This is a genomic window from Pinisolibacter sp. DMC19 (genome assembly GCF_056313985.1).
In genome coordinates this window covers 171,122-396,601 of the sequence record NZ_JBQUZF010000003.1, presented here as the reverse complement: position 1 = coordinate 396,601, position 225,480 = coordinate 171,122, and the positions used below count along the sequence as shown (strand labels likewise).

Genomic DNA, 225,480 nt, shown 5'->3' with positions numbered 1-225,480 from the left:
AGCATCCGACAGAACAACGACCGCCCACCGGCGGCATGGAGGAAGACCATGAAGAAGTTCGTCACCGGCCTGATGATCGCCGCGACGCTCGGCGGTGCCCTCGCCGTTTCCACCGGCGCCGAAGCCCAAGAGTGGCGGCGCCATCACCATCACGGCGGTGGCGGCGGCGATGCCGCGGCAGCCGCGGCGCTCGGCATCGTCGGCGGCCTGATCGTCGGCTCGGCGATCGCCAACGCCAACCAGCCCGACTACTACGACGACGAATACGTCGTCCGCCGCGCCCCGCCGCGCCGCGTCTACTACGAGGACGACTATCGTCCCACCCGTCGCGGCACCGCCTGCCGCACGCTGATCAAGTACGACATGTACGGCAAGCCGTACGAGTACAAGGACTGCGATCCATGATCGCCGTCCCCGGGCACCGACCGCCATCGGATGCCCGGAGACGACCTTCGCCGAGGGCCGGATCCCGCAAGGGTTCCGGCCCTTCGTCGTTTCGCGATCCCGCCGGCCGCGTTCCGCCCCTCGACGGCGCGACCGGCGACGTCTACCTCTGGAGCGTGACCGCGACCGCCGCCCCCTCCCCCGACGTGCCTCTGCCGGAGCCCTTCGCCGGCTGGTTCGCCGCGCGCGGCTGGCGGCTCCGCCCGCATCAGGCGCGCCTCGTCGAGGCCGGACGCGACGGCCGCTCCGTCCTCCTCGTCGCCCCGACCGGTGCCGGCAAGACGCTCGCGGGCTTCCTGCCGTCGCTGGTGTCGCTGGCCGGGCAGCCGAAGCAGAAGCTCGCCGTCGAGGGCCGCGGCGTGAAGCGGCGGGGCATCCACACGCTCTACGTCTCGCCGCTCAAGGCGCTCGCCGTCGACGTCGCCCGCAACGTCGAGACGCCGATCGCCGAGATGGGGCTTCCTATCCGGGTCGAGACCCGCACCGGCGACACCTCCGCCCACAAGCGGCAGCGGCAGAAATACGATCCGCCCGACATCCTGATGACGACGCCGGAACAGGTGGCGCTGTTGCTCGGGTCGCGCGAGGCGGAGGATCTCTTCGGCGCGCTCGAATGCGTGATCTTCGACGAGCTGCACGCGCTGGTGACGTCGAAACGCGGCGATCTCCTCGCCCTCGGCCTCGCCCGGCTCCGCGCGCTCTCACCGGGGCTCCGGGCGGTCGGGCTGTCGGCGACCGTCGCCGATCCGGCCGAACTCGCCGCCTGGCTGGTGGCACAGGCCCCCGACGGTCCGCGCCGCGAGGCCGATCTCGTGATGGCACCGCCCGGCGCTCCGGCGATCGTCGAGGTCCTCGATCCGGACGTGCGCATCCCTTGGTCGGGCCATCTCGCCCGCCATGCCATCCCGTCGGTGCTCGAGGCGATCGCGCGGGCCAAGACCTCGATCGTCTTCGTCAACACCCGCGCCCAGGCCGAACTCGTGTTCCAGGACCTGTGGGCGGCGAACGACGCGGGGCTGCGCATCGCGTTGCATCACGGCTCGCTCGACGTCGCCCAGCGCCGAAGGGTGGAAGCCGCGATGGCGGCGGGCGGCGGACCGAAGGGTCTCGATGCGGTCGTCGCCACCTCGACGCTCGATCTCGGCATCGACTGGGGCGACGTCGATCTCGTCATCCACGTCGGCGCGCCGAAGGGGGCGAGCCGCCTCGCCCAACGCATCGGCCGATCGAACCACCGGCTCGACGAGCCGAGCCGGGCGCTGCTCGTTCCGGCCAACCGCTTCGAGGTGCTCGAATGCCTCGCCGCCCGCGAGGCCAATGCGGAAGGCACGCAGGACACCCCGGCGATCCGGGCGGGCGCGCTCGACGTGCTCGCCCAGCACGTCCTCGGCCGCGCCGTCGCGTCTCCCTTCGGCGACGACGCCTTCTTCGCGGAAGTCACCTCGGCGCTGCCCTATCGCGGGCTGACGCGCGAACGTTTCGATCGGGTGGTCGACTTCGTCGCGACCGGCGGCTACGCGCTGCGCGTCTACGAGCGCTACGCCAAGATCCGGCGGACGAAGGAAGGGCTGTGGCGCGTCGCCAATCCTCAGGTCGCGCAGCAGTGGCGGCTCAACGTCGGCACCATCGTCGAGATGCCGATGGTCAAGGTCCGCCTCGTCTCGGGCGACAAGGGCCGGATGCCGCGGTTCGGCGGCAAGGTGCTGGGCGAGATGGAGGAGTATTTCTTCGAGACGCTGACCTCCGGCGACACGTTCCTGTTCGGCGGCGAAGTGCTGCGCTTCGTCGGCTTGCGCGAGAACGAGGCGCTGGTCTCCCGCGCCAAGGGGCGCGATCCGAAGATCCCGTCCTATTGGGGCGGCAAGTTCCCGCTCTCGACCCATCTCGCCGAACGTGTGCGCGGGCTCCTCGCCGATCCTGGCCACTGGGGCGCCCTGCCCGAACAGGTCCGCATCTGGCTCGAGCTGCAACGCGAGCATTCGCGTCTGCCGTCGAAGACCGAGCTGATGGTCGAGACCTTCCCGCACGGCGACCGTTTCCACATGGTCACCTATGCCTTCGAGGGCCGGCTCGCCCACCAGACGCTCGGCATGCTGCTGACACGGCGGATGGAGCGGGCGGGACTGAGGCCGATGGGCTTCGTCGCCAACGACTATTGCCTGAGCGTCTGGGCGGCGGTCGATCTCGGGACCACCTTCGAACGCCGTCGCCCGTCGCTCGCCGAACTCTTCGACGAGGACATGCTCGGCGACGATCTCGAGGCGTGGCTCGGCGAATCGATGATGCTGAAACGCACCTTCCGCAACTGCGCCATCATCGCCGGCCTCGTCGAGCGCCGGCATCCCGGCAAGGAGAAGAGCGGGCGGCAGATGACCGCCTCGACCGATCTCGTCTTCGACGTGTTGCGCGCGCACGAGCCCGACCACATCCTGATCGAAGCGACTCGCGCCGACGCCGCCCATGGGCTGCTCGACGTCCGGCGTCTCGCCGACATGCTGGCGCGGGTCAGAGGCAAGGTGCGGCACGTGCGGTTGGATCGGATCTCGCCGCTCGCGGTGCCGGTGCTCTCCGAGATCGGCCGCGAACCGGTGCCGGGGTCGGCGGGCGAGGACATGTTGGCGGAAGCGGCGGAAGCCCTGATGCGGGAGGCGACGGAATGACGGGCGCGGCGGAGCCCTTCGGCGGCAGCCGGATCGAGATCGCGGGCGAGGTGCTCGTCGGCCTGCCCTCGGGCGCGGCGTGGTGGGCGGCCACGCGGACACTCGTCGTCGCCGACCTGCATTTCGAGAAGGCCTCGTCCTTCGCCCGGCGCGGCTCGCTGCTGCCGCCCTTCGACACCCATGCGACGCTCGCCCGGCTCGAGGCCGACGTCGCCGCCCTCGCCCCCGCCCGCGTGATCTCGCTCGGCGACGCCTTCCACGATCCTCACGCCGTCGAACGACTGGAAGAGGGGGCGCGGGCGCGGCTCTCGGCGCTGCAGGCGGGCCGCGAATGGCTGTGGGTCGACGGCAATCACGACGCGGCGCTCACCGGCGCGATCGGCGGCGAACGGGTCGCCGAACTGGCGATGGGCGCCCTGGTCTTCCGCCACGAGCCGCGGCCGGGCGCGGACCCTGCGTCCGCCGGAGAACTCGCCGGCCATCTCCATCCGGCGGCGCGGGTGAAGGTGGCGAGCGGCACGGTCAGGCGGCATTGCTTCGCCGGCGACGGGCGGCGGCTGATCCTGCCGGCCTACGGCAGCCTCGCCGGCGGGCTCGACGTCGCCTCGCGGGCCTTCGCCGGGCTCTTCGCTCGGTCGAACCTCGTCGTCCATCTGCTCGGCGAGGGCCGCGTCCACGCCATGCCGGCGCGGTCGATCGTCGGGCTCGGCGTCAGTCGCGGCGGAAGAGAACCCCACCGAGCCAGCCGGTGAGGAGCGCGATCAACACCGAGGCGATGCCGTAGAGCACCGGACGGTGGGCGGCGAGATCGGCGACCGTGCTCTCGAAGCCGCTCTTGGCGACCTCGATCGACGTCTCGCCCTCGGCGATCTGGCCGCCGTCGGCGAAGAGGATCGCCCGGACGCGATAGGCGCCGACCGGCACGTCGGCGGGGATCGGCAGGGTCGTCGCCCATAGGGTCTCGCCCATCCGGCGGATGCCTCCGGGATATTCGGCATAGTGGCCGGCGGCACGCTGGAGACGCAGGAAGGCCTCGCGGAAGTCGGGCGTGCCGGCCATCACCTCGATGCCACCGGGGATCGATTCCGGCAGGATCAGCGCGTCGAGACCGACCTGCGCGCCCTTCAGCGCCTCGGGCGTCGCCAGTTCGGCGATCGGCCGGGTGGTGGCGACGGCGTAGTAGGAGGGCGCGACATAGGTGCGGCCCTCGCGGTTGATCCAGATGCCGAGGGTGCGTTCCTTGCGGCGGGTGACCAGCGTGTGGTTCGGCCCGACCAGCGTCACCGCCAGCTCCCAACCCGCCGAACGGCCGACGGTCGCGGCATCGCGTTCGATGGTGCCGAAGACGGTCAGCGTGGTGCCGGAGAAGTTCGAGGTGATCTCGACGCGACGGGTCGAGGGTTCGAAGACCAGCGCCTCGGCCGCAGCCGGATGTGCGAAGGCCGTCGCGGCGAGCGCGAGGAGCGTGAGCGCGGCGACGCGACGGCGCGGCGTTCCCCCGGTCATGGCGTCGCTCCCCCGAGGATGACGCGCAGCGTGTAGGGATCGGCCGGGGTCAGCACCAGTTCGACGGCGAAGCGGATGCCGACGGCGAGAATGAGCAGGCCGAGCAGGGCGCGCAGCTGCTCGCCACGCAGGCGCTGGCCGATCTGCTGGCCGAACTGGGCGCCGATGACGCCGCCGACCATCAGGAGGAAGGCGAGAACGATGTCGACCGTCCGGTTGGTCGCCGCTTGAAGGAAAGTGGCGAAGACCATGGTCGCGCCCATCTGGACGAGCGAGGTGCCGACGACGATCGAGGTCGGCACCTTGAGCAGGTAGATCAGCGCCGGCACGATCATGAAGCCGCCGCCGATGCCGAGCAGCGTGCCGAAGAAGCCGACGATCACGCCGAGCGCCACCACTGGGATCGCCGAGACGACCAGCCGCGAGCGCGGGAAGACCACCTTGAGCGGCAGCGACTGCATCCAGCCGTCGGGCCGACGCACCGGCGGCGGCGGTGGAACCGGGCCGCGGTTGGCGAGAATGGTGCCGATCGCCTCACGCGTCGTGAAGGCGCCGATGAAGCCGAGCAGCACGACGTAGCAGAGGGCGATCACCAGATCGAGCTGGCCGATGCCGCGCAGGGCCGAGAAGACGACGACGCCGATGGTCGATCCCACCATGCCCGACAGGAGCAGCCAGGTGGCGAGTTTCCAGTCGATCGACTTGCGCCGCCAGTAGCCGAGCGCTGCCGACGCCGACGAGGCCGCCACCTGGGCCGAGACCGAGGCGACCGCGACCGCCGGCGAAATGCCGGAAAAGACGAGAAGCGGCGTCAGGAGGAAGCCGCCGCCGACGCCGAACATGCCCGAGATGAACCCCACCGCCGCACCGACGCCGAAGATCATGAACATGTTCACGGGCCATTCGGCGACGGGCAGGTAGAGCAGCATCGGTCACACCGGGCGTGCGGGGTGGATCGGACGGGCACGCACGCCCACCGGGGTACGTGGCGAATCCGTCGTCATGGTGACACGAAGCAGGCCCCCGAGCGACTTCATCGGCCGGCTTCCGGATCGCGCGCCGCCCAGTCGTCGGTGCGGGTGCCGACGAGATCGGAGAGCCGCTTCATCCCGACGCGGGTCAGATGGTCCGAGAGGCCGGCGAGAATGCGCTCGACCAGTTGCGGCCCCTCGTAGACGAGGCCGGAATAGACCTGCACCAGGTTGGCACCGGCGGCGATCTTCTCGATCGCGGTCTCGGGCGAGTCGATGCCGCCGACGCCGACGAGCGGCAGATCGGGGCCGACGAGCCTGCGCATGCGGGCGAGCATCACCGTCGAGCGATGAAACAGCGGCCGGCCGGACATGCCGCCGGTCTCGGCCGACTGGGCCGAACGCAGACCCTTGCGGTCGAGCGTGGTGTTGGAGACGACGAGACCGTCGACGGCGCGGGCGAGCGCCACCTCGGCGACATCGGCGAGGCCCTCCTGCGTCATGTCGGGAGCGATCTTGAGCAGTACCGGCACGCGGCGGGCACCGGTCGCGGCGATCTCGTCGCGGGCGGCGACGACGCGACCGAGCAGATCGTCGAGCTGGTCCTTGGCCTGGAGATCGCGCAGGCCCGGCGTGTTGGGCGAGGAGACGTTGACCGTGAACCACGAGGCGAGATCGGCGAAGGCGCGGATGCCGGCGACATAGTCGGCGATGCGGTCCGGGCTCTCCTTGTTGGCGCCGATGTTGACGCCGACGAGGCCGCCGCGGCCGCGACGGCGCATCAACCGGGCGCGCATGGCCGCGTGGCCCTCGTTGTTGAAGCCGAAGCGGTTGACCACCGCACGGTCCTCGACGAGGCGGAAGAGCCGCGGCTTCGGATTGCCGGGCTGGGCGAGCGGCGTCACCGTGCCGACCTCGACGGCGCCGTAGCCGAGCGCCAGCAGGCCGTCGGGGGCCTCGGCGTTCTTGTCGAGACCGGCGGCGATGCCGACCGGATTGGGGAAGGCGAGATCCCACAGCCGGGTCTCGAGCCGGAGATCGACCGGGCGGTTGCACTTCGGCACGACGCCGGTCGCCAGCGCCTTGACGGTCAGCGTGTGGGCGATCTCGGGATCGAGGCGGAAGACGAAGGGACGGGCGAGGCCGTAGAGGTCGATCACGGTTCGAGCTCCGGGAAGAGGTGGCGGCCGTCGGGGCCGAGCGGCAGGTCGACGACCCGCAGCGCGTCGCTCGGTGCGAAGGTGCCGTAGAGATGAGGGAAGAGCGCGCCGCCGCGCGACGGCTCCCACTTCAGCGCGGCGCCGAAGGGGGTGTCGGCGAGCGCCACGAGGAGGAGATCGGTGCGGCCGGCGAAATGGCGTGCCGCCGTCTCGGCGACCTGCGCGGCGGTCGAGAAATGGATGAAGCCGTCGGCGAGATCGACGGGGGCGCCGGCGAAGACGCCGCGCGCCACCGCCTCGGCCCATTCGTCGCGTCCGGTGATCTTGTAGAGCGTGGGCATCGGGCGCCATCCTCGCTGCCGTCGGGCACCGCGGCGGCGTCGCCGGAGCCGTGGAACGGGCGAGGCGGACCCTAGTCGCCGCACGCCGCCGCCGCAAGTCGGCGCGAACGAGGGGAGACGAGAAGGGACTCAACCTGCGATTGATTACGCACTATCGGCGGAGCATGCGAATCGGTCAATGATGGCGTGCCCGTTCGGAGCGCGGTGGGAAACGAGGCGGAGAGACCGATGGAACGGTCCAGGACCAGACACGAACGGCTTTGGGCGGCGATCGACGCGATCGCCGCGCGACACGGCCTCAGCCCGTCCGGCCTCGCCCGGCGCGCCGGCCTCGATGCCACCGCCTTCAACCGTTCCAAGCGTTTCACCGCCGACGGACGGCCGCGCTGGCCGTCGACCGAGTCGATCGCCAAGATTCTGGCGGCGACCGGATCGCCGCTGTGGGAGCTGGTCCACCTGATCGACGGCGAGACGATCCGGCCGAACGAGGCCGTCGGCTTCGCCGAGGAGGCGGGGCCGATGCTCGCGACCGAGCCCCTCGGCCGCTCGGCGCTGCGCGTCGCCGACGATGCCATGCTGCCGCTCTACCGGGCGGGCGACGTGCTGATCGTCTCCGACGGCGAACCGATCCGCCCCGGCGACCGCGTCGTGCTCAGGATCGATCGCGGCCCGCCGGTCGCCCGCATCTTCGCCGGCCGCGCCGAGGACGGCCTCGCCTTCGCCCCGATCGTCGGCGGCGACGCCGAGGTGCTCACCGCCGGCCGCATCGCCGGCCTCGCGCGCATCCTGTGGGCGAGCCAATGAGGGGGGCGGGCGCGATGCTCGGCGCCATTGGAGCCTCGCGGAGGCCCTTCATCCTGAGGTGCGAGCGAAGCGAGCCTCGAAGGGCGAAGGGCCGAGAGGCACGGCCCGTCGAGCCTTCGCCCTTCGAGGCCCTCCCTTCGGTCGGGCACCTCAGGGTGAAGGCGAACGGTGGTCGCGTGACATCGATCACCATCCCGGCCTTTCCTCCGCTCGCCCTGCTCGTCCTCCTCGCCGCGGGGCATCCCGCCTCGGCGGGCGAGGTGCGGATCATCGGCGGGCCGGGGATCTCGCCACCGCCACGTTTCGACGCCCCGCCGCAACGCATCGAGCTGCCGAAGAAGCCGAAGCCGCCGCCGGGCGCGCCGGTCGATCGGCGGCTCGGGCCGGTGGTGGTGGAGAGCGCCGAGGAGCTGCGGGTCGGCGGCATCCGGGTGCATCTCGCCGGTGTCGCGGCGCTGCCGCTCGACGAGACCTGCACCGACGCCACGGGCGCGCGCTGGGCCTGCGGCCGGCGGGCGCTCTTGGCGCTGCGGCTTCTCGTCCGAATGAAGGCGGTCGTCTGCCCGATCCCGCCGGAGGCGCGGGCGGGGCGCTTCGAGGCGTCGTGCCGCTTCCTCGCCGGCGGCGACGTGGCGGAGCGCTTCGTGGCGAGCGGCTGGGCGCGGGCGGGCGACGACGGCCGCTTCGCCGAGGCGGAGAGACAGGCGCGCGAGGCCGGCCTCGGTATCTGGGGCTCGGCGCCGCCGCCGGCGGCGATGCCGGTCTACGAATGGCGCGGCGGCGTGCCGCCCGATCCGACGAGCGCGCCGCTCGCCGAAGGCCGCGACGAAACGACGACGCCGGCCACCCCGTCTCGCGGAACGACCGGCGCCGAATGAGATTGACGCCGGCGGCGCGAAGCCTCCGCCGGATCCGACGTCACGCCTCGAGCGTGCCGGCGAGCGCCTTGGCGATCAGGGCGCGGGTCTCGGCGATGCCGTAGAGCGCCACGAAGGAGCCGAAGCGCGGACCCTTCTCCTGGCCGAGCAGGATCTGGTAGAGGCCGGCGAAGAAGTTCAGCGACACGCCGGGTCCGCCGTCCGGGCCCTTCTTGGCCGGGTCGGGGAAGTGGGCGCGGCCGACGTCGAAGACCGCCGTCTGGATCACGTCGGCTTCCGCCTCCGCCGGCAGCGCCGCGAGTGCCGCGTCCAGCGCCGCGAGGGCACCGCGCTCGGCGTCGTCGGGCGTGCGGAAGACCTTGGTCGGCTTCACGAAGTCGTGGAAGTAGCGGATCGCGTAGCCGACCAGACGGTCGAGTTCCGGCGCGTTCTCGGGCGTGACGTCGGGCGCCGTGCGCCTGATGAAGCCCCACAGCACGTCGCGGTCCTCGGCATTCGAGGCCGAGACGAGGTTCATCAGCATCGAGAAGGACGCCGGCATGTGCTTCTTCGGCGGCTCGCCCGAATGGATGTGCCACACCGGGTTGGAGAGCTTCTGATCGATCGTCTGGCGGTCGAAGGCGTCGAGGAACTGGTAGTACTCGTCGACGTTGCGCGGGATGACGTCGAAATAGAGCTTCTTCGCCGCCTTCGGCTCGCGGAACATGAAGAGCGACAGGCTCTCCGGCGAGGCATAGGTCAGCCACTCGTCGATCGTCAGGCCGTTGCCCTTCGACTTGGAGATCTTCTGGCCCTGGTCGTCGAGGAAGAGCTCGTAGTTGAAGCCTTCCGGCGGACGGCCACCGAGCACGCGACAGATCTTGCCCGAGGTCTTGACGTTGTCGATGTGGTCCTTGCCGGACATTTCGTAATCGACGTCGAGAGCGGCCCAACGCAGCGCCCAGTCGGGCTTCCACTGCGCCTTGCAGCCGCCCGACAGGATCGAGGTCTCGTACTTCTTGCCGGTGTCGGGGTCGGTCCAGACGATCGTGCCCTTCGAGGCGTCGCGTTCGTCGATCGGCACCTGCATGACGCAGCCGGTCTCGGGATGGACGGGGAGGAAGGGCGCGTAGGTCTTCTGCCGCTCCTCGCGCAGCGTCGGCAGCATGATCGCCATGACCTCGTCGTAACGGGCGAGCATGACCATCAGCTTCTCGTCGAGGACGCCGCGGGCGTAGTAGTCGGACGCCGAGGCGAACTCGTAGTCGAAGCCGAAGGCGTCGAGGAAGCGCCGCAGCATCGCGTTGTTGTGGTGGCCGAAGGACTCGTGCGTGCCGAAGGGATCGGGCACCACGGTCAGCGGCTTGCCGAGATTGGCGTGGAGCAGCGCCTGGTTCGGCATGTTGTCGGGCACCTTGCGCATGCCGTCCATGTCGTCGGAGAACGACAGGAGCTTGGTCGGCACCTGGTTCTGCGTCAGGACATGGAAGGCATGGCGCACCATGGTGGTGCGGGCGACCTCGCCGAAGGTGCCGATGTGCGGCAGGCCCGAGGGGCCGTAGCCGGTCTCGAAGAGGACTTCTTTCTTCGGATGTTTCTCGAGCCGGGCGACGATCTTCCGCGCTTCCTCGAAGGGCCACGCCTTGGTCTTGGCGGCGGCGGCGAGAAGCTCGGGGGAAAGGTCGGTCGCGCGCGGGGGCCGAGCGGTCATCTGTCATCCTCTTCGGGGGGGTGGAAAGGCGGAAAGCCTCGCGAAAACGAGGGCGGACACTAGACCCCGGGCGCGGGAGCGTCAACGACGACGCCCGCTTCGCCGCTCTTCGCCTTGAATCCGCTCGCCTCGCACCCTAGCTTGCGGCGAAACCCAGACGCACGAGCGCCGGAGACCCCATGCCGAAGACCTTTTCCGCCCACGAAGCCCTCGTCCACCTGATGGTCACCATCTCGATGGCCGACCGCACCATGAGCGAGAGCGAGATCGGCGAGATCGGTCTGCTGGTCGAGACGCTGCCGGCCTTCGAGGGCTTCGACCGCGCCCGCCTCGGCGACATCGCCGCCGAGACCGCCAAGATCCTGGAGTCCTCCGAAGGCCTCGTCCACGTCATCGAGCGCGCCAAGGCGGCGCTGCCCGACAAGCTGCGCGAGACCGCCTACGCCCTCGCCGTCGAGGTTGCCGCGGTCGATCTGGTGGCGGGACAGGAGGAGCTGCGCTTCCTCGAGATGCTCCGCGACGCCTTCGACCTCGATCCGCTGGTCACCGCCGCGATCGAGCGCTCGGCGCGGGTGCGTTTCCGCCGGATGTGATCACCCCTCCTCGCGACGCACCGCCGCCAGGAGACCGGCCAGCTCCACCGCCGAGCGCACGGAGAACTTCTCCAATATGCGTGCGCGATGCACTTCGACGGTACGCATGGCGATGCCGAGATCGTCGGCGATCTGCTTGTTGAGCTGACCGCGCAGCATCAGCTCCATCACCTCGCGCTCACGGCCCGAGAGGGTGGCGAGGCGGCGTTCGACCTCACGGGCGGCGGAGACGGCTCCGTGGCGGCGGCGCTCGAGTTCGAGCGCCTGGCCGGCGCGGTCGACGAGGTCCTCGGCCTCGAAGGGCTTCTCGACGAAGTCGACGGCGCCCTTCTTCAGCGCATGGACCGCCACCGGCACGTCGCCGTGGCCGGTCAGCACGATCACCGGCAGGTGCGAGCCCATCTCCTCCAGCCGGTCGAGCACCTCGAGCCCCGACATGCCGCCGAGCCGCACGTCGAGCAGGACGCAGCCGCGCAGAGCCCCCGTGGCCATGCCTTCGAGGAACGCCTCGCCACTCTCCCAGGCGGCGACCTCGAAGCCGCGCATACGGAACAGCCAGACGAGCGAGTCGCGCACCGCCGGGTCGTCGTCGACGACATGGACGGCGGAGGCCGTCGAGGGCGTACGGGTCTGGTCTGCTGTCTCGCTCATCGGGGGGCCTCGTCCGCCTCGGCGGGCAGCGTGATCGAGAACACCGTACCCCCTCCCTCGCGCGGCGCAAACTCCAGGCGGCCGCGGTGGAGTTCGACGATCGAGCGGCAGATCGCCAGGCCCATGCCCATGCCCTCCGGCTTGGTCGAGAAGAAGGGCGAGAAGAGCTTTTCGGCCACCTCCGGCGCGATGCCGCCGCCGCGATCGGCGACGGTGACGACCACCGTGTCGCCGTCGGCGCCGGCGTGGCGCTCGGCCTCGATCTCGAGCCGACGCGCGGCGGGCGGGACTTGAGCCATCGCCTCCATGCCGTTGCGCATCAGGTTGAGCAGCACCTGTTCCATCAGGATGCGGTCCGCGCGCACGGCGATCTGTCCCTCGGGCAGCGTCGTGACGATCTCGACCTTCTGCTTGCGCGCGTCGGGGGCGACGAAGGCGGCGAGCGAGGCGACCAGTTCGGCGAGGTCGATGCGGGCGAAGGCCGGCTCGCGCTTGCGCACGAAGTCGTGGACGCGCCGGATCACCGCGCCGGCGCGGCGCGCCTGGGCGTCGAGTTTCTCGAGCGGGGCGACCAGTTCCTCGCGCGGCTGGCCGGTGCGCAGGATGTGCAGGCAGCCCGAGGCATAGGAGGCGATGGCGGCGAGCGGCTGGTTGAGCTCGTGGGAGATGGTCGAGGCCATCTCGCCGAGCGAGATCAGGCGGCCGGTGCGGGTCAGCTTCTCGGCCTGAAGGCGCTCGCGTTCCTCGATGCGCTTGGCCTCGGAGATGTCGATGATCGAGCCCATCCAGCCGCGATGGACGCCGGAGGCGTCGATCAGCGGCGCCTCGTAGACCTGGACGTCGAAGACCTCGCCGTCGCGGCGACGGAAGCGGGTCTCGAAGGAGATCGCATCGAGCGCGCCGCGGCCGAGTGCGCGGTGGCGCTCCAGCGTCTCGTCGACCAGTTCGGGCAGCCAGTAGGGCTGCGGCGGCTCGTGGCCGACCAGTTCCGACGCGTCCCAGCCGACCATCCGGCAGAAGGCCGGATTGACGTAGATGATGCGCTCCTCGAGGTCGCGGGCGCGCATACCGACGGTCAGGCTGTCCTCCATGGCGCGACGCAGGGCGAGCGCCTCGCCGAGACTGCGTTCGGCGACCAGGCGGCGGCGATAGTGCAGCATCAGGCCGAAGAGCGAGACCACCGCGGCGGCGGCCAGTCCGATGACGCCGGCGCCGAGCAGGTTGCGCAGGAAGGTCGAACCGCCGCCGTGGGCGATCAACACCAGTTGCACGCCGGGCAGCGGCGGATCGAAGGAGAGGCCGTGGCGGGCGGCGCCGCGCTCGGTCTTCATCGCCGTCTTGCGGGCGAGCGCGGCGCCGTCGCGGTCGACCAGCGAGACCTGATTGTGCTGCGAGATCCACCAGGGCACGTGCAGCGCCAGCAGCCGGTCGAGATGGACGTGGGCGGTCAGCCGGCCGATGCGGACGTCGTGGTCGAAGACCGGGACGGTCAGGTCGGCGATGCCGCCGGCCGGGCCGTGGCGCGGCTCGGCGAAGCCGCGCAGCAGGCCGGCGGTGCGCGCGTCGCTCGTCATCGGCGGCGCGTCGGGCGGCACCGCGACGCGGACGGCGCCGAGATCGTCGCGCCATTCGACCTCGCCGATCTCCGGATGCGTCGCGATCAGGGTGCGCAGGCGGGCGGCGATCACGTCCTCGTTCGGGCGCGCCGCGCCCATGTCGATGCCGATGCGCTCCAGCGCGTCGCGAGCGGCGTCGAGCTGGAAGCGCAGCGCCTGCTCGACCCACAGCGCGTCGCGGATCAGCGACTCGCCGGCATCCTCGCGCTCGCGCCGGTCGGCGATCCAGACGAGGGCGGCGAGCAGGGCGACGATCAGCGCGACGACGACCAGCGGCGCGGTCTCGACGAAGAGATCGCGACGGCGGCGCGTGCCGGCGGCGAGAGGCCGGTCGGCGGCGCTCGGCGGCGCGGGAGAGAGCGTCTCTTCGGTCAAACCGGGCCTCGAACGAAAGTCGTGCGGCGAGAGGTCCGCGCGCGCATTGCGGAAAACCACGATAGCCTCGCCCGGCTCCGTTGCACTACCTTCTCGGACGGAAGTCCCACGCAGAGGGGACGGCAAGGAACATCAGGGAGAGAGACAATGAAGCGTTTCGCCATCGCGCTGGCTTTCGTCGCGCTCGTCGCGGCACCGGTCAAGGCCGAAGACATCGTCATCAAGTTCAGCCACGTCGTGGCGCCCAACACGCCCAAGGGCAAGGGCGCCGACCGCTTCAAGGAACTCGCCGAGAAATACACCGCCGGCAAGGTGAAGGTCGAGGTCTATCCCAACTCCCAGCTCTACAAGGACAAGGAAGAGCTCGAGGCGCTGCAACTCGGCGCCGTCCAGATGCTCGCGCCCTCGCTCGCCAAGTTCGGCCCGCTCGGCGTCAAGGAATTCGAGGCCTTCGACCTGCCCTACATCCTGCCCGACCGCGCCGGCCTCCGGAAGGTGACGGAAGGCCCGATCGGCAAGAAGCTGCTCTCCCTGCTGGAGCCCAAGGGCATCACCGGCCTCGCCTACTGGGACAACGGCTTCAAGATCATGAGCGCCAACAAGCCGCTCAGGATGCCCGACGACTTCCTCGGCCTGAAGATGCGCATCCAGTCGTCGAAGGTGCTCGAGGCGCAGATGAAGGCGCTCGGCGCGCTGCCGCAGGTCATGGCCTTCTCGGAGGTCTATCAGGCGCTGCAGACCGGCGTCGTCGACGGCACCGAGAACCCGCCCTCGAACATGTACACCCAGAAGATGAACGAGGTGCAGAAGTACGCGACGCTGTCGCGGCACGGCTACCTCGGCTATGCGGTGATCGTGAACAAGAAGTTCTGGGACGGCCTGCCCGCCGACATCCGCGGCCAGCTCGAGAAGGCGCTCGCCGAGGCCACCACCTACGCCAACGACATCGCCGAGAAGGAGAACGCCGACGCGGTCGAGGCGATGAAGGCGGCCGGCAAGACCGAGTTCATCACCCTCACCCCGGATCAGGTCAAGGCGTGGCGCACCGCGCTGAAGCCGGTCTGGGCCGAGATGAGCTCGCGCATCGGCAAGGACCTGATCGCCGAGATGGCCAAGGCCGCCGGCAGCGAATGATCCCTCGACGGCGGCCGTCCTTCGGGCGGCCGCCGATCGGATCGTCCTCGGATCGGCCCTCACCCCTCGGGGGCGGCGACCGATCGTGCCCTCCGACGCGAGGTTCGCCATGCTCCGACTTCTCGACCGGCTGGAGGAGGCGATCATCGCCTTCCTCATCGCCGCCGCCACCACCATCGTCTTCGTCGCCGTGGTCCATCGCTACGGCCTGTCCTCGGCCGCCAAGCTCCTCGGCTTCGCCAACACGATGGAGTGGACCACGCTCGCCGGCGTGATCCGCTCGATCTACAAGTGGATGGCCGGGTTCAGCCTGACCTGGGCACAGGAACTGTGCATCTACATGTTCGTGTGGATGGCGAAGTTCGGTGCCGCCTATGGCGTGCGCACCGGCATCCACGTCGGTGTCGACGTGCTGATCAACGGCCTCGGGACCCGCTCCCGCACCGCCTTCATCCTGTTCGGCCTCTTCTGCGGCGCGCTCTTCACCGGCATCGTCGGTGCGCTCGGCGCGCGCTTCGTCATGGAGATGTATGCGACCGGCCAGACCTCGGCCGATCTCGAGATCCCGATGTGGATCGTCTATCTCTGCGTGCCGCTGGGCTCGTGGCTGATGAGCTTCCGCTTTCTCCAGGTCGCGGTCTCGTTCTGGAAGACCGGCTCCCTGCCCAAACACGACCACGGCCACGTCGCCGGCCTCGAGGACGAAGGAGCCGCGGCATGAGCGCCCTGATCATCTTCGCCCTGCTGATCGCCCTGTTCCTGACCGGCATGCCGATCTCGATCGCGCTCGGCCTCACGGTGCTGACTTTCCTCTTCACCATGACGACGGTGCCGATCGAGAGCGTCGCGCTGAAGCTCTTCACCGGCATCGAGAAGTTCGAGATCATGGCGATCCCGTTCTTCATCCTCGCCGGCAACTTCCTGACCCACGGCGGCGTGGCGCGACGGATGATCCGTTTCGCCTCGTCGATGGTCGGCCACTGGTACGGCGGCCTCGGCCTCGCCGGCGTCATGGCCTGCGCCCTCTTCGCCGCGGTCTCCGGCTCGTCGCCGGCGACGGTGGTGGCGATCGGCTCGATCCTCCTGCCGGCGATGGTCAAGCAGGGTTTCCCCAAGCGCTTCGGCGCCGGCGTCATCACCACCTCGGGCGCCCTCGGCATCCTGATCCCGCCGTCGATCGTCATGGTGATGTATGCGGTGGCGACCTCGGGTCAGCTCGCGCTGGGGCCGAACGGCGAGACCGTGACCTCGGCCTCGGTCGGTCAGCTGTTCATCGCCGGCGTCATCCCCGGCCTGATGCTGGCAACCCTGCTCGGCCTCACCACCTGGTATCGAGCGTGGAAGAACGACTATCCGCGTCTGCCCAAGGCGACCTGGGCCGAGCGCGGCAAGGCGCTCGGCGAGAGCTTCTGGGGCCTGTTCCTGATCGTCATCGTGATCGGCGGCATCTACACCGGCGCCTTCACGCCGACGGAAGCCGCCGCGATGAGCGCGGTCTATGCCTTCGTCATCGCCGTCTTCGTCTACAAGGACATGCGGCTGCGCGACGTCGGCAAGGTGCTGCTCGACAGCGCCTCGATGTCGGCGATGCTGCTCTACATCATCACCAACGCGGTCCTGTTCTCCTTCCTGATGACGAGCGAGAACATCCCGCAGGCGATGGCGGGGTGGATGGTCGGCCAGGGGCTCGGCTGGATCGGCTTCCTGCTCTTCGTCAACGTCCTGCTGCTGCTCGCCGGCAACGTGATGGAGCCCTCGTCGATCGTGCTGATCATGGCGCCGATCCTGTTCCCGGTCGCCGTCCGGCTCGGCATCGATCCTGTGCATTTCGGCATCCTGATCGTGGTCAACATGGAGGTCGGCATGTGCCATCCACCGGTCGGCCTCAACCTCTACGTCGCCTCGGGCATCACCAAGATGGGCATCACCGAGCTGACGGTCGCGGTGTGGCCGTGGCTGCTGACCATGCTCTGCTTCCTGGCGTTGGTGACCTACTGGCCCGGGCTGTCGCTGTTCCTGCCGCGGATGCTCGGCATGATGTGAGCCTTCGGGCGATCGAACGGGACGGAAGGGGCCGGCGGCGACGTCGGCCCCTTCTTCTTGCGGCATCGCGCCGTCATGGACGTGTCGCACGGCACGGTATAGATCGGGCGCTTTCCGACGGGAGAGCCCCTCATGACCGACGCCATCACCCTCGCTCCGATCACCGACGCCGACATCCCGGCCGTGGTCGACCTGTGGTCGCGCTGCGGCCTCGTCCGGCCGTGGAACGATCCGATCGAAGACATCCGTATCGCTCGCGACAGCGGCCACGGCGCGGTGGTGGTGGCGCGCGACGGGGAGCGTATCGTCGGCGCCGTGATGATCGGCCACGACGGGCACCGCGGCGCGGTCTACTACCTCGCGGTCGACCCCGAAGCCCGGCTGGGCGGCCTCGGCCGGCGGCTCGTCGGCGAGGCGGAAGCGTGGTGCCGGGCGCGCGGCGTGCCGAAGATCAATCTCCTGGTGCGCAAGGAGAATGCCGGCGTCCTCGCCTTCTACGAGGCGCTCGGTTTCGCCGACACCCATTCCGTCTGCCTCTACCGCACGCTCGACCCAGACAAGGTCGAGCGCGAGAAGGCGCAGAAGGCCGCCTGGGCGGCGAACCTTCCGCGCTGATCGGCGCGCGTCACTCCTCCGCGGCGGGGGCGACGGCGGCGGGGCGCCGCCGCGTCTCCCACAGGCTCCACACCACGCCGAGACCGAGCAGGGCGATGGTCACGCCGAGCGACAGCGCGGCGGGCACCTTCTCGATGCCGGCGAGGTCGGCACCGATCACCTTGGCGCCGATGAAGATCAGCACCAGCGCCAGCGCCGTCTTGAGGCGATGGAAGCGGTCGAGCGTCGCGGCGAGCGCGAAATAGAGCGCGCGCAGGCCGAGGATGGCGAAGATGTTCGAGGTGTAGACGATGAACGGGTCGGTGGTGACGGCGAAGATCGCCGGCACGCTGTCGACCGCGAAGACGACGTCGGCGAGTTCGATCGCCACCAGCGCCAGGAACAGCGGCGTCACGTGCAGGCTCGGCCGTCCGCTCTTCTCGTGCGGTCGGCGCACGAAGAAGCGGCCGGGTTCGCCGTCGCGGGCGACGGGGAAGAGGCGGGAGACGAAGCGGACGATCGGATCGTCGCCGAGATCGCGCTTCTCCTCACCGACGAAGAGCATCTTGACGCCGGTGAAGAGCAGGAAGGCCGCGAAGAGCGTCAGGATCCAGGCGAATTCGGCGACCAGCGCCGCGCCGAGGCCGATCATCAGGCCGCGCAACACGACGACGCCGACGATGCCCCAGAAGAGCACGCGGTGGCGATGCTCCGGCGGTACGGCGAAATGGCCGAAGATCAGCGCGATGACGAAGAAGTTGTCGAGCGCCAGCGCCTTCTCGAGGGCGAAACCGGTCATGTAGGCGAGGCCCGAGTCGGCGCCGCGCCAGGCCCAGACGGCGACGCCGAAGGCGAGACCGAAGGCGATGTAGAAGGCCGAGAGGCGGACGCTCTCGGCGATGCCCATCGCCCGATCGGAGCGATCGTTGAGGCCGAGGTCGAAGGCCAGCAGGCCGGCGACGACGGCGAGGAAGCCGAGCCAGGCCCAGACGGGCGTGCCGAGCCAGAGCGCGAAGAGCGGGGACGCGAATTCGAGCATGATCTCTCCTCCGGTCGGCTACGGGAGGAGAGATCCGACATCATGGACGCGCCGACGACGTCCACCAGAGGGGCCCGGATCGATGATGGAAACGGCGGGCGCGGACGTCCGCCGGGAGCGCGCGCCGCGGGGATCGCCCGCGACAGATCCTCAGAACCAGCCCTCGTCGTCGCCGCCGGCATCGAAGCCGCCGTCGCCGTCGAAGAGGCCGCCGCCGCTCGAGGCGGGGTCGTAGCCCGGGTCGACCGACTGGCCGCGATCGCCACCGTTCTGGAAGACGTTGACGGTCTCGTTGACCACCGTGGTCGGCTGATCGAAGAAGCCGGCGCCGGTCGCGGCATGGGCGCCGGACCCGCCGAACAAGCCCTTGACCGCCTCGAAGGCGAAGAGACCGCCGGCGACGCCGGCACCGGTGCGGAGCGCCGAACTCCAGAAGCCGCCGCCCTGCTGGGCCTGCGGCTGCTGACCGGCATCCCACGGACCGGGCTGCGGGCCGCGGCCACCCCAGGGGCCGCCCTGCGGAACGGGAGCCTGCGGCTGGGCCGGCGCGCCCCACGGGCCGCCGAAGAGACCGCCGCCCTGCGGGGCCGCGGCGGGCGCGCCCTGCGAACGGAGGGTCTCGACGTCCTGCTGCAGCGCGGCCACTTGGGCCGCGGCGGCCTGACGGGCACGCTCTGTCACGACGAGGGCCTGGACGAGGCCGACGCCGGCCTGCGGGTCGGCCTTCATCAGCGCCTCGACCAGCGCTTCGGCCTCCGCGTCGCGGGGGGCGCTCGCGCCGGTCGCCTTCAGGCGATCGAAGACGGAACGGATGATCTGGGCTTCCTCGGGCGTCATCGACGTGATCCTCTCGCACCGCGCGGTCGCGGTCCCCGGGAGATGGGGAGCCGTTCCGCGTCCGACAAGAGTTCGAACCACGACGATGGCGTGATCGTGACGGACGCCTTTCGGCCGCGTCAGGAGCGGAAGTGCTTGGAGAGCTTCAGGCCCTGCGCCTGATAGTTCGACCCGGTCTCGCCGTAGAGCGCCTCGGGCCGCGCCCGCATGCGCTCGTAGACGAGACGGCCGATGATCTGGCCGTGGTCGAGGATGAAGGGCACTTCGTGGCTGCGCACCTCGAGCACGGCGCGGGCACCGGCACCGCCCGCCCCCGCATGGCCGAAGCCGGGATCGAAGAAGCCGGCATAGTGGACGCGGAACTCGCCGACCAGCGGGTCGAAGGGCACCATCTCGGCGGCATAATCCGGCGGCACGTGGACCGCCTCGCGGCTGACGAGGATGTAGAACTCGTCGGGATCGAGGATCAGCGAGCGACGGCCGCGATTGTCGATCGGCTCCCAGAAGTCGAGCACGTCGAGACCGTTCTTGCGGTCGACATCGACGACGCCGGTGTGGCGTTTCGCACGGTAGCCGACGAGATTGCCCTCGCCGCCGGCGAAGGGGGCGCGACCCTCGAGGTCGATCGACAGCGTCAGGCCGCCGTGGATCACCGCGTCGTCGCCGGAGACGATGGTCTCCTTCGCATGGACCGCCTCGAGCTCGGCGTCGGTCAGGCGGGCGTCGCCGCGGCGGAAGCGGATCTGCGACAGGCGCGAGCCGGCGCGCGCCAGGATCGGGAAGGTCCGCGGGCTGACCTCGAGATAGAGCGGGCCCTCGTAGCCGGCCGGGATCGTGTCGAAGGCGCGGGCACGATCGCAGATGACGCGGGTGAAGATGTCGAGCCGTCCGGTCGAGGACTTCGGATTGGCCGAGGCCGAGACGTCGGCGGGAAGCTTCAGCGCCTCCATCAGCGGCACGATGTAGACGCAGCCGGTCTCGAGCACGGCGCCGTGCGTCAGGTCGATCTCGTGCAGGCGCAGCGCCTCGACCTTGTCGTCGACCGACTGGTCGGGACCCGGCAGGAAGGAGGCGCGGACGCGGAAGGCGGTGCAGCCGAGCCGGAGGTCGAGGCTCGCCGGCTGGATCTGGTCGGCATCGAAGGGGCGCTCGGCGACGATGCCGCCGGCCGCGGCGAGTGCCCGAATGTCCTGCACCGCGAGGATGCCCGCCCCAACTTCCGCACGCATGACGCCGTCCCGATCCCCGGAAAACCTCGATTGAGCTTCCTAGCCGATCCGACGCGCGGATGCCACTGGGGGAACGGTCGCGGTCATGCCCGTTTGGGCGCGCTCCATCAGCATCTTCTGATTTGACGGGGCCGCGCGACGGGATTATGGACGATCCCGATACCGTGGTCATTTGAGCCGGCCGGCTTGCCGCCACGTAAAACAACGCGCTAAAAGGGTCGGGATGGGAAAAACCCGGACCGCACCCGTCGGCCGGGTTTTTGCGTTTCCGGGGTCGTCTCCGGAGACGGATCGGAGAGACACGATGACCGAAACGCCCCGCCGCCGCCGTCCCGCGACCGAACTCGTCCACGGCGGCGTGCTGCGCTCGCAGTATGCCGAGACCTCCGAGGCGCTGTTCCTGACCCAGGGCTTCGTCTACGCGAACGCGGAAGAGGCGGAAGCCCGCTTCCTCGGCACCTCGCCCGGTTACCAGTATTCGCGCTTCGGCAATCCGACCGTCTCGATGTTCGAAGACCGCATGGCCGCCTTCGAGGGCGCCGAGGCCGCCCGCGCCACCGCGACCGGCATGGCCGCGGTCACCGCCGCCATCCTCTGCCAGCTCTCGGCCGGCGACCACGTCGTCGCGGCCAAGGCGCTGTTCGGCTCGTGCCGCTACATCGTCGAAGACCTCTGTCCGCGCTTCGGCATCGGCTGCACCCTGGTCGACGGCTCCGACCTCGACCAGTGGAAGGACGCGGCGCGGCCGAACACCAAGGTGTTCTTCCTCGAGAGCCCGACCAATCCGACGCTCGAGATCTACGACATCGTGGCGATCGCGAAGATCGCCCATGCGGCCGGCGCGCGTCTGGTGGTGGACAACGTCTTCGCCACCGCGCTGTGGCAGTCGCCGCTGGCGCTCGGCGCCGACGTCGTCGTCTATTCGGCGACCAAGCACATCGACGGCCAGGGCCGCTGCCTCGGCGGCGTGGTGCTCGCCTCGAAGAAGTTCGTCGAGGACCATCTCCAGGTCTTCATCCGCCAGACCGGCCCGTCGCTGTCGCCCTTCAACGCCTGGGTGATGCTGAAGGGTCTCGAGACGCTCGCCGTCCGGGTCGAGAAGCAGACGGCCAACGCCGCCCGCCTCGCCGACGTGCTCGCCGACCTTCCCGGCATCGCCAAAGTGCTCTACCCCGGCCGCGCCGACCATCCGAACGCGGCGATCGCCAAGAAGCAGATGCGCGGCGGGTCGAACCTGATCGCCTTCGAGGTCGAGGGGGCCAAGAAGGGCGCCTTCGCCTTCTCGAACGCGCTGGAAATCATCCGCATCTCCAACAATCTCGGCGACGCCAAGAGCCTGATCACCCATCCGGCGACGACGACGCACCAGCGGCTGAAGCCAGAGGTGCGCGCCGAACTCGGCATTTCCGACGGCCTTCTGCGCCTCTCGGTCGGCCTCGAGGACATCGAGGACCTGATCGAGGACGTGACGGCCGCCGTCGCGGTCGCCCGCAAGGCGATCTGACGGCAAGACCCTTGTGACGCCCCGAATTGCGCCCGGCTCGCAATTCGGCATGATGGCGGCGGCGACGGCAACGTCGCCGCATGCCGGAGACAGACGAATGTACGAGGCCGTGACGCGGGACATCCGCGTGACCGTGACGCCCGAATATCAGGCCGACAAGTCGGAGCCGTCGGAGAACCGGTGGTTCTGGGCCTATACGGTCGAGATCGCCAATCTCGGCGCCGAGCCGGTCCGGCTGCGCGCGCGCCATTGGCGCATCGTCGACGCCAACGGCCGCATCCAGGAGGTCAACGGCCCCGGCGTCGTCGGCGAACAGCCGCTGATCGGGCCGGGCGAGCGCTTCGAGTACACCTCGGGCTGCCCGCTGACCACGACGTCGGGCTTCATGACCGGCCACTACCGGATGGAAGGCTCGGGCGGCGTCTATTTCGACGTCGAGATCCCGGCCTTCTCGCTCGACCTGCCGCAGGCGACGCGCGTGCTCAACTGATCCCGGGCGCCGTTCAGCGCCACAGCCGCCCGTCGAGAGCGACGGCATGGCCGGTGGGATCGCGCGCGAAGGCGGCGAGGCCGACGAAGGCCGGCAGCGGGTGGACGACGACGCGGGTCGAGAGCCCCGCCATCAGCGATCGATAGGGCGGTTTCGCCTCGAAGGCGGCGCGGAAGCGGCCGTCGGCGAGGAGCGGCAGCACGCGCGGCGGAATGCCGCCGGCGAGGAACAGGCCGCCGTGCGGCAGCGACATCAGCGCGACGTCGCCGCAGAACCGGCCGAGCGCGGTGGCGAAGATGCCGAGCGCCTCGACCGCTTCGGCCTCCCCCTTCGCGGCAGCCGCCGTGACGCCGGCCGGATCGAGACCGCGCGGGGCCTTGCCGTCGACCTTCAGGATCGCCGCGTGGAGGCGCGCGATGCCGGGGCCGGCGAGCATGATCTCGGCCGAGACGCGCTCCTCGGTCTCGGCGATCGCCGCGACGAGCTCCGCCTCGCGGGCGTTGCCGGGGGCGAATTCGACGTGGCCGCCCTCGCCGGGGACCGGGATCCAGGCGCCGCGGGCGCGGACCAAGAGGCCGACGCCGAGGCCGGTGCCGGGGCCGACCACCGCCATGGTGGCGTCGGGGCGCGGCGTGCCGCCGCCGATCGGCGCGAGATCGTCGGCGCCGAGATGCGGCAGGGCGAGCGCCTGGGCCTCGAAGTCGTTGACCACCACCACCGCCTCGAGGCCGTGGCCGCGGCGCAGATCGTCGGGCCTGAGCACCCAGGGCGAGTTGGTGAAGGGGATCGCGTCGCCCTCGATCGCCGCGGCGACCGCCAGGATCGCCGAGCGCGGCGGGGTCGCGAGCTTGGGCAGGACGAAGCGCTCGATCGCCGCCATCGGATCGGGATGATCGGCCGTCGGCGTGCGGCCGAGATCGCGGAAGGGGGCGCCGGGCGTCTCGACGACGGCGAATCGGGCGTTGGTTCCGCCGATGTCGGCGAGAAGGACGGGATGGGCGAAGGCGTCGAGAGGGGAGGCGTGCATGACGGATCCGGTGGTTCGGCGCACCGATCGTCGACCCTTCGGGCGCGGGGCGCAAGGGGGTGGAAGCCACGACCCCACCGCCCGGTGGACGATCGCCAAGCCATGCGAAAAACGAGGTGCGATCGCAACGGGGCCGTGCCAATCTCGCCGCCTGCATGCCCTTCATGCGACGGGGCCGGCACGCCGACGGCGGCGGCCTCCTGCGAACGAGGTGACGAGATGTTGAAGACGACCCTCGCGGCGACCTTCGCGGTCGCGTTCTCGGCCGGAATGGCGGTCGCGGCCGACATCCAGCCCGCCGTGCTCTACGACCTCGGCGGCAAGTTCGACAAGTCGTTCAACGAGGCGGCCTACGCCGGCGCCGAGATGTTCAAGAAGGAGACCGGGGTCGAGTACCGCGACTTCGAGATCCAGAACGACGCCCAGCGCGAACAGGCGCTGCGCAACTTCGCGCGCAAGGGCTTCTCGCCGATCGTCGCCATCGGCTTCACCCAGGCGACCGCGGTCGAAAAGGTCGCCAAGGAGTTCCCGAAGCTCCAGTTCGCCATCGTCGACATGGTCGTCGACCTGCCGAACGTGCGCTCGATCGTCTTCAAGGAGCAGGAAGGCTCGTGGCTGGTCGGCGTGCTGGCGGCCTCTGCCTCCAAGAGCCACAAGCTCGGCTTCGTCGGCGGCATGGACATTCCGCTGATCCGCAAGTTCGCCTGCGGCTACGTCGGCGGCGCCAAGTCGGTCGATCCCAAGATCGAGATCTTCCAGAACATGACCGGCACCACGGGTGCGGCCTGGAACGACCCGGTCAAGGGCGGCGAGCTCGCCAAGTCGCAGATCGACCGCGGCGCCGACGTGATCTATCACGCCGCCGGCGGCACCGGCCTCGGCGTGCTGCAGGCGGCGGCCGACGCCGGCAAGCTCGGCATCGGCGTCGATTCCAACCAGAACCATCTCCATCCCGGCAAGGTGCTGACCTCGATGACCAAGCGCGTCGACGTCGCCGTCTACGACGCCTTCAAGGCGGCGAAGACCGATGCCTGGAAGTCGGGCGTGACCGTGCTCGGCCTCAAGGAGAACGGCGTCGGCTGGTCGCTCGACGACTTCAACAAGGGCCTGATCACGCCGGAGATGAAGGCCGCCGCCGACAAGGCGCGCGACGACATCCTGTCGGGCAAGGTGGTCGTCCACGACTACATGGCCGACAAGACCTGCCCCTATTGATCGGCACACGGCCGGGGGGCGACGTCCCTCGGCCGTCGCCCAGACCGGACGACAGGCCCCCATGAACGGTACCCGCCCGCCGGCCGTCGAATTCATCGGCATCGACAAGCGATTCGGCGCGGTCCACGCCAATCGCGACGTCGACCTCGCGATCGAGGCCGGCACCGTCCACGGCCTCGTCGGCGAGAACGGCGCCGGCAAGTCGACGCTGACCTCGATCCTCTACGGCTTCTATGCCCCCGACCGCGGCGAGATCTTCATCCACGGCCGGCGCGCCGACATCCGCACCTCGGCCGACGCGATCCGGCTCGGCATCGGCATGGTTCACCAGCAGTTCATGCTGGTGGAGACGATGACCGTGCTCGAGAACGTGCTGCTCGGCGCGGAAGGGGCGATGCTCATCGGCGCGGCGGAGAAGCGGGCGCGGGCGCTGCTCGCCCGTCTCGCCGCCGACTACGACCTCGCCGTCGATCCCGACGCGCTGGTCGGCGATCTGTCGGTCGGCGAACAGCAGCGGGTGGAGATCCTCAAGACGCTCTTCCGCGGCGCCGAGATCCTGATCCTCGACGAGCCGACAGCGGTGCTGACGCCGTCGGAGGCGACGCATCTCTTCCGCATCCTCCGCCGCCTCGCCGAGGAGGGGAAGACGGTCCTGCTGATCACCCACAAGCTCAAGGAAATCATGGCGGTGACCGACCGCGTGTCGGTGATGCGGGCGGGCGAGATCGTCGCCGACTTCGCGACCGCCGCGACCTCGATCGAACAGCTCGCCGAGGCGATGGTCGGCCGCCGGGTGCTGCTGCGCGTCGACAAGGCGCCGTCGGTGCCGGGCGCGCCGCGCCTCGAGGTCGAGAACCTCACGGTCACCGACGGGCGCGGCATCGCCGTGGTCGACGGCGTCACCTTGAGCGTGCGCGCCGGCGAGATCGTCGGCATCGCCGGGGTCGCCGGCAACGGCCAGTCGGAACTGCTCGAGACGATCGCCGGCATTCGTCACCCGACCCGCGGGCGGATCGCCGTCAACGGCGAGGATGCGACCGGGCTCCACCCGGACGAGATCCGCGCCCTCGGCCTCGCCCATGTGCCGGAGGACCGCCACCGTGCCGGTCTCGTCCTGTCGTTTCCGGCGCGCGAGAACATGCTGCTCGGCCATCAGGCCGATCCGGCCTTCGCGCGTGGGCTCCTCCTCGACATCGGCGAGCTGACCCGCGAGACCGCGGAGGCCTTCGCCGACTACGACGTGCGCCCGGCCGATCCGCTGCTGCGCACCGCGCTCTTCTCCGGCGGCAACCAGCAGAAGATCGTGGTGGCGCGCGAGGTGCTGCGCGACCCGTCGGTGCTGCTCGTCGGCCAACCGACCCGCGGCGTCGACATCGGCGCGATCGAGGCCATCCATCGCCGGCTGATCGACCTGCGCGATCAGGGCCGGGCGATCCTTCTGGTCTCGGCCGAGCTCGACGAGATCCGCTCGCTGTCGGATCGGGTGCTCGTGATGTGCCGCGGCCGGATCGTCGGCGAATGCCGGCCGGAGACGAGCGAGACGGCGATCGGCCTGCTGATGGCCGGCGCGACGGACGAGGAGGCGCGCCCGTGACCCCTGCCTCGCACCGCGACCTGCCGCGCCTCGTCGACTGGGTGGTCGTCCCCGCCCTCAACCTGACGGTCGCCTTCCTGGTCGCCGGCCTCGTCGTGCTGGCGATCGGCGAAAACCCGCTGGAAGCGATCGCGATCATGATCCGCGGCGCCCTGGGTTACCCGGAAGGCATCGGCTTCACGCTGTGGTACGCGACCGACTTCGTCTTCACCGGGCTCGCGGTCGCCGTCGCCTTCCATGCCGGGCTGTTCAACATCGGCGCCGAGGGACAGGCGACGCTCGGCGGCCTCGGCACCGTGCTCGTCTGCCTCGCCTTCGACGGGGCGCCGTGGTGGCTGGTCGCGCCCTTCGCGCTCGCCGCCGCCATGGCCTTCGGCGCCGCCTGGGCCTTCGTGCCGGCCTGGGCGCAGGCGCGACGCGGCAGCCACATCGTCATCACCACCATCATGTTCAACTATCTGGCGGCGACGCTGATGGTGTGGCTGCTGGTCGAGGTGATGGGCAAGCCCGGCGCCATGAGCCCGGAATCGCGCTCCTTCTCCGAGCCGACCCGCCTGCCCTTCCTGCGTGACCTCGTCGCCCCCTTCGGCATCGATCTCGGCCAGTCGCCGCTCAATCCGATGGTCTTCGTCGCGGCACTCGCCGCCCTCTTCGTCTGGGTGCTGATCTGGCGGACGCGGCTCGGCTTCGAGATCCGCACGGTGGGCGCCAACCCGCGCGCCGCCGTCCACGGCGGCATCGACCCGGCCCATGTCACGATCGTCGCCATGCTGATCTCGGGCGGGCTCGCCGGCCTCCTCGCGGTCAACGAGGTGATGGGCACGCAGCATCGCCTGCTGATCGAGTTCGTCGCCGGCGCCGGCTTCGTCGGCATCGCGGTGGCGCTGATGGGGCGGTCGCATCCCTTCGGCGTGGTGCTCGCCGCGCTGCTCTTCGGCATCCTCTATCAGGGCGGTGCCGAACTCGCCTTCGAGAAGCCGAAGATCAGCCGCGACATGATCGTCGTGATCCAGGCGCTGGTCATCCTCTTCGCCGGCGCCCTCGAACACATGTTCCGCCCTGCGCTCGTGCGGCTCTTTTCCGGTGGACGGGAGCGCGTGCGATGACCGACGCCTTCGCCTTCCTCGACGTCGCCGCCCCGGTGCTCGGATCCGGCCTCCGCCTCGCGGTGCCGCTGCTCTTCGCCTGTCTCGCCGGCCTGTGGTCGGAGCGTTCGGGCGTCGTCGACATCGGCCTCGAGGGCAAGATGCTGGCGGCCGCCTTCGCCGGTGGTGCGGCGGCGGCGCAGTTCCATTCGCCCTGGGCCGGTCTGCTCGCTGCGATCCTCGCGGCGGTCTTCCTGTCGCTGGTGCACGGCTTCGCCTCCATCACCCAGCGCGGCAACCAGATCGTCTCGGGCACCGCCATCAACTTCCTCGCCGCCGGCCTCACCGTGCTGCTCGGACAGGTGTGGTACGGCGAGGGCGGACGCACGCCGCAGCTCGGCGCCGGCGACCGGTTCCTGGGCGTCGGCCTCGACTTCGGCATCGCCCGCGCGCTCGGCCACGACGGCATCGGCGCTCTGTGGAGCGAAGTGATCGTCGGCCACAACATCCTCGTCTATGCCGCGCTCGCCGCGGTGCCGGCGACGTGGTGGGTGCTGTGGCGGACGCGCTTCGGGCTCCGGCTCCGGGCGGTCGGCGACAATCCGCACGCGGTCGACACCGCCGGCGTCTCGGTCGCTGGGCTGCGCTACCGGGCGGTGATCGTCTGCGGCGTGCTCTGCGGCTTCGCGGGTGCCTATCTGGCGGTCGCCCAATCGGCCGGCTTCGTCCGCGACATGACCGCCGGCAAGGGCTTCATCGCGCTGGCGGCGCTGGTCTTCGCCAAGTGGAAGCCGTTCAATGCGCTCGGCGCCTGCCTGCTCTTCGGACTGCTCGACGCCGTCGCCATCCGCCTGCAGGGCACGCCGATCCCCGGGATCGGCACGGTCCCGGTGCAGGTCTTCCAGGCGCTGCCCTATGTCCTGACGGTGGTGCTGCTCGCCGGTTTCATCGGCCGCTCGATCCCGCCGAAGGCCTCGGGCATTCCCTATACCAAGGACCGTTGAGAGGAGACCTTTCATGTCCAAGGAAAAAGCCGCGCTCGACGCGCTGTTCGAAGCCGCCGCCGACGTGCGGGTTCGCGCTCACGCGCCCTATTCGAACTTCTTCGTCGGTGCCGCGATCCTCGACGAGGAGGGCCGCATCCATGTCGGCTGCAACGTCGAGAACGCCGCCTATCCGCAGGGCACCTGCGCCGAGGCCGGTGCCATCTCGGCGATGGTGGCGGCAGGCGGAGCGCGGCGCATCTTCGCCGTGGCGATCGTCGGTGGCCCGGGCGAAGGCGCCGAGGTGCAATGCCCGCCCTGCGGCGGCTGTCGGCAGAAGATCCGCGAATTCGCCGCCGAGACCGCCTCGATCCATCTGCGCGACGGCGACGGCGAGGTGACGAGCATTCCGCTCGGCGAGCTGCTGCCGCTCTCCTTCGGCCCCGGCCACCTGTGAGGACCGCGATGACGCCCGACGCTCTCGCCGCGCTGATCCGCGACCGCGCGCCCGATCTTTCCCCCCGCGTCGGCTTGGTGCTCGGCTCGGGACTCGGCGACTTCGCCCGCGCGGTCGAGGACGCGATCGTCGTGCCTTATGCCGACCTGCCGGACTTCCCGCGCTCGGGCGTCTCCGGCCATGCCGGCGAACTGGTGCTCGGGCGGGTCGAGGGCACGCCGGTCGCGGTTCTCTCCGGCCGCGCGCACTACTACGAGCACGGCAATCCGCGCGAGATGGCGGTGCCGATCGCAACACTCGCCGCCCTCGGCGTCGAGGCGCTGATCCTGACCAACGCGGCTGGATCGTTGCGCGCCGACGTCGGGCCGGGGTCGCCGATGCTGATCACCGACCACATCGCGCTGGGGCCGAACCCGCTGATCGGGGCGAGCGGCGACGGCCGTTTCGTCTCGATGGTCGGGGCCTACGATCCGGCGCTGATCAAGCTCGCGCGGGCGGCGGCGAAGGCGGCGCGGGTCAAGCTCGACGAGGGCGTCTACATGTGGTTCACCGGCCCCTCCTTCGAGACGCCGGCCGAGATCCGCATGGCCCGCGTGCTCGGCGCCGACGCCGTCGGCATGTCGACGGTGCCGGAGACGATCCTCGCCCGCCACGCGGGACTGAAGGTTCTGGCGCTGTCGATGATCACCAACCTCGGCGCCGGCATGACCGGCCGCCCGCTCTCCCATGAAGAAACCAAGCACGAGGCGGCGCAGGGCAGCGACCGCATGACCCGTCTCGTCGCCGCGATCCTCGGCGCATGGGCGAAAGACACGGACTGAGACGGAGAGACGTGATGGTGCTGCCGCAGGAAACGATACGCCGCAAGCGCGACGGCGGCCGGCTCGAGGCCGAGGAGATCGCCGCGCTGGTCGGCGGCCTCACCGACGGCTCGTGGACGGATGCCCAGATCTCCGCCTTCGCCATGGCGGTGTTCTTCCGCGGCCTCGATCTCGCCGAACGCGTGGCGCTGACCACCGCGATGCGCGACAGCGGCACGGTGCTCGCCTGGGATCTGCCGGGGCCGGTGGTCGACAAGCATTCGACCGGCGGCGTCGGCGACGACGTCTCGCTGATGCTCGCCCCGATGCTCGCGGCCTGCGGCGCCTTCGTGCCGATGATCTCGGGGCGCGGCCTCGGTCACACCGGCGGCACGCTCGACAAGCTCGAGGCGATCCCGGGCTACAGCGCCCAGCCGGGGCTCGACCTCTTCCGAAGGGTCACCGCCGAGGTCGGCTGCGCGATCATCGGCCAGACCGGCGACCTCGCCCCGGCCGACAAGCGCTTCTACGCCATCCGCGACGTCACCGGCACGGTCGAGAGCATCGATCTCATCACCGCCTCGATCCTGTCGAAGAAACTCGCCGCCGGGCTCGGCGCGCTGGTGCTCGACGTCAAATGGGGCAGCGGCGCCTTCATGGGCACGCTCGAACAGGCGCAGGATCTGGCGCGGACGCTCGCGAGCGTCGCCAACGGCGCGGGGCTTCGAACCACCGCCCTCGTCACCGACATGAACGAGCCGCTGGCGCCCGCCGCCGGCAATGCGCTCGAGGTGATCCACGCCGTCGACTTCCTCGCCCGCCGCTGCGTCGACCCGCGCGTCGAAGGCATCACCGTGGCGCTCGGCGCCGAGCTGCTGGTGGCGACCGGGCTCGCGGCGGACACGGGCGAGGCCGAGCGCAAGCTCGTGGCCAGCCTCGACGACGGGCGGGCGGCCGAGGTCTTCGACCGCATGGTCGCCGCCCTCGGCGGACCGGTGGACTTCGTCGCGAAGGCTCCCATCTATCTGGCGCAGGCGCCGGTCGTCCGCGACGTCTTCGCCGCCGAAGACGGGTTCGTCGGCGCCATCGACACGCGGGCGATCGGCGTCGCCGTCGTCGAACTCGGCGGCGGACGGACGAAGCCGAGCGACACGATCGATCCGGCCGTCGGCTTCTCCGACCTCGTCGGGCGGGGCGCCAAGATCGATCGCAAAACGCCGATCGGCCGGGTCCATGCCGCGAGCGAGGCGGCGGCCGAGATCGCGGCCGCGCGGCTCGTCGCGGCGCTTCACATCGCCCCGGAGAGGCCGGGCGTCCTGCCGCTCGTCGCCGACCGCATCGGCTGACGAAGGTGGGATCTGGAGACGACATGACGCGTGCCATTCTTCTCGTGCTCGATTCCTTCGGCTGCGGTGCGGCGGCAGATGCGAGCCGCTTCGGCGACGAGGGCGCCGACACGTTCGGTCACATCCATGCCGAATGCGCGGCAGGCCGCGCCGATCGGCCGGGCCTGCGCGCCGGGCCACTGGTGATCCCCCATCTCGCCCGCCTCGGGCTCGGCCGCGCGCATGCCGCCTCGACCGGGGGGATGGACCTGCTCGGCGTCGTGCCCGATCTCGGCGCCCACGGCTTCGCGGTCGAGACCTCGCGCGGCAAGGACACGCCGTCGGGCCACTGGGAGCTGATGGGGGTGCCGGTCACCTTCGACTGGGGCTATTTCCCCGAGACGAAGCCCTGTTTCCCGCGCGATCTGATCGCCGCCCTCGTCGCGGAAGCCGGGCTTCCCGGCGTGCTCGGCGAGGAACACGCCTCGGGCACCGAGATCATCGCCCGGCTCGGCGAGGAACACGTCCGCACGGGGAAGCCGATCGTCTACACCTCGGCCGACTCGGTCTTCCAGATCGCCGCGCACGAGGAGGCCTTCGGGCTCGAACGGCTGTTCCGGACCTGCGAGATCGCCCGCCGCCTGGTCGATCCGCTCGGCATCGGCCGGGTGATCGCCCGACCCTTCGTGGGGACGAGCGCGGCCGACTTCCGGCGCACCCCCAACCGCCACGACTACGCCGTGCCGCCGCCGGCCCCGACCCTGCTCGAACGGGCGAAGGACGCGGGACGCGCCGTGGTGGCGATCGGCAAGATCGACGACATCTTCGCCCATGTCGGGCCGACCGAGGTGATCAAGGCCGCCGGCAACGAGGCGCTGTTCGACGCGACATTGGCCGCGCTCGACAGTGCTCCCGACGGCGCGCTGATCCTCGCGAACTTCGTCGACTTCGACATGGAATGGGGCCATCGCCGCGACGTTCCCGGCTATGCCGCAGGGCTCGAAGCCTTCGATCGGCGCGTGCCGGAGTTGCTGGCGCGGTTGCGGCCGGGCGATCTCGTCGTGGCGTCCGCCGACCACGGCTGCGACCCGACCTTCCGCGGCACCGACCACACCCGCGAGCACGTGCCGGTGCTGGCCTTCGGCCCCGGCATCACGCCGCGCGATCTGGGACGGCTCGGCTTCGCCGACGTCGGGGCGACGTTTGCCGCCCGTCTCGGCCTCGAGGGCGGAGACCAAGGGCGGGCGTTCGCGGTGTGAGGCGGGGCCGCGGCCCCGCCCTTCCCTCACTCCTCCCCGAGCGAGAGCAGCGCCGCGTTGCCGCCCGAGGCAGCGGTGTTGGTGGCGACCACCTGTTCCAGCGCGAAGCGGGGGAGATAGCTCGGCCCGCCGGCCTTCGGCCCGGTGCCCGAGAGCCCTGAGCCGCCGAAGGGCTGCACGCCCACCACCGCGCCGATCATGTTGCGGTTGACGTAGACGTTGCCGACCGCGAGGCGCTTCTCGATGGCGCGGATCGTCGACTCGATGCGCGAGTGGACGCCGAGCGTCAGGCCGTAGCCGGTGGCGGCGATGGCGTCACAGACCGCGTCGAGTTCCGCCGCCTTCCACCGCACGACGTGCAGGATCGGGCCGAAGTGCTCTCGGTCGAGGTCCGAGGCCTTCTCCAGCGTGATCACCGTCGGTGCGACCCAGGTGCCGCCGGCGAAGGCGCCCTTCGGCGTCTCGCCCTCGAAGGCGACACGACCGGCGGCGCGTGCCTCGTCGACATGGGCGGCGAGGCGATCGCGCGCCTCGGCGTCGATCACCGGGCCGACGTCGGTCGCGGGGTCGGAGGGGAGACCCAGCCGCAGTTCCTTTGCCGCGCCCTCGATCATCGCGACCATGCGGTCGGCGACGTCCTCCTGGACGAAGAGCAGGCGCAGCGCCGAGCAGCGCTGGCCGGCCGAACGGAAGGCGGAAGTCACGACGTCGTCGGCGACCTGTTCTGGCAGCGCGGTCGCATCGACGATCATCGCGTTGATGCCGCCGGTCTCGGCGATCAGCGGCACGATCGGGCCGTCCTTGGCGGCGAGCGTGCGGTTGATGAGGCGGGCGACCTCGGTCGAGCCGGTGAAGGCGACGCCGGCGACCGAAGGATGGGCGACCAGCGCCGCGCCGACCGCACCGTCGCCAGGGACGAACTGCAGCGCACCACCGGGGATGCCGGCCTCGTGGGCGAGCTTCACCGCGAGGGCGCCGACGAGCGGCGTCTGTTCCGCCGGCTTGGCGACGACCGTGTTGCCGGCGGCGAGCGCCGCCGAAATCTGGCCGAGGAAGATCGCCAGCGGGAAGTTCCATGGGCTGATGCAGACGAAGGGACCACGTCCCCGGTGTACCAGCCGGTTCTCCTCGCCGGTCGGGCCGGGAAGGATCTCGTCGGCGCCGAAGAGACGACGGGCTTCGCCGGCGTAGTAGCGGCAGAAGTCGATCGCCTCGCGCACTTCCGCCAGGCCGTCGGGCAGGGTCTTGCCGGCCTCGACCGCGAGCAGCGCCATGAAGCGTTCGCGGTTCGCCTCGAGCGCGTCGGCGAGCTTCTCCAGTGCCGTGGCGCGGATCTCGACCGGGGTGGCGTCCCAGCCGCGGAAGGCCGCGGCCGCCCGGTCGACCGCCTCGCGGGCGATCTCCGGCGTCGCCTCGGCGACGCTGCCGGCGACGGTCTTGCCGTCGACCGGCGAGACCACGTCGCGGGCGCTGCCGGGGCGGCCCTTGCCGTCGATCACCGGGGCGGCCTCGTAGACGTCGCCGCGATGGGTGGCGATGGCGGCCGCCAGCGCGTCGCATTCGGCGGCGACGCCGAACTCGATCCCGCGCGAGTTCGGCCGCGTGCCGTAGAGCGCGGCGGGGCGGGGAATGCGGGCATGGCGCGGCCTGGTGCCGCCCGCCAGTTCCTCGGAGGGCGTGACGAGGAGGGCCGAGACGTCGACCGCCTCGTCGCCGACCTTGGCGACGAAGGAGGAGTTGGCGCCGTTCTCGAGCAGGCGCCGCACCAGATAGGCGAGCAGGTCGCGATGACCGCCGACGGGGGCGTAGATGCGGCAGGGCCAGCCGTCGGTCTCGACCACGGTGCGATGGAGCGCGTCGCCCATGCCGTGCAGCTTCTGGAACTCGAAGCCCGGATCGCCGTCGCCCTTGGGGCCGGCGATCTCGCGCACCTCGGCGATGGTCACGGCATTGTGGCCGGCGAACTGCGGATAGATCCACGGCCGCGCGGCCAGCAGACGCCGGGCACAGGCGAGATAGGAGGCGTCCGTCGCCGCCTTGCGGGTGAAGAGCGGGAAGTCGTCGAGGCCGCGCTCCTGGGCGCGCTTGATCTCGGTGTCCCAATAGGCGCCCTTGACGAGGCGCACCATCAGACGACGGTCGTTGGCCTTGGCGAGGTCGACGATCCAATCGCAGACCGCGGCGGCGCGCTTCTGATAGGCCTGGATCGCCAGACCGAAGCCGTCCCAGCCGGCGAGCGACGGGTCGACCAGCGCCGCGGCGAAGACGTCGAGCGACAGTTCGAGCCGATCGGCCTCCTCGGCGTCGACGGTGAAGGCGAGATCGTATTTCTTCGCCGCGCGGGCGAGATCGATCAGCCGCGGCACCAGCTCGCGCATCACCGCCTCGCGGTTGACCGCCTCGTAGCGCGGATGCAGCGCCGAGAGCTTGACCGAGATGCCGGGCCGCGCCGGCAGCGGCGCCTTGCCGGCGGAGGCGCCGATGCGCTCGATCGCCATGGCGTAGGAGGCGAAATAGGCCTCGGCATCGGCCGCCGTGCGCGCGCCCTCGCCGAGCATGTCGTAGCTGTGGCGCCAGCCCTTGGCCTCGAGGCTCGAGGCCCGCGACAGCGCGCTGTCGATCGTCTCGCCGAGCACGAACTGGTAGCCCATGACGCGCATCGCCTGCCGCGCCGCGGTGCGGATGGTCGGCCGCCCGAGCCGCTTGACCATGCCGGAGAGGATGCCGGTCGGCGTCTCGCCGGGGCGGAAGACGCGGGCGGTCAGCCCCATCGCCCAGGCCGAGGCCGAGACCAGCCAGGCATCGGAGACGCGCTCGTGGTTCTCGAATTCGGCTTCCGCCAGCTTGTCCTCGATCAGCCGATCGGCAGTGGCGGCGTCGGGCACGCGCAGGAGCGCCTCGGCGAGCACCATGAGAGCGAGACCCTCACGGGTCGTCAGTGCATATTCGCGCAGGAACTCCTCGACGCCGAAGCCGCCCTTCTCCGAACGGATCGCCCCGATCAAGCGGGTGGCGTCGGCGTTCACCCGGGCGCGGGCCTCGGGGGAAAGCGTCGTCTCGGCGAGGAAGGTGCGGACGAGATCGCCGTCGTCGGGGGCGAAGGGCGCGCGGAAGGGGGCAATGGCGATGACGTTCGGCGCGAGGACCGGCAGGGCGGACATGGACGTTCTCCCGATGAGTGCGAGATGCATCGAAGGGCGGCGAGCGTCGGCCGCACTTTCGTCAGGATAGCAGCCGATCTCCCGTCTTTTCCGTCGAACTCGTGGCCTTTCTCGATGTCTTTCTCTATGATTGTGACCATGAACGAAGAAAACGACGACATCGATCGAATCGACCGCAAGATCCTCGGCGTGTTGCAGGACGACGGGCGGATCACCGTGACCGATCTCTCCGAGCGGGTCGGTCTGTCCGCCACCGCGACGGCCGAGCGCATGCGGCGGCTGACCCGCGACGGCTACATCCTCGGCTTCCGCGCCGAGCTCGATCCGGTGAAGCTCGGGCGCGGGCTGCTGGTCTTCGTCGAGGTGCTGCTCGACCGCACCTCGCCCGACGTCTTCGACGCCTTCGCCCGGCAGGTGAAGCGGGCGGGCGAGGTGCTCGAATGCCATCTGGTGGCGGGTGGTTTCGACTATCTCATCAAGGCGCGGGTGCGCGACATGGCGGCCTATCGGCGCTTCCTCGCCGAGGTCATCCTGCCGCTGCCCGGCGTGCGCGAGACGCGGACCTATGCCGTGATGGAAGAAGTCAAGGCGACCCAGGCGCTGCCGCTCTGAGACGAAGACGGCCCTCTCGCCCAATGGGCGGAGGGCCGTCGATCGCGTCGCGGGCCGCGACCGTTCAGCTGGAGATGCGCAGCTTGACGATCTTGGTCGCGATGGAGGTGAAGATCGCGTCGAGCTGAGACGCCGACGGCGAGTTGAAATAGTAGTCGGCGCCCGACGAGCAGTCCGACAGGAGTTTCTGACCGTCGGCATCGTCGATCATCAGACCGATGGTGTAGATCTGGATGCCCTTGGCCTTGATGGCGCTGCAGGCCGCCCGCGTCTTGGCGTCGAGACCGTCGCGCAGATTGGTGCCCGGATTGCTGCCCAGCCGGTTCGAATAGGGGTAGCCCCAGCTCGAATAGGCACCGCCGAGCGGCGTCGAGAAGGTGTTGATGGCATTGGTGCCGTCGGTCAGGATCACCAGGATCTTGGCGACGCCGGCGCCGTAGTCCTTACCGTCGGAGAAGGGCCCCTTGGGCGACAGCATGCGCCAGCCCCAGGCGACGCCTTCCGGCAGATTGGTCGAGCCGGCGACGGTCAGCGCGTTGATCTGGTTGACGACCGACGTCGTGTCGGTGGTCAACCGCTGCACCGGCTTGGCGTCGCAGCCGAAGCCCGGCCCCTTCGGGACGTGGTAGTTGCTGTAGAACGTCGAGTTGGAGAAATCCTTGTTCTTCAACGTCGTGTATTTCGTCGCGTTCAACATCTCCGTCAGCTGATCGGTCGTCGACGGCGAACAGAAGAAGAAGAAGCAGTTCTGCGGGATGTCGTCGTTGAGATAGTTGTTCGGGTAGCTGCCGTCGTCGGGCTCGTCCGGATTGAAGGCCGGCACGAAGAGCGTCGCGGGATTGGCGGTGGTCGGCGCGGTGTCGTCCATGTCGTAGGGCGAGGGCCGCGTCTCGACGCAGCCCGGCCAGGTCTTGCCGAGCGCGGTATAGAGCGAGAAGCGGTTCTTCGGCGCCGAGAAGTAGCTCGAGTGATTGGGCGAGACGGCGTTGGTGTCCATCCACGCGGCGGTCTTGTAGGTCGAGCCGACGTTGACGAAGTTCGAGAAGGGCACCAGCGCGAACTTGATCGAGTTGCCCGAGGTCGCCTTCGCCGCGATCGAATTGACGAAGGACGTGCCGGCCGTCTTCAGCGCCGCGAGTTTGCCGCTGTCGGCCATCGAACCGGTGGTGTCGAGCACCATCGAGATCTCGAGGCCGGTGTCGCCCCAGGTCACGGTCGAGGTGGCGGAGGCCACCATGCTCGTCATGCCGATCAACGACAGGAAGTTCGACTTGGTCGTCAGCTTGGCCGAGACCGTCAGCGACGTGCCGGTCGTCGTCGCCGCGACGTCGGACAGCGTGCCCTGCTTGGTGTCGACGACCGAGGAGAGCCGCGCCTGGGCCTTGCTCTGGATCGAGCCGGCATTGGCGGCACTGAGGCCGTTGGCGACATAGAGCGCGGTCGCGTCGACACGTTCCTGCAGGTAGTTGCGGTTGGAGGTGATGGTCATCAGGTCGAGGGCACCGCCGCCGATCAGGACGACGCTCGACACGGTCAGGGCGAAGACCACCGCGACGTTGCCACGCCGATCTGCCGCCCAACTCGTCCGGAGGTCACGCTTCGCTTTCGTCATCTCGACTGCTCGGCTCCTGCCCTTGGGTCACCGCGGGATCGGCGCCTGTCACGGGCGATTTTGGGACTTCGGCCGAGACTACGCGCGAATTCTTACGGAACTCCTCCGAAGATCGACGAAAAGTCGAGGGATCGTGGGGGGCGGTGCGGCGAATCGGCCCGTTCGCCAGCGCCGCTTCGCCGCAGTCGAGGCTCCCGTTGATCGAGGTCAATCGCTCCGCCCCACGATCCGGCTAGATGTCGTCCATATCAGACGAAAGACGCATTCGTGCCCCATCGCGACCTCCCCCGCTTCGCCGATCTCTCCGCCTTCGTGGCCTTCCTCGAGGCGCGCGGACAGCTCGTGCGCGTCACCGAGCCGGTTTCGACCGACCTCGACATGGCGGAGATCCATCGCCGCGTCCTACGGGCGGGCGGCCCCGCCCTGCTGTTCGAACGACCGGTGCTGCCGTCCGGCGCGATCTCGGACGTGCCCGTTCTGGTCAATCTCTTCGGTACCGTCGAGCGGGTGGCGCTCGGCCTCGGCATCGAACCGGCCGGGCTCGACCGGCTGGGCGAGGAACTCGCCGCGCTGCGCGATCCGACCCCGCCGGAGGGCATGCGCGACGCGCTCTCCAAACTGCCGCTGCTCGCCGCCGCGCTGAAGCTGCGGCCGAAGCGGGTCGGCACGGCGCGCGTCCAGGCCCGCGTGCTGACCGGCGACGACATCGATCTGACGCGTCTGCCGATCCAGACCGCCTGGCCGGGCGAGCCGGCGCCGCTGATCACCTGGGGCATGGTCGTCAGCCAGCCGCCGGACAGCGTCGCGACTGCGCGCGCCAACGTCGGCGTCTACCGCATGCAGGTCGCCGGCCGCGATCGGCTGATCATGCGCTGGCTCGCCCATCGCGGCGGCGCGGCGCATCACCGGGCCTGGGCGAAGACCGGGGCCGACATGCCCGTCGCCATCGTCGTCGGCGCCGATCCCGGCACCATCCTCGCCGCCGTCATGCCGCTGCCGGAGAACCTCTCCGAGCTGCACTTCTCCGGCCTCCTCCGAGGAGAACGGGCGAAGCTCGTGTCGTGCCGCACGGTGCCGCTGTCGGTGCCGGCCGACGCCGAGATGGTGATCGAGGGCTTCGTCTCGGCGACCGAGACCCTGCCGGAGGGCCCCTACGGCGACCACACCGGCTACTGGAACGCCGTCGAGCCCTTCCCGGTGATGCGCGTCACCGCCATCACCATGCGCGAGAAGCCGATCTGGCTCTCGACCTGGACCGGCCGACCGCCGGACGAGCCGTCGCGGATCGGCGAGGCGATGAACCGCCTGTTCATGCCGATCCTGAAGAAGCAGTTCCCGGAGGTCGTCGCCTTCCACCTGCCGCCGGAGGCGTGTTCCTACCGGATCGCGATCGTCGCCATCGACAAGCGCTATCCCGGACAGGCGCGGCGGATCATGATGGGCCTGTGGTCGATCCTGCCGCAGTTCACCATGACCAAGCTCGTCATCGTAGTCGATGCCGAGATCGACGTGACCTCGTGGGAGGACGTGATGTGGGCGGTCTCGACCCGCTCCGATCCGGGGCGCGACGTCATGCTGGTCGACCGCACGCCGATCGACCATCTCGACTTCGCCTCGCCCAAGACCGGGCTCGGCGGCAAGATGGGCATCGACGCCACCACCAAGATCGGTACCGAGACCGAACGCGACTGGGCCGAGGTGCTCGCGGTCGACGAGGCGACCATCCGCCGGGTCGACGCGCTGTGGCCGAGCCTCGGCCTCGATCCGAAGCCGCAGAAGGACGACGCACGATGAGCGAGCCGCGGCCGACCCGCGTGGTGTTGGGGATCTCCGGTGCATCGGGCGCCGCGATCGGCGTCGCGATCGCCGAGAGGCTCGTCGCGGCGGGCATCGAGACCCATCTCGTCGTCTCCCGTGCCGGCGAGCGCACGCTCGCCCACGAGGTCGGCCCCGACGCGCTGGCGCGGCTCGGCCGCCTCGTCCACGCCGTCCATCCGATCGAAGACATCGGCGCCTCGATCGCCTCGGGCTCTTTCGGCAGCGCCGGCATGATCGTCGCGCCCTGTTCGATGCGGACGCTGGGGGCGATCGCCGCGACCATCCCCTCCGACCTGCTGACGCGCGCCGCCGACGTCCATCTCAAGGAACGCCGGCCGCTGGTGCTCATCACCCGCGAGACGCCGCTGCATCTCGGCCACCTGCGCGCCATGACGGCGGTGACCGAATACGGCGCCATCGTCATGCCGCCGATGCCGGCCTTCTATCTGAAGCCGGGTTCGGTCCAGGCGATCGTCGAGGAGATCGCGAGCCGGGCGCTCGCCCTGCTGCGCCTGCCCGGTGTCGCACCGCCGGCCGAATGGACGGGCGAAGGCGGGAGCCCGTGAGACCGCCCCATGCCCGGCTGCGGCCCTATCGGGTGTTCTTCCCGCTCGCCGCCCTCGGCGGGTCGGCAGCGGCGCTCGTCGTCGTGCTCGACCGCCTCGGCGGCGGTCTCGGGCTCGGGCCGGGGGCGAGCCTGTTGCACGCCCACGAGATGCTGCACGGCCATTTCCTCGCCGCCTTCCTCGGCGTGATGCTGACCGCCCTGCCGCGCTGGACCGGCGCCGCGCCGATCCGCCCCGTCGTGCTCCTCCTGCTCGCCGCCGGCTGGCTCGCGGCGCGGATCGCCGTGCCGCTGACCGCGTCGATCGCGGTGCCGCTCAGCCTTCCCGGCCTCGCCGTTTCGGCGGCGGTGACGACGGCGGCGGCGATCGGCGCGGGTGCCGTCATCCTCGGGCATGGCGACCGGCGCGACCGGATCGTGCCGTTGCTTCTCGGGGTTCTCGCGGCCGCCGACCTCGCGCTCATGGCCGGTCTCCTCACGCCGGAAGCGGCGATGCGACTGGGGCTTTCCGGCGCGCTCGGGGTGGCGACGCTGATGGCCGGGCGGATCGCCCCGGCGCTGACCCGGCATCTGGCGCTGACGCGGGGCGTGACGATCGATCCGACCGCACCGCCGGTGCTCGAACGGCTCGTCGGCCTCACCACCGCCGCTGCCCTCGCCGGCTTCGTCTTCGCCCCCGGACGGGTCGCGGCCGCACTGCTCGTCGTCGCGGCTCTGGTTCATCTCGCCCGCATCGGCCGCTGGCACGGCACGACGACGCTCGCGCGCCCGTCGATCGCGGCGATCCACGTCGGCGCGCTGTTCCTGCCGATCGGGTTCGGCCTCGCCGCCCTCGGCATGGTCCTCGACGACGCCCGCCTCGCCGATGCGGCGCTGCACGCCTTCGGCAGCGGCGTCCTCGGACTGATGTGCGGGACCGTGCAGGCGAGTGTGTTGCGCAGCCACGACGGCCGGGCGCTTGGCATCGACCGGTCGAGCGACCTCGCCGCCGGCCTCCTCCTCGCCGCGACGGCGGTCCGCCTCGCCGCGCCCTTCCTCGCCGAACCGGCCCAGGCGGCCGCCCTCGCCGGCCTCTTCTGGCTCACGGCGCAGGGGCTCCTCGTCTTCGCGGTCGCGCGCGGCATCGCGACGCGCACGCGCACGCCGGCCGATCGCGGCGACGTCTTCGCGGCCTGAGACGGCTGGAAAGGCTCTGGCTTCCAAGGGGAAACTGGAGCGGGCGATGGGGATCGAACCCACGACATTCAGCTTGGGAAGCTGACGTTCTACCTCTGAACTACACCCGCTCGAGGCAATCTCTCTTACCCTTCGGCGGGGGCTCCGTGCAAGCCCTCGCGGTCGTCTCTCGGCCGCGGCGGCGTCGCCTCCCCGTCTTCGGCGAGGCGGGCGGCGAGGCCGTGCGGCGTCTTGTTCCAATGTGCGGGATCGCGCAGCAGCTCGACGATCGCGGCATAGGTGGCGAGCGAGATCGTGCACCAGTAGAGCGGCATGGTCGCCAGATCGACGAGGCGGAAGCGCCGGCCGACGCGGGAGGCGACCGTCAGGGCGAGAATCAGCGCCCCGACGAGGCCCGTGGCGAAGGCCGTCAGCGCCGCGAACGTCAAGACGTCCTCGTCGATCCCCGAATCGTGAAGGAGCGGCAGCACCCCGGCGAGTTGCAGTCCCACCAGGACGAGACTCGGCAGGAAGGTCGCCGCCGACAGGACCTGACCGGCGAGCACGATGTGGACGGCGACGGCGTCGCGCAGATCGAGTTCGGTATGCAACCGCCGCGGTCGGCGCATGTGGGTGAGCCAGGTCTGCATCCACCCCTTCATCCAGCGTGTCCGCTGGGCGAACCAGGCGCCGAGGTCGGTCGGCGCCTCCTCGCGGGTGGCCGAGGCGACGACGCCGGCGTGCCAGCCGGCGCGCACCAGACGCACGGCGACGTCGGCATCCTCGGTGACGTTGTGGGGATCCCAACCGCCGACGGCGAGGAGCGCGTCGCGGCGGAAGTGGTTCGAGGTGCCGCCGAGCGGCAGGAACAGCCGACGCTCGGCGAGCCACGGCAGGAGACCGTGGAACAGCATGGCGTATTCGATCTCGAACTGCCGCACGAGCCAGGGCCGGGCGTCGGCGGCATGGTCGATCTCGAGCGCCGCCTGGACCACCGCGAGATCGTCGGACCCGCGGGCGAAGACGGCGGCGGCCCGGCGCAACTGGTCTGGGTCGGGGCGGTCCTCGGCGTCGTAGACGGTGACGAACTCGGCATCGACGGTGGCGAGCGCGAAGTCGAGCGCCTTCGGCTTGGTGCGCGGCAACGACGGCGGCACGATCACCATGTCGACCGCGGTGCCCTCGACCGCGCGCTCGGCGGCGGCGCGGGTGGCGAGGTCGTCGGCCTCCACCACCAGCCGCAGGTCGAGGCGGTCGGCGGGATAGTCGAGCCGCGACAGTGCCGCCACCAGATCGGCGACGACGGCCTCCTCGCGATGGATCGGCACCAGCACGGCGAAACGCGGCAGATCGCCGTCGGCGAGCGGCGGCGGTGGCGGCGGCTGACCGGTCTCGGCGACGAGCAGGCGAAAGAGGCCGATCATCAGGAAGACGAAGGTCCAGGTCGCCGTCACCGGCCCCGGTGAACCGAGCGCCGTCGCGGTGAGCGCGAGGAAGCCGACCACGGCGAGGAGCGGCCGACCGAGGCTCGGCAGGCAGGCCGCCGACAGCAGGGGGTCGCGGTCGAGCATCGTCCGGACCGCTCGCCGACCGAGCGCCGGGGCCCAGCGCTCGATCAGGGCGCGGCGGATCACCCGCGGCGATGCGACGGCGATGCGGCGGCGCTCGGCCGGATGGGCGGCGAGGAAGGCCGCGGTCGCGGCGCGTTTCTCGGCGCTCGGGGCGATCACCATCACCGCCGAGCCCTCCTCGACGCCCGGAACCATGATCGTGTCGGCGCGGGCGAAGACGACCGGCGGCGGCGGAACGGCATCGTCGGGCTCGGGCGTGACGGCGATCGCTTCGAGGTGGGCGACGCCGAGGTCGCGCGCCACACGGCGCCAGTTGTCGCCGCGCGGGCGGAAGGGCAGCACCGAGACCGACGCACGCGACGGCGGGCGGCGGTCGATCGGCGAGCCGTCGCTCGAAGGACTTGAATCGAAGTGCCGAATGGCGCTTTCTCCCCAACACGAGGGCCATGGGAATCGAAGCCTTCGCGCGACGCGCCCACCGACACCCGTACCCGCAACCCGAGACGCGCCATGATTGCAAATTCTCGACGCCCTGTCGCTCTCGGATTGTTGCTGATCGCGACGCTCGCAACGCGCGTGTCGCCGGCTGCCGCTGCGGAAGCCACGCCGGCGCCGAGCGCCGCGGCGACGGCCGAGACGGTCCCGTTCCGGCCGCTGTTCTGGGATCCGGAGGTGCGGCCGGCGAAGCCGGTCGGCGAGGTTCAGTCGATCCGCTTCCTCGTCACCGGCGATCATCCGCCCTTCTCCTTCCTCGACGCGAGCGGGCGACTGATGGGCTATCACGTCGATCTGGCGCGGGTGCTGTGCGAGGAAATCGGCGCGACCTGCGCGATCCAGATGCGGCCCTTCGGCGATCTGGTTCCCGCCCTCATGGACAAGCGCGGCGACGCGATCATGGCCGGGCTCGCCGTCGGCCCGGAGCTGCGCGACCGGCTCGACACCACCGACGCCTACCTGACGACGCCGGGCCGCTTCGTCGCGCTGAAGGACGAGACCGTCACCCCGACGCCGGAAGGGCTCGAGGGGCGGTGGATCTCGGTCGTCTCCGGCTCGGTTCACGAGGCCTATGCGCTCACCCACTTCCCCAAGGCGAGGATCGCCGCCTATCCGGACGAGACGGCGGCGCGCGAGGCGGTGCGCGAACGCCGCGTCGTCGCCCATTTCGGCGACGCCATCGGCCTGTCGTTCTGGCTCGACGGCGCGAGTTCGAAGGGCTGCTGCGCCTTCGTCGGCGGGCCGTGGAACGAGCCGGCGGTGTTCGGTGAGGGCTTCCGCATCGCCGTCGCCAAGACCAATCCGCGCCTCAAGCGCCATCTCGACTGGGCGCTGCGCAAGGCGGCGACCGACGGCCGGCTCGCCGAACTCTATCTGCGCTGGTTCCCGCGCGGCTACTACTGAGAAGAGACACGTGACCGAGACCGCGACCACCCTGCTCTGGACCGTCGGCGACAGCCCGCGCGCCACCGTCCTCCTCGCCCACGGCGCCGGTGCGCCGATGGACAGTGCCTTCATGAACCGGATCGCCGAGGGCCTCGCCGCCCACGGGCTGGCGGTCGCCCGTTTCGAATTCGCCTACATGGCGAAGCGGCGGACGACGGGGAAGAAGTTCCCGCCGCCGAAGGCCGAGAAGCTCTCGAGCGAGTTCCGCGCCGCGGTCGCCGCCGTGCTCGCCGCGCCCGAACGGGTCGGCCCGATCGTCGTCGGCGGCAAGTCGATGGGCGGCCGCGTCGCCGCCATCACCGCCGGCGAAGCGCTGCCGGCCGAGGTCGTCGGCGTCGCCTGCCTCGGCTATCCCTTCCACGGCCCCGGCCGACCGGAGGAGATCCGCCTCACGCCGCTGCAGAACGGGCTGCTGCCGACGCTCGTCCTGCAGGGCGAGCGCGACGAGTTCGGCTCCCGGATCGAGGTCGAGGAACTGCCGGTCGGCGAGAAGGCCCGCTTCGAATGGATCGAGGACGGCAGCCACGACTTCGGCCCGCGCGGCTCGTCGCCGGCGACGCTGAAGACCAACGTGGCGCATGCCTGCGAGGCGCTCGCCGCCTTCGCACTGGGCTTTGCGACCGCTGCTTCGGCCGACGCCGCCGAGCCGGCCTGACGGGTCGGCATTCCCCCGGAGGGCGCCCACGCGCAATTCGCTTCCGACGACGAGGCGATCGACGCGACGCCTTGGCTTGTTCGGCGCGGCCGGACATCGGATAGTCGCGCGAGCCGACCGTCGTGGAACGTCATGCTCCACGGCCCGGTTCGCCGCGTCTCTTCGAGGAAAGCCATTGTCGATCCTGTCGTCGATTGAACCCGCCTTCGCCCTGTCCGGGCTCTGTGTCGGCCTTCTGGTCGGCATGACCGGCGTCGGCGGCGGGTCGCTGATGACGCCGCTGCTGGTGCTGCTCTTCGGCGTTCACCCGGTGACGGCGGTCGGTACCGACCTCCTGTTCGCGGCGGCGACCAAGACCGTCGGCATGGGCGTCCACGGCTTCAACAAGACGGTCGACTGGACGGTGACGCGGCTGCTCGCCACCGGCTCGATCCCGGCGACGATCCTGACGCTCTGGGCCTTGTCGCATGTCCAGGCTTCGAGCGGCGGCAACGCGAAACTCGTCTCCGACGTGCTCGGGGTGATGCTGATCGTCACCGCCGGCGCTCTGATCTTCCGCCGCGCCCTGCGCCGCTTCGCAGATCGCCGCATCGGCGCCGCCCCGCTCGACGAACGGCTCGGTGGCTGGGGCACGATCGCGCTCGGCGCGGTGCTCGGCGTGGTCGTCTCGATCTCGTCGGTCGGCGCCGGAGCGATCGGCATGACGGTGCTGCTGGTGCTGCACGCCCACCGCCCGATCGCCCGGCTGATCGGCGCCGACATCGCCCATGCGGTGCCGCTGACGCTGATCGCCGGGGCCGGTCACTGGCTGATCGGCTCGGTCGACCTCGGACTGCTGGCGACGCTGCTGGTCGGCTCGGTGCCGGGGGTGATCGTCGGCTCGATGATCGGCCCGCGCCTGCCGGAACCGGCCCTGCGCCTCGCGCTGGCGGCGATCCTGGCGCTGGTCGGCGTCAAGCTGATCGCGACCTGACGGGCGTCATGCCAAAGGTCGAGAGTGCTGACGCACCCGGCCTTTGAAGATACGCGAATTTCCCATTTGCATCAGGGCCATGGGAAATTCGCGTGCGGAAAACCATCGGTCATCTTCGATGCCCGCCGGTATCACCCCTTCGGCCAGCGCGCCGCGATCACCGCGAAGAGGGCGCGGATCGCCTGGGCCTCGCCGCCTTCCGGACGTCCGGGTTTGGCAGCGGGTGTCCAGGCGTAGATGTCGAAATGCGCCCAGGCGGTGGTGTTCTCGACGAATTTCTGCAGGAACAGTGCCGCGGTGATCGAGCCGGCGAAGCCGCCCGAGGTGACGTTGTTGGTATCGGCGATCCGGCTGTCGAGCATGGCCCGATAGCCCGGCCACAGCGGCATCCGCCACAGCGGATCGAAGACCGCAGCGGACGCCCCCGCGACGTCGGCCGCGAGCCCCTCGTCGTCGGTGTAGAAGGGCGGGAGTTCCGGCCCCAACGCCACCCGCGCCGCGCCGGTCAGGGTGGCGAGATCGACCAACAGGTCGGGCGCCTCCTCGTCGGCGAGCGCGAGAGCATCGGCGAGCACGAGGCGGCCCTCGGCGTCGGTGTTGCCGATCTCGACGGTCAGCCCCTTGCGCGAGGGCACCACGTCGCCGGGGCGGAAGGCGCGGCCGGAAACGGAGTTCTCCACCGCCGGCACGATCAGCCGCAGCCGCACGGGAAGCTCGGCCTCGATGATCATCTTCGCCAGCGCGAGCGCATTGGCCGCCCCGCCCATGTCCTTCTTCATCAGCAGCATGGCGCTGTCCGGCTTGATGTCGAGGCCGCCGGTGTCGAAGCAGACGCCCTTGCCGACCAGCGTCACCTTCGGGTGCGAGGGGTTGCCGAAGGTCGCGTCGACGAGGCGCGGCGCGCGGTCCGAGCCCTTGCCGACGGCATGGACGAGGGGGAAGTTCGCCGCGAGGAGATCGTCGCCGATCACTTCCGAGACCTTGCCGCCGACCGGCGCGAAGACCGCGCGGATCGCCGCGGCGAGCTCTTCCGGCCCCATGTCGTTGGCCGGGGTGGTGACGAGATCGCGGGCGAGGCGGACGGCCTCCGCCGTGCGCGCCACCGCGGCGAAGTCGACGTCGGGGCCGGCGACCAGCCGCACCTCGCGGTCGGGCGCCGCCTTGTAGCGGCCGAAGCGCCAGGCCTCGAGCGCGAAGGCGAGCGTCGCCAGACCCTCGTCCTCGATCGGGCCGGAGAAGGCCCAGACGCCGGCGGGCAGCAGGCTCGCCACCTTGCCCGGCAGGAAGGGCGTGCGCGCCGCCTCGCCGCGGCGACCGAGGCCGAACAGGGCACCGGCGATCGCGCCGTTCGCTTCCGGCAGCACCAGAATCTGCCCGGCCTTGCCCTCGAAGCCGCTGGCGCGGGCGAAGGCGGAAACCGGCCCGCCGAGCGCATCGAGCCGGGCGGCGAGGCCGTCGGGGGTGACGAGATGGATCGGCAGGGCGGCGAGCGAGGCGTCGTGCGGCAGGATCGGCAATTCGGCGGCGGAGAGCGACACGGGGCAGGGTCCTCGGCGGTTCGGGGGGAAGATGCGAATGCACCACGCTCGCGGACCGCTGTCCAGCGCGCCGACGTCGACGGAGCCCCGCACCGACGGCCGTTTAACCCCTCGTTAGGGTTAACGTGAGATGACTGGACCGTCACCCTCGTCGCCCCGTCCGTCGCGCGAGGGGCGTCGCGTTCGGAGGTCGGATCATGTATCGCCCCATCGGCATCACGCCGCACGGAGCCCTGCTCGCGAAGGGTCGTCTCGCGGGCCGCGCGCTGACGCTGGCCGCGGTGCTCGGCGCCGCCCTCGCGCTCGGCGCCTGTGCCAAGCCGCAGTCCGGCGATCCGGCGACCACCGGCTCGATCGGCACCGCGCCGGATCTCGGACCGATCGGCTCGGCGGCCGAATGGACGGACCGCTACAAGCAGAACCCCGACGATCCCTCGACCGCCCTCGCCTTCGCCCGCGCGCTGCGCAACGAGGGCCGCGCCGCCCAGGCCGTCGACGTGCTGCAGAAGACCATGCTCCAGCGCCCGGACGATCCGGCGGTGGCGTCCGCCTACGGCAAGGCGCTCGCCGACAAGGGCGACTTCGACACCGCGCTCAAGGTGGTGCGCTCGACCAACTCGCCGCGCACCCCCGACTGGCGCCTGACCTCGGCCGAGGGCGCCATCCTCGACCAGATGGGTGATCCGCGCGGCGCCCGCGAACGCTACGAGGCGGCTCTGCAGCTGGCGCCGGAAGAGCCGACCGTGCTCAACAACTACGGCCTCTCCTTCGTACTGACGAACGAACTGCCGGAGGCCGAACGCATCCTGCGCCGCGCCGCCGGCCGGCCGAACGCCGACGGTCGCGTGCGCCAGAATCTGGCGCTGGTGATCGGTCTGCAGGGCCGCTTCGAGGAGGCGCGTTCGGTCGCCACCCAGGCGCTGCCGAAGGAACAGGCGGACGCCAACATCGCCTATCTGCGTTCGATGCTGAGCCAGCCCAACACCTGGAAGCAGATCGAGAAGGCCGGCAAGACCGGCTGAACGTCGCGACCCGGAATGCACGAGAGGGGCCTTTCGGCCCCTCTCTTCGTTTCGTCGCGGATCTCGACGCGGCTCACTCGGCCGCGGGGGTCTCGCCGAACTGGTCGAAGGCCTCGACAGCCTGGGCGGCATACATGTAGGCCGGGCCGGCGCCCATGTAGATGGCGGTCGCCACCGTCTCCATGATCTCCTCGCGGCTGGCGCCGGCCGCCCGCGCCGCCTTGGCGTGGAAGGCGATGCACGGGTCGCAGCGCACGGTGACGGAGATCGCCATGGCGATCAGTTCCTTGGTCTTGGTGTCGAGCACGCCCGGCTTGAGAGCGCCGGCGGCCAGCGCCGAGAAGCCCTTCATCGCGTCCGGCGCCCCGGTGCGCACCTCCTTGAGGAGGACGGTCATGTCGGCGGCGATCTTCTGCCAGTCTTTCATCGTGAGGTCTCCCGGTCTCGACGGCGCACACTTCGCACGGCCGCCCGATCCGTCGTTGTCGTCAGAGCCGGTGGTATCGCGACCCCATATATTCGTCAATTCTAATATTGCACGGGTGCCCCGCGTCGTGTGCTCGTCGGCGCGGGTTCACTTCCAGCCGAAGAGCTGGATCATGGCGGGGCCGATGATGACGATGAAGAGCACGGGCAGGAAGAAGATGATCATCGGCACCGAGAGCTTGGGCGGCAGCGCCGCCGCCTTCTTCTCGGCTTCCGAGAGGCGCTGGGCGCGGCTCTCCGCCGACAGGACGCGCAGCGCCTGACCGAGCGGCGTGCCGTATTTCTCCGCCTGGATCAACGCCGTGGTGACGGCGCGGACCGGCTCGAGCCCGGTGCGCGAGGCGAGGTTCTCGTAGGCCTTTCGCCGCTCCTGGAGGTAGGAGAGCTCGGCCGCCGTCAGCGACATCTCCTCGGCGAGCGGCAGCGACTGCGCGCCGATCTCGTCGGCGACGCGGCGGAAGGAGGCCTCGGCCGACATGCCGGACTCGATGCAGATCAGCATCAGGTCGAGCGCGTCCGGCCAGGCGCGGCGGATCGACTTCTGCCGCTTGCCGATGGCGTTCTGGACGTAGAGATTCGGCAGATAGAGGCCGAGGCCGGCGGCGCCGAGCGTGTAGATGAACTTGATGTTGCCCGGCGTCGCGAAGTTCGTCAGCACGAAGAGATAGAACATCGCGAAGGCGAAGGCCGCGAAGGGCAGCACGAAACGCGCGAACAGGAACACCGTCAGCGGCGCCTGACCGCGGAAGCCGGCCTGACGCAGGCGGTCGGCGGTCTTCTCGTCGGCCAGTGCGTTCTTCAGCTGCAGCTTCTCGACGAGGTTCTTCATGTAGGTCTTGGGCTCGACGCGCAGCGTCTTGCCGCGGTCGATGCCGAGACGGGCGCGTTCGCGGGCGCGGAGGCGTTCGCGCTCGCCGGCCACCGCCTTCATGCGACCGGCCATCTCGTTGCGTTCGAGCATCGAGGAGCCGACCGTCAGCACCGTCACCACGACGCCGGCCGCCACCGCCCCGGCGAGCAGGGTCTGCGGATCGGCGAAGGTTTCGAGGAGCGACATGGCGAGCCCTCAGAAGTCGAAGTTGATCATCTGACGCATCACGAAGATGCCGATCATCATGTAGAGCAACCCACCGATCAGGATCAGCTTGCCGCTCGTCGCGACGAAGAGAACGGTGATGTAGCTCGGGCTGGTGAGGAAGACGAGACCGCCGACGACGAACGGCAGTGAGCCGATGATGGCGGCGGAAGCCTTGGCCTCCATCGACATGGCCTGGATCTTCTCGGACATCTTCTTGCGTTCACGCAAGACGTTGGACAGGTTGGCGAGCGCTTCGGAGAGATTGCCGCCCGCCTTCTGCTGGATGGCGACGACGATGCCGAAGAAGTTGGCCTCCTGCAGCGGGATGCGTTCGTAGAGCTTGAGGCAGGCCTCGCCCACCGGGATGCCCATCTGCTGGGCCTCCATGATGGTGCGGAACTCGCCCCGGACCGGGTCCTTGGTCTCGGTCGCCACCATCCGCAGGCAGTCGCCGAGCGGCAGACCGGAGCGGATACCGCGGACGATCAGGTCGATCGCCGTCGGCAGCTCGGCGATGAAGGCCTTCTGCCGCCGCTTGGCGAGATGATCGAGCAGCCAGGCCGGCACGCCGATGCCGCCGACGACGGCACCGCCGAGCGCCACGAAGAGCTGTCCGGACAGGAAGAGCAGGCCGAAGCCCATCGCAGCGCCGATGCCGATCGACACCAGGGTGAAGGTCTTGCGATCCCAGCCGAGACCGGCACGGGCGAGGCGCATCGCCAGCGTCGGCTTGGTGCCGGCGGTCTTGGCCTTCTGCTTGTCCTCGAATTCCTTGAGGGCGGACTGGACCGAGCGCTTCGAGCGCTGGTTGGCCGCCGCCTGCGCCTCGGCGGCCTTGGCGGTGCCGAACTCGACGATGCGCTCGAGCCGCTTGGCGGCGACGTCGTCGACGACCTTCTCGTAGAAGACGGCATAGATCACGCCGCCGACCGAGAGGGTCACCAGCGCGACGAGAGCCAGGGTCACGACGTCCAGTCCGAACACGTTCGCCCTTCCTTTCCGGCCGATCAGGCCTCGCGGACCTCGGCGCGGTCGAGCGCCTCGGCCAGACGCCGCTCTTCGCCGAAGTAGCGCGCGCGCTCCCACATCTTCGGCCGGCCGATGCCGGTCGAGCGGTGTCGGCCGACGATACGGCCGAGTTCGTCCTCGCCGAGGATCTCGTAGACGAAGAGGTCCTGGGTGGTGATGACGTCGCCTTCCAGGCCGATCACCTCGGTGATGTGGGTGATGCGGCGCGAACCGTCGCGCAGGCGTGCCGCCTGGACGATGATGTCGACCGATCCGGCGATCATCTCGCGGATGGTCTTGGCCGGCAGGCCGTAGCCGCCCATGGTGATCATCGATTCCATGCGGCTGAGCGCCTCGCGCGGCGAGTTGGCGTGCAGCGTGCCCATCGAGCCGTCGTGGCCGGTGTTCATCGCCTGCAGCAGGTCGAAGGCCTCGGGTCCGCGCACTTCGCCGACGATGATGCGTTCGGGACGCATGCGCAGGCAGTTCTTGATGAGTTCGCGCATGGTGATCTGGCCCTCGCCCTCGATGTTGGGCGGGCGGGTCTCCAGGCGCACGACGTGCGGCTGCTGCAGCTGCAGTTCGGCGGCGTCTTCGCAGGTGATGATGCGCTCGGTCGACTCGATGTAGAGGGTCAGACAGTTGAGCAGCGTCGTCTTGCCCGAGCCGGTACCGCCCGAGACGATGACGTTGCAGCGCGACTTGCCGATCACCTGCAGCACCTGTGCGCCTTCCGGCGACACCGAGCCGAAGTTGACGAGCTGATCGAGCGTCAGCTTGTCCTTCTTGAACTTGCGGATGGTGAGCGCCGGCCCGTCGAGCGCCAGCGGCGGGGCGATGACGTTGACGCGGGAGCCGTCGGGCAGACGGGCGTCGCAGATCGGCGAGGACTCGTCGACGCGGCGGCCGACCTGGCTGACGATGCGCTGGCAGACGTTCATCAGCTGCTGATTGTCGCGGAAGCGGACGCTGGTCAGCTGCACCTTGCCGTTGACTTCGATGTAGGTCTTCTCGGCGCCGTTGACCATGATGTCGGCGATGTCGTCGCGGGCGAGCAGAGGTTCGAGCGGACCGTAGCCGAGGACGTCGTTGACGATGTCGGCGAGCAGTTCCTCCTGCTCGGCGATCGACATCATCAGGTTCTTGAGATGGATGATCTCGTTGATGACGTCCGAGATCTCCTCACGCGCCGATTCGGGATCGAGGCGGGCGAGCTGCGACAGGTCGATGGTGTCGATCAGGGCGGAGAAGATCGACGACTTGATGTCGTAATATTCTTCCGAGCGCTGGCGCTCCTGCTGCTGGCGGCCGGGCGGCAGCGGCAGGTTGGGATCGGCGCCGGCGGGCGCGGAGGGGCGCGGCGCCGGCGCGGACGCGCGAGCAGACGCGGCGGGTGCCGGAACTGCCGGTTCCGCCCGTCCGAACCCTTGCGTCGTACCACCCGAACCTCGGCGACCGAACATCTCTCACGACCTCGCTCGAACGATCAGGACGCCTTGACGACGCCCAGCTTGGCCAGGAGCGGCGCGATGTCGAACGCGCCGCGCTTGCCCTTGCGGATTTCCTTGCGCCCGGTCGCCACCATCGCCAGCCGGGTGAAGGCCTCGTTGGCGGCGTGCTTGGCATCGAGTTCGCCGATCATCAACCCCTTGTTGGCGGCGTTGCCGAAGGCGACCGCATCGAAGGGGATGGCGACGTGCGTCTCGAGTTCCAGCGCCTTGGCGAATTCCTCGGGCTTGATCTCGGGCCGCTTCGGCATGCCGACGGTGTTCAGCACCAGATGCGGCGGCGCGTCGTTGGGGCGGGCCCCCTTCAGGGCGTCGACCAGGGCGCGGGCGTTGCGCAGACTGGCGAGATCGGGGGTGGCGACGAGGAAGACGTCGTCGGCCTCGCAGGTCTGGCGCCGGACCCACGACGACCACTGGTGCGGCAGGTCGAGGACGACCAGCGGCACGATCGAGCGGGCGACTTCGACGATGGTGTCGTAGTCGTTCTCGCGCTGGTCGTAGGTGCGGTCCAGCAGCGCCGGCGCAGCCAGGATCGACAGGCGATCCGAGCACTTGGTCAACAGGCGGTCGAGGAACACCTCGTCGAGACGCTCGGGCGAGTTCAACGCCTCGAGCATGCCCTGCGTCGGGTCCTGGTTGAAATCGAGCCCCGCCGTGCCCCAGGCCAGATCGAAGTCGGCGATCATCACGTCGTTGGCGAACTGCCGACCGACCGACCAGGCGACGTTGTGGGCGACCGTCGACGACCCCGAGCCGCCCTTGGCGCCGATCACCGCGACGGTGCGACCGAGCGGCGTCGAGGCGTGCTCGTAGAGTTCGCCGATGGCGCGGACCACGTCGAACATGGTCAGCGGCATGACGATGTATTCGCTGACGCCGCGGCGGACGAGATCGCGGTAGAGCACCACGTCGTTGACGTGGCCGACCACCATGACCTTGGTGCCGGGATCACAGACGTCGGCGAGACCGTCGAGCTGGGTGAGGATGTCCTGCGCCCGCCCGCGCGATTCGACCATCACCAGATTGGGCGTCGGCGCCGATGCGTAGAACTCGACGGCCGCCGGCAGACCGCCCATCTGGATCTTCAGATGGGCGCGCGACATGCGGCGGTCCTCCGCCGTCGCCTCGAGCAGCTGGGCGACGTCGGCAGTCTCGCAGAAGGCCTGGATGGCGATGCGCGGGACCGGGCGAACGTCGTCCGGGTTTGCGCCGTGTGTATCGTGGCCGAGGGTCATCCGCCGCTGCCTCCATTCACCTGGCCGACGCTCGGCGACGGCAGGTCGAACTGCGATTTGGTCTTCTCGCCCTTGCGATAGGCCTGCAGGACGCCGGCCCGCCGCGTGGCGTCGGGAGCGCCGATCTGAGCCGGCGCGACGAAGTCGGTCGGGTTGTCGACCATCGCCGCCATGTTGGCCTGGGTGGCGCAGCCGAAGTTCCAGTAGTCGCCGTTGCCGAAGTCGGACGTGGCCGGGGCGGGCCACTCGCCGCATTCGTGCGGAACGCGGGCGACGATTCGGGGATAGGCGATGCGGATCGGCGCCACGTCCTCGGGACCCTCGGCGGGATAGGGGCGACGCTCGACGAGATGGGCCGGCACGCCGCCGCGCCCGAGCGCCCGGACGATGTCGTCGGACAGCCGCTTGGCGCCGACCTCGTTGGCCGAGCCCGACGGGACCAGCACGACGACGCCGCGTGCGCCCTTGCGCCGGGCCTCGCGGCCGAAGCCCTCGACCGAGTTGGCCGTCTGCGCCGTCAGTCGATCGGAATGGATGCCGACCGGAATGTCCAGCGTCTCCATGCCCTCTTCGACGACGATCGGATGGCGCGTGCGGTAGCCGTCGACGTCGACCGTGCCGGTCGTCTCGGGCTGCGGGCGGGCGCAGCCGGCGAGGCCGCCGGCGAGCGTCAGCGCGCCGGTCACGAGGACCGCGTAGCGCAGGGCGGGATGGTTTCGGACGAACGGGACCATGGCCTCTGCCCTCAATCGAAGATGTAGCCGACGCGACCCGCCCAGCCGCCGCCGGGCGACTGACCGTTGGCGCGATAGACGCGGTTGAGCCGTCCCATGAACATCGCCGCGGCGTCGCCGGCGGGGCGGAAGTTCTGGTCGGGCCGCTGGAGCTTGTTCGCCGCGACGGGACGCACCACCATCGGCTGGATGAAGATGACGAGTTCGCTCTGCGACTGCTGGAAGTCGCGCGAGCGGAAGAGCGTGCCCAGGATCGGCAGGTTCATCAGTCCCGGCATGCCGGTGAGCGCCTGGCGGACGTCGTCCTTGATCAGGCCACCGAGCACCATCGCGCCGCCCGACGGGATCTCGAGCGTCGTCGAGGCGCGACGCACCCTGAGCGCCGGGATGGTCAGCGTACCGATGGTCACCGCGCCGTCGGAGGTCAGCTCGGAGACTTCCGTCTTGACCGTCAGGTTGATGCGGTCCTCCGCCAGCACGATCGGCTGGAAGTTGAGCGCGATGCCGTAGGTCTTGAACTCGACGCCGATCGTGCTGCCGGACGAACCGGACGACTGGCTGACCGGGACAGGATATTCGCCGCCGACCAGGAACTGGGCCTGCTCGCCCGACAGCGCCGAGAGATTCGGCTCGGCGAGCGTCTTCATCAGGCTGTTCTGTTCGAGCGTCCGGAGGTTGGCCGACAGGGTGTAGCCGCCGCCGCTGTAGGTAGCGCCGATCGTGTTCGGGGTGGTGCCCGAAGTGATCGGGAACGTGGCGGTCTGGTTGAGTGCGGAGGCCCAATGCGACGGTCCGCCGCTGGCGCTGACGTCGATGCCGAGCTTCTTCACCGCCTCGCGCTGGACCTCGGCGATGGTGACCTTGAGCATCACCTGGTCCTTGCCGCCGATCGTCAGGGCGTTGACGACCTGGACCGACGAGCCGGAGGCGTCCGACCCGCTCGACGCGCCGGTCGAGCCGGTGGTGGTGGCGCCGAGCTTGGGATCGGCGCCGACGAAGCGGCTGGCCACCTCGTGCGCCTGGATCGCGTCGGTGCTCGAGGCCACCGTGCCCGACAGGACGACGGTGCCGCGCACCGCCTCGACCTTGATGTTGCTCTTCGGCATCAGGCGGCGCAGCAGCGTCTCGAGCGCGCCGGTGTCGATCTCCACCTGGATCTCGAGGTTGGCGACCGCCCGGCCGTTCGCGCCGAACACCACGACGTTGGTGGTGCCGAACTTGTTGCCGATCAGATAGAGACGCCTGGAGGAACGCACGACGGCGTCGGCGATCTTCGGATCGGACACCAGGATGTCGCGGATCTCCTCGTCGAAATCGAGGATCTTCGACTTCGACAGGGCGAGATGGACGACGCGGTCCGGCCGTTCCTCCGAGGAGACGATGCGCTGGGTCGCCTGGGCGCGGACGGGTGCCGGCACCGCGACGAGAGCAGCCACGGCGGCCGCGAACGCCAGCGCGGCGACGGTCGGACGTGGGAAGGCCAATCTGGCGAACATGCGATCACCTCGATACGCGCCGCCGCTCGGGCGGGGTCGAAACGGCGCCCGCCTCAGCGGCGGACGGAAACGGTCGAACTCACCCCGTAGCGGACGATTTTCACCGTCGAGCCGCTGCCGCCGCCGGCATCGTCCTCGGCGATGGGTTCCTCGCGATCACGCAGGGCGCGCAGCGCCAGCGAGATCGTACCGAGCTGCTGCGACTGGGCGACGATCTCGGCCTGGCGCGGGGTCAGTTCGAGGGTCACGGTGTCGCGGGCCAGCATGGAGGGTGCGTCCTTGCTGTCGTTGACCTGCTGGTCGACGGCCAGGATGCGGATGTTGGTCAGGATGGTCTCGGTCACGAAGGGATCGCCACCGGCCGCCTTGGCCGCCGCGCGGGTCAGGAGGATGTCGACGTGGTCGTTCGGCAGCACGAAGCCGCCGGCCGACGACACCGCCTTCACCTCGACCGCCGTCGCCCGCATGCCGGGCGTCAGGATCACCGACATGAAGCCGCGGTCGGCCTTCATCAGGCGCTGCTCGCGGATCGGCTCGCCCTTGACGAAGGCGGTGCGAGCGGCCCAGTCGACGAAGTCCTGCTGCCCGTTGGGACGCGCCGCCTTCGTCACGTAGGCCTCGACGATGCCGGACTTGGGGAAGGACTGCCAGACGAGATCGCCGGCACCGATGCGCCGGCCCATGCCGATGTCGTTCGCCGCCACCAGCACGTCGATCGTCTCGAGCTGCGGCACGGCCGGAGCCGCCGCCACCGGCACGGGAACGGGTTCCGGCCGATGCGACATCTTCACCGCGATCATCGCCGCCAGGATGCCCGCGAAGAGCGCGACCACCAGTACGACCAGACGAGAGACCTTCATGACACGACCCGAGGACAGGTTCGGGCGCCGACGACGCCCATCTACCCGGACTTTCGGGGGCAATTGGTTCAGGTATGGTTAACGACGGGTGATTTTGTGTAGTGAACCGGAGGTAAACGTCCATGACGTCTACGGTTCGCGCCCTTCGGGCGTCGCCCTCAGACCAGCGGCAGAAGCGCCATCCACGACGTCGAGGGGAAGATCTGCAGTCCGGCCGCCGCCAGCGCCAGCCCGTAGGGTACGTGGCGATGCTCGGGGAAGCGGGCGAGGAAACCGATCCGGAGAATCGGCAGCGGCGCCAGCGCCCGGTCGGTCAGGAGGACGAGCAGGGTCAGGATGCCGCCGTAGATCGAGAAGGTCAGCACGAAGTCGACGAGATGGCCCCAACCGAGCCACAGCGCGATCGCGCTGGCGAACTTGACGTCGCCACCACCCATCCAGCCGAGCGCGAAGAGCGCGAAGCCGACGGCGAATACGGTTCCCGCCGCCGCCAGATGGAACCCCGCCATCGCCCACCCCGGCGCCGTCAGCGCCAGGGCCAGCGCCCCGGCGGCGAAGAGCCCGACGGTGACGCGATTGGGGATGGTCATCGACAGGAAGTCGGTCGACGCCCCGAAGATCGTCAGGAGCGGAAACGACGCGACGACGACGATGGTCAGGGCATGGATCATGCGACGGTCTCCCGAGGCGCCTCACGACGCGCGGCCATCATCCAGGAGGGACGTTGAGGGAAGGTGAACGGCCTCGGCACGAACGAAGACGGGCAGGAACCGGTGGTTCCCGCCCGACGAAGACGCGCCGTCGCGACACAGTGGCGCCCGATCGGCGGAAGCCGCGGCAACCGGATCAGCCGGCGTTGGTGCCGACTTCCGTCGCGATCTTGTTGAACGCGGCGTTGATCTGCGTGCCGACGGCGGTGGCGCCGGCGATGATCGCCAGAGCGATCAGCGAAGCGATCAGGCCGTATTCGATCGCGGTCGCGCCGGACTCGTCCTGAAGAAGGCGAACAAGCTTGGTCATCGAGTGCTCCTGAGATACGCGTCGACGTCGATCGTCGACGCCCGGGCGTCCTCCCGCCCGAAGCGGCCGGCGGAACGGCCGATGTCCGGCGGGCAGGCCGAGGCCCGCCCGCGGTCGGTTTCGCGCCGGTCCTTGCGCGGCGGGATCAGCCGGCGTTGGTGCCGACCTGCGTCGCGATCTTGTTGAACGCGGCGTTGATCTGCGTGCCGACGGCGGTGGCGCCGGCGATGATCGCCAGAGCGATCAGCGAAGCGATCAGGCCGTATTCGATCGCGGTCGCGCCGGACTCGTCCTGAAGGAAACGATTGAAGATGGTCATCGATAGGCTCCTCGTACGCACACGGTTTTGACTTCGCATCACATCGACCGACACGTTGGCCGTTCGAAGTCTGATACCGACACTACGGGTCGCGACCTAAATTGGGGTAAATCGAGATGGTTAGCGAAAGGTTCCGTAGGGGGAATGCCGATATGGTGAGCGAACGGTTACACCGCTGTGCCGAAACGCGGCTTAAGCGATCGTTCACCAAAACGCTTCAGTATCTCGTCGACTGAACGCGTGCCCCGCCCGCCTCGCGCGTGCGACGCGGGCGCGCCGCCATCGAGACAGAGGTACGTGCCGTGCGCCATCCCGCTCTTCTCGCCGCCCTCGTCGCGGCCGCCGCGTCGTTCGGCGCCTCGGCCCCGTCGGCGGCCAAGGACCCGATCGCGGTGATGATCGATCGCGCCAAGGTCATGCGCATCTCCGCGCCCGCCGCCACGATCGTCATCGGCAACCCGGCCATCGCCGACGCCTCGATCCAGGATCGCCAGACCCTGGTGATCACCGGCAAGATCACCGGCGTCACCAATCTCGTCATCCTCGACGCCAAGGGCGAACTGATCGCCGACGAGTTGATCGCCGTCGAGAAGCCCGATCGCGGCATGGTGACGGTGCAGCGGGGCGTCCAGCGTTCGACCTATTCCTGCACGCCCAACTGCAACGTGGCGCTCGAGCCCGGCGACGCCCCCGAGTTCTTCTCGCAGGCGCAGGGTCAGCTCTCCGGCCGCAACGGCTTCGTCGCCGGCGCGGTGACACCGCCGCAGTGAGGCGGAAGGGCCGCGTCCGACCACCGAGGGAACCGAATGTTCAATCTTTCGCGCGCAGGTTCGACCTCGAAGCGAGGCGAGCCTCGTCGTTTCGCGACGATCGGAACGAGGAAAGCGACATGAGCGATCGCCGGCAGGGGTCGAACGACGTGCGGACGCGCCGGCGCGGCGCCGTCGTCCACCGCTTCGTCCGCGCCGAGAACGGTGCCGCCGCCGTCGAATTCGCGATGATCGCGGCGCCCTTCGTCTTCCTGCTCTGCGCCATCTTCGAACTGGCGATCATGTTTCTCGCCGGTCAGCTGCTCGACACCGCCACCAACGACGCGGCGCGCCTGATCCGCACCGGCCAGGCCTCGACGTCGGTGCCGTCGGCCAGTGCCTTCGCCAATCAGGTCTGCAGCCGGCTCTACGTTCTCTTCGACTGCAGCAAACTGGCGGTCGAATCCAAGACATACGCCAACTTCGCCACGATCGGCGATCTGTCGTCGACGGCGGCCTACAACGACACGAACGGCAACTTCGATCCGACCAAGGTGACGAGCTATCAGACCGGCAACGGCTCCTGCATCGTCGTGGTCCGCGTCTTCTATCCCTATCCGGTCTTCTTCAAGTCGCTGCTGTGGGACGCGACCAGCGCTCCGGGCGGCAAGATCATGATGGTCGGCGTCTCGGCCTTCCGCAACGAACCCTTCCCCGGAGGCGGATCGTGCTGAAGATGCCGCGCCCGCCCCGCTCTCGCCGCCGCCGCTCGCTCTTCGGCGACACGCGCGCCGCCGCCGCAGTCGAATTCGCGCTGCTGCTGCCGCTGATGGTGACGATCTTCATCGGCGGCAACGAGATCTCGATCGCGCTGTCGATCTTCCGCAAGGTCGGTCACACGTCCTCGACGCTCGGCGACCTCGTCGCCCAGGTGAGCACCATCTCTTCCTCCGAGATGACGGACGTCATGGCTGCGGCCTCCTCGGTGATGACACCGTGGCCGTCGAGCGGAACCAAGATGATCATCTCGGCGGTGAAGTACAAGACTTCGACGGGCAACAAGGTGTGCTGGAGCGCGGCACAGAACGACACCGCCTGGACGGCCGGTTCGGCGCCGCCGATCACCATCCCGGCCGGCATGATCGCCGACGGCGAGGAATTGATCGTCACTCGCGTGCGCTATTCCTACACCTCGGTGTTCTCCTCGGTGATGAAGGACATCTGGGGCACGGGCGCGATCACGCTCGAGGACATCTCCTACTTCCGCCCGCGCCTATCGACGACCATCGTCTACAACAATCAGGACTGCACCTGATCCGGGTCGCCCGTGCCGCTCTCACGGGCCTGCAGACGCGGGAACCGCGACGGAAGAACACCGACGACGCGCCGCGCGCCGAGCCGAGACGGCGAGCACCCGCCGGTCCGGTCGAAGGGGGAGAGCCATGATCGAGAACAAGCTCCGCGACGAGATCGCCACCGGTGCGGGAGCGGCCGTCACCCGGCGCATCCGCGCCGACGATCTCTTCCTCTTCTCCCGCCTCTCCGGCCATCACAATCCCCTGACGCTGCCCGCCGACGTTCCCGGTGCCGACGGTCACGCGGCGGCCTCGACGATCCCCGCCTTCCTGATCGCCTCGATCCTCTCGGCGGCGGTCGGCAACCGCATGCCCGGCCCCGGATCGGTCTGGCGCTCCGTCACCATCACCTTCCTCGCCCCCGTGGCCCCCGGCGACGAGATCACCGCTGCCGTCACCGTCACCGCGAACTGTCCCGACGGCACCGTGGCGCTCGCCTTCAAGGCGGCCAAGGCCAACGGCGAGGCGGTGCTCGACGGTCACGGCGTCGTGGCGGCACCGGTCGCCCGCATCGTCTTGCCGCACATCGACATCCCCGAGGTGATGGTCGAGCGCCACGTCGCCTTCGATCGGCTGCTGTCGGCTGCGCGCACCCTGCCGCCGCTGTCGACCGCGGTGGTCCGGCCGGACGACGAGGCCTCGCTCGGCGGTGCGCTCGAGGCCGCCGCGGCCGGGCTGATCGATCCCGTCTTCGTCGGCTCCCGCGCCCGTATCGAGGCCTGTGCCGCCCGCCACGGCTTCGACGTCTCCGGCATCGCCATCGAGCTGGCCGAGGACGACGACCGCGCCGCCGCCCGCGCCGTCGCCCTCGTCCACGAGGGCCGCGTCCGCTCGGTGATGAAGGGGCATCTCCACACCGACGCGCTGCTGCATCACGTCGTCAAACGCGACGGCGGGCTCCGGACGGCGCGGCGCCTCTCCCACGTCTTCGTGCTCGATCTGCCGGGCCGGTCGACGCCGCTGCTGATCTCGGACGCGGCGATCAACATCGCCCCCGATCTCGAGGCCAAGGTCCACATCGTCCAGAACGCCATCGACCTCGCCCGTGCCATCGGCATCGTCCTGCCCAAGGTCGGCGTGCTCTCGGCTGTCGAGACAGTCAATCCGGCGATCCCCTCGACGATCGACGCGGCGGTGCTCTCCAAGATGGCGGAGCGCGGCCAGATCCGCGGCGGCATCGTCGACGGGCCGCTCGCCATGGACAACGCCATCGACGCCGGCGCCGCCGCCACCAAGGGCATCGTCTCGCTGGTCGCGGGCCATGCCGACGTGCTGATCGCCCCCAATCTCGAGAGCGGCAACATGCTGGCCAAGGAACTGGTGTTCCTCGCCTCGGCCGAGACCTCGGGTCTGGTGGTCGGTGCCCGCGTGCCGGTGACGGTGACGAGCCGCGCCGACGACCGCCGCGCCCGCCTCGTCTCGGCGGCGCTCGCCGTCCTCCACGCCCGCTTCCTCGAGACCGGCGAGAGCGTCGTCGCCCCGATGGCGCCGGCGAGCGAGCCGTGAGGCCGATCGGCGGACGAGGTCACCCCCGTCCCGGTGCCGTGCCGGTCGTCGACGGCTTGTCGGGTCCGGTTTCGTCGGGCGCCAGCAGGTCGATGAAGGGGCGATAGGCGGGGACGCCGACGCGGACGAAGCCGCCGGCGTTCTCCCGCTCGATCGCCTCGTAGAGTTCGGGATCGGTGTCGAGCTGGATCAGCAACTCGCGCAGCCGCCGCTTGGTCGCCTCGTCGAGCGCCGCCCGCACCGTGTGAGGGCCGGGCGGTAGCGTCGGCGACGCCCAGACCACGCGGTAGTCCGACGGTTTGACCAGACCGGCTGCGACCAGTTCGGCCGGGGTACCGCGGCTCCAGCCTGCCTGCGGATCGCCGTCGAGGCTCGACCAGACGACCGCGGCATCGGCGCGGCCCTCCATCAAGGCCACCATCGCCTCCCTCGGGCCGGCGGTCTCGACCAGAACCGGTGCCTTGTCGCCGGTGAGCCCGAGGCGGGAAAGCAGCATCAGCGGCAGCCGCCGCGTGCCGATCGCCTCGCCTTCCGTGACGGCCAGCCGGAGACCGGCGAGATCGCCGACCTTGGCGGGCGCCGCCCCGGGTCTGCCCAGCACCACGGCATGCCAGCCGGGGGCGCGATCGGCGGCGCGCGGGGCGGCGAGCGGCTCGACGCAGTCGCAGCGGCGGCTCGCCACCGCGAAGCCGAGCGCCGACAGGGGCGCATAGTCGATCCGCCCGGCGACGAGCGCGCCGACGAGGGCGGTCTCGTCGTCGAAGGTCTGGACCGTGACGGAGATGTCGAGCGAGCCGGCGAGATGGGCGCGGAACGGCTCGACCTGCGCCAGTGCCGCCTCGCGGCGGGCGGGGGCGACGATGCCGAGGCGCAGCTCGCGCGACTTCGCCGACTTGTCGGACTTGGGGGCCTTGCCGACCTCGACCAGCTGCGCCGCGGCTGTGGTGGCCAGGGCGAGCGCCGCGAGGAGCAGCATCGAGGCGGAGGCGCGTCGCATGGCGGATCGTCTCGAACGAGGAGCGGCCCGGACCGCCCGATTCGGCTGGAGGATGACGTTGGGGGAGGCGCGACGCAAGCCCCGCCCCGTCACGCCGCGTCCGTCACGCCACGGAGGTCACTCCACGAAGGTCACTCCACGAAGGTCAGGCGACCGTCGGCCATCTCGACGTTGGAGAGGCGCCGTATGAAGCTCATGCCGAGGAGATTGGTGCCGAGCGCCCGTTCCGGCATCACCAGCGCCTCGACCTTGCGCACGCGCACGCCACCGATCCGGATCTCGTCGAGCACGACGCGGGCGGCCTTGGCCTGGCCGTTGGCGGTGGCGATCGGCACGGTGTAGTCCGACGGCATCGGCTGACGGAGGCCGAGGCGGCTCACGTCTTCCTGCCTGAGGGCGACCGAGGTCGCGCCGGTGTCGATGAGGACGGGGACGGAACGTCCGTTGATCGTCGCATCCGCCTGGAAATGACCGCGGCCGTCGGCCTCGATCGTCACCCGCCGACCGTTGCCCGAGCGCATCGCCTTCATCGGCGCGGCGCCTTCCTCGACGCGATAGCCGGTCGCGCGCGTGTCGACCGCCACCGGACGATCGGTGACGAAGGCGACGAAATGGAGCAGCTTCGGCACGTAGATCGGCGACATCAGCACCGCGAGCGAGCCGAACAGCGCGAAACGGAGAACCCTGCGCAGCATGCGACCTCATCCTTCGAGGTCGCCATTCTCGGTCGATTCTCCTAACAGGCCCTGAACCGGCCGGGTCGCCTTCAACCGATGCACCGGATCGTGATCGACTTCGCCAGCCGCTCGATCTCGCTGCGGTCGCCGAGACTCGATCGTGCTCCCGCCGCCCGGCAGGCGAGCGCACCCGCGGCGAGGCCTTCGGCGAGCACCGTCTCGATCGCGGCACCGCGGTCGAAACCCGCCGCCAGCGCACCGATCAGCGCGTCGCCGGCCCCGGTGGTGTCGACGATGGCGAGCGGCGGCGGCGCCCCTTCGAAGAGGGTTCCCTCCGGCGTCGCGGCGACGAGACCCCGCCCGCCGAGCGTCACCACCACGGTGGCGAGGAACCGCACTGCGGCGGCGCGGGCGAAGTCGGCCGGCGCCTCGGGCAGGCCGAAGAGCCGCGCGGTCTCGGCCGCTTCCGGCGCGTTGACGATCACCACGTCGGCGGCGGCGAAGCTCGCCTCGGCGAGCGGCAGCACGGGGGCGGCGTTGAAGACGATGCGCGATCCCGCCATCCGCGCGCCGGCGAGCGCCGCCTCGGTCACGCGGACCCCGAGCGAATTCTGCACGACCAGCGTCGTGTCGCGACCGAGACGACGGAGAAGAGCGGACGGCGAGGCGTCGCCGTTGGCGCCGATCGAGCCGATCATCAGGTTCTCGCCGCGACCGTCGACGGCGATGGTCTGGAGCCCGGTCGGCCGGTCGGAACGGGCGACGCCGGAGACGTCGACGCCGGCTTCCGCGAGACCGGCGAGCGCGGTGGCGGCGAAGGCGTCGCGGCCGACGGCGCCGACCAGCGCCACCCGACCGCCGGCCCGCGCCGCGGCGAGCGCCTGGTTGGCGCCCTTGCCGCCGGAGAAGAGTTGGTGATCGCCGCCCTTCGCCCCCTCGCCGGGGGCGGGCAGGCGGGCGACCGCCACCACGAGATCGACGTTGAGCGTGCCGAAGACGACGATCAAGCCCGACGCCTCCCCGGTTCGCCCATCCGCCCTCGTGGGCTCACTTGGTGCCGTAGATCCGGTCGCCGGCGTCGCCGAGGCCGGGGACGATGTAGCCGTGGTCGTTCAGCCGCTCGTCGATCGCCGCGGTGGTGATCGGCACGTCCGGGTGCTCGCCGCGCAGCTTGGCGACGCCCTCGGGGGCGGCCAGCAGGCAGACGAAGCGCAGGTTCCTGGCGCCCGCCTCCTTCAGCCGCTCGATCGCGGCGGAGGCGGAGTTGGCGGTCGCCAGCATCGGGTCGAGCACGATGACCAGACGGTCGGCGAGATCTTCCGGCGCCTTGAAGTAATATTCGATCGCCGTCAGCGTCTTGGGGTCGCGGTAGAGGCCGACGTGGGCGACGCGGGCGGAGGGCACGAGCTCCAGCATGCCTTCGAGCAGGCCCATGCCGGCACGCAGGATCGGCGCGAAGACCAGCTTCTTGCCGGCGAGCGTCGGGGCGTGCATCGGCTGCAGCGGCGTCTCGATCTCGACCGTGGTCAGCTCGAGATCACGCGTCGCCTCGTAGGCGAGCAGCAGCGAAATCTCCTTCAAGAGCGTCCGGAAGCCCTTCGTCGAGGTCTCCTTCTTGCGCATGATCGTCAGCTTGTGCGCGACCAGCGGATGGTCGACCACCGTCACTCCTTCGAACGCCATCACCGTACTCCTTCGCGGATCTCGTCTCTTTCCCGCACCTTAGCCCGGTCCGCGCCGCCCGCAAGGCCCGCGGGGCCGCCCTCCACCGCCGATCGGCGCCGGAGCCCCGCGGTGACCGCGAGACCGGTTTGCACTGCCCGAATTATCTGACAGTCTGGTCCTTTCCGGCGACGCATGCGTCGACCTCGGAGGCCTGCCCGTGACGACACCCGAAAAGCCCGGCCACATCCGTCTGACTTCCCACCCCGGTGCCTCGCGGCCCCAGCGTTTCCCGCTGAACTGGGGCGCTGCCGACCCGCGCGAGCGCGGTCCCGTGGTGGCGACGGTGACGCGGACCTCGCATCGCAACGCCATCGGCACCCACGGCGGCTCCTATGCGGTCTATCGCGCGCTGGCGGTGGCCTCCGGCGCGCTCGACCCGTTGCAGCGTCCGGACCTCACCAACACCACGCCGCCGATCGACATCGGGCCGTATCCCTCGTGGTCGCGGCCGAGCGAGATCGTCTCGCTCGATCCCTTCGGTCACGAGGTGCAGAAGATCTTCGCCGCGGAGATCGCCGACGGCGTCGACATCCGCCCGACCATCGCCGTCACCAAGGCGCGGCTGACGCTGCCGGAACTGACGCCGGAGTTCGAGAAGGGCCGCATCCGCGTCGACGGCGACATCGTCCGGCCGCAGGGCGACATCGCCGTCACCAAGATCGCCATCGATCCGGTGTGGTGGCTGCCCGGCATCGCCGAGCGTTTCGGCGTCAAGGAGGACATCCTGCGCCGGGTACTGTTCGAACAGACCGGCGGCATCTATCCCGAACTCGTCACCCGCTCCGATCTCGAGGTCTTCCTGCCGCCGATCGGCGGTCAGACCGCCTATGTCTTCGGCGATCCGGCCGGGCTGTCGGATCGGTCGAAGCGGCTCACCTGCCGCGTCCACGACGAATGCAACGGCTCCGACGTCTTCGGCTCGGACATCTGCACCTGCCGGCCCTATCTGGTGCACGGCATCGAGGAATGCGTGAAGGAGGCCCAGGCCGGCGGCGTCGGGCTGATCGTCTACAATCGCAAGGAGGGCCGCGCGCTCGGCGAGGTGACGAAGTTCCTCGTCTACAACGCCCGCAAGCGCCAGGAGGGCGGCGACCGCGCCGCGACCTATTTCGAGCGCACCGAATGCGTCGCCGGTGTCCAGGACGCCCGCTTCCAGCAGTTGATGCCCGACGTGCTGCACTGGCTCGGCATCACCCGCATCGACCGCTTCGTCTCCATGTCGGACATGAAGTACGACGCGGTGACCGGCTCGGGCATCGAGATCGGCGAACGGGTGGCGATCCCCGACGATCTGATCCCGGCGGACGCCCGCGTCGAGATGGAAGCGAAGAAGGCCGCCGGGTATTACGCCCCGGAAGGTGCACCCAGCGGTGAAGATCTCGACAAGACGGTGGGCCGAGGGCTCGACCATTACTGAAAATCGGGCCACGCTCGTTGCGAATCGGTCGTCCGACCGGTTCGTCCCCCAGACGGAGACGCTGCCCGCATGACGACCGATGCCGCCGCGCCCCCGCCATCGCCGGAAGACGTCGCCGCGGCGCGACGCCTGCTCTCCGCCGACGCGGTGCGCGAGCGCGCCAACCACCTGTTCGATCTGGCGCTGATGGAGCGGCTCGACCATTTCCGCGTCGACCTCGCCCGCCTCGATCCCGTCGCCGAATGGGTGACGCGGCTGATCCGCTCGGAGCATCCGACCCTCGAGGTGCCGCCGCATTCGCGCTGGCGCAACTTCGAGGTCGGCGGCATCGACCGCTGGGGCTCGCTCGCCGCCGGCCGCGAGTGGATGGACGCGCGCGAGTTCGCCCGCGCCTCGGTCGACCTCGCCGTGGTCTCGGTGTTGCTCGACGCCGGCGCCGGGCCGCGCTGGTCCTATGCCGAGGCGGTGACCGGCGAGACCTTTGCCCGCACCGAGGGTCTGGCGGTCGCCTCGCTCTCCATGTTCGCCTCCGGCATCTTCTCGACCGAGCCCTTCGACCCGCTGCGCGCCGATGCCCGTGCGCTCGCCGGCCTGACGCTCGAGGAACTGGCCGACGGGTTGCAGGTGTCGCATTCGAACCCGCTGGTCGGGCTCGAGGGGCGGCTCGGCCTGATCAATCGGCTGGGTCAGCAGATCGCCCATCGCGCAGACGTCTTCGGCACCGCCGATGGCGCGCGGCCCGGCGGGCTCGTCGACCATCTCGCCCAACGCTTCCCCGACGGCCGGGTGCCGGCACCGGCGGTGCTCGAGACCCTGCTCGACGCGCTCGGACCGATCTGGCCGGGTCGCTGGTCGCTCGCCGGGGTGCCGCTCGGCGACACCTGGATCCACCACAAGCTCGAGACCTCGGACGCCACCCGTCACCTGATGCCGATCCACAAGCTGTCGCAGTGGCTGACCTATTCGCTGATCGAGCCGCTCTCCTGGGCCGGTTTCGAGGTGACGCGGCTCGACGGCCTGACCGGGCTGGCCGAATACCGCAACGGCGGTCTGCTGATCGACGGCGGCATCCTGGTGCTGCGCGATCCGGCCGCGGCCAAGCGCTCGCATTCGGTCGAGGACGAGCTGGTGGTGGAATGGCGGGCGCTGACCATCGCCGTCGTCGACCGGCTGGCGGCGATCATCCGCCAGAACCTCGGCCGCAACGCGCTGAACTTCCCGCTCGCCTGCGTGCTGGAAGGCGGCACCTGGCTCGCCGGCCGCAGGCTCGCCCGCGACCGCCGCCCCGACGGATCGCCGCCACTGACCATCGTCTCCGACGGCACGGTGTTCTGAGGACGAGAGATGTGCAGGGCGTTTTTGCCCGCCGCTCTCGCCTCATACCGAACGGATGACGTTCTGGCCCTTTCGGCCTGTCGTGAAGGCCCTTCATCCTGAGGTGCCCGACGTAGTCGGCCTCGAAGGGCGAAGGGCCGAGTGGCACGGCCCGTCGTGGCTTCGCCCTTCGAGGCCCGGCTTTCAGCCGGGCACCTCAGGGTGAAGCCGAACAGGGACAAAAGGTCGAAATTTCACACGCCCGGTATCAGCCCTCGCCGCGCATCGCGTGGACCGCCGCCGGATCGAAGCGATACTTGGTCGAGCAGAAGTCGCAGGTGACCTCGATGGTGCCGTCGACCGTCATGTCGTCGACCTGCTCGGCCGAGAACTGCGCCAGCATGCCCTCGACCCGCTCGCGCGAGCAACGGCAGCGCTCGACCATCGCCAGTGGCTCGAAGACCCGCACGCCACGCTCGTGGAAGAGGCGATAGAGCAGCCGTTCCGACGACACGTCGGTGTCGGTCAGCTCGACGTCCTCGACGGTGCCGACCAGCGCCTCGGCCTCGGCCCAGGCGTCGTCGATCTCGACCTCGTGGGCCTCGGTGCCCTCCGGCGCGTCGCCGGGGTGGAGGTCGCGGGCCTTCACCCGGTCCTCGCTCTCGGGCAGGAACTGCACCATGACGCCGCCGGCGCGCCAGGCATGGCGCGGGCCGGCGTCCGAGCGGGTCAGTTCCTCGGCGACGGCGAGGCGGACCCTGGTCGGGATCTGCTCCGACTGCTGGAACCAGACGTGCGCGACCTCCTCGAGGCTCTCGCCCTCGAGCGCCACGACGCCCTGGTAGCGCTGCATGTCGGGGCCCTGATCGACGGTCATGGCGAGATGGCCGCGGCCGAGCAGGTCCGGCGGCGAGACGCGGCCCTCGGCGATGGCGCGGGCGACGCCGTCCTTGTCGAAGCTCGCATAGGCGCGGATGCCGTCCGGCGTCTGAAAATCGACGACCAGCATCGACACCGGCCCGTCGGTGCGGGTCTGGAGGATGAAGCGGCCCTCGAACTTGATCGACGAGCCGAGCAGCGTCGTCAGCGCGATCGCTTCCGCCAGCAGGCGGGCGACCGGCACCGGATAGGCGTGACGGGAGAGGATCGCGTCGAGGCTCGGGCCGAGCCGCACGGCTCGGCCGCGCACGTCGAGCGCGGGAACGGTGAAGGGCAGGACCACGTCCTGGGCGGCGGTGGCCGGGATGGTGTCGGCTTGCGTCATGGCGGGCTCGTCTTCGAAAGCGGCGAGCCGACGGCGCGGGGTGCGGCCGTCGGCTCCAATTCGTCATCTATCTGGTGCGCCGAGGCACGTTTCGCCAGTGGCACCCCGAAAGAGCGTCTCGCGATCAGGCGCCGACGCGGCCGAGGCACCACGCCAAGACGCCCTTCTGGGCATGGAGACGGTTCTCGGCCTCGTCGAAGACCACCGAACGCGGACCGTCGATGACCTCGGCGGTCACCTCCTCGTCGCGGTGGGCCGGCAGGCAGTGCATGAAGATCGCGTCGGGGTTGGCCGCCGACATGAGCTTCTCGGTCACCTGATAGGGCTTCAGGAGATTGTGGCGGCGCTCGCTCTCGTCGTCGCCCATCGACACCCAGGTGTCGGTGATGACGCAGTCGGCCCCGGCGACCGCCTCGTAGGGGTCCTCGGTCCACACCACCGAGGCGCCGGCCTTGCGGGCCCAGGCCATGATGTCGGTCTTGGGGGCGAGTTCCGGCGGCGTGGCGATGCGCAGCTTGCAGTCGAAGCGCTCGGCGGCGTGGATCCACGAGGCGAGCACGTTGTTGTCGTCGCCGACCCAGGCGATCGTTCGGCCGGCGATCGGGCCGCGATGTTCCTCGAAGGTCATGACGTCGGCCATGATCTGGCAGGGATGCGACAGCTTGGTCAGGCCGTTGATCACCGGAACGGTGGCGTTGTCGGCCAGTTCCTTCAGCGCGCCGTGATCGAGGATGCGGATCATGATCGCGTCGACGAAGCGGGAGAGCACGCGCGCGGTGTCGGCGATGGTCTCGCCGCGGCCGAGCTGCATCTCGTCGCCGGTCAGCATCAGGGTCTGGCCGCCGAGCTCGCGCATGCCCACGTCGAAGGAGACGCGGGTGCGGGTCGAGGGACGCTCGAAGATCATCGCCAGCACCTTGCCGGCGAGCGGGCCTTCGCCCTCGAAGGCGCCGCGGCGGGCGCCCTTGAGGCGGGTGGCCTCGTCGAGGATGGCACGCAGATCGGCCTTGGAAACGTCGGGCAGATCGAGGAAATGGCGCTTGCCGGAAGAAAGTGTCACGCAGCGGCCCCCTTTTCGGCCTCGAGAAGCGCATGGGCGGCGGCTTCGACACGCGCCACGGCTTCGTCGATCTCTTCATCGCTCACCACCAGAGCCGGCAGGAAGCGCACGACGTCGTCACCGGCGGCGACCGCCAGCAGTTTCTGGTCCCGCATCGCGGCGATCACGCCGGCGGGCGGGCGGCGGCACTTGAGGCCGAGGATCAGGCCCTCGCCGCGCACCTCCTGGAAGATCTCGGGATGGAGATCGACCACGGCGGCGAGCTTCTGCTTGAGGCGCAGACCCTTCCGCGCGACCGCGTCGAGGAAGCCCTCCTCGAGCATCACGTCGAGCACCGCGTTGCCGGCGGCCATGGCGAGCAGGTTGCCGCCGTAGGTCGTGCCGTGGGTGCCGGCCGTCATGCCGGCGGCAGCCGCTTCGGTCGCCAGACACGCGCCGAGCGGGAAACCGCCGCCGATGCCCTTGGCCGAGGCCAGGATGTCGGGCGCGACGCCGGAGACCTCGTAGGCCCAGAGCTTGCCGGTACGACCCATGCCGCACTGGACCTCGTCGTAGATCAGCGACAGGCCGTGCTCGTCGCAGACCCGGCGCAGGAAGGCGAGGAAGGAGGGCGGCACCGGGCGGATGCCGCCCTCGCCCTGGATCGGCTCGATCAGGATGCCGGCGGTCTCCGGTCCGATGGCGGCGAGCACCTTGGCTTCGTCGAAGCCCTCGACCTTGTCGAAACCGTCGACCTTGGGACCGAAGCCCTCGATGTATTTCTCCTGGCCGCCGGCGGCGATCGTCGCCAGCGTGCGGCCGTGGAAGGCGCCTTCGAAGGTGATCAGGCGATAGCGCTCCGGCCGACCCTCGTGGAACTGGCGGCGACGCGCCGTCTTGATCGCACATTCCATCGCCTCGGCGCCGGAATTGGTGAAGAAGACGCGGTCGGCGAAGGAGGTCTCGACCAGACGACGGGCGAGCTTCTCCTGATGCGGCGCGGCGAAGACGTTCGACACGTGCCACAGATTCTGGGCCTGTTCGGTGAGCGCCGCAACGAGATGGGGATGGCAATGGCCGAGCGCGTTGACGGCGATGCCGCCCATCATGTCGAGCCATCGTTCGCCCGAAGCCGTCTCGAGCCAGACCCCACGGCCGCGGACGAACTCGAGGTCGACGCGGGCGAAAGTCGAATAGAGCGCGGTATCGGTCATTCTCTCGTCTCCGGACGCCGCCGGCCGCGTTTCGAGCGCGGGGAAGGCAGACGCCCCCGGGGTCCTGCAGGCGAGGGCCGGCCGCGCGCGACAGGCCCCCAAAACGAACGATGCCGCCCTCCGGGCGGCACCCGCGACGACGATCGAAGTGCCTCAGCGGCACCCTTCGTCGAGCGCGCGGATAATGGGGGCGGAAAGGGCAAATTGTCAACGTCGCCGGCCGAAAACCGCGGTCGGCGCGGACTGCGCGGGCGGGCATCCGCAAGTCTACGGACCGCAACCGACGCGTGAGATGCCGCAAACCGGCATTTCACCGTGGGTTCTGTTGCAGATCGGACTCAACGCTGGGGAAAAGACATCGTTCATCCACCGAAACGATTCCCGTCCGCCTTGCTCGCGAGTCTACGGCTAGTGTAGTTTACGACTTGTTAAACACGACATCTCGTGCGGCGGATCGTCCGATCCCATACTTCTCGTCTTGCGTCGACGCCCCGGAAACGAGGCGGCCCCGGAGGGATTCCTCCGGACGAGAAGGGATTCGGAAGGTTCGATCGCCGGCCACGACTGCGAGGGTAGCGATGATCTCCTGGACCGACGAGCGGGTCGAGCTTCTCAAGAAGCTCTGGGGCGACGGACTGAGCGCCAGCCAGATTGCCGGCGAACTCGGCGGCGTCACCCGCAACGCGGTGATCGGCAAGGTCCATCGGCTCGGCCTGTCGGGCCGCGCCAAGGCGCCGCAGCCCTCCGCCAGCCGTCCGAAGAAGCCGGTCGCCCGTCCCGCGACCTCGACCGGTCGCTCGGAAGGCGGTCCGGTCAGCGTCGGCGCCACCGCGCTCAAGGCCGAGACCCGGCCGGAGGAACGCCGCCACGCCCAGCCGGCGCCGCAGCTCGTCTCGCTCTCCGACGAGCCGCTGATCCCCAACGCCTCGGTGCTGCAGATCAACGAACAGACCTGCAAGTGGCCGATGGGCGATCCTTCCGCGTTGGACTTCCACTTCTGCGCCCGTCGCTCCGACGTCGGCATCCCCTACTGCGCCTATCACGCGCGGCTCGCCTATCAGCCGGTCGCCGACCGCCGCCGCGACCGCCGTCGCGCCTGAGGCGAGAGGCCCTGGACGAAAAGCAGAGAGCCCGGCGAGCGATCGCCGGGCTCTCTGCTTTTCGGGATGTCGGAAGGGCGCGCCGATCGCGTGCCGATCGGCGGATCGCCTCAGGCCATCGCGCCGAAGCGTTCGTCGAAGGAATAGCCGGAGCCGCGGACGGTGCGGATCGGATCGCGTTCGCGCGGGCGGTTGACCGCCTTGCGCAAACGGCCGACGTGGACGTCGACGGTGCGTTCGTCGACATAGACGTCCATGCCCCAGACGCCGTCGAGCAGCTGCTCGCGGGTGAAGACGCGGCCGGGCGACTGCATCAGGAACTCGAGCAGGCGGAACTCGGTCGGTCCGAGATGGATCTCGCGGCCGGCGCGGCGGCAGCGCTTGGTCTCGCGATCGAGTTCGAGGTCGCCGGAGCGCAGCAGGGTGGAGACCAGCTCCGGCCGGGTCCGACGCAGCATGGCGCGGACGCGGGCCATCAGCTCGGCGGTGGAGAAGGGCTTCACCACATAGTCGTCGGCGCCGGTGGAGAGGCCGCGGATGCGCTCGCTCTCCTCGCCGCGTGCCGTCAACATGATGATCGGCAGGCGCTCGGTCTCGGTGCGGGCGCGCAGGCGGCGGCACAGTTCGATGCCGGAGAGCCCCGGCAACATCCAGTCGAGGATGAGGAGATCGGGCACGCTCTCCCTCAGGCGCGTATCGGCCTCGTCGCCTCGGGCGACGACTTCGACGTCGTATCCCTCGCTCTCGAGATTGTAGCGCAGGAGGAGACCGAGCGCCTCCTCGTCCTCGACGATCAACACGCGGGCCATGTCGTCCCTCGTTCCTCGGGTCGGCTCAGGCGCCGGCCTCGAACTTCATCTGTTCGGCATCGTTGCCCTTCGGGCGCTCGCCGGACACCTGCTCGCCGGTCACCAGGTAGTGGACCTGTTCGGCGACGTTGGTGGCGTGATCGCCGATGCGCTCGATGTTCTTGGCACAGAACAGCAGGTGGGTGCAGAAGGTGATGTTGCGCGGGTCTTCCATCATGTAGGTGAGGAGCTCGCGGAACAGCGACGTATAGAGCGCGTCGATCTGCTCGTCGCGATCGCGCACGACGATCGCGGCGTCGGAATCCTGCGCGGCATAGGCGTCGAGCACGGCCTTGAGCTGCTCGAGCGCGATCTCGGCGAGATGTTCGACGCCGATCAGCACACTCTTCAGGCGGACGCCGCCGTTCATGGCGATGACGCGCTTGGCGATCGACTTGGCGAGGTCGCCGACCCGTTCGAGGTCGCCGGCGAGACGCATGGCGACGAAGATGTGACGCAGGTCGAGCGCCATCGGCTGGCGCTTGGCGATGATCACGATCGCCTGTTCCTCGACGATGTGCTGGAGGCGGTCGAGCCGGGCGTCGGTGGCGACCACCTTCTGTGCCAGCGTCGTGTCGCCGCGAACGAGCGCGGTGACGGCGTCGGTCACGAGACCTTCGGCGAGCCCGCCCATCTCCGCGATGCGGCCGGCGAGTTCCTTCAGTTCCTGATCGTAGGCGACGACGGTATGGTTGGTCATCGAGCGAACCTCGTTCCACTGGCGCGAACCGTCCGGCGGAACCGGCTCGGGTCGCCCCGTTTCTATGACGCGGAGACGTCAGTTTGATGACGTTCCAAGCTGTTGATTTCGAAGCGCTTCACGACTTCCAGCGGTCGAGCGCGACGGTGAAGGCGGAGCCCTCGCCACGCCGACTCCAGATGTCGAGCCGCCCGCCGTGGCGGGTGACGATGTGCTTGACGATGGCGAGGCCGAGGCCGGTGCCGCGGCGCGAGCCGGCGCCGTCGGAATGGCCGCGGTAGAAGCGCTCGGTCAGGCGCGGCAGGTGGACCGGATCGATGCCGTCGCCATGGTCGCGCACGGTCGCCAGCACGACGTCGCCCTCGGTGCGCACCGTCACCTCGACCGAGCCGCCGGTACCACCGTACTTGACGGCGTTCTCGACCAGATTGGTGAAGACCTGGACCAGTTCCTCACGGTCGCCGCGCACGGCGCGGGCGGCGTCGCAGCCCTCGATCGCCAGAGTGATACCCTCGGTGCCGGCGGCGGGACGGGCGAGATCGAGGACACGGGCGAGCACCTCGCAGAGGTCGACCTCGGCCTCGGGGCGCAGATGCGCCTTCATCTCGATGCGCGACAGCGACAGGAGATCGTCGATCAGCCGCTTCATCCGCCCCGCCTGTTCGGCCATCACGCCGAGGAAGCGCGCGCGGGCGGCACCGTCGTCGCGGGCCGGGCCCTGCAGCGTCTCGATGAAGCCGGAGAGGGCGGCGAGCGGCGTGCGCAGTTCGTGGCTGGCGTTGGCGACGAAGTCGGCGCGCATGCGCTCCATCCGCCGCGTCTCGGTCAGGTCCTCGATGCGGATCATGAGGAAGGGCGCGATGCCGGGCACGATCAGCGGCGCCACGTGGGCGCGCGACCAGCGTTCGGTCGGCACCTTGTCGTGCCATTCGACGATCTCGGCGGCCAGCCGGTCGCGGGCGGTGTCGACGGCGTCGTAGAGCTGGGTGACGCGCACGCCGAAGGACAGCGGGAAACCCTCCGACAGGGCGGGGAAGCGCAGCGCCGCGTCGCGGTTGAACCAGCGCACCTCGTGAGTGCCGTCGACCACGATGCAGGGTTCGTCGACGGCATCGATCACCGCCCGGACCAGCGGTCCGACCGCGGTGTCTCCGGAGAGAAGGATGCCGGACGATGCCGTCTCCTGCCGATCGTCGATGCTCATGAAATCCTCGCCAGCGCGCGCCGTTCGCGCCTGTCCCGATCGGGTTGCCACCGTCGCGGACGAAACGCAACCGTCGCGTCGCGCGACCGACGGTCGAGCCGCGAGAATGGCGATTCGAGACGACGGATTTGCGAAGGTGGACGAGGATGCGCGCGAAAGCCGCGATCGATCAACGGATGTTGGCAGCGAGAAGGGCGCGGTAGTTGCGCGCACCGTCGCCGGCGCAGATCTTCTCGAAACCTTCGGCCTCGAGCGCGGCATCGACGTCACGGTAGAGCGCGTCGGCGGCGTCGGGCGAGAGATTGGTCTCGGCCAGCGCCCGGTTCATCGCCTTGCCGAGGTTGGTCGCCTCGCGCTGGCCCATCGGGAAGCCGCACATCTCGGCCGAGATGGCGATGCGATAGAGCGTCTTCAGCGTCTCCTCGCCCCCTTCCTCGGCACCGGCCCGACCCGCGGTACCGCCGACGAGCGCCGCCACGAGGGCGCCGACGAGGGTGGTGCGGGAGAAGACGCGCGAGAAACGATCGGCGCTCATGGCCGTCCTTTCGGGTTCGGGAGTGTCGTCGAGACGGGCCGGGTCCAGCAACGCGGACGAACGGCGGATCACCATGATACCGCGATGCGGCGGAACCACGTCCAGCGGATAGACCGCGCCCGGGGCCGCGTCCACCCGAAATCGTGCCGTCCCCGCGCTCGTCGGCGAGGTGTGGCCGCCGGCCCACACTCGGCCGGGACCATGCCCCCTCGCCGGCAAGGCGCTTGCCCGATCGGACGGCACGACCTAGGGATGCCGCACGTCCCGACGATCGGAGCCAAGTCCATGACTGCAAATGAGAATGTCTCGCACGGGGAGCAGAAGGAAGCCGCCGCGCTCGGCTCCATCGTCGCCTCGACGGGCCTGACGATCGCCAAGGCGATCGTCGCGGTCATGACCGGCTCGCTCGGTCTCTTGTCGGAGGCGATCCACGGCCTGCTCGACGTCGGCGCCACGGTGATGACGTGGTTCGCGGTGCGGATCGCCGACGAGCCGGCCGACGAGATGCACCACTACGGCCACGCCAAGATCGAGAGCGTCGCGGCGCTCGCCGAGACCGGCCTGCTCTTCGTCGCCTCGGGCTGGATCGCCTGGGAGGCGGTGCAGCGCATCCTCGGCCACGGCGGCACGCCGGAGGCGAGCCTGGTGGCGGTCGGCGTCGTGGTGGTGTCGATCGTCGTCGACTTCTTCCGCGCCCGCCACCTGCTGAAGGTGGCGCGGGCGACCAACAGCCCGGCGCTCGAGGCCGATGCGCTGCACTTCTCCTCCGACATGTGGAGCTCGGCGGTCGTGCTCGTCGGCCTCGGCTTCGTCTGGGCGGGTTGGCCGCTCGGCGACGCGCTGGCGGCGATCGGCGTCTCCGCCTTCGTCTGCCTCGCCGGCTGGCGGCTCGGCCGACGCACCATCGACTCGCTGATGGACGCCGCCCCCCATGGCGTCGCCGAAGGCATCCGCACGATCGCCGAAGGGGTCGCCGGCGTCGTCGCCATCGAACGGATCCGCGCGCGACCGTCGGGCGCCAAGATCTTCGTCGATCTCGACCTCGCGGTCGCCCGCATCCGCTCGCTCGACGACACGGCGGCGATCAAGGCCGAGGTGAAGGCGGCGGTCGGCCGGGCGATGCCGGAGGTCGACATCGCCATCGCCGCCCATCCGATCGCCCTCGACGACGAGACGATCCACGAGCGCATCATGGTGATCGCCCGCAACCGCGGCGTCGCCGTCCATCATCTCTTCGTCCAGACGCTCGCCGACGCGCGCATCGCGGTCTCTCTCGACCTCGAGGTCGACGGCCGCATGTCGCTCGCCGAGGCCCATGCGGTGGCGAGCGGGCTCGAGACGGCGATCGAGGCCGAACTCGGCCCCGGCTCGGAGGTCGAGACCCACATCGAACCGATCACCGTCGATCGCCTGACCGGCCTCGACCTCGACGAACCGTCGCTCGCCGAGATCCGCGGCGACCTCGAGGCGGCGGCGGAGCGCGGCGGCATCGTCGGCGAGGTTCACCACGTGCGCGCCCGCGCCACCGCCGAGGGCGTGGTGGTCAACTTCCACTGCCGGGCCGAACCGTCGATCGGCGTCGCCGAACTGCATGCGGCGATCGACGACGTCGAACGCGCCGTGCGTGCGCGCCATCTCGGGGTCCGCCGGGTGATCGGCCACGGAGAACCGAAAGCCTGACGCTAGGTAATTCGACTGTAGTCGGAGGCGCGAGATCTGGACTTCGTCCAAATCGAGACGGGTCGAGAGCCGTCCGATTTCGTATACGATTTCAATCGTTTCCGAAATCATCGGCATGCCGACTTTCTTTCGATGAAATTTCACCGTCCGAGTTGCTTTCCGTTTCCCTTTTCTTAAGGCCGACGCAACGACACTCGCCGAAGTGAAAAGTCGGCTTCCACCCCCGCATGCCCGCTCGGGCAACCGCACGACCCGCGTGCGGAACGGTCGGCGAGCCGTCGGAGAGCGGACCATGGCGATCTTCAATCGAGGCATTTCTTCGCGGCTGTTTCTCGTCGCCGGCCTGGCCGTCGTCGGTCTGGTCGCGGTGACGGTGCTCGGCCTCGTGACGCTGCATTCGAACCTCTACCAGAGCCGGCTCGACGAGCTGCGCCGGATCGAGGAGACCGCGGCGAGCCTGGCGCAGTCGTCCTTCGACAAGGCGAAGCGCGGCGAGATCACGATGGAGGAGGCGAAGGCGCGCGCCGCCGACGAGATCGGCCGGCTGCGCTTCGACGACGGCAACTACATCTTCGTGATGACGACCGACGGCCGGATGGTCGTCCATCCTTCCGAGAAGATGCGCGGCGTCTCCGGCATCGACATGAAGGACACCGACGGCGTCTTCCTGTTCCGCGAGATGCTCGCCGTCTCCGCCGCCAAGGGTTCCGGCACGGTGGCCTATCGTTGGCCCAAGCCCGGTGCCTCCGAGGCACTGCCGAAGATCTCGCATGTCGGCGCCTTCAAGGCTTGGAGCTGGGTCATCGGCACCGGCATGTGGCTCGACGACGTCGAGGCGCAGTTCCGCGCCGTGGCGCTGCGCTCGGGCCTGCTGTCGCTGGTCTTCGCCGGTGCCATCGGGTTGATCGCCTTCCTGGTGGTGCGTTCGGTGACGCGTCCGCTCGCCGCCATTCGGCAGGCGATGGTCGACCTCGGCCACGGCAATCTCGACGTCTCGGTCGACACGACCCGCAAGGACGAGCTCGGCGACATGGCCGAGGCCGTCATGGTCTTCCGCCGCCAGGAGGTCGAGCGTCGCGAACTGACGGCGGCGACCTCGTCGGCCGCCGAGGCCAAGCGGGTGCGCGAACAGGCGATCGATCGCCTCGTCGGCGAGTTCCGTCGCCGCGCCACCGACATGCTCGGCGCCGTCGACGCCGAGATGCGGTCGATGACCGCCACCGCGACCGACCTCGGCCGCAACGCCGCGACGACGTCGCAGCGCTCCGACGATGCCGCCGACGCCTCGCGCGAGGCGTCGGAGAACGTCGTCACCGTGTCGGCCGCCGGCGAGGAGCTGATGCATTCGATCGACGAGATCGCCCGTCAGGTCTCCCGCACCACCGACGTGGTCGCCGAGGCGGCCAAGGTCTCGCGCGACACCAACGTCACCGTCGGCGATCTCGCCCAGGCCGCGGGGCGCATCGGCGCCGTCGTCGGCCTCATCCGCGACATCGCCGAACAGACCAACCTGCTCGCCCTCAACGCGACGATCGAGGCGGCACGCGCCGGCGAGAGCGGCCGCGGCTTCGCCGTCGTCGCCGCCGAGGTCAAGACGCTGGCCGGTCAGACCGCCAAGGCGACCGAGGAGATCTCCGCCCAGATCGGCGCGATCCAGAGCACCACCGGCGCCGCCGTCGAGGCGATCGGCCGGATCGTCGACACGATGGGCGAGGTCGACACCTTCACCTCGGCGATCGCCGCCGCGGTCGAGGAACAGGGCGCCTCCACCGCCGAGATCGCCCGCAACGTGTCGCTCGCCGCCGAGCGTACCCGCCACGTCGCCGAGAACATCGGCGGCGTCAGTTCCGCCGCCGGCGAGACGACCCGCGCGGCGGGCGAGATGACCGGTGCCGCCGGCCGCGTCGCCGCGACGGCGGAAGATCTGCGCGCCGTGGTCGACCGCTTCCTCGCCGACGTCGCCGCCGCCTGAGCGCAACACACATCGAACGAGAAGAAGGCCCGGACGGATGTCCGGGCCTTCTTCGTTTCGGCAATGCCCCGCGTGGACCGCTCATATCGAAGGGCATTGAAAATGACCTTCGGTATGCTTCATGCGAATTTCTCACGCCGCTGATGCACATGAGAAATTCGCATTCCTTCGACGGTCGGATGCGTCAGCGTCCTCGACCGTTGGTATCAACCCTTCGGATCGGGCATGCGGAAGGGCGGGAAGCCGGCGATCTGGGCGTCGAGCGCGATCACCGAGCCGGCCGGCGCCAGCGACGGGCGGCCCTCCTCGCCGGGCCGGAGCAGCGACGTCACGAAGAGCGTGCGCAGGCCCTCGCCGCCGAAGCACGGCATGGTCGGATGGTCGACCGGCAGGTTCCAGTGCTCGAGCAGGCGGCCGTCGGGGGCGAAGCGGTTGATCTGGCCCGAGGTGATGCCGGCGCTCCAGTAGTGGCCGATGGCGTCGCAGCAGCCGCCGTCGGGACGGCCGAGGCCATCGTCGAGCGTGGCGAAGCGCGAACGGTTGGAGATCTCGCCGGTCGCCGCGTCGAAGTCGAAGCGGTCGATCCACGGACCGCGGCTGTCGGAGAGATACATGGTGCGGCCCGAGGGATCCCAGGCGAGGCCGTTGGAGGCGCGCAGGCCCTCGATCTTCTTCTCCACCGCGCCGTCGGCGGTGACGCGCCACAGCGCGCAGACCGGCGGACGCTCGGGCGTCTCGTCGATCGAGCCGACCCAGAAGGCGCCGTCGGGACCGACCTTGCCGTCGTTGAGGCGGGTGGTGGAGCGGCCGACGTCGATCTCGGCGAGCGTCTCCCAGGTGCCGGCGTCGGGGTCGAAGAGCACGACCGAGCGGGTCAGCGAGACGACCAGACGGCCGGTGGTGGTGAGCCCCAGCGCGGTCGGGCGCTCCGGCGGCGGCGCCGGCCAGACGCGATGGGACGAGCCCTCGGCGGTGACGTGATGGATCTCGCCGGAATCGATGTCGACGAAGAAGAGCCGATCGCGGCGGTCGTCCCACAGCGGGCTCTCGCCGGTGCGGCATTCGTGATCGAGGAGACGACGGGGATCGGGGACGATGCGGATGACGTTCATAGCGAGGAGGCCCCCTCTTCGGCCGAGCCGACGGTGTTGCGGAAAGTTGCGAAGAGCTCCCGTCCGGCGCCCCAACCGGATGCGGAGAGATCGGCCGTCGCGGCCTGCCGCGACGACCATTCCGCCGGATCGACCAGGACGTCGAGACGTCCCGTCGTCGCGTCGAGGCGGACCATGTCGCCGTCGCGGATGCGGGCGATCGGTCCGCCGTCGGCGGCTTCCGGAGAAAGGTGGATGGCCGCCGGCACCTTGCCGGAGGCGCCCGACATGCGGCCGTCGGTCACGAGCGCGACCTTCTGGCCGCGATCCTGCAGAACGCCGAGCGGCGGCGTCAACTTGTGGAGTTCCGGCATACCGTTGGCGCGCGGCCCCTGGAAGCGGACGACGGCGACGAAATCGCCGGTCAGTTCGCCCGCCCGGAAGGCCTGCTGCACCGCCTCCTGATCGTCGAAGACGCGAGCCGGCGCCTCGACGATCCGGCGTTCCGGAGCCACCGACGAGATCTTGATCACCGAGCGGCCGAGGTTGCCGGTGAGGAGTTCGAGGCCGCCGACCGCCTCGAAGGGGCGGACGATCGGTCGCACCACGCTCTCGTCGCCGCTCGTCGCACGCGCCGGCGCGAAGACGAGGGCACCGGAGGCGTCGAGGCTCGGCGTCCGCGTCTGCTCGGCGAGGCTCGCACCCCCGACGGTGCGGGCGTCGGCATGCAGCAGCCCCTCGCCGAGGAGTTCGCGGATGACGAAGGGCACGCCGCCGGCTTCGTGCAGCGCGTTGACGTCGGCGGCGCCGTTGGGATAGGCGCGCACCAGGAGCGGCGTGATCGCCGAGAGATCGGCGAAGTCGTCCCAGGTCAGCGCGATGCCGGCGGCACGCGCCATGGCGACGAGATGGAGCGTGTGGTTGGTCGAGCCGCCCGTCGCCATCAGGCCGACGATGCCGTCGACGAAGGCGCGTTCGTCGAGCACCTCGCCGATCGGCGTGAAGCTGCTCCCGCGCGATCCGATCTCCAGCACCCGGGCGACGGCGGCGCGGGTCAGCGCGTCGCGCAGGTCGGTGTCGGGCGGCACGAAGCTCGCGCCCGGCAGATGCAGGCCCATGAACTCCATCAGCATCTGGTTGGAGTTGGCGGTGCCGTAGAAGGTGCAGGTGCCGATGCCGTGGTAGGACTTCGACTCGCTCTCCAGGAGATCGGCCTTGGTCGCCTTGCCCTCGGCGTAGAGCTGGCGGACGCGGTTCTTCTCGCCGTTGGAGATGCCGGTCGACATCGGCCCCGACGGCACGAAGATCACCGGCAGGTGGCCGAAGGCGAGGCTGCCGATGACCAGACCGGGCACGATCTTGTCGCAGATGCCGAGCATCAGCGCGCCGTCGAACATCTGATGCGACAGCGCCACGCCGGTCGCCATGGCGATGACGTCGCGGGAAAAGAGCGACAGCTCCATCCCCGCCTCTCCCTGCGTGACGCCGTCGCACATGGCGGGCACGCCGCCGGCGACCTGTGCCGTGGCGCCGAGCCGTTCGGCCTCGGCCCGGATCAGCGCCGGATAGCGCTCGTAGGGCCGATGGGCGGAGAGCATGTCGTTGTAGGCGGTGACGATGCCGATGTTCGGCGTCTCGCCGGCGGCGAGCCGCGCCTTGGCCTCGGGGCCGCAGGCGGCGAAGCCGTGGGCGAGATTGGCGCAGCCGAGTTTGGAGCGGGTCGGGCGCTTCTCGATCTGGGCGGCGACGCGTTCGAGATAGCGGGCACGGGAGTCGCGGGAGCGGGCGCGGATGCGCTCGGTGATCTCGCCGACGCGGGCGTCGAGGGCCATGTCTTCCTGCCTTTCCCGGCGCGGCCGCGGCCACGCCGAAGTCTTCCCTGCCCGATGGGCCGCCTTCTCCCGCAAGGGGAGAAGGGAAGTTCGTCGGGCGCCGTCAGGCGCCGTCCTCGTGCCACGCGCGGCCGTCGCGCTCGATCAGGGCGACGGCCGCGGACGGACCCCAGGTGCCGGAGCGATAGGGTTTCGGCGCGTCGCCGGAGGCCGCCCAGGCCTCGAGGATCGGGTCGATCCAGGTCCAGGCCGCCTCGACCTCGTCGCGGCGCATGAAGAGCGTCTGGTTGCCGCGCACCACGTCCATGATCAGCCGCTCGTAGGCGTCGGCATGGCGCTCGGCGAAGGTCTCGGCGAAGCTCATGTCGAGCGGCACCGACTTCAGCCGCATGCCGCCGGGCCCGGGGTCCTTGATCATCAGCGAGAGCTTGACGCCCTCGTCGGGCTGCAGGCGGATGACCAGTTCGTTGCGGCGGATCGGACCGGCGGCGGCGTCGAAGACCGAATGGGGGATCGGGCGGAAGCTCACCACGATCTCGGAGACGCGATCGGCGAGGCGCTTGCCCGAGCGCAGGTAGAAGGGCGTGCCGGCCCAGCGCCAGTTCTCGACCTCGGCCTTGAGAGCGACGAAGGTCTCGGTGTTGGAGGTCGGCTGGCCGAGTTCCTCGAGATAGCCGGGCACCGCGCCCTCGGCGCTCGCGCCCTTCTCGTACTGACCGCGCACGGTGACGCGGTCGACCTCGGCGGGGCCGATCGGCTTCAGCGACTTCAGCACCTTGAGCTTCTCGTCGCGCACCGCGTCGGCGTCGAGCGTCGCCGGCGGTTCCATGGCGACGAGGCAGAGAAGCTGGAGGAGATGGTTCTGCACCATGTCGCGCAGCGCGCCGGCGCCGTCGTAATAGCCGGCGCGACCCTCGACGCCGAGGCTCTCGGCCACCGTCACCTGCACGTAGTCGATGTGCGCGGCGTTCCACAGCGGCTCGAACAACGAATTGGCGAAGCGAAGCGCCATCAGGTTCTGCACCGTCTCCTTGCCGAGATAGTGGTCGATGCGGAAGATCTGGGTTTCGGCGAAGGCGGCGCCGACCGCGTCATTGACGGCGCGGGCCGAGGCGAGCGACTTGCCGATCGGCTTTTCCACCACGACGCGCGAGCAGGGCGTGATCACGCCGGACGCCTTCAGCCGATCGCAGATGCCGCCGAAGAGGTCGGGGCTGGTCGCCAGATAGAAGACGCGGATGCATTCGGGGCGGGTGGCGAGGAAACCCGCGAGATCGGCCCAGCCGCGCTCGCCGGTGGCGTCGACCGCGACATAGGACAGACGGGCGATGAACCGCTCGATCACCGCCTCGTCGCGCTCGTGTTCGGGCACGTGGGCGTCGAGTGCCTCGCGAGCGAAGGCGCGGAAGGCCTCTTCCGTCATCTCGGCGCGGGCGACGCCGAGAATGCGGGTCTCGTCCGGGATCTGGCCGACCCGGTCGCGATGGTAGAGGCCCGGCAGAAGCTTGCGACGCGCAAGGTCGCCGGTGCCGCCGAAGGCGACGAAGTCGAAGGGATCCACCGTGATGACGCGGCTGACCATGCATACCCCCGAACGGGACGACGTCCCGCGGCACTCCTCACGAGCGCGCGTCGCCGTCCTCTGAATCTAGGGCGGATCATAGTCACAGCAAACGGCAATTCAATGTCGTTTCTGCAAAATCTTTCATTGCAACGCAGCGAAGGACGGCAACGACGAAAGGGGCGGCCTCACGGCCGCCCCTTTCGAGCAGAACGTCGGATCGGCGCGGGGCCGATCGTCCTCGATCAGTGGAGCGCGCCGCGCGCCACTTCCTCGATGCGCGAGCGCACGAGGCCGATGTCACAGAGCTGACGGTCGTCGAGAGCGGAAAGCTCACGGACGGCGCGGCGATAGTTGCGATAGCGCTCGACGGAGGAACGGACCTGGTTGGCGATGGTGTAGAACGACATGATCATATGAGGACCTTGCCGGTCCCCTCCCTTGCGATGCCCCGTCGTCGTCTTCGGTCTCTCTCCCGGCGACGATGGAGCGTTCATCCATGGAAGATGAAATAATCGGCGGACTGCCTAATTTGAAGGCGGCCACCTCACCCTCTGACCTGCGATTCCTGCATGGCTCGCCGGGTTGCAGTTCATCATTCGTCAACAAAGCGGAGTCCGCGTCGCCACCGATTCAGCCGCACTTCGGTTCGATTGTGGAAAGGGTACGGGTTCCCCCGAGGAACGTGGCCGAAAGGGGGCGAAGTCTCGTCAGGCATGCGGCGAGCGCGGATCTTACGCCGGCTTCGTCCATGCGCCCGAACCAATGCAGCCTTGCACCCCACGCGGGCATGGGGGCCTCCGCCGACTTTTCCGCGGTTTTTCCCACTGCGACCGAGCGGCGCAGGACGCGGGGCTGCCCTGAAACGCGCCGGGGCCGCCCCTCGCGCGCGGCGAGGAGCGGCCCCTGACGAAGCGGAGAGAGCGGTTCGGCTCAGCGCGCCGAAGCGGTGGCCGGGATCTGGACGCCGTCGTCCAGCGCGACCCAGCGGTTCTGTTCTTCCTGCGACTGACGTTTGACGAAGCGATAGCCGGTCTTCACCCAGGCCAGGATGTCGTCGCGCATGTTGTCGAGGACGAAGTCGCCGTGGTCGGTCTTGACCGTCAGCACGGCATGGCCGGCGCCCTTGGTGTCGATGACGACGGTGACGAGCAGCGACGACCGCGGGAATCCACGCTCGGTCAGGATCTTGCGCTTCAACAGCACGTAGTCCTCGCAGTCACCCTTGCCGTCGGTCGGAATGTCCCACTTGTCGGCGACACCCCAGTGCTCTTCGTCGGTGACCGGCTCGATCGCGGTGTTCACCGAGCGATTGACCTCGACCAGCGTCTGCCAGGTGCGGGCGTCGAGACGGATCTCGCGCGCCTGGGTGCGGGCGCCGTCGCATTCGGTCGGGTTGCGGCGGCAATAGTCCACCCACCCCCAGACCGGACGCGCCTCGCCCACCGGCAATGCGCTGGTGGTCTCGGGCAGACGCGCCAGAGTGATCGCTTCACGCGCACCGGCCTGGCCGGCGATCAGCGAGACAGCAAAAAAGGCAGCAAATCCCCAGATCTTCGACTTGGTCATGACGAAAGTAACTCCCCTTCCCAGTGGAGCCACCTTCGCACACGCGGATTTCAGCCAAGTCAAACTTTGAATGTGTTTTTACGAGATCGAATTTACTCTCGGTTTATCTACATTATTACTTTGTTGAGAAAATCACTCGAATTTGCCGGTGAGCGGGTAAGACTCCGGTAACCGTCCCGGAGGCAGTCTCGACGGCAGATCCACCTTCGTCGGCGTCTCCGTCTCGCGCCCCGCATTTCCGGGAGTCCTCCGCCATGGCCAGCGCCTGTACCAACGGCATCGACACCGGTTTCGTCGCCCTCGGCGCCACCAAGGTGGCGATCCTCGGCGTGGTCCAGGGCATCACCGAGCTGTTGCCGATCTCCTCGACCGCCCACATGCGGGTGGTGCCGACCTTTCTCGGCTGGCCAGATCCCGGCTCGGCCTTTTCCGCCGCGATGCAGCTCGCCGCGCTCTTCGCGGTCGTCACCTATTTCTGGCGCGACATCTGGCGGGTGGGGTCCGGCTCGTGGAAGGCGGCGCAGGAGGGCGACTACCGCGCCTTCGAGTTCCGCATGGCGGTCGGCATCGTCGTCGCCACGATCCCGATCGTCATCGGCGGCGTGCTCCTCAAGAAGCAGCTCAACGCCTGCGGCTCGCCCCTGCGCGAGCTCTGGGTGATCGGCGCCGCCTCGATCGGCATGGCGCTGCTGCTGGCGCTCGCCGAGCTCGTCTGCCGCCACAAGCGCACGTTCGAGGAGATCCGCCTGCGCGATGCGGTCATCGTCGGCCTCGCTCAGGTCGGCGCACTGATCCCGGGCGTGTCGCGTTCCGGCTCGACGCTGACGGCGGCGCTCTTCATGAACCTGAAGCGCGAGGACGCCGCCCGCTTCTCCTTCCTGCTCGGCCTGCCGGCGATCACCGGCGCCGGCCTCAAGGAACTGCTCGAGCTGAAGAAGGCGGGGCTGGATGCCGCCGGCTGGGAGGTGCTCGGCATCGGGCTCGCTTCCGCCTCGCTCTCGGCCTTCGTGGCGATCTGGACGCTGATGAAGGTGATGGAGCGCTTCTCGTCCTGGCCCTTCGTGATCTACCGCTTCCTGATGGGCGCCTTCCTGCTGCTCGTCGTCTATCTCGGCGTGCTCGACCCGACGGTCTGAGCGACGCCACCATCCCGGAAAAAGCAGAAGAGCCGGCGGGTCGCCCCGCCGGCTCTTCTCGCATCTCGTGCAGACGATCGGCCTCAGCCCATCGACGGGCGCCAGCCGGTCAGGCGGGAGCGGACCTTCGCCACCTTGGAGAACTTCTTGACGACGCGCTCGCGCTTCAGCCGCGACAGGTGGTCGATGAAGACGACGCCATCGAGGTGATCGATCTCGTGCTGCAGGCAGGTGGCGAGCAGGCCTTCGGCCTCGATCTCCTGCGGCTTGCCGTCGCGATCGAGGAACTTCACCTTCACACGGGCCGGGCGCTCGACGTCGTCGTAGTGCTCGGGCACCGAGAGGCAGCCCTCCTGATAGGTGTTGGTCTCTTCCGAGGTCCAGACGATCTCGGGATTGATCACGAAGAGCGGCGCCCGCTCTTCGCCCTCGCGCGAGAGATCGATGGTGAGCATGCGCTTCGCCACGCCGACCTGGATCGCCGCCAACCCGATGCCGGGGGCGTCGTACATGGTCTCCAGCATGTCGTCGAGAATCCGGCGGATCTCGTCGTCGACGACCGCCACCGGCTCGGAAGCGAGCTTCAGGCGGGGATCGGGCAGGGTGATGATGTCGAGTATGGCCATGAGCCGTCAGATAGGCGAGGCCCGGCGCCCGGTCAATCGAGACGACGTCGAAAACGGTCGCCGAAAGGCGAAAAACCGGCCGGGCGCGGCAATTTTCCGCGCGTTCGACACCCCTCCCCCGCCTCGGGCCGGTTCGGCGGGACCGCATCCCCCTCGCTCGTGAGAACAAAACATGATCTCTTAAGAGAATCGTGCGAAGGTTCGCCCATGCAGGATCTGCCCCTCACCATCGCCGGCGTCGCCGTCGGCCTCCCCCACCTCCTCTTCGCCGCCGGCGGTTTCGGCCTCGGCCTCCTCGTCGCGGGCCTCGCCCGTGGGCGCGGTCGGGCCGAGCAGATCGCGGCGGAGACGCTCGCCGCCGATCAGGCGGGCGAGGTCGAACGCCGCCTCGCCGAGATCGGCCGGCTGCAGGCCGAGATGACCGGACGGATGAAGGCGATGGCGGAGGTCTTCGGCTCGCGTCAGGCCGATCTCGCCCGCGGCCTCTCCGAACGGCTCGACGGGCTCGGCGCCCGGCTCGGCACGACGCTCGGCGACACGACGCGGGCGACCGCCGAGAGCCTGTCGGCGCTCGCCGAACGGCTGGCGGTGATCGACCGGGCGCAGCAGGGGATCACCGCGCTGTCGAGCGGCGTCGGTCGGCTCGAGGCGATCCTCTCCAACAAGCAGGCGCGCGGCGCCTTCGGTCAGGGGCGGATGGAGGCGATCGTCGCCGACGCCCTGCCGATCGGCGCCTACGAGTTCCAGGCGACGCTCTCGACCGGCGTGCGGCCCGACTGCCTGATCCGCCTCGGCGGCGAGGCGCCGCCGCTGGCGGTCGACGCCAAGTTCCCGCTCGAGGGCTGGAGCGCGATGCGCGAGGCGGGGAGCAACGAGGCGCGCGATCGGGCGATGCAGCTCTTCCGCCGCGACGTCATCCGCCATGTCGCCGACATCCGCGAGAAGTATCTACTGCCGGGAGAGACCCACGACGTCGCCTTCCTCTTCGTGCCGTCGGAGGCGATCTTCGCCGATCTGCACGAGCATTTCTCGGAAGTGGTGCAGCGGGCACACCGGGCGCGCGTCGTCATCGTCTCGCCGTCGCTGCTGTTGCTCGCCATCCAGGTGGTGCAGTCGATCGGCCGCGACGAGGCGATCCGCTCGCAGGCCCATGCGATCCAGCGCGAGGTCGGCGCGCTCGGCGACGACGTCGGCCGGCTCGTCGAGCGGGTGGCGAAGCTCCAGGCGCATTTCGCCCAGACCACGCGGGATCTGGACCAGATCGCGATTTCGGCCGACAAGGTGGTGCGCCGCGCCGGACGGATCGAAGCGCTCGATCTTGAGGCCGACGCCCCTGCCCTCCCCCGCCTCGTCGGCGAATGACCCTGCCGGAGTTCCCATGTCGCTTCTCGTCGCCGTCGAGCATTGGACGCCCGATCCGTGGATCGAACGGTTCCGCCGCCTCGCCCCCGATCTGACGGTGGTCGACGCGCGCGAGGCCTACGACCCGGCGTCGATCCGCTTCGTCGCGGCATGGCGGCCGAAGCCGGGGCTCCTCGCGGCGCTGCCGAAGCTCGAGGCGGTGTTCAATCTGGGTGCCGGCGTCGATGCGCTCATGACCGACCCGACGCTGCCCGACGTGCCGATCGTCCGCATCGTCGATCCGGATCTCACCGCCCGCATGACCGAGTGGGTGGTGATGAACGTGTTGGCGCAGCACCGCCAGATGGACGGCCACCGCGCGGCGCAGGCCGAAGCACGCTGGCGCAACGTCCATCAGCCGGCGGCGCGCGCCGTGACGGTCGGCATCATGGGGCTCGGCGAACTCGGCCGCGACGCCGCCGAGGTGCTCGGTCGGCTCGGCTTCACGCTCGTCGGCTGGAGCCGGTCGAAGCGCGAGGTCCCGGGCATGGAGACCTACGCCGGCGACGCCGGGCTCGACGCCTTCCTCGGCCGCACCGACATTCTCGTCGTGCTCTTGCCGGCGACGCCGGAGACGCGCGGCATCCTCGCCCGCCCGCTCTTCGCCAAACTGCGCGGCGCCGAACACATCGGTGGGCCGGTGGTGATCAACGCCGGACGCGGATCGCTCCAGGTCGAAGCCGACATCCTCGCCGCCCTCGATGCCGGCGACTTGGCGGCCGCCGTGCTCGACGTCTTCGAGATCGAGCCGCTGCCCAAGACCTCGGCGCTGTGGGCGCATCCGCGCGTGACGATCACGCCGCACTGCGCCGCCGATTCCGACGCCGATGCGCTCGGAGAGCGCATCCTCGCCGGCGTCCGCACGCTGATGGCGGGCGGGCGGATCGATCCCGCCCACGTGGTCGACCGGACGCGGGGTTACTGAGGCAGGCGGACGCGTCGGACGGTCCGCAGCGGCGTGCCCGATGCCGCGATCCGGGCAAGCCCCTCGGCGAGGCCTTCGATCGTCACCGTCATCGTGTGGGCGGTCGCGTGCACGAAGCTCTCGGCGTCGCGCACGATGCCGACGTGCCCCGCCCAGAAGAGCAGGTCGCCGCGCCGCCAGCCGGCCGGATCGAGGCCGATCGCCTCACCGAGCGACATTTCCTGCAGGTCGGTGTCGCGCGCCGCGGGCACGCCGCAGGCGGCGAAGGCCGTCTGCACGAGGCCGGAACAGTCGATGCCGAGGCTCGAGCGGCCACCCCAGAGATAGGGGATGCCGAGGAAGCGCTCGGCGACGGCGACGGGATCGCTCTCGCGGGCATCGATCGGCACCAGATGGCTCGCGACGATCACCCCGCCCTCGGGGGTGAGGCAGAATCGCCGGCCGTTCGGCGCCTCGCGTTCGCCGATCACCCGGACGGGTGAACCGAAGGAGAGGCGCGCCGAGGGCGGATCCTTGATGCCGATGGTCGGGTAGACGAAGGTCGCCAGCGCCGCGACACGATGGGTCGCGGGCATCGCCTCGCCCTTGAGGATCGCGTGGCTCGGCATCCAGCCGACGTAGCCGTCGCGGGCGAACTGCACCCAGCTCCAGCCCTCGTCGTCCTCGTCGTAGACGCGCAACGTCTCGCCGTAGAGGCCTTCGGTGTCGAGACCGGCGTCGGGGCGGGGCAGACGGCGCAGCGGCGCCACCGCTTCGAGGATGCGGGCGGGCGTGCCCTCGACATAGCGCTCGGCCGGAACGATGCCCTTCAGATGGGCTGCGGCGAGGTCGGGGCGGGCGGGGGTCAGGCGCGGATCGAAGGCATCCATCGGTTGGTTTCCTTCAGAGATCGAGCAGCCGGTCGGCGCCGGCCTCGATCAACAGGCCGAGCAGGAAGTCGACCAGCGTGAAGGCGACCGCCGCGCCGGCCGGTCGTTCGCCGGCGATGACTGCGACGCGCCAGCTGCAGAAGAGCGAGAAGCCGAGGGCCCCGAGCGTCAGCGGCCCGAGAAGCCGCGTCGGCATCAGGCCGACGAGCCACAGCGCCACCACCAGGACGTAAGGCAGCGAGGCGGGAATGCCGACCCAGTTGCGCGCCACCATCCACGGTACGAAGACCCGGCCGACGCCGAGTATGTTGCCGAAGAGGGCGAGGAAGACCGGGAAGGCGATCCAACCCAGCACGTAGTTGACGACCCCGGCGATCATCACCGCGGCCGGCGACAGCGAACGGGCCGAACCGATCTCGGCGGCGAGCCGCAGGTCGGCGAAGATCGCCAGCGCCACCGCCGGGACGAGCCACGCCATCACCCGGAACGAGGCCCAGAAGCCGTCGAGGCTGGTGTCCATGCGCTCGAGCCCTCGCCGATCTCCGCCGAGAAGGCGCAGCGCGCCGGCGAGCGATGCGGCGAGCGTTCCGCTCATGGCGTCACCCCGAACCAGCGCTCGAGGAAGGCGACGTAGACTTGCGTCAGCACCTCGAGATCGGCGACCGGCACGCGCTCGTCGACCTGATGCATGGTCTGGCCGACGAGGCCGAACTCGACCACCGGGCACCAGTCCTTGATGAAGCGGGCATCCGACGTGCCGCCGTTGGTGGAGAGGCCCGGCCGGCGGCCGACGACGCTCTCGACGGCGTCGGCGAGCTTGCCGATCAGCGCCTCGTCGCGGGTGAGGAAACTGTCGGACGACGGGCTCTCGAGCACCAGCGTCCATTCGACGTCGTTGCCGGCGGCCCGCGCGAGGCGCCGACGCAGCTCGTCGTCGAGCGTGGCGCGCGACCACTGGTCGTTGAAACGGATGTTGAAGCGGGCGCGGGCCTCGCGCGGGATGACGTTCCACGACGGATTGCCGACGTCGAGCGACACGAGCTCGAGGTTCGACGGCTGGAAGCGGTCGTTGCCGGCGTCGAGCGGCTCGGCGACCAGCGCGCTCGCCAGCCGCATCGCCTTGGGGATCGGGTTGTCGGCGAGGTGGGGATAGGCGACGTGGCCCTGGCGTCCGGTGACCGTCACCGTGCCGGAGAGCGAGCCGCGGCGGCCGACCTTGATGGCGTCGCCGATCGCCTCCGGGTTGGTCGGCTCGCCGACGATCGCCGCGTCGAAGCGATGGCCGCGCTCGGCCGCCCAGGCGAGCAGCTTGACCGTGCCGTTGATCGAGGGGCCCTCCTCGTCGCCGGTGATCAGCAGCGAGACCGAGCCGGGCAGCGTCACGCCGCGCGCCGCGAGCCGGCCGAGGGCGGCGAGGAAACTCGCGATGCCGCCCTTCATGTCGACCGCGCCGCGGCCGAAGAGCACGCCGTCCTCGATCGTCCCCGCGAAGGGATCGTGCGTCCAGCGGCTGGCGTCGCCCGGCGGCACCACGTCGGTGTGGCCGGCGAAGACGAAGTGCGGACCGTCGCTGCCGAGCCGCGCGAAGAGGTTCTCGATGTCGGGCGTGCCGTCCTCGGTGAAGACCGGGCGGTCGACGGCGAAGCCGAGTTCGGCGGCGATCTTTCCGACGAGATCGATCGCGCCGCCCTCCGCGGGTGTCACGGACGGGCAGGCGAGAAGAGCGCGGGCGATGGCGACGGGATCGTCGAGGCGGGGAAGCGACATGGTCATGCTTCGCCGATTAGGACGCCCCGCCTCGCCGGTCAATCACCTTCTCCGCGACACGCACTCATCCGAGGCTGTGCGCGAGGAGCAGGTTGTGATTGCGGATCCAGCCGGGAATGAGAAATGCGTCCACGAGCACCCAGATCGCGAGCGGAATGATCAGGATCGCCCCGAGGCCGCCGGCCGGAAGAAGCACCAATCCGCCGACGAGCATGAGTATCTGAGCGACGCCACTGCCGGTGCGACCGCCGTAGAAGCGATGTGCGCCGAAGCCCCCCAGGAAGAACCACAGGAGATAAGCGACGACATTCGACTTCTTGTTGGCCTCGAACAGCATCATCGCCTTGGCATCGTTCGAGATCCCGGCGGGCCGGATACCATCTTGCTGAATTGTCATGAAATCCCCCGACACAGACATGAAAATGAAAATTGCAGCCAATGGGCCGAATCCGGGAGCGCCTGCAACCCCTCCGTTCAGCCAAATCCGTGGCGCCGAAAAATGCAACGAAAATTTGAAGATCCGAAACACTACACCGAAAAGCATCGAGGCCCGACGATGAGCGTCGGGCCTCGGTGAAACGATCCGGGTCGAATGGCCTGCCCGATCGGACGGGCCAGAGCCTGTCGCGATCAGTCGCGCAGCAGCTCGTTGATACCGGTCTTGGAGCGGGTCTGCGCGTCGACCGTCTTGACGATGACGGCGCAATAGGTCGACGGACCCCAGTTCTGGCCGGGCAGCGGCTTGCCGGGAATGCTGCCGGAGACGACGACCGAATAGGGCGGCACGTAGCCGACGTGGATCTCGCCGGTCATCCGGTTGATGACCTTGGTCGAGGCGCCGATGAAGACGCCCATCGAGATCACCGAACCCTGGCCGACGACGACGCCTTCCACCACTTCCGAGCGGGCGCCGATGAAGCAGTCGTCCTCGATGATGGTCGGGCCGGCCTGCAGCGGCTCCAGCACGCCGCCGATGCCGACGCCGCCGGAGAGGTGGACGTTCTTGCCGATCTGGGCGCAGGAGCCGACCGTCGCCCAGGTGTCGACCATGGTGCCGGTGTCGACGCGGGCGCCGAGGTTGACGAAGGAGGGCATCAGCACGACGTTCGGCGCGATGAAGGCCGAGCGGCGGACGACGCAGCCGGGAACGGCGCGGAAGCCCGCCTTGTCGAACTCGTGGGCGCCCCAGCCGTCGAACTTCGAGGGGACCTTGTCCCACCAGGTGGCCGAGCCGGGGCCGCCCTTGATCACGCTCATCGGGGTGAGGCGGAAGGACAGCAGCACCGCCTTCTTCAGCCACTGATGCACCACCCAGGCGTCGCCGACCTTCTCGGCGACGCGGACCTTGCCCTTGTCGAGCAGGTCGAGCGCGGTTTCCACCGCCTCGCGCACGGCGCCCTTGGTGGCGACGTCGATCTCGGCGCGCTTTTCGAAGGCGTCGTCGATGATCTTTTCGAGGGCGGCGAGGTCGGCGGTCTTGGCGGCCATCGGGCGGTTCCCTTCGGTTGGGTTCGAAACTCGGGCCGCGACCATAAAGCGACGAGACGGGGTGTCAATCGCAGGGCTGTCGCGCAAACCGGCTTTCCGGTCGCGGTTTCAGGCAGTGGGCGCGACGCGCTCGAGGAAGCGGGCGAGGTCGTCGGTCACCCACTGGACGTGGGGTGCGTCGCGGCCGTCGAACTCCCAGCTCTCGCGCACCACCGTCTCGATGCCCGAGGGCACCACCAGGACGGTCGCCATGCCCATGGCGTCGGGCACCTCGAGATTGCGCGACAGGTCCTCGAACATCGCCGCCCGCGTCGGATCGATGCGGGCCTCGCCGAAGAACTTCTCGTAGGTGGCGCGGTGGGGCTTCGGCAGCAGGTCGGCGGCGACGATGTCGAAGACGTCCTCGAAATGCTCGGTGATGCCGAGCCGATCGGCGACGGCGGCGGCATGGCGGCGGGTGCCGTTGGTCATGATGAAACGCCGGCCGGGAAGGGCCGCGATCGCGGCACCGAGGCGCGGATCGGGGGCGACCACCGAATGGTCGATGTCGTGGACGTATTCGAGGAAGCCGTCGGGCGAGATGCCGTGTTCGATCATCAGCCCGCGCAGAGTCGTGCCGTAGCGGCGGTAATAGTCCTTCTGCAGCCGATGCGCCTCGTCGGGCGTCGCGCCGATCAGCTTGACGACATAGTCGCGGATGCGCACGTCGACCTGGGCGAAGAGGTCGGTGGAGGCCGGATAGAGCGTGTTGTCGAGGTCGAAGACCCAGGTCTCGACAGCCGCGAAACGGGCGATCAGGGCGGCCTCGTCGAGGCCGCCGCCACGGGTGCGGTTGGGACCTGCGATCACGGCGTGATCAGCGTACCGGCGCCGTGCTCGGTGAAGAGCTCGAGCAAGACGGCGTGCGGCACCTTACCGTTGAGGATGACCGCCGCCTCGACGCCGCGATCGAGCGCCTCGAAACAGGTCTCGACCTTGGGGATCATGCCGCCGGTGATGACGCCGCGGTCGATCAGGCGCTGGGCGTCGGCGCGCGACAGTTCCTTGATCAGCTGCTTGTTCTCGTCGAGGACGCCGGGGACGTCGGTGAGGAAGAGGACGCGGGTCGCCTTCAGCGCGCCGGCGATGGCACCGGCGAAGGTGTCGGCGTTGACGTTGTAGGTCTCGCCGTCCTCGCCCGGGCAGACCGGGGCGAGGACCGGGATGATCTCGGACTTCTTCAGGACCTCGAGCACCTCGGTGCGCACTTCCTTCGGCTCGCCGACGAAGCCGAGGTCGACGACCTTCTCGATGTTGGAATCGGGATCGACCACCGTGCGCTTCAGACGGGTCACGGTGACCATGTTGCCGTCCTTGCCGGTCAGACCGATGGCGCGGCCGCCGGCCTCCTGGATGGTCTGGACGATCTCCTTGTTGATCGAGCCGGCCAGAACCATCTCGACGATTTCGACCGTCTTCTTGTCGGTGATGCGCATGCCGGCGGCGAACTCGGACTTGATGTCGAGCTTGGCGAGCATCGCGTTGATCTGCGGCCCACCGCCGTGGACCACCACCGGGTTGATGCCGGCGAGCTTGAGGAGCGTGATGTCCTCGGCGAAGGCCTTGCCGAGTGCCTCGTCGCCCATGGCGTGGCCGCCGAACTTCACGACGACGGTCTTGTCGTCGTAGCGCAGCATGTAGGGCAGCGCCTTCGACAGGATCTCGGCCTCGGCGATCATCTCGGCTTCGGGCTTCGGCGTGGTCGGCATGTCGGTCTCCGGAACGAATTCAGACGGCGAAGTAGGCGATTTCCGAGCGGAGCGTGTCGACGCCCCAGCCCTTGTCGGACGAGGTCACCAGGATGACCGGATGCGCGGCGGGGCGCTTGCGGATCGCCTCCGCAGTCGCCGCCACCATCGCCGCGACCGGCTTGCCGGTTTCCTCGCGGGCGATCTTGTCGGCCTTGGTGAGCACGATCTGATAGCTGACCGCGGCCTTGTCGAGAAGATCGAGCACGTCGGTGTCGACCTTCTTCAGCCCGTGGCGGCTGTCGATCAGCAGATAGACGCGGCGCAGGTTGGGCCGGCCGCGCAGGTAGTCGAAGACCAGCCGCGTCCAGTCGTCGACTTGGGACTTCGGCGCCTGGGCGAAGCCGTAGCCGGGCATGTCGACGATCGAAAGGCCGACGTCGACCGCCTCGCGCGGCGCGCCGGAGGTCAGGCGCTCGGTCTTCTTCGAGCGCTCGTTCAGCACGGCGGGCACGAAATAGTTCAGTTCCTGGGTGCGGCCCGGCGTGTTGGAGGTCCGCGCCAGACCCTGCTGTCCGAGGACCGCGTTGATCAGCGACGACTTGCCGACGTTGGAGCGGCCGGCGAAGGCCACCTCGGCACCGTCGTCGATCGGCGGCAGGCGGTCGAGGGCGACCGCGCCCATGGCGAAGGCCCAGGGACGGGCGAAGAGCAGGCGGGCCTTCTCGGCCGCCGCCTCGGCGCGGGGGTCGACGGGATCGTTGCCGACGTCGTTCATGCTGCATGTACCTCGGCTGCGGCCCGTTCGAGGGCATCGAGATCGGCGCCGCGGATGGCGTCGAGACGGGCGGAGATCACCTCGACCGGCCAGTCCCACCAGGCGACGGCCCGGAGGCGGGCGACGTCTTCGGGCGAGAAGCGCATGCGGATCGGTCGGGCGGGATTGCCGCCGACGATCGCGTAGGGGGGCACGTCGGCGGCGACGACGGCGCGGGCCGCCACGATGGCTCCGTCTCCGATTGTCACGCCCGGCATGATCATCGCCTCGGTTCCGATCCACACGTCGTTGCCGACGATCGTGTCGCCTCTGAGGCCGGCGCGAATCGTCTCGAAGTCGAAGCCCTTCTCCCAGCCGCATCCGAAGATGCCGAAAGGAAAGGTGGAGAGCCCGGTCATGGCGTGGTTGGCGCCGTTCATCATGAAGCGGACGCCGGACGCGATCGCCGTGAAGCGACCGATCACCAGCCGGTCGCCGAGGAAGTCGTAATGGTGAAGCACGCACTCGTCCAGAAAACGTTCCGGGGCGCGTGGATCGTCGTAGTAGGTGAAGTCGCCGATCTCGACGTTGGGTCGGTCGACCAGCGGCTTCAGGAAGACGACGCGCGGGTGCGCGGGCAGTGGATGGATCACGTTCGGGTCGGGATGGGGAAGCACGGGCATCGTCGGTCACCGATGAGAGGAGATGGGCGCGGGAGGCCGTGAGCCCCCGCGAAACACCGTTCCTTTCGTTCCGGCCTGAACTGCGACGTCACGCCGCCGTCCTTGCCGGTGCCTCATGCGACCATCGACGTCTTCCCCCGAACGGATCGCCTCACGCCTTGCCCGGCGCCTTGCGGAACATGCCCTTGACGTTGTCCCAGAGTTCCACCTTCACGCCGTTCTTGGTCATGATGTAGGACTGCTGGGCGATCGACAGGAGGTTGTTCCAGGTCCAGTAGATCACCAGGCCGGCCGGCATCGACGCGAGCATGAAGGTGAAGAGGACCGGCATCCAGTCGAACATCATCTTCTGCGTCGGATCCGGCGGCGGCGGATTGAGCTTCATCTGGACGAACATCGTGACGCCCATGATCAGCGGCCAGATGCCGACCATCAGCATGTGCGGCGGCGTGAAGGGGATCAGGCCGAACAGGTTGAAGATCGACGTCGGATCCGGCGCCGAGAGGTCGTGGATCCAGCCGTAGAACGGCGCCTGACGCATCTCGATGGTGATGAAGATCATCTTGTAGAGCGCGAAGAACACCGGGATCTGGATGACGATCGGCAGACAGCCGGCCAGCGGGTTGATCTTCTCGCGCTTGTAGAGCTCCATCAGCGCCTGCTGCTGGGCGGTGCGGTCGTCCTTGAAGCGCTCCTGCAGCTCCTTCATCTCGGGCTGCACCTTCTTCATCTTGCTCATCGAGTCGTAGGACTTGTTGGCGAGCGGGAAGAAGATGGCCTTGACGATCACCGTCACGATGAGGATGGCGATGCCGAAGTTGCCGACGAGGTGGTTCAGGAAGCTGATCAGGTGGAACAGCGGCTTGGTCAGGAAGTAGAACCAACCCCAGTCGATCAGACGGTCGAAGCGGGCGATGTCGAGCGCCTTGGCATAACCGTCGACCGCGCCGACTTCCTTGGCGCCGGCGAAGAAGTGCGTCGTCGTGGCGACCTCGGCACCGGCGGCGAGCGGCACACCGTCGGCCAGCATGAAGGTGCGATAGACCTCGGGCAGATTGCCGACCGCCGGCGACGCGGCGAAGCGCGGCTGCACCGAGACGGTCTTCTGCGGGATCAGCGCCGCGGCCCAGTACTTGTCGACGAAGCCGATCCAGCCGCCGGCGACGCGGGCGGGCTCGATCTTCTGCTTCTCCTTGAGGTCCTTGTAGGAGACTTCCTTCAGGCCCTCGTCGCCGAAGACGCCGATCGCGCCCTCGTGGAGGATGTAGTAGCCCGAGGTCGTCGGCGTGCCGAAGCGCGACAGTGCCGAATAGGGATAGAGCGTCGTGGCGCGGTCGCCGGTGTTCTTCGCCTTGTCGGTGACGGTGAACATGTAGCGGTCGTCGATCGCGATGGTGCGCTCGAAGGTGATGCCCTCGCCGTTGTCCCAGGTGAGGACCACCGGGGCCGACTGGGTCAGCTTGTCGTTGCCCACGACCGTCCACCGGGTCTCCGGACCCGGCACCTTGACCGGGGCGCCGGCATCGGCCAGCCAGCCGAAGTCGGCGAAATAGGCATGCTCGGCACCGGCCGGGTTGAGCAGCGCGATCTCGGCGCTCTTCGGGTCGATGGTCTCGCGGTACTTGCGGAACGAGACGTCGTCGATGCGGGCGCCGACCAGCGAGATCGAACCGTCGAGCGTGTCCGTCGTCACCTTGATGCGCGGCGTCTGGGCGAGCGCCTGGTCGCGGGTCAGCGCCGAGCCGACCACCGCGTTGCCGACGGCACCGGCGACGGCGGGCGCAGCCCCCGGTCCGACCGGGGTGGCGGCCGGCGCACCGGCGGGCGCGGCGGCGGTCGGGCCGGCGGCGGTCGGGTTCGCGGCCTGACGCGCGGCCTCGGCGACCTGCTGCTCGTGGCGCTGGGCCTCCATGCGCGGCGAGGCGACGAAATACTGCCAGCCGAGCAGGACCATGATCGAGAGCGCGATCGCGACGATGTAGTTCTTGTTGTCGGTCATCCGGCGGATCCAGGGGGTTCGTCGCCGCGAGGAAGTGCGGCGGGCGTTTCGGCCGAGGCGGCCGGCGCGGAGATCTCGGCGAGAGCCCTGCGGGCGAGGGCCTTGCGGCCTTGAGCGAAGGCGCCGACGAGGTCGGCGCGCAGCGTCGCGAAGGAGAGCTCGAGGCTCTCGCGGCGTCCGATCAGGACGTGGTCGTGGCCCGGCCGGGCCACGCGGTCGGCCTCGAGGCGCAGCGCCTCGCGCAGACGGCGGCGGACGCGATTGCGGACGACCGCGTTGCCCACCTTCTTGGTCACGGTGAAGCCGCAGCGCGGCTCCGCCTTCTCGTCTTCGACCGCGAGGGTCTGCAGAACGAAGCCGCGCCGAGCCGACCGCTGCCCCTTGGCGACGGCCAGAAACTCGGCGCGTTTCTTCAATCTGCGCATCGCGTCCCGGTCCTTCCGGCACCGAGCGCTCCGGCTCGAAGCGCTCAGGCTCGATGCCTCGCGCCGCGGCGGGCGGGCGCGGACGGTCCGCTCGGCCGGATCAGGCCGAGAGACGCTTGCGGCCGCGAGCGCGACGACGGTTGATCGCCAGACGGCCGCCGACGGTGGCCATGCGCGTACGGAAGCCGTGGCGGCGCTTACGCACGATCTTGGAGGGCTGATAGGTGCGCTTCATGGGTCGTCGCCGCCTCGAGAGCGGCCCCCTTCAACTACGAGTGGCCTCGCCCGCCCCGAGGGGCGAACACGATGGGTTTGGGAAGCCCTTCCGCCGTCCGATCCCGTGGGAAGCACGAAATCCGACTGCTACCGACGACGGTGACGCCGACGATGGACGCGCGCCCTTGCGCGGCCCGAAGGGACAGGTGTCCCGGTCGAGGGGGCTTATAGGTGGCGAAGGGCGATGCTGTCAACGCGGAGCGCGATCCGCGGCTGCGATTTCCTGCCTTTTCGCCGCCACGACGCGAGATTAGCATGTCCGTTCGCAAAGGACGGAGCGACCATGGCGCGCACCGGGGAAGACGACACCACGGAGGAGACGGCCACCGCGCGCCCGGCACGCGGGGGCATGCGGCTGACTTCGAAGCTGGTCGCCCTGACGCTGCTCTTCGTGGTGGTCGCCGAGATCCTGGTCTTCGTGCCGACCATCGCCCATTTCCGCATCAATCGCCTGCACGAGGCGATCCGGCGCGCCGATCTGGTGGTGCTGGCGCTGTCGGCCACCAGCGATCTCGACCGCGGCGTGCAGAACCGCCTGCTCACCGAGATGAATGCCTCGGTCATCTCCGTGCGCCAAGGCAACGTCCGCCGCCTCGTCGCCAACTCCGAAACGCCGCCGGCCCGCATCGACGCCGTCGTCGACCTCGACAAGCCCGACGTCCTGCAATGGTCCGCCGCGGCGATCAACATGTTGTTCGACGATCAGGAGGACACGTTGCGGGTGCTCGGCGTGCCGGGACCGAACGGCGAGGTGATCGACCTCGTGATGTCCTCGGCGCCGATCCGTGCCGCCACCCTGCGCTTCGCCACCAACGTGCTGTGGGTGTCGATCGGCCTGCTGGCGATCGTCTCCACCGTCGTGTTCTTCGTGCTGCGCCACATGTTCCTGCGCCCGCTCGGACGGATGACGCGGGCGATGGAGCGTTTCGCCGACGATCCCGAAGATCTCGACCGGATCATCCGCCCCGGCCTGCGCGACGACGAGATCGGCGACGCGGAACGCGGGCTCGCGGCGCTCCAGGCCCAGGTCGCCGGCTCGCTCGGGCAGAAGAAACACCTCGCCGACCTCGGCGTGGCTGTCTCCAAGATCAACCACGACCTGCGCAACATGCTGGCGGCGGCGCAGCTCGTCACCGACCGCCTGCTCGCCATCCCCGATTCCACCGTCCAGCGCTTCGTGCCCAAGCTGGTCGCCACCCTCGACCGCGCCATCGGCTACTCCAGCGCCGTTCTCGAATACGGCCGCACCGGCGAGGCGCCGCCGGCCCGGCGCCTGGTCTCGGTGCGCCGCCTCGCCGAGGACGTCGGCGAGATGCTGGGACTCTGCCGCGAGGGCGAGGAGTGCTGCGACGAATGCGGCATCCGCTATCTGATCGAGGTCGAGCGCGGGCTCGAGATCGACGCCGACCCCGACCAGATCTTCCGCGTCCTGCTCAATCTGGTGCGCAATGCCCGCCAGGCGCTCGAGGCCGACGACGACCCCACCGTCGTCCGTCGCATCGTCGTCTCCGGCCGGCGCGAGGGGACGGTGGTGACGCTCGCGGTCCGCGACACCGGGCCGGGCGTGCCGGCGCGGGCGCGCGAGAACCTCTTCCGTCCCTTCCAGGGCGGCGTGCGCAAGGGCGGCACCGGGCTCGGCCTCGCCATCTGCGCCGAACTGGTACGGGCCCACGGCGGCACCATCGAACTGGCGGCCGGCGGCGTCGGCGCGACCTTCGAGATCGCCATCGCCGATCGCGTGGTCGACCTCGCTCAAGTCGATCGCCGCCGCCGTTCGCCCTCGTGACATCGTCGAACTGCGGAACGAGCTACCGCTCGAGGTGCGCAAGTCACCTCGAGGGACGGCGAAAGGACGCGCTTCGAGCGGCGCTTACCCCTGTGCCGGCGCAATTTCGTGTGTTATCGAAATTCTTTCACATCACGCTTCAGAGACGTCATGGCCCGGCATCGAAGAGACGACGAAACGATTCTGCGCATCGCCCAGATGCGTTACGATCAGCGCCTTCCGCAGAACGAGATCGCCCGCGCTCTCGACATCTCCGAATCGACCGTCAGCCGCGCCTTGAAGGCGGCGATGGACCTGGGCTTCGTCGAGATCCAGATCTCGCCGACCGGCCTGCGCGACTTCTCCCTCGAGCGCCGCCTCACCGCCACCTACGGCATCGACCTCGCCGTCGTCGTCCAGCCGCGTTCCGGCGGCACCCAGACCGCCGACGTGCTCGGCCGCGCCGTCGCCCGCGTCATCGAGGAACGGGCCCAGGCGGGTGCGGTGATCGGCGTGTCGGACGGCGACACCGCCGCCGCGGTCGCCGCCGCCGTGCGCCGGGCGCGCTCGACCGACGTCGACGTGGTGTCGCTGATCGGCGGCGTCGGCGCGCCGCAGATCCCGTCGCATTCGAGCGAGGTCTGCCGCACGCTGGCCAACGGGCTCGGCGGTCGTGCCTGGCAGCTGCCGGTGCCGGCGATCGTCGACAGTGCGGAAGCCGCCTCTCACCTCAAGGCGACCTCGACGGTCGGTGCCGTCTTCGACCTGATGGGCCGGGCCAATCTGGCGCTGGTCGGCATCGGCGCGATCTCGCCCTTCGCCTCGGTGTTCCGCCACGGCGTCATCCCCGGTGAGAAGACCGAGGCGATCGCCGCCGCCGGCGCGGTCGGTACGATCTGCGGCTGGTTCTTCGGCCCGCGCGGCGAGCTGATCTCGACCGAGTTCGACGACCGCACCCTGTCGGTCGCCCCCCGCGTGCTCCAGCGCATCCCGCTGCGCCTCGGCGTCGCCATGCATGCCGTCAAGGCGCCGGCGATCCGCGCGGCGCTGGTCGGCGGCTGGGTCAACGCGATCGGCCTCGATTCGGAGACGGCGGAAGAGCTGCTGCGGATCCGCTGATCGAAGACATGGACGCGACGTGAAACGGGCGGCCTCTCGGCCGCCCGTTCGTCGTTCGTCCTTCGCCGAAGCTCAGTCTTCGACGTCCGAGAAGTCCAGCGGCACACCGGTGGCGCCGGTGAGATCCGAGATGGTGACGCCGGGGGCCATCTCGACGACCTTCAGGCCCTTGTCGGTCACGTCCATCACCGCGAGGTCGGTGACGATGCGGTCGACCACACCCTGGCCGGTCAGCGGCAGGGTGCATTCCGGCACGATCTTGTGCACGCCGCCCTTGGCGACGTGTTCCATCAGCACGATGACGCGCTGGACGCCGGCGACGAGGTCCATCGCGCCGCCCATGCCCTTGACCATCGAGCCGGGGATCATCCAGTTGGCGAGGTCACCGTCCTTCGACACCTGCATGGCGCCGAGGATGGCGAGGTTGACGTGGCCGCCGCGGATCATGCCGAATGAGTCCGCGGAGGAGAAGAAGGAGGCGCCGGGCAGCGCCGTCACGGTCTGCTTGCCGGCGTTGATCAGGTCGGCGTCGACCTCGTCGTCGGTCGGGAAGGGACCGATGCCGAGCAGGCCGTTCTCCGACTGCAGCCACACGTTCATCCCCTCGGGGATGTAGTTGGCGACCAGCGTCGGCAGGCCGATGCCGAGGTTCACGTAGAACCCGTCGGCCAGTTCACGGGCGGCACGCGCCGCCATTTCGTCACGCGTCCAGGGCATGGGGCGTCTCTCCTCAGGCGGGCTTGCGCGTGGTGCGCTGTTCGATGCGCTTCTCCGGCGTCGCGTTCAGCACGAGGCGCTGCACGAAGATGCCGGGGGTGTGGATCTGGTCGGGATCGAGGGCGCCGACCGGCACGATCTCCTCGACCTCGGCGACGGTCACCTTGCCGGCAGTCGCGCACATCGGATTGAAGTTCCGCGCGGTCTTCCGATAGATCAGGTTGCCGGCCTCGTCGGCCTTCCAGGCCTTGACCAGCGCCACGTCGGCGACGATGCCGCGCTCCATCACGTATTTGCGGCCGTCGAACTCGCGCACTTCCTTGCCGTCCGCCACCACGGTGCCGACGCCGGTCGCGGTGAAGAAGGCCGGGATGCCGGCACCGCCGGCGCGCAGGCGCTCGGCGAGCGTGCCCTGGGGGGCGAACTCGAGCTCGAGCTCGCCGGAGAGATACTGCTGGGCGAAGAGCTTGTTCTCGCCGACGTAGGACGAGATCATCTTCTTGATCTGCCGCGTCTCGAGCAGCAGGCCGAGGCCGAAACCGTCGACGCCGGCATTGTTGGAGACGCAGGTGAGGCCCGTCACGCCGGTGTCGCGCAGGGCGGCGATCAGCGCCTCGGGAATGCCGCAGAGGCCGAAGCCGCCGACCGCGAGCGTCTGGCCGTCGGCGACGACGCCCGCGAGCGCGGACGCCGCACTCGGATGGATCTTGTTCGTCATGGAACCCCGTCTTCTCGTGTGATGGACCACGGAACGGACGCGGGACGGCTCGAAAGGACGAACGTCGCGGCCCGGTCGAATCGGTTCGACCCGGGTCGGCGCGCCTCCCTTCGCTCTCCTCCCCCTTCGTCTCCCGGCTCAAGATAGCCGGGCCTTCCGGCGAACGAAACCCTCCACCGCCTCGAACTTCGGTCGGGGACGGCGGGGGGCTCGTCGTGGAGAACGGTGCGGGAAAGGCGATCGGGTCTCGCCTCGTGACGGCGTCCGCCTTAAGTTCCCTGCCCGACCACAAGGAGACCGATCATGGCCACTGCCCTCGACCCCGCCGTCGCGACCCGCATCACCGCGGCGATCGCCGCCGAGATCGGTTGCCGGCCGCAACAGGCGCAGGCGGCGATCGATCTCCTCGACGAGGGCTCGACGGTTCCCTTCGTCGCGCGCTACCGGAAAGAGGCTACCGGCGGCCTCGACGACGGTCAGCTGCGCACGCTCGAGGAGCGGCTCGGCTATCTGCGCGAGATGGAGGCCCGCCGCGCCGCGGTCATCGAGAGCATCCGCGCCCAGGGCAAGCTCGACGACGCGCTCGCCGCCCGTCTCGCCGCCGCCTCGACCAAGGCCGAGATCGAGGATCTCTACCTCCCCTACAAGCCGAAGCGGCGCACCCGTGCCGAGATCGCCCGCGAGCGGGGGCTCGGGCCGCTCGCCGAGACGATCCTTTCCGATCGCTCGGTCGACCCGAAGGTGCTGGCCGAACGCTTCGTCACCGGCGAGGTCGCCGACGTGAAGGCGGCGCTCGATGGGGCGCGCGACATCCTCGCCGAGCAGTTCGCCGAGAACGCCGATCTGGTCGGCCGTCTGCGCGGCCACATGCAGTCCCGCGCCCGGCTGCGCGCCAAGGTCGTCGCCGGCAAGGAAGCGGCGGGCGAGAAGTTCGCCGACTATTTCGACCACGTCGAACGCTGGGCCGACGTCCCCTCGCACCGCGCGCTCGCCATGCTGCGCGGTCGCAACGAGGAGATGCTCGACCTCGAACTCGAAGTCGACGCGGATGCGACCGATCCGGTGAAGCCGGTCGAGGCGATCGTCGCCCAGGCCTTCGCCATCCCCCTGCCGACCGCGGCGCGAGTGCTCTCCAAGGCGGATGCCTTCCTCTTCGACGTGGCGCGCTGGTGCTGGCGGGTGAAGCTGTCGCTGTCGCTCTCGGTCGAGCTGATGGGCACGATGCGCGAGAAGGCGGAGGAAGAGGCGATCCGCGTCTTCGCCGCCAATCTCAAGGACCTGCTGCTCGCCGCCCCCGCCGGTACGCGGGCGACGCTGGGGCTCGACCCCGGCATCCGCACCGGCGTCAAGGTGGCGGTCGTCGACGCGACCTCCAAGGTCGTCGCCACCACCACGGTCTATCCCTTCCCGCCACGCCAAGACGTCCAGGGCACGATCGCCACGCTGAAGCATCTGATCCAGAAGCATCGCGTCGAACTCGTCGCCATCGGCAACGGCACCGGCAGTCGTGAGACCGATCGCCTCGTCTCGATGCTGATCGGCGAGATGGCGCCGCCGAAGCCGATCAAGGTGGTGGTGTCGGAGGCCGGCGCCTCGGTCTACTCCGCCTCGGCACTCGCCGCGGCCGAGATGCCCGATCTCGACGTCAGCCTGCGTGGTGCCGTGTCGATCGCCCGGCGTCTGCAGGACCCGCTCGCCGAACTCGTGAAGATCGAGCCCAAGGCAATCGGCGTCGGCCAGTATCAGCACGACGTCGACCAGACCCGCCTCGCCCGCGCGCTCGACGCGGTCGTCGAGGACGCGGTGAACGCCGTCGGCGTCGACCTCAACACGGCATCGGCCTCGCTGCTCGCCCGCGTCTCGGGCCTCGGCACGGCACTCGCCGAAGCCATCGTCGCCCACCGCGACGCCAACGGGCCGTTCCGCAATCGCAAGCAGCTGCTCGACGTCGCCCGGCTCGGCCGCAAGACCTTCGAACAGGCGGCGGGCTTCCTGCGCATCCGCGACGGCGACGAGCCGCTCGACGCCTCGTCGGTCCACCCGGAGGCCTATTCGGTCGCCAAGCGCATCGTGAAGGACTGCGGCCGCGACCTGCGCGCGCTGATGGGCGATGCGACGGCGCTGAAGGCGCTCGATCCGCGCAAGTTCATCGACGAGACCTTCGGTCTGCCGACCGTGCGCGACATCATCGCCGAACTCGAGAAGCCCGGCCGCGACCCGCGTCCCGCCTTCAAGACCGCCGTCTTCGCGGAGGGCGTCGAGAAGATCGAGGACCTCAAGCCCGGCATGGTGCTGGAAGGCACCGTCACCAACGTCGCCGCCTTCGGCGCCTTCGTCGACATCGGCGTCCATCAGGACGGGCTCGTCCACGTCTCCCAGCTCGCCGATCGCTTCGTCAAGGATCCGCGCGAGGTGGTGAAGGCCGGCGACGTGGTGAAGGTCCGCGTCGTCGAGGTCGACGCCCGCCGCAAGCGCATCGGCCTCACCATGCGCAAGGACGACGGCGGCGCCCGCATGGGCGCGCCGGGCGGGCGTTCCGAAGGAGCCGGCGGACGGTCCGCCGCACCCGCCGCAGGCCGCGACGATCGCAACCGGGGTGCGACCCCGGGGCAGGATCGCAATCGTGGTCGCGACGGCGGAAACGGCTCCGGAAACGCGGCGCCGGGCGCTCTCGGCGCGGCTCTTCTCGACGCGCTGCGGAAAAAGTGACGCCGTTCGTCGGCGTCAACCGTCCGGCCGACAGTTGCGTGCAAATCGTTTAGCGACACTTCGAAGCGGACAAACTGCTTCCAGAATCGTCTACTGGCATTTCATGGACGAAAGTCGCAGATCACGACGCCCCGATCGCTCCCGATGCTGCACCGCAAAGGGCGCGCCGAGGGCGGCATCGTCAGACCAAAGTCTGATCTTTCCACTTCCACCGCGAAATGCGCCGACCGCACGGCTCGTCGGCGGTTGACGCAGATCAGCGACCCTGCGGCCATTGCGGGGCATCACCGAGCGCTCCATTTCCGTGAAGGAGAGTCAGGTGACGAAGGCCGACAAAACCAGAAAGACGGATCTCGACGCCATTCTCGCCGCGCACGGGCGCGACGGAAGCCGTCTCGTCCAGATCCTGCGCGACGTTCAGGACATCGAAGGTTGGATCCCGCCCGCGACCGTGGCCGCGGTGGCGGAAGGCCTCGGGCTCGAGATCGGCGCCGTGCAGTCGACCCTCGAGTTCTACACCTTCTTCTACCGGACCCCGCGCGGACGCTACGTCGTCCTGTTCTCCGACAACATCACCGACCGGATGGCGGGCAACCAGGCGATCTTCGATCACATGGCGCGCCGCTTCGGCGTGGCACGCCGAGAGGTCTCGGCCGACGGCCGCGTCAGCCTCGACTTCACCTCCTGCACCGGCATGTGCGACCAGGGTCCGGCGATTCTGGTCAACGGCATGGCCATCCCGGCGATGACGCTGCGCAAGGCCGACCGGGTCTGCGACCTGATCCGCTCCGACGTACCGCTGGCCGAATGGCCGCAGGACCTCTTCGTCGTCGAGCACAACATCCGCCGCGCCGACATGCTGCTCGGCTCCGACTTCGTGCCGGGCTCGGCGCTGAAGGCGGCGATCGCGCTCGGGCCGGAGGCCTGGCTCGCGGAAGTGAAGCGGTCGAACCTGCGCGGCCGCGGCGGCGCCGGCTTCACCACCGGCGTCAAGTGGGAAGCCGCCAAGAAGGCGCCCGGCGACGAGCGCTTCATCGTCTGCAACGCCGACGAGGGCGAGCCCGGTACCTTCAAGGACCGGGTGCTGATGCAGTTCTATCCCGAGCGCGTGTTCGAGGGCATGGTGCTCGCCGGTTGGGCCACCGGCGCCCGCCTCGGCCTCGTCTATCTGCGCGGCGAGTACCTCTATCTGAAGGCGCCGCTCGAGGAGAAGCTCGCCGAGATGCGGGCCGGTCGCCTGCTCGGGAAGTCGGTCTGCGGCGTCGCCGGCTTCGACTTCGACATCGAGATCCACCTGGGCGCCGGCGCCTACATCTGCGGCGAAGAGACGGCGCTGATCGAGAGCCTCGAGGGCAAGGCCGGGCGTCCGCGCATCCGTCCGCCGTTCCCGGTCACCTGCGGCTACAAGAACAAGCCGACGGTGGTGAACAACGTCGAAACCCTGTGCAAGGTCACCGAGATCGCGCTGCAGGGCGGTGCCGCCTACGAGGGCTACGGCACCAAGCAGTCGACCGGCACGAAGATCCTGTCGGTCTCCGGCGACGTCGAGCGCCCCGGCATCTACGAGTATCCCTTCGGCGTGCGCGTCAATCAGGTGCTGGAGGACGCGGGCGCCCGCAACACCCGCGCCGTGCAGATCTCGGGTGCCGCCGGCACCTGCCTCGGCCCGCGCGAGTTCGGCCGCCGCATCGCCTTCGAAGACGTGCCGACCGCCGGCTCCTTCATGGTGTTCGGCGAGCGTCGCGACATGTTCGAGGTAGCGCGCAACTTCGCGCATTTCTTCGAGCACGAGAGCTGCGGCTTCTGCACGCCGTGCCGGGTCGGCACGACCATCCAGGCCAAGCTGATGGACAAGATCGCGGCCGGCCACGGCACGCAGTACGAGATGAGCGAGCTCACCCATCTGCGCGAAGTGATGAAGGCCGGCGCCCATTGCGGCCTCGGCCAGACCGCCGGCTCGGCGATCGCCGACACCATCGGCAAGTTCCGCGAGGACTACGAGAAGCGTCTCGCGCGCAAGGACTTCGAACCCTCCTTCGACCTCGACGCGGCGCTCGCCAGGGCGCGTGCCGTGACCGGTCGCGAGGACGCCGACAGCCACATGCTCGACCACGCCTGAGGAGGGAACGATGAGCGAATATGAAACCTTCCTCCTCGACGGCCGTCCGGTTCCGTTCGAGCGGGGGCAGTCGATCCTCGAGGCGGCGCTGAAGTCGGGGCACTTCATCCCCAACCTCTGCCATCACCCCGAGTTCAAGCCGCACGGCTCGTGCAAGCTCTGCACCGTCAAGGTCAACGGCCGTTTCGTCTCGGCCTGCACCGTCAAGGCGATGCCGGGCCAGGAAGTGGCCTCCAACACGCCTGAGCTCAACGGCAATCGCCGCGTGCTGCTGCAGATGCTGTTCGTCGAGGGCAACCACTTCTGCCCGGGCTGCGAGAGGAGCGGCAACTGCAAGCTCCAGGCGCTGGCCTACGACCTGGAAATGCTGACGCCGCACTACGAGCACTTCTATCCGGTGCGCGGGCTGGACGCCTCGCATCCCGACGTGGTGATCGACTTCAACCGCTGCATCATGTGCGAACTGTGCGTGCGTGCCTCGCGCGACATCGACGGCAAGGACGTCTTCGCGCTGGCCGGCCGCGGCACCGAGAGCCATCTGGTGATCAATTCGCCGACCGGCAAGCTCGGCGACACCGACTTCGCCCTTACCGACAAGGCGGCGAGCGTCTGTCCGGTGGGCGCGATCCTGCCCAAGCGGGTCGGCTTCACCGTGCCGATCGGCGAACGCATCTACGACGTCGACGCGATTTCCACCCAGGCCGAGAAACGGGCCACCGAGGAGGCGTGAGTCCAATGTTCCATGTCCCCCCCACGGTCCGCAAGGCCAAGGTCCGGATCGCCACGACGTCGCTGTCGGGCTGCTTCGGTTGCCACATGTCGTTGCTCGACATCGACGAACGCCTGCTGGCGCTCGCCGAGATCGCCGAGTTCGACCGCTCGCCGATCACCGACATCAAGCACTGCGGCCCGGTCGACATCGCCATCGTCGAAGGCGGCGTCGCCAATGCCGAGAACGTCCACGTGCTGCGCGAGCTGCGCGCCAACGCCAAGGTGCTGGTGGCGCTCGGCGCCTGCGCGGTCAACGGCGGCCTGCCGGCGCAGCGCAACCACCTCGACGTCGGCGAGTGCCTGAGCCGCGTCTATTCCGATCGGGCCGGCAACGGCATGGGCACCGTCCCGAACGATCCGGAGCTGCCGCTGCTGCTCGACAAGGTCCACCCGATCAACGAGGTCGTCCGCGTCGACTACTTCATCCCCGGCTGCCCGCCGTCCGGCGACGCCATCTGGAAGTATCTCACCGATCTCATCGACGGCCGCATTCCGCGCCTCGAGCACCCGATGCTGCGCTTCGACTGAGGGGAGCCGATACATGTCTCGTCTGGAAACTGCCGCCAATCCTCAGAAGCTGAGGCGCATCGCCATCGACCCCGTGACCCGCGTCGAGGGTCACGGCAAGGTGACGCTGCTGCTCGACGACGCCAACCGCATCCATCAGGTGCGCCTCCACATCGTCGAGTTCCGCGGCTTCGAGGTCTTCATCGAAGGGCGTCCCTTCTGGGAAGTGCCGGTCACCGTGCAGCGGCTCTGCGGCATCTGCCCGGTCTCCCACCATCTCGCCGCCGTCAAGGCGATGGACCTGATCGCCGGCTACGGGCAACTGCCCTCGACCGCCGAGAAGCTGCGCCGGCTGATGCACTACGGGCAGATGGTGCAGAGCCACGCCGTCCACTTCTTCCACCTCGCCTCGCCCGACCTGCTGCTCGGCTTCGACAGCGAGCCGACGCGGCGCAACATCGTCGGCGTGGCGCTCGACTTCCCCGAGATCGCCAAGCAGGGCGTGCTGCTGCGCAAGTACGGCCAGGAGGTCATCCGCATGACCGCCGGCAAGCGCATCCACGGCACCGGCGCCATCCCCGGCGGCATGAACAAGGCGCTGACGCGGGCCGAGCGCGACGAGATGCGCAAGGACATCGACCAGATGATCGAATGGTCGCTGGGCGCGGTCCACATGGTCGCCTCGCTCCATCGCACCAAGCCCGAGTTCTACAACACGTTCGGCGAGTTCCGCTCGAACATGATGGGCATGGTCGATGCCGACGGCACGCTCGACTACTACCACGGCGGCCTGCGCGCAGTGACCGCCGACGGCGACACCATCTTCGACCACGTCGACTACGCCGGCTACGAGCAGGTGCTCGAGGAAGAGGCCAAGACCTGGTCCTACATGAAGTTCCCGCACATCCGCTCGCTCGGGGCGGAGAACGGCTGGTACAAGGTCGGCCCGCTCGCCCGCGTCCAGTCGGCGAGCCGCATGTCGACGCCGCTCTCGGAGATCGAACGCAAGAAGATGATGCAGCTCGGCAACGGCAAGCCGGTGATGGGCACGCTGTTCTATCACTGGGCCCGTCTGATCGAGGCCCTGAACGCCTGCGAGATGATCCGCGATCTGCTCGACGATCCGGAGATCCTCGGCACCGACCTGATGGCCGACAAGGGCGATCGGCGCGGCGAGGCGGTCGGTGTCGTCGAGGCGCCGCGCGGCACGCTGTTCCACCACTACCGGGTGAACGAGGACGACCAGGTCACCTTCTGCAACCTGATCGTCTCGACCACCAACAACAATCAGGCGATGAACGAGGCGATCCGCTCGGTCGCGACCCAGTATCTCGACGGTCGCGAAGTCACCGAGGGTCTGCTCAACCACATCGAAGTGGCGATCCGCGCCTATGACCCCTGCCTGAGCTGCGCCACGCACGCGCTCGGCCAGATGCCGCTCGAAGTCGATCTGGTCGACGCGAGCGGTGCTCTGGTGCATCGTGCGAGACGCAACATGGCGGGGATCGCGTGAGCGAAGACACGACGGAAGAGACCGACGGCGCGGAGACGCGCCCGAGCGAGGGGTCGAACGACATGGGGGGCGGCGCCGTCGCCGCTCCCTTCGGCTTCGGCGGACGATCCGCCAAGGCGACGGGGGCCGTCCCGACGGACGGCTCCGGGGGAGCGGCCGAGCCCGAGGAGCCCGCCCGACCGCGTATCGTCGTGCTCGGATGGGGCAACGCGTCGCGTGGCGACGACGGGCTCGGACCGGCTCTCGTCGAACGGGTCGAGGCGCTCGGCCTCGACCACGTCACCGCGCACGAGGACTTCCAGCTCCAACTCGAACATGCGCTCGACCTGACGGGGGCGGACATCGCCCTCTTCGTCGATGCCAGCGTGATCGCGCCGGACCCCTTCTCCTTCGAGGAGATCGGCCCGCGCGAGGGGCTGACCCACACCTCCCACGCCATGGCGCCGGAGGCGGTGCTCGACGTCTATGCCCGCGTCATCGAACGCACGCCGCCGCCCTCCTTCGTGCTCGGCATCCGCGGCGAGCAGTTCGCGCTCGGCACCGACATGAGCGAGGCGGCGCTCGCCCGGCTCGACGCGGCCTGGGCTCTCCTGCGTCCGCTCATCGAAGAACCCGACGTCGCGGCGTGGCGAGCGGCCACCGTCGGGCGGCATGCGACGAAGGATTGATCGACCGCAAGGACGGGCGGGGGCGGAGTATGAGACTTAGTCCCCGACCGCCGCGCCCTCCGGCGCGGCCCCAGCATGCCGGCACGATCATGACCGATACGCTCATCCCGCGCTTTCCAAGGCTCATCGACCGGATTCTCGGGCGTTTGCCGACCCTGCCGCTCGACGTGGCGCTCGAGCGATTCGTCACCTCGTTGACCGATCGCCACCCCTCGCTGTTCTCGCGGCTCGGCGACTACGCCTCCAAGCGCTTCCTGATCGAGCCGGCCGATCTCTCCTTCGGCTTCCTGCTCGCCCCCGACGCGATCCGGCCGCAGCTCCATGCGGTGAAGCGCAATACCGAGGGCACCATCGACGTCGACCACGACGCCCGCATCGCCGGGCCGCTCGCCGCCCTCGTCGGCATGGTCCACGGGGCGCTCGACGGCGACGCGCTGTTCTTCTCGCGCGACATCGTCATCGAGGGCGACACCGAGGCGGTGCTGGCACTGCGCAACGCCGTCGACGACGCCGAGATCGACCTTGCGGCCGAGATCGCGGCGATGACGGGGCCTGCCGCCTCCTACGTGTCTCAGGTGCTGGAGGCGGTGCGGCCGATGGCCGAGAAGATGACGGGCGTGGCGCTCGGCCGACCGGGAGTTCAGCCATGAACGCGCCCGTGAAGATTCGTCCCGAGCTCGTCTGCCCCGCCGGCACGCCGGCCGCGCTCAGGACCGCCGTCGAGGCCGGTGCCGACGCGGTCTACTGCGGCTTCCGCGACGAGACCAATGCCCGCAACTTCCCCGGCCTGAACTTCGACGAGCGCGAGCTGATCGACGGCGTGAAGTTCGCCCATGCCCGTGGCGCCAAGGTGCTCGTCGCCATCAACACCTTCCCGCGCGCCGGCGGGGCGAAGGTCTGGCACGACGCGGTCGCCCGTGCCGAAGGGGCCGGTGCCGACGCCGTCATCCTCGCCGACATCGGCCTGATCGCCCATACCGCCGAGAAGCACCCGAACCTGCGCCGTCATCTCTCGGTGCAGGCGGCAGCCGCCAATCCGGACGCGATCCGCTTCTGGGTCGAGACCTTCGGCATCCGCCGGGTGGTGCTGCCGCGCGTCCTCTCCGTGCCGGAGATCGCGGCGATCAACGCCGAGATCGACTGCGAGACCGAGGTCTTCGTCTTCGGCGGGCTCTGCGTCATGGCCGAGGGGCGGTGCTCGCTGTCGAGCCACGCCACCGGCAAGTCGCCCAACATGACCGGCGTCTGCTCGCCGCCGAGCCACGTCCAGTACCACGAGGAGGACGACGAGTTGGTCGCCCGGCTCGGCAACTATACGATCGACCGCACGCCGAAGGGGGTCGCGGCCCCCTATCCGACGCTGTGCAAGGGCCGCTTCACGGCGGGCGACTATTCCGGTCACGTCTTCGAGGATCCGGTCAGTCTCGATGCGGTGAACCTCATCCCCGGCCTGATCGAGGCGGGCGTCACCGCCTTCAAGATCGAGGGCCGGCAGAGGAGCCGCGCCTATACCCAGGCCGTGGTGCAGGCCTTCCGCAAGGCGGTCGACGACTGCATGGCCGGCCGGCCGATCGCCTCGGACATGACGACGCGTCTCGCCGAAGGCCAGACGACGACGACCGGCGCCTACAAGAAGACCTGGCGGTGAATGCGATGACGACCGAGACGAAGTCCCCGGCGCTGGTGATGGGGCCGGTGCTGTTCAACTGGTCGGCGGATCGCCTCTCCGACTTCTACGCCCGCGTCGCCGACGAGGCGGAGGTCACCCGCGTCCACGTCGGCGAGGTGGTCTGTTCCAAGCGCGAGCCCTTCTTCGCCGACCGTCTGCCCGACGCGATCGAGCGGCTGACGCGGGCGGGCAAGACCGTGGTGGTCGATGCCCTCGCCCTGCCGACGCTGAAGCGCGAACGCCAGCTGGTGAAGGATCTCGCGAGCCTCGAGGGCGTCGAGTTCGAGATCAACGACATGACGCCGCTGGCGCATCTCGGCCCCGGACGGCGCTTCGCGGTGTCGCCGCTGGTCAACGTCTACGACGAGGGCACGCTCGGCTTCTTCGCCCGGCGCGGCGCGTGGTCGGTGGCGCTGCCCTACGAGTTGCCGATGGCTTCGATCGAGCGGCTGGCGGCGGAGGGCACCCGCCTCGGCGTCGAGATCCAGGTCCATGCCTTCGGCCGTCTGCCGCTGGCGATCTCCGGGCGCTGCTATCACGCCCGCATCCACGGGCTCGCCAAGGACAGCTGCCAGTTCGTCTGCAACCAGGACCCGGACGGGCTCGAGGTCGACACGCTCGACGGCGAGGCGTTCCTCGCGATCAACGGCGTCCAGACCCTGTCGCGCGACTGCGTCGCCGTCACCGACGAGTGCGAGCGGCTGATCGCGGCGGGCGTGGGCGCTTTCCGCCTCTCGCCCCACGACTGCGACATGATCGCAGTGGCGGCGATCTTCCGCGCCCGGCTCGACGGGCGGATCTCGGCCGACGAGGCGCGCGCCAGGCTCGGCGAGACCGGGCTGAAGGTGCCGCTCGGCATCCCGATGATGAGCGGCGTCTGGCCGGCGACGGCGACGAGTGCCGCGCGGGCGTGAGCCGGCGGGCAGAGACGCCGTGCGCGGGTGCGCGATGCTTCGAGACGCGGGCCCTCGGCCCGCTCCTCAGCATGAGGCGCTTTTCATGTTTGAAACAATCACATGCGCCTCATGCTGAGGAGGGCGCCCATCGGGCGCCCGTCTCGAAGCATCGCGCACGTCGGCGAGGCCGCGGCAGAACCGCGGCCCGCGCGTCAGACCGTCTTGTCGACGCCGGCCGGCGCTTCCGGGGCAGCAGCGGCGGCCGGGGCTTCCTTCGGGCCGCCCTTGGCGACGCCGACGAGGGCCGGGCGCAGCACGCGGCCGGCGATGGCGAAGCCGTCCTGCATCACCTGCAGCACGGTGCCGGCGGCGACCTGCGGGTTGGGGATCTCGAACATCGCCTGATGCAGGTTCGGATCGAACTTCTCGCCGAGCGGGGAGAGCTTCTTGACGCCGTGCTTGTCGAGCGTCTTCAGAAGTTCGCGGCCGGTCAGTTCGACGCCTTCGACCAGCGCCTTGCCGCCGGTCGCCTCGTCGGCGCGCAGCTCGACCGGGGCGTGGGACAGCGCCCGGTCGAAGTTGTCGCAGACCGAGAGCAGGTCGCGGGCGAAGCCGGTCACGGCATAGTCGCGGGCGTCCTTGATCTCCTTCTCGGTCCGCCGGCGCAGGTTCTCCATCTCGGCGAGCGTGCGCAGGAGGCGGTCCTTGAGTTCGGCGTTCTCGGCGGCGAGCGCCGCGGCCGGATCGACCGGGGTCTCGGGCGCGGCTTCCGCCGCGGTCTCGCTCGGCTGGGCGGCGTCGGCCTTGGGGTCGATCGCGTTCTCGTCGGTCATGGCGTCCTCGGATCGCTGGTCCGCGGGAGCGGACAATCGTTCGAATTCCGCGGCTTGCGCGGACGGTCTGTCGTTCCCGCGGGGAGCGGAAAACGGTTCGGTCGGGATTTGCGATTTCCCGGCGCGGATTTCAAGGCCGAATCGCGTCTTTCGAAACGAAAGACCCGACCGGCGTCGCCGCCGGCCGGGTCGATCGATGCGTCATCGGATCGGGCGATCAGGCGACCGAGCCGTTGATCCACTCGACGAGCTTGCCCTTCGGCGCCGCGCCGACCTGCATCGACGCCGCCTCGCCGCCCTTGAAGGCGATCAGGGTGGGGATCGAGCGCACGCCGAACTTCATGGCGGTGTTGGGATTTTCGTCGATGTTGAGCTTGACGATCTTCACCTTGCCGGCCATCTCGGCAGAGATCTCCTCGAGCGCCGGGGCGATCATGCGGCAGGGGCCGCACCACTCCGCCCAGAAGTCGACGACCACCGGCTCGGCGGACTTCAGGACGTCGGTTTCGAAGGATGCGTCGGTGACTTTCTGCGTCGCCATGGAAGGCCTCGTCTTTCCTGCGACCGGACATGGTCGCGTGCTTCGTTGCCAAACGTAGGAAGCCGGCAACCGAGCGTCAAGATGTCGGGGGTGGTCGGCAGGGCGGCCACCAGATCATAGAAGCGTGAGCCGGCGGGCCGCGGCGTCGAGTCGCGCCGTCTCGATCTCGTCGAGCCGCGGGATCGCCGTCCAGAGAATCGCGCAGCGCACCCGTCGACCGGGGAAGATCTCGCCGAGAAGCCGGCGATAGAGCGCGAGCTGGGCGACCTGCGCCTCGCTCGCCCGCGCCCGCTCCGCGTCCGTCCGTTCGCTCTTGAAGTCGACGACCAGAACCTCCGCCGCCGTCACCGCCAGCCGGTCGATCCGGCCGGCGACCGAGACGAGACCGCCCTTGGCGTCGACGATCTCGCCGGCGATCGGCGCCTCGGCGCGCGAGCCCTCCGCGAAGACCGCGGCGAAGGCCGGATCGGCGAGGATCGCCTCGACTTCCGCCACGATCGCCTCGCGGGCCTCGGCGGCGAGCCGCGCCCCTTCCGCCGCGACGTGACGGCGGGCGACCTCGCCGCGCGAGGCTTCCGCCACGTTCGGCAACACTTCGAGCAGCCGATGGGTGAGGATGCCGCGCAGCCGTTCCGGGCTCTCGGGCGCGAGCGCCGCGTCGAGCACGTCGGCTGCGCGCGGCCGGCGGTCGGATGCCTCCTCCTCGCCGACGCTCGACGGCGTCAGGCGGCGCGGCACCGCGGGCGTCGGCGGCGGCCGGTCGACCCATCCGGGGCGCGCGGCGGTGAGCATCGCGGCTTCCACCGGCTTCTCGGCTTCGAGCGCCACCGGCGCCGTCGGCCCTTCACGCCAGACGAGGACCTCGCGCCCGTCGGCGGCGGGGATCGCCTCGGCCTTCTCCCGGAGCGCGGATGCGGCAAGCGAATGCCAGCACCCCGGATCGGCGCCACGCGCACCGGCATGGCCGCAGATCACCAGCCGGTCCTTCGCCCGCGTCATGGCGACGTAGAGGAGGCGGAGATATTCGTTCTCGGCGGCGTCGCGGGCGCGTGCCTTGGGCTGGTCGAAGGCGCTCGGATCGGCCTTGCCCCGGCTCCAGGCGAGCGCGGGGTGCCGCCCCGGTACCGGGTGGGCGAGGCGCAGCAGCGGCGGGGCGTGGGTGGCCGAGGTCGGCGGCGCTCCGCCGTCGACGAGGAAGACGACCGAGGCCTCCAGCCCCTTGGAGCCGTGCACGGTCATGACGCGCACCTCGTCGCGCGCCTCGTCCATCTCGCGCTTGATCTCCGGGCTGTCGGCGGCGAGATCCTCGACGAAACGCGACAGGCTCGGCGCCGGCCCGCGATCGGCGTCGAGCGCCTGGGCGAGGAACTCGTCGAGCACGTCGTCGGCCTCCGAGCCGAGGCGGGCGACGAAGGCGGCACGTCCCCCGTCGGCCGACAGCACACGGGCGAAGAACTCGTAGGTCGGCAGCCGCGCCGCCAGATCGCGCCAGCGGGCGATGCGGGCGGCGACCGCGGCGAAGCGCGGATCGTCCGCCGCCCGGCGTGTCAGCGCATCCGACAGGCTCTCGGAGCGCGCCCGCCGGCCGTCGCCCTCGCCGATCGCCGCGAGTTCGGTCAGCACGTCCTCGTCGAGACCGACGAGCGGGCTCTTCAGCAGCGCCGCCAGCGACAGGTCGTCCTCCGGCATGGCGACGACCCGGCCGAGCGCCACGAGATCGAGCACGGCGATGTGGTCGGCGAGTTTCAGCCGGTCCTGGCCGGCGACCGGGATGCCGCGTTCCTTGAGGACCCGGTTCATCGCGTCGACGAAGGGGCCTCGCTTGCGCACCAGCACCATGACGTCGCGATATTCGATCCGTGCGCCGGTGCCGGCGAGGCGGAAGCCCGGGGCGGTCAGCCGGCCGATCTCGTCGGCGATCGACCGCGCCAGCCGGACGTGCGGCTGTGTCGCGGCGACGGCATCGAGCGGCGCGGTCCAGTCGGTCGGCTCCTCGAGCGTGTCGGGCAGTTCCATCGGCCAGACCGCGACCTCGCCCGGCGCATCGGCGCGCAGCGCGGTGTGGGTGGTGTAGTCGGTGGCGTCCGACAGGATCTTGGCTCGCGTCGTCGGCTCGGCGAAGACAGCGTCGACCGCCGACAGAACCGCCGGCACCGAGCGGAAGCTCATCACCAGATCGACCCCGGCGAAGGGCTCGTCGGCGCCGCGCGCCGCCGTCTCGAACTGCCGCCGGCTCGCCGCGAAGGTCTCCGGCGCCGCGCCCTGGAAGGAATAGATCGACTGTTTCTCGTCGCCGACGGCGAAGATCGTCCGCCGCTTCGCCCGGGCGCCTTCGCCGGCGAAGAACTCTTCGGCGAGGCCGGAGACGATCCGCCACTGGCGCGGATTGGTGTCCTGCGCCTCGTCGATCAGGATGTGGTCGATGCCCTTGTCGAGCTTGTACTGCACCCAGGCCGCCGCCGAGCGGATCGACAGGAGATCGGCGGTGCGCCCGACGAGATCGTCGAAATCGACCGCCGACCGCGCCCGCTTGGCACTCTCGTAGGCCTGGATCACCCGGTCGCCGAGGAGGAGCAGCGCGGCGGAGGCGCGATGCGAGGCGAGTGCCGCGAGTTCGTCGAAGAGCGCGCCGAGCCGCGCTGCTTCAACTGCTGCGCGGTCGAGGAAGTCGGGGCGGGCGTCGAGGATCTTCTTGGTGCCGAGGCTGCGGGGCGCCTTCGGCGTGCCGCTCTTGGTGAAGAAGACGGCGCGCCAGGCAGCGACCCGGTCGGCGATCGGCACGGTCTCGTCGAGGGCGGCGAAGAGCTTCGCCGCCTGGTCCTGATCGGTCTTGGCGCCGGCGACGCTCGCCTCGGCGTGGGCACGGGCGTAGGCCGCTGGAAGGTTCGGCGAGACGAGGATCTCGGCGCGGATGCCGGCCTCGTCGCGGCCGTCGCGAAGGCCCGTCAGGCGGCCGAGTTCGGCGATCGCCGCCTCGAGGTCGCCGGCCTCGCGAATCCAACGGGCGAGATCGTCGCGCGCGCCGATCAGCGACGTCAGCGCCCGTTCGAGCCCCATCTCGCCGCCGGCCTCGAGCGCGGTGGCGAGCGCCCGGCCGAGCGGGCCGGCGACGCCTTCGGCACTCGCCGCGACCAATACGCCCTCGCGCGCCCGCTGGACGAGATCGCGGGTCCGCCGGTCGTCGAGAATGTCGAAGCCGCCGCCGAGGTCGGCCTCGAGCGGGAACTGCTTGAGGATCGACTCGCAGAAGGCGTGGATGGTCTGGATCTTCAGCCCGCCCGGCGTCTCGATCGCCTCGGCGAAGAGGCGGCGGGCGCGGGCGAGGCGCTTGGGCGGGACGGCGTCGGCGCGGCCGCCCTCGGCCTCGGCGATCTTCTTCGCGAGGCCCGCGTCGTCGGCCGTCGCCCATTCGCCGAGCGTGGCGAAGACGCGGTTCGACATGTTGGCCGCCGCCGCCTTGGTGAAGGTCAGGCAGAGGATGCGATTGGCCGGCGTGCCGGCGAGCAGCGTGCGGATGACGCGTTGGGTCAGGACCCAGGTCTTGCCCGAGCCGGCATTGGCCGAGACCCAGGCCGAAGTGCCGGGGTCGGAGGCACGGTTCTGCCGCGACACGGTCTCGGCCGGGGGAACGAGACGCCGGCTCATGCCTCGCCTCCTTCGCCCGCCTCGCCGGCCGCCCATTCGGCGACGCGGGCGAGGTGATCGTAGGGGCCTGACCGCGCCTTCTCGAACTGCACCCGCGGTCGCGAGGGATAGCCCGTCGCCGGATCGCGATACTTGCGGACGAGCTTCGCCAACGCCTCCTCGGCGGCGGCGGCGAGACCGGCCGCGTCGAGCGCGTCGTCGCCCTTGGCCTTGCCGCGCTCCTGCCAGTCGCCGCCGTCGCGGCCGCCCTTGAGGTGGAGATAGGTGATCTCGGCGATCCGACGATTGGCGAAGGCGGTGTTCCCTTCATGGTCGAAGCCGCCGGCGATCAGCATCGCCGTCTCCAGCGCCAGCTGCGGCGACAGGAGGCTCTGCACCTGTTTCTCGCTCGGCGGCGTGCCGGTCTTGTAGTCGAGCAGGCGGACCGAACCGTCGCTCAGCAGATCGATCCGGTCGGCGCGGCCGGTGAGGGTGAAGACCTCGCCGTCGACGAGCGTGTCGCGGCGGCCCTTGATCTCGGCGTGACGCTCGACGACGAGGGCGCCGTGCTCCTCCTCCGCCTCCAGCCACCACGGTGCGATCGCCGCCAGCCGCGCCCGCCACAGCGCCACGGCTTCGGGAAAGGCATCGAAGGCCGCGAGCTTCTCCTCGCCGATGGCGATCAGCCGCGCGAGCGCCGCCGGCCCCGCCTTGGCCCCGTCCTTCTCGACGAAATCGGCCAGCACCTCGTGCAGGAAGGTGCCGCGCTCGGCGGCGCCGATCTCGCGGCCGATCGGGTCGAGCGGGTCGAGGCCGAGAATGCGGCGGGCATGCACCGCATAGGGGTCACGGATCCAGGTCTCGATCTCGGTGACCGAAGCCTGTTTCGGGCGCACGTCGGGCGGCGGCTTGGGGTTCGGCCGGCCGATCGGCCGTGCCGTGCCGTCGCCGCGGTCGATGGTGCGCGCGAGTGAGAGATGCGGCTCGGCGCGGGCGGAAAGTGCCGCGATCCCGCCTCGGCCCACCACCGTCGCGAGCCGCTGCAGCCAGCGCGAGGGCACCGTCGGCGTGCCGCCCGAACGCGCCGCGCGGGCGAGCAGGACGCGCGGGCTCGCGGCGCCCTGCACGAAGTCGTGGGCGGCGAGGCCGACGCGGCGCTCCGGCGCCTCGAGCGCCATGTGGCGACGCATGGGGCGCGACAGCCACGGGTCGGAGCGGGTGGCGATCGGCCAGATGCCTTCGTCGAGCCCGGCGAGCACAAGCAGGTCGAAGGAGAGGAGGCGGGCTTCGAGCGGGCCGAAGACGAAGAGCCTTGCCCCCGGCGCGGTGCGCCGGTTGACCGGGCGGCTGCCGACCAGCGCGTCGAGGAAGCCCGGCCAGGTCGAGCCGTCGAGGGCGATCTCGGCGGCGGGGGCGGCGGCGGCGGCGACGAGGTCGGCGAGGGTGCGGGCGAGCGCCTCGCCCTCCTCGTCGGCGAAGAGCCGGGCATCCGACCCGTCCTCGTCGCGGGCAAGGCGGCGGGTCGCCTCGATCTGGGCGGCGACCCAGTCGGCGAGCGGGTGATCGCCCTTCGCCCCGAGCGCTTCGAGCGGCGCGAGGATCGCGGTGAGGTCGACCAGCAGGGCACGGGCGGCCGTCCGCGTCTCGGCGCCGATGCGGCGGCGGGGGGCGGCGGTGCGTCCCGGGTTGGCCTCGATCGCGGCCGAGGCCTCGTCGAAAGCGGCGATCAGCCCCGCCATGCCGGGGGCGGGACGCGGTCCGCGCAGCGCGATCAGCTCGATCGCCCGGCCGAGCCGTCGCGCCTCGGCGCCGCTGCGGCCGAAGCGGGCGAGCGGATGGGAGAGCAGGGTCGCCACCGCGATCGGGTCGCAGCCGGAGAGCGCCACCTCGCCGGCGAGGCGGAAGAGCGTACCCGGCGCGGTGTGGCCGAGCGGACGACCGGCGGAATCGTCGATCTCGATGCCCCAGCGGGCGAGTTCGGCGGCGACGCGGCGGGCGAGGTTGCGGTCGGGGGTGACGAGGGCCGCCGTGGCGCCCGGCACCTCGATCGCCTCGCGCAGCGCCAAGGCCACCGCGACCGCCTCCTCCGCCTCGTTGCGCGCCTCGAGCAGCGACAGGCCGGAGAGCGCGGCATCGAGATCGAAGGCACCGGCGCTCGCGGCTTCCGCGAAGCCGCGCCAGTGCTCGGTCGTCTCGGCGGGCCGCATGGCCTCCGACAGCAGCCGGCGGCGCGCGACCGCATCCGCCCCACCGTCGCCGCCGATGCGGGCGACGTCGGCACGCGTCAGACCGAAGCGGTCGAGCAGCAGGCGGAGGCCGTATTGCGGATGCGACGGGACGGGGTCCGCCTCGCTGCCCACGTCGGACTCGAGGCTCGCCCAGGCCTCGTCGTCGAGGTCGAAATCGAGGCCGGGCAGCACGGCGATGCCGCGCGGGCTCCGCGCCACCGCCTCGATCAGATCGGCGGTCGAGGGCACCGAACCGGTGGAACCGGCGGCGATCACCGGCCCCTTCGGCGGGTTCTCGGCGATCCGCCGAGCCGCCGCGCGCACCGCCTCGTGGCGGCGCACGGTCGGGTCGGCGCGGCCGATCTCGGCGAGATGGTGCGGCCAGGCCTCGGTGACGATGGTCAGGAACGACCGCGTCAGCTGCCAGTAGAGCGCATGATCCTCGGGAACGAGCGTCGCGAGCCGGCTCCAGTCGACGCCCTGCGACACGACCTGATCCATCAGCGTGATCAGCGCGTCGGCGAGCTTCACCGCGTCGGCCGGGCTGGTCGGCAGCGTCGGCATGGTCCCGGTCAACGGATGGGCCGTCGCCGCGCCGAGGAGCTTGGTCCAGCCCATGACGAGCCGCGTCATGGTGAGGCGCCGTTCGAGCGGGCCGACGACCGGTTCCAGATCGAGATCGACGTCGACCAGTTCGCCGTCCCCCTCGACGTCGCCGAAGGGGCGGATGTCGGGCAGCAGCACCGCGCGGCCGTGGCCGCGGGCGGCGACGGCGGCGACGATCGCATCCGCCGCGGCGCGCGCCGCACGCCGGGTCGGCACCAGCAGCGTGACGGCGGCGAGCGCCGCCGGATCGGAGCCGTCGAAGCGGAAGTCGGGGAAGAGTTCGCCGTCGAGCAGCGCGTCGACCAGCGTCGGCAGGAAGGGCCGGCCGGCCTCGATCGAGGCGACGCGCGGCGTCCCGCCGGAGACCCGGCCGGAGATCGCGGGAGACGTCGCTTCGCCGCTCATGCCGCCTCCGTGGCGCCGGTCGCGCCGATCAATCGGCGCTTTCGGCGATCGCCGCTTCGGCTTCCCTTATCGCGCGCGGGGTACCGACGTGCAACCACTGCCCGTTCATCCGCTGACCCCACAGCCGGCCGGCCTCGAGGGCGCGATCGAACAGGACGTTGAGCGAGAAACGGCCCTTCGGCGCGTCGGCGAAGAGGCGCGGCGACAGGATCGCGGCGCCGGAATAGACGAAGGGCGCGACGCGCGGCGAGGTCCGGCGCGAGAGCCGCCCGGTCTCGTCCATCAGGAAGTCGCCGGCGCCGTCGTAGCCGATCGAGCCGACGGTGGGGGCGAGCAGCAGCAGCGCGTCCATCGTCGCCTCGTCCCAGCGCGCCGTGAGCAGGTCGAGATTGGGGCGATAGCCCTCGATCCAGAAACTGTCGGAGTTGATCAGGAAGAAGGGCTTCTCGCCGAGGAGCGGCAGCGCCTTGACGATGCCACCGCCGGTCTCGAGCAGTTCCGCGCGCTCGTCGGAGAAGACGATCGACGGCGTCTTGCACTTGGCGACGTGGACTTCGACCAGATCGGCTAGCCAGTGGACGTTGACCACGGCGGTCTCGACGCCGGCGGCGCGGAGCTTCTCCAGCCCGTGGTCGATCAGCGAGCGGCCACCGACCTCGACCAGCGGCTTCGGCGTGGTCGCGGTGATCGGGCGCATGCGCTTGCCGAGGCCCGCGGCGAGCACCATGGCGTGGGTCGGGCGGAACGGCTTCGATGCGGTCATGCGAGACTTCCGAACCTCTGAGGAATCACGGGGCGGCGCGCCGGTCGGCCGGCACGACGTCCTCATACCAGAGCTTCAGCCCCCGCAAAACCGGCTCGGCGAACACACGATCGAGATAGTTCCACAGCCGCGGCATGTGGGCGAGGTAGTGCGGTTTGCCGTCGCGATGCTTCAGCCGGGCGAAGACGCCGAGGATGCGGGTGTTGCGCTGGGCGGCGAGAATGGCATGGGCGCGGCGGTAGGCGCCCTCGTCGAAGGCCGGATCGGCGGCACGGCGGGCGGCGACGTAAGTCGCGACGAGATCGGCCTCGAGCGCCGGGGCGACGTCGACGCGGGCGTCCTGCGTGATCGAGACGACGTCGTAGGCGGGATGGCCGAGGATCGTGTCCTGGAAGTCGAGGAGGCCGATGCGGGCGAAGCCTGCGCGGTCCTCGAGCCACAGGATGTTGGGCGAATGGTAGTCGCGCAGGCACCAGGTGCGCGGGCCGGCGAGGATCTCGTCGAAGAGCGGCGCCCACAGCGCCAGGAACGAGGCGCGCTCCGCCGCGCTCGCCGGCCGGCCGAGGAGATGCGGCACGCCCCAGTCGAGAAAGACCGAGACCTCGGCCTCGAGATTGGCGCGATCGTAGGCAGGCAGCGCATAGGCGCCACCCTCGCCGTCGTCGATCGCTTCGGGCAACGGCCCCCCGTGGAGATGCGCCAGCAGCGCGACCGCCGCGCGGTAGCGATCCGGGATCGGCAGCGGCGGCGTGCCCGCGACGCAGAACTCCGAGCCGAGATCCTCGAGCAGCATCAGCCCGGCATCGAGATCGTGGGCGAGGATCTCCGGCACAGAGATGCCGCGTTCGGCGAGCGCCAGACCGAGCGCCAGGAAGGGCCGCGGCCCCTCGGCGAGCTTGGCGGCGGCCCGCGCGGCGACACGGGCGCGGCCGGCGTCGTCGTCGGGTTCGGGCGGATGGTTCATCAGCACGGTGGAGCCGGTCTCGTCCCGGATGCGCTCGTAGGAGCGCGACGAGGCATCGCCCTGCAGGTGGCGGCGATGGCTGCGGGGACTTCCGGCCGTCTCGAGGAAGGCGCGGATCTCCAGCGTGCGGGTGAGGCGGGCTTCCCAGGCGGCCGCGGGGCCGGTCAGGCGGACGACGCGTTCGTCGGGTCCCGCGCCGGGGCCGATGGCGACGACCAGGGTCGTCGGCGGCAGCCGGTCTTCGCCGCGATCGGGCCATTCGACCAGCGCGGCGCCCTCCCCGATCGCCTCGTCGAAGCCGAGTTCGTCGAGTTCGGAGCCGTCGGAGAGGCGATAGAGGTCGTAGTGGGCGACCGGAAAACGCGGCAGGTCGTAACTCTGCACCAGCGTGAAGGTCGGGCTCGGTACCTCGAGCCGGTCGTCGTCGGCGAGCGCGCGCAGCACGGCACGGGCGAAGGTCGACTTGCCGGCGCCGAGATCGCCGACCAGGGCGACGACGTCGCCGCGACGCAGGACGGCTGCGAGATCCTCGGCGAGGGCGACGGTCGCCCTCTCGTCGTCGAGCGTCAGCCGGAGATCGAGAACGGCGGGTTCGGCGCTCATGGTCGGGCCTTCGGGCGTCGGTGCGGACGGGCGCCGATCACTCTCCGGCGAGGCCGAGCGGCGTCGGCTCGACCGTCGCGGACGGGCGTTCGGCGGGGGCGAGCGGCATGCGGCAGACGACTTCGGTGCCGCGTCCCTCGGTCGAGGTGATCGCGACGGTGCCGCCGTGCAGTTCGACGAAGCTCTTGACGATCGACAGACCGAGACCGGCGCCGCCGCGGTGGGGGCCGCGGCGCTTGGTGTAGAAGCGGTCGAACACCTGGGCGATCTGCTCCTCGGGGATGCCGACGCCCTCGTCGGCGACCGACAGCGTCACCTCGCCGCCGTCGCGGCGGGCGCGGATGCGGACCTCGCCGCCCTCGGTCGAGAAGGAGACGGCGTTGGAGAGCAGGTTGAAGAGGATCTGGCGGATGCGCTTCTCGTCGGCGGCGACGATGCCGAGATCGTCGGCGATGTCGGTGACGAGGCTGAGGCGATTGGCGGTGAGGCGATCCTTGATGCCCTCGAGCGCGCTCTCCACCGTGCGAGCGAGATCGACCGGGCCGAGTTCGAGCCGCATGATGCCGGCGTCGATGGTGGCGAGGTCGAGAATGTCGTCGACGATCGCCATCAACGCCTGGCTCGACGACATGATGTGCTGCGTGTAGTCGCGCTGCTTGTCGTTGAGCGGGCCGGTGCGGGTCTGGTCGGCGAGGAGATGGGTGAAGCCGACGATGTTGGTCAGCGGCGAGCGCAGCTCGTAGGAGACGAGGCCGACGAAGTCGGTCTTGATGTGGTCGGCCTCCTCCAGCGCCTCGTTCTTCTCGACCAGGGCGCGTTCGACGTTCACCGTGTCGGTGACGTTGACGAAGGTGACCAGCGTCGCGCCGTCGGGCAGCGGCACCGAACCGTATTCGACCACCATGCCGTCGCGCCGCTCGAGCGCGCCGGTCAGCCGTTCGCGGTCGTCGACGAGGCCGGTCACCGCCACCTTGAGGCGGTTCCAGGTCGCCGGATCCTCGTGGACCAGCGACATGCGCAGGACCACGTCGGCGATGTGCGGCTTGCAGTCGAGGTCGGTCTCGGCGAGGCGCCACATGCCGGCGAAGGCCGGGTTCCACAGCCGCAGGCGGCCGTCGGAGCCGAACACCGCGACGCCTTCGGAGAGATGGTCGAGCGTCTCGCGCTGGACGCGGACGAGCGCGTTGTTGCGCTTCTCGAGGTCGATCTTCTCGGTGACGTTCTCGTAGACATAGGTCACGCCGCCCTGCGGATGCGGGTTGGCGATGACGCGGATGGTCTGGCCGTCCGGCAGATGCCACCAGTGCTCGCGCGCGTCGAGGCTCTGATAGGCGGCCTGCATGTCGCGCTTCCACGAGCGCCAGTCGGCCTGCTCGGGCAGTTTGCGCGAGGCGCGCAGCCGGTCGAGCACGGCGCCGTCGTCGGGCGAGGACTCGAGGAAGGCCGCGTCGAGGCCCCACAACGAACGGAAGGCGGCGTTGTAGAACTGCAGCCGCTTGTCGCCGCCGAAGATGGCGACGGCGGTCGCCAGCTGGTCGAGCGTGCGGGCGTGGAAGTCGATGGTGCGGCGGAGCTCGGCCTGGATGCGCTCGAGGTTCGAGACGTCGATGGCGATGCCGGCCTCGCCGTGGGCGGAGGCGACGTCGACGACGTCGTAGGTCAGCCGCTGGCCACCCACCACCACGGGCAGACGCAGGTCGACGGCGAGCGCGGCGTTGCGCCCTTGAGCGATCGCCTTGCGGCCGGCGGTGTCGAGCAGTTCCAGCCCGTCGGCGACCGCCTGGGTCGCGTCGAGCGCGTCGACCGCGCGGGCATAGGCCGGGTTGACCCAGGCGAGCCGACCGTCGAGGCCGCGCAGCCACACCGGGCTCGGCATCGCCTCGAACAATGCGCGCATCGCCTCGACGTCGGCCATCAGCCGGCGGTGGCGCTCGGCGAGTTCGGCGTGCGCCCGGCGTTCGCGGCCGAGGTCGGAGAAGCGCACGAAGGGGCGCCCACCGGCGACGCGGCCGCGCGCCTCGACATGGGTGCCCGAACGGGTGGCGATCTCGAGATCGAAGGGCGTGCCGCGTTCGCGCAGACCCTGTGTCGCCCGATCGAGGTCGCCGGCCGAGGTCGGCATCAGCCAGTTGCCGAAGGCGAGAAACTCGGCCCGCGTGCGCGGCGCGCCGGCCTCCGGACCGAGATTGCCGAGGAAGGCGGGCGCCTCACCGGTCTTGCCGAAGGCGAGAATGATCTGGTCGTCGGCCTCGAGCAGCGCCTCGGCGCGGTCGACCTGCGCCTTGAGGTCGGCATTGTCGGCACTCAGCGCGGCGATCGTGTCCTCGGACCGGGCGCGGGCGCGCATCATGCCGGCGGCCGAGGCGACGGCGACGGCGACGGCGCCGATCATCGAGGCGGTGAGCATGATCTGGTGGGTCGAGGTCGCATCGGCGAGTTCGGCCGCCCGCGCCGCGTCGAAGGCCCAGCCGCAACCGGCGGCGGCCATCACCCAGCGGGCGACCGACCGTCGGAGCGACGTCGGAATCCGTCCTCTCCCCCGCCCCACCATGTCGAAGGTCCTCTCCACGCGCAGAATGACTGGCTTTGTGATCGGACTTCGAAGACGTGACGCGGTCGAAGCCCCCCGAATCACGATCAAGATACCGATCGATGGCAGGCTCCGGGAGAGTCCGAAACGAGAACATGAAAAAGGCGCGACAGAAATTCTGTCGCGCCCAAGATGTTGTGTTCCGATCGACTTCGAATCAATACCGGTAGTGGTCGGGTTTGAACGGACCTGCGGCGGTGACACCGATGTAGTCGGCCTGCTCCTTCGACAGGGTCGAGAGCTTCACGCCGAGCTTGGCGAGGTGCAGGAAGGCGACCTTCTCGTCGAGCTTCTTCGGCAGGGTGTAGACGCGGTTCTCGTAGGCGCCGCCGTTGGTCCACAGCTCGAGCTGGGCCAGCGTCTGGTTGGTGAACGAGGCCGACATCACGAAGCTCGGGTGACCGGTGGCGTTGCCGAGGTTCACCAGACGACCCTCGGAGAGAACGATCAGACGTTTGCCGTCCGGGAAGACCACGTGGTCGACCTGCGGCTTGATGTTCTCCCAGGTGTAGTTCTTCAGCGCCGCGATCTGGATCTCGGCATCGAAGTGGCCGATGTTGCAGACGATGGCGTTGTTCTTCATCGCGCGCATGTGCTCGATGGTGATGACGTCCTTGTTGCCGGTCGCCGTCACGAAGATGTCGCCCTTGGGGGCGGCGTCTTCCATGGTCACCACCTCGTAGCCTTCCATCGCCGCCTGCAGGGCGCAGATCGGGTCGATCTCGGTCACGAGCACGCGGGCGCCGCCGTTGCGGAGCGAGGCGGCCGAGCCCTTGCCGACGTCGCCGTAGCCGGCGACGACCGCGATCTTGCCGGCGAGCATGACGTCGGTGGCGCGGCGGATGCCATCGACCAGCGATTCACGGCAGCCGTAGAGGTTGTCGAACTTCGACTTGGTGACGCTGTCGTTGACGTTGATCGCCGGGAAGGGCAGGCGGCCCTGCTCGGTGAGCATGTAGAGGCGATGGACGCCCGTGGTGGTCTCTTCCGAGACACCCTTGATCGAGGCGCGGACCTTGGCGAACCAGCCCGGCTGGGCGGCGAGGCGCTTCTTGATCTCGGCGAAGAAGACGATCTCTTCCTCGTTGCCCGGGTTGGCGAGGACCGAGACGTCCTTCTCGGCTTCGGCGCCGAGGATGACGTACATGGTGGCGTCGCCGCCGTCGTCGAGGATCATGTTCGGCACGCCGCCGTCATGCCACTCGAAGGTCTTGGCGACGAAGGCCCAGTATTCTTCCAGGCTCTCGCCCTTGTGGGCGAAGACCGGGATGTTCGCGGCCGCGATGCCGGCGGCGGCGTGGTCCTGGGTGGAGAAGATGTTGCACGACGACCAGCGCACCTCGGCGCCGAGCGCGACGAGGGTCTCGATCAGGACCGCCGTCTGGATCGTCATGTGCAGGCAGCCGGCGATGCGGGCGCCCTTCAGCGGCTGGGCCGGGCCGTATTCGGCACGCACCGCCATCAGACCGGGCATCTCCGTCTCGGCGATGTCGATCTCCTTGCGGCCCCAGGCGGCGAGGCTCATGTCCTTGACGGCGTAGTCGGTGAACTTCGTCATGTCGATCTCCGAAAGGTCGCGAGGGCGTCTCCCCTCGACGGGGCGCGCCGTGGCGCGCGCGGATGCACCGCCCTCGAGGCAGTGCCGGATGGCGCCTTGTAGACGAGCGGCGCCACCATGGCAATAAGGATATAAAGATTTCTTTATATCATCGTGACAAGGCGCGACCTTCGATTTCGTTCACGAGATTGCCTTGATCGGAGGCAGAGTGTGTCTCTTCCGTATCGGACCTACCGGGAGGGACCATGGCCGAGTTCGAAATTCCGCAGGCCTCGTCGAGTGGCGAGAGCGAATCCAGCCGCGACCGTTTCAACAACTGGATCGCCATCGCCGTGGCCATCCTCTCCGCCTTCATGGCGGTGTCGAAGATCAAGGACGACAACATCGTCCAGGCGATGCAGAAGGCCCAGGCCGAGACGGTCGACTTCTGGAACGAGTATCAGGCCCGCCGCCAGCGCCAGTTCGGCATCGAGCTGGCGATCGAGCAGACGAAGGCGACGCAGGCCATGACGCCGGAGCTCGAGGCGAAGCTCGGCGATTGGAAGAAGCAGGCCGACGCCTACAAGGCCCGCGCCGACGAATCCGCCGCCAAGGCCAAGGCGCGCGACGCCGACTACAACGCCGGCAACGATCGCGACGATCTCTTCGATCTCTCCGACGCCATGCTGTCGATCGCCCTGGCGCTCTTCGCGGTCACCGCGCTGACCCGGGTGCGCTGGCTCTTCGGCGTCGCCACGGCGATGGGCACGGGTGGCATCGTCTTCGCCATCGCCGGCTTCAACGGCTGGACGGCGCTGCACCCCGACTTCCTGGTGGCGATCCTCAACTGACGCCGTCGGGGCCCATGCCGGCGCCCATGTCCGCACGCGCGGCGAAGGTGGCGGCGAGCCAGTCGACGGTCGCCGCCACCGACGGATCGCGCCGCCGTTCGGGATGGACCAAGAGCCAGATCTCGCGCATCGGCAGCGCCGCCTCGGTGGCGATCGGCGCCAGCCGCCGGTCGGCCTCGGCGAGGAAGCGCGGCAGCACCGCGCGATGCCCCGCCGCCGCCGCCTCGAGAAGTGCCGCCGCCGTGTCGGCGCGGAAGCTCGGCACCACGGAGCCCATGTGTTCGGCGAGCCAGCGGCTCTCCGGTACGTGGGCGAGTTTCTCGCCGTAGGCGGCGAGCGGCAGGCGCTCGGGCGCTTCGGCATCGGCGGGACCGTAGAGACCGAAGGCGAGCCGGCCGATCCGCCGGGCGAGCGCGTCGTCCTCCGCCGGCCGGGCGAGACGCACGGCGATGTCGGCCTGCCGCGCCGCGATCGAGACGTTGGCATCGGTGAGATCGAGGCTGAGCCGCACCCCCGGATGGGCACGGCGGAAGTCGGCCAAGGCCGGCGCGATGATCCGCGTCGCCAGCAGTTCCAGCGTCGAGACCGAGACGTGCCCGTCGAGCCGCAGGCGCTCGCCGACGAGCCGCGTTTCGACCCGCCGCGCCGCCTCCGCCATGGCGCGCAGCTCGCCGACGACCTCCGTCACCGCGGGCAATGCGACGAGCCGGCGATCGATCCGATCGAAGAGGCGGAGCCCCAGCCGCTTCTCGATCCGCGCGAGACGGCGCGAGGCGGTGGTCTGGTCGACGCCGCGCAGGCGGGCCGCCGCCGACAGCGTGCCGAGGTCGGCGAGATCGAGGGCGAGGCGGAGGTCGTCCCAGTCGAGGGCTTTGGGGTTCGGCATGATTGTTCCTGCATTTTTGCAGATTGGTCGCCGATCATCGCCGATTTTCCTGCGAATGTCGCCGTGCGATCGAGGGGCATGATCCAGACAAGGAGCCCCCGATGACCGTGACCCTTCCGAAGACCCTCCTCGCCATGGCCGGCGCCGTGCCGCCGCTGCCGCGCCTCGCCGAGGCCACGCTGGTGCTGATCGACGTGCAGAACGAGTATCGCGCCGGTCCGCTGCAGCTCACCGCGGTCGAACCGGCGATCGCCAAGGCCGTGCGCCTCGTCGAGGCGGTGCGCGCGGCGGGCGGACGGGTGATCCACGTCGCCCATGCCGGCCGCGCCGGCGGTGCCTTCGACCGGGCCGCGCCGCGCGGCGCCTTCGTCGACGAGATCGTGCCGGCACCGGGCGAGGCGGTGGTCGAGAAGACCCGTGTCTCCGCCTTCGTCGGCACGACCTTGCTCGATCATCTGCCGGTGCCGGGGACCACGCCGCTGATCGTCGCCGGCTTCATGACGCACAACTGCGTCTCCTCCACCGTGCGCGAGGCCTCAGACCGCGGCCATGCGGTCACCGTCGTCGCCGACGCCTGCACCACCCGCGACCTGCCGACGCCTTCCGGCGGCGTGCTGGCGGCGGCCGATCTCCATGCCGCGAGCCTCGTCGCTCTCTCCGACCGCTGCGCCGCGATCGTCGATCTCGACGCGCTGCTCGCCGCGAACGTCGGGTGACGCCTCCGCCTCGCCGCTCGTTCGACCTATTGGGCCGGGCGGCGAGGCGTGTTAGACGATCGTCCAGTCGGGCCGTTCCGACATTCGTCCGGAGGCCCGATGTCGGCTCGTCTTCCCGCGCGGGATCATCTTCTCGGCGTCGTCCTGGTGACGGCGGCGACGGTCAGCTGGGCACTGACCGGCTTCTTCACGCGCGTGCTGGGCACCGACCTCTTCACCACGCTCGCCGGCCGCTCGGCCTTCGGCCTCGCCTTGCTCGTCGCGATCTTCCTGGTGCGCGAGGGGCGCGGCGCGGTCGCCGCCTTCCGCTCGATGGGGCGGATGGGCGTGGCCCAGGCCGCCGCCGCGGTCGTCTGCGCCTTCGCCACCATCACCTCGCTCTACCACACGTCGGTCGCCGACAACGCGGTGATCGGTGCCGCCTCGCCCTTCGCGGCGGCGCTCCTCGCCCGCCTCTTCCTCGGCGAGCGGGTGCCGCGACGCACCGTCGTCGCCGGCTTCGTGTCGCTGGTCGGCGTCGGGATCGTCGTCTCCGGTTCGCTCGGCCACGGGCGGCTCTTCGGCGACGCGATCGCCGTGGTGATGATGCTCGCCTTCGCCTCGATGATCGTCATCGCCCGCGCCGCCCCCGACATGCCGGTCGCCCCGCCCAACATCCTGGCGGTCGCCGCCAATCTGGTGCTGGCCGCGCCCTTCGCCTCGCCGCACGGCGTGGCGCCGGTCGACTGGTGGCTGCTCGCCGCCTTCGGCTTCACCAACTTCGTACTGGCGGGCACGCTGTTCCTCGCCGGCTCGCGGCGCATCCCGGCGGCGGAGAGCGCGCTGATCGTCGCCCTCGATCTGGTCTTCGGCCCGGCCGTGGTCTGGGCGACCTTCGGCGAGGCGCCGACCCGCGAGGGCCTGATCGGCGGCGCCATCGTGCTCGCCGCGGTCGTCGGCCACGTCGTCGCCGGCATCCGCGCCGGCCCGCCGACACCGCCCGCCTGCCGCACGTAGAAACCGCAGCGGCGCGCGCGTCGACGAAAGACATATTGTACATATAACTTTAAGCCGTTAGGGTGTCGGCATGCCTCGCGGTCGGCCCGTACGACCGAAAGGCCCGCGACGCGGCGCGTCGCGGTGTCGACGGCCGCCGGACCCCTTCCCTTGCTCTCATCGGGGTCCGGCGGCCGCCGACCGCCTGAAGAACAGTGACTTCGGCCGGCGGCCACCATCGAATCAGGGGACCCGGACGTCGGCCGCTTTTTCTCGGGCGCGAAGGCTTCGGCCACCGACGGCCTTCGACGGCACCACCGCCCACGCGGCGCGATGCGGTTCGCCCATCGGAACCGCTGATCTCCGCCGGTTTCCGGCAAACCACGGATGGCGGGCGAGGGTCGTCCGTGAGATGACGAATCGGCCGCCACGACGGCCCTCGGGCGCGCCCGGCGGGAGTGACCATGCGACTGACGAGCTACTCGAACTTCTCCCTGCGCACGCTGATGGTCGCCGCCATGCGGGCGCCGAAACTGTCGACCGTGCAGCAGGTGGCGGATGCCTTCGGCATCTCGCGGGCTCATCTCGTCAAATGCGTGCACCAGCTCGGCCAGTGGGGCTATCTCGAGAACCTGCGCGGTAACCACGGCGGCTTCCGCCTCGCCCGCCCGGCCGCCGAGATCACCATCGGCGAGATCGTCCGACGCACCGAGGAGGGCTTCGACCTCGTCGAGTGCTTCTCGCCCGAGACCGCGTCGTGCCCGCTGGTCGGTCGTTGCCGCCTGTCGACGGCGCTGGAAAAGGCGCGCGACGTCTTCCTCGACGAACTCGACGGCATCACCATCGCCGACATCACGACGAACGGCGGCGAGGTCCTGTCGATCCTCGACCTCGACGGGGGCGAGGTGACGGCGAACGAATGCGATGCCCTGCGCGCCGCGGCGGCGGCGGCCGACGTGGTCGAACGGCTGTCGTGATCCTCACGCATCGAGCGCGATGTCGGCGACGCTCCAGCCCTTCAGTTCCGTCTTGAAGGCATCGTAGGCGCGCTCGCAGGCCTTGCGCAGCCGGCAGGCGGCGACGATGCGGCACTGTTCGTCCTGCCGCAGGCGACAGGGGAAGAGGTTCTCCTCACCCTCGAACAGCTCGACGATCTCCATCACGTCGATCGCTTCGGCCGGACGGGCCAGGCGATAGCCGCCGCCGTTGCCGCGACGTCCGCGGATGTAGCCGGCGCGCATCAACTCGTGACAGGACTTCACCACCAACGATTCCGTCAGCCCCAGATCGCGCGACATCTCCGGCATGGTGACCGGGCGCCCCTGGTTCTTCTGGCAGATCATCAGGATGCGCAGCGCGCCGTTGGTCGAGGGGTTGAGATGCATGCGTCGTCCCGTGGCCTGTCGCGGAAATTGCCGTCGATGTCGTCCGCACCCTAACCCGGATCGCGGGCGGCGAGATCCGCAGTGATACGCAAAGTTCGATTTCCTGCGTCACTTTGGCCACGCCGCGCATCGACATGGTCCGGCAGGCGCCCCGGCGCGGCTTTCCGCGCGCATCTTTCCTTGACGGCGCCGGCGTTCGCCCTATGGATCGCCCGATGACTCAGACCGCTCCCCTCTTCGCCCACCGCAAGCACTGGGCCCATCGTTTCGGCACCGCGCCCTTCCTACCGATGTCGCGCGCCGAAATGGACGCGCTCGGCTGGGACGCCTGCGACGTGATCCTGGTGACGGGCGATGCCTATGTCGACCATCCGAGCTTCGGCATGGCGGTGGTCGGCCGCGTGCTGGAGCGTCAGGGCTTCCGCGTCGGTATCATCGCCCAGCCCGACTGGACGAGCCCCGAGCCCTTCCGCGCGCTGGGCAAGCCGACGATGTTCTTCGGCATCACCGGCGGCAACATGGACTCGATGGTCAACCGCTACACGTCCGACAAGCGGCTGCGCCACGACGACGCCTATACGCCGAACGGCGAGGGCGGCAAACGCCCGGATCGCGCCGTCATCGTCTATTCGCAGCGGGTGCGCGAGGCCTACAAGGACGTGCCGATCGTGCTGGGCGGCATCGAGGCGAGCCTGCGCCGCATCGCCCATTACGACTACTGGTCGGACAAGGTCCGCCGCTCGATCCTGGTCGACGCCAAGGCCGACATCCTGCTCTACGGCAATGCCGAGCGCGCCCTCATCGACGTCGCCCATCGCATCGCCAAGGGCGAGGACCCGTCGTCCTTCGACGACGTCCGCGGCGTCGCGCTGATCAAGCCGGCGGTGCCCGAGGGCTGGACGGTCGTCCCCGCCGACGATCTCGACAGCGCCGACGACGGCGCCCGCAAGTCCGGGCCTGCGTCGGTGGTTCGGCTGCCCGCCTTCGAGCAGGTGGCGACCGATCGCGAGGCCTATGCGCGCGCCTCCCGCGTGCTCCATCGTGAATCGAACCCCGGCAACGCCCGGCCGCTGGTGCAGCGTCACGGCGACCGCGAACTGTGGCTGACGCCGCCGCCGGTGCCGCTCGAGACGCCCGAGATGGACGCGGTCTACGAGCTGCCCTACGCCCGGGCGCCGCATCCCTCCTACGGCGACGCCAAGATCCCCGCCTGGGAGATGATCCGCTTCTCGGTGACGATCATGCGCGGCTGTTTCGGCGGCTGTTCCTTCTGCTCGATCACCGAGCACGAGGGCCGGGTGATCCAGTCGCGGTCGGAGAAATCGATCGTCGAGGAGATCGGCAAGGTCCGCGACAAGACCGAAGGCTTCACCGGCATCATCTCCGACATCGGCGGGCCGACCGCCAACATGTGGCGCATGGCCTGCAAGGACAAGGAGACGGAGGCGCTGTGCCGCAAGCCGTCCTGCGTCTTCCCCGACGTCTGCCAGAACCTGAACACCAGCCACGACGACCTGATCAAGCTCTATCGCAAGGCGCGCGAGGTGCCGGGCGTGAAGAAGGTCTTCGTCGCCTCGGGCGTGCGCTACGACCTCGCGGTGAAGTCGCCGGCCTACATCAAGGAGCTCGTCACCCACCACGTCGGCGGCTATCTGAAAATCGCTCCGGAGCACACCGAGGACGGCCCGCTCTCCAAGATGATGAAGCCGGGCATCGGCACCTACGATCGCTTCAAGCAGTTGTTCGACGCGGCGGTGCAGGCGGCGGGGAAGAAGTACTTCCTCATCCCCTACTTCATCGCCGCCCATCCCGGCACCACCGACGAGGACATGATGAACCTCGCGCTGTGGCTGAAGAAGAACGGCTATCGCGCCGATCAGGTCCAGACCTATCTGCCCTCGCCGATGGCCCTGTCGACGGCGATGTACCACACCGGCGTCAACCCGCTGAAAGGTGTGCGCCACGGCGGCTCCGAAGAGGTCGACACGGTGAAGGGCCTGCGCCAGCGCCGTCTGCACAAGGCCTTCCTGCGCTACCACGATGCCGAGAACTGGCCGCTGCTGCGCGAGGCCCTGAAGGCGATGGGCCGCGCCGACCTGATCGGTCCCGGCAAGCACCATCTCGTCCCCAACTGGCAGCCCGCCGGCACCGGCAATTCCGGCGGCGAAGGCATGCGCATGGGCCGCAAGAAGGGCGAGCAGGTGTTCCTGACCAAGGGCGGCGACAAGGCCGTGCTCGGGCGTTCGGGTGGCGAGCCGGGCGCGGGCAGGCGCCCGGCGGCACCGGCACGCCCGGGTCAGCCGTCGCGGCCCGGTCGCCCCGGCCCGTCGGGCGGACCGAAGCGGCGGGGCTGAGGTCCGCGGAAGTCGGGAAAATCGATCTGCCGGACCTGCGGCAGAGGGCCTTCATCCTGAGGTGCCCGGCCGGAGGCCGGCCTCGAAGGGTGAAGGCCCGAGTGGCAAGGTCCGTCGTGGCTTCACCCTTCGAGGCCCGGCGTTGCCGGGCACCTCAGGATGAAGCCGAACAGAGAAGGGGTCGCCGTCGCGTCGTCCGCCGCCGTCACTCCGCGAAGCGGGCCACGGGCACGTATCCCGCTATCCAGTCGCGATGCGGCGAGACGCGGGCGAACCACGAGCTGTCGCCGTACTGCGCCTTGCCGGAGCCGTTGGAATTGATGCCGACGATCCGCCACTGGCCGCCGATCTCGAGCCAGGCCGAGCCGCCGCTGTCGCCGGAGCCGAGCAGGCCGACCATCCGGTCGGCGGGCTTGTTGGAACCGCCGTAGGGGTTCTCGATCGAGCCGTCCTCCTTGGGCAGGAAGACGCCCATCCAGTTGCCGAGATCGCCCTTCTTCTTCTTCAGCCCCGCGGGATCGACGAACTGGTCGACCACGCCGCGCGCCGCCGCCTTGTCGGAGCCCTCGTAGAACTTCGCCTGCTCGCCCTTGGAGCCGATGCCGCGATTGCCGTAGCCGACGAAGGTGATCGTCTTGCCCGCCTCGCTGCCGCCGGCGTGGATCAGCGGCGGCTCGCCGAGCCCCTCGATCGGCTTCTTCAGCCGGATCAGCGCGAGGTCGAAGCCGGTGCGGGTCTCGGTGTCGCCGTTCCACTTCGGATGGATCACCAGCCGGTCGGCCTTGAGGATCTCGCCCTTCGGCCCGCGCACGACGTAGTCGTCGGTCGAACCGGGCAGTTCGAAGATGTGGGCGGCGGTGAGGATCCAGGCATGGCCCTCGACGTTGCCGATCCAGGTGCCCGACGCCTCGCCCCAGGCGCCGTCGGGTGTGGCGAGCGCCAGCACGGCGCGGAACTGCGGCTCGGCGGCGAGTTTCAGATGCGCCTTGAAGCCCGCGGTCTCGCGCCCCTTGGCGCCGCCCTCGGCCTTCCAGGTCGAATCGAGGATGACCACGGCTGAGGCGGGCGACGCCGCGAGCCCGAGCGCGACGAGTGCCGCCGCCATCCCTCCGAAACGTCCCGTCGATCGATCCATGCCGTCCATCCCTCGTTGATCGTCCGATGTTTCCCGGTGGTACCCGGTTCCCTCAGCCTCGCCGCAGGCGGTCCTTGAGCGCAAGCACCTTCGCCTCGAAGAGGTACCAGGAGAGGCTGGCGAGGCCGACCGACACCGGCGCCATCACCGCGAAGTCGACGATGTTCCGCGGCAGGCCCGTCGCCTCGCTCCAGGCGCCGAGCGGCAGCCAAGCCTCGGCGAAGACGCCGACCGGCAGATGGATGACGTAGAGCCCGTAGGAGATCAGGCCGAGATATTTGAACGGGCGGAGTTCGAGCACCCGCGTCAGGCCGCTCTCCGGGTTCTGCAGCACGTGGATCATCACCACCGACAGCGCCGCGACCGAGCCGAGTTGCAGCACGACGTAGGGCAGATGGAAGCCGACGGTGCGCTCGGCGATCGGATAGCAGGCGAGCGCCACGATCACCGGGGTCGCGGCGAGGAGCATCGCGGTCGAGCCGATCCAGCGCGGGGTGCGGGCGCGTTCGAGCGTCATCAGGGCGCCCGCCGCCATGAAGACGAAGCCGTTGGCCGGCGAGGTGTAGAGCGTGATCATCTCGTAGCCGAGCGCCTGGAGCCCGGCGATGGCGGCGAGGCACAGCAGGATCGTCGCGATCATCAGCTTGGTGTGCAGCCGCGTCGGCAGCAGCACCACCAGCGGCGCGAAGAAGACGTAATACTGCTGCTCGACCGCGAGGCTCCACACATGGGTGAAGTCGCCCCAGCGGTAGGTGACGAAGCCGAGCAGGAAGTTCTGCAGATAGGCGAGATACCACCAGAGCTCGCCGACGATCTCGCCCTGGCGGAAGACGACGTCGAGGACGACGAAGACGCCGAGCCAGAGATAGTAGGCGGGGAAGATCCTGAGCGCCCGGCGGATCCAGAAATCGGTCAGCGCCGGGCCGATCGAAAGCCTGCCCGCCTCGATCGCCTCGCGCGAGCGATGCAGGATGCCGGTGATGAGGAAGCCCGACAGGATGAAGAAGAGGAACACCGACAGGCCGCCGATGTCCGTTCCCATGATCAGCGAGTGATGGATGACGACGGCGAAGGAGGCGATGCCTCTGAGCCCGTCCAGTCCGAGATATCGCCCGTCGGTCTTCGTCCCGCTCATCGTCGCCCCGTCATCCCGCGTCGAGCGAAGCCGTGCACGATCGGCGCGGCGAGTTCAAGGCGGCAATCGGGTGAAGGCGCGACGCGGCCCGTCGCAGGCCGGACTCACGAAGCTCTGACTCTTTCGGCCTCTTGCAGAGGCCCTTCATGCTGAGGCGCCCGGCGCAGCCGGGCCTCGAAGCGCGAAGGGCCGAGAGGCACGGCCCGTCGTGGCTTCGCCCTTCGAGGCTAGCTCCGCTCGCACCTCAGGGTGAAGCCGAACAGGGCAAAGGGCTGGAACTTCGTACGCAACGCCTCACGTGCCGCGCGGCTTCGCCCGTGTCGTCGGGGCGGCGGCGGCCGGGTCGTCGGGCCAGACGTGGCGGGGGTAGCGGCCCTTCATCTCGATCTTCACGTCGCGCCACGAGCCGCGCCAGAAGCCGGGGAGATCGCGCGTCACCTGGATCGGCCGATGGGCCGGCGACAGCAGTTCGACGAGCAGGCTCACCCGCCCGTCGCAGATCGCCGGATGGCGGTCGAGGCCGAAGAGTTCCTGCACCCGGATGGAGATCGCCGGACCGTTCTCGACCTCGTAGTCGATCGGCACGTTGGAGCCGGTCGGCGCGGTGAAATGGGTCGGCGCCTCGCGGTCGAGAAGACGCCGCGCCTCCCAGTCGACCAGTGCGTCGAGCCCGTCGAAGACGTCGCCCTCGGTGATGTCGGCGGGCGAGGTGCGCCCCAGCACATGGGGCGCCAACCAGTCTTCGAGAGTGGCGAGAAGCGTCTCCTCCGAGAAGTCCAGCAGGCCGGGAAGCCCGGCGCGGCGGACGTATTCGACGCGGTGGCGCAGGCGCTCCGCCGCCTTCGACCACGGCAGGCTCGCGAGCCCCTTCGCCCGGACGGCTTCCATCAGCGCGCGGGCGACCAGCGCCCTATCGGGCTTCTCGATCGGCTTTTCCGACAGGATCACCCGGTGGAAGCGCCGCACCCGCCGCGCCTTGACCCGCGACGCGGTGGCATCGAAGCGCACCTCGTCCTCTTCCACCACATGGGCGGCGAAATCGGCTTCGATGTCGGCCACCGACAGGGGGGCGGCGAGAAGGATGCGAGCCTCGCGCGCGGCACCCTGCATCTCCGCGACGGCGAGGAACGGCTGGCGCGCCAAAGCCTCATGCGCTTCCATCTTGCCGCCGCGGCCGTTGGCGAGGCGGAAGGCGCCGGTCGCGCCGCGCGCCTGGGCGACGCGGTCGGGATAGGCGAGGGCGAGCAGGCGGCCGCAGTCGGCGAGATCGCCGGAGAACTCGTCGCTCTCGGCGCGGCCGGCGAGCGCCGTCCAGCGCGCGGCGAGGCGGCGGGCGTCCTCGGCGCGGGGGGCGCGATCGGCCCGCAGGCGACGGACGCGCTCCTCGAGGTCGACCGACGATCCGCCGAGGCCGGGGTCGGAGACGATGGCGGCGATCTCGGCCGCGAGCTTTCCCGCCCCGCCGGCGACGCCACGGCGCACCATGTGGGCGAGACGCGGGTGGAGCGGCAGGCGGCGCAGGCGCCGGCCCTCGTCGGAGATGCGGCCGTCGGCACCGAGCGCGTCGAGATCCTTCAACAGCGCCACCGCCTCGTTCCACGCCGGCTCCGGCGGCGGATCGAGGAAGGAAAGCGTCGTCGGATCGCTCACGCCCCATTCGGCGAGATCGAGGACGAGGCCGGCGAGATCCGCCTCGAGGATTTCCGGCCGATCGAAGGCGGCGAGGCCGACGGTCGCCGCTTCCGGCCACAGCCGCCAGCAGACACCCGGCTCGGTGCGCCCGGCGCGGCCGCGGCGCTGGTCGGCGGAGGCGCGCGAGACGCGCACCGTCTCGAGCCGCGTCATGCCGGTGTCGGGCTCGTAACGCGGCACCCGCGACAGACCCGCATCGACGACGACGCGCACGCCCTCGATGGTGAGCGAGGTCTCGGCGATCGACGTCGCCAGCACCACCTTGCGCCGGCCGGGGGCGGCCGGGCGGATGGCGCGGTCCTGTTCGGCGGGCGGCAAAGCGCCGTAGAGGGGGGCGAGATCGACGCCCTCCCCGACCTGGCCCGAAAGCGCCTCGAGCGTGCGGCGGATCTCGGCCTGACCGGGCAGGAAGACCAGCACCGAGCCGGGGTCCTCATCGAGGGCACGCAGCACCGCCGCCGCCACTTCCGCCTCCAGCCGGGCGTCGGTGCGGCGGGGGAGATGTTTCGTCTCGACCGGGAAGGCTCGGCCTTCCGAGGTCACCAGATCGGCGTCGCCGAGGAGATCGCGGACGCGGGCGCCGTCGATCGTCGCCGACATGACGAGGATGCGCAGATCGGGCCTGAGCGCACCCTGCGCGTCGAGCGCCAGCGCCAGACCGAGATCGCCGTCGAGGCTGCGCTCGTGGGCCTCGTCGAAGATCACGCAAGCGATGCCGGCAAGCTCCGGATCGTCGAGAATCATGCGGGTGAAGACGCCCTCGGTGACGACCTCGATCCGCGTCTTGGCCGAGACCTTGGCGTCCATCCGCACCCGGTGGCCGACGGTCTCGCCGACCGCCTCGCGGAGCATCGCGGCCATGCGGGCGGCGGAGGCACGCGCGGCGAGCCGGCGCGGCTCGAGCATGACGATGCGGCCGTCGCCGCGCCACGGGGCGGCGAGCAGATCGAGCGGCACGCGCGTCGTCTTGCCGGCGCCGGGCGGGGCGACCAGCACGGCGTTGGGCGCACGCGCGAGGGCTTCGCGCAGCGCCGGCAGCGCGGCCTCGATCGGCAGGTCGGACGGGGGGACGACGACGGACATGGTGTTTCTCTAGAGCATGTTCCGATCGGGCTGAACCAGCCCGATCGAAAAGAATTTGCTCCGAGGCGAAGCGAGAGGCACGGCGCGGTCGAGGGGCGCGGCACCCACGTAAACCACGTTCGCAGATCGTTCCGCCGCGTCGTTGTGGCGTCGCCGCGGCCCGCCTATCATTCCGGCCTCGAAACGATGGATCACCCAACCCGATGCCGGTCGACCTTCGACCTTCCCAGGCGCTGAAACTCTGGCACGACGTCACGCTCGATCTGGTGCGCGACGGCGATACCGATCTGACGGCGCGGCAGACGGCGATCCTGCTGACGGTCTATCTCGAGCCGCCGCCGCACACGGTGCGCGGCCTCGCCGCCAAGCTCGGCGTGACCAAGCCGGCGATCACACGCGCCCTCGACACGTTGGGCGAACGCGGCCTCGTCGACCGCCGCCGCGACGAGAGGGACAAGCGCAACGTGCTGATCCAGCGCACGGTCGACGGCGCGCTCTTCGTCGAGAAGATCGGCGACGACATCGTCAAACGGGCGAAGAACCTGCCGCGCTGAGGCCGGCCGCCTATCGCGTCAGCCGGGCGAGGATGCCGCGCGCCCCGGCGACAGCCATCTCCCAGGTCCGCTCGAAGCCTTCCGGCCCGCCGTAATAGGGATCGGGCACGTCCTCGCCCTCGCGGCCGGGAACGTGATCGAGCAGCAGCGACAGCCGCGCCGTGGCGTCGCGCGGCGCGATGCCGGCGAGATCAGTCAGGTTCTGCCGATCGAGCGCGACGATCTCGTCGAAGCGGAAGAAGTCCGTCGCCTCGACCTTGCGGCCGGCGTAGGTGTCGATCGACACCCCGTGCCGCCGCGCCGTCGCCCGCGCGCGATGGTCCGGCGGTTCGCCGATGTGCCAGCCGGAGGTGCCGGCACTGTCGACGGAGACGGCGACGCCCGCCGCCTCGGCTTCCAGCCGCAACGCGGCCTCGGCCAGCGGCGACCGACAGATGTTGCCGAGACAGACGAAGAGGACGGAGGGGGATTTCAATTCAGACCACCATGGCGGACGAAGGTCCCAACAATGTTGATTACGCTGTCGATTTTGCCCGACAAAACAGCCCACAATCCAACATACACCTTCCAGTTCGCAGCGCTCTTTCCTAGTTCTGCAACAAAAGAATCGGCGAATTTGGCAAATCTATCACCAATCCATCTTGCAATTTTCGAACTTTCACCCTCTAAAACTTTAACTTTTCCTTCTACTGTCCCAACGTCGATAGCAGAATTCGTTGTAACAAAATCTCTCAATTCGATAAGCTGTTGCTTTATCTCCAATATGGAAACGTCTTCTGGTGCACTCCAAACAGCACCGCTATTGTGGCCATATCCAATATCCTGAGCAATGCGCCGCTCGAAAATTTCAATTTCGGTGATCTGTAAAATCGCAGCATTTACGCTGTCCGATATGGATTTAACGGCTTCGATACGGGCACTTTCACTTGATCCGTCCAAATTTTCCGCATCTCTTTTTCTAACCAACTTCCCCCTGTCGACGAAGTAATATCGAAACGCATCCCCCTTTGCCAAAGAGCGAAAAATCGACACGTTATCAAATTTAGTCTCCTCATTTACAATGACACCATCAAAGGAACACTGTTCGTCAATATGCGATGATGAGAAATTGGCAAATGAAAGATCAGAATTCTTAAAAATCGTCCCAGAAAAAGCGCAATCCTTAAATTCGGCACCAATCAATACACAATCATTGAATTCAGAATCCGAAAAAAGGGTACTAAGTCCCGCGGTAACGTTGCGTAAATTTGATCCAACAAATTTCACATTATCAATTCTGGCTAAATCGAATGCGCATCCACTTAGGTTTACGTTCAGGAACTCACTCCCCTCCAAATATGAATTACTGAAATCACATCCAGAGAGATCCAAGTTGGCAATCTTTTGCCCCCTTAAATCTCTATTTACCATGTCTTTTTCGCCAGCAATTAATGCCGCCAAATCAGATTCATCAGCCATGTTGGCAGTCCTGAAATATAGGTGCTGATTCCGATTGAAGTCAGAAAACCACCAGTCAATCGAATTTCGCGCGAACTCCGCCATGGCTCAACTGGTTTTCGCGGTTCCGCCTCAGTAATCCACCTTCACCAGATACAACCCCGCGCTCGGCGCCACCGCCCCACACGCCGTGCGGTCGGCTGCGGCGAGGGCGGCGGCGAGGCGGGCCTCGTCCCATTTGCCTTCGCCGACGAGTTTCACCGAGCCGACCATCGAGCGCACCTGATTGTGCAGGAAGGAGCGGGCCGAGGCGCGGATCTCGATCAGGTCTTCCGAGACGCGGGCGACGTCGAGCCGGTCCAGCGTCTTCAAGGGGCTCTTCGACTGGCAGTGGGTCGAGCGGAAGGTGGTGAAGTCGTGGTGGCCGACGAGGATCTTGGCGGCGCGGTCCATTGCCTCGGCGTCGAGCCGGGTCGGCACGTGCCAGGCCCGGTTCAGCTCCACCGCCAGCGGCGCGCGGCGGTCGATGATGCGGTAGAGATAGTGGCGCGCCTTGGCCGAGAAGCGGCTGTCGAAGTCGGGCGGCACGATCTCGACCGAAATCGCGGCGACCGGCGCCGGCTTCAGGTGGAAGTTGATCGCGTCCATCAGCTTCGACGCCGGCCAGTCGCGATCGACGTCGACGTGGATCACCTGACCGGTCGCGTGCACGCCGGTGTCGGTGCGGCCGGCGGCGCGCACGGTGATCGGGCCTGCGTGGAGCTTGGCGAAGGCGTCTTCGAGTGCGCCCTGCACCGACGGGCCGTTCGCCTGTCGCTGGAAGCCGACGTAGGGCGTGCCGTCGTATTCGATCGTCAGCTTGAAACGGGGCATCAGAGCAACCGGGCGCCGGGGGCGAGTTTCATCGCGTCGAAGGCCTGTCGGGCGGGCTGCGGTCGGCCGCCGGCGCGCTGGACCTCGACGAGGCGGATCGCGCCGTCACCGCAGGCGACGACGCCGTCGCGGTCGAGGATCTCGCCGGGGGCGCCGCTGCCCGAAGCCAGCGTCGAGCGTAGCACCTTCAGCCGTTCGGTCTTGCCGCTGACCGTCGCCTCGCACCAGGCGCCGGGGAAGGGCGAGAGGCCGCGGGCGGTGTCGTGGACGTGCTTCGCCGGGTTCGCCCATGCAATGCGCGCCTCGGCCTTGTCGATCTTCTTGGCATAGGTGACGCCCTCGTCCGCCTGCGGCCGGGTCGCGAAGGTGCCGGCCTCGAGCGCGGCGAGCGCCTTCACCATCAGGTCGGAGCCGAGGGCGGCGAGGCGGTCGTGCAGGTCGAGCGTGGTCTCGTCGGGGCCGATCGGCGTCTCGGCGCTCATTGCGACCGGGCCGGTGTCGAGGCCCTTCTCCATCTGCATGACCTCGACGGCGGTCGCGGCATCGCCGGCCATGATCGCCCGCTGGATGGGGGCTGCACCGCGCCAGCGCGGCAGTTTCGAGCCGTGCAGGTTGAGGCAGCCGAAACGCGGGGCGGCGAGGATCGCCTCGGGCAGGAGGAGCCCGTAGGCGACGACCACGCCGACGTCGGCGCCGTGGGCGCGGAAGGCGGCGGCGGCCTCCTCGCCCTTGAGCGAGACGGGGTTGAAGACCGGGATGCCGAGCGCTTCGGCGCGGGCATGGACCGGCGACGGCGTCAGGGCCATGCCGCGACCGGCGGGACGCGGCGGCTGGGAATAGACCGCGACGACGTCGTGGCCGGCGGCGTGGATCTTCTCCAGCGTCGGCACGGCGAAGTCGGGGGTTCCCATGAAGACGATCTTCAACGGCATGGCGGCCTCGGTCTTTCGAGTTCGCCGAGTGAATGCCCCGCGCGCCCGCCGGGGTCAAGGACGGGCGGATCTCGCTGGCTCCGCGCTGGCGCGCGATACCCTTCATCCTCCCTTCGGGCACCTTCTCCCGCAAGGGGAGAAGGGAGGCGCGCGCAGCGCCTCCCCGCAACCCTCAGCGCGGCGCGACGACGGTCTGGACCTGTTCGCCCAGCCCTTCGACGGCGACGCGCATGGTCTCGCCGACCTTCAGGAAGATCGGGTCGGGCTTGATGCCCATGCCGACGCCCGGGGGCGTGCCGGTGGTGATGACGTCGCCGGGTTCCAGCGTCATGAACTGCGACACGTAGGAGACGATCTCGACGACGTCGAAGATCATCGTCTTGGTCGTGCCGTTCTGGCGGACGACGCCGTCGACGGTCAGCGTCAGGCGCAGGTCCTGCGGGTTCGGCACCTCGTCCTTCGTCACCAGCCACGGGCCGATCGGGCCGAAGCCGTCGCAGCCCTTGCCCTTGTCCCAGGTGCCGCCGCGCTCGATCTGGAACGAGCGCTCCGAGATGTCGTTGACCGTGCAATAGCCGGCGACGTGGGCGAGCGCGTCCTCGCGCGCGACGTAGGAGGCGCGGGTGCCGATGACGATGCCCAGTTCGACCTCCCAGTCGAGCTTGGTCGAGCCGCGCGGCATCGGCACGTCGTCGTTGGGGCCGGCGATGCAGGAGGTCGCCTTCATGAAGAGCACCGGCTCCTTGGGCAGCGGCATGCCGGCTTCCGCCGCGTGGTCGGCATAGTTGAGGCCGATCGCCAGGAACTTCGGCACGCGGCCGACGCAAGGGCCAATGCGGGCGCCCTCGGGGGCGAGCGGCAGGGATGCCGGATCGATCGCGGCGAGGCGGGCGAGGCCCTCGGGGGCGAGCACCGCGCCGGCGATGTCGTCGACAACGCCGGAGAGGTCGCGGACGCGGCCGTCGGCATCGAGAAGGCCGGGCTTTTCCTGGCCCTTCGGGCCCCAACGCAGAAGCTTCATGACGGATCTCGCCTCGTTCGATCGGCCCCGGCGCGACGGCGCGGGACACGGGTTCCCGCCATCGATACCACGCCCGTCGTCCGGCGCCAGCGGGACCCACGCGGAGCCGGGCCGCAGGAAACCGGGATCGGAAATTCCGATAGGCTTGGCCTATCGAAAAAACAGAGACAATCTATTTGAACGATGTCGACCCGAACGCTAGCCTGCACTCACTCGGCGATGGGACCACCCCGCCGCCGGGCCGGAAAATGCGGTCTCTCGCTGCCGATTCCTCGCCCCTCGGGCGGGGACGGAACGGGGGGCTTCGAGGCGGGCGCCGCCCGCCGGGTTCGACAGGCCATTCGGCCGACAAGGAGAAACACGATGCCGATCATCAATTCGGAAGTGAAGCCGTTCAAGGCCACCGCCTACCACAACGGCAAGTTCGTCGAGGTCACCGAAGCCGACCTCGTGGGCAAGTGGTCCGTGTTCGTCTTCTATCCGGCCGACTTCACCTTCGTCTGCCCGACCGAGCTCGGCGACCTCGCGGACGTCTATCCGGACTTCCAGAAGATCGGCGTCGAAGTCTACTCGGTCTCGACCGACACGCACTTCACCCACAAGGCCTGGCACGACGCCTCGGACACGATCAAGAAGATCAAGTACCCGATGGTCGGCGACCCGACCCATGCCATCTCCCGCAACTTCGACGTCCTGATCGAGGAAGCCGGTCTCGCGCTGCGCGGCACCTTCGTGATCGACCCGGAAGGCAAGATCAAGGTCGCCGAGATCCATGACCTCGGCATCGGCCGTGACGCCAAGGAGCTCTATCGCAAGGTCGTCGCCGCCCAGTACGTCGCGTCCCATCCGGGCGAGGTCTGCCCGGCCAAGTGGACCCCGGGCGAGGCGACCCTCAAGCCGTCGCTCGAGCTCGTCGGCAAGATCTGATCCTGCGATCCGACACGGTCGTCCGGGGCATGCGCCCCGGACGCGCCAATCCGGCCTCGCGCCGCCCCTTCCCTCCCCGACATCGAAGGCGACGACGAGCCGTCGGGGCACACCGCTCCCGACGCTTCCTCCTCACGTTCGAAATTTCATCCTCCCGGAGACGCGTCATGCTCGACGACGGCATCAAGGCCCAACTGACCGCCTACCTCGAGCGCCTCAAGCGCCCGATCGAACTCGTCGCCTCGCTCGGCGACGACGAGGGCTCGCGCCAGACGGCGGAGCTCGTCGCCGACATCGCCGCCTGCTCGCCCCTCGTCACCGCCCGCACCGACGGGACGGACGCGCGCAAGCCGTCGTTCTCGATCGGCCTCGCCGGCGAGGCTCCCCGCATCCGCTTCGCCGGCCTGCCGATGGGCCACGAGTTCACCTCGCTGGTGCTCGCCCTCCTCCACACCGGCGGTCACCCGCCGAAGGAGGCGGAGGCGACGCTCGATGCGGTCAAGACGCTCTCGGGCTCCTTCGACTTCGTCACCTACGTCTCGCTGACCTGCCAGAACTGCCCGGACGTCGTCCAGGCGCTCAACACCATGGCGGCGCTGAACCCGAACGTCCGCCACACCATGGTCGACGGCTCGATGTATCAGGCCGAGGTCGAGCGCGAGAAGGTCATGGCGGTGCCGACCGTGATGCTGAACGGCGCCCCCTTCGGCCAGGGCCGGATGAGCCTCGACGAGATCGTCGCCAAGCTCGACACCGGCGCCGCGGAACGCGCGGCGGCCGAGATCGCCGAGAAGGACGTGTTCGACGTCCTCGTCGTCGGCGGTGGCCCGGCCGGTGCCGCGGCTGCGGTCTATGCGGCGCGCAAGGGCATCAAGACGGGTGTCGTCGCCGAGCGCTTCGGCGGCCAGGTGCTCGACACGATGGCGATCGAGAACTTCGTATCGGTCTCGCACACCGAGGGGCCGAAGCTCGCCGCCGCCCTCGAGGCGCATGTCTCCGACTATGCCGTCGACATCATGAAGCTGCAGAAGGCGACCGCCCTGATCCCGGCCGCCTCCGCCGCCGACCCGATCGAGGTGAAGCTCGCCTCCGGCGCCTCGCTGAAGGCGAAGTCGGTGATCCTCTCGACCGGCGCCCGCTGGCGCGAGATGGGGGTTCCGGGCGAGGCCGACTACAAGGCCAAGGGCGTCTGCTTCTGCCCCCATTGCGACGGGCCGCTGTTCAAGGGCAAGCGCGTCGCGGTGATCGGCGGCGGCAACTCGGGCGTCGAGGCGGCGATCGATCTCGCCGGCATCGTCTCGCACGTGACGTTGATCGAGTTCGATTCGAAGCTGCGCGCCGACGAGGTGCTGCAGAGGAAGCTGCGCTCGCTTCCAAACGTCACCATCCACGTCTCGGCGAAGACCACCGAAGTCATCGGCGACGGCGAGAAGGTGACCGGCCTCCGCTATGAGGACCGCACCACCGGCGAGATCCACGAACTCGGGCTCGAGGGCATCTTCGTGCAGATCGGCCTTCTGCCCAACACCGAATGGCTCGACGGCAGCGTGCGGCTCTCCAACCGCAAGGAAATCGAGATCGACGCCCGCGGCGCGACCTCGGTGCCGGGCGTCTTCGCCGCCGGCGACGCGACGACCGTGCCCTACAAGCAGATCGTCATCGCCCTCGGCGCCGGCGCCACCGCCGCGCTCTCGGCCTTCGATCATCTCATCCGCAACTGACGACGCGGGCTGGTCAGTTACCTGACCAGCCCGCTCCATGCGCCGTGGCCGGAAGGACTTGGAACAAGCTATTCGATGTTACCGAGAACGATAGTGAGCGCGGACGCGCTCATGACGGCAATACCGCCAGCGACGGTACGAACGAACATAGATCATGATCGTGCCTCCCAAACATGAGGGGTTGCGGGTCTGGGGAGAGCATGCGAATCTAGCGGTGTGCAGGGCTAGAAATCGGGCTCAACCCCGGTTGCTTGGCCAAATTTGGCCGATCTTCGTGACGCGAAGGTCGGCCTTTTTTATTGCCCCATCACGCTGCGGCCAGTGCGTTAGGGGCGATTAGGGCTGGATCATTGATGTCTCCTCGCCTGCCGGCCTCGGCAGTGAACCGTTATTACGTCTACATCGCCGATTCGTCAACTGGTACTCGCGTTAAAAGCGTTTTCGGCGATAAAATTTTTCCCTTTGCGGTTTTTCTCTTGCGCGATATAATTCATCGTCTCTATCGGAGAATTTCAAATGGCCCGCGTCCGTAGCCCGAACTATCCGTCGATGAGCCTGCCTTCGGCGATCGATCGCGTACGGCAAATTCAAAAAGCCGAGTCGCGGAACGCCATGACTAGAGAAGTCGTTGCCAAGCACCTCGGCTTCGGTGGAATCAATGGCGCATCCGCGACCGCTATTTCTGCAATAGTGAAGTTCGGTCTTCTTGATAAAATTGGTGAGGGGGAAATGCGAGTCAGCGAACTCGCAATGAAAATACTCTTTCCTCACGACGAAAGAGAGAAACTTGATGCGATCAGAGAGGCGGCAGCGAAGCCGGATTTGTTCGCAAAAATCAGTGAGAAGTGGCCGTCCCACCCTCCGAGTGACGAGAATTTGAGAGCATTCCTGGTGCGCGATGGATTCGCAGCAGGCGCTGTCGACCAGGTTATCCGGATTTATCGCGACACAATGGAGGTTGCTAAGCCCGTAGCGGAGGCGCGACAGGAAGAACACGCGGGGCCGTCTCCGCGGAATTCCGATTTGCCGCCGTCGGAAACGCCGGCGCGGACCGAAGCTTTACCTCCCCTATCGGCAGCAATTTCAACAGGACAGAATCGGCCGTTTACTGTTTCATTCGATGGAGAGACGCTCTCAGGAACGATTTCTATAAAATCATCAAAAGAAATAGAACGGTTGATTAGGGTTCTTGAAGCCCAAAAATCCGCATTTGAGGCTATGAGTGGATTTGATGATGAAGAATTATGATTAGAATAGAGCGATTGTTGATGCGGTAATTATTATTTTAAATTCATGAGATGGCTCGAAGACACGTGCGACTAGAATGAGGTGGTGCTCCGCCGCACGGCTCCTTCCGACATGAAATCTTCACCTTCCGGGCGATGATCGGCGGGGGTACGCCCCTCTACGACTGTCGATCGGGGGCGGTCCGTGGCAGAATGTTACCGTCGATGGGCTCGAGACCCGGCCGACACCGGAGGCGGGCCCCTCGCATGGGAGGTCTCCGCATGACCCTCGTCTCTTCGCCCCGTCCGCTCGCGCCCCCCGCCGCCGCCGTCGATGCGCCGTGGTGGAAGAAGGGCGTCGTCTATCAGGTCTATCCGTGGTCGTTCCAGGATTCGAACGGTGACGGCATGGGCGACATTCCGGGCATTCTCGCGCGGATCGACCATCTCCATGCCCTCGGCGTCGACGCCGTCTGGCTGTCGCCGGTCTATGTCTCGCCGATGGCTGACTTCGGCTACGACGTCGCCGACTACTGCGACGTCGATCCCCGCTTCGGCACACTCGCGGACCTCGATCGGCTGATCGCCGAGCTGCACGCCCGCGACATGAAGCTGATCATGGACTTCGTGCCGAACCACACCTCGGATCACCACCCGTGGTTCCTGGAGAGCGCCTCGTCGCGCGACAACCCGAAAGCCGACTGGTACATCTGGCACGACCCGGCGCCCGACGGCGGGCCGCCCAACAACTGGCGCTCGATGTTCGGCGGCATCGGTTGGGAATGGTGCGAGGCGCGCGGGCAGTGGTACTACCACGCCTTCCTCAAGGAGCAGCCCGACCTCAACTGGCGCAACCCGGCGGTCGTCGCGGCGATGCACGACGTCTTGCGCTTCTGGCTGAAACGCGGTGTCGACGGTTTCCGCGTCGACGTGATCTGGCATCTGCTCAAGGACCCGGACTTCCGCGACAACCCGCCCAATCCCGACTGGACGCCGGACGAGCCGGAAGTGCGCCACATTCTGCAGATCATGACCTGCGACCAGCCCGGCATCATCGATCTGGTGAAGGGCTTCCGGAAGGTCCTCGACGAGTTCGACGACCGCGTGATGATCGGCGAGATCTATCTCACCATCGAGCGCATGTGCGCCTATTACGGCGACAACCTCGACGGCGCCCACCTGCCCTTCAACTTCCATCTGCTGATGGATCCGTGGAAGGCCGAGGTGGTCGGCGGGCTGATCGACGAATACGAGCGCATGCTGCCGGAAGGCGCCTGGCCGAACTGGGTGCTCGGCAACCACGACAACGGCCGCGTCGCCTCGCGTTTCGGCGCCGAACAGGCGCGCGTCGCGGCGATGTATCTCCTCACCGCGCGCGGCACGCCGACGCTCTTCCAGGGCGACGAGATCGGGCTGACGAACGGCATCATCCCGCCCGACCGGGTGCGTGATCCGCAGGAGAAGAACGAGCCCGGCCTTCCCGGCCACAACCGCGACATCGCCCGCACGCCGATGCAGTGGGACGCCGGCGAGTACGCCGGCTTCTCGACCGTCGAGCCGTGGTTGCCACTGGTGCCGGGCTGGGAGGAGGTCAACGTCGAGCGTGAACTCGCCGATCCGGCCTCGATGCTGACGCTGCACAAGCGGCTGATCGCGCTCAGGCGCGCCCATCCGGCCCTCGCCGTCGGCGGCGTCCGCGTGCTGGCGGCAGAGGGCGATCTCCTCGCCTACGAGCGCAGCCACGACGACGAGCGCTTCGTCGTCCTCCTCAACCTCGGCCACGAGCTGATCGAGGCGCAGGTCGACGCGGCGAGCGGCGGTCAGGTCGTGCTCTCGGCCAAGGGGGGACGCGACGGCGAAATCCTCGGCAAGCGCATCACGCTCGCCGCCGACGACGGGCTGGTGGTCGCCTTCTGACGGCGCGCGCGCCGAGCGCGAACAACCGTCGCGGCAGGCGATCGGCCGGTGCGCGCGGGCGTGAAAGCGGCTATCAGGGAAGGGACGGCACCGTCCGGCGCCGCCTTCTCCCCGAGTGACCGATGACCGCGCACCACCGTCCCGACCTGCCGCCGGCCGCCCGTCCGACCGCCGACGGCGCCTCGCCGACCATCACCCACGTGGCTGCGGGCCTCCTCGGCATCCTGCCCTTCTCGACCGACGTCTATCTGACCGCCATGGTCGATCTCGGCCGCGACTTCGGCGTCGAAGTGGCGGGCGTGCAGCGCACGATGCTGGCCTTCACCTTCGGCTTTGCGCTGGCCCATCTCTTCGTCGGCCGTCTCGCCGACCTGTGGGGCCGGCGACCGGTGGCGATCGGCGGCATCACGATCTATCTCGTCGCAGCGATCGCGGCGATCCTGTCGCCGAACCTCGACACGCTGGTCGCCGCTCGCCTCGTCCAGGGTGCCGCAGCGGCCGCCGGGCCGATCGTCGCCCGCACGCTGATCCGCGACACGGTCACACCGGAGAACGCCGGGCGGGCGCTCTCCAAGGTCGGTGCGCTCTTCGCCGTGGCGCCGCTCGCCGCCCCCTTCGTCGGCACCTTCGCCGCCGGCCATTTCGGCTGGCGCGGCGCGCTCGGCACGCTGGCGATCTACGCCGTGGTGCTGCTCGTCGCGCTCCTCCTGCGCCTGCCGGAGACGCGGCCGACGCATGTCCACGGAGCGGAACGGGTGACGATCGTGAAGGCGCTGCGGCATTGCATCCGTACCCGCGCCTTCGTCGTCGGTTGTCTGGCGCTCGGCACCGGCTACGGCGCGCTCTATTCGTGGCTGACCACCTCGGCCTTCCTGATGGTGGGCAAGCTCGGCTACACCAAGGTCGAGGCCTCGTGGGTCTATACCGCCGGGGCGATCGGCTTCCTCGCCGGCGGCATGATCGCCATGCGGCTCACCCGCACCCTGCTGCCGCGCCACGTGCTGCGCATCGCCGCCGCGACGATGATCCTCGGCACCGCCGTGCCGCTGGCGCTGGTCGTCGCCGGCGACGTGCACTGGTGGGGGCTGATGCTCGCGCTCTTCCCCTATTACGTCGGCTGGGGCCTCGCCCAACCGATGGCGACGGCGATCGGCATGCGGCCCTTCCCGGAGATGGCCGGTCAGGCCTCGGCCTGGCTCGGCATCGCCCAGCAGGTCGGCGGCATGAGCTTCGCGGTCGTCGCCGCCTCGCTCGGCGGCGGCACGGCGACGCTGGTGATCATGACGATCTCGGCCCTCGCCTTCACCGGCTCGGTCTTCCTGCCGGTGCAGAAGGCGCCGCCGACGGCCTGATCAGGCCACCAGCGGACCCGTCCCCACCGCCTCGACCCGTACCGTCTTCAGCACCGTGCGGTCGGCCGAGAAGCCGACGGAGAGCTCGAAGACGCCCGGCTCGACCACCGGCTCCAGCGCCGCGTCGAGCACGGCGAAGTCGGTCGGCTCCAGCGCGAAGGCGATGTCGCGGCTCTCGGACGGAGCGAGATCGACCGTCTCGAAGCGGCGCAGCTCGATGATCGGCCGCGAAGTCGAGGCGACGACGTCGCGCAGGAAGAGGAAGACGGTGGTCGAGGCCGCGACCTTCCCTTCGTTCGTCACCCGCGTCGAGATCGTCACCCCCTCGCCCTCCCCGAAGGTCGGCGCCGACGCAACCGGCTCGTCGAGCGCGAAGCGGGCGTAGGACAGGCCGTGGCCGAAGACGAACTGCGGCGCGTTGGGGATGTCGAGATACTGCGTGGTGAAGTGCTCGCCGGCGACGAAGGGCCGCCCCGAGGGGCGCGCGGCGTAGAAGACCGGGATCTGGCCGACGTCGATCGGCCAGGAGACCGGCAGCCGCCCCGAGGGCGAGCGTTTCCCCGAAAGCACCGCGCCGACGGCGTGGCCGCCCTCCGAGCCCGGGAACCAGGCGACCAGCGTCGCGTCGATGCGCTCGAGCAGATCCTTCTCGATGAGCGGTCGGCCGCAGGTCAGCACGCAGACCGTCGGCTTGCCGAGCGCCAGGATCGCCTCGGCGAGGTCGCGCTGGCGGCCGGTCAGGCGCGGTTCGGCGCGGCTCGCCGCCTCGCCGGTGATCTCGCCCGGTTCGCCGAGCAGCAGCACGACGACCTCGGCCTCGCTGGCCGTCGCGACGGCTTCCGCGATCAGCCGGCGGTCCTCGGTATCGTCGTCGGCGGCGTCGGGATTGCAGCCGCGGGCGATGCGGATCTCGCGATCGGGGAAGGCCGCCTCGATGCCGGGGCGCAGCGTGACGATCTCGTCCTGATCGCCGAGCCCGTACCACGAGCCGAGCATCTGCATGCGTTCGTCGCCGAAGGGACCGATCAGCGCGATCGGCCCGCCGGTCGCCGCCAGCGGCAGCACGTCGTTGCGGTTGGTCAGCAGCGTCAGCGTCGCCTCCGCCGCCTCGCGCACCGCGGCGCGGCGCTCGAGCCGGGTCGAGCGGGCGAGGTTCTCCGGCCGGCCGCGACCGTAGGGGTCGTCGAAGAGGCCGAGGCGTTCCTTGACCGCGAGGACGCGCAGCACGGCGGCGTCGACGTCGGCCATGGTGATCAGGCCGCGCTCGAGCGCGACCGGGATGCCGGCGTGGTAGGCGCCGCTCATCATGTCGAGGTCCATACCGGCCTTCAGCGCGATGGCGGCGGCCTCGACCGGGTCGGCGGCGACGCCGTGGGCGATCAGCTCGCCGATCGCGTCGTAGTCGGAGACGTAGATGCCGTCGAAGCCCCAGCGGGTGCGGACGAGGTCGGTGAGCCAGCCGCGATCGCCCGACATGGGGCGGCCGGCGATGTCGACGAAGGCCGGCATGATGGCGATGCAACCGGCCTTCACCGCCGCCTCGAAGGCCGGCAGATAGACCTCGTGCAGCGTGCGGTCGGAGAGCTCGACCGAGGCGTAGTCGCGCCCGGCGATCGAGGCACCATAGGCGGCGAAGTGCTTGGCCGTGGCGGCGAGCGAAGACGGCGCGGCGGTGTCGGCGCCTTGAAAGCCCGCGACCTTGGCGCGTGCCATGGCACGGCCGACGACCGGGTCTTCGCCCGGCCCCTCGACGATGCGGCCCCAACGGGGATCGCGGGCGACGTCGAGCATCGGCGCGAAGGTCAACGCCAGGCCGGCGTCGGTCGCCTCCTCGGCGGCGACACGGGCGGTCTTCGCCCAGAGATCGGGGCGGAAGGACGCCGCCTCGCCGAGCGGCGCCGGGGCGGCGGAGAGGTAGCCGTGGATGACGTCGAGGCCGAAGAGCAGCGGGATCTTCAGCCGGCTCTCCTCCACCGCCACCTTCTGCAGCGCGTGAATGCGCTCGACCCCGACGAGGTTCAGAACCGAGCCGAAGCGGCCGGCGCGGACATCTTCGACCGTCGGCTCGGTCGCCGCCTTCGGGCCGGTGACGATGGTCTCGGCGCCGAGCGATTCCATCACCAGCTGGCCGACCTTCTCCTCGAGGGTCATTGCGGTGAGAAGCGAGCGGATCCGGGACATGTCTCGTGCCTTCGTCTCATGGGCGGGACGGGACGCCTCGCCGCGGATATGATCGTCGAAGCACCATGTAAGATCCGCTTCGAGCCACTGGCAATCCGTCGGAAACCGCCCATGTCAGAACCCGCAGGGACCGCCGAGAACAAGGAGACCCCGCTCTTCGGCGCGCCGCTCCTGCCCCATGGCGGGACCTTCGTGCAGGTCGCGCAGGTGATTCGCCGCATGCGCGGCGCGCCGGAGCGCAAGGCGCTCGCCTGGCTGGTGCTGGGCGTGGTGGCGATGATCGTCTCCAACAACCTCATGCAGATCAAACTCAACGACTGGCAGGGCCTGTTCTACGACGCGCTGGAGCGGCGCGACTGGCCGGGCTTCGTCTCCGAGGCGCTGCACTTCCTCGAGATCGCCGGCACGCTGCTCGTCCTCGTGGTGTTCCAGACCTGGGGCGTCGAGATGATCAAGGTGCAGATCCGCTCCTGGCTGACGCGGCATCTGCTCGACGAATGGCTGACCGCCAACCACTCCTGGCTCCTCACCTTCGCCGGCGAAGTGGGCGCCAACCCCGACCAGCGCATCCACGAGGACACGCGACACCTCGCAGAGCTCACTGCCGACCTCGGTGCCAGCCTGGTGCAGGCGACGCTGCTGCTCGTCTCCTTCATCGGCGTCCTCTGGGTGCTGTCGGAACAGGTCAAGTTCGAGATCGACGGCAAGCTCGTCGGCATCCCCGGCTACATGGTGTGGTGCGCCATCGCCTTCGCGCTCGCCGGTTCGGCGCTGACCTTCCTCGTCGGCCGGCCGATGGTCGGCGACAATGCCGCCCGCTACGCCCGCGAGGCCGACATGCGCTTCGCCCTCGTCCGCATCGGCGAACAGGCGGAAGGCATCACCCTCTACGGCGGCGAGGTGGACGAGCGGCGTTCGATCGACATGCTGTTCGACCGGGTACTCGGCGCCATGCGGCGGCTGGTCGACGACCTCGCCCGCCTCACCTGGGTCACCTCCGGCTACGGCTGGCTCGCCCTCGTCGTGCCGGTGATCGTCGCCTCGCCCGGCTATTTCTCCGGCGCCATGTCGCTCGGCGGGCTGATGATGGTGGTCAACTCGTTCAACCAGGTGCAGTCGTCGCTGCGCTGGTTCGTGGACAACTTCTCGCGCATCGCCGACTGGCGGGCGACGCTCGGCCGCGTCGAGGCGCTGCACGAGGCACTCGCCGCGCTCGACCGGCCGCAGGGCGCCGACGGTCATTTCGACTGTATCGAGGACGCCACCGACGGCATCCGCTTCGAGGGCTTCGAGCTGAAACTCCCCGTCGGCCGCTCCGGCTTCGCCACGCCGGACGTCGCGATCGAACGCGGCGAGCGGGTGCAGATCGTCGGCGACGCCGGCACCGGTAAGAACACGCTGTTCCTCGCCATCGCCGGGCTCTGGTCGCGCGGTCAGGGCACGATCCGCCATCCGCCGCGCGGGCGGATGATCTTCCTGCCGGAGCGGCCCTATTTCCCGATCGGCACGCTGCGTGCGGCGCTCGCCTATCCCGATCAGAGCGACACGGTCGCCGACGGCGACGCGACGGCGATGCTCGACGCCGTCGGGCTGCATCGGCTGACGGCGTGCCTCGACGAGACGCTGCGCTGGGATCGCGATCTCGCCATCGACGAACAGCAGCTGCTCGCCTTCGCCCGCGCGCTGCTCCATGCCCCGGACTGGGTGATCATGGAGGACGCCACTTCGGCGCTGTCGGCCAAGGCGCAGCGGCGGGTCTTCGGCCTTCTCACCGCCCGCGAGACCCTGTCGGTGGTGGCCCTGGTCAAGGCGGCCGACGACGATCCGTTCTTCGGCCGCACGCTGACGCTCGAACGGCGCGGCAACGGGCGGCGCGTCAAGAACGGCCTCAGGACGCGGAACGGTCCCGCGTCGGCGACCGGCCGGTGAGGCCTGGGGCGCCGCGACGCTCGTCGGCGCGGCCGGGGCGTTGCGCCTGCCGCCGCAGGGCGCGTTCGGCCGACCAGGGGTCGGAGAAGCGCGCGCCCTCGAAGGCGCGGAAGCGGCCGGCCAATGCGTGGAAGGCATAGGACTCGCCCTCGAGGACGAGAATGCCCGCTTCGACGTCGTCGATCTCGATCAGGTAGCGGTCGAACATGGGGCGCTCCGCAACTTCATGGCGCGCTCCTTCGACCAGACTTCGATGCCATCCGCATGACGGTTCGCCCAACCCGTCGTGACGGGGGGAACATGTCCCCCGCTCAGCCGCCGCGGCGGTCCTCGCGGATCATCGCGGCACCCTTGTCGGCGATCATGATCGTCGGCGAATTGGTGTTGCCGGAGACGATCGTCGGCATCACCGAGGCATCGACCACACGGAGCCCGGTGACGCCGCGCACGCGGAGACGGGCATCCGTCACCGCGGTCGGATCGCCGTCGACGCCCATCTTGGCGGTGCCGACGGGGTGGAAGATCGTCGTGCCGATGTCGCCGGCGGCCTTCGCCAGCTCCGCGTCGGTGACGAGCCGTGCGTCCGGCAGATGCGCGGTCGGGCGGAAACGGGCGAGCGCCGGGGCCTCGACGACGCGGCGGGCGAGGCGGATCGAATCGATCGCGACGCGGCGGTCCTCGTCGGTCGAGAGGTAGTTCGGCCGGATCGCCGGTGCCGCCGCCGGGTCGGTCGAGCGGGCATGGATCGAGCCGCGCGCGGTCGGGCGCAGGTTGCACACCGACACGGTGAAGGCGCCGAACGGATGCATCGGCTCGCCGAACCGGTCGAGCGACAGCGGCTGGATGTGGAACTCGACGTTGGGCGTCGCGTGGTCGGGCGACGAGCGGGTGAAGGCGCCGAACTGGGAGGGCGCCATCGCCATCGGGCCACGGCGGAAGAGGGCGTATTCGATCCCCATCCAGGCGCGCTGGAGGAGCTTCGGATACATCGTGTTGAGGGTGCGGGTGCCTTCGACGCGGAAGATCGTCCTGAGCTGCAGGTGATCCTGCAGGTTCTCGCCGACGCCGGGGAGGTTCGCGACCAGCGGCACGCCGAGTTCGGAAAGCCTCGCGGGATCGCCGACGCCGGAGCGCTCGAGGATCGCCGGCGAGGCGACGGCACCGGCCGAGAGCACGACTTCGCGCGACGCGCCGACCCGTTCCTCGCGGCCGTCGCGGCGATAGGCGACGCCGCTCGCCCGCGTGCCCTCGAAGAGAACGCGGTCGGCGAGCGCGCCGGTGATCACGGTGAGGTTGGGGCGGTCCTTCGCCGGCTTCAGAAAGCCGTGGGCCGCCGACCAGCGTCGGCCGCGCTTCTGGTTGACCTGGAAATAGGCCGAGCCTTCGTTGTCGCCGCCGTTGAAGTCGGCGACCTTCGGGATGCCGCACGCTTCCGCCGCATCGGCGAAGGCGTCGAGGATCTCCCAGCGCATGCGCGCCTGGTCGACCCGCCATTCGCCGCCCGCCCCGTGGTTCGCCGAGGCGCCGAGGAAATGGTCCTCGTGTCCCTTGAAGACCGGGAAGACGTCGTCCCAGCCCCAGCCCTCGAGGCCGGAGGCGCGCCAGCGCTCGTAGTCGGCCTTCTGGCCGCGCAGGTAGAGCATGGCGTTGATCGCCGAGGAACCGCCGAGCACCTTGCCTCGCGGGTACTTCAGCGAGCGGCCGTTCAGCCCCGGATCGGGCTCGGTCTGGAAGCACCAGTCGGCGCGTGGATTGCCGATGGCGAAGAGATAACCGACGGGGATGTGGAACCAGATCCAGTCGTCCTTGCCGCCCGCCTCGAGCAGGCAGACGCGGACGTCGGGGTCCGACGACAGCCGATTGGCGAGGACGCAGCCGGCGGAGCCACCGCCGACGATCACGTAGTCGTAGGTTTCCATCGGTTCCTCCCGAAGGTCGCGCGTCGATTGCCGGACCGTCTCCTCGGTCCGGGTCGACCATTGTCGCGAAGGCGATCCCCCTCCCCTCAAGGGAGGGGTCGGGGGTGGGGTTGGGCATCGCAGATCGCGTGTCGGTGACGGACGCCAGGGCCCGTCGTCATTTCGGGATGGAGCACGCGGGACCTCCTCCGCCCTGCATACACCCCACCCCTGCCCCTCCCCTGAGGGGAGGGGTCGGTTCGTGCCGATCCGGCCGGTCGCTCACCGCAAGCGGAGGCCCTTCATCCTGAGGTGCCCGACGCAGTCGGGCCTCGAAGGGCGAAGGGCCGAGTGGCACGGCCTCGCGACGGCTTCGCCCTTCGAGGCTCGCTCCGCTCGCACCTCAGGGTGAAGCCGAACAGGAGCGAACTCGACGGGACGGTCCGCCTCACTTCATCGTCGGGATGGCGAAGTCGGCGCCGGCGCGGATGCCGGAGGGCCAGCGCGAGGTCACCGTCTTGGTCTTGGTCCAGAAGCGGAAACCGTCGGCGCCGTGCTGGTTGAGGTCGCCGAAGGACGAGCGCTTCCAGCCGCCGAAGGTGTAGTAGGAGAGCGGCACCGGGATCGGCACGTTGATGCCGACCATGCCGACCTCGACACGCGCCGCGAAGTCGCGCGCCGCGTCGCCGTCCTGGGTGAAGATCGCGGTGCCGTTGCCGTATTCGTGGGCGTTGATCATGCCGAGCGCGTCTTCGTACGTGCCTGCGCGGACGATCGACAGGACCGGTCCGAAGATCTCTTCCTTGTAGATCGTCATGTCGGTGGTGACGTGGTCGAAGAGACAGCCGCCCATGTAGAAGCCGTTCTCGTAGCCCTGCATCTTGAAGCCGCGGCCGTCGACGAGGAGCTTCGCACCCTCCTTCACGCCGGTGTCGACATAGGCCCTCACCTTGGCGAGATGGGCGGCGGTGACGACCGGGCCGAAGTCGGCCGACGGATCGGTCGAGGGGCCGATCTTCAGGCTCTCGACCCGCGGCACCAGCTTGTCGAGCAGGCGCTCGGCGGTGCCGGCACCGACCGGGACCGCGACCGAGATCGCCATGCAGCGCTCGCCGGCCGAGCCGTAGCCGGCGCCGATGAGCGCGTCGACGGCCTTGTCCAGGTCGGCGTCGGGCATCACCACCATGTGGTTCTTGGCGCCGCCGAAGCACTGGGCGCGTTTGCCGTTGGCGGTGGCGCGGGCATAGACGTACTGGGCGATCGGGGTCGAGCCGACGAAGGAGACCGCCTTGATGTCGGGATCGTCGAGGACGGCGTCGACCGCTTCCTTGTCGCCGTTGACGACGTTGAAGATGCCGGCCGGCAGGCCCGCCTCGATCCACAGCTCGGCGATCATCATCGGCACGCCGGGGTCGCGCTCGGACGGCTTCATCACGAAGGCGTTGCCGGCGGCGATCGCGGGGCCGCACATCCACAGCGGGATCATGGCGGGGAAGTTGAACGGCGAGATGCCGGCGACGACGCCGAGCGGCTGGCGCATCGAATAGAGGTCGATGCCGGGGCCGGCGTCGGAGGTGAACTCGCCCTTCAGCATGTGCGGGGCGCCGATCGCCACCTCGACCACCTCGAGGCCGCGCTGCAGGTCGCCGCGGGCGTCGGGCACGGTCTTGCCGTGCTCGCGGGCGAGCAGGTCGGCGATCTGGTCGGCGCGGGCGTTGCAGAGATCGAGGAACTTCATCAGCACGCGGGCGCGGCGCTGCGGGTTGACCGCGGCCCATTCGGGCTGGGCGGCCTTGGCGTTCTCGACGACGGCGCGGACCTCGGCGGCGGTGGCGAGCGAGACGGTGGCGATCTGTTCGCCCGTCATCGGCTGGAAGACCGGCGCGGTGCGGCCGGAGGTTCCGGCGATCGGCTTGCCGCCCGCGAAGTGACCGTAAGTGCGCATCGAGTGCTTCCTCCCGTTTGGTGGGCTTGTTTCGTGGTGGCGGAGAGTAGGATGGACAAATCGCCACATCCAGAGATCATCACGCTCATGCCCCGTGGCAAAATGCCCATACGGAACCGCCGGGGCGCGGGCGAGTGGTGACGACATGCGACGCGGATTCGACTGGAACGACCTGCGCTATTTCCTCGCCGTGGCCCAGGTCGGCACGCTGACCGGCGCGGCGCGGCGGCTCGGCACCGACCATGCCACCGTGTCGCGACGGATCTCCGCCCTCGAGGCGGCGATCGGGGCGAAGCTCTTCGAGCGCACGCCCCAGGGCTATCTGCCGACGCTGTCGGGCGAACGCCTCGTCGCCCATGCCGAGGCGATGGCGGCGGAGGCGGAGGCGGCGACCGAAGGGCTCGGACGTCCCGAGGCCGGCATCACCGGCACGCTCAGGATCAACACGCTCGAGGGTTTCGGCAACTTCTTTCTCGCCCCGCGCATCGGCCGATTCGTCGCCCAGCATCCCCGTCTCCGGGTCGAACTGGTGATGATCCAGCAGATCGTCGCGCTGTCGCGGCGCGAGGGCGACGTGGCGATCGGCATCGAGCCGCCGAAGGAGAACCGTTTCGTCACCGAGCGGCTGACCGACTATCGCCTCGGCCTGTGGGCCTCGCCCGCCTATCTCGCCGGCCGGCCGGCGATCCACCGGCGGGCCGATCTCGCCGGTCACGTCTTCGTCGGCTATGTCGACGACCTGCTCTTCACCCGCGGCCTCGACTATCTCGACGACGTGCTGCAGGGGCTCGAGGCGCGGATCCAGACCTCGTCGCTGGTCACCCAGCGCGCCATCACCGAGGCGGGACACGGCATCTGCGTGCTGCCGAACTTCATGGCGCGGGGACGGCCGGGGCTCGTGCCCGTGCTTGCCGACGACGTGCGGCTGACCCGCAGCTACTGGCTCTTCACCCACGGCGACATCGCCGACAGCGCGCGGGTGCGTGCCGTGGTGCGATTCGTGCGCGAGGAGATCGCCGCTGCGGGAGACTGGTTCGGCGCGGCGTGAGAGATCAGACGCCGGGGCCGCAGTCTGCGCGGCAGTAGAGGCCGTGCAGCGAGGTCAGGATGGTGCGGGCCTCGTCGCCGTGCAGCGAATAGTAGATCATCTGGCCGGCGCGGCGGGTCGAGACGTAGCCCTTGTGACGCAGCACGGCGAGGTGCTGCGACAGGGCCGACTGCGACAGGCCGACCGACTTCTCGAGTTCGCCGACCGACTTCTCGCCCTCCACCAGCTGACACAGAATCAGCAGGCGACGCGGACTGCCCATCGACTTCAGGAGAGAGGCGGCTCGTTCGGCGTTGGCTTCCAGTTGCGCGATGTCCATCGGACGACGTTCCTTCCCGGCACCCCGGCGGGGCGGAGAGCCCGCCCGGAGGCCGACGCGGCGATCGCGCCCCGAAAGGCGCGGCCGAATTCGTGGCGAATGTGCCAAAGCACTTCGCGGGTTGCAAGCTTCGCCGTTCCGTGAACGAAGCGAAGAAGCCTCGAAACGGCAACGGTCTCTCGAAAAAAGCCGCCCTTCGACGGTGTCAGCCTCGAGAAGCGGCCAGCAGCGCGTCGTCGACGAAGCGCTCCGCCAGCGCCACCCCGACCTCGGCGGCATAGCAGCCGGGATCGAGGCACCACTGCAGCCACAGGCCGTCCATCAGCGCGGCGAGCCCGAGCGCGACGCGCTCGACGTCGAGCGTGCGGCCCGACGGCACGCAGGCGGCGAGCTCGACCTCGAGGGTGCGGCGGTAGTCGACCCAGGTGCGTTTCTGGATCGCCTTCAGCACGTCGGCGTGCGGCAGCAGCGACCAGAACACCACCCAGACCCGCAGCAGCGCCGGGTCCAGCACCTCGGGCGAGAAGCTCGCCGCGATGAAGGCGGAGAGACGGGCACGCGCACCCGTCACCGGCTCGAGACGGGCGAGGATCGACGCCATGACGTCGCGCGAGACCTTCTCGTAGGCGGCGGCGACCAGAGCCTCGATGCCGTCGAAATGGTGGTTGACGAGGCCGGCGGAGACGCCCGCCTCGACCGCGATGCGGCGTACCGAGACGCCGGCATGGCCCCATTTGGCGAGGCAGCGCAGCGTTGCCGCCACGAGATCGTCGCGACGGTCCTCGGGCAGAGCCCGACGATATTTCGGTCGATGTTCCGCCATCGGCGCGCCCTCCCCCCTGCGGTTGCGCTGCGCGGACCGGCGGGCCTCAGGGGCGCCGCCAGGTGGCCACGACCTGCTGCCCGAAGCGCACGACGACGTCGTTGCCTTCCGGGCTCTTGCGCACGTTGAAGCACTTCTCGCGATTGTTGCCGGTCCAGCGCGAGCAGTAGCCCTCGGCGATCACCCGCCAGAAGCCGGTCGTGACCTTGGGGCGCTTGGCGCCGATCTGGGTGCGGCTCGACTTGCCGTCGGGCGTGAAGACGATCTCGAACTGGGTGCCGTCGGGCGAGACGGCGAGCACCTTGCGGCCGTCGAACCAGTTCGCCTTGATCTCGTCGCCCGAGAGCTTCTCCGGCAGGCCGGAGAAGTCGGTCTGCGGCGGCTTGGGCTGGGCGACGGCGGGCGCGGCGGCCACCGTCGCGGCGACGACGAAGGCGAGCGGGGCGAGAGACATCTGAACGGCGCGGCGCATCGGCTTCTCCGGGCGAGGTCGGACGACCGACCTCAGAGCATCGAGGGCAGGACGCGATCGGGCGGGCGATGGCCGTCCTGATAGGTCTTGATGTTGATGATCACCCGCTCGCCCATGTCGATGCGGCCCTCGAGGGTCGCCGAACCGAGGTGCGGCAGCAGCACGACGCGGCTGGAACGGGCGAGCTTGGGGTTCACCGCCGGCTCGTGCTCGAACACGTCGAGACCGGCACCGGCGAGTTCGCCGGCATCCAACATGCGGGCGAGGGCGTTCTCGTCGATCACCTCGCCGCGGGCGGTGTTGACCACGTAGGCGTCGGGGCGCAGCAGCTTGAGGCGGCGGGCGGAGAGCAGGTGATAGGTCGCCGGCGTGTGCGGGCAGTGGATCGAGACGACGTCCATGCGGGCGAGCATCTGGTCCAGGCTCTCCCACCAGGTCGCGTCCAGCCCCTCCTCGACCGAGGACGGCAGGCGACGCCGGTTGTGATAGTGGATCGACATGCCGAAGGCCCTGGCGCGGCGGGCGACGGCCTGGCCGATGCGGCCCATGCCGATGATGCCGAGGCGCTTGCCGTTGATGCGGCGGCCGAGCATCCAGGTCGGCGACCAGCCGCCCCATTCGCCCGATTCCATCACCGCGATGCCCTCGGCCATACGGCGCGGCACGGCGAGAATCAGCGCCATCGTCATGTCGGCGGTGTCCTCGGTGAGGACGCCGGGGGTGTTGGTGACGGTGATGCCGCGGTTGAGCGCGGTCTGCACGTCGATGTTGTCGACACCATTGCCATAATTGGCGATGAGGCGCAGCTGCGGACCGGCCTGCGAGATGACGGCGGCGTCGATCGTGTCGGTCACGGTCGGGACCAGCACTTCGCAGGTCTTCACCGCCTCGACCAGTTCGGCCTGGGTGAAGGGGCGGTCCTCGACGTTGAGGCGGGCGTCGAAGAGTTCGCGCATCCGCGTCTCGATGACGTCGGGCAGCCGGCGGGTGACGATCACCGAGGGTTTGCTCTTCGTCATGGTACTCACGCTCCCGCCCGATTTTCGGTTCTTCTGGTGGTCGTCGGACGCGGGTTCGACCCGGCGACGAGGCCGTCGCACTCGAACCTCGATCGTCCACGACCATCGTTCCCGCGACCATCGTGCCGGCGAACATCGTCGCCGATCGTTGATGGCTCGTTAACCGCGACGCTCCCACACTCGGCGACGAACGTCGGGTCCTTCGTTCTCTCTATCAGAAGCCTCGCAAATGACAATTCGTCGTGGAACCTACCTTTCGTCGCGGTCCTGGCGCGAGACGGCAGCGCGGACCCGTCGCGCCCTCGGTGCGGCGACGGTCGCCGCCGCCGTGGCGCTGGCCGGTTCCCTCGTGCTCGCCGACGGCGCGTCGGCCCAGTCGCAGCAGATCGGTCCGAGCGGCCTGCCGCTGCCGCGTTTCGCCTCGACCAAGTCGAGCCCGGTCAACGTCCGCATGGGGCCGAGCCGCGATCACGACGTCGCCTGGACCTTCGTCAAACCGGGCGTGCCCGTCGAGATCACGCAGGAGTTCGACGTCTGGTTGCGCATCCGCGACAGCGAGGGCGCCGAGGGCTGGGTGCAGAAGACCCTGCTCTCGGGCAAACGGACCGCCCTCGTCGCCCCCTGGGAGAAGACGGGCACCACGCCGATCCGTCAGGCGGCGGAAGCGAGCGCGCCGATCGTCGCCCAGATCGGTCCCGGCGTTCTGGTCGACGTCGCCGAATGCACGGGCCGGTGGTGCCGAATCCAGGCCTCGGGTGCCAGGGGATGGATCGAACAGGGTCGCGTCTGGGGGGCCTATCCGGACGAAGTCTTCCGTTGAGGAAGGCGGGCGCGTCGCGCTCTCGAAGGGTCGTGTTCACCACGCGTCGATCAAATCGGCGATTCGCCATGTCGGCGCCGTTTTTTCGCGCTCCCTCCACCGAATCGACCGTTGCTCCCGTCGGCCCGGCATGCCATGCATTGTGCCCATGCCGGAAACCGTTCTCGCCAACCGTCTCGCAGCTCTCGCGACCGCCATCGACGACGCCGTCCATGCCGACACGGACGAGCTGTCGGCGAGCGCCGTCGCGGCCCTGCAGGCCATCCGACAGGAAGGTCCGCTGGCCATCCAGCAGGTGGCGAAGACCATCGGCCTCACCCATTCCGCCACCGTCCGGCTGATCGATCGGCTGGAGAAGGACTGGCTGGTGCGGCGCCTGTCGCGCAAGGGCCGCGAGGTCAAGGTCGAGGCGACGGCACGCGGCAAGCGCCGCGCCGCACAGTTCCAGGAGCGTCGTCTTTCGGTGGTCGACGGCCTGCTCGCGAGCCTCGACGAGGCCGAACGCGCCGCGCTCGGACCGATCCTCGACCGCCTGCTCGAGGCGAGCGTGCTCGATTCCGACGGCGCCGAGCGCACCTGCCGGTCCTGCGAACGCGACGGCTGCCGCAAGGCCGGTTGCCCGGTCGCCCGCACCGCCGCCGCCCTGCCGCCGGCCGCGCCGGGGGCGTGACGCCGCCCGAGGTTCGGGGGCCGGCTCTTCTTCGAAACCGCCGAAACGCGAAACGGGCGCCCGAGGGCGCCCGTCGTGTCTTCGCGATCTGTGGCGCGATCTCAATCTTCGCCGACGTCGCGCATCTTGTAGGCGGCGAGATCCATCACGCGGGCATAGGTCACGCACTGCTTGCGATAGGCCTCGAAGCTCTCGTAGGTCTCCTTGGCCATCGGCGAGGCGGCGGCGATCTCCTGCATCACCGCGACCGTCTCCTTGGCCAGCACCTTGACGATGTCGTCGGAGAGGGTGCGGACCTGGACGCCCTCCTTCTCCAGCAGCGGCTTCAGCGAGGTCACGTTGTGATAGCTGAAGTCGGCGTAGCTCTCGGCGGCGGAGGCGAAGGCGGCGCGCTTGACGATGTCCTTCAGGTCCTGCGGCAGCTCGTCGTAGAGCTTCTTGTTGACCATCAGCTCCAGCGCCGGGCCGAACTCGAAGAAGGACGGCATGTAGTAGTTCTTGGCGACGCGGAAGAGGCCGAAGGCGAGATCGTTCCACGGGCCGATCCACTCGGCCGCGTCGATCGTGCCCGACTGCATCGCCTGGAACACCTCGCCCGGCGGCAGCAGCACGACGTTGACGCCGAGCCGGCGCAGCACCTCGCCGCCGAGGCCGGCGATGCGCATCTTGAGGCCCTTGAAGTCGTCGACCGTCTTGATCTCCTTGCGGAACCAGCCGCCGGCCTGCGGGCCCGACGATCCGCAGTAGAAGGGCTGGACGCCGAAGGGCGCATAGGCCTTCTCCCACAGCGCCTGACCGCCGCCGTACCAGATCCAGCCCATGTGCTCGTTGGCGAAGAGGCCGAAGGGCACGCCGGTGAAGAAGTGGAAGGCCTTGTCCTTGCCCTGCCAGAAATAGGGCGAGGCATGCGCCATCTCGGCGGCGCCGGAGGAGACGGCGTCGAAGCACTCGAAGGGCGGCACCAGTTCGCCGGCGGCGAAGAGCTGGACCGTCAGGCGGCCGCCCGACATGGCGGTGATCGAATCGGCGAGACGCTGGGCATTGACGCCGACGCCGGGCGAGTTCTTCGGCCAGGAGGTCACCATCTTCCAGGTGAGCTTGGTGTCGGCACGGACGATCGCCGGGGCGGCGAGCGTGCCGCCGGCGAGCGCGGCGGCGCCCAGCCCGAGCAGGCTGCGGCGTCCGACGCCGGCTTCGGTGTTCTTCGTCGTATCCTTGGTCATCGCGATCTCCCGAGGCCTTCCATGCCCGTCGGCTCGGCACCCTACACCCGAGCGTGCCGCAAGGTAGTCGTGAGACCCCCGATCGGGCAACCCGTCCGACGGGGACGAAGCGCCGCGATGCGACGATCCGACGGGTACGGTCGAAAACCGGGTGGCCGCGGTGCGGTCGCATCGGTCTTCTGGGGGCAGCTCAGCCTCAGGAGGACCCCATGCAGCTTCTCGAGAACAAGGTCGCCGTCGTCACCGGCGCGTCGTCCGGCATCGGCCGGGCCGCCGCGCGGCTCTTCGCCGCGCAGGGCGCGGCGGTCGTCGTGTCGGCCCGCGACGCGGCGTCGCTCGAAACCGTCGTCGACGAGATCCGCCTGGCCGGCGGCCGGGCGAGCTTCGTCTGCGGCGACGTCCGCGACGAGGCGCTCCACGCCCGTCTCGTCGCCACCGCGATCGAGGATTTCGGCGGGCTCGACGTCGCCTTCGACAATGCGGGCATGTCCGGGCCCTTCGCTCCGCTCGCCGACGTCTCGCCCGCCCGATGGCACGAGACGCTCGAGACCAACCTGACGGCGGCCTTTCTCGCCGCCCGTCACCAGATCCCGGCGATGCTGGCGCGCGGCGGCGGCTCGATCGTCTTCACCTCGAGCTTCGTCGGCTCGAGCGTCGGCCTGCCCGGCATGGCGGCCTATGCCGCCTCGAAGGCCGGGCTCGCCGGTCTGGTCAAGGGCATCACCGCCGACTACGGCGCCCGCGGCATCCGCGCCAACGCGCTGCTGCCCGGCGGCACCGACACGCCGATGGCCGGCGATGCGGTGAACAAGGCCTGGGCGGCGGGGCTGCATGCGATGAAGCGCATCGCCGCGCCGCAGGAGATCGCGCAGGCCGCGCTGTTCCTGGCGAGCCCGATGGCGAGCTTCGTCGCCGGCTCCTCGCTCTGGGTCGACGGCGGCAACGCCGCGGTGAAGTGAGGCGCGACACCGACGTGCGCCGGGTGGGGTGGTGACCCGGCCGTCCTCTGCTATTTTGTCTGGAACGATTCCAATCCAGACGAACGGGACCGACACACCGTGTCGCCGGCCCGCGAGAGGACGACATGACGATCTTCGGCTTCGGCAAGCGGCCCTTCTCCGACCTCGACGAGCGCGAGATCCTGGCGCTGGCGATCTCGGCGGAGGAGGACGACAGCCGCATCTATCAGGCCTATGCCGACATGCTGCGCGAGCGCTATCCGGCGTCGGCCGCCGTCTTCGACGAAATGTCGGAAGAGGAGAACACCCATCGGCGCTGGCTGATCGACCTCTTCACGCAACGGTACGGCGATCGCATCCCGCTGATCCGGCGCGAGAACGTCACCGGCTTCTACGATCGCCGGCCGTCGTGGCTCGCCAAGCATCTCAGCCTCGAGACCATCCGCAAGGAAGCGCTGGTGATGGAGGCCGCCTCGCGGCGCTTCTACGTGCAGGCCGCCAAGCGCACCGAAGACGCCGCCATGCGCAAGCTGCTCGGCGATCTCGCCGAGGCCGAGGGCGGACACCTGTCGCTCGCCCATCGCCTCGGCCTCACCCATCTCCCGGCCGACGTCACGGCCGAGGAGAACGAGGCGGCCCAGCGCCTCTTCCTGTTGCAGTACATCCAGCCGGGTCTGGTCGGCCTGATGGACGGATCGGTGTCGACCCTGGCGCCGCTCTTCGCCGCCGCCTTCGCCACCCATTCGACCTGGGAGACCTTCCTGGTCGGCATCGCCGCCTCGATCGGCGCCGGCATTTCGATGGGCTTCGCCGAGGCGCTCTCCGACGACGGCGCGCTGTCGGGCCGCGGCTCTCCGTGGATCCGCGGCGTGACCTCGGGCGCGATGACGATGATCGGCGGCCTCGGCCACGCCCTGCCCTATCTCATCCCCGACTTCGCGATCGCCACCGCCGTCGCCGTGGTGCTGGTGATCGTCGAACTGTGGGCGATTTCCTGGATCCGCTGGAAATACATGGACACGCCCTTCCTGCGTGCGGCATTCCAGATCGTGGTGGGTGGCGCGCTGGTGTTCCTCACCGGCATATTGATCGGCAGCGCCTGACGAGAGCCCGTTCCATGACCCGAACCATCACCATCGGCGTGCAGCGCCTCGCCCATGCCGAAGGCCTCGCCCTGCCGGCCTATCAGACGGCGGAGGCCGCCGGCTTCGACCTCGTCGCGGCCCTTCCCGAGGGCGAGGAGATGGTGCTGGCGCCGGGTGCCCGCGCGCTGGTGCCGACCGGTCTGGTGCTCGAGATTCCGTCGGGCCACGAGGGGCAGGTCAGGCCGCGCTCGGGTCTGGCGCTGAAGCACGGCGTCACCGTCCTCAACGCGCCGGGCACGATCGATGCCGACTATCGCGGCGAGGTGAAGGTGATCCTGGTCAACCTCGGCGAGGCGCCGTTCCGCATCGTGCGCGGCGAGCGCATCGCCCAGTTCGTCGCCGCGCCGGTGACGCGGGCCGAGCTGGTCGCGGTCGACGCGGTCGGCGACACGGCGCGCGGCGCCGGCGGCTTCGGCTCGACCGGGCGCTGAGGCACCCGTTGCCGGAATGACTTTTCGCGATCCGGCCGCCGAGCGACGACGAGGGGGCGCGTTTTGCGCCTTGCCGCCATGTGCGAGCAAAATTTTTCTATCGTGATGGCCAACTCGGCATGGCGACGCCTGTCGGGGCGGGGCGTCCTCGGCTAGAGTCCGGGCAATGGCGCTCCTCTCGGGCGCTCCCGCCATCGTTCGAGGTTCCGACATGTCCGACAAGAAGCCCGGCCGCGGCCGCATCTATTCCTCGATCACCGAGACGGTCGGCGACACGCCGCTGGTGCGCCTCGACAAGCTCGCCGCCAAGTACGGCGCGAAGGCCGAGATCCTCGCCAAGCTCGAGTTCTTCAACCCGCTCGCCTCGGTCAAGGATCGTATCGGCGTGGCGCTGATCGACGCGCTCGAGGCCGAGGGCAAGATCAAGGAAGGCACCACGCTGATCGAGCCGACCTCGGGCAACACCGGCATCGCGCTCGCCTTCGTGGCGGCCGCCCGCGGCTATCGCCTGATCCTCGTCATGCCGGAGACCATGTCGATCGAGCGGCGCAAGCTCCTCAAGTTCCTCGGCGCCGAACTCGTCCTGACCGAAGGGCCGAAGGGCATGAAGGGCGCCGTCGCCAAGGCCGAGGCACTCTCGGCCGAGATCCCCAACTCGGTCATTCCGCAGCAGTTCGAGAACCCGGCCAACCCGGCGATCCACCGCGCCACCACCGCGGAAGAGATCTGGAACGACACCGACGGTGGCGTCGACATCGTCGTCTCGGGCATCGGCACCGGCGGCACCATCACCGGCGTCGGCCAGGTCCTGAAGGCGAAGAAGCCGGGCGTGAAGATCGTCGCGGTCGAACCTTCGGCTTCGCCGGTCCTCTCCGGCGGTCAGCCCGGCCCGCACAAGATCCAGGGCATCGGCGCCGGCTTCGTGCCGGGCGTGCTCGACACCCACGTCTACGACGAGATCGTCACCGTCTCCAACGAAGACGCGGTGGCGACCTCGCGCGAGGTCGCCCGTCTCGAGGGCGTGCCGGTCGGCATCTCGTCGGGCGCGGCGCTGAAGGCGGCGCTGGAAGTCGGCGCACGGGCGGAGAACACCGGCAAGAAGATCGTCGTGGTGATCCCGTCCTTCGCCGAGCGCTATCTCTCGACGGTGCTGTTCGAGGGGCTCGACTGAGCGCAGACGGGACGCCCACCCGTCCCCACCGACGACACGAGGCGACGGAGCGGCCCGCTCCGTCGCCTCTTTCGTTTTGTCTTCGATGGCGCGGATGCCGTCTGCGTCGCGGCCTCGACTTCGTCGGGCCCGCCTCGGTGCCTCAGAGGCTCTCGTCGGACGGTGACGTCTGCAGGGCGACCGGGCGCTGCGGTGGCGACATGAGGCGATCGACGGCGCGGACGAAGCGGTCGAGCTCGCCGATCAGCAACCGCGAGCGCTCCTCGTTCCGTCCCTCGGCGAGCAGACGGGAACGAAAGCGTGCGATCTCCTCGAGCACCGGTTCGGCGAAGAACCCGGCGTCCTCGACGGGAAGCAGTCGCAGGTTCTCGGCAAAGCGCGCGATCCACTGCAGGAATTCGCGATCAGCCGGCGTCAGGTCGTCGAACCGCCCCGCCAGCGTGATGCCGAAAGTGACATCGTCCATCGATCCACTTCGCCCCCGAATGGATGATCGGGGCGACGGAGCGTCGCCCCGCCGTCAGGTCGCGTCTCAGACTGCGCCCCCGATGCGACCGATGGCGTCGGAGAGCGAGCGGTCGAGACTGTTCAGTTCGGCGATGCGATCACGAACGTCGCCGACCAGAGCGACCAGCAGGCCTTCGAGGCGAGCGACCACCGCGGCCTCTTCGGCACGACCGTCGATCAGATCGAGGATGGTGCGGATCGCCGGCAGCGAGGCCTCGTAGGCGCGCAGGGCGACGATGAGACGAATCCTGTGGAAATCGCGCCGCGAATAGATGCGCTGCATGCCGCGGCGACGCGGCTCGAGCAGACCGCTCTGTTCGTAGAAGCGCAGGGCGCGCAGAGTGACGCCGAAATGCGCCGCGAGCTCGGAGATCGAGGCACGGTCGACGTCGAGATCGGCCGGAATGCCGCTCCTGCCCGAGACCAGGGCCGCGATGCGGGCGAGGCGATCCTCTTCGGCCGCGGCGGCGGCAACGCCCGGACGCAGGCCCGGCGCGGGGCGCCCCCGCTCGGTTCGCGACATTCCGTTGTGGAGGTCGACGGCGGCTTCGGCCGAACCTTCCGTGTTCTGGCTGCGATACGTCATGGTGCCATCCGGAGAAAAACTCGTATGCCGCCACGAAACACGCCTTGCGTCACCCTTGTTTGCCGCGTTCGCGACGTTGCGTTACATTATGTGACGAGGGTCGGAAATTTGTGGTTGAGTCCTCGGCGCACGACAAGAACTCGACGAACCCGTTCTCGGCGGGGCGGGTGCGCAGGTGAGGGAACATCCCTCGGGGGAGGCACGGATGGCGCCCGTTTCGCCTGACGGCAGCGATCGAGGCGGCTTCGTCGGTCGGTCTGCCCGTCGGTTCGGTCGTCTCATCGGCAAGTTTCGCAAGGCGTGTTCGGACCCCGCTCTCGCCGCCTTCGTGATCTTGCTGATCGGTGTTGTCGCGACCCTCGGACGCATGGCGATCTCCGACGAGCAACCCCGCTTCATCACCTACTATCCGGCCGTCGCCTTCACCGCGCTGGTCGTCGGCATGTGGGGTGGGCTGCTGCTGACGGTGCTCTCGACCGCCATCGCGACCTGGGCCTTCATCAAGCCCTATCAGTCCTTCGTGATCGAGAACCCCAACGACTGGATCTCGATCGCCATCTTCTTCGGCACCGGCGTGATGATTTCCGTCCTGGCGGCGCTCGACCGGCTGCGCGAGGAGGCGGTACGCCGCGACGACGCGTTCGATCTCGCCTCGAGCCGGGAGCGGCAGGCGACGATCGTCGAGTCGCTGCGCGAGGGCGTGATCGAATTCTCCGCGACCGGCGCGCTGCTCGACTGCAACCCGTCGGCCGAACGGATCCTCGGGCGCAGCCGCGCGCGCCTCCTCGCCGAGAAACGCACCGTCGCCGACTGGGACGTGCGCGACGCCCGTGGCCTGCCGATGCCCGTCGCCGATCACCCGCTGACCCGGGTTCTGGCGACCGGCCAACCCTGCTGGGACACGGTGATCGGCATGGCGGTGGAGGGGCGCGTCCTGCGCCTCCTCGTCAATCTCAACCCGATCCGCCGTCCCGGCGAGGAGGAGGTCTCCGGCGTCGTCGTCTCCTTCTCCGACATCACCGACCGCATCGCCCGCGAACGCGAACTGTCGGAGAGTCGTGCCCGTTTCGTCTCGATCGTCACGTCGGCGATGGACGCCATCGTCTCGATCGACGACGAGGGTCGCATCCTGTTGTTCAACGCCGCCGCCGAGCGCCTGACCGGCTGGAGCGCCGACGAGATGATCGGCCGCACCTTCGAGGCGCTGGTCCCGGACACGGAGCGCGGCGGACACATGCTGCGTTTCCACCAGATGCGACGCGAAGAGCCGCCGGACTTCCGAAAGCGCGACCTCGCCGTCTCGATCCTCCGCAGGAACGGCGGAGAGATTCCGGTCGAGGCCTCGGTGTCGCGGGTCGAGACGGCCGGCCGGACGATGTACACGGTGATGATGCGCGACATTTCCGAGCGCCTGGCCGCCCAACAGCTCGACACGCGGCTGGCGACGGTGGTGCGCTCGTCGCCGGACGCGATCATGACGATCGATCGCGAGGGGCACATCCTGACCTGGAACGACGCGGCCGAGCGGATGTTCGGCTATTCCGAGGCCGAGGCGGTCGGCATGCCGATCGAGCGGCTGTCGTTCCCCGATCAGCCGAAGGACGGGCGCTGGGTCGTCTCGCGCATCGCCGCCGGGGAGAGCGTCAAGATCGAGGCCCTGCGGCGACGCGCCGACGGCAGCGGCATCGAGGTCCTGTCCTCCGGCGCGCCGCTGCGCGACGCCGCGGGCAACGTGATCGGCGGCGTCGCCATCATGACCGACATCTCCGAGCGCAAGCGCGGCGAGCGCCGGCTGGCCGAGCGCGACGCGGAGCTGCGCCACACGCTGTCGGCCGCCGGTCTCGGCGTGTGGTGGTGGGACGTCGCCACCGGCGAGATCCACTGCGACGAACGCAGCCGCATCCTGTTCGGCGTCGACGAGACCGCGACGGTCGAAGCGATCGCCGCGCGACTGGCCGCGCCGGGGCGCGACATCTTTCCGGCCCTCGCCCGCGACCTCGTGGACGAGACCGCGGCGCGGACGCTGGAACTCGAGATCATCGGGCCGGACGGATCGGGCGAGCGTTGGCTGGTCGCGACCGCGCGGCCGCGCCGGATCGAGGGCGACGCGCGCGAGATCTGGGGCACCGTCGCCGACGTCACCGCGCGGCGACAGGCGGAACGCGCGCTCAAGGCGGTCGAATCCAACCGCCGCCTGGAGGCGCTCGGCCGCATGACCGGCGGCATCGCCCACGACTTCAACAACCTGCTGACGATCATCTCCGGCAATCTGCAGCTGCTCGAGAGCGTCGTCGACGACGAGGCCGGCCGACGTTGGCTCGAGGAGGCGCTGCGCGCCACGACGGCGGGCACCGACCTCAATGCGCGGCTGACCACCTTCGCCCGCCAGCGCCGCCTGGAACCGGTGGTCACCGACCTGCGCGACCGGGTCGGGCAGATGATCGGCATGATCCGCCGCTCGGTCGGCAAGACCATCACCGTCGACTACGTCTCGGCCCAACCCGACTGTCTGGTGCGCATCGATGCGGCCGAGATCGAGACGGCACTGCTCAATCTGGTGTTCAACGCCCGCGATGCCCTGCCGGACGGCGGCCACGTCGCGATCGAGGTGCGCGGCGTCGACGTCGTCGACGGGCCCGACCTGCCGCTCCACGCCAAACCCGGCCGCTACGCGCGGCTGTCAGTCAGCGACGACGGCGTCGGCATGAGCGAGGACGTCCGGGCGCGGGCCTTCGAGCCCTTCTTCACCACCAAGGCGATCGGGCGCGGCACCGGCCTCGGCCTCGCCACGCTGCACGGCTTCGTGCGGCAGTCCGGTGGTTTCGTCACGCTCACGAGCGAGCAGGGGCGTGGCACGAGCGTCGCCATCCACCTGCCCTGCACGGGGTCGAGCAGCGGCACGGCGGTCGGCGGGGCAGCGGGCGGCATGGCGCGGGGCGAGGGCCTGGTGGTGCTGGCGGTCGAAGACGATGCCGGCGTGGCCAAGGTGACGCGGCATCGCCTGGAGGAACTCGGCTACGGCGTGATCCAGGCCGGCGACGCCCAGACGGCGCTGACCCGGCTGGCCGAGGGCGCGAAGGTCGACCTCGTCTTCTCCGACATCGTCATGCCCGGCGGGACGAGCGGCATCGATCTGGCGCGCCGGCTGGCGCGCGAGCGCCCCGACCTTCCGGTGCTGCTGACGACCGGCTTTGCCGAGGAACTGTCGGGGAGCGAGGGAAGCGACCTGCCGCCGGTGCTGCGCAAGCCCTATTCGCGGGTGGAACTGGCGAGCGCGCTGGCCGGTGCCGTCGCGCGACGCGACGCGCCTCAGCCGGCCGAGACCTCGGCGGTGAAGACGTAGCCGACACCGCGCACGGTCTTGATCAGGGTCGGAACCTCGGGGTCGGTCTCGATCTTCTTGCGCAGCCGGGCGATCTGGGTGTCGATCGAACGGTCGAAGGGCGACCATGCGGCGCCCTTGGTCAGATCGAGGATCATGTCGCGCGACAGAACCCGCTTCGGCCGTTCCACGAAGATCGCCAGAAGGTCGAACTCCGCCGTGGTGAGGTCGACGACCGCACCCGTCGGGTCGACGACGCGGCGCTCGGCGCGGTGGAGCATCCAGCCGTCGAAGGCGCGGCGGTCGCTGTCGGCGCGGGCGTCCTGCGCCGGCTCGGCTCGATAGCGGCGCAGCACCGCGCGGATGCGGGCGAGCACCTCGCGCAGATTGAAGGGCTTGGTGATGTAGTCGTCGGCGCCGAGTTCCAGGCCGACGATGCGGTCGACGTCGTCGGCCTTGCCGGAGATCATGACGATCGGCAGGTCGCAACGTCGGCGCACCTCGCGGGCGAGCGCCAGACCGTCCTCGCCGGCGAGGTTGAGGTCGAGCGTCATCAGCGCCACCGACCCGTCCTCGAGCGCCTCCCACATGGCCCGTCCGTCGGCCGCCTCGCGCACGTCGAAGCCCTCGCGCGTCAGGAGTTCCCTGAGCAGCGTGCGGACCTGCGATTCGTCGTCGACGACGAGGATGCGCTTGTCGTTCACCGGTCGGCTCCCATGTCGGCTCGACGGCGCGGAGTATCCGGTATCACGCTCCCGGGTGCAATCGCTCTCGAGGCGGAGGCGTCGCGCCTCTCCACTGGACAGATCGCGCCCGCCGACGGTATGTAACGGTCCTGTTGTTCGCATGACGTACGAGTATTCGACATGGCTCCCCGGATCGAAACCGTCGCCTCCTTCGCCAAGGGGCTCGACGTCATCCGCTCCTTCGGCGTCGACGCACGCCGCCAGACGATCACCGAGGTTGCCGCGCGCACGGGCATGACCCGTGCCGGTGCGCGCCGCTTCCTCCACACGCTGGTGGAGAGCGGCTACGCCCGGACCGACGGCAAGCACTTCGAACTGACCGCCCGCGTGCTCGAGCTCGGCAACTCGTATCTCTCGGGCATGAGCGAGCTCGAGACGGTGCGCGACATCCTGCAGGATCTGACGCGCGAACTCGGCGAGAGCGCCTCGGCTGCCACCCTCGACGGGCCGGACATCATCTACGTCGCCCGTTCGCCCGCCCGCCACCGGCTGATGAGCATCGGCCTCTCGGTCGGCACGCGCTTCCCCGCCCATGCGACCTCGATGGGTCAGGCGATGCTCGCCCAGCTGTCGCAGAACGAGTTCGACCGTTTCATGCGCGAGAGCCGGATGGAGGCCTTCACCCCCAACACGTTGACGACGCGGGATCAGTTGCGCGCCCGCCTCGCCGAGGTGCGGCGGCGGGGCTTCGCGCTGGTCAGCGAGGAACTCGACTACGGCGTGCTGTCGCTGGCGGTGGCGATCCCCGGCCGGCCGGCCAACGCCCGGCTGGCGATCAACCTCTCGGCCTCGGCGGCGCGCACCAGCGAGGCGACGATGATCGAGCAGTTCCTGCCGCGGCTCGAGCGGGCGGCGGCGCAGATCGCCATGGGCGGCAGCGCGCGCTGAGACGCCTCACAGCTTGCGCAGGTCGACCGAGACGATGCGGTGATCGGCGCCCTTGGTCAGCACCAGATCGGCGCGCGGGCGCGTCGGGCGGATGCTGTCGTGCAGGTTCACCAGGTTGATGTTGGTCCACAGGTCGAGCGCGGTCTTCAGCGCCTCGTCGGCGGAGATCTGTGCGTAGCGGTGGAAGTAGCTCTCCGGCTTGCGGAAGGCGGTCTCGCGCAGGCGCATGAAGCGCTCGACGTACCACGACTCGAGCAGCGCGTCGTCGGCGTCGAGATAGATCGAGAAGTCGAAGAAGTCGGAGACGAAGGGCAGGCCCTGGCCGTTCTTCGGCAGTTTCGACGTCTGCAGGACGTTGAGCCCCTCGAGGATCAGGATGTCCGGCCGATCGATCACCACGTGCTCGTCGGGCATGACGTCGTAGACCAGATGCGAATAGACCGGCGCCGGCACGCCCGCCTTGCCGGCCTTGACCGCGGCGAGGAACTCGAGCAGCGCGCCGATGTCGTAGGACTCCGGGAAGCCCTTGCGCCGCATCAGGCCTTCGCGCTGGAGCACGGCGTTGGGGTAGAGGAAGCCGTCGGTCGTCACCAGATCGACCTTGGGGCTCGACGACCAGCGCGACAGCAGCGCCTTGAGGATACGCGCCGTGGTCGACTTGCCGACGGCGACCGAACCGGCCAGCCCGATGACGAAGGGCACCTTGGAGCCCTCGCCGCCGAGGAAGCGCTCGGTGACGCGGAAGAGCTCCTGCGTCGCCTCGACGTAGTGGGACAGCAGGCGCGACAGCGGCAGGTAGATCGTCACGACCTCGTCGAGGTTGATCGGATCGTTGAGACCGCGCAACCGGACGAGGTCGGCCTCGTCGAGGGTCATGGGCGTGTCGGCGCGCAGGCCCGCCCATTCCTCGCGACCGAAGCGGCGATAGGGCGAGAAGTCGCCGGAAGACGCCTCGCCGTGATGCGAGGCCCCGCGGGAACGGGCGTTCGAACGTTGGTCCACCGAGACCTTCCCCTGCGGGGCGCGTCGAGGCCCCCGCTGTTTGCCCGGTCGGATCTCGCAAGGACCCGTCCGACGCCCTCTCGGGCGGGTCGCGTCGCGACCCGTCCGCCCTCAATCCTTCGGGCGGGAGGCCTTCTCCTCGAGGCCCGTCTGCCCGGTACGGCCCGCGAGGACCGTCATCACGTCGTCGACCGAGACGCCGCCCGCCTTGAGAACCACCAAGAGGTGGTAGAGCAGGTCGGCGGACTCGGCCGCCAGTTCCTCGCGACTGCCGACGACGGCCGCGAGCGCCGTCTCCACGGCCTCCTCGCCGAGCTTCTTGGCGCAGACGGGCATGCCCCGGCCGAGAAGCTTGCGGGTGTACGACTTGTCGTCGTCGGAGGCCGCGCGCGTCGCGATGATGGTCTCGAGGGTCGAAAGAGTGAAGTCCGACATAGGTTTGACCTCGCGGGGCACGAACGGCAAGGGATGCCGTCGGCGGCACGGCTTTCAGTGATCGAGGCGCATCGGGATGCCGGCGGCGGCCATGTGTTCCTTGGCCTCGCGGATCGTGTAGGTGCCGAAGTGGAAGATCGAGGCGGCGAGCACGGCGCTGGCGCCGCCCTTCACCACGCCGTCGACCAGATGGTCGAGATTGCCGACGCCGCCGGACGCGATCACCGGCACGGTGACGGCGTCCGACACCATGCGGGTGAGCTCGAGATCGAAGCCGATCTTGGTGCCGTCGCGGTCCATCGAGGTGAGCAGGATCTCGCCCGCCCCCAGCGCCACGACCTCGCGGGCGTAGTCGATGGCGTCGATGCCGGTGCGGTTGCGGCCGCCGTGGGTGAAGACCTCGAAGCGCGGCGCCTCGCCCGGCTCCGACACGCGCTTGGCGTCGACCGCGACGACGACCGACTGGCCGCCGACCTGACGCACCGCGTCGGCGACGAACTGGCGATCCTTCACCGCGGCGGTGTTGATCGACACCTTGTCGGCGCCCGCTTCCATCAGCCGGCGGATGTCGTCGAGCGTGCGGATGCCGCCGCCGACGGTGACCGGCATGAAGCAGACTTCCGCGGTGTGGCGGACGACGTCGAGGATGATGCCGCGGTTCTCGTGGCTCGCGGTGATGTCGAGGAAGCAGAGTTCGTCGGCGCCGGCGGCGTCGTAGGCGGCGGCCGCCTGCACGGGGTCGCCGGCGTCGATCAGATCGACGAAGTTGACGCCCTTGACGACACGGCCGTCCTTGACGTCGAGACAGGGAATGACCCGGTTCTTGAGCATGGAAGCGGCAACCCTCGTGCGACCGCGCGCGCCGCGTGGCCGATTTCGCGGCCTCTCATAGCGAAATGCGGGCGAAAGCGCCATAGGCGAGGCGGCGGGCAGCTTGCACCAAAGTGCCTGTCACAGTACAGTTAATCACTATCGCAAAACATTCGCTTCTAGTTAGCTACAAAGATTAAGCCTCTGGCATTCGCTTCAGCTAGGTCCTGAATTGATGAATAATGAATCTCGCCTAGCATGGCACCTAAAGCTGACAGGGACAACGGTTGGCCTGCCCGCAGGTCTTTTTGCCTTGGTACAATTTGCTTTTCCCGACGCCATAAATGGCAATAAGATAAATTCTATAATTTATACTGTTCTCGTAGCAATAATATTCCATATGTCATTTATAATTATAGATAAATCAAGATCTCTGATACTTTATTCACCAAGAATTATAAATGTTTTTGACGAAGGCGTAGTGTTAATGGATGGCGCACCGTGGTTTGCGCTTGGAATGCCTGTTACTTTTTTTGAAATAGATCATAAATTTGAGCGATTTATCTGTCATGGAGAAATAATTAATATTCAGCTTAACGAGCTCGTTCAAGTAAAAGTCGACAGTATATTCGTGGGCAAAATAAAATCAAATCGAAGCGACGTCATCATAAGGCCAGGAATCTCCAAATGACCGAACTCTATAAAGATCTGCCAAAGGTCGTTCGCGTTATTGACGCTTATACGATCGTCATTAACCGCGGTACCACAAATAATATCGCGCTTGGTGACGAGTTTCTAATATTCGGGCTCGGCGAATCAATCATTGACCCCGACACGGGAGATGACCTTGGGACACTCGAAATTGTAAAAGGAAAGGCGAAGGTGACACACCTGCAAGAGCGGCTAGCCACGCTCCGCAGTTCTCGCGTTGAAAACATCCCTGGATCGAAGAAAATAATTCGCAGAACAGGCGCCTTGTCTTATCAGTTTGGCGAACGAGAAGAAATTGAGGATGGTCCATCTGTAAAAATATCGACCATCAATGCTGAAGTTGGCGATCTTGCAAAGAAAATATAGATACCTAGGCTGTTTTCATTGAGGTGATCGCAAGCGATATTTTTGAATATTTAGATTTTTGACTGAATGTTGTGCGGCGGCGAGGTCACCCTCGCCGCCGCCGTATCGTCCGCCCGATCCCGTCGCCTCAGGGGGCCGGGATCGCCGTGGTGTCCTCGTCGTGGCCCTTCCGGTTGAGGAGGGCGTAGAAGAGGATGGCGCCGAAGGTGGCGGTGCCGATGCCGCCCAGCGTGAAGCCGCCGAGCTTGATCGTCAGGTCGCCGGCGCCGGCGATCACCGCCGCGGCCGTGGTGATCAGGTTCTTGGTCTTGGAGAAGTCGACCCGGTTCTCGACCCAGATGCGGCCGGCGGTCGCCGTGATCAGGCCGAAGATCACCACCGACAGGCCACCGATCACCGGCACCGGGATGGTCAGGATCAGCGCGCCGAACTTCGGCGAGAAGCCGAGCAGGATGGCGATCACCGCGGCGACCACGAAGACGATGGTCGAGTAGATCTTGGTCACCGCCATCACGCCCATGTTCTCGGCGTAGGTCGTGACGCCGGTGCCGCCGAAGAAGCCCGACAGGATGGTGGCGATGCCGTCGCCGACGAAGGCGCGGCCGACATAAGGATCGAGGTTGCGGTCGGTCATCGCGCCGATCGCCTTGATGTGACCGAGGTTCTCGGCGACCAGGATGACCGCGACCGGGGCGATCAGCGCCATGGCGCTCCACTCGAAGGCCGGCGTCACGAAATGCGGCGCGCCGAACCAGTCGGCCTTGCCGAGACCGGAGAAGTCGATCGCCTTGCCCATGCCGAAGCTGGCCGCACCGATCGCGTAGAAGAGATAGCCCGCGGCACCGCCGATCAGCACCGGGATGCGACGCAGCACGCCGGGGGCGTAGACCGCCGCCACGCCGACCGCCACGATGGTGACGAGGCCGGTCATGCGGTCGAACTCGGAGCCCGACATGTTCTTGACGGCGATGGGCGCGAGGTTGAGACCGATCGCCGCGACGATGCCGCCGGTGACCACCGGCGGCATCAGCTTCTCGATCCAGTGGTAGCCGGCCTTCATCACCGCGAGGCCGATGGCGAGATAGACCACGCCGGCCGCGACGATGCCGCCGAGCGCGACGGGAATGTTGCCGTTCGCCCCCGCGCCCGAATAGGCCGAGGCGGCGATCACCACCGCGATGAAGGAGAAGGACGAGCCGAGGTAGGAGGGCACCCGGCCGCCGACGATCACGAAGAAGATCAGCGTGCCGATGCCGGAGAACAGCACCGCGACGTTGGGGTCGAAGCCCATGATGATCGGGGCGAGGACGGTGGAGCCGAACATCGCGACCACGTGCTGGAAGCCGGCGATCATCGTCTGCGTCCAGGGCAGGCGCTCGTCGGGGGCGACGTGGTCGGCGGTCGTCAGTGTCCACTTCGGGAACCAGCCGGTGGTGCGTTCGTCGGTCATGGGGACCTCGATCTCGTGCGGGAAGGGGCCGACTCGCCGCGCGCGACGGCCGGATCGGCGGCCACTATTCCATGCATGTCGCGGAAGAAAAGACCGCCGCCCCGGTCAGGAGGTCGCGGTGGAAAACCATGCACCGATTCTTTTCACGCCTCGGTGCCGCCGCCGCTTCGGTCGAGCTCGGCGCGGATCGCCACGGCGAGTTCGTACTGGGTGTAGGGCTTGCGCAGGACGCGGAACTCGGTCTCGCGCCGGGCTGCGGGATCGTCGATCTCGGGCGAGTGGCCGGTGGTGAGCAGGATCGGCGTCGTCCGCCCGCTCACGCGCAGACGGCGGGCGAGGTCGAGGCCCGACAGGCCGCCGGGCATCACGACGTCCGACAGCACGAGGTCGACCGCCTCGCCGGCCTCGAGCCGGGCGAGGGCGACGACCGCGTCGGCCGCCTCGACGACGTCGTAGCCGAGGGCTGCGAGGCGCTGGCGGGTGATCGCCAGGACGTCGGGATGATCCTCGACGAGGAGGATGCGCTCGCCCCGTCCGGCCGGCGGCTCGCGCGTGGCGAGCGCGTCACCGCTCGTCGTACCGATCCAGCGCGGCAGGTGGATCGACACGGTGGTGCCGTGCCCCGGTTCGCTCGTCAGCCGCACGAAGCCGCCGGACTGGCGCACGAAGCCGTGCAGCGTCGCGAGCCCCAGACCGGTGCCGCGGCCGACCTCCTTGGTGGTGAAGAACGGGTCGAAGGCGCGCGCCTGGACCTCGGGCGACATGCCGACGCCGGTGTCGGAGACGCGGATCACGACATAGTCGCCGGTGCGCGGCCGATCCTCGCCGACCACCGGCTCGTCGACCAGCGACACCACCGAGGTCTCGATCTCGATCGTGCCGCCGGCGGGCATGGCGTCGCGGGCGTTGAGCGCCAGATTGAGGATGGCGTTGTCGACCTCGGTCGGGTCGACGAGCGCGACCGCCGGTTCGCTCGGAGCGGCGACGCGGATGACGATGTCGGGGCCGACGGTGCGCTCGAGCAGCAGGGCGACCGCACCGACGCGGGCGGCGACGTCGGTCTCGGCCGGCGCCAGCCGGCGGCGGCGGGCGAAGGTGGCGAGCCGCTGGTTGAGATTGGCGCCGGCCTCGGTCGCCTTCAGCGCCGCCTCGATCAGGGCATGGGCACGATCGGAGGTCGGCGCCATCTCGAGCAGCTGGAGATTGCCGGAGATGATCGTCAGCAGGTTGTTGAAGTCGTGGGCGATGCCGCCGGTCATCCGGCCGAGCGCCTCCAGCCGGCGCGAGGCCTCGATCTGCTTGATCAGCACCTCTGCATGACGGCGCGGCGTGATGTCCTCGACGGTCGCGACCACATAGGGCGGGTCGGCGGAGCGCACCACCGAACCGGAGAGCATGATCGGCACGATCGTGCCGTCGGGCCGCAGCAGGCGTCGCTCGGCCGAGATCGTCTCGACCTCGCCGGCGGCGAGCCGCCGCAGCGAGCGCAGGACGGCCTCGGCGTCGTCGACCGGCATCACGTCGCGAATGCCGACCCGGCCGAAATCGGCCGGCGGCCGGCCGGCGATGCGCGACAGCGCCGGGTTCGAGCGCAACCAGCTGCCGTCGCAGCCGAGATGGACGATGCCGAGATCGACCGCCTCGAAGGTGGCGCGATAGAGCGTCTCGGCCGCCTGGGCACGACGGCTCTGCTCGAGTTCGGCGCGGGCGGCACGCACCGTCTGGCGCTGCCACAGGAGGAAGGCGACGACGATGCTCGTGCCGAAGGCCACCACCAGCGAGGCGCCGGCGGTGAAGAGCAGGACCTGAAGGTCGCTCGCGGCCGCCGATTCCTCGAGCGCCGCGACGGCGAGCCAGTCGGTCCCGGCGATCGGCGTCGCGGCGGCCAGCCAGAGGCGGTCGCGATAGGAGACGGTGGTGATCGCGGTCGTGCCGACGGCGGCATCGCGGTCGAAGGTCGTCCCGGTGAAGCGCTGGCCACCGCCGACCGGGATCGCCTGCTCGCGATCGAAGGCGGTCACCCACTCGTCGCCGTCGCGCCGCACCAGCAGCGTCGTTTCCTTGATGCCGGGCGACAGCAGGGTGCGCAGGAAGACGAAGAGCGTGTCGTCGAGCCGCATGTCGGCGACCACCATCGCGTCGAGCGGCTTGTCGCCGGCCTGACCGCCGGCGATGCGGGCACCGAGCGTGACGACCAGGCCGCCGTCCCGACCGACCCAGGTGATCGGCCGCACGGCGGCATCGAGAGTGTCGGGCAGCGGATCGGGCCGCGGGGCCGCCGACGAACCGCAGGGCGAGGTGCCGTCGTCGCGCAGGATGCGCATGTCGACGAAACCGAGGACGCGGGAGCCGCGTTCGCGCTGACGCATGACCTCGGCGCAAGCGCCGGCCGGCGCGTTGCCCGGGATCTGGGCGACGATGCGCACCAGCGGCAGTCCGGCGATGGTGCGCAGCGCCCCGGCGCGCCCGGAGAGCCAGGCGACGGCGGCATTGGCCTCGATGTGGGCGGCGATCCGCAGATCTTCCCGTGTCCGATCGCGAGCGCCCTCGACCTCGGCCCGGTAGACGAGATGGAAGACCGCCAGGACCGTACCGGCCACCAGCGTCACCGCGATCAGCGGCGTCCAGTACTCGCGCCTGCGGATGATCGGACGCTCGACGTCGCCGGCGACGATGCGCCTGAGCACGACCTGGAGCAACGTGCCGGTGACGGCGACGAAGAGCATGCCCTTGGCGGTGCCCGCCCAGGCGGCGTCCACCGAGGAGGGGAGGAAGCTCAACATCCGGTCGGAGAAGAAGATCCACGCGCTCGCGAAGGCCACGTAGCCGAAGACGATCGTCGCGACGCGCCCCGTGGACTTGGTCATCGATGCGTATCCGAGATCATCTGCAGTCCGGCTCCGTGGTCGCGCGCATCGTTCCGCCCGACGCGCGGCGACGGAAGACCCCTAGCAGTCCGCGCAACACGGTCCAACTGCGGCGCCGCGACGTCAAGGGCGCGATTTTCGGACATGGTGAAAAAGCGAGGCCCCGGAGGATCGCTCCTCCGGGGCCTTCGACCGTCACGTGCGGTGGATCAGGCCACCAGTTCCCAGACCTCGGGCGAACGCTCGAGACGGGCGACGAGCAACTGGCGCTCGAGTTCCATCTCCTTGGGCAGCTTGTCGCCGAACTGGGCGAAGTGCGCGATCTGCTCCTCGGCCTCGGCGAGGCCCTTGGTGCGGTCGACGCGGACGATTTCCTCGTACTTCGCCTTGGGGAAGTCGAGACCCTTCCAGTTCAGGTCCGCATAGCGCGGCACCCAGCCGTAGGGGCTCTCGACCGCGCCGGCGCGGCCCTTGACGCGGTTCACGATCCACTCGAGGGCGCGCATGTTGTCGCCGAAGCCCGGCCACATGAACTTGCCGTTCTCGTCCTTGCGGAACCAGTTGACGCGGAAGATGCCCGGCGCGTTCGGCAGCGAACGGCCGATGTTGAGCCAATGCGCCCAGTAGTCGCCCATGTTGTAGCCGCAGAACGGCAGCATGGCGAAGGGATCGCGGCGCATCGCGGCCTGGCCGACGGCGGCGGCGGTCGCCTCCGAGCCCATGGTCGCGGCGAGATAGACGCCGTGCGCCCAGTCGAAGGACTGGAACACCAGCGGGAACGCCTTGGAGACGCGACCGCCGACGATGAAGGCCGAGATCGGCACGCCGGCCGGATCTTCCCAGGCCGGGTCGATCGAGGGAACCTGCGAAGCCGGCGCGGTGAAGCGCGAGTTCGGGTGCGCGGCCGGACGACCGCAGCCCGGGGTCCACTCCTTGCCGGTCCAGTCGATGAGGTGCGACGGCGCCTCGTCGGTCAGGCCTTCCCACCACACGTCGCCGTCGTGGGTCAGCGCCACGTTGGTGAAGATGCAGTTGGCGTGCAGCGTGGCGAGCGCGTTCGGGTTGGACTTCTCGTTGGTGCCGGGGGCGACGCCGAAGAGGCCGTTCTCCGGGTTGATGGCGCGCAGCTCGCCCTTGGCGTTCGGCTTGATCCAGGCGATGTCGTCGCCGATCGTCGTGACCTTCCAGCCCTCGTAGGTCTTGGGCGGGATGATCATGGCGAAGTTGGTCTTGCCGCAGGCCGACGGGAAGGCGGCGGCGACATAGGCCTTCTCGCCCTTCGGGTTCTCGACGCCGAGGATGAGCATGTGTTCGGCGAGCCAGCCCTCGTCACGCGCCATCACCGAGGCGATGCGCAGCGCGAAGCACTTCTTGCCGAGCAGCGCATTGCCGCCGTAGCCCGAGCCGTAGGACCAGATCTCGCGGGTCTCGGGGAAGTGGACGATGTACTTGTCGTCGTTGCAGGGCCAGGTCGAGTCCTTCTCGCCGGCGGCGAGCGGCGCGCCGACCGAATGGACCGCCGGCACGAAGTCGTCGTCGCCCAGCACGTCGAGCACGGCCTGACCCATGCGGGTCATGATGCGCATGTGGACGGCGACATAGGCGCTGTCGGAGATCTCGACGCCGATGTGGGCGATCTTGGAGCCGAGCGGGCCCATCGAGAACGGAATGACGTACATGGTGCGGCCGCGCATGCAGCCGTCGAAGAGACCGTTCAGCGTCTTGCGCATCTCGGTCGGCTCGGACCAGTTGTTGGTCGGGCCGGCCTCTTCCTTGGTCTTCGAGCAGATGAAGGTGCGGTCCTCGACGCGCGCCACGTCGGACGGCGCGGAACGGGCGAGGAAGGAGTTCGGACGCTTCTCCGGATTGAGGCGGGTGAACACGCCCGCGTCGACCAGCTCCTGGCAGAGGCGATCGTATTCTTCCTGCGAACCGTCACACCAATAGATGCTGTCGGGCTTGGTCAGCGCGGCGACCTCTTCGACCCAGGCGATCAGTTTGGCGTTCTTGGTGGGAGCTCGAGACATCAAGGGTTCTCCGGTGGACGTGTCGCGCTCCTCCCGGTCCGCCCTCCGGCCGCCGGTCGCTCGCGCATGACTTTCGGTTCCGTTGTGATGCGGCGGCCGAACGGCCGCCGTCGGCGGAAGGGATCCTGCCGTGCCGATCGCTGCGGATCGGTTCGGCTCGGGGCCGGCGCCTCCCGAGGGAGGCCGTCGACCGGCGGTGGGGTTCGTTTCGCTGCGGACGCCGAAGCCCCGAGAGGCTGCCGACGACCGGTCTCGATCAAATCCGCGACTCCGCCGCATGCGAACTTCCGGCCATGCCCCCGCCTGCAACATCGTGCAGAACGGGGCACCTGTCCGGAAGGACGGTCAACTCGGGTTCCGTGCTCGTTCCCACGAGCGAGCGCAAATTACTACACGGCTACCGTTGTGAACAAGTCTGTCTAAAGTCGGATCGTGCTTGTTCTCAATATAACGATTTAAGAAATTTATTGCAGCGGGACGGATTCTTCCCAGCGAAGCAAAAACCCCATGAATTCGTCCGGCGAGGTCGCACGTTCCGGCAGGACGAGGCGGCGATAGGCGCGGATTTCCGCCCCCGTCGACGCGAGATCCAGCCCCTCGGGGTCGAGCCCGATCGCCGTCCAGCCCTCCCCTTCCCCGCCGAGCCGGCGCGCGAGCGCGGCGAGACGGGCGGAATCGGCGGCGAGCGTCTCGAGCAGGTCCGGCTCGGCGGCGAGCAGGGCCTCGCAGCCCGCGAGGTCGAGCAGGAGATCGTCGCGGCGGACGTGCATCGCCCGACCGAAGCCGGCGACGAGATGGGCCTCCTCGACGACGAGGCGGAAGAAGGCGAAATCGGCGAAGCCGGCATAGAGCGCGGCTTCCGGCAGGCGGGCGAGGTAGCGCCGGGCCGCCACCGTCGGATCGGCGATCTTCTCGACGCGGCCGACCACGGTGATGCGGCCGCCCTGCTGCGGGTCGGGCGCGGTGCGGTCCTCGAACAGCAGCGAGGCGCGCGGGTCCTCGGCGAGGTTGCGGGCGTGGGCGGCCAGCGTCGAGACCAGCAGGATCGGCGTGCCGTCGGCCTCGCAGGCGACCGAGACCATCGAGCCGAAGGGATGGCCGGTGCGCCGGGCGATGGTGGCGAGTGCGGCGGTGCGGGCCTGACGCAGCAGGCGGCGGGAACACTCCACCGGAGAGAAGTCGTCGTCCTTCGCCATGATCGCCTCCGCTGCTTCGCCGGTCGGTGCGATGGACGCCCGGCGCGCCGTCGGCGTCAACCCGGCACGGAATGCACCTTCGTCGCGGGCGGGCGACGCCGGCATCGTCGCAAGGGCGTCACGGACGACGGAATGGTCGCGGCACCCGGCGGAAATACGGGTCCACAATCGCCTCGTGAGCGGTATATGATCGCCGCCATGATTTGCGCGCAATCACCGTGCGAAAAGGCGCGGTGATCCCCCCGCGGCGATCCCCACCCGGAGACAGGCATTCCCCATGCCCACCATCGCCCTCGTCGACGACGACCGCAACATCCTCACCTCCGTCTCGATCGCTCTCGAGTCCGAAGGCTATCGCGTCCAGACCTACACCGACGGCGCCTCGGCGCTGGACGGGCTGAAGGCCAGTCCGCCGGACCTCGCGATCTTCGACATCAAGATGCCGCGCATGGACGGCATGGAGCTCCTGCGCCGCCTGCGCCAGAAGTCCGAGCTGCCGGTGATCTTCCTGACCTCGAAGGACGACGAGATCGACGAGCTCTTCGGCCTGAAGATGGGCGCCGACGACTTCATCCGGAAGCCTTTCTCGCAGCGCCTGCTGGTCGAGCGCGTCAAGGCGGTGCTGCGCCGCGTCGCGCCCAAGGGCGAGGGGCCGGCCAAGGTCACCGACGCCCAGCGCGTGCTCGAGCGCGGACCGCTGGCGATGGACCAGGAGCGTCACACCTGCACCTGGAAGGGCGAGCCGGTGACGCTGACGGTCACCGAGTTCCTGATCCTCTACGCGCTGGCGCAGCGCCCGGGCGTGGTGAAGAGCCGCAACGCCCTGATGGACGCCGCCTACGACGATCAGGTCTATGTCGACGATCGCACCATCGACAGCCACATCAAGCGGCTGCGCAAGAAGTTCAAGGCGGTCGACGACGACTTCGAGATGATCGAGACGCTCTACGGCGTCGGCTATCGCTTCAAGGAGATCTGACGCGACCGTGTCGGAGGCTTCGGACAACGACGAGGGCACCGGCCGCCCCCCGCGCGGCCGGCGCGGCAGTCGCTACCTGCGGCTCGCCGGGCGACGGCTCAATCGCCTCGCCGGCGCCACCGCCTTTTCGAGCCTGACGCGACGCATCGTGCTGCTCAATCTCGGCGGCCTCGTCACGCTGGTGCTCGCCGTCCTCTACCTCAACCAGTTCCGCGCCGGCCTCACCGACGCGCGGATCGAGAGCCTCCAGACCCAGGGCGAGATCATCGCCGCGGCGATCGGCGCCTCGACGATGAAGGAATCCGGGGCGACCGGCATCGACCTCGACGCCCTGCTCAGGGCCGAGGCCGGCGACAAGGCCGAGAAGGACCCGGACACCGGCGACGATCTGTCGACGCTCGAGTTCCCGATCGACCCGATGCGGGTGGCGCCGATCCTCAGGCTGCTCGTCTCGCCGGCCAAGACGCCGGCGCGGGTGTGGGACCGCGACGGGTTCCTCGTCCTCGACAGCCGCACGCTCTATCGCACCGGCGCCTTCTTCCCGCCCGACGCGCCGCCGACGCCGGCACCCGATCCCGGCCTGTTCCACCGGGCGATCGAGGTCGTCTCGCGGCTGATGCGCGGTGGTCACGACCTGCCGATCTATCGCGAGGTCGGCATCTCCGCCGGCAAGGACTATCCGGAAGTCGCCGCCGCGCTTTCCGGCACGACGACGCCGATCGTGCGGGTGACGCGGTCGGGCGACATGATCGTCACCGTTGCGGTGCCGATCCGACGCGGCGGCAAGGTCCTCGGCGCGCTGCAGCTCTCGACGCCGGGCGGCGACATCGACGCCATCGTGCGGGCCGAGCGCATGGCGATCCTGCGCGTCTTCCTGGTCGCCGGCGCCGTCATCATGCTGCTCTCCTTCCTGCTCGCCGGCACGATCGCAGCGCCGCTGCGCCGGCTCGCCGCCGCCGCCGACCGGGTCCGGCGCTCGGTCAAGGCGCGCGAGGAGATCCCCGACTTCTCGGACCGCTCCGACGAGATCGGCCACCTGTCGCGGGCGCTGCGCGACATGACCAACGCGCTCTACGGCCGGATGGACGCGATCGAGAGCTTCGCCGCCGACGTCGCCCACGAGCTGAAGAACCCGCTGACCTCGCTCCGCAGCGCGGTCGAGACGTTGCCGCTCGCCAAGTCCGACGCCTCGCGCGGGCGCCTGGTGGAGATCGTGCAGCACGACGTGAAGCGGCTCGATCGCCTGATCACCGACATTTCCGACGCCTCGCGGCTCGACGCCGAACTGGCGCGGCAGGATTCGGCCCCCGTCGACCTTCAGGCGCTGGTCGAGGCGGTGGTGTCGCTGCAGAACGACCTCGCGGAGAAGCGCGGCCAGACGGTGAAACTCGCAACCCGGCCGCTGGGCGCGCCGCATCTCGCCTTCGTGGTGATGGGCCACGACAGCCGGCTGGGTCAGGTGATCACCAATCTCGTCGACAATGCCCGCTCCTTCTCGGCCGAGGGCGCCGAGGTCCGGGTCGATCTCGCGAAGCTCGGCAGCTGGATCGAGATCACGGTCGACGACGACGGACCGGGCATCCGGGCCGAGAAGATCGATCGCATCTTCGAGCGCTTCTACACCGATCGGCCGGAGAGCGAGGGCTTCGGCAACAATTCCGGCCTGGGCCTCGCGATCTCGCGCCAGATCGTCGAGGCGCACGGCGGCACGCTCCATGCGGAGAACCGCAAGGCGGCCGACGGGTCGATCCTGGGTGCCCGCTTCGTCGTGTCGCTCCCGGCCGGTTCGGTGACCTGATAGGATCGCTCCGACCGAGAGGACGAACATCATGGGCCATCCCGTCACCATCCATGCTTCCGCTCTGATCTACGAGGGCCGCGGCGTCCTGGTGCGCGGGGCGACGGGAGCCGGCAAGTCGCGGCTGGTGTTCGATCTGGTCGAGGATGCCTCCGCCCACGGCCACGACGCCGCGCTGATCGCCGACGATCGGGTGACCATCGAGGCCCACCACGGCCGCCTCGTCGCCCGCACGCCGGCCACCATCGCCGGCAAGATCGAGGTCCGCGGCATCGGCATCATCGACCTGGCGCACGAGCCGGCCGGCGTCGTCGCCCTCGTCGTCGACATCGAGGAGGTCCAGCCGCCGCGGATGCCGGAGGAGGACGCCCGGTTCACCGTGATCGCCGGGGTGCGGCTCCCCGCCATCAGGCTGTGGCGGGAGGACCTGCGCGGCGTGCGCCGGGTCCGCAGCGCGTTGCGTTCCATCGCGGGAGAAGCGTGACGCAATGCAGGAATTTGCAAGTTCCACAAATTAGAGACTTGAAGTTCGTCGCGGCCACGCCCATTTTTGCGCGCTACCCACGTGGGACGCGGTCATCCGTCGCAAGAACGGACGCCGGCCCGGACGTAGGCCCGCAGGAGCATACTCGATGATCGGTCTCGTCCTCGTGACCCACGGGGATCTCGCAAAAGAGTTCGTCAAGGCTCTCGAGCACGTCGTCGGTCCCCAGCGGCAGATCGCAACGATCTGCATCGGACCGGAGGACGACATGGAAATGCGACGCGGCGACATCCTCGCCGCCGTGACCTCGGTGGATTCCGGGGAAGGCGTCGCCATTCTGACGGACATGTTCGGGGGCACCCCCTCCAACATGGCGATCTCGGTGATGAACGGCGACACGATCGAGGTCGTCGCCGGCATGAACCTGCCGCTGCTGGTCAAGCTCGCCAAGGTGCGTTCGGAGCGCAAGCTGATCGACGCCGTGATCGAGGCCAAGGAAGCCGGCCGCAAGTACATCAACGTGGCCAGTCAGGTCCTCCAGGGCTGAGAAAGGCATGGGTTTCGACGGAATGGCGAGCTTCGAACGCAATCTGCCGATCACCAACAAACGCGGCCTGCACGCCCGTGCCTCGGCCAAGTTCGTCCAGACCGTCGAGAGCTTCGACGCCGAGATCGAGGTCTCCAAGGACAACCAGACGGTCTGCGGCACCTCGATCATGGGGCTGATGATGCTGGCCGCCTCGATCGGCACCTCGATCCACGTCAAGGCTTCCGGCCCGCAGGCCGCCGAGGCGCTCCAGGCGATCACCGACCTCGTCGAGGCCCGCTTCCACGAGGAGTGAGGCCGCCCTCCCCCGGAGCGCTCGCATGTCCGGCTTCGAACTCGATTCCCGTCTCGCCGCCGACACGTTCGTCGTCGCCGATCTCGCGCTCTGCCGGATTCTGGCGATGCGGACGACCGATCACCCCTGGCTGATCCTGGTGCCGCGCCGGCCCGGTCTCGTCGAGATCCTCGACCTCGCCCCGGACGACCGTGCCCTCCTCCGCGCCGAGATCGACGCCGTCGCCGAGGCGCTGCGCGCCGAGACGAAGGCCGACAAACTCAACATCGCCGCGCTCGGCAACGTCGTCTCCCAACTCCACGTCCACGTCATCGCCCGTTTCCGCGACGATCCCGCCTGGCCCGCCCCGGTGTGGGGACGCGGAGCCCACCGCCCGATCCCGCGCACCGAGCTCGACGATCTCGCCCGCCGCCTGATCGCGCGCCTCGGTCCCGCCTGAAGGAGCCCGCGATGCCACCGCGGATCGATCTGGAACCCTCGCTCGGCTTTCGCTTCGTCGCGAACGGCCTCGACCGCGCCGCCGAGCTGCGCGAGGACCGGGAGCGGCTCGATGCGCTCGCCGCCGATCCGCGCGCCCGCTTCCTGGTGATCTGCGGCAGCCGCGTGGTCGTCGCCCATGTGGGCGACGGACGCCCCGTCGCCGCCCACGAGCGGGCGACGGCGGAGGTGCTCGCCGCGCGGGTCGAGGAACGGATCTTCCTCGGACTGGCAAAGGGCGATGCAGGCGACGAGATCGGTTGGTTCGCCTTCGCCGGCCCCGCCGATCCCGACACGCTCGCCGCCGGTTTCGAGGCGATCGAACTGCGTCCGCTGGCGATCGCCGGCTCGCTGCCGGCCGAACACTACGGCGCCATCGCGACCGCCCGCAGCCTGCTGGCCTGGCACGCGAGCCACCGCCACTGCGCCCGCTGCGGCGCGCCGGCGGACATGGCGACGGCCGGTTGGCGGCGGCTCTGCCCGGCCTGCGGCGGGGAGCATTTCCCACGCACCGACCCGGCGGTGATCATGCTGGTGCGGCGCGGCGATCGTTGTCTGCTCGGCCGTGGTCATGCCTTTCCGCCCGGCATGTGGTCGTGCCTCGCCGGTTTCGTCGAGCCCGGCGAGACGATCGAGGGGGCGGTCAGACGCGAGACCTTCGAGGAGGCCGGTATCCGCGTCGGCACGGTCGACTACGTCGCCTCCGAGCCCTGGCCCTTCCCGGGCTCGCTGATGATCGGCGTCGTCGCCGAGGCCGACGACGAGACGATCCACCGCGACCCGGCGGAGCTCGAAGACTGTCGTTGGTTCACCCGCACCGAAGTCGCGACCCTGCTCGCCGGCGATCATCCCGACGGGATCTTCGCGCCGCCGCCGATCGCGATCGCCCATCATCTGCTCTCGACCTTCGTCCGGAGCGCATGAACCCTTCCTAAACCATGCGGATCGCGCGGGTCGGCGAGGGGAAGCACGGAAAGGCCTCCTTAAAACTCGATCGCTAGAGTGTCCGGTACATTGGTCTCGGTCCGCCTCGGGCCGTGCGTGTTCGGAGTCCGCTCGATGGCAGGTCTGAAATCCGCTCTCAAGCCGAACGGTAGGCGATCGCTGACGCCTACGGGCGAGCGGATCGTCCTCTTCGGCATCATCGGCCTGTTGTTCTTCGTCGACTACCGCTTCGGCGTCCTCCACCAGACCGTGGCCCTCCTGCAGTCGGCCGATTCGACGCTGGGATCGGCGGCACTGGCGCTCGCCGTGGCGTCGTGGGTCGGCATCTTCGCCTATGCGTTCCGCCGCCGCGTCGAGGTCCGGCAGATGCGCGTCGCCAAGGCCGAGGCGGAAGAGACCGCCGAGACCGCCGCCATCATCGATCCGCTGACCGGCCTGCCCAACCGCGCCGGCCTCAAGGCAGAACTCAACCGCCGCCTCTCCGAGGACGTCTCCAAGACCGCGATCGGCGCGCTGATCGCCATCGACATCGAACGCTTCAAGTCGCTCAACGAGGTGTTCGGCCATCTGGTCGCCGATCACGTGCTGATCGAGTTCTCCGACCGTCTCGCCATGGCGGTGGGCGCCTCCGACTTCGTCGCCCGCATCGGGCCCGACGAGTTCCACGTCATCACCCAGGTGCGCGACGCCGAAGCGGCCGAGATGCGGGCGCTGCAGATCGTCCATTCGGTCGCGATGCGGCTCGAGGAATACGATCCGCCGGTGCCGATCATGGCCGACGCCGGCATCGCCATGTTCGGGCCGGAGTGCTCGGTCGGCGACGTCGACGTCATCATGCGGCACGCCGACATCGCCCTCGACGACGCCAAGAAGCGCGAAACCTCGGTCGCGCTGTTCCAGCCGTCGATGGAAGAGGCCATCCGCGAGCGCGCCGAACTGGAATCGGCTCTGGAATCGGCGATCGAGAACGGTCAGGTCATGCCGCACTTCCAGCCGGTGATGGACCTCGCCTCGGGCAAGCTGACCGGCTTCGAGGTCCTGGCGCGCTGGCGCCATCCGACCCGCGGCCAGATCCCGCCGTCGACCTTCATTCCGATCGCCGAAGAGACCGGCCTGCTGTCGCGCATGACGACGTCGCTGCTGCGTCAGGCCTGTCTGGCGGCGCGCGACTGGCCGTCGCACATCAAGATCGCCGTCAACATCTCGCCGGTCGACTTCAAGAATCCGTGGCTCGCCCAGGAGATCCTGCAGATCCTGGTCGAGGTCGGCTTCCCGCCGCAGCGCCTCGAGATCGAGATCACCGAAAGCGCCCTCGTGGTCGACCACGAACAGGCGACCCAGACGCTGATGTCGCTGAAGAACCAGGGCATCTCGATCGCCCTCGACGATTTCGGCACCGGCTATGCCTCGCTGCATCAGCTGCGCATGCTGCCGTTCGACAAGATCAAGATCGACCAGTCCTTCGTGAAGACGATGCGCGAGAACGTCGACAGCCGCATGATCGTCAAGGCGATCATCGGTCTTTCCGGCTCGCTCGGTCTGCCGACCACCGCCGAAGGCATCGAATCGGCCGGCAACGCCGACATCCTGCGCGACTTCGGCTGCACGCTCGGCCAGGGCTTCCTCTATTCGGAGGCGGTGCCGGCGGGGTCGGTGCCCGAGCTGCTGCGCGTCATCGAATCCCACACCCAGCCCCTCGCCGACGAGAACGGCCAGCGGGCGGTGATCCTCCAGCGCGGCGACATCGCCGGCCTGCTCGGTGTGGCGGACGAGGTTCCCGTGGCCGCCGAGACGGAAACGGCGGCCGAGAAGGCCGCCGCCGACGTTCCGGTCGCGGCGGAGGCGGAGCCCGCCCCCGCGCCCGAACGGCCGGCCCGTTCGCGCCGTCGCAGCGCCTGACGGCGACGCGCGCCTCAGGCGGCGCGCTTCAGCACCGCGGCGAGCTTGCCGAACAGCTCGTCGATGTCCGACTTCTCGATGATCAGCGGCGGCGACAGGGCGATGATGTCGCCGGTCGTGCGGATCAGCAGACCCTGCTCGAAGGCGTCGAGGAAGCAGGAGAAGGCCCGCTTGGTCGGCTGGCCTTCGATCGACTCCAGCTCGATCGCGCCGATCAGGCCGGTGTTGCGGATGTCGACGACGTGCGGCAGCCCCTTCAGCGAATGCAGCGCGTCCTCCCAATAGGGCGCGAGCTCGGCGGCGCGGGTGAGGAGACCCTCCTCGGCATAGGTGTCGAGCGTGGCGATGCCGGCGGCGCAGGCGATCGGATTGCCCGAATAGGTATAGCCGTGGGCGAACTCGATCATGTGCTCGGGGCCGGCCATGAAGGCGTCGTGGATCTTCTTCTGGACGAAGACGCCGCCCATCGGGATGACGCCGTTGGTCATGCCCTTGGCGATGGTGAAGAGGTCGGGGCGGACGCCGTAGAAGTCGACGGCGAAGGGCGTGCCGAGACGGCCGAAGCCGGTGATGACCTCGTCGAAGATCAGCAGGATGCCGTGCTTGTCGCAGATGGCGCGCAGCCGCTCGAGGTAGCCCTTGGGCGGCATCAGCACGCCGGTCGAACCGGCCATCGGCTCGACCATGACGGCGGCGATGGTCGAGGGATCGTGCAGCGCGCAGAGCCGCTCGAGTTCGTCGGCGAACTCCGCGCCGTGCTCGGGCTGGCCGCGGGTGAAGGCGTTGCGGGCCGGGTCGTGGGTGTGGCGCAGGTGGTCGACGTGCGGCAGGAGCTGGCCGAACATCTTGCGATTGCCGCCGATGCCACCGACCGACATGCCGCCGAAGTTGACGCCGTGATAGCCGCGCTCGCGGCCGATCAGGCGCACCCGCTGCGCCTCGCCGCGCACCCGGTGATAGGCCAGCGCCATCTTCAGCGCGGTGTCGGCGCTCTCCGAGCCGGAGTTGGTGAAGAAGACGTGGTCGAAGCCCTCGGGCGCGATGCCCACCAGCCGGTTGGCGAACTCGAAGGCCTTCGGGTGGCCCATCTGGAAGGCGGGCGCATAGTCGAGCTCGCCGGCCTGGGCGCGGATCGCCTCGACGATCTTCGGCCGGTTGTGACCGGCGTTGCAGCACCACAGACCCGCCGTACCGTCGAGCACCTTGCGGCCGTCGTCGGTGACGTAGCGCATGCGGTCGGCGGAGACGAACATGCGCGGCGTCTGCTTGAACTGCCGGTTGGCGGTGAAGGGCATCCAGAAGGAGGCGAGATCGTTGGGGCGCGGGTGGGCGGTCATCGGAGCCTCGGTGGTTCGGTTGATATTGCGAACGTTACGGCCGCAAACCCGCCACGCCAACCCCTGGACCGTGTTCGATCCGTTTCGTATTCTGAACACATGAACATGGATATCGACGTCGGCCTCAGGCTCAAGGAACTGCGCATCGCCCACGGCCTGTCCCAGCGGGCTCTGGCGCGGCGCGCGGGCGTGTCCAACGCCACGATCTCGATGATCGAGGCCAACCGGGTCAGCCCGTCGGTGGCGGCGCTGAAGCAGATCCTGGCGGGCTTCCCGATCGCGCTGTCGACCTTCTTCTCGCGCGCCGACGGCGAGCGCGAGAAGGTCGTCTGGCGCGCCTCGGAACTGACCGAGATCGCCGGCGGGCCGATCAGTTACCGGCAGGTCGGCGGCGATCTCGCCGGCCGCTCGCTGCAGATGATGCACGAGCGCTACGAGAAGGGCGCCGCCTCGGGGCGGGCGCTCCTCACCCATCAGGGCGAGGAGGCCGGCATCGTCATCCGCGGCCTGCTCGAGCTGGAAGTCGACGGCGAACGTCACGAACTGAGGCCGGGCGACGCCTATCTCTTCGACAGCCGCCGACCACACGCCTTCCGCAACGTCGGCGACGGCGAACTGGTGATGGTCTCGGCCTGTACGCCGCCGAGCTTCTGACCCGGAGGCCTACAACTTACGCTGCGTAATTTCACGTGGGCGGGATGGACTCGCCGTCATCGAGGCCTTATCGACGACACCGACAATCGGCAGTCGGTCCCTCCACCGGAAAGAGCTTCTCCATGTCGCCCCCTCCTCGCGACGCGCTGATCGCCGAGGTCCTCGCCAACCTGGCCAAACCGGTCGGTCGCCTGGCCTTCACGCCGGTGCTCGAGGAGCACTACCGTGCCTCGATCGCCCCCGACAAACGGCGTTCGATGATCATCGGCACGTTGATCGGCCTCGCGGTTCTCGCCGCCTTCGTGCTGATGCGTTCGCTGGTGCTGGAGATCGACGATCCCGAGCGTTTTTTGACCTGGCTCGGGACGATGGCGGCGATCACCGTGGTCTGCGCGGTCGGTCTGGTGATCACCGCGGCGACCCACGACCATCGGGTGATCGACGCCACGACGATGGTCGCGATCGTCGTCGTCTCGGGACTGGTGTGCTTCAGCTTCCGCATCGAGCCGGCCTCGGTGTCGACGGTCGGCATGTTCTGCTACGTGATGGTGCCGCTGGCGCCCTGCAGCCTGGCGACGCTGCACTTCCGCCAGGCGCTGGCGACGACCCTGGCGGTCTGGGTGCTCTACGTCTTCGTCGTCGCCGACATGCAGGACCTGTCGCCGGCCCTCAAGTGGCCCGCGGTCCTGCTGGTCTTCTCGGTCGGCGCGATGGCTCTGTGGGGCAACTACCGCACGGACCGCGACCATCGTGCGCTCTTCCTGTTCCTCGCCCGCGAGAAGCTGATCGGCGAGATCTCGGAGGCGCGCAACGCCGAACTGCGCGAGATGACGCGGCTCGATCCGCTGACCGGCGTCGCCAACCGCCGCGGCTTCGAGGAGCGGATGGCGACGCTGGCGACCGACGAACGGCAGACGCCCTTCGCGCTGGTGATGATCGACATCGATCACTTCAAGGCCTTCAACGACCGTTTCGGCCACCCCGAGGGCGACCGCTGCCTCACCGCCGTGGCGATGGCGCTGGCCGACGGGCTGCGCGACCACGACGACCTGCTGGCGCGGCTCGGCGGCGAGGAATTCGCCCTGCTGCTTCCGGGGGTCGATGCCCGCGCGGTCGGTCCGATCATGGAACGGCTCAGGCGGTCGATCGAGAGGCTCGCCATCCCGAGCGGGCCGGGCGAGACCATCCCGCCCGGCGTGGTGACGATCTCGCTCGGTGCCTCGATCGTCGAGGCGACCTCGGCGGCGCCGCGGCGCGAGGCGCTGGAACAGGCCGACCGGGCGCTCTACCGCGCCAAACGGGACGGCCGCAATCGTTGGCAGATCCAGGAAGCCGACGCCTTCGCTCAGACGGCGAACCCGGCCTGACGGGCGAGACCGACGAGATCGGTCTGGGAACGGGCGCCGATGTGGCCGATGATCTCGGCGGCGAGCAACCCACCGAGCTCGGCGCAGGCGGCGAGGTCGTAGTCGCGGGTCAGGCCGAAGAGGAACCCGGCGGCATAGAGATCGCCGGCGCCGGTGGTGTCGACGACGCGGGCGATCGGCGAGGCGGCGACGCGGACGGTCTCGTCGCGGGCGACCACCAACGAGCCCTCCTCGGACAGCGTCACCGCGGCCATGGCGACGTCCTCGCGCAGCGCGGCGATGCCGGTGTCGATGTCGGCGGTCTCGTAGAGCGCCTTGACCTCGGCCTGGTTGGCGAAGATCAGGTCGACCATGCCGGTGCGCATCAGATCGAGGAACTCGGCGCGCCAGCGGTCGACGCAGAAGCTGTCGGAGAGCGTCAACGCCACCTTGCGGCCGTTGGCATGGGCGATCCGCGAGGCCTCGCGGAAAGCCGCCTTGGCGGCCGGCGGATCCCACAGATAGCCTTCGAGATAGACGACCTGCGAGGCGGCGACGACCACCGGATCGACGTCGTCCGGGGTGAGATGGGTACAGGCGCCGAGGAAGGTGTTCATGGTGCGCTCGCCGTCGGGCGTCACCAGGATCATCGAGCGGGCGGTCGGCGCGTAGTCCAGGCCGATCTTGAGCAGCGGCGCCGTCTCGAAATGCACGCCGACGGCGCGGATGTCGTGGGAGAAGGTCTTGCCGAGGTGATCGTCGGCGACCTTGCCGAAATAGGCGCCGCGACCGCCGAGGCCGGCCAGCGCGGCGATGGTGTTGCCGGCGGAGCCGCCGGAGATCTCCTTGGCCGGCCCCATGCTCTCGTAGAGACGCTCGGCCTCGCCCGCGTCGATCAGGCGCATCGAGCCCTTGATCAGCCCTTCGCGCACCAGAAAGTCGTCCTCGGTGCGGGCGATCACGTCGACGATCGCATTGCCGATCGCCAGAACGTCGAAGCGGGTGTCGGTCATGACGTGGCCCTGCCGGCGTGGGTGGCTCGTCGCCCGAGGGCGCCGGCGGCGACGATCGTCCGAGCCGGAGCGACGATCGCATCTCGTCGTGGTACAAGGTGACCGTGCCCGATGCAACGGCCGGCGGGATGCGGCCGACGAAGGTGGAAGCCGGACCGTCCTCGCACCGCGAGACGTTGAGTTCGCCGCCGGACTGCCCTATCGGAGGGCGGAACGATCGAGATCCGAAGGAAGCCGATCATGGGAAGAGAGGGCTCGAGCCCCACGCCGGACCTCGCGCAGCGGTTCGTCACGCCGACCGGCCTCGCCGCCGAACTCGCCGCCCACGAGGCCGCGGGCAAGGCCATTCGCATCGGCCTCGTCGGGGTCGGCGAGATGGGGACCGACATCGTCACCCAGATCGCCCTGATGAAGGGCCTGAAGATCACCGTCATCGGCGTGCGTGATCCGGGCAAGAAACACGCGGAACACGCCTTCCTGATCGCCGGTCTCGATCCCGAGCGCATCCGCGTCTGCGAGAGCGCCCCGGCCGTCGCCCGCGCCGTCGAGGCGGGCTACACCGCGGTGACGCCCGACGTCGAGGCGCTGATCACGAGCCCCCACGTCGACGTGGTGATCGATGCCACCGGCAAGCCGGAGATGGGCGCGGTCATCGGCCTCGGCGCGATCGAGGCGGGCAAGCACGTCGTGATGATGAACGTCGAGGCCGACGTCACGATCGGCGCCCTGCTGCAGAGCCGCGCCCGCGAGGCGGGCGTGGTCTACACCGTCGGCGCCGGCGACGAGCCGTCCTCGACGATGGAGCTGATCGAGTTCGTCACCGCGCTCGGCTATCCGGTGATCGCCGCCGGCAAGGGCAAGAACAACCCACTCGACATCGACGCCACCCCCGACCAGTTCGTCGAGGAGGCGACCCGCCGCAACATGAACCCGCGCATGCTGGTGGAGTTCATCGACGGCTCGAAGACCATGGTGGAGATGGCCAACATCGCCAACGCGACCGGGCTCGTGCCCGACGTCGCCGGTATGCACGGCCCCGAGGCGACGCTCGAGAACCTCCACACCATCCTCTGCCCGAAGGCCGACGGCGGCATCCTCTCGCGCAAGGGCGTGGTCGACTACACCATCGGCAAGGGCGTGGCGCCCGGCGTCTTCGTCGTCGCCGAGCTGAGCCATCCCCGGCTGCGCGAGCGGCTGAACGACCTGAAGCTCGGACCGGGACCCTACTACACCTTCTATCGGCCCTATCACCTGACCAGCCTCGAGGTGCCGCTGTCGGCGGCGCGTGCGGTGCTGCACGGCCGCGTCGACATGCGGGCGCTGGCCCGTCCCTCGGCCGAGGTCTCGGCGGTCGCCAAGAAGGATCTGGCGGTCGGCGAACGGCTCGACGCGATCGGCGAGTACTGCTACCGCGCCTTCACCCTCGAATACGAGGCGGCACGGGCGGCCGGCGCCATGCCGATCGGTCTGATCGAGAACGGCACCGTGACGAAGCCGATCCGCAAGGGCGAACTGCTGACGAAGGCCAACGTCGCCCCGCTCGCGGGATCGAAGATCGTCGAGCTGCGCCGTCTGCAGGACGTCATGGTCCACGGGGCGGAGGCGTGACGATGGCGCGGCCCTCGGGTATCGCGCTGGTCGCGGCCTCGATCCGGGCCGGCGTCGCCGACGTCGTCTCGCCGCCCTTTCGCGGCGTGGCGCTGAAGTCGCTCGGCGCGACGCTGCTGATCGTCGTCGTCCTGTGGGCGATCGGCACGCGTTTCTTCACCCATCTGGCGGGCGATGCGGCGGGCGCCCATCCGCTCGACGTGCCGTTCTTCCTCGACGGGGTGTTCTGGATCGCCGGGATCTTCTCGGGCCTCGCCCTGATGATCGGCCTCTCCTTCCTGATCGCGCCGATCACCGCGGCGATCGCCGGCCTCTTCCTCGACGACGTGGCGAGCGCGGTGGAGACGGCGCACTATCCCACCGACCCGCCCGGCCGGGCGATCCCGCTCGGCGAGAGCCTGCGCGAGGCGCTGCGCTTCACCGCCCTGTCGCTCGTCGTCAACGTCGTCTGTCTGGTGTTGCTGCTGATCCCGGGCGTCAACATGATCGCCTTCGTGATCGGCAACGGCTGGCTGATCGGCAGGGAATATTTCGGCTTCGCCGCCCGCCGGTTGATGAGCGAAGACGAGGCGAAGCGGCTCTCGACCGCCTGGAGCGGTTCGGCGATGCTGGCCGGCGTCGCGGCGGCGGGGGTGCTGATGGTGCCCTTCGTCAACTTCCTCGCGCCGCTCTTCGCCGCAGCGACCATGGTCCATCTCGTCAAGAAGACCGCGGCGATCGGCCCGCGGGGCTGAAGGCACCGCCGCCGTCACGCGTCCGCAGTCAGGCTTTCTTATGAATTGGCGCCTAGGCTCGGTGCGCCTTCGTTCTGGGAAAGCTCGAGATGACGTGTCGTGAAAACGGTCCGCGCCGGCGTGACCTTTCGCTGCTCCTGCGGTGCGAGGGCGGCAACGTCGCCCTGATCGCTGCGCTGATCATCCTGCCGCTGATTGTCCTGGTCGGCGGCGCGCTCGACTTCTACACGATGATGGGCGTCCGCTCGCGGCTTTCCTCGGCTGCCGACGCGGCGGTGCTCGCCGCGACCGGCAAGGCGGCGATCACCATGACCACCGCCGATGCCCAGAAGCGAGCCGACGCCACCTTCCGCGCCGTGCTCTCCTCCGACATCGCCGCCGACATCAAGACCGGCACCGCCACCGTCACCGAGAGCGGCGGCGTCCGGACCGCGACCTACACCTATGACGTCGAGACCCATCCGGTGTTCCTGCCGATGGCCGGCATTGCCGCGCCGGAACTCTCCGGCACGGCGACGGCGTCGGTCCAGCTGCCGACCTACATCGACTTCTATCTGCTGCTCGACAACTCGCCGTCGATGGGCGTGGCGGCGACGACCGCGGGCATCGCCACCATGGTGGCCAACACGTCGGACCAGTGCGCCTTCGCCTGCCACGACATGTCGGCCTCGCCGAACGACTATTACGGGCTCGCCAAGAAGCTCGGCGTCGCGATGCGCATCGACGTGGTACGCACCGCGACGCAGCAGCTGATGGACAACGCGACCGCCACGCAGGCCGTCCCCAACCAGTTCCGCATGGCGATCTATTCCTTCGGCCCCAAGGCCGAGACGGCCGGCCTGACGACGGTCGCGTCGCTGACCTCGAACCTCTCGTCGGCCAAGACCTCGGCCAATGCGATCGACCTGATGACGATGCCCTACCAGGGCTACAACTCGGATCAGCAGACCAACTTCAACAGCGCGCTGACCTCGATCAATTCGGCCATTCCGACCCCCGGATCGGGAGCGTCGGCCTCGGCGGTGCCGCAGAAGGTGTTGTTCTTCGTCTCCGATGGGCTCGCCGACTACAACAACTCGTCGTCCTGCACCCAGCCCGATCTCGGTGGCGGACGTTGCCAGGAGCCGATCGACGTCGCCAAGTGCACGGCGATCAAGAACCGCGGCATTCGCATCGCGGTGCTCTACACGACCTATCTGCCGCTGCCGACCAACGATTGGTACAACAACACCGTCGCGCCCTTCGCCTCGCAGATCTCGACCAAGATGCAGGCGTGCGCTTCGCCCGACCTCTATTTCGAGGTGAGCCCGTCGGGCGGCATCGCCGAGGCGATGAACGCGCTCTTCACCAAGACCGTCCAGAGCGCTCGCCTGACGCGGTGATCGCGTCGACCTGAAAACGACGAAGGGCGCCGTGGGGCGCCCTTCGCGTTTCTCGTCGCCGTTCGAGGCCTCAGAAGGCGTCGTCGGGGAACTCCATCATCGAGCGGCCGCCGGCCATCACCATGGCGAAGCGGGCGCCGGTGTCGGGCAGCAGACGGTCCATGAAGAAGCGCGCCGTGGCGATCTTGCCCTCGTAGAAGCTGTCGCCCTCACCGCCGGCGATCTTGGCCTTGGCGACCTCGACCTGACGGCACCACAGATAGGCGAGCGCCACCAGGCCGAAGAGGCGGAGGTAGTCGACCGAAGCTGCACCCGCCTCGTCCGGCCGCGCCATGCCGACGCGCGCCACCTGGGCGGTCGCCTGCTGCAGGCGGACGAAGGCCTTGGCGAGCGGCTGGACGAATTCGCCCATCGCCTCGTCCTCGACCTTGGCGGCGATGTACTCCGAGACCGGGTGGAAGAAGCGGCGCAGCAGACGCCCCGCGCCTTCCGGCATCTTGCGGCCGACGAGATCGAGCGACTGGACGCCGTTGGTGCCCTCGTAGATCTGCGCGATGCGTGCGTCACGCACGTACTGCTCCTGCCCGTGCTCGCGGATGTAGCCGTGACCGCCGAAGACCTGGACGCCGATGTTGGCGACCTCGGAGCCGAGGTCGGTCATCAGCGCCTTGACGATCGGCGTCAGCAGCGAGACGAGATCGTCGGCCTCGGCGCGGGTCTGCGCGTCGGGGTGCTTCTTGGCGACGTCGAGCGACTTCGCCACCCACACCGCCAGCGAGCGGCAGCCTTCCATGTAGGCCTTCTGGGTCAGCAGCATGCGGCGGACGTCCGGATGGACGATGATCGGGTCGGCCGCCTTCTCCGGGTACTTGGCACCCGAGAGCGAACGCATCTGGATGCGTTCCTTGGCGTAGGTGACCGCGTTCTGGCGCGACACCTCGCCGAGGCCGAGACCCTGAACGCCGACCGCCAGACGCTCCGTGTTCATCATGGCGAACATGGCGCGCAGGCCCTTGTGGGCCTCTCCGATCAGCCAGCCCTTGGCGCCGTCGAAGTTCATGACGCAGGTGGCCGAGGCCTTGATGCCCATCTTGTGCTCGATCGAGCCGCAGGCGACCGCGTTGCGCTCACCCGGAGTGCCGTCGGCACGCGGCAGGAACTTCGGCACGAGGAAGAGCGAGATGCCCTTCACGCCCTTCGGTCCGCCGGGGATCTTGGCCAGCACCAGATGGATGATGTTCTCGGTCAGGTCGTGCTCGCCGGCCGAGATGAAGATCTTGGTGCCGGTGATGGCGTAGGACCCGTCGTCCTGCGGGATCGCGGCGGTTCGGAGCAGGCCGAGGTCGGTGCCGCAATGCGGCTCGGTCAGGCACATGGTGCCCGACCAGGTGCCGTCGACGAGCTTGGGCAGATAGGCCGCCTTCAGCTCGTCCGAGCCGTGCGAGGCCAGCGACACGTAGGCGCCGTGGCTGAGGCCGGGATACATGCCGAAGGACAGGTTGGCCGAGCAGATCATCTCCTCGACGAGGGTGTTGACCACCGCCGGCATGCCCTGACCGCCGTAGTCGGGATCGCAGGCGATCGACGTCCAGCCGCCCTCGCGGAACAGCGTATAGGCTTCCTTGAAGCCCTTGGGCGTGCGGACGACGCCGTTCTCGAAGGTGCAGCCCTCCTCGTCGCCGGAGCGGTTGAGGGGGAAGAGGACCTCCTCGCAGAGCTTGGCGGCCTCGTCGAGGACGGGGTCGATCAGATCGCGGGTGAAGTCCTCGTAGCCGGGCAGCGACGCGATGTCGTCGCCGTCGAAGACGTCGTAGAGGTTGAAGCGCATGTCGCGCAGGGGGGCCTGATAGCCGGGCATCGGTTCGTCCTCGCGATCAGTTGCGCAGCGGCTTGCCGGTCGTGAGCATGTGCTCGACGCGGGCCAGCGTGCCGGGGTGGCGGACGAGCGCCATGAAGTTCTCGCGCTCGAGGTCGTAGAGATCGTCCTCGGTGAGTTCGATCAGCATGTCGGCCCGATCACCGCCCGAAAGCACCTTGGCGACGGCGGCGGAGACGACGCGGTCGTGGTCGGTCGCCTTGCCCTGGCGCCAGAAGCCGTCGACGGCGAGGCCGAAGGCGGTGGCGGCAGTGCGGCCGGGCAGCCGGTAGACCGGCGGGGTCGGCGGCTGATAACCCTCGACCAGCGACAGCGCCTTGGCCTTGGCGTCGGCCAGCAGCCGATAGCGGTTCATGGTGATGCCGTCGGCCGGACGCAGGATCTGCATCTCCCTGGCCTCGGCGGCGGACTTCGCGACCTTGGCGGTGGAGATCATCTCGAAGACCTGCGCCAAAGCCGGCATCGGGCCCTTGGGCATCTTCGGCATCGACTGCCAGCGGGCGATCATCTCCTTGCAGCCGCCCCAGCCGGGCAGCAGGCCGACACCGACCTCGACGAGGCCGGTATAGGTCTCGGCATGGGCCTGGATGGCGTCGGAATGCAGCAGGATCTCGCAACCGCCGCCGAGCGCCATGCCCGAGGGCGCGGCGACGACCGGGAAGGGCGCATATTTCAGCGACTTGTAGACCTGCTGGCCGGAGGCGATCAGGTTCTCGATCTCGGGCCAGGCCGCGATGTTGGCGGCGAAGAGCGCGAGGCCGAGATTGGCGCCGACCGAGAACTGCGAGCCCTCGTTGTAGATCACCAGCGCCTTGTAGGACTTCTTGACCAGCGACACGGTCTTCTGGAGAAGGCCGATGATGTCGGGGTCGAGCGAGTTCATCTTGGAGGTGAACTCGAAGCAGAGAACGCCGTCGCCGATGTCCCAGACCGACGCCGAGCCGTTCTTCAGCACCGGCTGCGAGGTCAGCTTGACGTCCTCGAGCATGAGGACGCCCGCCGGGCGCTTCACTTCGCGGTATTGGCCGTCGAGGCCGAGGACCTCGCGACGGCCGTCGACCACGCGGTAGAACGGCCGGCCGGCGGCGGTCTTCAGGATCGGGGCAACCGGCAGACAGGCCTTCTCGAGACGGGCGACGAAGTCGGCCGTGCCGATCTGGTCGATCAGCTCGAAGGGACCCTTCTTCCAATTGTAGCCGAGGCGCATGGACTCGTCGAAGGCCTCGACCTCGTCGGCGGCGTCGCCGACGAGCAGCGCGGCATAGGCGAGCGTGCGGCCCATCACGGCGAAGGCGTAGCGGCCGGCTTCGCTGTCGTGGTCGAACAGCTTGGCGAGCGACTTCGCGCCGACCTTGACGGCCTCGACGTCGGCCCGCTTCTGGGCGCGGTATTCGCCGGTCGAGAGGTCGATCGCCTCCTTCGCCTTGTTCTTCTCGCGGTTGACCCGGTAGAAGCCGCCCTTGCCCTTACGACCGGTGTAGCCGTCGGCGATCATCTTCGGCACGAGCGGAACCGGACGGTTCATCTCGTGGAACATGTCGCCCTGCGGCAGCGCCGCGGCGAGGCTGGCGTTGACGTGGGGCATCAGGTCGAGACCGACGAGGTCGATCAGACCGAAGACGCCGGTCTTCGGGATGCCGAAGGGGCGGCCGATGATCTGGTCGACGTCCTCGATGTCGAGGTGCCGCTCGAAGGCCTCGACGACGGCGGCCTGCATCCACAGGACGCCGAGGCGGTTGGCGATGAAGCCGGGGCGGTCCTTGCAATGGACGACCGACTTGCCGAGCTTGACGTCGGCGAAGGCGGAAATGTCCGCGATCGCCTGTCCGCGGGTCTTCTCGCCCTTCACCACCTCGAGCAGCCGCATGTAGCGCGGCGGATTGAAGAAGTGGGTGATGCAGAAGTCGCTCGCGAAACGATCGCCCATGCCGCCGGTCAGCGTCGCCAGCGGAATGGTCGAGGTGTTCGACGACACGATCGAACCGTCCTTGCGGACCGCCTCGATCTTGGCATAGAGGCCCTGCTTGAGATCCAGACGCTCGACGATCGCCTCGACGATCCAGTCGGCATCGGCGAGAAGACCGATGTCGTCCTCGATGTTGCCGATGGTGACGAGCTTCGCCGCGGCCTTCGACATGAAGGCGGCCGGCTCGGTCTTCAGCATCTTCTCGACCGCACCGCGGGCGATGGCCGAGCGATCGCCGCCCTCCGCGAGATCGCGAGGGACGATGTCGAGGAGCACGACGGGCGTGCCCGAATTGGCGACCTGGGCGGCGATGCCCGCGCCCATCACGCCGGCGCCGATGACGGCGACCTTGCGGATCTCTCCCATCACAGCGCCTCCAGGATGGTGGCGATGCCCTGGCCGCCACCGATGCACTGGGTGGCGAGGCCGAGTTTGCCGCCCTCGCGCTTCATCAGCGAGGCCGTCTTGCCGACGATGCGGGCGCCGGTGGCGCCGAGCGGATGGCCGAGGGCGATGGCGCCGCCGTCGAGGTTGACGCGGGCCGGGTCGAGGCCGAGATCGCGGATGCAGGCGAGGGCCTGGCTGGCGAAGGCCTCGTTGAGCTCGACCACGTCGATGTTCTTGACGTCGATGCCGGCGCGCGCGGCGGCCTTGAGCGAGGCGCCGACCGGGCCGATGCCCATGATCTCGGGATCGCAGCCGGCGACGGCGAAGGACTTGATCGCGGCGAGCGGCTCGAGGCCGTTCTTCTCGGCGTATTCGAGCGAGCAGATCAGCGTCGCCGAAGCGCCGTCGGTCAGCGGCGAGGAGGTGCCGGCGGTGACGACGCCGTCCGTCTTGAAGGCGGGCTTGAGGCCGGCGAGGCCCTCGGCGGTCGTCTCCGGACGGATGCAGCCGTCCTGCGTCACCAGCTTGCCCTTGGGGTCGGTGATCGGGACGATCTCATCGACGAAACGGCCGGCCGCGCGGGCGGCGGTCGCCTTCTGGTGCGAGGCGACGGCGAAGGCCTCCTGCTCAGGCCGCGTGATGCCCCAGCGGGCGGCGACGTTCTCGGCGGTGTCGCCCATGCCGATGTAGGCGCCCGGCATGGCGGCGGCGAAGTCCGGATCGGGCAGGACGTTGTAGCCCATCATCGGCACGCGGCTCATCGACTCGATGCCGGCGCAGACGAAGACCTCGCCCGCACCCATCTGGATGGCACCGGCGGCGGCATGGATCGACTGCATCGAGGAACCGCAGAAGCGGTTGATGGTCTGGCCGCCGACCGAACGCGGCAGACCAGCCATCAGAACCACGAGACGGGCGAGGTTGAGGCCCTGCTCGCCTTCGGGGAAGGCGCAGCCGAGGATCAGGTCCTCGAGGTCGTCGACCTTGACGCCGGTCTTGGCGACGAGGCCGGAGACCACCGCGGAGGCGAGGCGATCGGGGCGGACGAACGCGAGTTCGCCCTTCTTGGCGAGCGTGAACGGCGAACGGGCATAGCCCGCGACGACGACCTTCTTCATCGACGTGTCTCCTGGAGAGAACTCGGAACTCGAGTTGTGCTCGGGGAGACGAACGTCGCGCGGCGGGGGATGCCCGCAGCCTTCAGACCGTCTCCGCCGTCAATCCGCGACCGGCCAGCGTCTCGAGGCTGAGCCGTTCGATTTCCTTCAGTTCCTGCAACGTGGTCTTGACCGCCTGGGCCTGCGCTTCCAGCTGGACGATGCGCTCGCGCGCCTTCTTCACCAGATGCTGCAACTGCTCCGACTGGGTCGTGTCGACGACGTAGAGGTCGAGGTATTCCTTGATGTCGCGCAGCGAGAAGCCCAGCTGCTTGCCGCGCAGGATGAGGATCATCCGCGCCCGGTCGCGATGGGTGTAGACCCGCGTGTTGCCGGCGCGTTGGGGCGAGATCAGCCCCTGGTCCTCGTAGAAGCGGATGGTGCGCGGGGTGACGCCGAGATCGCGGGCGAGCTCCGTGACCGAGAAGATCTTGTCCATGGAAGAAAAGCTCCGCGAGATGCAGGCGACGACATTCAGGGCCGGATATTGCCCTATACGTCACTTTGATGTCACGCGAAATCGTCATCGACGGGCTCGGGTCTTCCAAAGGCTGTGGACGGAGCGCCGTTTCCGAGGGAAACGGCGGCGAACGGTCGGGCGAACCCCGGCCGGAAGGCGGCCCCGTGGGGCCGTGGGTGGGCGGCACGCGGAGGCGTGGCCCGGGACGGATCAGCCGCGATCGGAGAGATCGACGGTCTCGATGGTGTCGCGGGCGACGATCTCCGCGACCAGTTCCTTCTTCGACAGCTTGCCGACCATGGTCTTGGGCAGCGCGTCGCGAATTTCGATCGCCTTGGGCATCTCGATCTTCGAGACCCAGGTCGAGAGGTGCTTCATCAGGTCGTCCGGGGTCGCCTCGTGGTCGGCGCGGAGCTTGACGAAGGCCATCGGCGCCTGGCCACGATAGGTGTCGGGCACGCCGATCACCGTCGCCTCCTCGACCGCCGGATGCTGGTAGAGCGCCTCTTCCAGAACCCGCGGATAGACGTTGTAGCCACCGCAGATGATGATGTCCTTGAGGCGGTCGACCAGGAAGATCGCGCCGTCGGGATCGCGCCAGCCGATGTCGCCGGTGCGCAGCCAGCCGTCGTGGAACTGCTCGGCGGTCGCCTCGGGACGGTTCCAGTAGCCGAGCATGACCTGCGGACCCTTGACGCAGATCTCGCCCTTCTCGCCTTCCGGCACTTCCGTCTCGCCGGTGACGGGAACGCGGATCGACACCTGCGTCTCGGCGACGGTGACGCCGATCGAGCCGACCTTGTCGAAGTCGACGACCGGGTTGCAGGTGACGACCGGCGAGGCCTCGGACAGGCCGTAGCCCTCGATCAGCTTGCAGCCGGTCAGTTCCTCGAAACGGGCGCGGACGTCGCCGGGCAACGGCGCGCCGCCGGAGATGCAGACCTGCATCGAGGTGAGGTCGAGCTTGCGCTCGGCGGCGGCGCGGTTGATCGCGGTGTAGATCGTCGGCACGCCGGGGAAGAGCGTCGGCTTCTTCTTCTCGATGACGTCGATCACCTGCGCCAGCTCGAAGCGCGGCAGCAGGATCAGCTCGGCGCCGATGCGGATGCCGAAGTTCATCACCGCCGTCATGGCGAAGACGTGGAAGAGCGGCAGCACGCCCAGCATGCGCTGGTCGCCCTTCAGGAAGCCGTCGGGCACGAAGGCTGCGACCTGGGTGGCGTTGGCCGTCAGGTTGGCATGGGTGAGCATCGCCCCCTTGGGCACGCCGGTGGTGCCGCCGGTGTACTGCAGCACCGCCACCGTGGTCTTCGGGTCGAAGGGCGCACGGGAAACGGGCGACTTCTGCGCCGTCAGCGCGGCGAAGGAGACGTTGGCGGCGTCGTTCGGCACCTTGGCCACGTCGCCGCGCTTGAACAGGCGGAACAGCCAGTTCTTCGGGAAGGGCAGGATCGCCGCCATCGGACAGACGACGATCGTCTTCAGGCAGGTCTTGCCGAGGAGCTTCGCCACCTTGGGATACATGACCTCGAGATCCATGGTGACCATGATCTCGCTGCCGCTGTCGTTGACCTGGTGGATCAGCTCACGCTCGACGTAGAGCGGATTGAAGTTGACGACGATGCCGCCGGCCTTCAGCACCGCGAAGTAGCAGACGACCGAATAGGGCGTGTTCGGCAGGCAGAGGCCGACGCGCGTCCCCTCGACCACACCGAGACGACGAAAGCCCGCGGCGGCACGATCGACGAGATCGCCGATCTCGCCGTATGTCCACTTGGCGCCGAGAAAATCGACGCAAGGGGCACCTGGACGACGCGCCACCGCGTCGTCCAGAAGGTCGGTCAGAGGGCGGAGTTCCACCGCCCCCCGGCCGGATGTCCCGCCGGGGTTGCCAGTCGTGTTCACGATGTCGGTTCCGTCTCAGAACTTGTAGGTGAAGCTCGTCGAGAAGATGTCGACCGAGGCCTTGAAGCTGCCGGTCAACGGCGTCGGCGTCGTCAGCGCGACGTCGGCGGAGGCGGCGAACAGATGGGCGTAGGCGAGGTTCAGGCGAAGCTTCTCCGAGTAGTCCCAGGTGTAGCCGGTCGACAGCCAGTAGCGATCCGCATCGGGAACACGCACGCCGCGATGCTGAGCATCCTTGATCGCGCCCATGTCGTAGGCGGTGCCGACGTGGATGGTGTGACCCTTGGTCCACTGGTAGTCGGCGCCGACCGAGAAGAACCAGGTGTCGCGCCAACTGAAGTCGGTGATCGGAACCGCGAGCGAGCCGTTCGTGCCGTAGACCGCGAGGTCCTTCAGGACCGACCACTGGGTCCACTGGGCGTCGGCCATGATGGCCCACTTGTCGTCGAACGCGTGATAGAACGACGCCGTCGCGGTGCCGGGCAGCGTGAAGTCGGCCGTGATGTCCGCGGTCGACAGCACAAACGGCATCGACGAGGTGCGCTGACCCTCGAGGCCGTGGCGGATGTTCGAGCGATAGGCCAGGCCGATGCGGGTCTGCGGCGAGAACTCCCACAGGGCGCCGACGTTCCAGCCGAAGCCGATGTCGCTGCCCTTCAGGCGACCGAGGAAGCCGGCCGGCGCGGCCGGGTTGCCGAAGGTCAGGTCGGCCTCGGCCCAGTCGCCGGTGATGCCGACGCCGATCGAGAGGTTCTTGTTGATGCGATAGGCGACGTTGCCGTTGATCGCGATGTCGGTGATCGCGGAAGCGACGCCGTGGGCACGGGCGTTCCAGTTGCCCGGATAGCTCGAGCGCAGACCGAAGGGCGAGACCACGGCGAGACCGAACTTGATGTCGTCGCTGACCGAATACATGGCGAAGGTCGAGCCGACCGCCGCGTCGGAGATCGCGTCGCCGGTGGAGATGGCGGCGCCGCCGAGGCCGCGACCGTCGAAGCGTGCCTGCGGGGCGATCCAGGTCAGCGAACCGGCGATCTGGTTGCCGTGCAGCATGGTCATGCCGGCCGGGTTGTACCAGATGGTGGCCGGCGAGGACGCCTTGGCGCCCGATCCGGCGAACGAGTTCCCGAGATATTCGGAGCTCTGTTCGCGCAGCATGAAGCCGGCGGCGGAAGCCTCGCCGGCGACGCCGACCAGAGCCAGACCGGCGACACCCGCCATGAGCCAATTCTTCTTCGACGCCTTCATCGTTCCCCCCGAGCCTTTTCGGCTCACTTCTCGCTTCCACGCCACTCGGTTGACCCTACGACACCCCGCCGTGGTACGGAGCACGAGCCGATTGTGGCGAAAAATTAACGAACCGTTTTGATCACGTCAACCGGACGAGATTGACGTATTGGTCAACCGTGGCACGCCGGACACACGTCGGACGTGCCGATCCGCACGTCTCACGCGATGGCGCCGACCAGCTTCATGGCGATGCCGAGCGAGCCGGCGACGCGGATCTTGCCGAGGCCGTAGGCCAGCATCGGGTCGAGCTTGCCGTCGAGCAGTTTCAACAGGTTTTCACGCGTCATCGTGATGGTGCAGTCGGCCGGCTCGTCGGATTCGGTCTCGATGACCGCCGAACCGGAGCGCGCGTCGAGAAAAGCGCCGCCGTCGGAGCCGAGATCGAAACGCACCAGAGCGCCCAGTCGCGACAGCGAGGGCAGGGTGGCGCGGAGCCGTTCTTCGAGGGTCTCGTCGATCACGTTCGTCATTCCTCCCGACGACATTCGTATTTGCACGCAATCTCGCATCGCTTTCCCAATACGTCAAGCTCATGCCGTATTAGACATGCGTCGAGTCGACGCCCTTCTCGTCACTCTCGCGGCGCGGTGCGTTTCGCGCTAGTTGTTCGGGGCGAGGAGCCGCGCATGGTCGTCAGGGTCGCCACCTTCAATGTCGAGAACCTCGTCCGCCGTATCGGCGAGACCCGCGACCGGCGCACCGGCGCCTGGGTCCCGGATCCCGCCGTCGGCCTCTGGGACCACGCCAGCGAGAGCGAGGGCCGACTGATCGAGCGGGCGCTGCAGGTGGCGATCTCCGACGACCAGCGTCAGGCTACCGCCCAGGCGATTCGCGACTGTGACGCCGACGTCGTCTGCCTGCAGGAGGTCGACGGGCTCGAGGCGCTGCGCTGGTTCCACGATCGCTACCTGAGGCGCGCCCTCGACGAGCCCTACGAGCACTTCGCGCTGCTCGAGGGCAACGACCGGCGCGGCATCGACGTCGCGGTGATGAGCCGGCGCGGCCTGCCGATCCGGGTGATGAGCAACGCCGCCCTCACCTATCGCGACCTCGACCTCTTCGACGAGGATCTGCGCCGCTGGGGCGCCCAGCCCGACGACCGGATCTTCAAGCGCGACGCGCTCGAGGTCGAGGTGGAGACGGCGGCCGGCGTCCTCACGCTGTGGATCTGTCACTTCAAGTCGATGAACGAGGGCCGCGACCGCACCATGGCGATCCGGCGCGCCGAGGCCCGTGCCGTCCGCCGGCTGGTCGAGGCGAAGTTCGGCGCGAAGACCGCGCGGGCGAACTGGGCGATCCTCGGCGACTTCAACGACCACCGCCAGCGCATCCGTCTGGTCAAGGCCGCCGACGGCATGCTCGACGCCATGGTCGAGCGGATGGAGGCTTCGGCGCTCGATCCGTTCCATGCCGACCACTTCGCCCACGACCTCGTCGAGCGCCTGCCGCCGATCGAACGCTGGACGCACTACTGGTCCGAGGGGCGCGAGCTCGCGGCGCTCGATCACGTTCTCGTCTCGCCGGCGATCGCCCGGGCCGATCCGCGTGCCGTTCCGCAGGTGATCCGCTCCGGCCTGCCCTACAGGGTGCCGGTCGAGCGGATGCGGCCGCGGCCCGCCGCCTTCGAGCGCTACCCGCGTATCGGCTTCGACCGGCCCAAGGCCTCCGACCACTGCCCGGTGGTCGTCGACATCACGCTCGCGGAGACCACACCTTGAACATCGTCCCCTCGCGTCTCGACCGGCCGCTCCGTCTCGATGCGATCGAGATCGCGGTCGGCGACCCGCTGGTCCTCGACGCCCCGCGCGAGGCGGCGGTCCGGGACCACTGGGTGGTGGCGACCGCGGCCAATCCGACACTGTGGAACGGGTCGGCATTCCTGTTCGAGGGGGCGACGGTCGCCGGCGGCGTCTTCTCGGCGACGGCGCGGCCGACCGACTATGCGACGTTGCTCCACGCGCTGCGCCGCGGCTTCGACCGCGCCGATCTGCTGCACGTCTTCCCCGTCCCGGCGGTGACCAGTGCCGACGGGGCGCTGCTCGTCGGCCGCCAGGGGGCGACCACCGCCAATGCCGGGCTCGCCTATCCGCCCTCGGGCTCGTTCGACGCCGACGATCGCGTCGGCGATCGGATCGACCCGGTCGCCAACATGACCCGCGAGCTCGCGGAAGAGGTCGGGTTGGCGATCGACGCCTTCGTCGCCGATCCCGGCTGGTGGATGATTCCGTCGGGACCGTCGCGGCTCGCGCTGGTCCGGCGGCTGCGGTCGCCCCTTCCCGCCGCGGTGCTCGCCGAACGGATCGCGGCGATCGACCACGACGATCCGCACGGGGAGATCGAACGCGTCGCCTTCCTGCCCTTCGACGCCCCCCTCGCGGGCCAGAAGACGGTGCCCTACGTACCCCGTCTGCTCGCTCTCCTCGCCGCGGAAGATCGCGGCGAGACGCTCCGTCATTTCGAGGAAACGCCATGACCCGCCGCCGCCACGTCGTGCTCGACGTCTTCACGACCCAGGCCTACGCCGGCAATCCGCTCGCCGTGGTGCTCGACGCCGAAGGGCTCGACACGGCGGCGATGCAGACGATCGCGCGCGAGTTCAACCTGTCCGAGACGGTCTTCGTGTTGCCGCCCGAAAAGCCGACGCATTCGGCGAAGCTCAGGATCTTCACGCCGACGCGCGAGTTGCCCTTCGCCGGCCATCCGACCGTCGGGGCGATCGCGCTGATCGCCGAGGAACGTTTCGGCCGTCCCGCCGGCGGGCTCGACGCCGTCGTGGTGGTCGAGGAGACGGTCGGCGTCGTCCGCGCCGCGGTGCGGCTGTCGGAGAGCGAGGCGACCTGGGTCGAGTTCGACGCGCCGCGCCTGCCGGCGCCGGTTCCCGGGGACATGCCGCCCAAGGGCGAGATCGCCGACGCGCTCGGGCTCGACGTCTCCGACATCGGTTTCGAGAACCACGTGCCCTCGCAGTTCGAGGCGGGCGTCACCTTCGCCTTCGTGCCGGTCTCCGGCCTCGACGCGATCGGCCGGGCCCGGCTCGACTCGCGCCGGTGGAGCGCCGCCTTCGGCAAGGCGGAGGCCTTCTCGGTCTTCGTCTACTGCCGCGAATGCCGGCGTCACGACGGCGACTTCCACGCCCGCATGTTCGACTACGGCTTCGGCATCGGCGAAGACCCGGCGACGGGCTCGGCGGCGGCGGCCTTCGGCGGCGTGGTCCATCGCTTCGACGCGCCGACCGACGGTACCCACCGGCTCAGGATCGAGCAGGGCTTCGAGATGGGGCGGCCGAGCCTGATCGATCTGACGCTGGAGATCGAGAAGGCCCGCCCGGTCGCCCTGCGCATCGGCGGCAGTACCGTTCGGGTGGCCGAGGGCACGCTGGTCGCCGTGCCGCGATGTTGAACGATCGGGCCCGCTCGGAGATCCCGGCCATCGTCGAGGCCGTGACGCGGAAGGCCGAGCGGCAGGCGAGACGACGGTCCCGCAGGGCGGAAAGGCGACGGTTCGCGCCGCCTGACGGCAAGAAGCACTTGCGTCTTGCCGCGGCGAACGGTATTTCGGAAGGAGCTTCGCGCATGGGTCGCGGGGCGGCGTGCGCGTATCCGGCGACGATGTCCGGAACGGCGCCGAGCGGGAACCGCCCGGGGGCGTGTTCCGAGGGACTGGACGGACGGAAATGATCGCGCGGACCGCATCATCGCCGACGATCGAAGCGCCTTTCGGCGCCACGGCCACCCGCGCCCTTCTTTCCTCGCTTCTTCTCCTTATCGGCCCCTGAGCGCCGACCGCCCTCGCATGGCCGAGGCGGGCACTCAGGGGATGAGCAGCGAACCGGCAACCGAACCCATTTCGGCGCCGAAGGCGGACATCCAACCATCGCTTCCGCCGGCGCGCCCGACCGATACCCGAGGACGAGACCCATGAACGTATCCACCCCCGCCGCCCGCGAACGCGTCAAGATCTTCGACACCACCCTGCGCGACGGCGAACAGTGCGCCGGCGCCTCGATGACCTTCGAGGAGAAGATCCAGGTCGCCGAACTGCTCGACGCGCTGGGCGTCGACATCATCGAGGCCGGCTTCCCGATCGCCTCCCAGGGCGACTTCGAGGCGGTCTCCGAGATCGCCCGCCGGCTGCACACCGCCGTGCCCTGTGGTCTGGCCCGCGCCGCCACCAAGGACATCGACCGTGCGGCGGAAGCGCTGCGCAACGCGCACGCCTTCCGCATCCACACCTTCATCTCCACCTCGCCGGTGCACATGAAGTACAAGCTGCAGATGGAGCCCGACGCGGTCCTGGAGAAGGTCTTCGCCTCGGTCGCGCGTGCCCGCAGCCACACCGACGACGTCGAGTGGTCGGCCGAGGACGCCACCCGCACCGAGTTCGACTTCCTGTGTCGCTGCGTCGAGGCCGCGATCAAGGCCGGCGCCACGACGATCAACGTGCCCGACACCGTCGGCTACACCACGCCGGAGGAATACGCCTCGCTGTTCCGCCGCCTGATCGAGGCGGTGCCGAACTCCGACAAGGCGATCTTCTCGACCCATTGCCACAACGACCTGGGCATGGCGGTCGCCAATTCGCTGGCCGGCATCACCGGCGGTGCGCGCCAGATCGAATGCACCATCAACGGCCTGGGCGAGCGCGCCGGCAACGCCGCGCTGGAGGAGGTCGTCATGGCCATCCGCACCCGCGCCGACGTGCTGCCCTTCACCACCGGCGTCAAGACGCCGATGCTGATGCAGGCCTCGAAGCTGGTCTCGACCGTCACCGGCTTCCCGGTCCAGTACAACAAGGCGATCGTCGGCAAGAACGCCTTCGCCCACGAGAGCGGCATCCATCAGGACGGCATGCTGAAGCATGTCGAGACCTACGAGATCATGCGTCCCGAGGACGTCGGCGTGCGCGAGACCAATCTGGTCATGGGCAAGCACTCCGGCCGCCACGCCTTCCGCGAGAAGCTGAAGGACCTGGGCTACGATCTGGGCGACAACGCCTTCGAACAGGCCTTCGACCGGATGAAGGCGCTCGCCGACCGCAAGAAGCACGTCTACGACGAGGACATCGAGGCGCTGGTCGAGGACGGCATCGCCGGGGCCGCCGAGGGCGCCAAGGTGATCGCGCTGACGGTCATCGCCGGCACCGGCGGTCCGCAGAAGGCGATCATCACCATGGACGTCGACGGCACCCACATCACCAAGGAAGCCAACGGCACCGGTCCGGTCGACGCCTGCTTCAACGCCATCAAGGCGATCCTGCCGCACGAGGCGCGGCTGTCGCTCTATCAGGTCCATGCGGTGACAGAGGGCACCGACGCGCAGGCCGAAGTGTCGGTGCGTCTGGAGGAGGACGACCGCGTCGCCACCGGTCGCGGCGCCGACGTCGACACGCTGGTTTCGTCCGCCAAGGCCTATGTCGCGGCCCTCAACAAGCTGTCGATCCGCCGCGAGAAGGCGAACGCTCCGGGCGTCGAGGGCTCCGAGCCGGTGCGCGTCGGCGAGCGGGTCTGAGGCGAAAAATCTGCGAAAATGCGCCGTCGGAGACCCCTCCGGCGGCGTTTTCGCGTTTATCCACAAGCCGTTGCGGCGGCGCGAAGAAATTTTGCCGCCCCTGTTGCATCTCGCGATCCGCCCCGCTATACGGATCGCACTTCGCCGACGGCGTCAGCCGCCGGAGAGAAGGGCGCTTAGCTCAGTTGGTAGAGCAGCTGACTCTTAATCAGCGGGTCACAGGTTCGAATCCTGTAGCGCCCACCACTCCTCCCTCGGGAGGCGAAAACGAAAAGGCCGCCTCCGGGCGGCCTTTTCGTTTTCGACGTCCTCGTTCATCGCTCACCGCGTCGCGGCGACCACCGCACGCCAGAAGCCGTCGTCGAAGATCTCGGCGCGGACGACACGATAGGCATGGGCGTGGTCGTCCAGCACCTCGAAGGCGGTGTTGGAACAGAGGCCGAAGAGCGCCACGCCGCCCTCGACGAGATGATCGGCCCCTTCCGCCAGGAAGCGCGAGAGGATGCGCCCGCCCGGATCGCTCAGCGACTGGCGGTCGATCGCCGCGTCGAAGGGGGCGTCGATCAGCGGATTGTTGAAGACGACGAGCCCGTGGCGGCGCCCGCGACAGGCCGAGAAGAGATCGCCGAGCGTCACCGTCACCGGCCGGCGCAGGCGATCGGCGTTGCGGGCGACGTTCGCGCGCGCGGCGACGACCGAGGCCTCGGAGATGTCGCAGGCCTCGACCGGCCGGTCGAAACGCGCGGTCATCGCCAGGGCGATGGCCCCGGTGCCGGTGCCGATCTCGAACAGCGGCGCGTCGTCGGGGATGGTCAGGTCGGCGAGTGCGGCGATGAAGAAGCGGGTGCTGGAACCCTCCGCCGGGTGGTAGACGCCGGCCGGAGCGACGATGGTGAACCCGTCGACCTCGAACGTCGCCGCCACGGTCTGTGCCGTGACATGGGCGCGGTGGGCGACGGCGATGTCGAACGGTTCGGCGGTGCCCGGCAGGCCGAGCCGACGATGAATGGCCTTGCGGCGTGCGTGGTCCATCGCCCGTCCCTCCCCTCGGCGTCGATCGAGGGTCGACGATGACGGCGATCGAGGCAAGAGGGGCCGCCCGCGTGACTTTGGTTCCAGCCTCGCGGCCGCACGCCATGGCAGGCTCGCCTCCGTCGGTCCCTTTCGGGATCATCACGCGGAGGAACCCCCATGGCCCCCCTGAAGTTCTTCATCGACACCCACGACGCGGCGAACGAGACGTTCCCGGCAGGCATCACGCCGGAGGCCTTCGCCGGCTTCCATGCGCAATACGAGGAAGCCTGCCGCGCCGAGGGCGTGGTGTCGCTGCGCATCCACGTCGGCTTCGCGGAAGGCCGCGCCTTCTGCTTCACCATGGCGCCCGACGCCGAGGCGGTGAAGCGGGTGCACCAGCGGGTCGGACTGCCCTTCGACGCGATCACCGAAGTCGTCACCTCGACGCCCGGCGATCTCTTCTTCGTCCGGGCCGCCTGAGGAGGCTGCGACATGGCGACCGTGTCGGTTCTGGCCCCGCGGCGTTACGATCGGGGCATGTCGATCACGCCTTCCGCCGACCTCTTCCCCTCGCTCGCCGAGCTCTCCGAGGAGAGCCGGCGGCTGGTCGCGGGATCGGTGAAGAAGATCGCCTGCGCCGGCGGCACGCCGCTCGTCGCCCGCGGCGATCTCGTCACCGGCGCCTATCTCGTCGAGAAGGGGGCGCTGCGCGTCTACTACGTCAGCGCCGAGGGGCGCGAGGGCACGCTCTACTGGGTCGAGCCGGGACAGTCCTGCATCCTGGCGCTCAACTGCATGTTCTCCCGCCTCGCCTATCCGGCCTGGGTGGAGAGCGAGGGCGAGACCGAGGTGTCGATCGTGCCGGGCGACGTCTACCGCCGCCTCTTCGCGGCCGAACCGGCGATCCAGAGCTTCACCTTCGAGGTGCTCTCCGGCCGCCTGTTCGAGCTGATGGCGCTGATCGAGGAGACCGCGAGCCAGGGGCTCGAGGCCCGCGTCGCCGCCTTCCTCATCCGCCGCGCCAAAGACGGGACGACGGTCGCCGTCACCCAGGAACAGATCGCCCGACACCTCGCCACGTCGCGTGAAGTCGTCTCGCGGGTGCTGCGCGGCCTCGTCGCCCGGCGGCTGGTCGCCACCACCCAGGGGCGGATCGACCTCCTCGCGCCCAAGGCCCTGCGCGCCCTCGTCGAATAATCTCCGTCGTTCGAAAGCAACCCCCATGTTCGACACTCTGTCCGTGCTCCCCGTCGGGGCGGCGGCGGTCGTGTGCGGCTTCTCGGCCGCGGCGCTGATCGTCTGGCGCGACCTCGGCCCCTTCGCCCGCCTCTCCAACGTCCAGCGCGTCGGCCTCGCCTCGGCGCTCGGCGCCGGCGTCATCGCCTTCTCCATCAAGCTGACGGTCATCGGCACCCTGTCGATGCTCGACCGGTCCACCCTGGCCCCGACCATCACCGATCCGGAGACCGATCAGGTCGACCGCTCGGTCGTGGTCGGCCGGCCGGTGTGGCAGGCGCTGCCGGAGGTCGCCCCGGATCCGGCCGACAATCCGACGACGCCGGAGAAGGTGGCGCTCGGCCGGCGGCTCTTCTTCGAAAAGGCGCTGTCGCGCGACGGCACGCTCGATTGTTCCTCCTGCCACGACCTCTCCAAGGCCGGTGGCGCCGACGCGCGCACGACGGCGGTCGGCATCGACGGGCAGGTCGGATCGCGCAACACGCCGACGGTCGTCAATGCCGCCTTCCAGGCGCGTCTGTTCTGGGACGGGCGGGCGCGCAGCCTGGAGGAACAGGCACTCGGGCCGATCGCCAACCCGATCGAGATGGGGGCGGATCTCGGCGAGGTGGTGGCCCGATTGTCGGCCCGCCCCGATTACGTGGCTGCCTTCGACCGCGTCTTCGGGGCGGGTCCGATCGACGCCGACAGGGTCGCCAAGGCGATCGCGGCCTTCGAACGCACGTTGATCACGCCCGACGCGCCGTTCGACCGCTTCCTGCGCGGCGACGTCACGGCGCTCTCGGAGCGGCAACTGCGCGGCATGGCGCTGTTCGAGGAGGTCGGCTGCATCGTCTGCCACGCCGGCCCCGGCTTCAGCCGGGCGAGCCTGCTCGCGCCGGAGGCCGGCGCCTCGGGCATCCGCCTCTTCCCGTCGTTGCCGTCGGACTACGAGAAGACCTATCGCCTGACCGAGGACCTCGGCGCCGCCAAGGGCGGACGCGCGGGGCTGTGGCGGGTGCCGTCGCTGCGCAACGTCGCGCTGACCGGGCCCTATTTTCACAACGGCTCGGTCGCGACGCTCGCCGAGGCGGTCCGGGTGATGGCGACGGTGCAGGCGGGCCGGGTGGTCGGCGACGGCCGGGTCGAGACGCGGATCGAGTGGTCGCCGGAGACCGGGCGGATCACCCGGCGCACGCCGTCGCCGCTCACTGAGGCCCAGGTCGGCGACCTCGTCGCCTTCCTCGAGAGCCTCACGGGAACCGTCCCGAACATCGTGACGGGAGAGTAGAGGCGCATCGCCCGCGCCCCACGTCGACCGAACCGTCAGGCGGAGGCGGCGCGTGGGCGAGGCGTGTCCGACAGGTCGCGACCGGTCAGCATCAGCGGCACGTCGCGGGCCGGCAGGGCGCGCGAGAAGAGCCAGCCCTGAACGGTGTCGCAGCCGAGCCGTTCGAGCACGGCGAACTGCTCGGCCGTCTCGACCCCTTCCGCCAGCACCTCGAGGCCGAGCGTGCGGGCGAGCTGGATCACGGTGGCGGCGATCGAGGCCGCCGTCTGGTCGTCGGCGACGTCGCGAATGAAGCTGCGGTCGATCTTGAGCTTGTCGATCGGCATGCGCCGGAGATAGGCGAGCGACGACCAGCCGGTGCCGAAGTCGTCGACGGCGAGGCGGATGCCGTGGCCACGCAGGGCTGCGAGCTTCTGGTCGAGCGCCGGCCCCTGTTCCATCAGCGCGCCTTCGGTGATCTCGATCTCGAGACGGCGCGGATCGAGGCCGACCTCGGCGAGGACCGCGGCGACCCGTTCGGCGACGTCGACGCGCTGGAACTCGCGCGGCGACAGGTTGACCGCCATCAGCTCGATCGGCAGGCCGGCATCGAGCCATTGCCGCATCTGGCGGCAGGCGGTCTCGAGCACCCATTCGCCGATCTGCAGGATCAGCCCGGTCTCCTCGGCGACGGGCAGGAAGGTGTCCGGTGGGACCAGACCGCGGACGGGATCGCGCCAGCGCAGCAGCGCCTCGACGCCGGCGATCCGGCGATCGGCGACCCGGACCAGCGGCTGGTAGTGCAGCTCGAACTCGCCGTTGTCGAGGGCGCGGCGGATGCCGGCCTCGAGGTCGAGGCGGCGCGAGGCCGCCGCCGTCATGGTCTCGTCGTAGAAGCGATGGGTGCCGCCGCCGGCCGCCTTGGCCTCGTAGAGCGCGGCATCGGCATGCTGGAGGAGCGTGTCGGCGACGACGCCGTGGGTCGGGAAACAGGCGATGCCGACGCTGCCGGAGACCCAGAGCTCGCGGCCGTCGGAGAGATCGAACACCGTCTCGAGCCGCCGGACCCATTCCCGGGCGATCGCCGCGGCGTCTTCCGCGCCGGCGATCGAGGGCAGGAGACCGACGAATTCGTCGCCACCGAGCCGCGCCAGCGTCGCGCCTTCGGGCAGGGTTGCCCGCAGGCGGTGGGCGACCGCATGCAGCAACTCGTCGCCGACCGCATGGCCGAGGCTGTCGTTGACCGTCTTGAAGCGGTCGAGATCGAGGAACAGCACGGCGCCCATGCCGTCCCAGCCGACCTGCTCGATCGCGCGATCCAGCCGCTCGAGCAGGAGCAGGCGATTGGGCAGATCGGTCAGGTGGTCGTGCAGCGCCAGATGGGTCAGGCGTTCCTGCGACTTCTTCAAGGGGCCGATGTCGGTGAAGGTGCCGACGCGATGGATCACCGCGCCGGCGGCGTCGCGAACGGTGGAGATGGTCAGCCACTGCGGGAAGACCTCGCCGTCACGGCGGCGGTTCCAGACCTCGCCCTGCCAGTGGCCTTCGGCCTTCAGCTGGCTCCACATGGCACGGTAGAAGGCCGCGTCCTGGCGACCCGACTTGACGATGCTCATCGAGCGGCCGAGGACCTCGTCGCGCGGCCAGCCGGTGATGGTGGTGAAGGCGGGATTGACCTCGACGATCACGCCGCCGGGGTCGGTGATGACGATGCCCTCGCGGGTGTCGGAGAACACGGCGGCGGCGCGGCGCAGTTCGATCTCGTCTTGTTTGCGCTCGGTGATGTCGACGTGGGTACCGACCATGCGGATCGGCCGGCCGGAGGCATCACGGACGACGAAGGCGCGCGACAGGATGTGACGCCAGTCGCCCGACTTGGCCCGCATGCGGAACTCGCAGGAATAGGCGTCGGTCCGCCCTTCGATGATGTCGTGGAGACGCGCCTTGGCATTCTCGAGATCGTCGGGATGCACCAGGGCCTCGTGGCTCTCGAGCCGATCGGGGATCTCGTCGGGCTCCCAACCGAGCATGGTCTTCCAGCGCGGCGAGAAATAGACCGACCCGTCGATGAGGTTCAGGTCCCACAGGCCGTCGTTGGCGCCGCGCATGGCGAGATCGAAACGCTCTTCGGAGATCCGCAGGGCGTCCTCGATCGCCCGGCGCTCGGTGATGTCCTCGACCACGGCGACGAGATAGGCGCCGTCGTCGACCAGCGTCGCCGAGATCCGGACGAGGACGATCGTCCCGTCCTTGCGGGCGACACGCCGCTCGGCGATGCAGTTGGGGACGAGACCGGCGAAGAGCCGTTCGACGGAGGCGGCGGCGGCGGTGCGGTCGTCGCCGACGAAGATCGCCAGCGCCGGCATGCCCATGAGTTCCTCGGCGGTGTAGCCGGTGATCGCGGTGAAGGCGGGATTGAGACGCAGCCAGCGGCCTTCCTGCGACAGATGGGCGATGCCGACGGCGACGTCCTCGAAGGTGGCACGGTAGCGATCCTCGGCGGCGGCGGCGAGCTTCTGCTGGCGCAGTTCGCGCAGGCTCGCCGTGAGCGTCTGGCGCTGCCAGAGGAAATAGGCGAGGCCGACGCAGGCGAGGAAGGCGGCGGCGAGCGAGATGCCGACGGCGAGCGCGAAGTGGCGCAGACCGGCGAGCGCGATGTCCTCGTCGATGCGCGACACCAGCGTCCAGCCGGTCGAACCGATCACGTGGGACGCAGCGATGAAGGTGCGATCGGGGGCGGCGTCCCGCACGACGATGTCGGCGACCATCGCCGAGGCGAGGCTGTCGGCCTCCTCGATCTTCGACCGGTCGATCGGGCGGACGGGCGCGCGCAACAGGACCGTGGTTCCGTTCGGCGCGACGAGAAGGGTCTCGACCTCGCCGTCCGTCGCCGCCAGGAAGCGGCCGATGTCCTTTTCGAGGTAGAGGGCGAAGATGCCGACGGCACGCGTCTCGCCGTCTTCCGCGATCGGCGCGGCGACGACGGCGCCGAGCCGGCCGTCGGGCGAGCGATCGAGCGCATGGGCGGCAGGTTCACCGCCGGTGACCGCCCGCAGGACGGCCTCGCGCGCCGACGGCGAAACGATCCGCCCGACGTCGCCGAACACCGTGTGGCCGTCGGCCGCGACGACCTCGGCGGCGCCGAAGCCGTGCAGCATGCCGTGCCAGGAGACCTCCTCGACCACGCGCTCGCGCTCGTGCGGCGCGAGCGCCCCGGCGGTCCAGGCCAGTGGGCCGGTGTCGGCGAGGATGGCCCGGGCGTCGGTCTCGCGATCGCGCAGCCAGGCCGAGAGCCCCTCGGCCTCCAGCGTCGTGATCACCCGCAGCTTGGCGC

General features: G+C 69.3%; 196 protein-coding genes, 2 tRNA genes, 2 pseudogenes and 1 riboswitch (1 of these 201 running past the window's edge). Of the genes and pseudogenes, 94 read left to right on the top strand and 106 right to left on the bottom strand.

The window, feature by feature from the left end; translation table 11 throughout:
• Positions 1-48: 48 nt before the first annotated feature.
• From ACT53U_RS09970 to pdeM, 3 genes are read left to right on the top strand one after another with little or no spacing between them, the layout of a single operon-like run.
• Entirely contained in the window at positions 49-405 is a 357-nt protein-coding gene (locus ACT53U_RS09970) for a hypothetical protein (protein WP_476154629.1), read from the top strand.
• Positions 402-3,104, top strand: coding sequence for a ligase-associated DNA damage response DEXH box helicase (locus ACT53U_RS09965; RefSeq protein ID WP_476154627.1), 2,703 nt, complete (start codon positions 402-404; stop codon positions 3,102-3,104). Before ACT53U_RS09970 ends, ACT53U_RS09965 begins: the two co-directional genes overlap by 4 nt.
• Positions 3,101-3,856, top strand: coding sequence for a ligase-associated DNA damage response endonuclease PdeM (gene pdeM / locus ACT53U_RS09960; RefSeq protein ID WP_476154626.1), 756 nt, complete (start codon positions 3,101-3,103; stop codon positions 3,854-3,856). The genes ACT53U_RS09965 and pdeM overlap by 4 nt, the downstream gene beginning before the upstream one ends.
• Here pdeM and ACT53U_RS09955 read toward each other — a convergent pair.
• From ACT53U_RS09955 to ACT53U_RS09940, 4 genes are all read right to left on the bottom strand, one after another.
• Positions 3,816-4,610 carry a TIGR02186 family protein gene (locus tag ACT53U_RS09955; RefSeq protein ID WP_476154624.1) on the bottom strand — a complete coding sequence of 265 codons (795 nt, stop codon included), beginning with the start codon at positions 4,608-4,610 and terminating at the stop codon, positions 3,816-3,818. The genes pdeM and ACT53U_RS09955 overlap by 41 nt on opposite strands.
• On the bottom strand, positions 4,607-5,539 hold the full coding sequence (locus ACT53U_RS09950) for a sulfite exporter TauE/SafE family protein (protein ID WP_476154622.1): 933 nt from the start codon (positions 5,537-5,539) through the stop codon (positions 4,607-4,609). The genes ACT53U_RS09955 and ACT53U_RS09950 overlap by 4 nt, the downstream gene beginning before the upstream one ends.
• Positions 5,540-5,643: 104 nt before the next feature.
• Positions 5,644-6,741 carry a quinone-dependent dihydroorotate dehydrogenase gene (locus ACT53U_RS09945; protein WP_476154620.1) on the bottom strand — a complete coding sequence of 366 codons (1,098 nt, stop codon included), beginning with the start codon at positions 6,739-6,741 and terminating at the stop codon, positions 5,644-5,646.
• Entirely contained in the window at positions 6,738-7,082 is a 345-nt protein-coding gene (locus tag ACT53U_RS09940) for a DUF952 domain-containing protein (protein WP_476154618.1), read from the bottom strand. The genes ACT53U_RS09945 and ACT53U_RS09940 overlap by 4 nt, the downstream gene beginning before the upstream one ends.
• Positions 7,083-7,310: 228 nt before the next feature.
• On the opposite strand from ACT53U_RS09940, the gene ACT53U_RS09935 reads away from it, so the two are divergent.
• Together ACT53U_RS09935 and ACT53U_RS09930 are read left to right on the top strand one after the other, a co-directional pair.
• The gene (locus ACT53U_RS09935) at positions 7,311-7,886 is read left to right on the top strand and encodes a S24 family peptidase (RefSeq protein WP_476154616.1); all 576 of its coding nucleotides are present in this window, start codon (positions 7,311-7,313) and stop codon (positions 7,884-7,886) included.
• A 176-nt stretch (positions 7,887-8,062) separates the two neighbouring features.
• Entirely contained in the window at positions 8,063-8,764 is a 702-nt protein-coding gene (locus ACT53U_RS09930; RefSeq protein ID WP_476154615.1) for a thermonuclease family protein, read from the top strand.
• A gap of 40 nt (positions 8,765-8,804) precedes the next feature.
• Here ACT53U_RS09930 and ACT53U_RS09925 read toward each other — a convergent pair whose 3' ends face one another.
• On the bottom strand, positions 8,805-10,454 hold the full coding sequence (locus ACT53U_RS09925; protein WP_476154613.1) for a lysine--tRNA ligase: 1,650 nt from the start codon (positions 10,452-10,454) through the stop codon (positions 8,805-8,807).
• 179 nt (positions 10,455-10,633) lie between these two features.
• Here ACT53U_RS09925 and ACT53U_RS09920 point away from each other — a divergent pair, with 179 nt between their 5' ends.
• The gene (locus tag ACT53U_RS09920) at positions 10,634-11,047 is read left to right on the top strand and encodes a tellurite resistance TerB family protein (RefSeq protein WP_476154611.1); all 414 of its coding nucleotides are present in this window, start codon (positions 10,634-10,636) and stop codon (positions 11,045-11,047) included.
• On the opposite strand, the gene ACT53U_RS09915 is transcribed toward ACT53U_RS09920, so the two are convergent.
• Entirely contained in the window at positions 11,048-11,698 is a 651-nt protein-coding gene (locus ACT53U_RS09915; protein WP_476154609.1) for a response regulator transcription factor, read from the bottom strand.
• A complete protein-coding gene (locus ACT53U_RS09910) occupies positions 11,695-13,689 on the bottom strand; it encodes a sensor histidine kinase (protein ID WP_476154607.1) in 1,995 nt (664 codons plus the stop codon). The genes ACT53U_RS09915 and ACT53U_RS09910 overlap by 4 nt, the downstream gene beginning before the upstream one ends.
• Positions 13,690-13,836: 147 nt before the next feature.
• Between ACT53U_RS09910 and ACT53U_RS09905 the strand changes: the two genes are divergently transcribed.
• The 4 genes from ACT53U_RS09905 (at position 13,837) to ACT53U_RS09890 (ending at position 17,481) form a co-directional block, all read left to right on the top strand.
• Positions 13,837-14,823: a TRAP transporter substrate-binding protein gene (locus tag ACT53U_RS09905; protein WP_476154605.1), complete on the top strand. Its 987-nt coding sequence runs from the start codon at positions 13,837-13,839 to the stop codon at positions 14,821-14,823.
• Between the two features lie 109 nt (positions 14,824-14,932).
• Positions 14,933-15,544, top strand: a complete 612-nt coding sequence (locus ACT53U_RS09900) for a TRAP transporter small permease (protein ID WP_476154603.1) — start codon at positions 14,933-14,935, stop codon at positions 15,542-15,544.
• On the top strand, positions 15,541-16,866 hold the full coding sequence (locus ACT53U_RS09895; protein WP_476154601.1) for a TRAP transporter large permease: 1,326 nt from the start codon (positions 15,541-15,543) through the stop codon (positions 16,864-16,866). The genes ACT53U_RS09900 and ACT53U_RS09895 overlap by 4 nt, the downstream gene beginning before the upstream one ends.
• Positions 16,867-16,998: 132 nt before the next feature.
• Positions 16,999-17,481 (top strand): GNAT family acetyltransferase, encoded by a 483-nt coding sequence (locus tag ACT53U_RS09890; protein WP_476154599.1) that lies wholly within the window; start codon positions 16,999-17,001, stop codon positions 17,479-17,481.
• Between the two features lie 10 nt (positions 17,482-17,491).
• Here the strand turns inward: ACT53U_RS09890 and ACT53U_RS09885 are convergent, their stop codons facing one another.
• From ACT53U_RS09885 to ACT53U_RS09875, 3 genes are all read right to left on the bottom strand, one after another.
• Positions 17,492-18,499, bottom strand: coding sequence for a TerC family protein (locus ACT53U_RS09885; RefSeq protein WP_476154598.1), 1,008 nt, complete (start codon positions 18,497-18,499; stop codon positions 17,492-17,494).
• 150 nt (positions 18,500-18,649) lie between these two features.
• The gene (locus ACT53U_RS09880; protein WP_476154596.1) at positions 18,650-19,336 is read right to left on the bottom strand and encodes a DUF2076 domain-containing protein; all 687 of its coding nucleotides are present in this window, start codon (positions 19,334-19,336) and stop codon (positions 18,650-18,652) included.
• Between the two features lie 119 nt (positions 19,337-19,455).
• The gene (locus ACT53U_RS09875; RefSeq protein WP_476154594.1) at positions 19,456-20,565 is read right to left on the bottom strand and encodes a 2'-deoxycytidine 5'-triphosphate deaminase; all 1,110 of its coding nucleotides are present in this window, start codon (positions 20,563-20,565) and stop codon (positions 19,456-19,458) included.
• Positions 20,566-20,719: 154 nt separating this feature from the next.
• Positions 20,720-20,799, top strand: a riboswitch (SAM riboswitch).
• 70 nt (positions 20,800-20,869) lie between these two features.
• Between ACT53U_RS09875 and ACT53U_RS09870 the strand changes: the two genes are divergently transcribed.
• Both ACT53U_RS09870 and apaG read left to right on the top strand, forming a co-directional pair.
• Entirely contained in the window at positions 20,870-22,069 is a 1,200-nt protein-coding gene (locus ACT53U_RS09870; RefSeq protein ID WP_476154593.1) for an O-succinylhomoserine sulfhydrylase, read from the top strand.
• A gap of 97 nt (positions 22,070-22,166) precedes the next feature.
• Positions 22,167-22,559, top strand: coding sequence for a Co2+/Mg2+ efflux protein ApaG (apaG, locus tag ACT53U_RS09865; RefSeq protein ID WP_476154592.1), 393 nt, complete (start codon positions 22,167-22,169; stop codon positions 22,557-22,559).
• A gap of 13 nt (positions 22,560-22,572) precedes the next feature.
• Here apaG and ACT53U_RS09860 read toward each other — a convergent pair whose 3' ends face one another.
• The gene (locus ACT53U_RS09860; protein ID WP_476154590.1) at positions 22,573-23,586 is read right to left on the bottom strand and encodes a glucokinase; all 1,014 of its coding nucleotides are present in this window, start codon (positions 23,584-23,586) and stop codon (positions 22,573-22,575) included.
• 222 nt (positions 23,587-23,808) lie between these two features.
• Here ACT53U_RS09860 and ACT53U_RS09855 point away from each other — a divergent pair, with 222 nt between their 5' ends.
• The 8 genes from ACT53U_RS09855 (at position 23,809) to ACT53U_RS09820 (ending at position 32,304) form a co-directional block, all read left to right on the top strand.
• Positions 23,809-24,801: a BMP family lipoprotein gene (locus ACT53U_RS09855; RefSeq protein ID WP_476155052.1), complete on the top strand. Its 993-nt coding sequence runs from the start codon at positions 23,809-23,811 to the stop codon at positions 24,799-24,801.
• A 61-nt stretch (positions 24,802-24,862) separates the two neighbouring features.
• Complete coding sequence (locus ACT53U_RS09850; RefSeq protein ID WP_476154588.1) at positions 24,863-26,395, top strand: ABC transporter ATP-binding protein; 1,533 nt, start codon at positions 24,863-24,865, stop codon at positions 26,393-26,395.
• Positions 26,392-27,501, top strand: coding sequence for an ABC transporter permease (locus ACT53U_RS09845; RefSeq protein WP_476154586.1), 1,110 nt, complete (start codon positions 26,392-26,394; stop codon positions 27,499-27,501). The genes ACT53U_RS09850 and ACT53U_RS09845 overlap by 4 nt, the downstream gene beginning before the upstream one ends.
• Entirely contained in the window at positions 27,498-28,484 is a 987-nt protein-coding gene (locus tag ACT53U_RS09840) for an ABC transporter permease (RefSeq protein WP_476154584.1), read from the top strand. Before ACT53U_RS09845 ends, ACT53U_RS09840 begins: the two co-directional genes overlap by 4 nt.
• Before the next feature lie 13 nt (positions 28,485-28,497).
• Positions 28,498-28,920 (top strand): cytidine deaminase, encoded by a 423-nt coding sequence (locus ACT53U_RS09835; RefSeq protein WP_476154582.1) that lies wholly within the window; start codon positions 28,498-28,500, stop codon positions 28,918-28,920.
• A gap of 8 nt (positions 28,921-28,928) precedes the next feature.
• On the top strand, positions 28,929-29,741 hold the full coding sequence (locus tag ACT53U_RS09830; protein ID WP_476154581.1) for a purine-nucleoside phosphorylase: 813 nt from the start codon (positions 28,929-28,931) through the stop codon (positions 29,739-29,741).
• A gap of 14 nt (positions 29,742-29,755) precedes the next feature.
• The gene (gene deoA, locus ACT53U_RS09825) at positions 29,756-31,066 is read left to right on the top strand and encodes a thymidine phosphorylase (RefSeq protein WP_476154579.1); all 1,311 of its coding nucleotides are present in this window, start codon (positions 29,756-29,758) and stop codon (positions 31,064-31,066) included.
• Positions 31,067-31,089: 23 nt separating this feature from the next.
• Positions 31,090-32,304: a phosphopentomutase gene (locus ACT53U_RS09820; protein ID WP_476154577.1), complete on the top strand. Its 1,215-nt coding sequence runs from the start codon at positions 31,090-31,092 to the stop codon at positions 32,302-32,304.
• A gap of 26 nt (positions 32,305-32,330) precedes the next feature.
• On the opposite strand, the gene putA is transcribed toward ACT53U_RS09820, so the two are convergent.
• On the bottom strand, positions 32,331-35,465 hold the full coding sequence (gene putA / locus ACT53U_RS09815; protein ID WP_476154575.1) for a bifunctional proline dehydrogenase/L-glutamate gamma-semialdehyde dehydrogenase PutA: 3,135 nt from the start codon (positions 35,463-35,465) through the stop codon (positions 32,331-32,333).
• 138 nt (positions 35,466-35,603) lie between these two features.
• Between putA and ACT53U_RS09810 the strand changes: the two genes are divergently transcribed.
• The gene (locus ACT53U_RS09810) at positions 35,604-36,077 is read left to right on the top strand and encodes an Lrp/AsnC ligand binding domain-containing protein (protein WP_476154573.1); all 474 of its coding nucleotides are present in this window, start codon (positions 35,604-35,606) and stop codon (positions 36,075-36,077) included.
• A gap of 64 nt (positions 36,078-36,141) precedes the next feature.
• Here ACT53U_RS09810 and ACT53U_RS09805 read toward each other — a convergent pair whose 3' ends face one another.
• A complete protein-coding gene (locus ACT53U_RS09805) occupies positions 36,142-37,689 on the bottom strand; it encodes a vWA domain-containing protein (protein ID WP_476154571.1) in 1,548 nt (515 codons plus the stop codon).
• A 267-nt stretch (positions 37,690-37,956) separates the two neighbouring features.
• Between ACT53U_RS09805 and ACT53U_RS09800 the strand changes: the two genes are divergently transcribed.
• The 3 genes from ACT53U_RS09800 to ACT53U_RS09790 are packed head-to-tail and all read left to right on the top strand — an operon-like array spanning position 37,957 to position 41,248.
• Positions 37,957-39,483: a UbiD family decarboxylase gene (locus ACT53U_RS09800; protein WP_476154569.1), complete on the top strand. Its 1,527-nt coding sequence runs from the start codon at positions 37,957-37,959 to the stop codon at positions 39,481-39,483.
• Positions 39,480-40,073, top strand: a complete 594-nt coding sequence (locus ACT53U_RS09795) for a UbiX family flavin prenyltransferase (protein ID WP_476154567.1) — start codon at positions 39,480-39,482, stop codon at positions 40,071-40,073. Before ACT53U_RS09800 ends, ACT53U_RS09795 begins: the two co-directional genes overlap by 4 nt.
• Complete coding sequence (locus tag ACT53U_RS09790; protein ID WP_476154566.1) at positions 40,070-41,248, top strand: NnrS family protein; 1,179 nt, start codon at positions 40,070-40,072, stop codon at positions 41,246-41,248. The genes ACT53U_RS09795 and ACT53U_RS09790 overlap by 4 nt, the downstream gene beginning before the upstream one ends.
• 35 nt (positions 41,249-41,283) lie before the next feature.
• Here the strand turns inward: ACT53U_RS09790 and ACT53U_RS09785 are convergent.
• Together ACT53U_RS09785 and ACT53U_RS09780 are read right to left on the bottom strand one after the other, a co-directional pair.
• A tRNA-Gly gene (locus ACT53U_RS09785) sits at positions 41,284-41,358 on the bottom strand.
• A 15-nt stretch (positions 41,359-41,373) separates the two neighbouring features.
• Positions 41,374-43,140, bottom strand: coding sequence for a glycosyltransferase (locus tag ACT53U_RS09780; protein WP_476154564.1), 1,767 nt, complete (start codon positions 43,138-43,140; stop codon positions 41,374-41,376).
• A gap of 234 nt (positions 43,141-43,374) precedes the next feature.
• Between ACT53U_RS09780 and ACT53U_RS09775 the strand changes: the two genes are divergently transcribed.
• From ACT53U_RS09775 to ACT53U_RS09765, 3 genes are all read left to right on the top strand, one after another.
• Positions 43,375-44,196, top strand: coding sequence for a transporter substrate-binding domain-containing protein (locus ACT53U_RS09775; RefSeq protein WP_476154562.1), 822 nt, complete (start codon positions 43,375-43,377; stop codon positions 44,194-44,196).
• A 10-nt stretch (positions 44,197-44,206) separates the two neighbouring features.
• Entirely contained in the window at positions 44,207-44,893 is a 687-nt protein-coding gene (locus ACT53U_RS09770; protein WP_476154560.1) for an alpha/beta family hydrolase, read from the top strand.
• Positions 44,894-45,068: 175 nt separating this feature from the next.
• The gene (locus ACT53U_RS09765) at positions 45,069-45,866 is read left to right on the top strand and encodes a sulfite exporter TauE/SafE family protein (protein WP_476154559.1); all 798 of its coding nucleotides are present in this window, start codon (positions 45,069-45,071) and stop codon (positions 45,864-45,866) included.
• A gap of 131 nt (positions 45,867-45,997) precedes the next feature.
• Here the strand turns inward: ACT53U_RS09765 and ACT53U_RS09760 are convergent, their stop codons facing one another.
• The gene (locus tag ACT53U_RS09760) at positions 45,998-47,404 is read right to left on the bottom strand and encodes a leucyl aminopeptidase family protein (protein WP_476154558.1); all 1,407 of its coding nucleotides are present in this window, start codon (positions 47,402-47,404) and stop codon (positions 45,998-46,000) included.
• A gap of 197 nt (positions 47,405-47,601) precedes the next feature.
• Between ACT53U_RS09760 and ACT53U_RS09755 the strand changes: the two genes are divergently transcribed.
• A complete protein-coding gene (locus ACT53U_RS09755; RefSeq protein WP_476154556.1) occupies positions 47,602-48,426 on the top strand; it encodes a tetratricopeptide repeat protein in 825 nt (274 codons plus the stop codon).
• A gap of 73 nt (positions 48,427-48,499) precedes the next feature.
• Here ACT53U_RS09755 and ACT53U_RS09750 read toward each other — a convergent pair whose 3' ends face one another.
• The 11 genes from ACT53U_RS09750 to ACT53U_RS09700 all read right to left on the bottom strand — a co-directional run bounded on the left by ACT53U_RS09750 (position 48,500) and on the right by ACT53U_RS09700 (position 58,170).
• The gene (locus tag ACT53U_RS09750; protein ID WP_476134845.1) at positions 48,500-48,853 is read right to left on the bottom strand and encodes a carboxymuconolactone decarboxylase family protein; all 354 of its coding nucleotides are present in this window, start codon (positions 48,851-48,853) and stop codon (positions 48,500-48,502) included.
• Between the two features lie 147 nt (positions 48,854-49,000).
• On the bottom strand, positions 49,001-49,969 hold the full coding sequence (locus ACT53U_RS09745; RefSeq protein ID WP_476154554.1) for a type II secretion system F family protein: 969 nt from the start codon (positions 49,967-49,969) through the stop codon (positions 49,001-49,003).
• A gap of 9 nt (positions 49,970-49,978) precedes the next feature.
• On the bottom strand, positions 49,979-50,974 hold the full coding sequence (locus ACT53U_RS09740) for a type II secretion system F family protein (RefSeq protein ID WP_476154552.1): 996 nt from the start codon (positions 50,972-50,974) through the stop codon (positions 49,979-49,981).
• A gap of 23 nt (positions 50,975-50,997) precedes the next feature.
• Positions 50,998-52,461, bottom strand: coding sequence for a CpaF family protein (locus ACT53U_RS09735; RefSeq protein WP_476154550.1), 1,464 nt, complete (start codon positions 52,459-52,461; stop codon positions 50,998-51,000).
• A 23-nt stretch (positions 52,462-52,484) separates the two neighbouring features.
• Entirely contained in the window at positions 52,485-53,741 is a 1,257-nt protein-coding gene (locus ACT53U_RS09730) for a CpaE/TadZ family protein (RefSeq protein ID WP_476154548.1), read from the bottom strand.
• Positions 53,738-54,475, bottom strand: coding sequence for a CpaD family pilus assembly protein (locus tag ACT53U_RS09725; RefSeq protein WP_476154546.1), 738 nt, complete (start codon positions 54,473-54,475; stop codon positions 53,738-53,740). The genes ACT53U_RS09730 and ACT53U_RS09725 overlap by 4 nt, the downstream gene beginning before the upstream one ends.
• Before the next feature lie 11 nt (positions 54,476-54,486).
• A complete protein-coding gene (locus tag ACT53U_RS09720) occupies positions 54,487-55,971 on the bottom strand; it encodes a type II and III secretion system protein family protein (protein WP_476154544.1) in 1,485 nt (494 codons plus the stop codon).
• Positions 55,972-56,024: 53 nt separating this feature from the next.
• Positions 56,025-56,831, bottom strand: coding sequence for a Flp pilus assembly protein CpaB (gene cpaB / locus ACT53U_RS09715; protein ID WP_476154542.1), 807 nt, complete (start codon positions 56,829-56,831; stop codon positions 56,025-56,027).
• Positions 56,832-56,989: 158 nt separating this feature from the next.
• Entirely contained in the window at positions 56,990-57,502 is a 513-nt protein-coding gene (locus ACT53U_RS09710; protein WP_476154541.1) for an A24 family peptidase, read from the bottom strand.
• 175 nt (positions 57,503-57,677) lie between these two features.
• Positions 57,678-57,851 (bottom strand): Flp family type IVb pilin, encoded by a 174-nt coding sequence (locus ACT53U_RS09705; RefSeq protein ID WP_476154539.1) that lies wholly within the window; start codon positions 57,849-57,851, stop codon positions 57,678-57,680.
• A gap of 145 nt (positions 57,852-57,996) precedes the next feature.
• A complete protein-coding gene (locus ACT53U_RS09700; RefSeq protein ID WP_476154537.1) occupies positions 57,997-58,170 on the bottom strand; it encodes a Flp family type IVb pilin in 174 nt (57 codons plus the stop codon).
• 302 nt (positions 58,171-58,472) lie between these two features.
• Here ACT53U_RS09700 and ACT53U_RS09695 point away from each other — a divergent pair, with 302 nt between their 5' ends.
• From ACT53U_RS09695 to ACT53U_RS09680, 4 genes are all read left to right on the top strand, one after another.
• Positions 58,473-58,940 (top strand): pilus assembly protein N-terminal domain-containing protein, encoded by a 468-nt coding sequence (locus ACT53U_RS09695; RefSeq protein WP_476154535.1) that lies wholly within the window; start codon positions 58,473-58,475, stop codon positions 58,938-58,940.
• A 119-nt stretch (positions 58,941-59,059) separates the two neighbouring features.
• Positions 59,060-59,653, top strand: a complete 594-nt coding sequence (locus ACT53U_RS09690; RefSeq protein WP_476154534.1) for a TadE/TadG family type IV pilus assembly protein — start codon at positions 59,060-59,062, stop codon at positions 59,651-59,653.
• A 2-nt stretch (positions 59,654-59,655) separates the two neighbouring features.
• The gene (locus ACT53U_RS09685; RefSeq protein WP_476155050.1) at positions 59,656-60,234 is read left to right on the top strand and encodes a TadE/TadG family type IV pilus assembly protein; all 579 of its coding nucleotides are present in this window, start codon (positions 59,656-59,658) and stop codon (positions 60,232-60,234) included.
• Positions 60,235-60,361: 127 nt separating this feature from the next.
• Complete coding sequence (locus ACT53U_RS09680) at positions 60,362-61,780, top strand: bifunctional enoyl-CoA hydratase/phosphate acetyltransferase (protein ID WP_476154532.1); 1,419 nt, start codon at positions 60,362-60,364, stop codon at positions 61,778-61,780.
• A 19-nt stretch (positions 61,781-61,799) separates the two neighbouring features.
• Here ACT53U_RS09680 and ACT53U_RS09675 read toward each other — a convergent pair whose 3' ends face one another.
• The 4 genes from ACT53U_RS09675 to upp all read right to left on the bottom strand — a co-directional run bounded on the left by ACT53U_RS09675 (position 61,800) and on the right by upp (position 65,137).
• Complete coding sequence (locus ACT53U_RS09675; protein WP_476154530.1) at positions 61,800-62,777, bottom strand: phosphate/phosphite/phosphonate ABC transporter substrate-binding protein; 978 nt, start codon at positions 62,775-62,777, stop codon at positions 61,800-61,802.
• A 131-nt stretch (positions 62,778-62,908) separates the two neighbouring features.
• A complete protein-coding gene (locus tag ACT53U_RS09670) occupies positions 62,909-63,472 on the bottom strand; it encodes a retropepsin-like aspartic protease family protein (protein ID WP_476154528.1) in 564 nt (187 codons plus the stop codon).
• A 71-nt stretch (positions 63,473-63,543) separates the two neighbouring features.
• Entirely contained in the window at positions 63,544-64,461 is a 918-nt protein-coding gene (locus tag ACT53U_RS09665; RefSeq protein ID WP_476154526.1) for a PfkB family carbohydrate kinase, read from the bottom strand.
• Positions 64,462-64,501: 40 nt separating this feature from the next.
• Positions 64,502-65,137 (bottom strand): uracil phosphoribosyltransferase, encoded by a 636-nt coding sequence (upp, locus tag ACT53U_RS09660; RefSeq protein WP_476154524.1) that lies wholly within the window; start codon positions 65,135-65,137, stop codon positions 64,502-64,504.
• Between the two features lie 199 nt (positions 65,138-65,336).
• Here upp and ACT53U_RS09655 point away from each other — a divergent pair, with 199 nt between their 5' ends.
• On the top strand, positions 65,337-66,596 hold the full coding sequence (locus tag ACT53U_RS09655; protein ID WP_476154522.1) for a GTP cyclohydrolase II: 1,260 nt from the start codon (positions 65,337-65,339) through the stop codon (positions 66,594-66,596).
• A 69-nt stretch (positions 66,597-66,665) separates the two neighbouring features.
• Entirely contained in the window at positions 66,666-67,931 is a 1,266-nt protein-coding gene (locus ACT53U_RS09650) for a URC4/urg3 family protein (RefSeq protein ID WP_476154520.1), read from the top strand.
• Positions 67,932-68,178: 247 nt separating this feature from the next.
• Here the strand turns inward: ACT53U_RS09650 and ACT53U_RS09645 are convergent, their stop codons facing one another.
• The 3 genes from ACT53U_RS09645 to ACT53U_RS09635 form a co-directional block, all read right to left on the bottom strand.
• A complete protein-coding gene (locus tag ACT53U_RS09645; protein WP_476154518.1) occupies positions 68,179-69,174 on the bottom strand; it encodes an Hsp33 family molecular chaperone in 996 nt (331 codons plus the stop codon).
• A 124-nt stretch (positions 69,175-69,298) separates the two neighbouring features.
• A complete protein-coding gene (gene argF, locus ACT53U_RS09640; protein ID WP_476154516.1) occupies positions 69,299-70,234 on the bottom strand; it encodes an ornithine carbamoyltransferase in 936 nt (311 codons plus the stop codon).
• Entirely contained in the window at positions 70,231-71,427 is a 1,197-nt protein-coding gene (locus tag ACT53U_RS09635; protein WP_476154514.1) for an acetylornithine transaminase, read from the bottom strand. The genes argF and ACT53U_RS09635 overlap by 4 nt, the downstream gene beginning before the upstream one ends.
• 581 nt (positions 71,428-72,008) lie before the next feature.
• On the opposite strand from ACT53U_RS09635, the gene ACT53U_RS09630 reads away from it, so the two are divergent.
• Entirely contained in the window at positions 72,009-72,527 is a 519-nt protein-coding gene (locus ACT53U_RS09630; RefSeq protein WP_476155048.1) for a GcrA family cell cycle regulator, read from the top strand.
• A 110-nt stretch (positions 72,528-72,637) separates the two neighbouring features.
• Here the strand turns inward: ACT53U_RS09630 and phoB are convergent, their stop codons facing one another.
• The 4 genes from phoB to ACT53U_RS09610 all read right to left on the bottom strand — a co-directional run bounded on the left by phoB (position 72,638) and on the right by ACT53U_RS09610 (position 75,814).
• Positions 72,638-73,336 (bottom strand): phosphate regulon transcriptional regulator PhoB, encoded by a 699-nt coding sequence (phoB, locus tag ACT53U_RS09625; protein WP_476154513.1) that lies wholly within the window; start codon positions 73,334-73,336, stop codon positions 72,638-72,640.
• Between the two features lie 25 nt (positions 73,337-73,361).
• A complete protein-coding gene (gene phoU / locus ACT53U_RS09620; protein ID WP_476154511.1) occupies positions 73,362-74,075 on the bottom strand; it encodes a phosphate signaling complex protein PhoU in 714 nt (237 codons plus the stop codon).
• Between the two features lie 118 nt (positions 74,076-74,193).
• Positions 74,194-75,279, bottom strand: coding sequence for an ATP-binding protein (locus ACT53U_RS09615; RefSeq protein ID WP_476154509.1), 1,086 nt, complete (start codon positions 75,277-75,279; stop codon positions 74,194-74,196).
• A gap of 169 nt (positions 75,280-75,448) precedes the next feature.
• Complete coding sequence (locus tag ACT53U_RS09610) at positions 75,449-75,814, bottom strand: hypothetical protein (RefSeq protein ID WP_476154507.1); 366 nt, start codon at positions 75,812-75,814, stop codon at positions 75,449-75,451.
• A 285-nt stretch (positions 75,815-76,099) separates the two neighbouring features.
• Between ACT53U_RS09610 and ACT53U_RS09605 the strand changes: the two genes are divergently transcribed.
• Both ACT53U_RS09605 and ACT53U_RS09600 read left to right on the top strand, forming a co-directional pair.
• Positions 76,100-77,494, top strand: coding sequence for a cation diffusion facilitator family transporter (locus ACT53U_RS09605; protein WP_476154505.1), 1,395 nt, complete (start codon positions 76,100-76,102; stop codon positions 77,492-77,494).
• Between the two features lie 292 nt (positions 77,495-77,786).
• Positions 77,787-79,466, top strand: a complete 1,680-nt coding sequence (locus tag ACT53U_RS09600) for a methyl-accepting chemotaxis protein (RefSeq protein ID WP_476154503.1) — start codon at positions 77,787-77,789, stop codon at positions 79,464-79,466.
• A 206-nt stretch (positions 79,467-79,672) separates the two neighbouring features.
• Here the strand turns inward: ACT53U_RS09600 and ACT53U_RS09595 are convergent, their stop codons facing one another.
• The 5 genes from ACT53U_RS09595 to ACT53U_RS09575 form a co-directional block, all read right to left on the bottom strand.
• Entirely contained in the window at positions 79,673-80,578 is a 906-nt protein-coding gene (locus ACT53U_RS09595) for an SMP-30/gluconolactonase/LRE family protein (RefSeq protein WP_476154501.1), read from the bottom strand.
• The gene (gene edd, locus ACT53U_RS09590) at positions 80,575-82,389 is read right to left on the bottom strand and encodes a phosphogluconate dehydratase (RefSeq protein WP_476154499.1); all 1,815 of its coding nucleotides are present in this window, start codon (positions 82,387-82,389) and stop codon (positions 80,575-80,577) included. Before edd ends, ACT53U_RS09595 begins: the two co-directional genes overlap by 4 nt.
• A gap of 103 nt (positions 82,390-82,492) precedes the next feature.
• Entirely contained in the window at positions 82,493-83,971 is a 1,479-nt protein-coding gene (gene zwf, locus ACT53U_RS09585) for a glucose-6-phosphate dehydrogenase (RefSeq protein WP_476154497.1), read from the bottom strand.
• A gap of 224 nt (positions 83,972-84,195) precedes the next feature.
• A complete protein-coding gene (locus tag ACT53U_RS09580) occupies positions 84,196-84,366 on the bottom strand; it encodes a DUF1127 domain-containing protein (RefSeq protein WP_476154496.1) in 171 nt (56 codons plus the stop codon).
• Positions 84,367-84,883: 517 nt separating this feature from the next.
• The gene (locus ACT53U_RS09575; protein ID WP_476154494.1) at positions 84,884-85,519 is read right to left on the bottom strand and encodes a transglutaminase-like cysteine peptidase; all 636 of its coding nucleotides are present in this window, start codon (positions 85,517-85,519) and stop codon (positions 84,884-84,886) included.
• 254 nt (positions 85,520-85,773) lie between these two features.
• Between ACT53U_RS09575 and ACT53U_RS09570 the strand changes: the two genes are divergently transcribed.
• Positions 85,774-86,655 (top strand): undecaprenyl-diphosphate phosphatase, encoded by an 882-nt coding sequence (locus ACT53U_RS09570; RefSeq protein ID WP_476154492.1) that lies wholly within the window; start codon positions 85,774-85,776, stop codon positions 86,653-86,655.
• Positions 86,656-86,738: 83 nt separating this feature from the next.
• On the opposite strand, the gene def is transcribed toward ACT53U_RS09570, so the two are convergent.
• Positions 86,739-87,281: a peptide deformylase gene (gene def, locus ACT53U_RS09565; protein ID WP_476154490.1), complete on the bottom strand. Its 543-nt coding sequence runs from the start codon at positions 87,279-87,281 to the stop codon at positions 86,739-86,741.
• A 207-nt stretch (positions 87,282-87,488) separates the two neighbouring features.
• On the opposite strand from def, the gene ACT53U_RS09560 reads away from it, so the two are divergent.
• Positions 87,489-88,643, top strand: coding sequence for a DNA recombination protein RmuC (locus tag ACT53U_RS09560; protein WP_476154489.1), 1,155 nt, complete (start codon positions 87,489-87,491; stop codon positions 88,641-88,643).
• A gap of 16 nt (positions 88,644-88,659) precedes the next feature.
• On the top strand, positions 88,660-89,607 hold the full coding sequence (locus ACT53U_RS09555) for a 2-hydroxyacid dehydrogenase (RefSeq protein WP_476154487.1): 948 nt from the start codon (positions 88,660-88,662) through the stop codon (positions 89,605-89,607).
• On the opposite strand, the gene ACT53U_RS09550 is transcribed toward ACT53U_RS09555, so the two are convergent.
• The 12 genes from ACT53U_RS09550 to rpmH all read right to left on the bottom strand — a co-directional run bounded on the left by ACT53U_RS09550 (position 89,601) and on the right by rpmH (position 99,557).
• Positions 89,601-90,476: a C40 family peptidase gene (locus ACT53U_RS09550; RefSeq protein ID WP_476154485.1), complete on the bottom strand. Its 876-nt coding sequence runs from the start codon at positions 90,474-90,476 to the stop codon at positions 89,601-89,603. The genes ACT53U_RS09555 and ACT53U_RS09550 overlap by 7 nt on opposite strands.
• Positions 90,477-90,489: 13 nt before the next feature.
• The gene (locus ACT53U_RS09545) at positions 90,490-91,071 is read right to left on the bottom strand and encodes a hypothetical protein (RefSeq protein WP_476154484.1); all 582 of its coding nucleotides are present in this window, start codon (positions 91,069-91,071) and stop codon (positions 90,490-90,492) included.
• The gene (dapE, locus tag ACT53U_RS09540) at positions 91,068-92,243 is read right to left on the bottom strand and encodes a succinyl-diaminopimelate desuccinylase (RefSeq protein ID WP_476154482.1); all 1,176 of its coding nucleotides are present in this window, start codon (positions 92,241-92,243) and stop codon (positions 91,068-91,070) included. Before dapE ends, ACT53U_RS09545 begins: the two co-directional genes overlap by 4 nt.
• A 64-nt stretch (positions 92,244-92,307) precedes the next feature.
• Positions 92,308-92,640, bottom strand: coding sequence for a TM2 domain-containing protein (locus ACT53U_RS09535; protein ID WP_476154480.1), 333 nt, complete (start codon positions 92,638-92,640; stop codon positions 92,308-92,310).
• A gap of 233 nt (positions 92,641-92,873) precedes the next feature.
• Positions 92,874-93,731 (bottom strand): 2,3,4,5-tetrahydropyridine-2,6-dicarboxylate N-succinyltransferase, encoded by an 858-nt coding sequence (gene dapD / locus ACT53U_RS09530; protein ID WP_476154478.1) that lies wholly within the window; start codon positions 93,729-93,731, stop codon positions 92,874-92,876.
• 108 nt (positions 93,732-93,839) lie between these two features.
• A complete protein-coding gene (locus ACT53U_RS09525; protein WP_476155046.1) occupies positions 93,840-94,577 on the bottom strand; it encodes a pyrimidine 5'-nucleotidase in 738 nt (245 codons plus the stop codon).
• Positions 94,577-95,479 carry an acetylglutamate kinase gene (gene argB / locus ACT53U_RS09520; RefSeq protein WP_476154476.1) on the bottom strand — a complete coding sequence of 301 codons (903 nt, stop codon included), beginning with the start codon at positions 95,477-95,479 and terminating at the stop codon, positions 94,577-94,579. The genes ACT53U_RS09525 and argB overlap by 1 nt, the downstream gene beginning before the upstream one ends.
• Before the next feature lie 19 nt (positions 95,480-95,498).
• Positions 95,499-96,236 carry a GTP-binding protein gene (locus ACT53U_RS09515; protein ID WP_476154474.1) on the bottom strand — a complete coding sequence of 246 codons (738 nt, stop codon included), beginning with the start codon at positions 96,234-96,236 and terminating at the stop codon, positions 95,499-95,501.
• Positions 96,233-96,898: a CatB-related O-acetyltransferase gene (locus ACT53U_RS09510; RefSeq protein ID WP_476154472.1), complete on the bottom strand. Its 666-nt coding sequence runs from the start codon at positions 96,896-96,898 to the stop codon at positions 96,233-96,235. Before ACT53U_RS09510 ends, ACT53U_RS09515 begins: the two co-directional genes overlap by 4 nt.
• 151 nt (positions 96,899-97,049) lie before the next feature.
• Positions 97,050-98,897 carry a membrane protein insertase YidC gene (gene yidC, locus ACT53U_RS09505; RefSeq protein ID WP_476154470.1) on the bottom strand — a complete coding sequence of 616 codons (1,848 nt, stop codon included), beginning with the start codon at positions 98,895-98,897 and terminating at the stop codon, positions 97,050-97,052.
• Complete coding sequence (gene rnpA / locus ACT53U_RS09500) at positions 98,894-99,322, bottom strand: ribonuclease P protein component (RefSeq protein ID WP_476154468.1); 429 nt, start codon at positions 99,320-99,322, stop codon at positions 98,894-98,896. The genes yidC and rnpA overlap by 4 nt, the downstream gene beginning before the upstream one ends.
• Positions 99,323-99,422: 100 nt before the next feature.
• Positions 99,423-99,557: a 50S ribosomal protein L34 gene (gene rpmH / locus ACT53U_RS09495; protein ID WP_476134760.1), complete on the bottom strand. Its 135-nt coding sequence runs from the start codon at positions 99,555-99,557 to the stop codon at positions 99,423-99,425.
• A 324-nt stretch (positions 99,558-99,881) separates the two neighbouring features.
• Here rpmH and ACT53U_RS09490 point away from each other — a divergent pair, with 324 nt between their 5' ends.
• A complete protein-coding gene (locus ACT53U_RS09490) occupies positions 99,882-101,384 on the top strand; it encodes a sensor histidine kinase (RefSeq protein WP_476154466.1) in 1,503 nt (500 codons plus the stop codon).
• A 150-nt stretch (positions 101,385-101,534) separates the two neighbouring features.
• Entirely contained in the window at positions 101,535-102,482 is a 948-nt protein-coding gene (locus ACT53U_RS09485) for a sugar-binding transcriptional regulator (RefSeq protein WP_476154464.1), read from the top strand.
• 72 nt (positions 102,483-102,554) lie between these two features.
• Here the strand turns inward: ACT53U_RS09485 and ACT53U_RS09480 are convergent, their stop codons facing one another.
• Both ACT53U_RS09480 and ACT53U_RS09475 read right to left on the bottom strand, forming a co-directional pair.
• Positions 102,555-103,199, bottom strand: a complete 645-nt coding sequence (locus ACT53U_RS09480) for a CoA transferase subunit B (RefSeq protein ID WP_476154462.1) — start codon at positions 103,197-103,199, stop codon at positions 102,555-102,557.
• Positions 103,200-103,212: 13 nt separating this feature from the next.
• A complete protein-coding gene (locus ACT53U_RS09475; protein WP_476154460.1) occupies positions 103,213-103,917 on the bottom strand; it encodes a CoA transferase subunit A in 705 nt (234 codons plus the stop codon).
• A gap of 303 nt (positions 103,918-104,220) precedes the next feature.
• Here ACT53U_RS09475 and ACT53U_RS09470 point away from each other — a divergent pair, with 303 nt between their 5' ends.
• The 9 genes from ACT53U_RS09470 (at position 104,221) to ubiV (ending at position 114,787) form a co-directional block, all read left to right on the top strand.
• A complete protein-coding gene (locus ACT53U_RS09470) occupies positions 104,221-106,626 on the top strand; it encodes a Tex family protein (protein ID WP_476154458.1) in 2,406 nt (801 codons plus the stop codon).
• A gap of 319 nt (positions 106,627-106,945) precedes the next feature.
• Positions 106,946-108,745: an NAD(P)H-dependent oxidoreductase subunit E gene (locus ACT53U_RS09465; protein ID WP_476154456.1), complete on the top strand. Its 1,800-nt coding sequence runs from the start codon at positions 106,946-106,948 to the stop codon at positions 108,743-108,745.
• A 10-nt stretch (positions 108,746-108,755) separates the two neighbouring features.
• The gene (locus ACT53U_RS09460) at positions 108,756-109,475 is read left to right on the top strand and encodes a 2Fe-2S iron-sulfur cluster-binding protein (protein WP_476154454.1); all 720 of its coding nucleotides are present in this window, start codon (positions 108,756-108,758) and stop codon (positions 109,473-109,475) included.
• 5 nt (positions 109,476-109,480) lie between these two features.
• Positions 109,481-110,044: an NADH-quinone oxidoreductase subunit B family protein gene (locus ACT53U_RS09455; RefSeq protein ID WP_476154452.1), complete on the top strand. Its 564-nt coding sequence runs from the start codon at positions 109,481-109,483 to the stop codon at positions 110,042-110,044.
• A 13-nt stretch (positions 110,045-110,057) separates the two neighbouring features.
• On the top strand, positions 110,058-111,536 hold the full coding sequence (locus ACT53U_RS09450) for a Ni/Fe hydrogenase subunit alpha (RefSeq protein ID WP_476154450.1): 1,479 nt from the start codon (positions 110,058-110,060) through the stop codon (positions 111,534-111,536).
• Complete coding sequence (locus tag ACT53U_RS09445) at positions 111,533-112,204, top strand: hydrogenase maturation protease (protein ID WP_476154449.1); 672 nt, start codon at positions 111,533-111,535, stop codon at positions 112,202-112,204. Before ACT53U_RS09450 ends, ACT53U_RS09445 begins: the two co-directional genes overlap by 4 nt.
• Positions 112,205-112,293: 89 nt before the next feature.
• Positions 112,294-112,854, top strand: coding sequence for a ubiquinone anaerobic biosynthesis accessory factor UbiT (gene ubiT, locus ACT53U_RS09440; RefSeq protein WP_476154447.1), 561 nt, complete (start codon positions 112,294-112,296; stop codon positions 112,852-112,854).
• Positions 112,851-113,852 carry a ubiquinone anaerobic biosynthesis protein UbiU gene (ubiU, locus tag ACT53U_RS09435; protein ID WP_476154446.1) on the top strand — a complete coding sequence of 334 codons (1,002 nt, stop codon included), beginning with the start codon at positions 112,851-112,853 and terminating at the stop codon, positions 113,850-113,852. The genes ubiT and ubiU overlap by 4 nt, the downstream gene beginning before the upstream one ends.
• A gap of 5 nt (positions 113,853-113,857) precedes the next feature.
• On the top strand, positions 113,858-114,787 hold the full coding sequence (gene ubiV / locus ACT53U_RS09430; RefSeq protein ID WP_476154444.1) for a ubiquinone anaerobic biosynthesis protein UbiV: 930 nt from the start codon (positions 113,858-113,860) through the stop codon (positions 114,785-114,787).
• Positions 114,788-114,981: 194 nt separating this feature from the next.
• On the opposite strand, the gene grpE is transcribed toward ubiV, so the two are convergent.
• From grpE to ahcY, 8 genes and pseudogenes are all read right to left on the bottom strand, one after another.
• Entirely contained in the window at positions 114,982-115,638 is a 657-nt protein-coding gene (gene grpE / locus ACT53U_RS09425) for a nucleotide exchange factor GrpE (RefSeq protein ID WP_476154442.1), read from the bottom strand.
• Positions 115,639-115,819: 181 nt separating this feature from the next.
• Positions 115,820-116,146 (bottom strand): annotated as a pseudogene (gene trxA / locus ACT53U_RS09420) (thioredoxin); the annotation flags it as partial.
• A gap of 111 nt (positions 116,147-116,257) precedes the next feature.
• On the bottom strand, positions 116,258-119,788 hold the full coding sequence (gene addA / locus ACT53U_RS09415; protein WP_476154441.1) for a double-strand break repair helicase AddA: 3,531 nt from the start codon (positions 119,786-119,788) through the stop codon (positions 116,258-116,260).
• Positions 119,785-123,006, bottom strand: coding sequence for a double-strand break repair protein AddB (addB, locus tag ACT53U_RS09410; RefSeq protein WP_476154439.1), 3,222 nt, complete (start codon positions 123,004-123,006; stop codon positions 119,785-119,787). The genes addA and addB overlap by 4 nt, the downstream gene beginning before the upstream one ends.
• Before the next feature lie 28 nt (positions 123,007-123,034).
• Entirely contained in the window at positions 123,035-123,769 is a 735-nt protein-coding gene (locus ACT53U_RS09405) for a nucleotidyltransferase family protein (RefSeq protein ID WP_476154437.1), read from the bottom strand.
• Between the two features lie 25 nt (positions 123,770-123,794).
• Positions 123,795-125,336: a tRNA (adenosine(37)-N6)-threonylcarbamoyltransferase complex ATPase subunit type 1 TsaE gene (gene tsaE / locus ACT53U_RS09400; protein WP_476154435.1), complete on the bottom strand. Its 1,542-nt coding sequence runs from the start codon at positions 125,334-125,336 to the stop codon at positions 123,795-123,797.
• Positions 125,337-125,373: 37 nt separating this feature from the next.
• Positions 125,374-127,824, bottom strand: coding sequence for a sensor histidine kinase (locus ACT53U_RS09395; RefSeq protein ID WP_476154433.1), 2,451 nt, complete (start codon positions 127,822-127,824; stop codon positions 125,374-125,376).
• Positions 127,825-128,083: 259 nt separating this feature from the next.
• Positions 128,084-129,484: an adenosylhomocysteinase gene (gene ahcY, locus ACT53U_RS09390; protein WP_476154432.1), complete on the bottom strand. Its 1,401-nt coding sequence runs from the start codon at positions 129,482-129,484 to the stop codon at positions 128,084-128,086.
• 245 nt (positions 129,485-129,729) lie between these two features.
• Between ahcY and ACT53U_RS09385 the strand changes: the two genes are divergently transcribed.
• Positions 129,730-130,314 carry a DUF4337 domain-containing protein gene (locus tag ACT53U_RS09385; protein WP_476154430.1) on the top strand — a complete coding sequence of 195 codons (585 nt, stop codon included), beginning with the start codon at positions 129,730-129,732 and terminating at the stop codon, positions 130,312-130,314.
• Here the strand turns inward: ACT53U_RS09385 and ACT53U_RS09380 are convergent.
• Complete coding sequence (locus ACT53U_RS09380; RefSeq protein ID WP_476154428.1) at positions 130,307-131,200, bottom strand: LysR family transcriptional regulator; 894 nt, start codon at positions 131,198-131,200, stop codon at positions 130,307-130,309. The genes ACT53U_RS09385 and ACT53U_RS09380 overlap by 8 nt on opposite strands.
• A 101-nt stretch (positions 131,201-131,301) precedes the next feature.
• Here ACT53U_RS09380 and ACT53U_RS09375 point away from each other — a divergent pair, with 101 nt between their 5' ends.
• From ACT53U_RS09375 to ACT53U_RS09365, 3 genes are all read left to right on the top strand, one after another.
• Positions 131,302-131,916 carry a cysteine hydrolase family protein gene (locus ACT53U_RS09375; protein ID WP_476154426.1) on the top strand — a complete coding sequence of 205 codons (615 nt, stop codon included), beginning with the start codon at positions 131,302-131,304 and terminating at the stop codon, positions 131,914-131,916.
• A 99-nt stretch (positions 131,917-132,015) separates the two neighbouring features.
• The gene (locus ACT53U_RS09370) at positions 132,016-132,912 is read left to right on the top strand and encodes a DMT family transporter (protein ID WP_476154424.1); all 897 of its coding nucleotides are present in this window, start codon (positions 132,016-132,018) and stop codon (positions 132,910-132,912) included.
• Between the two features lie 443 nt (positions 132,913-133,355).
• The gene (locus ACT53U_RS09365; RefSeq protein WP_476154423.1) at positions 133,356-133,868 is read left to right on the top strand and encodes an Rrf2 family transcriptional regulator; all 513 of its coding nucleotides are present in this window, start codon (positions 133,356-133,358) and stop codon (positions 133,866-133,868) included.
• A gap of 3 nt (positions 133,869-133,871) precedes the next feature.
• On the opposite strand, the gene ACT53U_RS09360 is transcribed toward ACT53U_RS09365, so the two are convergent.
• A complete protein-coding gene (locus ACT53U_RS09360; RefSeq protein ID WP_476154422.1) occupies positions 133,872-134,276 on the bottom strand; it encodes an Rrf2 family transcriptional regulator in 405 nt (134 codons plus the stop codon).
• Between the two features lie 275 nt (positions 134,277-134,551).
• On the opposite strand from ACT53U_RS09360, the pseudogene ACT53U_RS09355 reads away from it, so the two are divergent.
• Positions 134,552-136,630, top strand: a pseudogene (locus ACT53U_RS09355) (YgiQ family radical SAM protein); the annotation flags it as partial.
• A 205-nt stretch (positions 136,631-136,835) separates the two neighbouring features.
• Here the strand turns inward: ACT53U_RS09355 and ACT53U_RS09350 are convergent.
• The 3 genes from ACT53U_RS09350 to hrpB form a co-directional block, all read right to left on the bottom strand.
• Positions 136,836-137,765 carry a trypsin-like serine protease gene (locus tag ACT53U_RS09350; RefSeq protein WP_476154420.1) on the bottom strand — a complete coding sequence of 310 codons (930 nt, stop codon included), beginning with the start codon at positions 137,763-137,765 and terminating at the stop codon, positions 136,836-136,838.
• A 52-nt stretch (positions 137,766-137,817) separates the two neighbouring features.
• Positions 137,818-138,900: an acyltransferase family protein gene (locus ACT53U_RS09345; protein ID WP_476154418.1), complete on the bottom strand. Its 1,083-nt coding sequence runs from the start codon at positions 138,898-138,900 to the stop codon at positions 137,818-137,820.
• Between the two features lie 294 nt (positions 138,901-139,194).
• Positions 139,195-141,675: an ATP-dependent helicase HrpB gene (gene hrpB / locus ACT53U_RS09340; RefSeq protein ID WP_476154417.1), complete on the bottom strand. Its 2,481-nt coding sequence runs from the start codon at positions 141,673-141,675 to the stop codon at positions 139,195-139,197.
• 203 nt (positions 141,676-141,878) lie between these two features.
• Here hrpB and ACT53U_RS09335 point away from each other — a divergent pair, with 203 nt between their 5' ends.
• Positions 141,879-142,229 (top strand): MarR family transcriptional regulator, encoded by a 351-nt coding sequence (locus tag ACT53U_RS09335; protein WP_476154415.1) that lies wholly within the window; start codon positions 141,879-141,881, stop codon positions 142,227-142,229.
• Between the two features lie 10 nt (positions 142,230-142,239).
• On the opposite strand, the gene ACT53U_RS09330 is transcribed toward ACT53U_RS09335, so the two are convergent.
• The 5 genes from ACT53U_RS09330 to ACT53U_RS09310 all read right to left on the bottom strand — a co-directional run bounded on the left by ACT53U_RS09330 (position 142,240) and on the right by ACT53U_RS09310 (position 146,492).
• The gene (locus tag ACT53U_RS09330) at positions 142,240-142,704 is read right to left on the bottom strand and encodes a low molecular weight protein-tyrosine-phosphatase (RefSeq protein WP_476154414.1); all 465 of its coding nucleotides are present in this window, start codon (positions 142,702-142,704) and stop codon (positions 142,240-142,242) included.
• Entirely contained in the window at positions 142,701-143,687 is a 987-nt protein-coding gene (locus ACT53U_RS09325) for a pentapeptide repeat-containing protein (protein WP_476154412.1), read from the bottom strand. The genes ACT53U_RS09330 and ACT53U_RS09325 overlap by 4 nt, the downstream gene beginning before the upstream one ends.
• A gap of 111 nt (positions 143,688-143,798) precedes the next feature.
• Positions 143,799-144,539 (bottom strand): tRNA pseudouridine(38-40) synthase TruA, encoded by a 741-nt coding sequence (gene truA / locus ACT53U_RS09320; RefSeq protein WP_476154410.1) that lies wholly within the window; start codon positions 144,537-144,539, stop codon positions 143,799-143,801.
• Complete coding sequence (gene fmt, locus ACT53U_RS09315; protein WP_476155044.1) at positions 144,539-145,465, bottom strand: methionyl-tRNA formyltransferase; 927 nt, start codon at positions 145,463-145,465, stop codon at positions 144,539-144,541. The genes truA and fmt overlap by 1 nt, the downstream gene beginning before the upstream one ends.
• A gap of 178 nt (positions 145,466-145,643) precedes the next feature.
• The gene (locus ACT53U_RS09310; protein WP_476154408.1) at positions 145,644-146,492 is read right to left on the bottom strand and encodes a fumarylacetoacetate hydrolase family protein; all 849 of its coding nucleotides are present in this window, start codon (positions 146,490-146,492) and stop codon (positions 145,644-145,646) included.
• Between the two features lie 363 nt (positions 146,493-146,855).
• On the opposite strand from ACT53U_RS09310, the gene ahpC reads away from it, so the two are divergent.
• From ahpC to ACT53U_RS09285, 5 genes are all read left to right on the top strand, one after another.
• On the top strand, positions 146,856-147,419 hold the full coding sequence (gene ahpC, locus ACT53U_RS09305) for an alkyl hydroperoxide reductase subunit C (protein ID WP_476154406.1): 564 nt from the start codon (positions 146,856-146,858) through the stop codon (positions 147,417-147,419).
• A 167-nt stretch (positions 147,420-147,586) separates the two neighbouring features.
• Positions 147,587-149,140: an alkyl hydroperoxide reductase subunit F gene (ahpF, locus tag ACT53U_RS09300; protein ID WP_476154404.1), complete on the top strand. Its 1,554-nt coding sequence runs from the start codon at positions 147,587-147,589 to the stop codon at positions 149,138-149,140.
• A 516-nt stretch (positions 149,141-149,656) separates the two neighbouring features.
• On the top strand, positions 149,657-150,388 hold the full coding sequence (locus ACT53U_RS09295) for a hypothetical protein (protein WP_476154402.1): 732 nt from the start codon (positions 149,657-149,659) through the stop codon (positions 150,386-150,388).
• A 260-nt stretch (positions 150,389-150,648) separates the two neighbouring features.
• Positions 150,649-152,283 (top strand): alpha-amylase family glycosyl hydrolase, encoded by a 1,635-nt coding sequence (locus ACT53U_RS09290; RefSeq protein ID WP_476154400.1) that lies wholly within the window; start codon positions 150,649-150,651, stop codon positions 152,281-152,283.
• Positions 152,284-152,405: 122 nt separating this feature from the next.
• Positions 152,406-153,635, top strand: coding sequence for a multidrug effflux MFS transporter (locus ACT53U_RS09285; protein WP_476154398.1), 1,230 nt, complete (start codon positions 152,406-152,408; stop codon positions 153,633-153,635).
• On the opposite strand, the gene ACT53U_RS09280 is transcribed toward ACT53U_RS09285, so the two are convergent.
• Positions 153,636-155,816 (bottom strand): glycoside hydrolase family 3 N-terminal domain-containing protein, encoded by a 2,181-nt coding sequence (locus ACT53U_RS09280; protein WP_476154397.1) that lies wholly within the window; start codon positions 155,814-155,816, stop codon positions 153,636-153,638.
• A gap of 111 nt (positions 155,817-155,927) precedes the next feature.
• Between ACT53U_RS09280 and ACT53U_RS09275 the strand changes: the two genes are divergently transcribed.
• Positions 155,928-157,745 (top strand): ABC transporter ATP-binding protein/permease, encoded by a 1,818-nt coding sequence (locus ACT53U_RS09275; RefSeq protein ID WP_476154395.1) that lies wholly within the window; start codon positions 155,928-155,930, stop codon positions 157,743-157,745.
• Here the strand turns inward: ACT53U_RS09275 and ACT53U_RS09270 are convergent.
• The 3 genes from ACT53U_RS09270 to ACT53U_RS09260 all read right to left on the bottom strand — a co-directional run bounded on the left by ACT53U_RS09270 (position 157,705) and on the right by ACT53U_RS09260 (position 161,588).
• Positions 157,705-157,953: a hypothetical protein gene (locus ACT53U_RS09270; protein ID WP_476154393.1), complete on the bottom strand. Its 249-nt coding sequence runs from the start codon at positions 157,951-157,953 to the stop codon at positions 157,705-157,707. The two genes, ACT53U_RS09275 and ACT53U_RS09270, sit on opposite strands and share 41 nt — an antisense overlap.
• A 103-nt stretch (positions 157,954-158,056) precedes the next feature.
• Positions 158,057-159,664, bottom strand: a complete 1,608-nt coding sequence (locus ACT53U_RS09265) for a GMC family oxidoreductase (RefSeq protein WP_476154392.1) — start codon at positions 159,662-159,664, stop codon at positions 158,057-158,059.
• Positions 159,665-160,091: 427 nt separating this feature from the next.
• Positions 160,092-161,588: a CoA-acylating methylmalonate-semialdehyde dehydrogenase gene (locus ACT53U_RS09260; RefSeq protein WP_476154390.1), complete on the bottom strand. Its 1,497-nt coding sequence runs from the start codon at positions 161,586-161,588 to the stop codon at positions 160,092-160,094.
• A gap of 145 nt (positions 161,589-161,733) precedes the next feature.
• Between ACT53U_RS09260 and ACT53U_RS09255 the strand changes: the two genes are divergently transcribed.
• Positions 161,734-162,636 carry a LysR family transcriptional regulator gene (locus tag ACT53U_RS09255; RefSeq protein WP_476154388.1) on the top strand — a complete coding sequence of 301 codons (903 nt, stop codon included), beginning with the start codon at positions 161,734-161,736 and terminating at the stop codon, positions 162,634-162,636.
• 4 nt (positions 162,637-162,640) lie between these two features.
• Here the strand turns inward: ACT53U_RS09255 and ACT53U_RS09250 are convergent, their stop codons facing one another.
• From ACT53U_RS09250 to ACT53U_RS09235, 4 genes are all read right to left on the bottom strand, one after another.
• A complete protein-coding gene (locus ACT53U_RS09250; protein ID WP_476154386.1) occupies positions 162,641-162,955 on the bottom strand; it encodes an ArsR/SmtB family transcription factor in 315 nt (104 codons plus the stop codon).
• A gap of 205 nt (positions 162,956-163,160) precedes the next feature.
• Positions 163,161-163,778 (bottom strand): TetR family transcriptional regulator C-terminal domain-containing protein, encoded by a 618-nt coding sequence (locus tag ACT53U_RS09245; RefSeq protein ID WP_476154384.1) that lies wholly within the window; start codon positions 163,776-163,778, stop codon positions 163,161-163,163.
• 46 nt (positions 163,779-163,824) lie between these two features.
• A complete protein-coding gene (locus ACT53U_RS09240; protein WP_476154382.1) occupies positions 163,825-164,250 on the bottom strand; it encodes a hypothetical protein in 426 nt (141 codons plus the stop codon).
• Between the two features lie 32 nt (positions 164,251-164,282).
• The gene (locus ACT53U_RS09235; RefSeq protein WP_476154380.1) at positions 164,283-165,269 is read right to left on the bottom strand and encodes a 2-hydroxyacid dehydrogenase; all 987 of its coding nucleotides are present in this window, start codon (positions 165,267-165,269) and stop codon (positions 164,283-164,285) included.
• 229 nt (positions 165,270-165,498) lie between these two features.
• Here ACT53U_RS09235 and ACT53U_RS09230 point away from each other — a divergent pair, with 229 nt between their 5' ends.
• Positions 165,499-166,089, top strand: a complete 591-nt coding sequence (locus ACT53U_RS09230) for an SH3 domain-containing protein (protein ID WP_476154378.1) — start codon at positions 165,499-165,501, stop codon at positions 166,087-166,089.
• A gap of 148 nt (positions 166,090-166,237) precedes the next feature.
• Positions 166,238-166,759, top strand: coding sequence for a MarR family winged helix-turn-helix transcriptional regulator (locus ACT53U_RS09225; protein WP_476154376.1), 522 nt, complete (start codon positions 166,238-166,240; stop codon positions 166,757-166,759).
• Positions 166,760-166,860: 101 nt separating this feature from the next.
• Here the strand turns inward: ACT53U_RS09225 and ACT53U_RS09220 are convergent, their stop codons facing one another.
• Positions 166,861-167,982, bottom strand: coding sequence for a TRAP transporter substrate-binding protein (locus tag ACT53U_RS09220; RefSeq protein WP_476154374.1), 1,122 nt, complete (start codon positions 167,980-167,982; stop codon positions 166,861-166,863).
• 209 nt (positions 167,983-168,191) lie between these two features.
• Between ACT53U_RS09220 and ACT53U_RS09215 the strand changes: the two genes are divergently transcribed.
• The 4 genes from ACT53U_RS09215 (at position 168,192) to cysK (ending at position 171,688) form a co-directional block, all read left to right on the top strand.
• Positions 168,192-168,941, top strand: a complete 750-nt coding sequence (locus tag ACT53U_RS09215) for an SDR family oxidoreductase (protein WP_476154373.1) — start codon at positions 168,192-168,194, stop codon at positions 168,939-168,941.
• 125 nt (positions 168,942-169,066) lie between these two features.
• Complete coding sequence (gene mbfA, locus ACT53U_RS09210) at positions 169,067-170,044, top strand: iron exporter MbfA (RefSeq protein WP_476154371.1); 978 nt, start codon at positions 169,067-169,069, stop codon at positions 170,042-170,044.
• A gap of 14 nt (positions 170,045-170,058) precedes the next feature.
• Positions 170,059-170,517 (top strand): dUTP diphosphatase, encoded by a 459-nt coding sequence (dut, locus tag ACT53U_RS09205; RefSeq protein WP_476154369.1) that lies wholly within the window; start codon positions 170,059-170,061, stop codon positions 170,515-170,517.
• A 211-nt stretch (positions 170,518-170,728) separates the two neighbouring features.
• The gene (cysK, locus tag ACT53U_RS09200) at positions 170,729-171,688 is read left to right on the top strand and encodes a cysteine synthase A (RefSeq protein WP_476154367.1); all 960 of its coding nucleotides are present in this window, start codon (positions 170,729-170,731) and stop codon (positions 171,686-171,688) included.
• Between the two features lie 142 nt (positions 171,689-171,830).
• Here cysK and ACT53U_RS09195 read toward each other — a convergent pair whose 3' ends face one another.
• Together ACT53U_RS09195 and ACT53U_RS09190 are read right to left on the bottom strand one after the other, a co-directional pair.
• On the bottom strand, positions 171,831-172,154 hold the full coding sequence (locus ACT53U_RS09195; RefSeq protein ID WP_476154365.1) for a hypothetical protein: 324 nt from the start codon (positions 172,152-172,154) through the stop codon (positions 171,831-171,833).
• 66 nt (positions 172,155-172,220) lie between these two features.
• The gene (locus tag ACT53U_RS09190) at positions 172,221-172,781 is read right to left on the bottom strand and encodes a MerR family transcriptional regulator (RefSeq protein ID WP_476154363.1); all 561 of its coding nucleotides are present in this window, start codon (positions 172,779-172,781) and stop codon (positions 172,221-172,223) included.
• 205 nt (positions 172,782-172,986) lie between these two features.
• On the opposite strand from ACT53U_RS09190, the gene ACT53U_RS09185 reads away from it, so the two are divergent.
• The gene (locus ACT53U_RS09185; protein ID WP_476154361.1) at positions 172,987-176,124 is read left to right on the top strand and encodes a PAS domain S-box protein; all 3,138 of its coding nucleotides are present in this window, start codon (positions 172,987-172,989) and stop codon (positions 176,122-176,124) included.
• Here the strand turns inward: ACT53U_RS09185 and ACT53U_RS09180 are convergent.
• Positions 176,091-176,807: a response regulator gene (locus ACT53U_RS09180; protein ID WP_476154360.1), complete on the bottom strand. Its 717-nt coding sequence runs from the start codon at positions 176,805-176,807 to the stop codon at positions 176,091-176,093. The two genes, ACT53U_RS09185 and ACT53U_RS09180, sit on opposite strands and share 34 nt — an antisense overlap.
• A 162-nt stretch (positions 176,808-176,969) precedes the next feature.
• Here ACT53U_RS09180 and ACT53U_RS09175 point away from each other — a divergent pair, with 162 nt between their 5' ends.
• Positions 176,970-177,737 carry an IclR family transcriptional regulator domain-containing protein gene (locus ACT53U_RS09175; protein ID WP_476154359.1) on the top strand — a complete coding sequence of 256 codons (768 nt, stop codon included), beginning with the start codon at positions 176,970-176,972 and terminating at the stop codon, positions 177,735-177,737.
• Positions 177,738-177,743: 6 nt separating this feature from the next.
• Here ACT53U_RS09175 and coaA read toward each other — a convergent pair whose 3' ends face one another.
• The 3 genes from coaA to hisF form a co-directional block, all read right to left on the bottom strand.
• Complete coding sequence (gene coaA / locus ACT53U_RS09170; protein WP_476154357.1) at positions 177,744-178,739, bottom strand: type I pantothenate kinase; 996 nt, start codon at positions 178,737-178,739, stop codon at positions 177,744-177,746.
• A gap of 111 nt (positions 178,740-178,850) precedes the next feature.
• On the bottom strand, positions 178,851-179,174 hold the full coding sequence (locus tag ACT53U_RS09165; protein WP_476154355.1) for a phosphoribosyl-ATP diphosphatase: 324 nt from the start codon (positions 179,172-179,174) through the stop codon (positions 178,851-178,853).
• A gap of 54 nt (positions 179,175-179,228) precedes the next feature.
• Positions 179,229-180,005 (bottom strand): imidazole glycerol phosphate synthase subunit HisF, encoded by a 777-nt coding sequence (gene hisF, locus ACT53U_RS09160; RefSeq protein WP_476154354.1) that lies wholly within the window; start codon positions 180,003-180,005, stop codon positions 179,229-179,231.
• Positions 180,006-180,671: 666 nt separating this feature from the next.
• Between hisF and ACT53U_RS09155 the strand changes: the two genes are divergently transcribed.
• Positions 180,672-181,061, top strand: coding sequence for a hypothetical protein (locus ACT53U_RS09155; RefSeq protein WP_476154352.1), 390 nt, complete (start codon positions 180,672-180,674; stop codon positions 181,059-181,061).
• Positions 181,062-181,188: 127 nt separating this feature from the next.
• Here the strand turns inward: ACT53U_RS09155 and ACT53U_RS09150 are convergent, their stop codons facing one another.
• The 4 genes from ACT53U_RS09150 to ACT53U_RS09135 form a co-directional block, all read right to left on the bottom strand.
• The gene (locus ACT53U_RS09150) at positions 181,189-182,511 is read right to left on the bottom strand and encodes a solute carrier family 23 protein (RefSeq protein WP_476154351.1); all 1,323 of its coding nucleotides are present in this window, start codon (positions 182,509-182,511) and stop codon (positions 181,189-181,191) included.
• A gap of 143 nt (positions 182,512-182,654) precedes the next feature.
• Entirely contained in the window at positions 182,655-185,378 is a 2,724-nt protein-coding gene (locus tag ACT53U_RS09145) for a hybrid sensor histidine kinase/response regulator (protein WP_476154350.1), read from the bottom strand.
• Positions 185,379-185,587: 209 nt separating this feature from the next.
• On the bottom strand, positions 185,588-187,684 hold the full coding sequence (locus ACT53U_RS09140; protein ID WP_476154348.1) for a phosphoenolpyruvate carboxykinase (GTP): 2,097 nt from the start codon (positions 187,682-187,684) through the stop codon (positions 185,588-185,590).
• A gap of 185 nt (positions 187,685-187,869) precedes the next feature.
• The gene (locus tag ACT53U_RS09135; RefSeq protein ID WP_476154346.1) at positions 187,870-188,601 is read right to left on the bottom strand and encodes a HugZ family pyridoxamine 5'-phosphate oxidase; all 732 of its coding nucleotides are present in this window, start codon (positions 188,599-188,601) and stop codon (positions 187,870-187,872) included.
• Between the two features lie 277 nt (positions 188,602-188,878).
• Between ACT53U_RS09135 and ACT53U_RS09130 the strand changes: the two genes are divergently transcribed.
• The 8 genes from ACT53U_RS09130 (at position 188,879) to ACT53U_RS09095 (ending at position 196,025) form a co-directional block, all read left to right on the top strand.
• Complete coding sequence (locus tag ACT53U_RS09130; RefSeq protein WP_476134650.1) at positions 188,879-189,580, top strand: response regulator; 702 nt, start codon at positions 188,879-188,881, stop codon at positions 189,578-189,580.
• 7 nt (positions 189,581-189,587) lie between these two features.
• Positions 189,588-191,378 carry a stimulus-sensing domain-containing protein gene (locus tag ACT53U_RS09125; protein ID WP_476154344.1) on the top strand — a complete coding sequence of 597 codons (1,791 nt, stop codon included), beginning with the start codon at positions 189,588-189,590 and terminating at the stop codon, positions 191,376-191,378.
• Positions 191,379-191,409: 31 nt separating this feature from the next.
• The gene (locus tag ACT53U_RS09120; protein ID WP_476154342.1) at positions 191,410-191,862 is read left to right on the top strand and encodes an HPr kinase/phosphorylase; all 453 of its coding nucleotides are present in this window, start codon (positions 191,410-191,412) and stop codon (positions 191,860-191,862) included.
• A 148-nt stretch (positions 191,863-192,010) separates the two neighbouring features.
• The gene (locus tag ACT53U_RS09115) at positions 192,011-192,409 is read left to right on the top strand and encodes a PTS sugar transporter subunit IIA (protein ID WP_476154341.1); all 399 of its coding nucleotides are present in this window, start codon (positions 192,011-192,013) and stop codon (positions 192,407-192,409) included.
• 22 nt (positions 192,410-192,431) lie between these two features.
• Entirely contained in the window at positions 192,432-192,704 is a 273-nt protein-coding gene (locus tag ACT53U_RS09110) for an HPr family phosphocarrier protein (protein WP_476155042.1), read from the top strand.
• Between the two features lie 25 nt (positions 192,705-192,729).
• The gene (locus ACT53U_RS09105) at positions 192,730-193,143 is read left to right on the top strand and encodes an HIT domain-containing protein (RefSeq protein ID WP_476154339.1); all 414 of its coding nucleotides are present in this window, start codon (positions 192,730-192,732) and stop codon (positions 193,141-193,143) included.
• 11 nt (positions 193,144-193,154) lie between these two features.
• Entirely contained in the window at positions 193,155-194,105 is a 951-nt protein-coding gene (nudC, locus tag ACT53U_RS09100) for an NAD(+) diphosphatase (protein WP_476154338.1), read from the top strand.
• A 135-nt stretch (positions 194,106-194,240) separates the two neighbouring features.
• Positions 194,241-196,025: a putative bifunctional diguanylate cyclase/phosphodiesterase gene (locus ACT53U_RS09095; RefSeq protein ID WP_476154336.1), complete on the top strand. Its 1,785-nt coding sequence runs from the start codon at positions 194,241-194,243 to the stop codon at positions 196,023-196,025.
• A gap of 14 nt (positions 196,026-196,039) precedes the next feature.
• On the opposite strand, the gene aptA is transcribed toward ACT53U_RS09095, so the two are convergent.
• Positions 196,040-197,362 (bottom strand): omega-aminotransferase AptA, encoded by a 1,323-nt coding sequence (gene aptA, locus ACT53U_RS09090; protein WP_476154334.1) that lies wholly within the window; start codon positions 197,360-197,362, stop codon positions 196,040-196,042.
• Between the two features lie 105 nt (positions 197,363-197,467).
• On the opposite strand from aptA, the gene ACT53U_RS09085 reads away from it, so the two are divergent.
• Together ACT53U_RS09085 and ACT53U_RS09080 are read left to right on the top strand one after the other, a co-directional pair.
• Positions 197,468-198,016 carry a cupin domain-containing protein gene (locus ACT53U_RS09085; protein WP_476154332.1) on the top strand — a complete coding sequence of 183 codons (549 nt, stop codon included), beginning with the start codon at positions 197,468-197,470 and terminating at the stop codon, positions 198,014-198,016.
• A gap of 122 nt (positions 198,017-198,138) precedes the next feature.
• Entirely contained in the window at positions 198,139-199,383 is a 1,245-nt protein-coding gene (locus ACT53U_RS09080) for a GGDEF domain-containing protein (protein WP_476154330.1), read from the top strand.
• Here ACT53U_RS09080 and ACT53U_RS09075 read toward each other — a convergent pair.
• Positions 199,362-200,375, bottom strand: coding sequence for an adenosine kinase (locus ACT53U_RS09075; protein ID WP_476154328.1), 1,014 nt, complete (start codon positions 200,373-200,375; stop codon positions 199,362-199,364). The genes ACT53U_RS09080 and ACT53U_RS09075 overlap by 22 nt on opposite strands.
• 240 nt (positions 200,376-200,615) lie before the next feature.
• Between ACT53U_RS09075 and ACT53U_RS09070 the strand changes: the two genes are divergently transcribed.
• From ACT53U_RS09070 to ACT53U_RS09060, 3 genes are all read left to right on the top strand, one after another.
• Positions 200,616-201,983 carry an NAD(P)H-dependent oxidoreductase gene (locus ACT53U_RS09070; RefSeq protein ID WP_476154326.1) on the top strand — a complete coding sequence of 456 codons (1,368 nt, stop codon included), beginning with the start codon at positions 200,616-200,618 and terminating at the stop codon, positions 201,981-201,983.
• Positions 201,984-201,985: 2 nt separating this feature from the next.
• Positions 201,986-202,717 (top strand): sulfate transporter family protein, encoded by a 732-nt coding sequence (locus ACT53U_RS09065; protein ID WP_476154324.1) that lies wholly within the window; start codon positions 201,986-201,988, stop codon positions 202,715-202,717.
• Between the two features lie 89 nt (positions 202,718-202,806).
• Positions 202,807-204,099: a TadE/TadG family type IV pilus assembly protein gene (locus ACT53U_RS09060; protein WP_476154322.1), complete on the top strand. Its 1,293-nt coding sequence runs from the start codon at positions 202,807-202,809 to the stop codon at positions 204,097-204,099.
• Between the two features lie 70 nt (positions 204,100-204,169).
• Here ACT53U_RS09060 and ACT53U_RS09055 read toward each other — a convergent pair whose 3' ends face one another.
• The 7 genes from ACT53U_RS09055 to ACT53U_RS09025 form a co-directional block, all read right to left on the bottom strand.
• Positions 204,170-205,957: an acyl-CoA dehydrogenase C-terminal domain-containing protein gene (locus ACT53U_RS09055; RefSeq protein ID WP_476154321.1), complete on the bottom strand. Its 1,788-nt coding sequence runs from the start codon at positions 205,955-205,957 to the stop codon at positions 204,170-204,172.
• A 16-nt stretch (positions 205,958-205,973) separates the two neighbouring features.
• Complete coding sequence (locus tag ACT53U_RS09050) at positions 205,974-208,307, bottom strand: 3-hydroxyacyl-CoA dehydrogenase/enoyl-CoA hydratase family protein (protein WP_476154319.1); 2,334 nt, start codon at positions 208,305-208,307, stop codon at positions 205,974-205,976.
• Positions 208,307-209,446, bottom strand: coding sequence for a thiolase family protein (locus ACT53U_RS09045; RefSeq protein WP_476154318.1), 1,140 nt, complete (start codon positions 209,444-209,446; stop codon positions 208,307-208,309). Before ACT53U_RS09045 ends, ACT53U_RS09050 begins: the two co-directional genes overlap by 1 nt.
• Positions 209,447-209,528: 82 nt before the next feature.
• Positions 209,529-209,924, bottom strand: coding sequence for a MerR family transcriptional regulator (locus ACT53U_RS09040; RefSeq protein WP_476134619.1), 396 nt, complete (start codon positions 209,922-209,924; stop codon positions 209,529-209,531).
• 231 nt (positions 209,925-210,155) lie between these two features.
• Positions 210,156-211,766: a long-chain-fatty-acid--CoA ligase gene (locus tag ACT53U_RS09035; RefSeq protein ID WP_476154316.1), complete on the bottom strand. Its 1,611-nt coding sequence runs from the start codon at positions 211,764-211,766 to the stop codon at positions 210,156-210,158.
• Positions 211,767-211,865: 99 nt separating this feature from the next.
• Positions 211,866-213,071 (bottom strand): OmpP1/FadL family transporter, encoded by a 1,206-nt coding sequence (locus ACT53U_RS09030; protein ID WP_476154314.1) that lies wholly within the window; start codon positions 213,069-213,071, stop codon positions 211,866-211,868.
• A gap of 227 nt (positions 213,072-213,298) precedes the next feature.
• Positions 213,299-213,601: an SCP2 sterol-binding domain-containing protein gene (locus ACT53U_RS09025; RefSeq protein ID WP_476154312.1), complete on the bottom strand. Its 303-nt coding sequence runs from the start codon at positions 213,599-213,601 to the stop codon at positions 213,299-213,301.
• 165 nt (positions 213,602-213,766) lie between these two features.
• Here ACT53U_RS09025 and ACT53U_RS09020 point away from each other — a divergent pair, with 165 nt between their 5' ends.
• The 5 genes from ACT53U_RS09020 to ACT53U_RS09000 all read left to right on the top strand — a co-directional run bounded on the left by ACT53U_RS09020 (position 213,767) and on the right by ACT53U_RS09000 (position 218,893).
• Positions 213,767-214,858: an endonuclease/exonuclease/phosphatase family protein gene (locus ACT53U_RS09020; RefSeq protein WP_476154310.1), complete on the top strand. Its 1,092-nt coding sequence runs from the start codon at positions 213,767-213,769 to the stop codon at positions 214,856-214,858.
• Complete coding sequence (locus ACT53U_RS09015; RefSeq protein ID WP_476154308.1) at positions 214,855-215,613, top strand: hypothetical protein; 759 nt, start codon at positions 214,855-214,857, stop codon at positions 215,611-215,613. Before ACT53U_RS09020 ends, ACT53U_RS09015 begins: the two co-directional genes overlap by 4 nt.
• Positions 215,610-216,539, top strand: a complete 930-nt coding sequence (locus tag ACT53U_RS09010; RefSeq protein WP_476154306.1) for a PhzF family phenazine biosynthesis protein — start codon at positions 215,610-215,612, stop codon at positions 216,537-216,539. Before ACT53U_RS09015 ends, ACT53U_RS09010 begins: the two co-directional genes overlap by 4 nt.
• A 518-nt stretch (positions 216,540-217,057) precedes the next feature.
• Complete coding sequence (locus tag ACT53U_RS09005) at positions 217,058-218,647, top strand: 2-isopropylmalate synthase (protein ID WP_476154304.1); 1,590 nt, start codon at positions 217,058-217,060, stop codon at positions 218,645-218,647.
• 170 nt (positions 218,648-218,817) lie between these two features.
• Positions 218,818-218,893: transfer RNA gene (locus ACT53U_RS09000), tRNA-Lys, on the top strand.
• Positions 218,894-218,968: 75 nt separating this feature from the next.
• Here ACT53U_RS09000 and ACT53U_RS08995 read toward each other — a convergent pair.
• Entirely contained in the window at positions 218,969-219,679 is a 711-nt protein-coding gene (locus ACT53U_RS08995) for a methyltransferase (protein WP_476154302.1), read from the bottom strand.
• Between the two features lie 159 nt (positions 219,680-219,838).
• Between ACT53U_RS08995 and ACT53U_RS08990 the strand changes: the two genes are divergently transcribed.
• From ACT53U_RS08990 to ACT53U_RS08980, 3 genes are read left to right on the top strand one after another with little or no spacing between them, the layout of a single operon-like run.
• Positions 219,839-220,141, top strand: coding sequence for a DUF4242 domain-containing protein (locus ACT53U_RS08990; protein WP_476154300.1), 303 nt, complete (start codon positions 219,839-219,841; stop codon positions 220,139-220,141).
• 12 nt (positions 220,142-220,153) lie between these two features.
• Entirely contained in the window at positions 220,154-220,858 is a 705-nt protein-coding gene (locus tag ACT53U_RS08985) for a Crp/Fnr family transcriptional regulator (RefSeq protein ID WP_476154298.1), read from the top strand.
• Positions 220,859-220,883: 25 nt separating this feature from the next.
• On the top strand, positions 220,884-222,167 hold the full coding sequence (locus tag ACT53U_RS08980; RefSeq protein ID WP_476154296.1) for a cytochrome-c peroxidase: 1,284 nt from the start codon (positions 220,884-220,886) through the stop codon (positions 222,165-222,167).
• Positions 222,168-222,202: 35 nt separating this feature from the next.
• On the opposite strand, the gene ACT53U_RS08975 is transcribed toward ACT53U_RS08980, so the two are convergent.
• A protein-coding gene (locus tag ACT53U_RS08975; RefSeq protein WP_476154293.1) for a bifunctional diguanylate cyclase/phosphodiesterase crosses the window boundary here: on the bottom strand, positions 222,203-225,480 show its 3' portion. It continues 316 nt past the right edge of the window; the window shows 3,278 of its 3,594 coding nt (coding positions 317-3,594); the start codon falls outside the window, past its right edge; its stop codon occupies positions 222,203-222,205.

What these genes read in the sequence shown, in the direction of transcription:
- ACT53U_RS09230 (WP_476154378.1), top strand. Translation starts at nt 165,499, where the DNA reads ATGACAATTCGTCGTGGAACCTACCTTTCGTCGCGGTCCTGGCGCGAG.
- ACT53U_RS09545 (WP_476154484.1), bottom strand. Translation starts at nt 91,071, where the DNA reads ATGAGCGGAACGCTCGCCGCATCGCTCGCCGGCGCGCTGCGCCTTCTC.
- ACT53U_RS08990 (WP_476154300.1), top strand. Translation starts at nt 219,839, where the DNA reads ATGGCCCCCCTGAAGTTCTTCATCGACACCCACGACGCGGCGAACGAG.
- dut (WP_476154369.1), top strand. Translation starts at nt 170,059, where the DNA reads ATGACCCGAACCATCACCATCGGCGTGCAGCGCCTCGCCCATGCCGAA.
- ACT53U_RS09195 (WP_476154365.1), bottom strand. Translation starts at nt 172,154, where the DNA reads ATGGACGATGTCACTTTCGGCATCACGCTGGCGGGGCGGTTCGACGAC.
- ACT53U_RS09700 (WP_476154537.1), bottom strand. Translation starts at nt 58,170, where the DNA reads ATGACCATCTTCAATCGTTTCCTTCAGGACGAGTCCGGCGCGACCGCG.
- ACT53U_RS09270 (WP_476154393.1), bottom strand. Translation starts at nt 157,953, where the DNA reads ATGTTCGACCGCTACCTGATCGAGATCGACGACGTCGAAGCGGGCATT.
- ACT53U_RS09510 (WP_476154472.1), bottom strand. Translation starts at nt 96,898, where the DNA reads ATGCCCGTGCTTCCCCATCCCGACCCGAACGTGATCCATCCACTGCCC.
- ACT53U_RS09610 (WP_476154507.1), bottom strand. Translation starts at nt 75,814, where the DNA reads ATGAGCGCCGATCGTTTCTCGCGCGTCTTCTCCCGCACCACCCTCGTC.
- ACT53U_RS09130 (WP_476134650.1), top strand. Translation starts at nt 188,879, where the DNA reads ATGCCCACCATCGCCCTCGTCGACGACGACCGCAACATCCTCACCTCC.
- ACT53U_RS09595 (WP_476154501.1), bottom strand. Translation starts at nt 80,578, where the DNA reads ATGAACGTCATCCGCATCGTCCCCGATCCCCGTCGTCTCCTCGATCAC.
- ubiU (WP_476154446.1), top strand. Translation starts at nt 112,851, where the DNA reads ATGAACGCGCCCGTGAAGATTCGTCCCGAGCTCGTCTGCCCCGCCGGC.
- ACT53U_RS09515 (WP_476154474.1), bottom strand. Translation starts at nt 96,236, where the DNA reads ATGAACGACGTCGGCAACGATCCCGTCGACCCCCGCGCCGAGGCGGCG.
- ahcY (WP_476154432.1), bottom strand. Translation starts at nt 129,484, where the DNA reads ATGACGAAGTTCACCGACTACGCCGTCAAGGACATGAGCCTCGCCGCC.
- ACT53U_RS09685 (WP_476155050.1), top strand. Translation starts at nt 59,656, where the DNA reads ATGCCGCGCCCGCCCCGCTCTCGCCGCCGCCGCTCGCTCTTCGGCGAC.
- ACT53U_RS09720 (WP_476154544.1), bottom strand. Translation starts at nt 55,971, where the DNA reads ATGTTCGCCAGATTGGCCTTCCCACGTCCGACCGTCGCCGCGCTGGCG.
- ACT53U_RS09120 (WP_476154342.1), top strand. Translation starts at nt 191,410, where the DNA reads ATGGGCCATCCCGTCACCATCCATGCTTCCGCTCTGATCTACGAGGGC.
- ACT53U_RS09150 (WP_476154351.1), bottom strand. Translation starts at nt 182,511, where the DNA reads ATGACCGACGAACGCACCACCGGCTGGTTCCCGAAGTGGACACTGACG.
- ACT53U_RS09405 (WP_476154437.1), bottom strand. Translation starts at nt 123,769, where the DNA reads ATGACCGCATCGAAGCCGTTCCGCCCGACCCACGCCATGGTGCTCGCC.
- yidC (WP_476154470.1), bottom strand. Translation starts at nt 98,897, where the DNA reads ATGACCGACAACAAGAACTACATCGTCGCGATCGCGCTCTCGATCATG.
- ACT53U_RS09190 (WP_476154363.1), bottom strand. Translation starts at nt 172,781, where the DNA reads ATGACGTATCGCAGCCAGAACACGGAAGGTTCGGCCGAAGCCGCCGTC.
- ACT53U_RS09285 (WP_476154398.1), top strand. Translation starts at nt 152,406, where the DNA reads ATGACCGCGCACCACCGTCCCGACCTGCCGCCGGCCGCCCGTCCGACC.
- ACT53U_RS09820 (WP_476154577.1), top strand. Translation starts at nt 31,090, where the DNA reads ATGACGCGTGCCATTCTTCTCGTGCTCGATTCCTTCGGCTGCGGTGCG.
- ACT53U_RS09490 (WP_476154466.1), top strand. Translation starts at nt 99,882, where the DNA reads ATGGCGCGCACCGGGGAAGACGACACCACGGAGGAGACGGCCACCGCG.
- zwf (WP_476154497.1), bottom strand. Translation starts at nt 83,971, where the DNA reads ATGGTCAGCCGCGTCATCACGGTGGATCCCTTCGACTTCGTCGCCTTC.
- ACT53U_RS09725 (WP_476154546.1), bottom strand. Translation starts at nt 54,475, where the DNA reads ATGGTCCCGTTCGTCCGAAACCATCCCGCCCTGCGCTACGCGGTCCTC.
- aptA (WP_476154334.1), bottom strand. Translation starts at nt 197,362, where the DNA reads ATGACCGCCCACCCGCGCCCCAACGATCTCGCCTCCTTCTGGATGCCC.
- ACT53U_RS09380 (WP_476154428.1), bottom strand. Translation starts at nt 131,200, where the DNA reads ATGCCGAACCCCAAAGCCCTCGACTGGGACGACCTCCGCCTCGCCCTC.
- ACT53U_RS09095 (WP_476154336.1), top strand. Translation starts at nt 194,241, where the DNA reads ATGGCAGGTCTGAAATCCGCTCTCAAGCCGAACGGTAGGCGATCGCTG.
- ACT53U_RS09835 (WP_476154582.1), top strand. Translation starts at nt 28,498, where the DNA reads ATGTCCAAGGAAAAAGCCGCGCTCGACGCGCTGTTCGAAGCCGCCGCC.
- ACT53U_RS09940 (WP_476154618.1), bottom strand. Translation starts at nt 7,082, where the DNA reads ATGCCCACGCTCTACAAGATCACCGGACGCGACGAATGGGCCGAGGCG.
- ACT53U_RS09965 (WP_476154627.1), top strand. Translation starts at nt 402, where the DNA reads ATGATCGCCGTCCCCGGGCACCGACCGCCATCGGATGCCCGGAGACGA.
- ACT53U_RS09020 (WP_476154310.1), top strand. Translation starts at nt 213,767, where the DNA reads ATGGTCGTCAGGGTCGCCACCTTCAATGTCGAGAACCTCGTCCGCCGT.
- ACT53U_RS09550 (WP_476154485.1), bottom strand. Translation starts at nt 90,476, where the DNA reads ATGGATGCCTTCGATCCGCGCCTGACCCCCGCCCGCCCCGACCTCGCC.
- def (WP_476154490.1), bottom strand. Translation starts at nt 87,281, where the DNA reads ATGGCCATACTCGACATCATCACCCTGCCCGATCCCCGCCTGAAGCTC.
- ACT53U_RS09555 (WP_476154487.1), top strand. Translation starts at nt 88,660, where the DNA reads ATGTCGCTTCTCGTCGCCGTCGAGCATTGGACGCCCGATCCGTGGATC.
- ACT53U_RS09480 (WP_476154462.1), bottom strand. Translation starts at nt 103,199, where the DNA reads ATGCCCTGGACGCGTGACGAAATGGCGGCGCGTGCCGCCCGTGAACTG.
- ACT53U_RS09040 (WP_476134619.1), bottom strand. Translation starts at nt 209,924, where the DNA reads ATGGACAAGATCTTCTCGGTCACGGAGCTCGCCCGCGATCTCGGCGTC.
- putA (WP_476154575.1), bottom strand. Translation starts at nt 35,465, where the DNA reads ATGTCCGCCCTGCCGGTCCTCGCGCCGAACGTCATCGCCATTGCCCCC.
- ACT53U_RS09295 (WP_476154402.1), top strand. Translation starts at nt 149,657, where the DNA reads ATGGCCCGCGTCCGTAGCCCGAACTATCCGTCGATGAGCCTGCCTTCG.
- rpmH (WP_476134760.1), bottom strand. Translation starts at nt 99,557, where the DNA reads ATGAAGCGCACCTATCAGCCCTCCAAGATCGTGCGTAAGCGCCGCCAC.
- ACT53U_RS09915 (WP_476154609.1), bottom strand. Translation starts at nt 11,698, where the DNA reads ATGAGCGAGACAGCAGACCAGACCCGTACGCCCTCGACGGCCTCCGCC.
- ACT53U_RS09155 (WP_476154352.1), top strand. Translation starts at nt 180,672, where the DNA reads ATGACCGAACTCTATAAAGATCTGCCAAAGGTCGTTCGCGTTATTGAC.
- ACT53U_RS09050 (WP_476154319.1), bottom strand. Translation starts at nt 208,307, where the DNA reads ATGGGAGAGATCCGCAAGGTCGCCGTCATCGGCGCCGGCGTGATGGGC.
- cpaB (WP_476154542.1), bottom strand. Translation starts at nt 56,831, where the DNA reads ATGAAGGTCTCTCGTCTGGTCGTACTGGTGGTCGCGCTCTTCGCGGGC.
- ACT53U_RS09245 (WP_476154384.1), bottom strand. Translation starts at nt 163,778, where the DNA reads ATGGCGGAACATCGACCGAAATATCGTCGGGCTCTGCCCGAGGACCGT.
- ACT53U_RS09335 (WP_476154415.1), top strand. Translation starts at nt 141,879, where the DNA reads ATGCCGGTCGACCTTCGACCTTCCCAGGCGCTGAAACTCTGGCACGAC.
- ACT53U_RS09680 (WP_476154532.1), top strand. Translation starts at nt 60,362, where the DNA reads ATGATCGAGAACAAGCTCCGCGACGAGATCGCCACCGGTGCGGGAGCG.
- ACT53U_RS09895 (WP_476154601.1), top strand. Translation starts at nt 15,541, where the DNA reads ATGAGCGCCCTGATCATCTTCGCCCTGCTGATCGCCCTGTTCCTGACC.
- ACT53U_RS09375 (WP_476154426.1), top strand. Translation starts at nt 131,302, where the DNA reads ATGACCGTGACCCTTCCGAAGACCCTCCTCGCCATGGCCGGCGCCGTG.
- dapE (WP_476154482.1), bottom strand. Translation starts at nt 92,243, where the DNA reads ATGTCGCTTCCCCGCCTCGACGATCCCGTCGCCATCGCCCGCGCTCTT.
- ACT53U_RS09225 (WP_476154376.1), top strand. Translation starts at nt 166,238, where the DNA reads ATGCCGGAAACCGTTCTCGCCAACCGTCTCGCAGCTCTCGCGACCGCC.
- phoU (WP_476154511.1), bottom strand. Translation starts at nt 74,075, where the DNA reads ATGACCAACCATACCGTCGTCGCCTACGATCAGGAACTGAAGGAACTC.
- edd (WP_476154499.1), bottom strand. Translation starts at nt 82,389, where the DNA reads ATGGCCCTCGACGCCCGCGTCGGCGAGATCACCGAGCGCATCCGCGCC.
- ACT53U_RS09670 (WP_476154528.1), bottom strand. Translation starts at nt 63,472, where the DNA reads ATGCTGCGCAGGGTTCTCCGTTTCGCGCTGTTCGGCTCGCTCGCGGTG.
- ACT53U_RS09365 (WP_476154423.1), top strand. Translation starts at nt 133,356, where the DNA reads ATGCGACTGACGAGCTACTCGAACTTCTCCCTGCGCACGCTGATGGTC.
- ACT53U_RS09140 (WP_476154348.1), bottom strand. Translation starts at nt 187,684, where the DNA reads ATGCGGCGGAGTCGCGGATTTGATCGAGACCGGTCGTCGGCAGCCTCT.
- ACT53U_RS09010 (WP_476154306.1), top strand. Translation starts at nt 215,610, where the DNA reads ATGACCCGCCGCCGCCACGTCGTGCTCGACGTCTTCACGACCCAGGCC.
- ACT53U_RS09705 (WP_476154539.1), bottom strand. Translation starts at nt 57,851, where the DNA reads ATGACCAAGCTTGTTCGCCTTCTTCAGGACGAGTCCGGCGCGACCGCG.
- ACT53U_RS09710 (WP_476154541.1), bottom strand. Translation starts at nt 57,502, where the DNA reads ATGATCCATGCCCTGACCATCGTCGTCGTCGCGTCGTTTCCGCTCCTG.
- ACT53U_RS09575 (WP_476154494.1), bottom strand. Translation starts at nt 85,519, where the DNA reads ATGACCAAGTCGAAGATCTGGGGATTTGCTGCCTTTTTTGCTGTCTCG.
- tsaE (WP_476154435.1), bottom strand. Translation starts at nt 125,336, where the DNA reads ATGAGCGCCGAACCCGCCGTTCTCGATCTCCGGCTGACGCTCGACGAC.
- ACT53U_RS09730 (WP_476154548.1), bottom strand. Translation starts at nt 53,741, where the DNA reads ATGACCCTCGGCCACGATACACACGGCGCAAACCCGGACGACGTTCGC.
- argB (WP_476154476.1), bottom strand. Translation starts at nt 95,479, where the DNA reads ATGCCGACCACGCCGAAGCCCGAAGCCGAGATGATCGCCGAGGCCGAG.
- ACT53U_RS09925 (WP_476154613.1), bottom strand. Translation starts at nt 10,454, where the DNA reads ATGACCGCTCGGCCCCCGCGCGCGACCGACCTTTCCCCCGAGCTTCTC.
- ACT53U_RS08995 (WP_476154302.1), bottom strand. Translation starts at nt 219,679, where the DNA reads ATGGACCACGCACGCCGCAAGGCCATTCATCGTCGGCTCGGCCTGCCG.
- ubiT (WP_476154447.1), top strand. Translation starts at nt 112,294, where the DNA reads ATGACCGATACGCTCATCCCGCGCTTTCCAAGGCTCATCGACCGGATT.
- ACT53U_RS09870 (WP_476154593.1), top strand. Translation starts at nt 20,870, where the DNA reads ATGACCGAAACGCCCCGCCGCCGCCGTCCCGCGACCGAACTCGTCCAC.
- ACT53U_RS09185 (WP_476154361.1), top strand. Translation starts at nt 172,987, where the DNA reads ATGGCGCCCGTTTCGCCTGACGGCAGCGATCGAGGCGGCTTCGTCGGT.
- ACT53U_RS09970 (WP_476154629.1), top strand. Translation starts at nt 49, where the DNA reads ATGAAGAAGTTCGTCACCGGCCTGATGATCGCCGCGACGCTCGGCGGT.
- ACT53U_RS09135 (WP_476154346.1), bottom strand. Translation starts at nt 188,601, where the DNA reads ATGGCGAAGGACGACGACTTCTCTCCGGTGGAGTGTTCCCGCCGCCTG.
- ACT53U_RS09085 (WP_476154332.1), top strand. Translation starts at nt 197,468, where the DNA reads ATGGATATCGACGTCGGCCTCAGGCTCAAGGAACTGCGCATCGCCCAC.
- ACT53U_RS09165 (WP_476154355.1), bottom strand. Translation starts at nt 179,174, where the DNA reads ATGTCGGACTTCACTCTTTCGACCCTCGAGACCATCATCGCGACGCGC.
- ACT53U_RS09600 (WP_476154503.1), top strand. Translation starts at nt 77,787, where the DNA reads ATGGCGATCTTCAATCGAGGCATTTCTTCGCGGCTGTTTCTCGTCGCC.
- ACT53U_RS09255 (WP_476154388.1), top strand. Translation starts at nt 161,734, where the DNA reads ATGCGACGCGGATTCGACTGGAACGACCTGCGCTATTTCCTCGCCGTG.
- ACT53U_RS09145 (WP_476154350.1), bottom strand. Translation starts at nt 185,378, where the DNA reads ATGACCAAGTCCACGGGGCGCGTCGCGACGATCGTCTTCGGCTACGTG.
- ACT53U_RS09615 (WP_476154509.1), bottom strand. Translation starts at nt 75,279, where the DNA reads ATGAGCATCGACGATCGGCAGGAGACGGCATCGTCCGGCATCCTTCTC.
- ACT53U_RS09735 (WP_476154550.1), bottom strand. Translation starts at nt 52,461, where the DNA reads ATGTTCGGTCGCCGAGGTTCGGGTGGTACGACGCAAGGGTTCGGACGG.
- ACT53U_RS09345 (WP_476154418.1), bottom strand. Translation starts at nt 138,900, where the DNA reads ATGAGCGGGACGAAGACCGACGGGCGATATCTCGGACTGGACGGGCTC.
- ACT53U_RS09235 (WP_476154380.1), bottom strand. Translation starts at nt 165,269, where the DNA reads ATGACGAAGAGCAAACCCTCGGTGATCGTCACCCGCCGGCTGCCCGAC.
- ACT53U_RS09880 (WP_476154596.1), bottom strand. Translation starts at nt 19,336, where the DNA reads ATGACGCCCGAGGAAGCCCAGATCATCCGTTCCGTCTTCGATCGCCTG.
- ACT53U_RS09260 (WP_476154390.1), bottom strand. Translation starts at nt 161,588, where the DNA reads ATGCGCACTTACGGTCACTTCGCGGGCGGCAAGCCGATCGCCGGAACC.
- ACT53U_RS09360 (WP_476154422.1), bottom strand. Translation starts at nt 134,276, where the DNA reads ATGCATCTCAACCCCTCGACCAACGGCGCGCTGCGCATCCTGATGATC.
- hisF (WP_476154354.1), bottom strand. Translation starts at nt 180,005, where the DNA reads ATGCTCAAGAACCGGGTCATTCCCTGTCTCGACGTCAAGGACGGCCGT.
- ACT53U_RS09475 (WP_476154460.1), bottom strand. Translation starts at nt 103,917, where the DNA reads ATGACGAACAAGATCCATCCGAGTGCGGCGTCCGCGCTCGCGGGCGTC.
- ACT53U_RS09840 (WP_476154584.1), top strand. Translation starts at nt 27,498, where the DNA reads ATGACCGACGCCTTCGCCTTCCTCGACGTCGCCGCCCCGGTGCTCGGA.
- ACT53U_RS09830 (WP_476154581.1), top strand. Translation starts at nt 28,929, where the DNA reads ATGACGCCCGACGCTCTCGCCGCGCTGATCCGCGACCGCGCGCCCGAT.
- ACT53U_RS09810 (WP_476154573.1), top strand. Translation starts at nt 35,604, where the DNA reads ATGAACGAAGAAAACGACGACATCGATCGAATCGACCGCAAGATCCTC.
- deoA (WP_476154579.1), top strand. Translation starts at nt 29,756, where the DNA reads ATGGTGCTGCCGCAGGAAACGATACGCCGCAAGCGCGACGGCGGCCGG.
- ACT53U_RS09385 (WP_476154430.1), top strand. Translation starts at nt 129,730, where the DNA reads ATGGCCGAGTTCGAAATTCCGCAGGCCTCGTCGAGTGGCGAGAGCGAA.
- ACT53U_RS09745 (WP_476154554.1), bottom strand. Translation starts at nt 49,969, where the DNA reads ATGTCGCTCCTCGAAACCTTCGCCGATCCGCAGACCCTGCTCGCCGGG.
- ACT53U_RS09240 (WP_476154382.1), bottom strand. Translation starts at nt 164,250, where the DNA reads ATGCGCCGCGCCGTTCAGATGTCTCTCGCCCCGCTCGCCTTCGTCGTC.
- ACT53U_RS09175 (WP_476154359.1), top strand. Translation starts at nt 176,970, where the DNA reads ATGGCTCCCCGGATCGAAACCGTCGCCTCCTTCGCCAAGGGGCTCGAC.
- ACT53U_RS09470 (WP_476154458.1), top strand. Translation starts at nt 104,221, where the DNA reads ATGGCCACTGCCCTCGACCCCGCCGTCGCGACCCGCATCACCGCGGCG.
- ACT53U_RS09860 (WP_476154590.1), bottom strand. Translation starts at nt 23,586, where the DNA reads ATGCACGCCTCCCCTCTCGACGCCTTCGCCCATCCCGTCCTTCTCGCC.
- ACT53U_RS09350 (WP_476154420.1), bottom strand. Translation starts at nt 137,765, where the DNA reads ATGGATCGATCGACGGGACGTTTCGGAGGGATGGCGGCGGCACTCGTC.
- ACT53U_RS09795 (WP_476154567.1), top strand. Translation starts at nt 39,480, where the DNA reads ATGAGCGAGCCGCGGCCGACCCGCGTGGTGTTGGGGATCTCCGGTGCA.
- ACT53U_RS09935 (WP_476154616.1), top strand. Translation starts at nt 7,311, where the DNA reads ATGGAACGGTCCAGGACCAGACACGAACGGCTTTGGGCGGCGATCGAC.
- ACT53U_RS09105 (WP_476154339.1), top strand. Translation starts at nt 192,730, where the DNA reads ATGTCCGGCTTCGAACTCGATTCCCGTCTCGCCGCCGACACGTTCGTC.
- ACT53U_RS09885 (WP_476154598.1), bottom strand. Translation starts at nt 18,499, where the DNA reads ATGCTCGAATTCGCGTCCCCGCTCTTCGCGCTCTGGCTCGGCACGCCC.
- ACT53U_RS09805 (WP_476154571.1), bottom strand. Translation starts at nt 37,689, where the DNA reads ATGACGAAAGCGAAGCGTGACCTCCGGACGAGTTGGGCGGCAGATCGG.
- ACT53U_RS09850 (WP_476154588.1), top strand. Translation starts at nt 24,863, where the DNA reads ATGAACGGTACCCGCCCGCCGGCCGTCGAATTCATCGGCATCGACAAG.
- ACT53U_RS09280 (WP_476154397.1), bottom strand. Translation starts at nt 155,816, where the DNA reads ATGTCCCGGATCCGCTCGCTTCTCACCGCAATGACCCTCGAGGAGAAG.
- ACT53U_RS09060 (WP_476154322.1), top strand. Translation starts at nt 202,807, where the DNA reads ATGACGTGTCGTGAAAACGGTCCGCGCCGGCGTGACCTTTCGCTGCTC.
- upp (WP_476154524.1), bottom strand. Translation starts at nt 65,137, where the DNA reads ATGGCGTTCGAAGGAGTGACGGTGGTCGACCATCCGCTGGTCGCGCAC.
- hrpB (WP_476154417.1), bottom strand. Translation starts at nt 141,675, where the DNA reads ATGTCCGTCGTCGTCCCCCCGTCCGACCTGCCGATCGAGGCCGCGCTG.
- ACT53U_RS09080 (WP_476154330.1), top strand. Translation starts at nt 198,139, where the DNA reads ATGTCGCCCCCTCCTCGCGACGCGCTGATCGCCGAGGTCCTCGCCAAC.
- ACT53U_RS09580 (WP_476154496.1), bottom strand. Translation starts at nt 84,366, where the DNA reads ATGATCATGTCGTTCTACACCATCGCCAACCAGGTCCGTTCCTCCGTC.
- ubiV (WP_476154444.1), top strand. Translation starts at nt 113,858, where the DNA reads ATGACGACCGAGACGAAGTCCCCGGCGCTGGTGATGGGGCCGGTGCTG.
- cysK (WP_476154367.1), top strand. Translation starts at nt 170,729, where the DNA reads ATGTCCGACAAGAAGCCCGGCCGCGGCCGCATCTATTCCTCGATCACC.
- truA (WP_476154410.1), bottom strand. Translation starts at nt 144,539, where the DNA reads ATGCCCCGTTTCAAGCTGACGATCGAATACGACGGCACGCCCTACGTC.
- ACT53U_RS09250 (WP_476154386.1), bottom strand. Translation starts at nt 162,955, where the DNA reads ATGGACATCGCGCAACTGGAAGCCAACGCCGAACGAGCCGCCTCTCTC.
- ACT53U_RS08985 (WP_476154298.1), top strand. Translation starts at nt 220,154, where the DNA reads ATGGCGACCGTGTCGGTTCTGGCCCCGCGGCGTTACGATCGGGGCATG.
- ACT53U_RS09900 (WP_476154603.1), top strand. Translation starts at nt 14,933, where the DNA reads ATGCTCCGACTTCTCGACCGGCTGGAGGAGGCGATCATCGCCTTCCTC.
- ACT53U_RS09275 (WP_476154395.1), top strand. Translation starts at nt 155,928, where the DNA reads ATGTCAGAACCCGCAGGGACCGCCGAGAACAAGGAGACCCCGCTCTTC.
- rnpA (WP_476154468.1), bottom strand. Translation starts at nt 99,322, where the DNA reads ATGCGCAGATTGAAGAAACGCGCCGAGTTTCTGGCCGTCGCCAAGGGG.
- ACT53U_RS09005 (WP_476154304.1), top strand. Translation starts at nt 217,058, where the DNA reads ATGAACGTATCCACCCCCGCCGCCCGCGAACGCGTCAAGATCTTCGAC.
- ACT53U_RS09030 (WP_476154314.1), bottom strand. Translation starts at nt 213,071, where the DNA reads ATGGCGGGTGTCGCCGGTCTGGCTCTGGTCGGCGTCGCCGGCGAGGCT.
- ACT53U_RS09070 (WP_476154326.1), top strand. Translation starts at nt 200,616, where the DNA reads ATGGGAAGAGAGGGCTCGAGCCCCACGCCGGACCTCGCGCAGCGGTTC.
- ACT53U_RS09875 (WP_476154594.1), bottom strand. Translation starts at nt 20,565, where the DNA reads ATGCGTGCGGAAGTTGGGGCGGGCATCCTCGCGGTGCAGGACATTCGG.
- ACT53U_RS09535 (WP_476154480.1), bottom strand. Translation starts at nt 92,640, where the DNA reads ATGACAATTCAGCAAGATGGTATCCGGCCCGCCGGGATCTCGAACGAT.
- ACT53U_RS08980 (WP_476154296.1), top strand. Translation starts at nt 220,884, where the DNA reads ATGTTCGACACTCTGTCCGTGCTCCCCGTCGGGGCGGCGGCGGTCGTG.
- ACT53U_RS09650 (WP_476154520.1), top strand. Translation starts at nt 66,666, where the DNA reads ATGACGACCGATGCCGCCGCGCCCCCGCCATCGCCGGAAGACGTCGCC.
- ACT53U_RS09750 (WP_476134845.1), bottom strand. Translation starts at nt 48,853, where the DNA reads ATGAAAGACTGGCAGAAGATCGCCGCCGACATGACCGTCCTCCTCAAG.
- ACT53U_RS09325 (WP_476154412.1), bottom strand. Translation starts at nt 143,687, where the DNA reads ATGGCTGATGAATCTGATTTGGCGGCATTAATTGCTGGCGAAAAAGAC.
- ACT53U_RS09290 (WP_476154400.1), top strand. Translation starts at nt 150,649, where the DNA reads ATGACCCTCGTCTCTTCGCCCCGTCCGCTCGCGCCCCCCGCCGCCGCC.
- ACT53U_RS09645 (WP_476154518.1), bottom strand. Translation starts at nt 69,174, where the DNA reads ATGACGCAAGCCGACACCATCCCGGCCACCGCCGCCCAGGACGTGGTC.
- ACT53U_RS09675 (WP_476154530.1), bottom strand. Translation starts at nt 62,777, where the DNA reads ATGCGACGCGCCTCCGCCTCGATGCTGCTCCTCGCGGCGCTCGCCCTG.
- addA (WP_476154441.1), bottom strand. Translation starts at nt 119,788, where the DNA reads ATGAGCCGGCGTCTCGTTCCCCCGGCCGAGACCGTGTCGCGGCAGAAC.
- ACT53U_RS09065 (WP_476154324.1), top strand. Translation starts at nt 201,986, where the DNA reads ATGGCGCGGCCCTCGGGTATCGCGCTGGTCGCGGCCTCGATCCGGGCC.
- ACT53U_RS09920 (WP_476154611.1), top strand. Translation starts at nt 10,634, where the DNA reads ATGCCGAAGACCTTTTCCGCCCACGAAGCCCTCGTCCACCTGATGGTC.
- addB (WP_476154439.1), bottom strand. Translation starts at nt 123,006, where the DNA reads ATGAGCGGCGAAGCGACGTCTCCCGCGATCTCCGGCCGGGTCTCCGGC.
- ACT53U_RS09570 (WP_476154492.1), top strand. Translation starts at nt 85,774, where the DNA reads ATGGCCAGCGCCTGTACCAACGGCATCGACACCGGTTTCGTCGCCCTC.
- ACT53U_RS09755 (WP_476154556.1), top strand. Translation starts at nt 47,602, where the DNA reads ATGTATCGCCCCATCGGCATCACGCCGCACGGAGCCCTGCTCGCGAAG.
- dapD (WP_476154478.1), bottom strand. Translation starts at nt 93,731, where the DNA reads ATGGCCGCCAAGACCGCCGACCTCGCCGCCCTCGAAAAGATCATCGAC.
- ACT53U_RS09460 (WP_476154454.1), top strand. Translation starts at nt 108,756, where the DNA reads ATGAGCGAATATGAAACCTTCCTCCTCGACGGCCGTCCGGTTCCGTTC.
- apaG (WP_476154592.1), top strand. Translation starts at nt 22,167, where the DNA reads ATGTACGAGGCCGTGACGCGGGACATCCGCGTGACCGTGACGCCCGAA.
- ACT53U_RS09455 (WP_476154452.1), top strand. Translation starts at nt 109,481, where the DNA reads ATGTTCCATGTCCCCCCCACGGTCCGCAAGGCCAAGGTCCGGATCGCC.
- ACT53U_RS09955 (WP_476154624.1), bottom strand. Translation starts at nt 4,610, where the DNA reads ATGACCGGGGGAACGCCGCGCCGTCGCGTCGCCGCGCTCACGCTCCTC.
- ACT53U_RS09635 (WP_476154514.1), bottom strand. Translation starts at nt 71,427, where the DNA reads ATGACCGATACCGCGCTCTATTCGACTTTCGCCCGCGTCGACCTCGAG.
- phoB (WP_476154513.1), bottom strand. Translation starts at nt 73,336, where the DNA reads ATGGCCCGCGTGTTGATCGTCGAGGACGAGGAGGCGCTCGGTCTCCTC.
- ACT53U_RS09045 (WP_476154318.1), bottom strand. Translation starts at nt 209,446, where the DNA reads ATGAAGAAGGTCGTCGTCGCGGGCTATGCCCGTTCGCCGTTCACGCTC.
- ACT53U_RS09905 (WP_476154605.1), top strand. Translation starts at nt 13,837, where the DNA reads ATGAAGCGTTTCGCCATCGCGCTGGCTTTCGTCGCGCTCGTCGCGGCA.
- ACT53U_RS09265 (WP_476154392.1), bottom strand. Translation starts at nt 159,664, where the DNA reads ATGGAAACCTACGACTACGTGATCGTCGGCGGTGGCTCCGCCGGCTGC.
- nudC (WP_476154338.1), top strand. Translation starts at nt 193,155, where the DNA reads ATGCCACCGCGGATCGATCTGGAACCCTCGCTCGGCTTTCGCTTCGTC.
- ACT53U_RS09220 (WP_476154374.1), bottom strand. Translation starts at nt 167,982, where the DNA reads ATGACCAAGGATACGACGAAGAACACCGAAGCCGGCGTCGGACGCCGC.
- ACT53U_RS09370 (WP_476154424.1), top strand. Translation starts at nt 132,016, where the DNA reads ATGTCGGCTCGTCTTCCCGCGCGGGATCATCTTCTCGGCGTCGTCCTG.
- ACT53U_RS09075 (WP_476154328.1), bottom strand. Translation starts at nt 200,375, where the DNA reads ATGACCGACACCCGCTTCGACGTTCTGGCGATCGGCAATGCGATCGTC.
- ahpC (WP_476154406.1), top strand. Translation starts at nt 146,856, where the DNA reads ATGCCGATCATCAATTCGGAAGTGAAGCCGTTCAAGGCCACCGCCTAC.
- ACT53U_RS09055 (WP_476154321.1), bottom strand. Translation starts at nt 205,957, where the DNA reads ATGCCCGGCTATCAGGCCCCCCTGCGCGACATGCGCTTCAACCTCTAC.
- ACT53U_RS09215 (WP_476154373.1), top strand. Translation starts at nt 168,192, where the DNA reads ATGCAGCTTCTCGAGAACAAGGTCGCCGTCGTCACCGGCGCGTCGTCC.
- ACT53U_RS09395 (WP_476154433.1), bottom strand. Translation starts at nt 127,824, where the DNA reads ATGGCCGCCGCCGGTTGCGGCTGGGCCTTCGACGCGGCGCGGGCGGCC.
- ahpF (WP_476154404.1), top strand. Translation starts at nt 147,587, where the DNA reads ATGCTCGACGACGGCATCAAGGCCCAACTGACCGCCTACCTCGAGCGC.
- ACT53U_RS09690 (WP_476154534.1), top strand. Translation starts at nt 59,060, where the DNA reads ATGAGCGATCGCCGGCAGGGGTCGAACGACGTGCGGACGCGCCGGCGC.
- ACT53U_RS09310 (WP_476154408.1), bottom strand. Translation starts at nt 146,492, where the DNA reads ATGAAGCTTCTGCGTTGGGGCCCGAAGGGCCAGGAAAAGCCCGGCCTT.
- ACT53U_RS09890 (WP_476154599.1), top strand. Translation starts at nt 16,999, where the DNA reads ATGACCGACGCCATCACCCTCGCTCCGATCACCGACGCCGACATCCCG.
- ACT53U_RS09115 (WP_476154341.1), top strand. Translation starts at nt 192,011, where the DNA reads ATGATCGGTCTCGTCCTCGTGACCCACGGGGATCTCGCAAAAGAGTTC.
- ACT53U_RS09110 (WP_476155042.1), top strand. Translation starts at nt 192,432, where the DNA reads ATGGCGAGCTTCGAACGCAATCTGCCGATCACCAACAAACGCGGCCTG.
- ACT53U_RS09485 (WP_476154464.1), top strand. Translation starts at nt 101,535, where the DNA reads ATGGCCCGGCATCGAAGAGACGACGAAACGATTCTGCGCATCGCCCAG.
- ACT53U_RS09605 (WP_476154505.1), top strand. Translation starts at nt 76,100, where the DNA reads ATGACTGCAAATGAGAATGTCTCGCACGGGGAGCAGAAGGAAGCCGCC.
- ACT53U_RS09450 (WP_476154450.1), top strand. Translation starts at nt 110,058, where the DNA reads ATGTCTCGTCTGGAAACTGCCGCCAATCCTCAGAAGCTGAGGCGCATC.
- mbfA (WP_476154371.1), top strand. Translation starts at nt 169,067, where the DNA reads ATGACGATCTTCGGCTTCGGCAAGCGGCCCTTCTCCGACCTCGACGAG.
- pdeM (WP_476154626.1), top strand. Translation starts at nt 3,101, where the DNA reads ATGACGGGCGCGGCGGAGCCCTTCGGCGGCAGCCGGATCGAGATCGCG.
- ACT53U_RS09950 (WP_476154622.1), bottom strand. Translation starts at nt 5,539, where the DNA reads ATGCTGCTCTACCTGCCCGTCGCCGAATGGCCCGTGAACATGTTCATG.
- ACT53U_RS09560 (WP_476154489.1), top strand. Translation starts at nt 87,489, where the DNA reads ATGCAGGATCTGCCCCTCACCATCGCCGGCGTCGCCGTCGGCCTCCCC.